Origin of the sequence: Anabaena sp. CCY 9910 (assembly GCF_963920875.1) — a bacterium.
GTDB classification, from domain to species: Bacteria; Cyanobacteriota; Cyanobacteriia; order Cyanobacteriales; family Nostocaceae; genus Trichormus; species Trichormus variabilis.
Window position 1 is genome coordinate 1 of sequence record NZ_CAWUDJ010000009.1, and the last position, 169,583, is coordinate 169,583.

Sequence of the window (169,583 nt, forward strand, 5' to 3'; positions counted from 1 at the left end):
AGTTGAATCTCTTGTCAATTTTTCTTTTCCTAAAGTAACAAAAGAGGGATTATTTAGAGATTTCCAGATAAGAAATATCTAAAATGTAGGGTGCGTCAGGATGAATAATTTCTGAATATAGTTAGGTTCTATCGCACTGACGCACCCTACCGAACCATCAATTGCGGATAATTCATCCGCGTGTATCTGCGTGCATCTGCGTTCCATTTTTCTTAACATTTATTTTATAAAAAGTCTCCGTAGCCAACAAATTTTTACCACAGAAATATAGAGAAAATTTCAAACATTTAAAAGTCGATTAATGGCAAGATGATAGTAAACGTTGTACCAACCCCAACCTCACTATTAACAATAATTTCACCACCGTGAGCATCAACACATTTTTTAACAATAGCTAGCCCTAAACCAGTACCTGCTATTCCTCCTACATTTTCCCCACGATGAAATGATTGAAATAAATTCTTTTGATCTTCTGGAGAAATACCAATGCCGCAATCTTGAATTTTAAACATGACTGCATTATTATTAGCAGTCAATTCAAAGTGGATCATACCACCGGGAAGGGAATATTTAATAGCGTTGCCTAATACATTACCTAAAATGTGACGCAACAAGGTTTCATCTAATAAGGCTTCGTCAAATGATTTATTACAGGTAAAAATTACAGTCAGCTGCTTCTCGCCTATAGTTAATTGCGCTTCTGCTACTAATTGGCGACAGAATGCTTCCAAATCTATAGCAATAAGTTCACACTGGAGTTTACCTGATTCAGCTTTACCTATTAATGACACTTCATCTAATAGCTGTGCCATATTTTTAATGGCGGAACGAATCATTTGTAAATGAGAACGTTTTTTTTCTTGGGTTAATTTGTCTTCATTATTTTGCAACAGCCCAGCAGCTAGCAAAATAGTATTCAAGGGATTACGAATGTCATGGGAGAGCATAGAAACAAACTCAGATTTAAACTGGTTAATTTCCTGCGCTTTTACCAATTCAGCCGTGCGTTCTTCCACCCGGTTTTCTAAGGTTGTATTCATGGTGCGTAATGTTTCTAATGCTTGCTTACGCTCGATTGCGTAACATACAGCACGAACCAAGACATTAACATTTACCTGTCGCTTAACTAAATAATCTTGCGCTCCCTGTCTGACTGCTTCAATTGCTAAGTCTTCATCGTTAGTATTTGTTAAGACAACAATCGGTACGCTGGGAGCGAGTCCTATTAATCTGGGTAAAGATGATAATCCTTGGCTATCCGGTAGGGTGAGGTCTAACAAAATCACATCGTAGCTGGTCTGTTTTAGTTCATTGAGTGCTTCCTGTAATCGCGTCACATGAACCAGAACAAATTGTTTGGACTCAGCTTGATGCAAATATTCCTGTAATAACCTAGCTTCTGCGAGGCTATCCTCAATTAATAAAATCCTGACTGAGCGTCCAACCATAATTTTCTGGTTTTACCCCCTTGAAAGTAGTGATTGGGGAGTAATCGATTCAAAATTCAAAATTCAAAATTCAAAATTCAAAATTTAATAATTTTCTCCCCTGCTCCCCTGCTTTTTCATCGCCCTCACTCAGGTGGTAGAGTGACGGTAGAGAGCCAAAACTCTTCTATTCCTTTGACGATTTGGAAAAGTTGGGTGAGGTTGCGGGATTTGGTGATGTAGCAGTTTACGTGTAGGTCGTAGCTGTGAAAAATGTCGTCTTCGTTTCTGGATGTTGTTAAAACTACTACTGGTATCCGTTTAAGTACGGGGTCAGCTTTGATTTCCGCCAGTACTTCTCTACCGTCCTTTCTGGGTAGGTTCAAATCCAAGAGAATTAGGTCTGGACGCGGTGCATGGGTATACTCTCCTTCCCGGCGCAGATAGGCCATTGCGTCCATACCATCTCTAACTGTTACCACTTCGTGGGGCAATTGGCTATTTTTAAAGGCTTCTTGGATAAGGCGGATATCGGCTTTATTGTCCTCAACTAAAAAGATTGTTTTGTGTTTTTCTTCCGTTTCTACGCTCACGCTCTCGACCTCCAACTGGTATCGTAAAGTAGAAGGTAGCACCTTCACCAAGTTGTGACTCTACCCAGATTCGTCCCCGGTGACATTCGATAATTTTCTTACAAATTGCTAGACCCATACCTGTACCATGATACTCGTCTCGCGTGTGTAAGCGTTGGAAAATTACGAAAATCCGATCGCTAAATTGGGGGTCAATTCCAATCCCATTATCTCTGACGGAGAATAGCCATTCGTCTTCTAGTCTTTCTGCACCTATATGAATTTGCGGCGCTTCCTCACTGCGGAATTTAATGGCGTTGGCTATCAAATTCTGGAATAGCTGCATAAGTTGGGTACTACCAGCCATTACCGTTGGTAAGGGGTCGTGAGTAATGGTTGCGCCTGTTTCGGCGATACGTTGGCGCAAGTTACCCAAAGCTTTGTCTAAGGCTTTTTCTACTTCTGTTAGTTGAAAAGCGATCGCTTGTGTATCTACTTTAGAATACGCCAAAACGTCATCGATTAACGTCTGCATCAAGCTCACACCCTCGACGGCAAAGGTGATAAACTCGTTGGCATCGGCATCTAGTTCATCTTGATAGCGCATTTCCAACAACTGTACATAATTCGCTACTTGATTGAGCGGTTCTTGTAAGTCATGGGATGCAACATAAGCAAACTTTTTCAGTTCGGCGTTGGAACGTTCTAAATCGTGCGCTAACTGCGCCAGTTCATCGGCTTGGCGCAGAACGATGTTCACAATTGCTTTCCGCAACTCTAACGCCGCTTTAATTTCTACATATCGCCAAGGTAAAGATGTGAGGCGGACTGTTTCTTTCCACAACTCAAAGGATTTGCGGGGACACAGACGCACATTCCCATCTAACTTATTAACTTGAAAGGGCTGATTAGGGTCGCCACCCCAGTTTACAGTTTGAATTACTTCCGGTCGAAACCACAAAACGTAATTACGTTGGGAAATAGGAATCGCTAACAAACCACTGGCGACATTTTTATATCTTTCCGCATCTGGATAAACTTGCGGTAGAGAATCAGTATAGAAAACTTCTTCCTCAACGTTGTTCTTCAACCACTGGACTAAGAAAACTAAATCTTCTGCTTTGGGAGTCTCACCAATTAATGTACAATGGTCGCCAAAACATACCGCCGCACCTTGCGCGCTGGTTAAATCTAAAAGATTCGGCTGATGTTTAACTAAACCATCAACAAAGTTATCTTCTTGGGACATATATTCAACCAACAGTGATTGAATATGGGTCAGATTCATTCGATAATCGTAATCTTCTGTTTCTTCCCTGGCGGAAATTTCCGCAAATATCACCCGTCCCAAAAATTCGCAGGCTTTCCGCAATTCATAGGAAACATATTTGGCTGACAGATGGTGACAAGCAATTAACCCCCAAAGCTTATTGTCTTTAATTAAGGAAATAGTTAGAGAAGCACCGACACCCATATTGTGTAAATATTCCAGGTGACAGTTCGCCGCACTTCTGAGAATTGAGTTAGTTAAATCAACCGGGCGATCGCTCACTGGGTTCAAAGCAGGTATCATCTGTATAGCCTGAGCCTGAGCATTGGGAATCACCCGGATGGAATTAGAAATAAATAATTTTCTGGCTGGTTTAGGAATATCTGATTCTGGATAGTGCAGTCCTAAGTATGGTTCTAGGCTGTCTAGTTTTTCTTCCGCGATGACTGAACCATGTCCATCATCATCGAATTTATATAACATTACCCGATCAAAATCGGTGACTTTTCGGACTTCTTGGACAATTATCTGACAAAAATCCCGCAAATTAGCTGTTTTCTGCAACTGATTAATTGAAGCTTTAGCCAGATGATAAAAGCTTAAAAAAGGGATATTTTCTTGAGTAATTGCTGGTTCTAACTCCAGAATCAAGAAGCCTTCCGTATTGCGATGAAAAACTGCATCAAATACTGCGTAATCATCCCCCTTTTTTCTAATCCAAATTTTTGTAGGGTTAATAAATTCCAGATTCCCAGAAGATAAGCCTGCTTGAATTCGTTCTATTTGGAATGAATCGAGTAAATCTTCTAATTTTTTTTGTAATATATCTTCAGCATTGATACCTAAAATACTCCAAGTATTGTTGCTCACTTGTAATATTTTCAGACCCGGTTCTTCTAAAACCAAAAGCACACCATGTGGTTGAATCTGTCCGGAAAGATGAATTGGCGCTTCTTTTAAACTAGTAACATTAATATTGGGTGATTCTAAGTCTATTCTCATAACAATCCTCTTTGATTCCCTGGAATCATCAAAATTAGAGTCGATATATTTTTTAAGCTAAGTAATTAATTATTTACATTCCTTAATTTAAGCCATTACTAATTACTAACTACAAATTACTTACTGCTTGCGCTAACAGTCTAACAGTCGGAAAAGATACCTAGAGATAAGAAATGTAAAAAAGCGGTGATTGATTAAACCGTATATATTTAGCTATGTAAACAAAATCTGATTATAGTTATTGTTCAGTTTGGTAGGGTGCGTCAGAGCGACATAACCTAACTATACTCAGAAATTATTCATCCTGATGCACCCTACATTTGGATATTTTTTACGCTGCAAGACCCTTATATCAGGAATAAAAAATTTGGATAAATTTTTTATTTTGAATTACCCAAACGGGTAGACTATTAATCTGCGATCGCACTATTTTGAATCAATCGTTTTTGTAAAGCAACAACTACAGCTTGATGGCGATCGCTAACCTCTAGTTTGTGTAGAATAGCATGAACATGAACTCTAACTGTTCCAGGGGTAATGTAGAGCGCCGTAGCAATTTCCTGATTCGTTTTCCCTTTGGCTAATAAAGCTAAAATTTCTAATTCACGTCCAGTTAAAGGGTGATCAGATTTTGTGAAATTTTGTTCTGGTAGTTGAGACTGGCTAGACTCAATAGAAGAGCGAATTTCCCTCGTTGCAGTTTCATCCCACCAAGAAGCCCCAGCCGCTACAGAACGCAGTGCCAATACTAATTTTTCGGCGATAATTCCTTTGAGACAATATCCTTGAGCGCCTGCTTCAATTAATTTAGAAATTAACGGTTTTTGGGAATGGGAAGTCAAAACCAAAATTGGTAGTTGAGGATTTTGCTGCTTAATTTGTTTACAAGCTTCTATTCCCCCCAACCCTGGTAATCCTACATCTAATAACACCACATCCAGAGAGTTTTGCTTGATTAAATCAAGGGCTGTTTCACCATCTTCAGCCTCAGCAATAATTTCTAAACCTGCTTCTTGTTGTAATCGCACGCGCAAGCCTAAGCGAAAGAGTTCATCATCTTCAACCAAGAGAATTTTTACAGGGTTAGAAGCCATCTGACGCAGATAAAGAGGGCTGAAATGGGAGAACAGGCAATTTGAATGCAAACATAGCACCCGTAGGAACTCTATTCTCTGCCCAAATTATACCGTTATGAGCTGCAATAATTTGTCGAGATAAATAAAGTCCTAAACCTGAACCTTTGGCTTGGCGTTCACTATGGCCTTGATAAAATCGTTCAAATAAATGGGGAAACTGTTCTGCTTGAATACCTGCACCAGTATCGGAAATTTTTACTACTTGATAGGAAGCCTGGGTTTCTAATATAACCTCTACACGATCGCCCCGCCGAGAATGATTGATAGCATTGACTAGGAGATTATACAACACCCGTTGCAGTTGCAGAGGGTCACCGTTTACCCACAGTGATCGCCGCCAATCAGAGTCACCATAATTAAACGATATATGAACTCGCCGACTAGCAGCCAAATCAATCAGTGTACTCGCTGCTTCCTCTGCCAAAGTGGTTAAATCCACAGGAATTAAATTTAGCTGTAAACCTTCTGTATCATTGCGATAGATATCTAATAAAGTTTCTAGAAGTTGTAGAGAAGTTTGATGGCTGCGGATAATTGTGGCTAACACTGGCTGCTGTGCTGATGATACCGCACCAAATTTTTCTTGTTGAACAGCTTTGAGAGTTTCAATAGCACCCAAAAGCGGTGTTTTCAAATCGTGGGTGAGAGTAGAAGCAAAATCTTCCCGCAGTCTGACTAATTCTTCCTGTGATTCTAGTTTGGCACGGGTGAGGGCGATCGCCTCTTGAGAACGACGCAGGCGATCGCTTAAAATCCCTGTTACAATCAAGGACATACAGGCGATCGTCCGACTAGCAACTGTAGGAAACCTAATCACTTCATGATCGGGAAGCCAAAGATTCACAATTGTTAAAAATACAGCAATAAATGTCGTCAATAAAGTTGCTGTACGTCCAAACCAGTGATTCGCTAACAGAATTGGCCCAGTATAAAGATATCCAAATACATATTCTGTTGGCGTAGAAAACTCCATAGAAATCACTGTGATCAATAGCCCTAAGATAACTGAGGCTTTTACCAAAAATGAGTTTTGGGATAGTAATTTAGTTCGTCGGGCTAGCATTTATATTAATTCGTAATTTGGTTATAAAACTCATATTTGATCTATAAAAAAGTCAGTATACCTCTACCTAACTTGTTTACTGTTTCCTACCTAAGCAAATAATTTCCAGAATTAAGTCAGGTTCCTATATAACGCCGTGTGCAATTTTCTCTCAGACCTAACCCCCAACACCTTCCCTGCGTTCGCGCAGTGTGTCGTTCGCGTTGCAGGGAAGGGGAGATTCAAAGTAGAGACGTTGCATGCAACGTCTCTACAGTTTCAGGAGAGAGGTACCCTGCGGGTACTCCTGCGGAGAACTCGTAGAGTAGCAAGCTATGGAGAGGGGTTTCAAAAATAAGTCGCACATCGCATTATATATTCATCAATTATACAAAATTTTGCGTTTAGAAGATATATAAACACTGATATAGATTTAGGACTAAACACTATATATAAAAAATAAATAGATTTTATATTTTTCTATCCCTTGATTTCTACAACAAACAAAACAATTATGTAGTTAATATTACGTTTTACTAATTCAAAATACCAATGTTACAAGGTTGGTTACAAATCGCCTTAACACTACTGATTGTAGTAGCCATTACTCCTGTTTTCGGGCGATACATGGCGCGTGTTTATCAAGAACAACGTACCGTCCTTGACACGATTTTGAACCCAGTTGAGCGATTAATTTACGTCTTAATTGGTGTTCAAACTAGAGAAAATATGACTGGTTGGCAATATGCACGAGCCATTTTGTATAGCAATTTCGTGATGGGATTGTTGGTGTTTTTGCTGATAATGAATCAGGGATGGTTGCCTTTAAATCCTACAAATATAGGTGCGCCAACTTGGGATACAGCACTGCATACAGCTATATCCTTTATTACCAACACCAACCAACAGCACTACTCAGGAGAGACCTACCTCAGCTATGGTAGTCAAATGTTTGGACTGGGTTATCATATGTTCACCTCAGCCGCAACAGGGCTGGCTGTAGCCATTGCCTTTATTCGCGGGTTGACAGGTAGACCATTGGGTAATTTTTACGTAGACCTAACCCGCACCATCACAAGGATTTTGCTACCTATTTGTATTGTGGGTGGTATTGCGCTCATGGCTGCGGGTGTGCCGGAAACATTGGCAGGGCCGATTGTATTACCCACCATAGAAAATCCTAACATTAGTCAGGCGATCGCTCGTGGCCCTGTTGCCCACTACGAAATTATCAAACAATTGGGAGAGAACGGCGGCGGCTTTTTTGCCATCAACTCGGCACATCCATTCGAGAATCCCAACGGGTTTTCCAACTTAATAGAGATTGTGGCGATGTTATCGATTCCCACTGCCTTGATTTACACCTACGGCTTATTTGCCAACAACATTAAACAAGCTTGGTTAGTCTATGGCATGGTAGGTGTAATTTATCTAGCTTTTATTATCATCACTGCCATTGGGGAATATAACGGCAACCCAGATGTAAACGCACTATTGGGGAGTATACAACCGAACCTAGAAGGTAAAGAAGTCCGGTTTGGTTGGGCGCAGTCTGTACTGTTTGCCGTGAGTACAACCGCCACCATGTGCGGTGCTGTCAACAGTTTGCACGATTCATTCATGCCCAACGGGGGTTTTGTCACCCTGTCAAATATGTTCCTACAAATTATCTGGGGTGGGCAAGGAACCGGAACAGCTTACTTGTTCGCTTACCTAATTTTGGCAGTATTTGTCACAGGTTTGATGGTAGGACGTACACCCGAATTTCTCGGACGCAAAATCGAAAAACGCGAAGTAGTGCTAGCAAGTTTTCTCATTCTCTTAGTTCACCCCATAGCCATCATGATTCCATCAGCCATCACCTTGGCTTTCAGCGAACAGTTAGCAGGAATCAGTAACCCAGGTTTTCACGGCTTCGCTCAAGTGATTTATGAATACGCTTCCGCCGCCGCTAACAACGGTTCAGGATTTGAAGGACTAGGAGATAGTCAACCATCACCCTTGGCGATCGCCTCTGGCGCACAACCAACAATCACAGGCTTATGGTGGAACCTCAGCACTTCCTTTAGTCTCCTAGCAGGGCGTTATATCCCCATCATCGGCTTGCTATTCCTAGCCGATAGTATCTGCCGTAAACAACAAGTCCCCTTCACAGCTGGGACATTGCGAACCGACACAGGACTATTCACAGGGGTAACAGCCGGTGTCATTTTAATCCTCGGCGCACTGACATTCTTTCCTTTACTAGCATTCGGCCCCATTGGTGAAGCGTTTTGGATTGGTAATTCGTAATTTGTCAACTCTCACCCAACTTTATGCGATCGCCATCTCGTCTCCCTCATGAAACTCGTGACTCGCGCCAACGTACTCCTAAAACAGATATGCGAGGACTCTACCAAAGAGCTATTAAAGAATCATTTGTTAAACTCCACCCCAAAGTAGCCGCTAGAAACCCTGTAATGTTTATTGTTTGGGTGGGGACAATTGTGACATTTCTCGTCACTCTTAACCCCAATCTCTTCGGAACAGTACAGGCAAATGTTAACCAACAACGTCTACTCAACGGGTTGATTACCTTGATTTTGTTTTTCACAGTTTTATTTGCCAACTTTGCTGAAGCCGTAGCGGAAGGACGAGGTAAAGCGCAAGCAGATAGTTTAAAAGCTACCCGTTCCGATACCATCGCCTGGAAAGTCTTACCCAATGGTTCTCTAGAAAAAATCGGTTCTACACAACTGCGACGAGGCGATGTCATCAAGGTAGTGGCCAATGATATGATTCCCGGCGATGGGGAAGTCATACAGGGTATTGGCTCAGTGGATGAGTCAGCCATTACAGGCGAATCTGCCCCTGTCCTGAAGCAACCGGGTACAGATATTGCCAGTTCTGTCACTGGAGGAACACGCTTACTCTCAGATGAATTGATAATTCGGATTACTGCTGATCCTGGTCAGGGTTTTATTGACCGGATGATTTCCCTTGTAGAAGGGGCAGAACGTTCTAAAACTCCGAATGAGATTGCTTTAACGGTATTGTTAGCTGTACTAACGCAGGTTTTCTTAATCGTAGTGGCAACCATGCCCTCTTTTGTGAACTACATTGCTAACTTTATCAGCACTGCATTTGGGGCAGAGGCAGCAAACAGTTTACGCGCAGGTGCAAGTATAGCTATTCTGATTTCTCTATTAGTAGCTTTGATTCCCACAACTATAGGCGGTTTGCTCAGTGCCATTGGTATCGCCGGGATGGATAGGGTAGCTCAATTTAACGTCATTGCTACCTCTGGACGAGCAGTGGAAGCCTGCGGTGATATCAATAGTTTAGTGTTAGATAAAACAGGTACTATCACCTTCGGAAACCGCATGGCTGATGAGTTTATCCCTGTGAATAACTACACAGTTGAAGATGTGGCGAGAATTGCGAAATTAGCCAGTCTGTTTGATGAAACTCCAGAAGGCAAATCAATTGTCAAACTTGCAGAAAAATACAAAATTCTGGCAGATTTTAATCTTAACCAAGCAGAAGGTGTGGAATTTTCCGCCAAAACTCGCATGAGTGGCACTAATTTACCCAACGGAAAGCAAGTTCGTAAAGGTGCAGTAGACGCTATTAAGGGCTTTATCCGTTCTCGTGGTGGTTCTGTTCCTCCTGACCTTGATGCAGCCTATGAGCGGGTTTCTTTGTTGGGGGGTACACCTTTAGCTGTCTGTCAGGATGACCAAATTTTTGGAGTTATCTATCTTAAAGATATTGTCAAATCCGGTTTGCGAGAAAGGTTTGAGCAACTGCGGCGGATGGGTGTCAAGACAATTATGCTCACAGGGGACAATCACATTACTGCTAGTGTCATTGCACAAGAAGCTGGGGTTGATGATTTTATTGCCGAAGCAACACCAGAAGACAAGATTGATGTAATTCGCAATGAACAATCTCAGGGTAAGTTAGTCGCTATGACCGGGGATGGTACTAATGATGCCCCAGCCTTGGCGCAAGCTAACGTGGGTTTGGCAATGAACTCTGGGACACAAGCCGCCAAAGAAGCCGCTAATATGGTGGATTTGGATTCTGATCCCACTAAATTAATTGATTTAGTCACTATTGGTAAACAGTTGTTGATTACTCGTGGCGCTTTGACAACTTTTTCTATTGCTAATGACATCGCTAAATATTTTGCCATTCTGCCTACTATCTTTGGGGCTGCTGGTATTGGTGCGCTGAATATTATGGGTTTAAAAAGCGCCCAATCGGCAATTATTTCGGCGCTGATTTATAACGCCCTGATTATTCCGGCGTTGATTCCTTTGGCGCTTCAAGGTGTGAAGTTTAGATCACTAACGGCAGACCAATTATTAAGACGTAACATCTTTATTTATGGTCTTGGTGGTATTATTGCGCCTTTTATTGCCATCAAATTAATTGATGTGATTTTGCCTTTTTCTTAGTAGGGGAAACGCAGAGTTGCGCGGAGTTTTTTTGAGGAATGAAGATATGAGAAGGTCTTTGGTTTTTGGTGGGCGTAGATTGCCTTTGTCTATCTTTTTGGGAATGTGTTTTAACCTTGTGGTTGCACCTGTTGTTTATGCGGCTACTGGTGATGAGTTTTCCCGTACACAGGCTTGGGCTTTGGGGCTTTTAGGGGTAGTGACGTTGAGTCTGTCTATTTATCTATTTTTTGTGATGTTTATACCGGAGAAGTTCTAATGAGTTTTGCACGCGAAGCTAGCAGGGCAATTCGTTCTAGTTTTGTACTCTGGGTAATTGCTGCTGTGATTTATCCTTTTTTCATGATTGCTTTTGGACAGATTGTATTTCCCTATCAGGCAAACGGTAGTTTAGTTAGGGATAGCCGGGGTCAAGTTTTGGGTTCGACTTTAATCGGTCAACCTTTTACTAGCGATCGCTATTTTAACTCTCGTCCTAGTACCACTGTCTACAGCACGGCTAACCCAAACAAAGATGATAATCTAGTTTTACAAACAGGAATTTCTGGTGCTAGTAATTTGGCTCCTAGTAACCCCCAATTAATCAAACGTATCAAAGATGAAGACTTAAGTCGGTTGCAAACAGCTGGTATCCAACCAACTGCCGATTTAGTCTATACTTCTGGTTCCAGTCTTGACCCCCACATTACCCCTGAAGCTGCCAGAGCGCAAGTTTCCCGTATAGCCAAAATGCGCCAACTCCCACCCCAACAGCTAGAAACTTTAATTACTCAAAATACTGATAGCCGATTTCTAGGCATTTTTGGTGAACCGGGGGTTAATGTTTTGCAATTGAATCTAGCCTTGGATGAGTTAAAGCCAGCATAATTCCTCTGTAATAGTTGAAAATTCCCTAGTTGCTTGGACAAACTGGGGATTTTTCCTTCTATACCCAAGATTTAAACCACATCCGCATTTTGTAACCCTCAGGAGAAAGGGGTAAACCTAAATAAACGGGGAGCCAAAAAATAAGCGCAGCAATAATTACAAAGGAAATCGTCACCCCGACGAGCCGCAATGGGCGATAATAACTACGCAGACATTGATCAACAAACCAGGCGATCGCTAAAAATGCAAATACTACACCTGTCATGTAGTGATAGATAAAAACACACCGCGATACCCTCGTCCAAGGTAATAAATTGATAGCGTAATTCCAGACTATATATAAAGCAATCCAAGTATCAACAGAAAGTTTAGCTGGCAAAGAAAAGCGCTTTTCTTTTACCACAGGAATCATCACTTTTGCTATCAGCATCCCCAGCAAAAATAATAATGCAGCAACGCCAAACCACCATAAGAAAGGATTACCCATTGCATGAACATCATAAATCGCTTTCCCTGCACCACTAGGCAAAGGCGGCCCTAAAACGGGTAATGGATCATTAACGCTTTGCGCCGTTTGATAATAATATGCCATCGGCCGAATCATCAACGGCCATTTATACCAAGCAGCGCAGTAAGGATGTACTTGAGCCGTATTACCTCCAAGACGTTCGTGAAAGCCTAATATTTCTTGATGTACTTTAATAAATCCATATTTAGGATTTATTTGTAAATGTGGTATCCAAATCAAACTATAAATTACAGTGGGGATAATCCCTAAGAAAAATAAAATTTGTCCAATATTTATTTGTGTTATTTTGTAGAGTGATGTCCGAGGAATAACAGACTCCCCATCAGCAGTAGAATTATCTTTTGGTTGATTTTTGGATGTAATGAACTGCCAAATCCAACCTATACTCCAAATTAAATAAATACCTACTAAATAAAATAAACCATTCCATTTTGTGGCAATTGAACAACCAAAAGCTATGCCAGCTAGGACTAAACATAAATTACGTCTCTGCTTTTGACTAGCTAATGCTAATAAAAATAACCATTGCCCTAATAAGCCAAATATGACGATATAAATATTGATGAGTGCGTAACGAGATTCTACAATAAACAAACCATCGCAAGCCGTGAATAAACCAGCAAGTAAAGCAAAGCTGCGTCGATAACTTATTTGATAAGCGATATTGGCAATAATTAACGGAATAAATGAGCCAGATAGAGCATTAACCCAACGATAACTCCAAGGAGAGCGCAATGCACCAGTTAATCCATTTACGCCCTCTTGCCAAAAAGGAATATAGCTACTCAACCACATTCCCACAGCAATCATGTATTTGCCTAAGGGTGGATGACCATCGAAAAATGGTATGTGGTTGAGATAGTTATGACCAAATTTAGCGTAGTAAATTTCATCAAATACCAAAGTATTAAATCTATCTAGTCCCCAAAACCGTAAGGACAGGGACAGTAAGAATATACCGACCAAGCCAATTCGATACCAATTTTTAGTCATTAGTCAATAGTCATTAGTCAATAGTCATTAGTATAAAACTGTCTTGACCGTTGACTTTTGACTGTTCTGAACTTCTAGCCCGTCTAGTACAGGGAAGATACCTACACCACAAAAACTTTTTTTATTTTGAATTTTGAATTGATTCATAGAGACTCTATCGCACTGACGCATCCTACCAAATTAAATAATTTATATAGGAATCCGATTTGATTCCTGTTGGCGTAGCCTGCGCTTGGGCATAAAATTCTCAGTATCTGTAGTATCTGTAGGGTGGGCAATGCCCACCAAAACCATGAGCCGGTGGGCATTGCCCACCCTACGTATATTTCAAAAATCAACTATGAGTCCTATAGATAAGCATTTTTTGTAAACAAGGATTGAGGGCTGAAAAGTAGACTATTCAATAGCTACAGCTTTTTATTAAGCCAGTCCCTTGAGAAAAATGTAAAGTTTTTTTAATTTATGCAAACTTTTGTGATACTTTTAGACACAGGAGCAAAATTGTATCCTCTGAAACTTTTTGCTTCGCCTCTTGTCAGGTAAAAACTTCGCTAGGTAGCTCTCTGTATGGCAATTACTATCGATTCCGCCCGTCGTATCTTCCCCAACACGTTACAGGCTGATGCAGTGCCAGCGCTGACTGCACGATTCAACCAACTCAGTGCAGAAGATCAACTGGCATGGACATGGTTCGCTTTCTTAGAGATGGGTAAAACCATTACTGTTGCAGCCCCTGGTGCAGCTAGTATGCAGTTTGCAGAAGGCATTCTCAAGCAAATCAAAGAAATGACCTTTGAAGAACAAACTCAGGTTATGTGCGATCTGGCAAACCACACAGATACGCCCATTTGCCGCACCTATGCTACTTGGTCACCTAATATCAAGCTAGGTTTTTGGAATCAACTGGGAGAATGGATGGAGCAAGGTGTTGTTGCACCAATTCCTGCTGGCTATCAGCTTTCAGCCAATGCTAATGCCGTATTGGAAACCCTGAAAAGTCTGGATCAAGGACAACAGATTACCGTCCTTCGCAGTTCTGTTGTAGACATGGGATTTGATGCAGCTAAACTAGGCGGCTATACAAGAGTTTCTGAACCAGTAGTTGCACCTAAAGATATTTCCCAACGTGTTCAAGTCACCATTGAGGGAATTAACAATCCCACTGTGTTGAATTACATGAACAACTTGAACGCTAATGACTTTGATGAACTGATCAAGTTGTTCGTGGAGGATGGAGCTTTACAGCCTCCCTTCCAAAGACCAATCGTTGGTAAGGATGCAATTCTGCGGTTCTTCCGTGAAGAATGCCAGAACCTTAACTTGCTCCCAGAGCGCGGTGTAGCTGAACCCGCAGAGGATGGTTACACTCAGGTGAAAGTAACAGGTAAAGTTCAGACTCCTTGGTTTGGTGCAGCAGTAGGGATGAACATGGCTTGGCGCTTCTTGCTCAACCCCCAAGGTAAAATATTCTTCGTAGCTATTGACTTGTTAGCCTCTCCCAAGGAACTTTTAAACTTGGTTCGCTAAGGGAAAATAACAAAAAACTAAAAAATTAATTATCGCGGTGAGCGCTCTCTTAACCAAGGGCGCTCAATTATTCTGAGCAAACACAATTAATACACCAGTTTAAGATTGAGTCATGCACGTGAGTGAAGCCGAGTGGACTGATATTGAGAAGAAGATAGCTAGAACAGCCTTTGATCAAGCTTACAAGCGAGAGATCGAGGCTTTGCTGAAACAGGTTCAAAAAGAAGCCAGCACACTTGTAGAGTTGGACGAGCTTTGGCAGTTACACGATTTCTTAAGTGCTAGAAGGCATGAAATCGAGGGTAAATACGATTACCAATACTCGGCTCTGTTGTTTGTCTTTGCTGGGTTAGTCAAAGATGGCTGGCTTCATGTCAACGAACTGGAAGGATTATCTAAAGATAAGCTTTCTAAAGTGTCTGCCTTAGCCAGGATGTAAGACGAGTGCGGAGTAAGCAATTCTGTAATTTTGAATTTTGTAGCTTTAGCTTCCCGTAGGGTATTTTGAATTTTGAATTTTGAATTGATTTACCTCTTGCCTCAGCTTTGCTGTTCCACCTTAGCTATTTCCAGCATCGTTTTTAACACAGAATCGGGATTGAGACTAATAGAATCAATGCCTTCTTCTACCAAAAACTGGGCAAATTCTGGGTAATCGCTTGGTGCTTGTCCACAGATGCCGATTTTGCGGCGTTGTTTTTTTGCAGAGGCGATCGCCATTTTCACCATTTGTTTCACAGCTGGGCTACGTTCGTCAAATAGTCGAGCCACCAAAGCTGAATCTCTATCTAATCCTAGTGTCAGCTGAGTCAAGTCGTTGGAACCAATGGAGAAACCGTCGAACACCTCTGCAAACTGTTCAGCCAAAATGACGTTACTTGGTAACTCGCACATTACATAAATCTGCAAGTCATTCACACCTTGTTTTAAATCATGTTTCGCCATCTCTGCTAAAACCAAGCGTCCCTCCTCTGGTGTGCGACAGAAAGGAATCATGGGAATAACGTTAGTTAACCCCATCTCATCCCGCACCCGCTTGATAGCATGGCATTCTAAAGCAAAACCTTCTCTGTACCCTGGATCATAATAACGTGCAGCCCCCCGCCAACCCAGCATCGGGTTTTCTTCATCTGGTTCAAATTGGGAACCCCCTGCAAGGTTGCGATATTCATTACTCTTAAAATCGGACATTCGCACAATTACAGGTTTGGGATAAAAAGCTGCGGCAATTCTGCCCACACCTTGGGCTAATTTATCCACAAAATATTGGGGTTTATCATCATACGTGGCGGTGATAGCTGCAACTTTGGCTTTTTGTTCTGCATCCGCTAATTTGTCGTAGTGAATCAACGCCAAGGGATGGACTTGAATTTGGTTAGCAATGATAAACTCTGTCCTGGCTAAACCAACACCATCATTAGGAATTGCTGATAAACTAAACGCTTCTTGGGGATTACCCACATTCATCAAAATTTGGGTATGGGTGCGGGGTAAGTTTTCTAAGGGAACTTCTTTAACTTCAAAAGGTAATAACCCTGGATAGACTTTACCTTCTTCACCCTCCGCACAAGAAACCGTCACCTCTTGACCAGTCTTTAACACCTGGGTGGCGTTACCACAACCAACGATCGCCGGCACACCCAATTCCCGTGCGATAATAGCCGCATGACAAGTACGACCACCAGAATTGGTAATAATTGCACTGGCACGTTTCATAATTGGTTCCCAGTCAGGGTCAGTTCTCTCCGTCACCAACACTTCCCCAGCTTGGAATTCTTCTATTTGTTTGGCATCTAAAATTACCCGCGCTTTCCCCTGGCTAATGGCTTCACCAATAGCGCGTCCAGTCACGAGGGGGAGGAGTGATATATTCTGTGTTTTCTCCCCAGTCCCCCCTTCGGGGTTCGTCAGTCGCTCATGGGGGAAACCCCCAAGACCGCGCTGACTCACCATTCCCAACCGATAACTCCGCAACACATTCCCATTCTTCTGGGACTGCACCGTTTCTGGACGTGCTTGCACTACAAAAAGTTGGTTGGTGATGCCATCTTTCGCCCATTCAATATCCATTGGGGTGTAACTACCGTGGGCTTGAGAATAATGATCTTCAATTAAACAAGCCCAATGAGCCAGTTGTAAAATGTCTGCGTCACTGAGAGCAAATTTATTTTGTTCTACTATTGATACTGCTTCATTTTTAGTAGATTGGGAGCCTTCATCATAGACCATTCTTAATTCTTTACTGCCCAATTTTTTATCAATAATTGGTTTAAATCCTGCTTTTAATGTCGGCTTAAATACACAATATTCATCTGGATTAACTGCGCCTTGGACAACATTTTCACCTAAACCATAGGCGGCTGTAATTAAGGCTGCATCTTTAAAACCTGTTTCTGTGTCAATAGAGAACATCACCCCAGAGGTGGCTAGGTCAGAACGTACCATTTTCTGCACACCCACAGCCAAAGCGACGCTAAAGTGATCAAATCCCTTAGTATGGCGATAGGAAATGGCGCGGTCTGTAAATAGGGAAGCAAAGCATTTATGACAAGCTGCTAATACTTCTTCTGCGCCAACTACGTTGAGATAAGTTTCTTGTTGTCCAGCAAAACTTGCATCTGGTAAGTCTTCGGCGGTAGCGCTGGAACGGACAGCGACATCTGTATCAGGATTGTACTGCTTACACAAACTTTCATAAGCAGAGGCGATCGCCTGTTGTAACTCTACAGGAAATGGGGTGTGCATGAGGAGCGATCGCGCTTTTAGTCCCCTTTCTTGTAAATTTCTCACATCCTCCACATCCAAATCTGCAAAAAGTTCCCGTAACTTGGCTTCTAACCCAGCCGATTGGATAAAATAACGATAAGCGTAAGCAGTAGTAGCAAATCCTGTCGGTACGTTCACACCTTTGGGTGTCAGCTGTTGAATCATTTCCCCCAATGAGGCATTTTTACCCCCCACTAAGGCAATATCTTTAATGCCAACTTTATCAAGCCAGAGAACCAGCGATTCCTCTTGAGAACATTTTGCCAAAGTGTTTTGAGATACTGTCACCATCAGTATTACCTCCCTTATTAATGCTTTGGTTCTGGAGAATTAGTTTTTTATTTTTGTTCTTTTGGCGATCGTTCAGAACGCCATCGCAGCACCATCAACACGATCAATACTGTTTATACTTCGCTGTGCGCTTAATAATTCCTTTGGGATCACCATAGCAAAAAAAAATAGATTTTGGTTTCTCACACCATGTCTTCAAGATTCGTAAACAAACCAAAACTGTTGTTCTAGTACTCCTAATAGATATTTATATTTTTGTAATAATCAAATCTCTTTCTTAAGTAAGTCGGCCGTCAAAAAACAAAACTATCTTAGTTAAGAAGTATGAACTAAAATCCTCCATCCTCATTCCTTCAGCATAGCTGACTATTCCCGACTCCAAATATTTATGCTGTCCTACTTATATCTTTGGGTATTTGCTTCCAGAACCAGCACTTGTTTAAACTTTTTATCTTGACATTTACTTGATAAATTATCTCCGACGAAAGTTTATATATAACCACAGTTATGGATATCATATATGACGTAGAAGGAGATATTAGGTGACAAAAATGATGGGAAATCAACAAATAACCTATCCACTAGCTCCACTCAGTCTGAACAAAGACGAATTAAGTATGATTCGTAATCGCCGCGCTGTCAGGCGTTTACGGATGGAACAAAATTTTGCTTCCTGGATATTTAGAACTGTGACAATTTCCTCTATCGTTAGTGCTGTATTGTTCGGTATAGGTGGCATGATTTGCTGGCAATTAGAGATGAATAGTCAACCAATTCCTACTATCAATAATAGACAAGATTGGCAAACAAGGAAGCAAGTATGTTTCGGTTGGATGCTCTTTGCTATTTCTGGTTTTCTTGCAAGTGATTCATTAGGTAAAAAGTCTGATGATTTGGCAGAAGTCGAATAATTTTTATTAGCTACATCAAGCAATAAGAGACTATTTATAAAATCAATCGAACTTACCCATGAAAACGAAAAATCAAGGGTGTAGGGGAAATTCAAAATTCAAAATTCAAAATTCAAAACATTTTGCTTACAGCACGCTGTTCGCCTTCAGACGGGGATTTAAACCCCGACTGTAGCAAGATCCCTTAGGGTAAATGATACTAAGTATAGAGGTAGGGGTCTTAAACCCTTTTACTTACGATAAGAATCCTATTAAATATTTTTAAGCGCAGACTACATCGAAAAAAGCAACTTGGTTGTGCTAGGGAGATATGATATTTTGTAATTATCGCTACTCATTAATTCAAATCATTATGATAAGTAATTTTCTTGGTTAATCTTATAACCTACATTTAGTTTTACAGGTAAAAATAACAATTAAAAACTAATCTATATGAATCAAACTTCAGCAACCAATATCAGGAAACTTCTATATTACCAATTACCAATTACAGAAAAATATCGAATCTCGAAAGCAAGATTAGAAAAATTTCAGCAATAATTGAAAAGACAAGATATACTCTTGATTTGTAAACTAGACTTTATCATTCACCTTTAGGTAGATTGGCGAAAATATAAAAACAGTATATTTTGGGTGAGCTAACACAAAGCTATTTATGGAGACTCATGCTAAATAAGTAAATTCCATCGCCTACATATTTATCGTTGTGACAATGTTTAGTTAATTAGTTCTTAGGTTCGCTGTAAACCATGTCATCCTCTGAGCCTCAAACTGATTTTAGAGATAATCTTCCCCAGGAACCCCCTGAGCCACCACCAAAACAACGGCGGTGGCTCAGGTTATTGTTGGCTGCCATCCTATTATTAGGGGGTGGAACAGCTATAGTTTGGCGGTTACTGACTCCAAGCGATCGCCCACCCGCCACGGCTGAGGCTCAACCTCCAGGAGTAAGAGTAAAAACATCACCAGTACAAGTCGGAACTATTGAAGAAAGCACAGATTTTGTGGCTAGCTTAGAGTCTCGACGTTCCGTCACTCTCCAACCGAGAGTACAGGGTCAAGTGACCCAAATATTTGTGCGATCGGGAGATGCGATCGCCTCTGGTGCAGCCGTAATTCAAATCGACCCCAGACAGCAGCAAGCAGCCGTCATCAGTAACGATGCAGCAACCCAAGCCAGCAAAGCACAGCTAGAAAACGCTAATGCTACCCTCAAATCCTTAGAAGCGGAAAGATTATCTAATGTTGCTGATGTGCGATTGAATCAGCAAGAGTACGACAGGTATACTTCTTTGGCTGACCAAGGCGCTGTATCTCGGCAAACTAAGGATCAGTATGCCAACAGACTAGCTACAGCACGAGCTAATCTCAACGCGATAGAATCTAGGATTCAAGCCCAAAAAGCTAGCGTCGCCCAAGCACAAAAATCAGTGCAGCAAGCCCAGGCTAACACTGACGAACAACAAGTCCAACTCCAGTTCTATCGAATTACCGCCCCCTTTGAAGGCACTGTCGGCAATATCCCCATTAAAATTGGTGATTTTGTCAATAGTTCCACACCACTATTAACCATTACTCAAAACCGGCCCTTGGAGGTTAATATCTCTGTACCTCTAGAACGAGGTTCCCAATTACGTCAGGGAATGCCAGTAGAGATTATGAACACCCAAGGTCAAACACTGGGTACTAGTAGGGTATTTTTCATTGCTCCTAATGCCAGTAATGAAACCCAATCAATTCTGGTGAAAGCCTTATATAACAACACAAATGGTCAACTAAGGGCAGATCAGCTAGTGAGAGCTAGAGTGATTTGGAATCAACGCACAGGCGTTTTAATTCCGATTACAGCAGTCACACGCATCGCCGGGGAAACTTTTGTCTATGTAACCCAAACGGAAAAAACACCCCAAGGAACCTCCCAACTAGTTGCACGGCAAAAAAGGGTGCAGTTGGGTGATATCAGAGGTAATAATTACCAAATCATCAAGGGATTGCAGCCAACAGACACAATTGTCACCTCAGGACTGCTGAATCTCCGTGATGGTGTTCCTATTGTTCCTGAATCTTAGGGTTGGGGGTTGGGGACTGGGGACTGGGTACTAGGTACTGGGTACTGGGAGAATAAACCCCAATCTCCTAATCCCTAAACCCCGATCCCCGATCCCCAATCCCTAATCCCCAATCCCCAATCCCCAATCCCCAATCCCTAATCCCCAATCCCCAATGTTTGTTGACTTCTTTATCAGGCGACCTGTATTTACAAGTGTCTGCGCCATTATCATTTTGCTGGTAGGCGCAATCAGTATACCCACCCTACCTACTGATCGCTATCCAGAAATTAGCCCTACACAAATTGTTGTTAATGCTAACTACACTGGGGCTAGCGCGGAAGTCGTGGAAAATACGGTGACAAGTATCTTGGAGCGCCAAATCAACGGCGTTCAAGGTATGAAGTACATGACATCTAGCAGTAGTAACGATGGTACTAGCACCATTACCGTTACCTTTGACCCATCACGGGACAAAGATATTGCCGCCGTTGATGTCCAAAACCGCGTATCTATTGCCCAGCCCCAGTTACCAGAGGCTGTACAACGTACTGGAGTCACAGTCAGCAAACAGTCTAACAATATCCTGTTAGCGATGGGGCTGTATAGCGAACAACAGGAATATGACACCGTATTTTTAAGTAACTACGCCGACCAATATATAGTAGATGCCCTGAAAAGGCTTGATGGTGTGGGCGAGGCGCGGATTTTTGGTGAACGGCGCTATGCTATGCGATTGTGGCTTGACCCGAATCGTCTAACCAGTCGCAAGCTGACTGCTCAAGATGTAATTGATGCCATCAACGAACAAAACATACAGGTAGGGGTAGGGCAAATCGGTCAGCAGCCGTCATTGCCAGACCAGATGTATCAAATAGACTTACAGGCTCGCGGCAGACTTTCCGAAGCAACGGAATTTGCTGACATGGTGATTAAGACTGGAACCGATGGTACACTCATCAAGCTCAAAGATGTGGGTCGGGCAGAATTAGGGGCAGAAAATTATAGTTCGTTTCTGCGATTCCGAGGTAATGAGGGTGTAGGTATAGGAATATTTCCTACCCCTGGTAGTAATGCTTTGGAAGTATCCAAGGCAGTAAAAGCCGAAATGGCTCGGTTAGCACAAAGCTTTCCCCCAGGGTTGAAATATCAAGTGGCGTTTGATACAACCCTGTTTGTGGAAGAATCCCTCGCGGAAGTGGTCAAGACACTGATAGAAGCCCTGATTCTGGTTGTCTTGGTGATTTTTCTCTTCTTGCAAGACTGGCGTACAACCCTGATTCCGGTAATTACCATTCCCTTAACTTTAATTGGGACTTTTGCCTTTATCAAAGTCTTTGGATTTTCCATTAACACCTTAACTTTGTTTGGTTTGACATTGGCTACGGGGTTGGTGGTAGACGATGCGATTATTGTGGTGGAAAACATCTCCCGGTTAATTGAGGAAGAGGGAATGTCGCCCCGTCAGGCTGCATCCGAGTCCATGCGGGAACTATTTGGGGCTGTAATTGCCACTTCCTTAGTGTTGATGGCGGTATTTGTTCCTGTTGCCTTTTTCCCAGGTACTACAGGACAGATTTATAAACAATTTGCCCTGACCATCGCCTTTTCGATGGCCATTTCCACCTTTTTGGCTCTGACACTCACACCTTCCCTTTCAGCCTTATTATTACGTCGGGGACAGCGCCCCCGTGGTTGGTTAGGCAAGATTTTCGACCAGATTAATAGGTTTTTAGATTGGATGCGCCGGGGATATGAGCGATCGCTCAATATTCTGGTGAAGGTTAGGGCGATCGTTGTCTTATTATTCCTCGCTTCCATCGCCTTAACAGGCTGGGTTTATCTCAGCGTACCCACAGCATTTATCCCTGACGAAGACCAAGGCTATTTCATCACCATCATCCAAGGGCCAGAAGGAGTTTCCCTCAACTACACCAGCAATGTCATGGCTCAGGTGGAAAAAGAAATCCTCAAATTACCAGAAGTTACAGGAACCTTTGCCATTGGTGGCTTTAGTTTTAGTGGTAACAGTGCCAACAGTGGGGTAATTTTTACTACCCTCCAGCCTTGGGATGAGCGCCAACAACCAGGACAATCCGCACCAGAAATTATTGGCAAGTTGGCAGGAGTCTTCGCCAACATCACCGAAGCCAGAATTTTCCCCGTTAGTCCTCCACCCATTAATGGTTTAGGCAACTTCGGCGGTTTTCAATTTGAACTGCAAGATAGAGCAGGTAACAGTGGCTTAGATAATCTGCTGCAAGTCATGGGTCAGATCATGATGAAGGGAAATCAGACTCCTGGTTTGCAAGGTGTATTTAGTACTTTTAGTGCTAACACACCCCAGATGTTAATAGACATCGATCGCAACAAAGCCAAAGCCTTACAAGTTAATGTAGATGACGTGTTCAACACCCTGCAATCTTACTTGGGTTCTAGGTACGTCAACGATTTTAATTTCCAACAAAGAACTTACCGGGTTTACGTGCAAGCAGATGCGCCATTTCGCTCTAACCCTGAGGATATCGGTAAGTTATATGTCCGCTCTGCCAACGATCAAATGATTTCCCTGAGTAACCTAGTGACAATTACTCCGGCGACTGGAGCGCAAACAATCAACCACTACAACCTATTCCGCTCAATTACCATCAACGGTGCGGCTGCGCCTGGTTACAGCTCTGGTCAAGCAACTACGGCGATGGAGAAATTAGCAAAAGAAGTTTTACCCGCCAGTATGGGTTACGAATGGTCGGGGATAACTGCGGAAGAACAAGAATCAGGAGGTCAAGCACCTGTAATTTTTGGATTAGGGTTAGTCTTTGTTTTTCTCGTGTTGGCAGCTCAATATGAGAACTACGTTGACCCATTAATTATTATGCTGTCAGTTCCCCTAGCTATTTTAGGAGCCTTATCCGCTCAGTGGCTGCGGGGTCTGAGTAATGATGTCTTTTGCCAAGTAGGTTTAGTCATGTTGATTGGCTTGGCTAGTAAAAACGCCATTTTGATTGTGGAATTTGCCAATCAATTGCGCGAACGGGGCTTGCCAATTATTAAAGCCACAGTGCAAGCATCGCAAGAAAGGTTGCGACCTATTCTCATGACTTCCCTATCCTTTATTCTTGGTGTCTGGCCATTGATTAATCCTATAGGAGCAGGTGCAGCGAGTAGAAAATCCCTCGGTACAGCCGTGGCAGGGGGAATGATTGTCTCAACTGTGTTGAGTCTATTTGTTGTCCCCATTCTCTACATCGTAATTAGTAAAATCCGCGATCGCTTTAGACCAAAACCCCCACACATACCACTAGATTCTACCCATGATGACAAAATTCCCTCGACTAGTCATAGATAAGCCATAGGGGAATGGGAACAGAGGTATCCTTACTCATCAACGACTACACCCACCACTAACAGCACTCATATCAATTCTAGGAGAAATCTATGGAAGCGAAGCCAGGCAAAGTGGCGATTGTCACAGGTGCATCGCGGGGAATTGGACGAGCGATCGCCCTAAAATTAGCAGATAAAGGAATATCTGTAGTTGTTAATTATGCCGGGAGACTAGACAAAGCCCAGGAAGTTGTGACAGAGATTGAAAAGCTAGGAGTCAAAGCTATTCCCATACAAGCAGATATCAGTCGGGTAGCTGACATCCAGCAGCTTTTTGAACAAACAATTGCCCAATTTGGCAAAGTGGATATTTTGGTAAACAATGCCGGAATAGCCATGTATAAACCAATCGTTGCAGTTAGTGAAGCAGAATTTGATAAAATTTATGCCATCAACGTCAAAGGTACCTATTTTGCTTGCCAACAAGCTGCACACCACATGACCGGAGGTGGCAGAATTATTAATTTCTCTTCGTCTACCACAGCAATGATGCTACCTACTTATAGCGCTTATGTCGCCACAAAAGGCGCAGTAGAACAGATAACGCGAGTATTGGCTAAGGAATTGGGGAGCAAAGGCATTGCAGTTAATGTGGTTTCTCCGGGCCCCACTGATACGGAACTGTTTCGAGAAGGGAAAACCGAAGAACAAATTAACCATCTATCCCAAATGGCAGCCTTTGGTAGATTGGGCGATGTCCAAGAAATTGCCGATGTGGTGGCATTTCTCGCCAGTGACGAGGCACGCTGGATTACTGGGCAAAACATCCGCGTGAATGGTGGAATCGTCTGAAGATATAGCTGTTGCCAGTAGTTTTAGGACATCAATAAATGATATGACCTAGACACAACAAGACTTTTCCCCCAGTACCCAGTCCCCAATACCCAGAAAATCAAAATTTTGATTTAGTGAAAGCCATAAACTGCAATAATTGTTTTCTTGTTTGCCGCTTAAGTCTTATTTCCACTAGAGTTGTGGTGAATGGATAGAAAAATCTGATATCTTTTTGCTGCAAAATATGAGAAATATCTAGCTCTAAATCGGTAATAGAATCAGAATTTTCTGCACTAGAAGCATACCCAGCATAACGCACATACTCGGAATTTGATGACGCAACAATACGTATCTGCAAATCTTGCAAATTTTTAGTCTTAGTGATGTCTACATGAAAACAGCGTAGGCTTTTATCTTGTGCATAGACGTGAACATCTACACCAAAATCTTCAATTCGTTTCCACTGATTGTTTTGTGATGTTGCCAATTCAATATAGTAATCAGGAATTGGCTCATCATTATCATCTATCGCCCGAATAATAAACTGTTGCCATTCTGCATTCTCAGAATCATTTGGTGATAGCCTCTTTAAGGCTGTCTGATGCCAAAGATTAATATCTTGTTCAGATGTAAATTTTAATGCCTGAAATACCGACTCTACCAAGTCTAAACTAGGATCACCCATAATTTTGCCGTGGTTATGATCCTTAACTCTGACTGCATGAGCAATACCACTATTTTTCCAGGGTGAAATAGATAATTTATCTTCAGGTTGCTGTTTAGTAAAATCTATAGTTATTTTACGTGTTCTCAGTTCACATCCAGCCCACCTGACAACACCATCTGTACCATCAAGCGGTACACCAACTCTATTTGTGATTCTTCCGACAAAGTTATTTAGTAATGGTGATTGAAAAAACTGTTGTGTTCCACAGAAGGTAAATACAAAAGGTGTATCACTACCTGAACCGTAAAATGTGGTTTCGCCTAGTAAATCTTTATGCGCCAAATCCCAACTAAACTTACTTCCTAATTCCAACGCATCTAATATGCGAGTTCCTGCTTCTAGAAAGTCTGGCCCCCACTCTCTGTTTCCTTTAAACAGCGCACCTAAAAAACTGCGGCCTTTGTGGGCGATAGGAGAACCAAAAGTGGCTGGTGCTAATCCAATCAAGTGCTGGAGTCGATAATAACCTTGGCTAGAGTATTTCGCCAACCAAGCACGAATCACCAACATTCCAGTTGAGTGAACGATCGCATCGAAGGTTCTGTTATTACCTAATTTCTCCGCTAAAGCTTGATCTAATCCTTCAGCAATATCCTCAATGTTAATCTCATTAGATAGGGATACATATTTACAAATATGAATAATTTTGACATCATAATTGTTTTCTTCAAACTTTTTTATCCACGCTTGAAAAGAGTTCCCCGTATCAGAGTAACCGTGGAGCATAACAACTGGATTTTTGGGAGTTGCATCTGGCATAAGCTTATGTACAGGTAGGAGATGTCATTAATTGTGAAGAATATCCACCCACAAGGATGGCATTAAACTAGCTCAAAAATAAATGACACATCCAGCACCACGAATTAAATAGCCAATCCTGGCTCTAGCTCCTTATTATCTCAGGTTTAATTTATAACCAGGGGGAACTTTGAAAAACTTTGCCTAAATTTCCCTAAATTGTGACAAAATTGTCACATTCAGCGCCTCTAGTTTTATTTTTAATCACTGAGTCAAAATTTTATACATAGAATAACGCTCATATTTCTAGCTGTGTTAAGAAATTTAAATTTAATAGCGTTGCAAATTACAGATAAATTCTTGGATTAGGCAGATAACTCTGATATAAGGTAAGAAATAGTTACAGCGAATATCACTAACAAAACAGGAATGATAGTGCTAACCTCTATTTTTCTGTGCTTAATGATTTCCATTAATGACACTGGTACAATTAAAGGCCAGAAAACAGTTGTAATTAAACACATAACAAGAGTTAAAAACTTATCTTCTGGGGAAGAAGTAGGATGGCGAAGAGAAAATCTTACCCAATTGCTAAAGAAATAGCAAGTCATGAGTAAGTAACTAATCAACAGAGTTAATTGTATTTGATTCATAATCAAGCCTCTGGAAAACAAATTTAATTATTCCTCCAAAATAACTTGGTCGAATTAATTACACAACGGATTTAATAGCAAAAAAATCAAAAATTAACAGCAAATATAAATACCTATTCACGAAATGGATTCGGTTAAAATCTGAAATGAGCGCTGGGTAAAAATACTAACCCTAAAGTACTAGCCTTGAACTTCACGAAATCTACCACCTACACCAGAAAAAATGCAAGTTAAATGCAATTTAACGCTCATTTGGACTTAAAATCAAAAAAAAGCAAGCGTCATGTACTGACGCTTGGGTAAAAGAGTTATGGATGATCATTAATCTTGGGAATGATTCTGAGGAAACAGGTAGGCGATCGCCGCCCAACCAGATGCAGTGAGTAAACTCACCAAAAATGTAGCCAGAACAAAAGTAAACATACCAACTATCTACAAAGCCTCCGTAGTGAAGGTGTCGGCTGTGTATTTTTAACTTAGCAGTCGGATATGACGGGGATACAACCAGATTGTGACGATGATTTGTAAGTTTTATCTTTATACCTGTCACAAAGGTATTGGGATTGAGTTCACACTCTTAATTGTGTAATGGCAATGTTACCTGTAAAACAAACATCCACATCACTTCCTGGTGTGCGTTCACGCTTGCCATATTCACCCACATAATAAAAATCGTCGCCATCAATGCGATAGTTGGCTGGTAGAGGCTTAGTGCAAGGCTGACAAAACACCAACTCTGGTTGGGTTTCCCCTGGCTGTAAATGGGGTAAATTGACATTCCAAAAGTATCCCGGTTCTAAAGGGCGGTGCAGTAATTCCTCTAAAACTTCTGCCGTCCATTTAGCAGCTAGTTCCCAGTCAAAATTTTGCTTGGCTTTACGATAATGGGAAATAGCAACTCCGGCAATACCGTGCATAGCAGCTTCTCGCACAGCCGCAACAGTGCCAGAAATGTAAGCATCAACCCCCAAGTTACCACCAGCGTTGATACCTGACAAAACAAACTTGACATCCTGTGAAATTTGTGTAATTGCAATTCTGACACAATCGGCAGGAGTACCAGCGATCGCATATTCACTATCAGAACGTCTCTGGAGATTAATTGGGCGAGTAGTAGTAACTTGATGACCACAACCTGATTGATGGTCTCTTGGTGCAGCAACAATAAAGTTTTTGCCACTGACGGCTTGAGCTAAGGCTTTAATTCCCGGCGCATCAATACCGTCATCGTTAGTTAAGATTATGGTCATGAATCAATTCAAAATTCAAAATTCAAAATTCAAAATTAATGATTCGTCAACAGTCAACACTTAACAGTCATTACTTTTATAACCTCCCTGCTCCCTGCCTGCTTTATACATCTACAGGATGTTGTCCATAATACGGTAAAGCCTCCGACCAGTTAGGGCGCTTACCTTGTTGCCATTCTAAATTAGCAAGCTCTAAAATACTTGTCACCGTTGCCGCTAAATCGACTTTGGCTTCTACTAACTGGTAATCACTTTGCCAGTTAGCTAACGTCTCCTGCCATGCTTCTGGTGTAAATACTGTATCAGGTAATAAAGTTGTTAATTCAGTACCATGAGGAGAAGGCTGATAAATCGCCCCGAAAATCTGACCTCTTTGAGCCGCCATTTCCACAGCAAGAGCTTTTGTTTGTTGATTTTTACCGACTTCTGCCCAAGCTACTGCGGCTAAGGTAGAAATTGCAAACACAGGAATATTTAACTGTTGCCCTAAAGTGCGCGCCAGGACAACACCAATACGAGTTCCTGTATAACCTCCAGGCCCTTTGGCAACTGCAATAAAAGCCAAGTTTGCCCAAGTTTGGGGTGCGATAAATTCTACTAAATATTGATGTATATAACTAGATAAATCCCGCCCTAAATTCCAAACCTGAGAGCGAGTTTCGCCAGCAAAATTACTAATTGCTAGCCCCAATTCTGGGGTAGTAGTGTGGAGGGATAAACCGTATTTTGTTGATTTGCGGTCTGCTATTGGCGTAGTCAAAGTAAATTGATATAGAACTACTATAGAAATCCGATTTGATTATTGAACAAATCTGAGTCTCTGTAGGGTGGGCAATGCCCAACTTATCATGATTTTGGTGGGCAATGCCTACGAAGGCTTCCGCATATTTGTATTACGAATGACAAATTAATCAAGTCGGGACTAATTCACCCGGACGCAACTTCGACCACTTGCCCATTTCTCGCTTAAAGCTGAGACAACCAACAACATCCCATTCCATTTCAATCACATCATCTTTGGTGCGAATATTAACGTTGATGGAGGGTTCATTGGGGTCGAAATCTGGTGTTTCAGTTAAATGGGGTTGTTGGTGTTGTGCTTCTACGGCATTATAAGTTACACAACGGTCTACATAGTGGCAGTTTACGCAAATACACATAATAGAACCAACTCCAAGTCCTTTATTGTTAATCTAACTTAAGCTAAAGCATTCAGCACCAGTTACTGGTTAGAGTTTTATTACAATGTCTGGATTTGTTCCTTCTACCCTAGCGCCTGAAAATTGGCCTTTTAGCCTGGAATGTTTGCCACAACCTGCTTACATGGTTGGTGGTGCGGTGCGGGATGCGATGTTGGGTAGAAGTCGAGAATATCTGGATTTAGATTTTGTGATACCATCGGACGCTGTGAAAGTAGCTAGAACGATCGCTCATCGTTATCAAGCTGGTTTTGTTTTACTCGATCCGGTGCGGCGAATTGCGCGGGTGGTATTTCCCCAGGCTACAGCCGACTTTGCCCAACAGGAAGGGGATAGTTTAGAGACTGACCTCCATAGAAGGGATTTTACAGTGAATGCGATCGCCTACAATCCCCACACCCAAGAAATCATCGACCCCCTCAACGGTTGTGCTGATTTACAGGCGGGTGTGTTGCGGATGATAGCCAAAGCTAACCTTAAAGATGATCCTTTACGTCTATTACGAGGTTACCGTCAAGCTGCTCAACTAGGCTTTACTATTGAACCAGCCACCCAAGCTGCTATTCGTGATTTAGCATCACATCTGTGTCAAGTCGCCGCCGAACGAGTGCGAGTAGAAATGGGCTATTTACTTGCTAGTCCTCAAGGTCATACTTGGATGGCAATTGCTGAAAATGATGGTTTACTCAAGCAGTTCTTCCCAAATACCACAGCTAAAAGCTTTCATAAACTAGCGGTAGTTGATGAAGTTGCTGATTTACTGGCAAAGCATTGGCCGCAACTAGGTGTGGAACTGCAAGGATACGTCCGGGAAACAGTAAAGACTACTTGGCTAGGTATTGCCAAACTCGCTTGTCTAGTCCACCCTGATCCAAGTGTTGCCGAAATCGAGCTGCAAAAACTCACCTACAGTCGCGCCGAGATTCGCGCTGTCACTACGGCTCTGAAACTATTTCCCCAGCTAAAAACAGCTAATACCCAGCGAGAACAGTACTTTGTGTTCCAAGAAGCAGGTATGGTATTTGCAGCGATCGCTGTTTTAGCTTTAGTACAAGATACTCTGGTAGAGGCGATGTCTGGCGACAATCGGCTATCCGTTTATTCTCCATTGATCACCCGCTACCTTAACCCTGATGATCTGGTCGCTCATCCCACTCAGCTAGTAAGTGGTAAAAATCTAATGATAGCACTCGATATTCCCCCCTCGCCACTAGTAGGAGAACTCCTAACAGAAATTGCGATCGCCAGAATTGAAGGTAAAGTGACAACAACAGAAGCTGCGATCGCCTTTGCTAGACAGCTACTTAAAGGTTAGAAACGGGTTTTTCATTGATATATTTCGCAAATTTGGCTATCTTGCCAGGTTTATAAATCTTTACTGATATGTGAAAAAAATACTATTCAAGTCCGGTCAATTACTTACAATATGGTTGGTTTAAATTGTCATGGGTAACTAGCGGATACGCACCTAAATCAAATATTCTTGCGTCAGGGCTGTCCATAGTCAAGAGTCCAGAGTCAAAGGCTAGCTTAGACTGTGGACTTTATACTTTTAACAACCTGAGTACGAAATATACAATTTAAATGCGTAACAGCTTATTACTGGTTACTAATTACCAAGGTCACGGGTATGATAGGTGTTCAACCGGACACGATATAATTTCTAGTCCCTATGCTCATGAAAGTTATATTTAGTTAACTATGAAACTTTACTATTGCAAGTATCCAGAAGGTAGGCAAAATTTTGGAGATGCGCTGAATCCTTGGTTGTGGGAGAAGCTAATTCCTGGAATCTTAGATGATGATCCCAATTGTGCCTTTGTGGGAATTGGAACTCTGATTAACGACGCACTCCCACGCCGTACCCCTCAGGCAAAATTACGGGTTATTTTTAGCACAGGCGCAGGTTATGAAAAAGCTACCCCTGTAATTGATGAATCTTACCATATCTACTGTGTACGGGGGCCAATCTCAGCAGAAAAACTGGGGTTGAGTAGGGATTTAGCGGTTACAGATGGCGCACTGTTGCTACGTAAATTAATAGATCACAGTTCCATTCCCAAAAAATATAAATTCTCCTATATGCCTCACTATAATTTTGCAGGAGATGGTTGGCAGAGAGTTTGTGATCAATTGGGTTTTGGTTATATCAGTCCAGCTTGGGAAATTGAAGATATTTTGACACGCATTCGTCAAACAGAAGTTCTAGTGTGTGAAGCCATGCACGGAGCGATTGTTGCAGATACCCTACGAGTACCGTGGATTCCGGTTAGCACCCATCCTTCGATTCTGCCCCTGAAGTGGCAAGATTGGTGTGCTTCTATGAAACTTGAGTATCAATCTTACTCCCTGAGTCACTTTTATCAACCCCGTTCTTCCACAGGTGGATGGGCTAAGAACAAAACTACTAATAAGTTAGATAATCTCCTGACTCCAGCCAGAAAGTTGCAGGACTGGCTAAGACAGCAAAAAACCGCAAAGGAACTGTCTAGTTTAGTCAAAATAGCCAAACCTCACCTAAGCAGCGATGCTCAGATTGAAGAAATGTTATCCCGATTAGAAGGCTGTTTGGAGCAGTTTAAACTGGATTTTGCTCAAGGTAAGTTCAATAGTTAACTATCATCTCGTCATTAGTCATTAGTCATTAGTCAGTTGTCAGTTGTCAATACTTCCTCTGGCTGCACCCTACCCTCCGCTACTAACTAGGCTATTCCGCGTCATCGCTACCGAAAGTCACGCAAGGACTATCAATTTCTTGGGATGGCTGGAAGGAATTGCAGAAAATGACAACAGCACAGTTTACCCCTAACTCTTCTGGGTGAACACAGGCGATCGCTCCTTCTACTTTGGTGTGAAAAGCACAATCGTGGCAGATTGTCTGACTCAAAGTGGGTAGGAAGTTCATGGAGTCAGACATAAGCCAAAATTTTGGTAATTTATCTATTATTTTACCAAAAATCTCACCGTTCGCGGAATAGAATTCGACTAAGAGGAATTATCCACAAGATTGCTATAAATATCAGGTGAAAGACCAAGTAAACTAATAATTTTCACAGCACTTTTTTCTCACAGCATCATTTATTTTGGTTAAAATGCAAAAAGAATAATCATCCCTGCTTGAATCCAATATCCATATTTATGCAAGTTACCCTTAACCTTGATGAATCGCTTCTCAACGAGCGTTCGACGAATGTTAAAGGCGATGTTAAATTCTGAGTAAAGTTTATCCAAATTCAGTAAAAAAGATGGTGAACTCTGAAGGGTTAGCTAGCATGGGTGTTCAAGCAATGAATACTGAGCAAATAGAGTTATATGAGCGAATTCAAGCATTTTCGTTAGACAAACCAGATGCTCCGTTATCATTTAGCAAACGACTGGCAAGAGATAATGGCTGGTCATTGCAGTACGCTCGGCAAACCATTGAGGAGTACAAGAAGTTCGCTTTTTTGGCTGTAGCAGCAGGGCATCCAGTTACCCCTTCAGACCAAGTAGACCAAGTTTGGCATCTGCATTTGACTTATACGCGATCGTATTGGGAAGAGTTCTGCTCACAGGTTTTGCAAACACCGTTGTATCATGATCCAACTCTTGGCGGAGAGGCTGAAAATCAAAAATTTGATGATTGGTATAGCAAGACTTTGGAGAGCTACGAACGATTTTTTGAAGTAAAACCTCCATTAGAGATTTGGTCTACACCAAAGGATCGTTTTGGACGCGATTTATATTTTGTGCGAGTCAACACTCAACAAAATTGGGTATTGCCAAAGCTGCAAGTTCAAAAAGCAGCAACAACAAGTACCGCTATTCTTTTCACTTTGATATTAAGCGGTTGTTATATAGGCAACTTTAAAAACAATATCGATCCATTTACAGGGGCTATACTCGCCGTTATTTGTGTTACGGCAGCATTTGGCGTTATACGATTTCTTGTAGGGATAGTAGATTTGATGAAAAATCCTTCACCCCCTCGTATCAGAGGAGGTTGGGGCGGCAGTGGTTGTGGATCTGCTGGCTGCGGGGGTTGGGGTAGTGGATGGGGATGGGGCGATTCTAGTGGTCATAGTTCTAGTGAGTCTGATGGCAATGATGGCGGCAGTGATTGCGGAGGGGGAGGTTGCGGAGGCTGTGGAGGTGGAGGCTGTGGAGGTGAATAGCCGTATAACAATTCACTTGGAGCGAACTAAAGGAAGCCTTTGGATCTGACTCAGTAAATTAATCAGTTGCGATCGCATGACCCTGAAGTTCATCAAGCCAGAAACTAGCGCCAATCAGGGGACTATAAAAAACTGAGGATTGGAGACTAGGTAAATTTTTCTCCCATACCTCAGCCCCACGCCCCTGTGAATTAAATAGTCCTAGAGAATTGTTTGTCTTGATTGTGGTGATAAATATCAAAGACAACAGCGATATTCCTTACTAGTAATCTACCGATTTCTGTTACTTGAATGTGTTTGCTAGAGAGACTAACTAATCCATCAGCCGCTAATGGTTTTAAAGCTGCAATTTCTTGAGAGAAATACTCATCAAAATTGATGTGATATTTGTCCTCAATCTCTTGCTTATGCAGATAAAAGTTAGACATGATACACATAATCACATCCCGTCTGAGAATATCATCGGTTGTGAGTTTGATACCCTTGCTCACAGGTAAAGCATCACTAGCAACAGCTTGATAATATTCTTTTAACTGCTTGTGATTCTGCACATAAGCGTCATGCAGCATACTAATAGATGTCGCACCAAAGCCGAAAAGTTCTGTACCAGCGTGGGTGGTGTAGCCCTGGAAGTTGCGCTGGAGGGTGTGGTTACGTTGGGCGATCGCTAACTCATCGTTATGCTTGGCAAAATGATCCATCCCAATAAATAGGTACTGGCTATTAGTCAGTTCCTCAATAGTCATTTTTAAAATTTCCAGCTTTTCTTGCGGTTGGGGTAACGCCTCCAGGGGAATATTTTTCTGGGCTGGCTTCAACCAAGGAACGTAGGCAAAATTAAAAACTACAATGCGATCGGGGTCTAATGCCACGGTTTTTTTCACCGTCTCCCGAAATGTTTGCAAGGTTTGATGGGGTAAACCATAAATTAGGTCTACATTTACACTATCAAACTTAGCGGCTTTAATCCAACTCATAACATTAACTAGCAATTCTTCCGGTTGGATGCGGTTGACAGCTGTTTGTACTTGGCTATTAAAATCCTGAATGCCAAAACTAATTCGGTTAAAACCAATCTCACGCAAAAAGGAGATGTAGTTTTGATCAACGTAGCGGGGATTAATCTCAATGGATATTTCTGCCTGTGGATCAATATTGAAGTGGCGATGAATATGTTTCCACAAAAATTCTACTTGATCACAATCTAAGTAATTCGGTGTCCCACCACCCCAGTGAACTTGTAATACTTTTCTGTCTGGATCAATCAAGTTACTTGTATGCTTGATTTCTTTTACCAGATGCTCTAAGTATGGTTTAGCAATATTTTTGTTGTTGGAAATAACCGTATTACAGCCGCAAAAGTAACAGGAACTTTGACAAAAGGGAATGTGGAAATACAACGATATGGGCGATTTTCTGTGATTTGAGGCGGCGATCGCACTTTGATAATCGGTGGCGCTAAATTCTTCAGTTAACTGTGTAGCGGGTGGATAACTGGTATATCTAGGTGCAGGAGTGTCATATTTTTTGATCATGTCTAGATCAAACTTGACACCAGGTAAGACAAAAACCATCAAAACCTCCAAGGTACTGCAACCACACCATGCCGCTACGTGGAAGTCAAAATACCCTACGGAAAGCCCAAGGGCTACAAAATTCAATAACACCTATCGACTGAGTCATGGGAATTTTGCCTAATGATATTTTGATTTCCGTCATAACTGACTAGTGGTCGGTTATATGGGTATAGGGGACAAGCAATTTGTTTTTCGACGCACAGCAAATTGCTAATAAAAGCTTTATGCTCTAGCTGCTTCTTAGTTTAGATATCAACGCTAGACCATGATGTGTTAATTGAACTAAATGAAGGGATTAGGGGTTGGGGGAAATTTTTCTCTCACTTTCTCCCCCATTTCTTGGCTGATTCAAGATACTGCTGCTTCAGTGCTGCCTGGGTTACGGGTGCTAGTCAAGCTATTAAATACTACTTGACCGAGAGCTTTAATTAAATTACCTTCTAGGTCTGTAGCCATTTGCATATTGAACTGGAAGGCCCGATTGGCTTCTGCAACAATTCTATCGGCTGTGGCATCGTCAACTGGTACTGAGTCTAATGCCTGACGATACTGGTCTTTGAAGGCTTTTTTGTCAGGGATTTGCTCAAAGTTATAGAAGGATGTACCTTCGTAGCCAGACAGCTTTAAGGTTGACTGAGCAATTTTTTGCAACATCTGACCGCCGGAAAGGTCGCCCATATAGCGGGTGTAGCTATGACCAATTAATAAAGCGGGTGCGGTGGCAGAAAGCTCTCGAATATGCTTGATATAAGCTTGAGCGCTAGCTGAGGGAGCGATGAGGCTACGCCATTCACTACCATAGTAAAATACCATGTCTTTTTCTAAAGAGGCTAGGCGATTTAGTTCGGGGAAGTAAATCGGGGCGATCGCTGGATTGTTGGCATGGCTTTGAATCGCAGTTTCTAGTTCACTGTAGACAAAATACAAGTTGCTTAAAAATTTGGCGAAGCTTTCTCTATCGACAACGCCTTTCAAAAAACATTTCATGAACCCCACGTTTTCTGCTGCTGTGTGAGCTTGTTGAGTGCCAGCGCGCAGTTTAACAGCTAGATTGCTACTCATTTTTGCTTCCTTGTTATTCAAACGCCAGATTTTTAGGCAGTCAAATTCATCAACTTTGGTTGGCTGCCAGAGTTGTGAGGATTGTTATTCTAGGTTTAGAGAGGCTGTGCATTCATCTGTCTGGCAATTACCACTGCCCAGATAGATCCAGACTATTTTTAGCCCCAAAATCATTTAACTATTAATGATTGTATAACTATATGGCTATTAATATTTTTTTATATTTCCCTTAATCTCACGTAATAAAGTAAATACGCATCATGAACTGCACACAACAGGAGGAAATGGCGACTCAGCACTTTCAAGGTGGCTAATAAAAGCATCAATTCTGGCAACAAAATTTTTGATCTTCTCTATGTATCCCAGTATTACATTAGTTAAAAGAATTACTTATTACCACATGGATACAGTATTTTCTAGACTAAAATATCCATACCACTTTGAAAGGTCTATTGACGATAAAAACTAATAGTGAAAGTCTAGCTGTCAGAGAATCACATCCAGTGCGTTAAAATTTATAAAAAAGATATTTATTTTTACTTGTGTCTGCAAAAGATATTTTTCATGAATCAGTTAAAAAAGCCTTACAAAAAGAAGAATGGATTATTACAAGCGATCCGTTAAAATTTAAATTCGGAGAAGTCAATTTCCAAATTGATTTAGGAGCGGAGAAGATAATTGCCGCAGAAAAAGGAAATAAAAAAATAGCAATTGAAATCAAAAGCTTTTTAAACCCTTCTCCTATTACAGATTTTTACTCTGCTTTAGGACAATTCCTGAGTTACCGTCTAGCATTAGCAGGATATGAACCAGAGCGAGTATTATATTTAGCAGTTCCGTTAGATACTTACAAAATATTTTTTCAACTTGAATTTACGAAAACAGCAATTAAACAGTATCAGGTGTTGTTAATTATTTATGATCCGGAAAAGGAGGCTATTGTACAATGGATAAATTAGTAAAATATCAAGAATTAGTTAAAAAATTGTTGACTAACTACGCCAGTGATGATGTCTCAGACCAAGATGTTGAGGTTCAACTAATTTTAGACACAGAACGTAATCATTATCAATGGATGAATGTAGGTTGGCAAGGATTGAATCGTATTTATCGATGCGTGATTCATTTTGATATTAAAGATGGAAAAATATGGCTACAACAGAATTTAACTGATCGCAATCCAGCAGAGGAATTAGTGATGATGGGAGTACCACGGGAAGATATTGTCCTGGGTTTGCAAGCTCCTTATAAACGTCAGTATACAGATTATGGTGTCGCCTAAGCTGAGTATAATTTATGCAGGTTGTATCAGAGATGGAAGAAATGGGGAAAGAATAATAATTACCTCCTTCCCCATCGTATTTAGGACTGCTAATTACTTGCTGTCGCAGATTGTGAACTCAAGCGTTCTAAAATTTCCAGAACCTCTTGTTCAAAAGCCACCTGGGCGCGATTGGTTTTACCACCAACATATAAGCGATCGCCTTTTTGTAATGCCCAGATTTGTGAGTGCGAAAAGTAACTCATCACCACACCCAGCATCAGGATACCAAAGCCAGTGTAAACGATGGGAATACCGGGATCAGCTTTAATTTGTAAGCCAGTACTACCAACTACATCTAAAACTTTGAGTGTGACACCATTTACTTGAGTAGACATTCCCGCACGTACAGTATCCACCAACTTACCCTGGGCATCATAAATTAACACCATACCTTGCAAGTCTTTCGCCAACAGGGAAACACCCTCACTTAAATCTGGTTTGGTGGGAATCCATGTTCCCCAAATCCGCCCTTGTCCGTTGGTATTCAAAAGTGCCATTGGTAACTGAAAGATGGGGCTTTTGTTGAGGCGGACACGCACACCGGAAATGCCCCAATCAGTTTGGTAAAAAGTTACGCCATGATAACGCAGAGGTTGGTTGACAAAAATCTTTTTGTGGTCAACTTCCTTTCCCTGATTATCCAAGACAGACATATCTGAGTAAAATTGGTCAATGCCACCTTTCGGGGTGTAGTCAATCCAAAAACGATTAACACGTACAGACCAGTCTTGGGGAAATTGTCCGGCTGCTAATGGCCCTGCATCGATAATATTTTTCACCTGGAAGGTTTCGCCACTAGGAACCATTTCTTGGGCAATAAATCCCGTCATTGCGCCCCAAATTGACCCTAAGAGGATGGTAACGATACCTATATGGACGATGATAGGGCCGATACGCCCGACTATTCCTTTACGGGCGTAGAGAATATCGTCTTTTTCTTGAAAAATTTTATAACGGCGATTTTGTAATATTTGGCTTAAGGAATTGACACAACCAGCGTCTAGTTCTGCACTTAAAGCGAGTTTTTGAAATTGGCGTGGTTCTTCGTAATATTTCCAGCGTTGGGCAGTTTTTAAGGCTGGTAACTGACGGGTAAAAGTACAAGCGGTGAGACTAGTCCCGAATAAAACTAATAAGGAGAGAAACCACCAAGTCCGATAAACATGATCTAACCCCACCACTTGGATCACCTTCCAAGTGAGGAAACCGAATAATGCGGGGTGTTCTGGGTAGTTAGCCTGATAAAATGCTGGTGATTGCCCTTGCTCAATCACAGTACCAGAGATACTGAAGAGAGCAATGATTAATAACAGAGCGATCGCTAAACGTAAATCTGTCAGTACAGGTAAAAACTCTCGTCGCAAAAATTTTCCTGGTAGCGACCACCAAGGGGATGCGGTGGGGGCTGAATTGTCTGTAGTCATTGCTTAAAAACTGCCTAGAGGAATCCGAGAAATTAGAGAAAATACGCCAAATCCTACCAATAATGCACCGCTAACTGGATTTATCCAACCAGACCAGCGACGCAATTCCAGCAACTTTTTAATTGATGCTGTGAAAGTACCCGCCAAAATCAAGGGAGTTACATAGCCTGCTGTATAAGAAATCAACAAAACAGCGCCTAAAATTAAATCTTGTGTGTTGGCAACCCAACCTAGTAGACTGGCTAACACAGGAGTACTACAGGGGGAGGCGACCAAGCCGAAAGTTAAGCCAATACCGTAGGAACGCACCCCTGAAGGCAAGTCTTGGGGAATCCAATTAGTATCACCAAAGGATGGAAGTTGCAGAGGTAAAGCTTCTAGTAAGTTTAGCCCCATCAAGATAGCAATGATACTGACAATAATCGGTAAACCAATACCTATCTGACCGTAGACTTTGCCAACCAAAGCAGCTACCACGCCTAGTCCTGCTAGGGTAGTCGCCAATCCCAAAGCAAACCAAGTTGATTGGGCTGCTGCTTGCCAACGACTTTTGGCTTCATAACCACCGATGTAGCCAATAGTAATTGGCAACATGGAAAGCATACAGGGTGTGAGGCTAGTGAGTAACCCTGCGGCAAAAATGATCCCAATACTCAGCAAACTCAGGTGTGTCAGTTGGTAAGAGACAAGGGTGTTAGCAAATTTTTCTAGTTGGTAAATTTGGGTTTGCAGAGTCTCTAGCATGGGGGATTACTGAGGGCGAAATGCTTAATCTGCTTGAATTTTAGCTTATTTTGGGCTGCGGCGTTGGGGTGACTTCAGAACTGAGGATGCGCTTATGCGAACAGAGGCGGAACAGGCCGCAATAGACTAATCTCGATGGCATTGCATAAATGCGAGATGAATTGAGACTTTTATACAAAACCAAATGTTGATTCTACCCTTCCCCTTCGGAGACGCGAATGTGTCTACCTGCGGGTTCCGCTTGCGGTATGCGTGTTAGCGTTAGCGGGGCGTAGCCCGACAAACTAGTAATTAAATATCTTTCTCTAGAAAGATAGCCAATATTTCTGTTTTATAGTTTTGTCTTCGTGGATTATCTTTTTAATAAAAGTCTTTTGAGAAAGTCTATTTATTAAATAATTAGTGGTAAGAAGCTGGAATATAAATATGTCTGTATTCCATTACTTTAAAGATTTTATATCTACCTTCTGGATTTTGTATTTATCTCATTTGGGAGAAACAATTATAAAGCAGACTTAGTAATCTTAATACAGATGCGAGTTAATTTTTTGAGGTAACTATGAATATTATTGCATGGGTAGTATTAGGTTTATTAGCTGGTGCGATCGCCAAAGCCATTTATCCAGGTACACAAGGCGGTGGTATCCTCTCCACAATGATTTTGGGTATCATCGGTGCGTTTATCGGCGGTAGTTTATATAGCCTATTCGCAACGGGAACTTTACAGTTGACAGCCACTAGTCTGAGTCTTCCTGGCCTGTTAATTGCAGTCCTTGGTGCAATGGTTGCTATTTATTTGTGGGGACTACTTAGCAGAAGCAGAAGTGTATAAATTTAATAGGCAAAAGGGGAAATCAAGATTTACTTAAATATTAAGTTTCTGATTTGACTGACTCTGAATAGTTAAATACTTTTGCCTTCCTAGAATAGTTTAAATACATGGCTAGCAACTGAATGTTTGGTTAGTCTTCTCTTTGTTGAAAATAATCACAGGGGCAATTCATGTTTTTTCACAAGAAAGAACCGATTCACGTTGTAAATATCGGTGAAGCAAATCCTCGTTTTGCTCAATTACTCTTAGAGCAATTTGGCGGAGCGACAGGAGAACTATCAGCAGCTTTACAATACTGGGTGCAATCATTCCACGTTGAAAACGCGGGAATTAAAGATATGCTGCAAGATATTGCCATCGAAGAATTTAGCCATTTAGAGATGGTTGGCAAACTCATCGAAGCTCATACGAAAAACGTGGATCAAACAGAGGCTTATAAAAGTACTCTCTTTGCTGTAAGGGGTATTGGACCTCACTTCTTAGATAGTCAAGGTAATGCTTGGACAGCAAGTTACCTCAATGAAGGTGGAGACGTAGTTCGGGATTTGAGAGCGAACATTGCAGCTGAAGCTGGCGCGCGTCAAACCTACGAAGAGCTAATCAAACTATCACCAGATGAAGGAACTAAGCAAACTCTAGTTCATCTCCTCACACGAGAAATCTCTCATACCCAGATGTTTATGAAAGCTTTAGATTCACTGGGTAAATTGACAGATCCATTCTTTGGTAATGTCCAACCCGACGAAACAGTGGCGCTCTACTATAACTTATCATCCAATGGAAACGGTCATGACGAACGTGGCCCTTGGAACTCTGAGCCAACATTCAAATATGTTGCTAACCCACTAGAAAAACATTCCTAATTCAATATGTCGTGGTTAAAGTTTAGTTAGGTTTGGGGTGCAAAAAGGTCTATCAATAGAGTTACCCGACGGATGTATTTCTACGTTGGGTAACTAATTTATTAAATAGGGTAGCTGGTAATATAGTAGCTACCAATTAAACGATGCAAACACTAACCTGTAAATCCTAGTTTTTTACCTCCCAAATATATTTGAATTTATTTGAAAAATCACAATTTAAACTTTAGGAGATGATTTTGTGATTGTGAATGCAACACCAACCGGATGGGAAGTGATTTATCATCGTTCCCACGCCTTGTTAGCAGCGCAAATAGCAGGACAATGGCAACGGAAAAACGCTCCAACCAGAATATACGAAACCTTAGCCGCAATTTCTCATCATGATGATTTAGAGAAAGAATGGGAGGAAGATAATTTGACTGAAGCAGGCGCGCCAATGGATTTCATGATGAACAAAGAAGCTTCTGTGGAAAAATTGGCGAGTCTCATTAAAAATGCGCGTTACCGGGGACGATGGGTAACTTTATTAATTTCTATGCACATTAGCCGCTTGACGGAACCAAAACGCGGCCAGTCGGCCGAGTTAGACGCTTTTTTAGATGAACAACTAGAAAATCAACAGCGTTGGCGTGAAGAACTGGGGATAGAAGAAGATGAGGTAGATGGAGCGTATGCGTTCATGCAGTGGTGCGATCGCCTATCTCTCATCTTATGTCAAAAAGAACTACCTGCCGATGAACGGTTTTTAGAAATTAGTCAAGGGCCTGATGGTCAACGCTATGACATTATGCAACGCAGCGATAATTTGGTAACAGTCAAACCCTGGCCCTTTGAAGACGATAAGTTTACGGTCAATGTCGAAGCTTGCGACTTACAAAAGGTTCAATTTGCCAGTAACGCCAAACTAACTCAAGCACTACAAACCGCTCCCATCAAGGTGCTAGAGTGGACTTTCGTTAAAAATTAACAATTTGCCAATAACTAAAAAGCACCTGGGAGTGTTGCCGTGTTTCCACCCCAGATGCTTTTTATTTTTAACTTGCTCCTCACACACAACTAGAAGATATCACTTGTTATTTTATTTAGCAAGTATATTGCATGACACTTTGCCAACTGCACAGAAAAGTCTCAGGGTAGCCTCAATTAAAAAGCGCCTGGGAGTGTTGCCGTGTTTCCACCCCAGGCGCTTTTTATTTTTAACTTGCTCCTCACACACAAATAAACAATAGCACTTGCGATCATCAATAGTAAATCTATCCTGTGACAGTTTGCTATCTGCACAAAATAGGAGTATTTTGCTGAAATTTGAACATTCCTATCCAGGGGGACAACTGAATACGCACAGCACCATAAAAAAGCGCCTGGGAGTGTTGCCGTGTTTCCACCCCAGGCGCTTTCTATTTTTAACTTGCTCCTCACACACAACTAGAAGGTATCACTTATTCTTTGAGAAGACAAGTATAATGTGTGACTCTTTATGAATTCTTTAAACAAAATATTGGGATCGGTAATAACTGAGTAAAGATTCTTAACATATAGCTCACTTGTTCCCCCATTAGGCTGATTTTAGCGAAACAGTATGTGAATCCAACAAAGCTATAATTTTAAAGGCAACATTAACTAAACTGCCAAACAAAGCTCTGGAAGAGATGAAGTTGTATGTATGAACTTTGTAAAACACCAAGTTATAAAAGTTACCTATTTCCCTGTCCCCTACTTCAAAAGTAAAATTTTAGACTAATCAATCTGCAATATATATCTCAAGATTGTTGCCTCTTGCAAAAAAAACTTGATTTCTCATAAAAACTCTACTGCCAAGGATTAATCGCAGTATGTCAAATATCCAGCGCTCTCATTTGCAGCGTTACTGTATCTCTATTGTGTCGGTATTATTGTCGCTGTTGCTAGGTTTAACGCTGGGAAGATATTTAATAGAGATTTCACCACTGTTTTTTGCATCTGTAGTCTTTAGTAGTTGGTACGGCGGATTAGTACCAGGTTTAGTTGCTACAGTCTTGGCTCTTTTAGTTAAGAATTACTTTTTTAATACACCATTCAACTCAATAGCAGTTAGCCAAGGTAATGATTTACTCAATTTAATCGTGTTTGCTTCTGTAGCAGTATTAATTAGTTCATTAAATTTGCAATTGCGTACTGCAAGGGAAATGTCTGAGGTACAACTGGCTAAGTTGAAAGTAAATTATCGCCACTTGTTAGAGACAGCCAATGAAGGTATTTGGATATTTGACAGTGAAGGAAAGACAGAATATGTCAACCATCAGCTAGCCCAAATGCTTGGTTACAGCGTTGAACAAATCAGCAAATGCTCAATTTTCAGTTTTCTGGAACCCCAGGCGCGTTTGGAAATTGAGCAATGGCTAGAGCAACAGCAAAAGTATTATCAACAAACTAAACAGCAGTTTGATGTACGTTTACAACGCCATGATGGAGCATCACTTTGGGTAATTGTTTCGCTTAGTTCCATACTGGATAAGCACGGACAATTTTCTAGTGCCATTGCCATACTGACTGATATTACAGAGCATAAGCAGAAACAAGCAAAACCTGACCTCGAACGCCAACGCCTACGCGCCATTCTTGATATTCTGCCAATGGGAGTAGTGATTTCCGACGCTAAAGGACAGCTTTTAGAAATTAATCCTGGGGCAAAAGCGATTTGGGGAGAAGATGCGCCATTGCTCGACAATACTAGCCAATATCATCAATATAAAGGATGGTGGCCGGATACAGGTCAACCCCTGGCAGCAGAAGAATGGACTCTAGCCCGTACCCTAGCTACGGGTGAGGCGATAATTGGGGAAGAGATTGATATTGAAACATTTAATGGCGAGCGGAAAACCATCCTCAACTCTGCCGTACCCATCTGTGATGCCACTGGAACGATAGTGAATGCAATCACAGTGAATGTAGATATTACTGAGCGTAAACGGGTAGAAGCCGCTTTAAGGCAAAGTGAAGCACTAGCGAAAGCACGGGCAGAAGAACTCGAAACGATTATGGAGACTGTGCCGGCTGCTGTCTGGATTGCACATGATCCTCATTGCCATTCCATGAGTGTCAATCGTGCTGCTTATGAAATGATGCGAGTACCAGCAGGTTCTGTGATGACCGCAACCCCGGCCAGTGGAGGATATCCCTTTCCTTTTAAAATCCAAAAAAATGGTCAAGATGTTCCTCTGAATGAGTTGGCAATGCAGCAAGCCGGACTGACTGGGCAAGAAGTGGAGGCGGAGGTTGAATTTGTCTTCAGCCCGGAGGATGTACGGCATATTTACGGTAAGGCTACCCCCTTGTGCGATCCAGATGGTAATGTCCGGGGAGTGATTGGGGCATTTTTGGATGTCACTGAACGCCAACAGTTAATGTCTTTGTTACAACAAAAACAAGAATGGCTCGATTTAGCACAGAAGTCTGGAAAAATTGGCAGTTTTGACTGGAAATTGGCTAGTAATATCAATATTTGGTCACAAGAGTTAGAAGAAATTTATGGTTTGCAGCCTGGTGAGTTTGGCGGTACTTTTGAAGATTGGGCAAAATGCGTTCATCCCGATGATTTAGCTAGGGTAAAAGTGGAATTACAGGAATTGTTGAACACAGGCTCGAAGGAATTTTTTAGTGATTTTCGCATCATTCGTCAGGATGGAAGCCTTTGTTGGCTACAGTCGAGAGCCAGAGTTTTCTATGATGATCATGGTCAGCCATTACGGATGGTGGGAGTGAATATCGATGTGACTGAGCGCAAACAGGCAGAAGCAGCGCTACAGCAAAGCGAGGCTCGACTAAAACAGTTATTGCAATCGAGCATTATTGGCATTATTGAGGCAGATTCAGAGCGAATTAATTTTGCTAACGATGCCTTCCTGAAAATTGTGGGCTATACCCAGGAAGACTTGCTCACAGGAAAGTTGCGTTGGCAAGACATGACTCCACTAGAATACAGTGAACTGGATCAAGCCAAGGTACAAGAAGTCATCAACGCTGGGTTCTGCATTCCCTTTGAGAAAGAATATATCCGTAAAGACGGCTCTCGTGTTCCTATTTTATTAGGTGCTGCCCGATTAAGTTCCACTCCTTTAACATGGGTGTGCTTTATTCTCGATTTAACTGCTCGCAAACAAGCAGAAGCAGCATTACAACAAAGTGAATTGATGTTCCGCACATTAGCGGACACCATGCCGCAAATGTTTTGGATTACCCAGCCTAATGGCTACCATGAGTATTTCAATCAACGTTGGTATGACTATACAGGAACAACGTTAGAACAAACCCAAGGCGAAGGGTGGCAAAAGATTCTCCATCCCGATGATGTGCAACGCACCATAGAACAATGGCAAGATAGCCTCTATACTGGCAAAAACTATGATATTGAGTATCGTTTGCGTCGTGCTGCTGACGGGGAATATCGTTGGCATTTAGGTAGAGCCTTTCCACTAAGAGATGAAAATGATCGAATGGTGAAATGGTTTGGTTCCTGCACAGATATTCACGACCAAAAGCTAGCAATTGAAGAACGCGCTCAGGCGTGGGAACAGGAACGTGCCGCCAGGATAGAATTAGAACGAGCCAACCGGATGAAAGATGATTTCTTGGCAATAGTCTCTCACGAGTTGCGATCGCCTCTCAACCCTATTCTCGGTTGGGCAAAACTCCTCAAGAGTCGCAAACTGGATACACTCAAGACTAATCAAGCCCTAGAAGTTATCGAACGCAATGCCAAATTACAAGCCCGGTTAATCGACGATTTACTCGATGTTTCCCGAATTTTACGCGGTAAGCTGAGTTTGAATGTCTGCACTGTTGACTTGGTAACCACCATCGAAGCAGCATTGGAAACTGTACGCTTAACGGCTGAAAGTAAATCGATTCACATCCAAACGGATTTGACTGCCAGTGTGTGTAGAGTTGAAGGCGATCCCAACCGTTTACAACAAGTTGTGTGGAATCTACTGAGTAACGCCGTAAAATTTACACCGGAAGGTGGTGAGATAGAAGTCAAGCTAGAAAGAGTTGGTTCTTTAGCCCACATTCAAGTCAGGGATACAGGAAAAGGTATTAGTCTCGACTTTCTCCCCTATGTGTTTGAACGCTTCCGCCAAGCCGACGAGGTGACAACGAGAAAATTCGGTGGATTAGGGTTAGGGTTAGCCATAGTCCGTCATCTTGTAGAACTCCACGGTGGTTCTGTCCAGGTAACAAGCCCAGGTGAAGGATTAGGCACAACATTTACCGTCAAACTACCCCTAATTGCTGTTTCGCAAATCTACGAAGAGCATTTTGTGGCTGACACCACCCCAAATCTACAAGGCTTGCAAATGGTAGTTGTAGACGATGATGCTGATACTTTAGAACTACTGAGTTTTATTTTGGAACAGTATGGAGTGGAAGTTAAGGCAGTCAATTCAGCAAATGAAGCATTGGAGGCGATCGCCCAAAGCAAACCAGATTTATTATTAAGTGATATTGGAATGCCAGAAGTTGACGGCTATATGCTGATTAAGCAAATCAGAAGTATGGAAGTAGCATTAGGCACAAAACTACCAGCGATCGCCCTCACCGCCTTTGCTGGCGAAACCAACTTTCAAAAGATTATGTCTGCTGGCTTCCAAAGGCATCTAACCAAGCCTGTAGAACCATCGGAACTAGCCACAGTCATAGCCAATCTAATTCAAAGTAATACCAATTTGAAAAAAGCATCCGACAAATAAACCATCTGTAGAGACGCGATGAATCGCGTCTTCACCCAAGGATGTGTTGCAATCATTAATTGAATTGGTATTATTCGTAATTTTGCCATCTAGTATTTCAATTAAAAAGCGCCCAGAAGTGTTACCGTGTTTCCACTCTAAGCGCTCTTAATTTCAACTTGCTCCTCACACTATTAGAAGATAACACCGCCTTGAAACCAAAGCTAATGTTATCAGTGACACTTTCCTAACTGCACCATTGTGAGGGATTGGGGACTGGGGACTGGGGACTGGGGACTGAGCGAAAATATTAAAGTAAGTTATCCCCTTGTCTCCTAATGTAAAAAGTGACGCACCCCAGTCAACACCATCAACAAACCGAGTTCATTGGCAGCCTTGACAGAATCTTGATCCCGCAGACTTCCCCCTGGCTGGACAATGGCGCTAATGCCGGCGGCGGCGGCGGTTCTCACGGTATCATCAAAGGGGAAAAATCCATCGCTGGCGAGGATTGCACCTTTAGCTTTGTCTCCAGCTTGTTCTAAGGCAATTTTCGTTGAACCAATGCGGTTCATTTGTCCTGCACCTACACCTAGAGTAGTGCGATCGCTTGTCACAACAATAGCGTTAGATTTAACGTGTTTGCAAACTTTCCATGCAAACAGCAATTCTGCTAATTCATCGGGTGTAGGTTGGCGTTCTGTGACTACTTGCCATTGACTTGTATCAGCAACAATATCATCCGCAGCCTGCACAAGGAAACCCCCAGAAATTTGTTTGACTAAAGTTTTAGGCCCGGTAATCAAATCAGCCAAAGTCAACACCCGCACATTAGATTTCTTGGAGAGGATTTTTTGGGCTTCTGCATCGCAATCAGGCGCAACGACACATTCTAAAAACGTCTTAGTTAATTCGCTGGCTGTCGCTGCATCAATGGGACGATTCAGGGCGACAATTCCCCCAAAGGCCGAAGTAGCATCAGCATTAAAAGCTTTTTGATAAGCTTCCACAATGGTATCCGCCAATGCCGTACCGCAAGGATTAGTATGTTTGATGATGGTAGCGGCTGGTGTATCAGTGAACTCTGCAATAATTCGTCGGGCAGCTTCTAAGTCAACTAAATTATTGTAACTGAGTTCTTTTCCTTGCAGTTTCTTGGCTGCTGTCCACCCTGTTGGCGTAGTCCCAGTTTGATACCAAGCTGCTGGCTGATGGGGATTCTCACCGTAACGCAGAGATTGTAATTCAGTCCCGCTTAGGGTGTGCTGTTGTGTACCTGCGAGGTAAGAGGCGATCGCGCTATCATAACTCGCCGTATGCAAAAACCCCTTCAACGCCGCCTTTTGACGAAATTCTAAGGAAACTTCCCCGTTATTTTGCCGTAATTCTTGCAGATATTCATCATACTGCGCCGGATCACATAATACCGTCAGATGGGCAAAATTCTTTGATGATGCCCGTAACATTGCCGGGCCGCCAATATCAATTTGTTCCACGGCTTCCGCCAACGTCACCCCTGGTTTAGCAATAGTTTCCTCAAAGGGATAAAGATTCACCACCACCAAATCAATCGGGCGAATTTGGTTATTTTCCAAATCTGTCAAATCACTAGCTACATCCCGCCGGGCTAAAATCCCCCCATGAATCCGGGGATGAAGAGTTTTCACCCGTCCACCCAAAATCTCTGGCGAATCCGTATATTCTGAAACCTTCGTTACAGGTATTCCCGCATCCTTAAGGGCTTGGGCTGTCCCCCCACTGCTGATTAAATCAAATTCAAATTCTTCCACCAAGCGACGAGCTAGGTCAATTAAACCAGTTTTATTAGATACACTCAGCAGTGCTAGACGCGCCATGTCTCAATTCCTTAGATGCGAAAGACTCCAATTCTTACATAACCCAGGGTTCACTTCAAGACCATTCTCACTTTTTAGAGATAGACTGCAAACTTCTTCAAGTCTTTAGGGATTACCTGTGGAAAGATAAAGTAGGGCAAACAAAAAAGAGATAAAGATTGTTTTAATTATCTTTATCCCCTGCTTTCTTGTAAAATCAGCAAAATTATGATCAACAATTAGCTAATTTGCATTTGCTGACCGAGTATAGGCTTCCTATGAGATTAATTACGCTTTAATCTCAACTTTAAATGAGCTATACTGACACCACCAAAAATCAGTAATCCTAGAGTTGAAGAAGATTCAGGAACGCTTTGAGTAGAAGCAGTAAATATACGTGGCAGAACTCGCTGGTAAAATTTATCGTTATTGTCTAAACCACTAACAGCCAGCTTAAAAGGAGTAGTAGGAATTTTAAATTTTCCCACAAATTCATAGTCTGTGGCTTCTGGATCTCCTCCTAGCAGGTCTATTAGTTTAATCGTGTCACCATGTTAAATTGCTTGACAAGTAAGGTTCGATTAAATTAAAAGCAGAGCCAATTTCAAAGGTATTGAGAGAAAATAGTTGACCTCCTGTTTTTTGAGCAACTTCTATGTATGCAGGATCAATAGGAGAACAAGAGCCATTTAAAAGAAAATTAACTTTTGTATTCTTCGCACCTGCTTTGGTAGCAACCTGAGAACTTAAACTTCCATCTTTAGAAGTAGCATCGGTAAATACAAAAAGATTAGAGTTGGGTAAACTAGCTTCTACTGCTCGCAAAGTTCCTGTCATTGATAATTCAGGACAATCACCTCCTCCTCCAACACTAAGGCTGTTGACTGCTGCAAGCAGCGTTTTAGGATCTTGGGTTACAAAAGGAGTACCAACACTAGGATCATTAAAAGTTTGCAGCAAATATTCAGGTACTTCAGTTTTATCTTGAATACTGTTAACAGCTCTTGTAACTTGGTTTTTCACTTGTCCGATTACAGATCCCATGCTACCAGTGGTATCTATAACGAAACCAAGAGTGCCTGTTAAACCCATTAATGCCTGTATAGGTTTAAATTCATTTTTGACCCCTGGTGCTTGCAAAATCTGATTAATAAAATCTGAACTTGCTTGAACGGCTAAATTCCTAGCTTGAGGGAAACCAGGGCGGCTGGAATCATCTTTATTAAGACCTTCAGGACAGGCTATTGGAATGGCACCATGATTAGTTTTCCCTGGTGGTGCGGCACAAGGTGCTGGACTAGTTATTCCACCCGATACAAAATAGCCTGATGTCAGGTCTGTTAATCCAGGTAAAAGAGTAGATGGATCGCCAAGAGGAGAAGTTGGTGTAGTTAAAGGTAATCCAGCAAATGTTGATCTTCCAAGTCGAGTATCAATAGTAGTATTGCCTAGTTCTACCCAATTAGTATGAGCATAGAAATCTTGAATTGTATGCAAAGCTCCACCTAATGCTTGACGTGCAGCAGAACCATCTGGTTGAGCTTTTATAATGTTATCAATGACCTCTTGTTTTAAGTTAAGTATGCGTGTTGTAGCAGCTAAAAAAGATTCATCATCAAAGTGAAAGTCAGCCCTAGCTTGATTGTTGGGAAATATGACACTGTCTGTATCTTTATTGGCTTCTATGATTTGGTCAAGTGCTTTGTCAGAGAATTTGAGTGTCTTGCCATCTATCGTTACAGATATTGGTTTAACTGCATCCGAAGTAATTCCTAAATGACCATCGCGGGTTAACTTAAAAGCTATCGCAGGTCGTCCTGAAAGAAATATTAATCCTGATTCTACTAACAAAATAGCCACAGCAAACTTTTTCAAATCATGAATCATCGTTGCACACTCTTTTATAATTTTTTTTCTCCGTAGGTATATACTGAAAACGCCGATTAGGGATTTAAGGTTTTTATCTCCGCAAGATAATTTGGGTACGGAAATCACCAATTATTGCCTATTAACTTTTGGTAAAGAATTAGTAAAACCACAGCAAATTTATCATAATCACAGTATGCTTTTTTAAAAAGAAATCAATAAAAATACGGATATAATGTGAAATTCATGTGAACTATATTTTTGAGTAAATTCTTTAAAGATAAATTTGACGAAGATAGAAACCCACTATAACCAGTATTCCAAAAGAGATAGGATTTATGAGGAGTATCAGATTTTAGGAGCAAACCTCTGTCTTTGCAATTCACTACCGTTCCCCCAGCTAACTCTCAAACACCCGCCGGCTTAGTTGTGACTTTGCATGGTTGGGGTGCTAATGCTGAGGATGTGGCATCTTTATTGCCCTATTTCAATTTGCCTGATTACCAGTTTGTCTTTCCCAATGCACCTTATCCATATCCTTATACTCCCCTTGGTAGGTCATGGTATGACCTAAGACAAGAAAATATGTATGAGGGATTGGCAGAAAGTCGGGAACTGCTGAAAGATTTTGTGCTTTCTTTAGAAAGTAGTACTGGTGTGCCTTTATCCCGCACTATCTTAAGTGGATTTTCTCAAGGCGGGGCGATGACTTTTGATGTCGGCTCAAAATTACCTTTAGCTGGTTTGGTGGTAATGAGCGGGTATTTACATCCTGAAGCTATTAGCCCAGATAATACTAATATCCCTTCAACTCTGATCCTACATGGTACAAGGGATGAAGTTGTCCCCCTGCAAGCTGCTATCAAAGCACGCACAACCGTAGAATCACTAGGTGTTCCCGTCCAATATCATGAATTTGATACAGGGCATGAAATCAATTTAGAAATGTTAAATGTAGCCAGAAATTTCATTGTGAATGCACTTGTTTAGTCTGAGTTACAATTTTTTTACAAAATATGGTATAAATCCTGAAAAATTTTAGGAATTCCATGCCATCTAGTGAGTAAGATAGATTGAGTGGCACTTTACAGCGCCACTTAACCCGTGCTGGGTGCAAATGCTGCATAAGGGAGGGGCAAGCATTATGAAAACTTTAAGCATTTCCAAAAAAGAAATTGCTGCCATGACCGCAGCAGAGGTGGAGGAACTGGCTACTCGTCTAGAGATGGACAATTACAGCAATGCTTTTGATGGTTTAAATGACTGGCATCTACTGCGGGCGATCGCTTTTCAGCGTCCAGAGTTGGTAGAATCTTACATCCATCTGTTAGATTTGGAACCCTACGACGAAGCATAGGTATTTTGATAATCAGGAGTTAGAAATAATTCGTAACTAAGAATTATACCTAACTCCTTAATATTCGGTTTTTGTTATGGCTCATCCTCAACCGCAAGCCGACAATCGAAAAGGTAGAGTTATCGTTGCTGTGGGTGGCGGTATTGCAGCCTACAAAGTTTGTGAGGTCGTTTCAAGTTTATTTAAATCTGGGGTGGAAGTCCGAGTTATTGTGACTCGTTCCGCGCGGGAATTTATTACGCCTTTGACTTTATCCACCCTCTCCCGTCACCCTGCTTATACAGATGATGATTTTTGGCAGCCTACTCACTCTCGTCCGTTGCATATCGAGTTGGGTGAGTGGGCGGATTTGTTGCTAATTGCTCCCCTCACAGCTAATACCTTAGCTAAATTAACTTACGGGCTGGCTGATAATTTACTTACCAATACGGTGTTAGCTTCCACTTGTCCCGTATTGTTAGCGCCGGCGATGAATACTGATATGTGGGAACAGTTAACGGTGCAGCGTAATTGGCAGCAGTTGTTAACAGATAGCAGATATCATGGTATTGGTACAGCATCGGGATTATTAGCGTGCGATCGCGTCGGTGCTGGTAGAATGGCCGAACCTCCAGAAATTTTGGCTTACACTCAATCCCTATTACATACTCAAGGTAAAAGAGATTTAGTTGGGAAGCGAATTTTGATTAGTGCGGGGGGTACAAGGGAGTATCTTGACCCGGTAAGGTTTATTGGTAATCCTTCCACAGGTAAAATGGGACTGGCTTTAGCCCAAGCTGCTTTACACCGTGGCGCAAAGGTGACATTGGTGCATGGGGTGGCGAGTTGGGATGTCCCTTTGGGTGTGCAAGCAATTCCCATTATCAGTGCGGAAGAAATGCAACAGGTAATGCTGGAATATTTACCCAACGCAGATATCATCGTTATGTCTGCGGCTGTGGCTGATGTCAAACCTCAAGATTATAGTACGGAGAAATTACCCAAGCGATCGCTCCCCCAGTCTTTACCTTTAGAACCTGTACCCGATATCGTTGCTCAACTAGGCAAACTCAAACAACCCCATCAGCGTTTAATTGGTTTTGCTGCCCAGACAGGGGATATAGTTACACCAGCTAGAGAAAAGTTATATAGTAAAAAATTAGATGCGATCGTTGCAAACCCAATCGACAAAGCAGATAGCGGTTTTGGTAGTGATAATAATCAAGCTATCTTCTTAGATAATCAAGACAGACAAGTGACAATCCCATCTTGTTCTAAATTGCAACTAGCTCACCATCTCTTCGATTTTGTCGGTAACCTGACACTATGATTCAGTAAGACCAAGCAACTGAGATACACACAAATCTTATTAAACAAGGTTAGTAAAGTTGAAAATATACCTCACCAACTCAGGAACTACTATAGCCCCATTTAATAATAATATAATCATGATATTAACTTGGTTCTTATTGTGAGTTTTGATAATGTTTGTAAGGTGCTTGCGGAGAAATATCCAAAAGATTTTATTCGATGGTTAATTGGTGAAGAATCTACCAATGTTAAGGTTTTAAAAACTGAATTAAGTTTAGAGCCTATTCGCGCAGATTCTGTGATTTTTTTACAAACTGGCAATCTGATTTTGCATATTGAATTTCAGACTTTAACACAGTCTAATCCCGCGATTCCTTTCCGAATGCTGGATTATTCTGTGAGATTAAAACGTCAGTACAAATGTCGAATTGTACAGGTAGTAATATTTTTGCAGGAGACAGATGATGAAATTGCTTTTACTGAAGAGTATGTGAATGAGACAACTATACATCGCTATCGTGCAGTCAGAATGTGGGAGCAAGATTCTAGCTTATTTTTGGGTAATTTGGCATTGTTACCGTTAGCACCTTTGTGTCAAACTGACTCACCACGGGATTTATTATCGCAGATTGCTCAGGAAGTCGCTAGAATTTCAGATAGAGAGACAAGGCAAAATACAGCAGCCTACACCGAAATTTTAGCTGGTTTGCGGTTTGAGAAGGGTTTGATTCGTCAGTTATTAAGCGAGGATATTATGCAGGAATCAGTTATTTATCAAGATATTTTGCAGAAGGGTGATAAACGAGGTGAGGAACGTACAATCATACGTCAGCTTAGTCGGCGTTTTGGTGAAATAGATTCGTCATTAATTGATCAGATTAAACTGTTGCCTATTGAAAAACTAGATATTTTGGCAGAAGCATTACTAGATTTCTCAGTTTTATCTGATTTAGTTACTTGGCTTGAGCAAAATATAAGTAGTTAAGTAATCATAGGCAAAATACAGCAGCCTATACCGAGATTTTAGCTGGTTTGCGGTTTGAGAAGGGTTTGATTCGTCGGTTATTAAGTGAGGATATTATGCAGGAATCAGTTATTTATCAAGATATTTTGCAGAAGGGTGAGCAGAAGGAAGCTTTTCGTTTTTTAAATCGACTGTTAAATCGACGCTTTGATGAGATAGATTCATCAATAGTGGAGCGTATCAAAACATTATCTACTGAAGAATTAGAAGCATTGGGAGAAGAATTTTTAAGTTTTTCCAATGTATCTGATTTAGTTACTTGGCTTGAGCAAAATACAAGTAGTTAAGTAATTTAGATAAAATATTTGGTTACAATGCCCAAAGGCGATCGCTTGAGTTAATTCTTTATTCATCGGGAAGTTTTCAGTAATTCTTTGAAGGTAGACAGATTAATTCCCCCAATAGATACCAGCAAGAGAGACTACTGGCGCTGTACAAGGCTAAGAATCATCTAACTGAGGTGATTGACTTATTGAGAATGGTGTAAAAAAAACGGAGAGGGGGGGATTTGAACCCCCGTTGGGTTTCCCCAAAACGCATTTCGAGTGCGTCACCATCAACCACTCGGACACCTCTCCAGATATTTATTCAATTAGGAAACTGCTGATACATAGTTTCCTTTAGCCATGATAGCATCTCGTTAGGTGAAGCGATCTCCTACCCATCGCTAGCAGTTTTCCGAACAGAATAATAGCATTTAACTACTTGTTAGAGAAGTCTTGACTAGGGGAAAACTCAAAACAAGACCCTGTAATGAAAAATTTGATGCTGACGTTTTCCGCAGATGATCAGGGTTTATTTTCAGCAAGTAGCTTAAAGCACCATGAAAATATTACCATACGAGACCTTGACAATCGTGACACCTGACTCATTGCCGATAGTTTTGCAACGGCTGAAGGCAAACATTGAACCCCCGAAAGCGTTGAGATTGTCCAGGAAACACACTACCTATCAAGGAAGCATATCTGAAGAGGGTTTTCAAATTATTCGTATAATTAATTACCGCCACTCATTTTTCCCAGTGATTCGAGGACGTTTTGAAGAGCAATCCGACCAAACCCTAATTCATGTGCAGATGAGCGTAAATACTGGTGCAATGGCATTTTTAGGGTTTTGGCTTTGGTTTTGGTATAGTGCGATCGTTCCTACAACTGTCACGGATATTATGCCTAGTCATATGGCTGCATTATTAATAGGAATGCCTATATTGATGTTAGTTATTTTTTGGCTAGCTTTTTGGTCGGAAGTAAGACGCAACCATACTGAATTAACCGACATTATTCAAGGATAAGTTTAGTTAGGCGATCGCTCGGTTCATCTACACACAAATTTCATAAGATTGTAATATTTTTGTCAAATGCTTATGTAATATTAAACCCAGGCTAAAAGATAAGCTCTGTACAAAGGTGGGTTCTCCTACCTTTTACCTATTTTTCAGGGTGCTAGTTGATACTTTTTTATGGTAAATTTTGTGGCTAAAGTAAGATTAACCCCGTTAGGTATCGGGGTTTTTCTCTTTTAAGTCAGCTAATCAAGAGAACATCTCTTTTCCCTACACCCCTACGTCAATACTAAGTTATCTCGATGGATCACGGTTTCTGCACCTACATAACCCAAAATAGTCGAAATTTCTTTAGAGTGACGACCACAAATTTGCTGTAAGTCTTTGCTGCTATAGTTAACTAGTCCTCTAGCAATTTCGTTACCTTGAGGATCTAATAGTTGTACTGCATCTTGAGGCTCAAATTCACCTTCAACGGTTTTAACTCCTGCTGGCAATAACGATTTACCTGCTTTAACTATGGCGGCGATCGCACCAGAATCTAAGTATAATTTACCTGTCGGGACTAAACCGTAAGCAATCCAACGTTTACGGGCGGAAGTTGGTTCTGGTTGGGGTTGAAAATGAGTTCCAATCAGTTCCCCTTGGATAATTTTTTCGATATTGCGGGGGTATCGTCCTTGAGTAATCACAGTACGCACTCCCGCCGCGATCGCAATTCTCGCCGCCGAAATTTTTGTCATCATTCCCCCAGTACCCCATTGAGAACCTTGAGAACCTGTTTGTACTTGTAAGTCTGCTAATTCTTTGATGCTTGTCACTAAAGATATCGGTCGGGCATCGGGGACAGAACGGGGATCGGCTGAGTATAATCGGTCTACGTCTGTGAGTAAAAATAGCCAGTCTGCCTCTACAAGACTAGCAACTAAAGCTGAAAGGGTATCATTATCACCAAATTTCAGTTCATCCACCGCAACGGTATCATTCTCGTTGACTACAGGAATTACCCCCAAGGCGAGTAATTCCCGAAAGGTGTTGTATACGTTGAGATAACGGCTACGTTGTACCAAATCGCTACGAGTTAGCAAAACTTGGGCGATCGGCTGTTGTAAGGTAGTAAATAAGTCGTCATATACGCGCATTAATCGACCTTGACCCACTGCGGCTACCGCTTGTTTGAGGGCGATCGCTTTGGGACGTTCGGTTAAACCCAACCGCGCACAACCGACTCCCACAGCCCCAGAGGAGACTAAAATCACCTGATTACCTTGCTGTCTTAAATAAGAGAGTGTTTCCGCCAAAGTTGCAATGGTGGAGAGGGCTAGTTGTCCGGTTTCTGGTTGGGTGAGGCTAGATGTGCCGATTTTGACGACAATTGTTTTGGTCATTGGTCAATGGTCATTGGTCAATGGTCAATAGTCAATGGTCAATAGTCAATGGTCAATAGTTTTTACTCTGGACTATTGACTTTGGACTATTGACTCTGGACTCTGGACTAACTACTCAATAGTAAAGCGCCAGTCCCTCTATAAGTGAAGGCTGACGCTTTACTGATTTATAGTTACTTGTTATGTACTAGGGTCTTTTATTGCTGACCCGATGTTATTAATACTTATGATCCCCGATTTTTTGCTGTTCATGGATTTCTTTAATTATTTCTTTAGATTTTAGTTATTTAACAAAATGTCAATTTTTGTAACTTTTTGTATGCTCAGGGTTAATAGAAGCTCCTAAAATCTCTGAGAACCAAACTTCAAAATTGCGGATAGGATGAGAGCGCAAAGCTGCATCAGGATGGATAATTGGCTCTACCAGAATGGTAAACATACCCAAGCGATTACCAGCTAAAACATCAGTAAATAAGCGATCGCCTACCATTCCTACCTGCTCAACTGGTAAATTCATTTCTTGCAGTGCCGCCCTAATTTTGCGGCGTGAGGGCTTGGCTGCACCTAAATAATAAGGTAAGTTCAAAGAACGGGCAATTCCCCCAATGCGGGCTTCACTCATGTTATTGCTCACCAACCACAGCGCCGTGACGCTGCGAATCTGCTCTACCCACTCTCTCAGTTCTGGTGAAGCTGATCCTACTGTAATTGGTACTAAGGTTTCATCTACATCCAAAACCAACCCCTTGAGCTGGTGGTGTTGAATAATATCTGGTGTGAGGTTCAACACTGAACCCGCCAAAATTAAATCAGGCTGTAAAAACTTGTGCCAAGTCATACTCTATCCTTGCGCTTAACTTAAAATGTGAAATTGCCCAAGGCAATACTACACCTACAAAATTTAAAATGCCAAAACCCACATATCTTGAGATTTTGACATTCTGTGTAGATTTATATTGATTACCGTGGTGACGTAATAACAAAGTTAGCCAACCGATAGCTACTAAAACGGCTTGACCTTGGGGATCAAATTTTCCTATGGTGCAACTAACTATGATTGGGAATCCTCAATTGAAAATTAAAAATGTCATCTTTTAATTTTTAACTGAACACTTTTGATATTATTCAACTTCATTAAAAAGTTGTTCTTCTAACAGGGGTTGCACTTTACGAAACTCTTCTGGGGAGAGTAGCACAGGCTGACCAGTCTTTGTAATTTTGGCAAAAAATAGCAGGGGATCAAGAGGCGTATAAATTGCGTACTCCTGTTCATCGTGATAGAAGTTAGCAAGTAGCTGGAGTTGCTCCGGTTCTAAATCTGCTGCTTCTTCTTCTTCAATTTCTAGAGTAAATAGCTCTGATTCTTCCACTGGTGGTAAATCACCAGCCACCGTCAAAGCATAAGCAGTCTGTTTGAGTACCAAGTTTTGTTCTGCTAGGACAGCCTGAGCAGTGGCAAAGATTTCGTCAATAATCGCATCATCAAATTCTACTAGGACTGCTTCTTCGTCTTCGTCTTCACCTTCCCAAGCAAAAATTTCTATGGGTGAATCGACAGGAAGTAGCAAAACATATTCTTGTCCATCTACCGAAAGCGAATGTTCTACATAACATTCAAGCGATCGCCCTTTTTCATCGGTTAAGGTGATGGAACCATTAGGAGCATTGTCGTTATCTTCGGAAAATGGAGAGGAAAACATAGCCAAGGTGTGAGACTTTATAAGTACCAACAGATGTAAACAAAGCTTTGCTCTTGAATGACAAATTATGTCAAGCAAATAGCTTTAATCTTAGATACAACTGCTGTGTAACAGCTTTCAGAATATCATGTTCAAAGGTATCAATACTCTACTGCCACTGAACTCTGAGCATTAGTTCGTCTAATATCCAACCACTGCTGCAAAATCAAAGCTGCTGCCTTGCGATCAATTAAACCTTTATTCCGTGATGGGGAAACATTTTCAGCGATGAGCATTTGTTCCGCTTGAAAAGAAGTCAGTCGCTCATCAACATATTCCACAGGTAACTGCAAAGCTTTCGCCAGCCTTGCTGTAAATTTCTGCACTTGACGAGCTTGAAATCCTAAAGAACCGTCCATTGAATATGGCAAACCCACCACCAAAACTTGTACCTGGCGTTCATTCACTATATTTTGTATTTGCTGGACATCCCGGTCAAAAGATGTACGCTCAACGGTGGTGATTCCCGTAGCAATCAACCCAGTGCGATCGCATCCAGCCACACCAACACGCTTACGCCCCACATCCAATCCCAAGGCTGAAATGTATTTAGTCATTAGTCATTAGTCATTAGTCATTAGTCAGTTGTCAGTTGTCAATAGTCAGTTGTCTTCCCCTGCTCCCCCTGCTCCCTCTGCCCCCTCTGCCCCTCTACTTCCCCTACTTCCTACTCCCCAATCCCCCCTTCTTCTGAATCTGGCTGATTGGGTAGTTCTTTAATCCCAAAGGCCATTGGTTCTGATGAACTGGGTACTGGAATATCTGGGGATGATTGCTGTCTGGTGTGTACCCAGGACATTCCCCCAGGGATGGGTTTGCGTGCGGGTTGCAGTCCTTGGAGAACATCAGTCCATTGAATTCCTTCTAGAGAGACAAATTTTGACTCCCGCAGTTTGTGCCAGACTGAACGAGACATGATCAGCGTGTGTTCTATGCGCTTGGCACCAATGCGTTCTAAATATTCTTCTCGCTCTGGTTGGTAATCAGAGGAAGCTAGTTGTAAACCTTGTTGGGGAAAATCTTGGGCAATTCGTGCCAGTTGAGATAATAATTCTGGGTATAGCCAAGTATAAGCAGGGTGGACTGTCAAGGTGGCAACGTGGGGAGTTTCGCCTTTGCGGTCTAGCTGTAACTGGAAATAACCGATTGCGGCTTTGCGTTGTGGTTCAAACACATAGCCGCTTACAACTTCAATTTTTGTCACCCATTGTTTGACTGCATCTCTTAAAGCGCCGAACAAACTGGTTTTAAAATCGCGGGTATTGCGATCGAATACTTGACGTACCAACGGTGGCATTGACGCTGTATCTAATTGATACAACAACTGAGCATCAGCATTGCTGACTGGTAAAAGATTGGGCAAATCTGGCTCGGCTTGCGCTAATTCACTTAATAATTCGGGATCAATTTCCCAATATGTCATTTCTGCCAAACGCTGAAATCCATTTTGCCGATAAAGCGCTAGTGCATCTGTATCATTGACATTAACTTCTAACAACCAAGTACGAGCTTCTAAAATCCCTTCAAAACAGTGGCGTAGTAGCTGTGAACCAATTCCCTGCTTATCAACAGCCCGATCCAAAATCACCCGATCAACTCGCCAAGTGCTGCGTGTCCGGTTAAACGGCGAAACTTGAATCATCCCTAAGAGCATCCGCCCCTGCTCGGCTACATAGGCGCAAAAGCGGTATTGTAGCGGGTTAGGGAACCAACTCAAAAACTTGAGTAACCCATACCAGCGACGTAACCATTGCATTCTATTCGCAATAGAACTAGCTCCTTGGGGGGTATGAGCTGCGAATGATTCTTGCGATATTCGCTCAATTCCGTCCAAGTCCCGATAATAGACTGGCCGGATGACAACGCTAAGATTTCGAGGAAGTAATGAAGTCATGTTGATTTGAGCTGCCATTTAGCCTTAACGGATTGGATCAGAGGAACTGCTGCAATAATTTTAACGGCTTTCCGCTCTTTGCTATTGCTCCCAAAGGGTGATTTTCGTAACTGAAGACTACAAAAAATGGAAAAAGCAGACTTGAGGGTAACACTTTTGGTGTGGAACCAACAATATCTGCTTTTATTTTATTTGTTTTTCTGTTATTTTATGTCTTTTTATATTATAATCTTTGCCGAGAAGCCTGCATCTCAAAATTAGCTTGGGTTTGATGCAGCAATTGTTGTCTACTATCTTCTATAGTCTGAGTCTGCCTTAAAGGTGGAACTAAATTACGTGCTTGCAAAGTCATGTGTAGCTGGAGGTTGGCAACATATTCGCTAATTTCTTCCTTTGGTAGAACTGTGCCTTTTAATAAGTTTGATTCGATTGCCACCGTATTCTCCTTATCCTCTGGTGCGATTGCGTCACATCATCAAAACTTATCACGTTGTTTCACTTGGCTTCTTACTTCGCAATGAAGTTTAACGGTTGTTTGCATTTGGTAGAGATGAAGTAGGAGGAAGAATATCTCAGGACTGATGCAAGTGTCACCATAGATGCTGAGTTCGTAGCGTCACACAACGGCAATAAAGCGGGAGGAAAATCCACACCGCTTTTTACCTCCCCTACATAAAAAATATGGCAGTTGTGTAAGTCCCATATCTTACTCAGCACTCATCTATAGAACAACTATAGAAAAAACCGCAAAACAATATAGTTTCGCGGCTTTTCGTGTGGTGTGAGGAGCTTAACTAAAGACCATCATAGGGCAACCGCCCGGTAGTGATACACTCGTAACAATTTTGGTAACAGGATTTTTTGGGAAGAAATTAATAATTGGCGCTCATACCGTTTTTTGATGTAGCTTGCCTGGCGTAGTACCGTAGAGACGTTGCATGCAACGTCTCTACATCATTTATTTGGCGCAGCTTCATATCAATTTGGTATTAGATATGTTGTGCGTTGGATTAAATACTTGGTCAAGAGTAATATTTTTATCTTTAATCAAAAAATAAAAACCGTAGAAACATTGAGTAATCCACGGTTTTTTTAATGTGGTGTGAGGAGATTTAAACTAAATACATCATAAACGAATCTCAGCTATTCTCAAGGCGAAATAACACTGTTTGTAACAAAATTAACATTTGCTGACATAGAGCGATTATCTGTGGCTTAGTCTTACCTGTCACACCAAAGCGCCACCGCAACTAGAACCACAACCAGCAGTACAACCATAGCAATAGTTTGCAGTTTGAATTTCATTAATCAGATCCAGACTACCAACCTCAATTAATTTAGCAACAGTCAGAGTTTCACCATTAAGAGTTTTCGCTGGTAAATTCATCATCTGATTAAAATCACAATCATATATATTACCTAGATAGTCTACAGATAATTGATTGCGACACATTAAATTTCCTACCGTATGAGGATTGAAATGCGATTCTAAAAAGTGCAAATAACTGGTATCTAATTTTTTCCGTTCTAAATAGAGTTTGGTTCTACCAACTGGTAAATTAGTAATAGTGAATAGGTTATTAAATTCAATATTGAAATGTTTTTGTAAGAAAGTTTTGTAATCTCGCTCTAATTTACTTTGTTCAGGAGTTAGGGAAAATTTTTCACTTGTAGGTAGTTGGGGATTATAAACCAAATCCAAAACTAAACTGGGGTCTATTCCATAACCAACTTGATTTAGCCATTGTAAAGCTTTAATTGAATCATCAAATACACCTACACCACGCATCTTATCGACATTATCCGCTAGGTAACAAGGCATGGATGCTACAATTCTGATTTTGTTGGCAGCAAAATATTCAGGTAAATATTTAAAGCCCTCCACAAAATAAATAGTTAAATTAGAACGGACAATTACCTGTTTATTATGTTGACGTGCGGCTTCTACTAATGGCTGAAATCCATAGTTCATCTCTGGTGCGCCGCCAGTTAAATCGACAATTTTAATTTGCGGAAATCGATGAATTACCTCGATTAATTGTTCGCAGATTTCTGCTGATAACTCTTCTGTACGTTTGGGACTAGCTTCAACATGACAGTGTGTACAAGCAAGATTACAGCGTTTACCTAAATTAATTTGTAAAACATTGATTTCTTGTTTGGTTAAGGGAGCATTTAACTGAGAATTAAAAGGAATTATTTTTGTATTTATGGTAGTGCTTGGTGTAGTTGTCATTGATGACTATTCCTGGATATAAGTTAAGATATTGAAGATGTTGCTAACCTTGTAATAGTCTATAGGTGATACCACCAATAATGGTGGCAATAGGTAAGTTGACCAACCAGACTAATAAAATTTGGTAAAAAATATATTTATTGGCTTTACTACCAACTAATCCTACACCAAAAATAGAAGATACTGCGACATGAGTTGTAGATACAGGTAACCCAAAATTACTAGCAAGAATCACTAGAATACTAGTAATCATATTGGCCGATACTCCCTGGATACGATTCATGGAGGTAATTTTTGTACTCATGGTTTCAGCAATTTTTTGAGAATTGAGTAAACCACCAAGACCCATAGCCATTGCGATGGTAATCATTGCCCCAGAAAGTGAGAAATAATCGATAATTAGGACTATAGAGACAATTTTGCTAGTATCATTAAGTCCTCTAGCAAAGCTGAATATACCAGCACTGATATAATGAAGAGTATCAATTATTTTATGATTTAACTGCCAATTCAGCCTAATACTTAAGTAATTAATTAAACTGTAAATTCCTGCACTGAAGGCAATAGCAATAATAGGACTTAATAATAGGGGGAAAATGAAATAGATTCCTAAAATGGCAAAATTTACCTGGAGTCCAAACGCTACCAGTCCAGCACCAAACATTGCACCGATTAAACTGTGGGATGTGGAAATGGGAAATCCCATCGTAGTAGCCAGTAGTACCGTCAAGCCAGAGGCGATCGCCACGGCTAAGTGAAACTCTGGTGCATTGGCGATCGCATCTGGTAAAATACCCTTACCAGTAAACTCTTTAACTATTGTTCTACCTAAATAAGTAGCAGTCAAAGAACCTGCAAAAGTCGTAAAAGTTGCCCACAAAATTGCTGTTTGGTAGCTTGTTGTCCGACTACCAAACAGCGTCGCTACACCCTTAAAGTTGTCATTAGCTCCATTAGCATAAGCCAGGAACAGGGTAGCAATAAACAAACTAATTAACAACATTTTGAGCAGTATAAATTAACAGCAACCACCACCGTTATAATGCCAAGTAGAATCAGTAATTATTACTTCTTTTGGCTTTACCGTTGCTAGTTTAGCAGCAGTTTTATCGCATACGGTTGCCGGAATGCCACGTTGTAGGATATGTCCGGCTTTGTCATCAAAAAATTCTTCGCAACCAGCATAAATTGCCGTTTTACCAGTAAAAATGCAAGCGCCATCTTCTGGGATAGGCACTTTGAATGAGACTGAATCGAGACTTTCTAAAAGTAAATGGGTTTCTAAGTTGTAAGTTTGGGAATCCAGTAAACGATAAGGACGACGCGCCCGGATTTCAATCTGACCAAAGCCAGCATCGATAATACGCTGGGTGTACTCTTCGTAGGTCAGTGCGCCAGACAAACACATAGCGCGTAACCGTTCATCTTGTTGTAAATGTGCCGGGATGGGACTGGTGGCAATAGGGTCACTCATTTGCAACCGTCCACCACACTTTAACACCCGATACGCTTCCTTGAGCGCACGGGTTAAGTCTTCAGGCTCGAAAATGTTAAACAAACAATTTTGAGCTACGATATCAACTGACCCATCTGCCACAGGTAAATTAAAGGCATCACCTTCACGAATCTCTACAAAACTACTTTCAAACCACGGGTTGTCTGTTAAAGCCATTTCTAGGTTACGTGCGGCTGCTTCTCGCATTGCGGCAACTGGGTCAACTGCAATTACAGCACCAGGGCGACGAGAAAAATAAGCAAATTGCAGTGCTTCTAAACCACCACCCACACCAACATACAAGACGGTAGGTTGCTTGCCAAGTTCCGTAGGATGAACAGTGGTTCCACAACCATAGTTCATTTCCTGCATGGATAAAGGAATTTTTAGCCCTGGTAGTTGTAGAGGTGTACTTTGAACACAGCACAGACCCACTTGCGGCGTTTGGGCAACTTCGCTATAAAATTGTGCGGCTGTTTCTAAATAGGTCATGGTCGTCTTGATATTGAGTGTTGGGTTGTAGAGTTGATTCTCTGCATTCTCAATATATAGCGGTTTGCAGTTGAGTCCCATCATATCGGGATTCAGCAACGCCAAAAAACAATATTGCGTCAAAAATCCCCATTGACAGACAATGGGGATGATAAAAACTTAGATATTAGAGACTATTTATAAAGTAAATATTAAGTAGGGTGTGTTACGGCTATGAAAGGATTTGGGACTCAGAGACAAGAAAATTTAGCCGTAACGCACCATCCGGCGGTGCGTTAGGCGCGAGGATAGTTATTTTGTGACCAATCATCAGGGAAATGAGCGCCTAACACACCCTACAATAATTTTATTTTTGCTTTATAAATAACCTCTTAGGGTTAATTAAGGTGAGAATTGCTCACCTTATTAGGGTTGCTGAATGTTAATTACGCTTTGCCATTATCAATTACCAACCCCCACAGATATTTTTAGATATTTAGATGTGCTTAATTGACATAACCACTGGTAAATTTAGTTACAGTTTCCGACTGTATAACCTTGCCATTTTTGATAATATCTAGACTGGCACCAGTAACGATATATTCATATTTGCCATTTTTAGCGACATATCCTGTACCTTCTTCCACATAAGCTGGCAAAGAATAAATTCCTTTACCTGTATGCTTAGAAATGCCTGTATAAAACAGCTTTTTCCGTCGCTCGCAAAGATGAATAATAAAATTAGGAGTTTCAATTCTGGCTGATAATCTTCCACCTCCTGCATATTTGGGACAAGTGCGTACACTAGCTATATTTCCGCTATTTACTGCTGAATTCTTATTAGCTGTTAGTTCTGAGGCAATAGCAGAATTAACACTACCAGTAAATGATAAGGCTGTGCCTAAAGTTGTAGCTAAGATGAATAACAAAGACTTCATTTGTTTTTGAGGATAAATGTTCATGTTCAGTCTATTAATTTGATAGATTTATACTTCACGGAACGATTTAGATTGAATCAAAACAGATATAAAAATCCGATTTGATTATTGTTACAATTTTTGGTATTTGTAGGGTGACAAATACTCGCCACATCAAGGTTTTGATGGGCATTGCCTACATAGCTCAAAAAAATCAAATACTAATCTTATGGAGTAAAATCTATGTTCATATCTACCCATCAGTTATGAGACTTTTCGGATTTTTCTTTGATGTTTATTTGAGAAACTTAGTATCACAGCTGATTAGTTGCCACTATTGTTCCATTTTGCGTTTAAGGTCGTGCTGTAGCTCTTGAAACACATCGACCCACGAGGATGTTAGATTGAACGATTGAAAATATCACGCCACGGATTCCAGATGAGTCCAGTTTTGGCTTCACTTGGATTGTTCTAAACCATATTGCATCTCTGACTTTTCACGGGATCTGGAAAACCCCTCTCCAAACCTCTCCCCTGCAAGGAGAGAGGCTTTAACTTTTCCCCCTTCCCTACTAGGGAAGGGGGTTAGGGGGTTAGGTTTCGCGTTAGCTTTTCCACATAACGTGAAAAGTCAGATTGCATCTGTGTACTAAATGGCGCTAGCAAACCAAACATAGCGCAGCTAGTGAGAAATACTGTTTTAATTGCCTTTGTGGCATTAATCTTTTTTATTTTATATCCCCTGTAGAAAAAACAATAAACCTCGTTTTTCGTGTATTGAAGTCTGGCCTTAGCCTTTCAACCTCTTGCTGAGTTACACGTTGAGGTTTTAGTTTTTATGCAGGAGTTGGGAAGGAGGAATATTAATGGTTAATGTAATTTTCCAACAAAAAACCCGCCTGAGCGGGATGAACACAACAAAACTATGAACAATGAGTACTGAAATTTAGGCAAATTGTCTTAATTCAGCTTCTAGTTGCCGAATTAGTCTTTCATCACCTTTCGCTCTAGCTACTTCTAGGCGGTGCTGTATGTTTCTTTGAATATTTTGTCTGTGTACTTCCTTGGCAGTGCTATTCGCCTTAAATCTAGTTTGGCTCATAGGATTAACCTCTTAATTTTTCTACTTTATGTCTGTTCTTCCTAACATAGCACAATTTTCGTAGTGTATGTTACAGAAAAAAATAATTTAATATAGATATGTTTATTTGTTATGCCAAAAAATTGGTCTAATCAGCCTCTATTGACTTTACTGAGTGATTTTGGCGATCGCGATGTGTATGTAGCTGTAATGAAAGGAGTAATTGCCCAAATTAACCCTAAATTACAGGTAGTGGATTTAACCCATCAAATACCACCGCAAAATATTGCTGCTGCTAGGTTTTGTTTGATGAATGCCTATCCTTACTTTCCAGAGGGGACTGTACATATAGCTGTGGTAGATCCGGGGGTGGGTAGTAAAAGACGGGCGATCGCAGTAGAATTTGCAGATGGGTTTCTCGTGGGGCCTGATAATGGCATATTTAGCGGTGTACTAGCTCAAAGTCCAGCTATCGCAGTTGTGGAACTCACTAATTCCCAGTATTGGTGTACTCCTGAACCTAGCAAAACTTTTCATGGTAGAGATATTTTTGCCCCAATTGGCGCTCATCTAGCTAGTGGCGTATCTCTCCAACACCTGGGACAAGAAATTGCACCAGCCAGTTTGGTACAGATGAACATGAAAAACTGCACTCAGACAGCAACAGGCTGGTCTGGTTGTATTCAATATATAGATTACTTTGGTAATTTAGTTAGTAATATTCCTGGTGATTGTCTACAAGGCAAAAAATGGTGTGTGCAAGTTAGTGGCTTGATGATTCCGGGGTGTGATACCTATAGTGATGTGAAACTGGGAGAGGCTACAGCTTTAATCGGCAGTCATGGCTGGGTAGAAATTGCCATCAATAGCGGTGATGCACATTCACAGTTGCAGATTAACTTGCAAGATCCTCTAGAAGTCATTAGTTATTAGACTAGTACATAAAGGCAAGATGAGAACCGTTGACTGTTGACCAATGACTATGGACTAGTAACTAATGACTACATCAACAATATCTGCACCGGAAGTTTATCAAGGTCAATTTGGGGAGTTTACGATTAATCAGAGCGATCGCAATGGTGTGATTATTTACCGTTCTGGTTTAATGGTAGCAGCCTTGAGTTTTGCCATTGGTACTGCTTTAGTATTATTCACCAATAATCCCATTGCTATTCAAGCCCTAACTCCCTTATACACTTGCTTCAGTTTGGCACTGGGAGTGAGTTTATTGACGATTCATATTTATCTCGCACCATTGCACAGACTATTACAGGTTTTTTGGATAATTGGTAGCATTGCTGCGTTTATCTTCGGACATTCCGACAGTCAACCTTTTGCTGTGACTGTATACAATCAACCTTTGACCATATTGGGAATTGGTTTTACCTTCGCAGCTTTGACGGGGATTTATTTCAAAGAAGCGTTTTGCTTTCATCGTTTAGAAACCAAAGTCCTAACTTTTCTAGTACCCACACTTTTATTAGGACATTTGGTAGGAGTTTTACCAATTCAATGGGAACAAGTTTTATTAGGAACTTGGGCAATTTTATTCTTAATCTTTGCTGTGCGTAAAGTAATACAAGCCATTCCCCCCGATATTGGTGATAAATCCGTATTTGCCTACCTCAAAGATAAAAACTCAGTCAAAGTTGAAGAGACAGAATTAGGACTTACGCAGTGATACGAAGAATCAAGGGTTTGGGCGAGGGTATAGGGGTATAGGGGTGTAGGGGTGTAGGTGTTCAAAACCCTTACACCCCTACACCCTCATACCCTTACACCCCTTCTGAAAAAATAACCTCTGTGCGTAAGTCCTGAGAATAAGAAGCTTTCCCAGTCCCCAATCCCCGATACCCAACCCCCCAAATTTGGGAATACTCAACCCAGTGGGTGTGAGGATGGGAATGTGGGAGAAGAACGAGCTTATTGGTTAGCTTGGGCGCAAATTTCTGGGGTTGGGCCTGTTTTGCTGCGACGACTACAGCAGCATTTCGGTACATTAGCAGCAGCTTGGAATGCTACTCAGGCGCAGTTAGGGGAAGTTGAGGGCTTTGGTTTACAGACTTTAGAAAAAGTGGTAAAACAGCGATCGCGTCTTTACCCAGAACAATTACTCATCCAGCATGAGCAAGAAAACCCCCACTTCTGGACACCAGCCGATACAAACTACCCCCGGTTGTTGTTAGAAACTCCCAGCCCGCCGCCCATGTTGTACTATCAGGGTGAGGTAGATTTACAAGAAAATTGGGGAAACAAACCCTTAGTGGGCATTGTCGGGACGCGTCAACCCTCAGAGTATGGCATACGCTGGACTCGGCAAATTAGTACTGCTTTAGCTAAAAATGGCTTCACTGTGGTTTCTGGTATGGCGGAAGGAATCGACACAGTCAGCCACAGTGCGACTATAAAAGCTGGTGGACGAACTATTGCGGTTTTAGGTACAGGTGTAGATGTTGTCTATCCTCATAAAAATCGGGATTTGTACCAGCAGATTTTGAAAAATGGATTGGTTGTGAGTGAATATCCTGCCAAAACCCCACCCGATCGCACTCACTTTCCTCTTCGTAATAGAATTATTGCAGGGTTAAGTCGCGCCATTTTGGTAATGGAAGCACCAATCAAGTCTGGTGCATTAATTACGGCTACTTACGCCAATGATTTCGGTAGGGATGTTTATGCACTCCCCGGCAGAGTTGATGATCATCCATCCCAAGGCTGTTTAAAATTACTTAGCCAAGGGGCTTCTTTAATTATCCGAGAAATCGACGAACTTTTACAAATGCTGGGAGCGATACCACAACTGGATGTGGTGGATAAATCATCAGTACCAGAACAGTTGAGTTTACCCACGTTATCACCAGAACTACAACGGGTACTTGATGCTATTAGCTTTGATGCTTTACCCTTCGATTTGATTATTCAGCAAACAGGTATGAATGCTGGTTCAGTTTCCAGTGCTTTATTACAGTTGGAATTGATGGGTATAGTTTCGCAGCTACCAGGGATGAGGTATCAAAAATGTTAGAGTTTTGGGCTTTGCTTAAACCGGATTCACTATTAAAAGAAACCGGCGGACTCGTATAAACGTTTTACCATAGCTGTGATTTTTGACCCATAATCTAAATCGGCTGACCAGCGTCCTGAAAGTTCATCAATTTTTGTCGCCACGCCACGGGTGACGAAGCGAAATCTGGGATCTACTACTTCATTGACTAGGGGTTCGAGACTAGCGTAGGCTTTGAGGTGCTGGATGTGCGCCCTGACACCGATTCTGGCACTAGGAAAAGCAGCCGCTTCTGTACCGCCACCAATGGAACCTAAACCAGCAAAGTTATTTTGTTCTGCTTTAATGTCACCACCGAAGCGTAAAAATCCTGTTTCTACACACATTTGACAGAAGGCAATGTCATAATTTACGCCCTCGGCGCTGGCTTCTTCTCGATAGAGTTTAGGTAAGTCAGGAAATTGGGCTAAGGCATTCTCGTTATTGTTTCTCAAGAATAGTTGCATTTGCACTTCTGAGGTAGTTCCATTGGACATGATCCTGTCAATTTGACCAGGACACACTACCAAATTGGAACGTAAGGTGACGGTGCGTGTTGCTGCATCCCAGCTAACGGCCACATTAAAATCTCGTAGTTCCACGGCTTTGACATAGACAATTCGCCGATAGGTAATGCGATTGACATTTGGTGCTTTTGATAAATCAATCCGCAGGCGATCGACTAAATCAATGGGAATGTAAGCGTTACCATTCACTAAGATGCCTTGCTCTGCATAATTCTGCCCGTTAATATTGATATTGATGGGTGGATAATTGGAGTCTGCGGGAGTTCCGGGGTTAGGATCAATCACTCGACTCCATGAAGCCAAACCATCAGCAATACCCAAAGCGAAATCGCGCCGACGATTTTGCAGCAAAGCCCGATCCTCTGGACTGCTAATAAAAGCCACCTGCATGAGTAAAGAAGCGATCGCAATCTGCCGACAAAAGGCCAATCTACCTAAGCCACTGTCTGTATCTGGCTTAACTCCCCGATTTGGTAACTGGGGTACACGGCGTAACAGTCCAACTAACAGCAATTCCCCGTTGCTTTTACGTTCATTATTACTGGCAATATAGAACACACTAGCACCCCGTACAGATGGGCTACTCGCTGAATCCGCATGGACTTCTAGGGATACATCACCCCGACGACCACGAGCATTGATCCAGGCGATAGTATCAGCCGCACTCAAATCGTCAGGAACAGACAAAACTTCAAAACTCCGCGATCGCAATTCTGTCACAATTAAATCTCGTAGCAGAATCATCTCTCTGGCTTCCGTCGTCCCCCCAGCGATTGAGCCTGGATCTACTCCTCCCGCTTCTTTGCCTCCGTGGGCTGCCGAAATAAAAATACGCCCCATCTCCCGTATTTCCTCTGATAAAATTAAGCGTAAGCAATTCTATACACTATTTTGGGCTTGGCAACAATAATTATATGGGGAGGGGGAGGAGAAGAAGCAGGGGAGCAGGGAGCAGGGGGAGTAGGGGAAGAAGCAGGGGAGTAGGTAGCAGGGGAAAACTAATGATTAATGAGTAATGACAACTGACAATTGTACAGACGCGATTAATCGCGTCTCTAACAAATAGCAACCGACAAAAATGCAAATTCCGCGCCTCCATCCAGATACGATAGATGAAGTAAAACATCGGGCTGATATTGTCGATGTGGTATCGGAATATGTGGTTTTACGCAAGCGGGGTAAAGATTTTGTCGGCTTGTGTCCTTTCCACGATGAAAAATCACCTAGTTTTACTGTCAGCCAAACTAAGCAAATGTATTATTGCTTTGGTTGTCAGGCTGGGGGAAATTCGATTAAGTTTTTGATGGAATTGGGTAAGCGATCGTTTGCTGATGTGGTATTAGATTTAGCTAGGCGCTACCAAGTCCCAGTCCAAACCCTGGAACCAGAACAACGGCAAGAATTACAGCGTCAGATATCGTTGCGGGAACAGTTGTATGAGGTGCTGGCTTCGGCGGCGAGTTTTTATCAGCATGCCCTCAGACAATCACAAGGACAAAGGGCGATGCAGTATTTACGCAGCGATCGCCAATTTAATGAAGCAACAATCCAACAGTTCGGCTTGGGTTATGCACCCGCCGGCTGGGAAACTCTCCATCGTTATTTGGTGGAAGACAAACATTACCCAGTCCATCTGGTAGAAAAAGCAGGTTTGATTAAACCCCGCAAGGAAGGGGCTGGATATTATGATGTGTTCCGCGATCGCCTCATGATTCCCATCCGCGATATCCAAGGACGGGTAATTGCTTTTGGTGGACGAACTTTAACAGATGAACAGCCGAAGTATTTAAATTCACCAGAAACCGAACTATTTAATAAAGGTAAAACCCTATTCGCCCTCGATCAAGCAAAGACGGGGATTTCCCAGTCTGATCAAGCCGTGGTAGTGGAGGGATATTTTGATGCGATCGCCCTCCACGCAGCCGGCATTAATCATGCTGTGGCTTCCTTGGGTACTGCCTTGAGTTTAGAACAAGTGCGGCTGATATTGCGCTACACCGACTCAAAACAGTTGGTACTCAACTTTGATGCAGATAAAGCCGGAACCAACGCCGCCGAACGGGCGATCGGGGAAATTGCCGATTTAGCTTACAAAGGCGAAGTGCAACTGAAAATCCTCAACATTCCCGATGGCAAAGATGCTGATGAATATCTGCGTAGCCATACACCGGCAGATTATGGGCAATTATTAGCCAATGCGCCATTATGGTTGAACTGGCAGATTCAGCAGATTATCAAAGACCGTGATTTAAAACAAGCGACTGATTTTCAGCAAGTTACACAGCAATTTGTCAAACTACTCAAAAATATAGTTAACGGCGATACCCGCAACTATTACGTTTCTTACTGTGCAGAAATCCTCAGCTTAGGAGACACCAGACTCATTCCCCTGCGAGTGGAAAATCTCCTCACCCAAATCACCCCAACCACCGCCGCTTATAGCAAACCCCTGTCAACCAGGACGAATGGAAGCCTTTCCCTAGTCCCCAGCCCTAATTCTCCCCTCAATGGCGATCGCAGCCTCCTAGAACTAGCTGAGGCGCTGCTACTGCGGATTTACCTCCATTGTCCCGAACAGCGTCGAGTGATTATTGAAGAACTAGAGGGCAGAAGTTTAGAGTTTAGCCTATCCCACCACAGATTTTTGTGGCAACAAATATTAGAGTCCACAGGCGAACAGGTTGATTTAGTTTCCCGACTGCAAGATATATATTTAGAACTAGCAGAAGAACTTGGGGGAATTTCTCATCTGTTTCATCTCAATGAGAAATCCAAGAAAGAGATTATGCGGACACCCCAAGTTGTACAAGCAGCGATCGCCTGTATGGAACGAGTGTTAACAGAAAAGCGTTATCGTCACTTTCTGGAACTCTGGCAAGAAACTGATCCTGAAACTGAACCAGAAAAATGGCAATCATATTATCAGGCATTCTACACCGAAAAAATCAAGCTACAAGAACTAGACCGACAACGGCAATTTTCCCTAACAGAATTGCTGTAATGCCGTTTCTTGATGTAGAGACGTTGCATGCAACGTCTCTACATCATTTATTTGACGCAACTTCACAGAGAATTGGTATAAATAGATCCCCTACAAAAAACAAAATGTCCGAATCCAGCTAAAATTTTACTAAAAAACTGTCTCCCCCACCTGCATGAATATTCAAGCCAGCTCTAATTCCTTAAATATTTATTCGCTTTTGAGTCAAACTCAACGCTTGCGAGTTAGCGACGGAGAAGTTAAATCCCTTTTCGATGGCTGCATCTCTCCTTCCAAGTTACTTGTACTAATTTGGTCACAGTTAGGGGATTTTGACAATTTAGAATATGCTTGGTGGCTACAAAGACAAAAAGAACAGATTGCAGCCAGAGGAATTATAATTCGCGCTATTGGAATAGGCGATCGCAATTCTGGACTCAAGTTTTGTGAATATACAGGTTTTCCTCCAGAATGGTTGTTTGTGGACGCAAAAGCGGAAATACACAGTATTTTGGGGCTTTATCGCGGTTTATCGCTACAATTGCCCATACTATCAAGTTCACAAAAAGCATGGTTGAATTTAATGCTGATGTGTGCAGGGATTGGTAGTCCCGGAACTCTCAAGGAAGTTTTTCGGGGTTATAAGGGTGATAAGAAAGCACCCCAGTTAATTGCTGATGAGGAAGTTGTGAAGGGTACACCTTTACCACCAATGAAAGGTTCATTTTTTAAAGCTGCTGGTGGAACAGGCTTTCAGCGTCCCTTTGAACTAGCAACCCTGCGCCTGCGAAATATGACCGAAGTTTTGAGCAACTGGAGTACTTATGTACCAGATTCATCTTATTTGACCCAGCGCGGAGGAACTTTTCTCTTTGATTCACAAGGTACATTAATTTATGAACACCGCGATCGCGGTATCCTGGGTTTTGCAGAAAATATGAGCAATCCCTTATCTTTCTTATACGAGTAAGTAGTAATGATCTTATTTATTAATAAGCTCCTATCAGACTATATGTTAAACTGGCTAACACTAAAGAGGTAATAACAACGTAAATAAATTCTCGTTTTATGAAGAATGTGAGTAAAGATATAACGACACGTAAAACGGGAATAGCAATTAATAATAATAGTCCTAGTTGAATGATGGCACGGCGACTACCTGATAATATTGCGTGGAATACACCAGATGGTGAACGAAACTCTGATGGTGTGCCATGAAAAATGTGATAATCAGCAGGCTCAGTACCGTGATTAATTAAGTAGAGTATGCCCCCTAGTAGGACAACTGCACTAGCTGTTAAAACACCATATTTTAAAAGATTGCTGAGTAAATATTCTAATTGCTGTTCAGTTGATAATTCAACAAAATTCCTGCTAACATCAATTTCACAAATGCTAGTAATTTGCCCGATTGCGCTAATTGGTGGTTCTTCTAATTTTTGGTTCTCATTCGCTTCTTGAAGCTGCACAGAGGTAACCACAACTTCAGTTTCTGAGTGTACTGTTGAGTTCCAGCAAATATCAGAATTATATTCATACATTTTACAGCCCTCCTATTAGACTGTTGTAAACCATCTTCAAAGCCATTACTACTAACACCAAACTGAAAACAATCCTCAATATCTGCGTTTTCGCACCTATCAAAACTCTCGCACCCAAAAAAGCGCCGGGTAATACACCTAACATTACAGGCATTGATAGACCCGGATCAATGTAACCTCTAGCTAAATAAACTCCGGCTGATGCGGCGGCTGTGACACCAATCATAAAATTGCTGGTAGTGGTAGAAACCTTGAAGGGTAGGCGCATGGCTTGATCCATTGCTAAGACTTTGAATCCTCCCGAACCAATACCCAGCAAGCCAGACAACACCCCAGCTACTAACATGATGCTAAACCCGGCTGGTACTGAGTGGACGTGATAAGGCATTAATCCATTGGTGCTAGGGTAGGTGCTATTAAGTTGCAGGTAGTTGGCGATAGGATCTGCTGTATCATTTTCTATTTGCTCAAGTCTGGGTCGTTGTGAAAGATACGCAGAATACATCAGTACGATCGCCAGGACAATAGTCAAAGCTTTAACAGAAACAAATGTAGCAATCATCGCGCCGGCGATCGCCCCAATTGTGGTGGAAACTTCTAAAAACATTCCCAACCGCAGATTTGTATAACCTTTTTTAATATAAGTAGATGCAGCCCCCAGGGATGTCGCAATTACAGATACCAGGGAAGCGCCAACAGCATATCTAATATCAACACCAAATACTGAAGTTAATAAGGGAACAATGACAACCCCACCCCCCAACCCAGTTAACGCACCTATAAAACCAGCGCTAAATGAGCCAAGCCAAACTAGTAGAGAAAATTCTAGTATATTCAAAGTTGATACCCCACGATTGGTAAAACTAGACTACTCCCTATTTACGGTAAGAGGTATGGTCTTTATTTTGAATTTTGAATTTTGAATTGATTCATTTAACTCTTCAATTCCCCAAACTTAGGACTCCACCAACCTTTAGCAGTCTGGAAATAAGCTACATTTTGATGTTTTTTGTCAGTGCGAGATGAGGATGCAGAGCAACGCAGCATAGTTTTTTTCTGTCCATCTTTGGTGTAAGTATACTCCTCCAAAGGTTTTTTACATACTGGACATGGGTATGCTGTCAACTGAGTGGGAAGTTTTGTTGTCGGTGAGAGATGATTCTTTTCCCCATTTTCTGCTATCTTGTCATCTTTTGTTCGGGGTGCTTGCCAAGTCTTACTAAATTCACTCCAAAATAAGACTGTGTTTTCACAACCGCTAGTGCATTTGAGGAAGTATTTTTTCTTCAGTTTACTGCTGGGAATTTTGCTGAGAAAGTTATTACAATCAGGGCAACGAGTCCGGCTAGTATCGTATTGACGCGGGGGAAAGGTTTTTGTCGGATTACCTGAATCGACAGCTATGGTTTTGGCTTTGGCTAAAGCAGGGGCAAAATAATTCTGATTCCAAGTGGTTAAGTATATCTGCCAAGGTTGTTTTCCTTCGGCGATCGCATCTAGGGCATTCTCCATTTTGGCAGTAAATTCCGCTTCTAGTAAATCCGGTAGGGCTTTTTGTAAGAAAGTATCAACTTCTAAGCCTAGATTTGTTGGGTGTAGGTTGTCTTTGGTCAGTTCGATATAACCTCGCTTCTTCAGGGTGGCAATGGTGGGAGAATAGGTACTGGGACGACCAATACCTTTACGTTCCATCAGTTGCACTAACTTGGGTTCGCTGTAGCGTGGTGGCGGTTGGGTTTGTTTTTTCTCGTGACCAGCATTTTCTAAACTTACCATTTGCCCTTGTTGCAAGGTGGGTAAGAGGGTATCCTTGCTGAGATTAGGCCAGTAGCGGGTATAACCGAGAAATTCGACTACTTGTCCTCTTGCTTGCCAGAGAATTTGACCAGACTGGGTAATTACCACCGTTTTTCGTAGTTGGGCTGGACGACATTGGGAAGCGATCGCCCGTTTCCAAATCATCACATACAAGTTAAACTCATCCGTGGATAGTTCTATTCGCAACTGGGCGGAAGGACGAAACACATCAGTGGGGCGAATCGCTTCGTGTCCTTGTTGGGCTGTCTTACTACTGCGATGTCTTGCAACCTGCTTCGGTACATTCTGGGGATCATTTTGTTCCAACCACTGACGCGCACTTTCACAAAACTCTGGACTCAACATTACCGAGTCTGTCCGCATATATGTAATCAACCCAGCCTCATACAACTTTTGGGCTAGCTGCATCGTCTTCTCTGGCGCGAACTTCAACTTAGAACCAGCCGCTTGTTGCAAGGTGGAAGTAATAAAAGGTGGGGGTGGTTGACGGTTGGCAATTTTTCCCTCATACTGCACAATTTGGTGGGGATGACGGCGTGCTTCTTCTACTAAACGATTAGCTTCTGCTTCCGCCAGTACGCGGGTAGACTCAGGTGCAGTTGTGCTATTTCCCGCCGCATCATCATGAACCTCTACTTCTGCTTCTGGAGAGTCTGAGCGAGTGTTGACTGCACCTTTATAGAAAGCGCGGAAACCTTCAACATAATCAACCCAAACACTCCAATAATCTTGAGGTACAAAACTTTGAATTTCTCTCTCCCGTTGACAAATCAGGTGGAGTGTAGAACTCTGCACTCTCCCCACACTCTTAGCCCCATTATTTAACGCCCAAACCAGAGGACTACCCTTATACCCGACCAACTTATCTAAACAATCTCGACACAATCCCGCCCCGACTAAATTTAAGTCCAGTTTGCGCGGATGAGCGATCGCACTCTGTACCGCCGAGGCTGTAATCTCTGTATAGACAACTCGTTTCGGTTCTCTCAATCCCAGTACTTCCTTGAGATGCCAAGCAATGGTTTCGCCTTCCCTATCCGGGTCAGTCGCCAACACAACTTCACTCACCTGCTTCGCTGCACTCTTTAACTGCTGGATAGTTTCTTTTGAACGTTGGTCACGCGGTACATAGTGACACTGCACACTACTACCATCCATGCTGAACCCCAAAGCATCCTCACCCTCATCACTCAGTTCCCGAATGTGTCCACAAGAAGCACGGACAATCCACTCAGAACCCAAAATCTGACTGAGCTTTTTCACTTTACCCGGAGATTCAACCACTAGCAGGCGTTTCGGCATAAACAATTCCAAATTCAAAAGTAAGGAAATCAGATATCACAAGGGTTTCTGAGGAATGGATCTATTACTGAATTTTGGAGAATTGATATTAGTTGTTTTGCGATACTAGACAACCCTAGAGTATAGTACATTTTAGTATTTGTGTACTATACGAAATATTTCATACATGAAAATAAAAACAAAATCAACCAGAATTTCAGCATTTAGCTCGCTAATTAAGTTAAAAGAAGCATTAACTTTACCTGGCTTTTGGTAAATGTTTTAGGGAACAGCAATAATCAAATTACTCTACTCTCGCGTCCCATATAGCGATACCATCACCCCACATCTTCACATAACTTAATATATGTATCTTGACTTAACCTACATAACCCTGCATACTAGTAAAGCGAAATAATCTTATGTATCACTAAAAATATTAAAAAAGCTTAGTGAGTCAAGATTATGGGGTTATAGCTCAGTTGGTAGAGCGCTGCAATGGCATTGCAGAGGTCAGCGGTTCGAACCCGCTTAGCTCCATTTATAAGTCAAATACTTACCCTTAGTTTTTATTGCGACAACAACTATTATTTTTCCCAAGTAATAACCAATAGTTGTTATTGCATAACTTTATCATGATTAATTGCCAGATACTCAACTTCTTAATTCATAGAACTTACGCATGAAGACGAAAAATCAAGGGTCTGGACAAGGGTGTAGGTGTGTAAATATTTAAAACCCTTACACCCTTATACCCTTAGGAACTTTCAGATAAAAAAATGTCCCAAATGTGGGGTGCGTCAGTATGAATAATTTCCTGTTACAGTTAGATTTTATCGCACTGACGCACCCTACTAACTGTCAATTTGGAATAATTTATTTTTTGGTGTTCCCTTAACCCCTTACACCCAGTCTCAACAGACAACCTGGGTGCGTAAGTCCTAATTAAATCAGGCAGCTATGATACAAACCGGAACTCTTTTATAAGCAGGTGTGCCGCTTTGTGGATCAATTTTTGCTTGAAATAAAACATTAGCTTCAGGATAAAACATAAAACCTACACCCTCACGAATTGCCCCACAAATAATTTCAATATTGTCTAACTTTCCCTTATCTCCTTTGACTATGACTCGCTGATGTTCCTGGAATCCCGCTTTTTTTACATCAAAATAATTCATTAAAATACAGTGACGATGAGGCATTCCTCTGTATTTATCTTCACTACGATAAACTACAGTATTATGTTGACCATAGCTGCGCCCTGTTCCCAAAATTAGCACAATTCCTGGCTGATTTTCTGCCACACCAAACTCTGCTTTAGTTGGTAATGATAATTGTGGTAAAGGTGTAACAAACATTTGCGCCTTACCATCAGATGTAGGAAATTTTGGTTCTTCTAAAATCCGCCCTTCAATGAGAAATTCCTGTTTAGTTTGGTCAATTGTGGCAATTTTTTCATAACCAGGAATAGTTTTAGCAATTAATTCTCTGGTATAAGCTGTATCTTGCAGTTTACGCCAATTTATCGGTGTTTCACTATGTAAACGATGGGCAATTTCTGTAATTAATTCTATTTCTGAAATCAAGTCAGTATTAGATGGTTGTAAATGACTTTTACCTTCATCATTTAACCTCACAAAATTATTGCCTGATTCAGTTGTAGTTTTGTGGGGATTCTCAAAACGATTGAATACAGGTAATATTAGAGTTTGCTGTTTAGCTAATCCGTGAAAATGTCCTAAGTTCGGTTTAGTCGCCACATAAAAAATGGTATCTATTTGCGATAATGCCTGTTTTGCTTGCTGTAAGTCTGGGTTGGCTGCATACAGATTTCCCCCTAAGCAGAATAGTGTATCTATCTTTCCTGTTTCTGCTGCTTCTATTAAGTCACGGGTATGATAACCAGGAGTTTCGTTCAGAGGTTTTCCTAATAGTTGAGATAAGGCTTGTTTGATTTCTTCTCGCAAATTTACAGTCACACCCATCGAACCAAATCCTTGCACATTAGAATGTCCTCGAATGGGCATAGTTCCAGCACCAATTTTACCAGCGTTACCTGTAATTAAGGCTGTATTAGCAATACTAAAAATGTTATCTACGCCGTTAGCTTGTTGAGTTACGCCCATTGCCCAGGCAAAAACTACACGCGCGGATTTCCCAATTATATAAGCTGTAGCTGTGATTTCTTCTTGAGATATACCACAGGTATTAGTAATGTCATCCCACGATATATGATTAGCGTAATCTACAACTTTTTGCCAATTGCGAGTATAAGCTTTGAGATATTCTATTTGGATTAAATTTTGTTCTATGAGTGATTTCTGCAACCCTACAAATAATGCCACATCACTCCCAGGAATTGGTTGTAAATATAAGGAGGATATATCTGAACCGCCTGTGAGTAAGGATTTGATAGGAAATGCAGGAGAGGCAAATTTAACTAGTCCGATTTCTACTTGTGGGTTGATAATAATTACTTTCCCGCCTCTTTCCCGCAACTTAATTAATTCGTTCATCAAGCGCGGATGGTTCGCTGGTGCGTTAGAACCAATTAAAACAAGACAATCACTATGTTTTAGGCTCTCTAGGCTTACCATTGATGTACCTGAGCCAAAAACTTTTTTTAACCCCACTGTTGAGGGAGCGTGACACAAATCTGAGCAGTCTGCTAGATTATTACTACCTAGCGATCGCATGAATAATTGTAGTAAATAGGCAGCTTCATTAGATGAACGTCCAGAACTATAACTAGCAATTCGCGCTGGTGGTAAATTAAAGGCTTGTGTAGCAATTTGGTAAACTTCTTCCCAGCTAATACGTTGATAATGGGATGAACCTGATTTGAGAATCAGAGGATAACTTAATCTACCCAAGCGATCGCATTCTTGAGAAGTGAGGTTTTGTAATTCACTGATGCTATGTTCTTGGAAAAAATCTTGTTTAATTCCTGGTTGTAATTCCGCAGCGATCGCCTCTACACTTTTAGCACAGCGTTGTAAATATTCTCCTGCTTCATTGACAAATCCCCCTTTTTGTCCGCCCGTACCCCAAGCACAGGATAAACACGCACTTTTATGATTGAGAGTTTGCCATAATTGTAATCCTTGTGGTGAGAGAGTTTGTTCTACCCAATACTGAATCACTGGTAAACCACCCCCAGCCGGGTAGCTAGACTTGCTTTCAGATGAGTTATCCATACTTAGCTAAATCTCAACTCGCTTTACTAACTATTATTGCTAAAAATATTTGCCCTCATGAATTGAAAGGGGTGTAGGGAAAAAACATCTTTCATAAGCTGTTACGCATTTAAATTGTATATTTCGCACTCAGGTTGTCAAAAGTCCACAGTCCACAGTCCAAGCTAGCCTTTGACTCTGGACTCTTGACTATGGACAGCCCTGACGCAAGAATATTTGATTTAGGTGCGTATCACCTTATTTGACTGTGAAACTTGCTTCATCGGGACTGCCTTTTTCAATTAGCGTTTTGCCTGCTTCTCAAAATACTGTTGATGTTCCTCTGTTGCTAAGTAATATTCACTCTTGTGCTTAATCTCGGTCACAATATCGCGTTCAAATCTGCCCGATACCTGAAGCTTGGCTTTTGACTGCCGTGCTGCTTCTGCTTGCTGCTCATTGTGAAAAAAGATCACAGACCTGTACTGTTCTCCTTTATCTGGCCCCTGGCGGTTTAGGGTTGTCGGGTCATGAATATCCCAAAAAACTGCTAACAAATCTTCATAACTAACAAGTTGAGGGTCATATTCTATTTGCACCACCTCAGCATGACCAGTTATCCTCGACAATACATCAAGGTAGCAAGGGTTAGGGAAATGCCCTCCCATATAGCCGACTGAGGTTGATACTACTCCTTTTACCTGGCGAAATGCCGCCTCCACGCCCCAAAAACAGCCAGCCCCAAATGTTGCTTTCTCCATAGGTGTTTGTGTACTCCCACTTTTTAATTCCATCTTCATCTATGCACAAATAGATAATTCATAAAGGTGAGCTTTTTGTCAGGTGAATCTACTTATAATGATTGCAGCATCCACCAATTACCCCCCCGCTACTCATGGCAATAGTTCAACTGATTGAACCTGAAGTTAAAGATTTGGGTGGGTTTGTTGCCCGCCGCAGTTTGCCATATCCTCATCGTCAAATGGTCGGGCCGTTTATCTTTTTTGATCATCTTGGCCCATCTGTTTTACCACCCAACAAAGGTATTGATGTACGACCACATCCTCATATCAATCTTGCCACCCTAACTTACTTGTTCGATGGTTCCATAATGCACCGCGATAGTTTGGGTATCGTACAAGAGATTCAACCGGGTGCGGTGAACTGGATGACGGCGGGAAAGGGGATTGTACATTCAGAGCGATCGCCCGACTTTGACCGTCTCAACGAAGCTACCATTCACGGTATCCAAACCTGGATTGCTTTGCCTGTTGAATACGAAGAAACTGATCCTTGGTTTACTCATTATCCAGCTGAAACCCTTCCCACCTGGAATGAGAATAATGTTACTATCAAGCTTATTGCTGGAGAAGCACATGGCTATACCTCACCTGTGAAAGTTTTTTCACCCATCCTCTATTTAGATGGGGTGCTGGCTCCCAATGGTCACTTCACTATTCCTACTGATTATTCAGAGAGAGCCGTATACAGTGTTACGGAAGGGATAAGTATTAATGACGAACCTCTAGAGGCATATCGCCTGGCTATCCTAGAGTCAGGCCACGAAGTCAAAGTTTCTGCTACTGACGCTGCTCGGTGTATTGTGATTGGTGGAGAGCCATTGGGTACACGCTACAAATGGTGGAATTTCGTCTCTAGCCGACCAGAGCGAATAGAGAAAGCCAAAGCCGATTGGCGAGACTGTCGCTTTGCTACTGTGCCAGACGAAACAGAGTCGATTCCACTGCCTGAAGTGGTGACAGAGGCTAATCCTTTGTAGTTAGGCGATCGCCCTCCCGTATTGGTACAAAATCACTTTATTGCAACCATCTGATTTATTGAAAAGTAGCCTAGATATCTTGCAAATAAACCCATTTACCAGTACAAAGCCCGTAGGCTTAATCAAAATCGCGTAGTCAAATGAATAAAATCTTGTTCTTATGTACAGGTAACTACTACCGCAGTCGCTTTGCCGAACACCTATTTAATTGGCTGGCTACCAAACAGGGGTTAAATTGGCAGGCTGATTCCAGAGGATTAGCACTGGAACGGGGTGTAAACAATGTGGGGGCAATTTCCCAATACGCGGCTGAGGCTTTAGCAGCGCGTTTAGTGAATATATCTGATGATGAACGGTTTCCCAAGCCAGCCTGTGAGCCAGATTTTCAATTAGCTACCAGGGTTATTGCCCTAGATGAAGCAGAACACCGTCCACTAATGAATGAGCGCTTTCCTCAATGGGTTGATGCAATTGAATACTGGCTAGTTCATGACATCGATAAAACCTCTGCAACCGAAGCCCTTGGGCAAATTGAGAAACATTTACTGCAACTTATAGAACAATTAACTCAAAGTTAGGAAGAAAATCATCCGCCTTCTTCAAACTGTGATTAATCGATTTAAATTGTCTTTTGCTGAATTAATTAAACTTTCAATAGTATTAATCAACTCATGCTCTAAATAAGGTTTTGATAAATAAGCTTTTGCACCTAATTCTTGGGCGAGTTGACGATGCTTTTCCGCACTACGAGAAGTGAGAATGATTACAGGAAGTTTGGTGTATTTAGGATTGTGTTGCATATGGCTTAAGAATTCAAAGCCATTCATCCGGGGCATTTCTAAATCGGAAACAACAAGTTGAATTTCTGGGTGTCGTTGTAACTGTTCTAAAGCTTCGGCACCGTTTTGTGCTTGGATTACTTGATAACCAGATTTTTGCAGAGTTAAGGATAGGGTTTGCCGCAAACTAATGGCATCATCTACTACTAAAATTACTTTTGATAATTTGTGATGAGTCTCTACAGTAGCGGATAATAAAGGTAGAGAGGGAATAGTAGATGGGGATATTGATAAGGCTTTTTGATTGGCATATTCATCTGCTGGTAGTGTCAAGGTATCAAGGGTTGCCTGCATCTCCACAGACTCTAATAGTAAAGCACCATCAATAACTAGCATAAGGTTACCATTAGCTAAACTACTGGAACCATAAACATATTTGGGGGGAGCGATCGCATTCCCCAATGGTCTAATTACTAGTTCTTGTTCACCAATAATTTGGTCAACTTGTAAAGCGAAAATGCCTTGGTTTCGTCTCAGCAATAACACAGGATGATTTATCTCTTCTGTATTATGCTCAGGCAATAAATTACTCGTATTCAAATTATTAAAGCAGCTACCATTGTAATACATCAACTCTGAGAGTTGATGCAGACTAAGCATAGTATCTTCATTACCACTATCCCAGTGTAAAACGCGTTTACCTTCAAATTCTTGAATTTGTTGCGCTGAGGGGATAACTATTTTTTCAATACTATCCAATAGTAGAGCATAAACAACGCCGCCAGCTTGTACCAGCATTAATTGATCGGTAGTCATAGAAAAGGGTATTTTAAGGATAAATTTTGTGCCTTGATTAGGCAAAGTCTGCACAGAAATTGAGCCGTTGAGTGCTTGCAGTTGAGAACGGACAATATCTAGTCCCATCCCGCGTCCAGAAAGTTCACTAACTTTTTCAGCAGTAGTAAATCCTGGTGCGAACATGAATTCTAAGAGTTCAGAATCATTGACTTGAGATAAATGGCCTTTGGATTGATCTTTGTTGGAGATGAAATTCAGTTCAATAGCTTTTTTACGAATGCTATCTAACTTTAAGCCTTGTCCATCATCTCTGACTTCAATAATTGTTTGACTCCCTTGATGATAAGCCCAGATTTCAATCACACCTTGTTCTGGTTTACCGCGTTCTCGGCGAACTTCTGGAGATTCAATACCATGATCGAAAGCATTACGGACTAAGTGTAATAGGGGATCATACAGCTTTTCAGCGATCGCCTTATCTACTAGCACATCTGTACCAGTAAATTTTAAATCCACCCGTTTGTGGTAAACAGTACTGAGGTTTTTTACCATGTGGGGAAAGCGGCTGAGGATATTTTCTAAAGGCAACATCCTCGCTTCAACTAAATTATCTATCAAATTGAAAGCTAAATTTTGTTTTTTATGACTAATTTGAGTAGCTTGCTTAAATAAGAAATCGATGGACTCTGTTGCCTCTTGTAATTGTGATGTCTCTTCTATGGCTTCGTGTAATGTCAGATGAAATTCTGTATAAGCATCCATTTCTAAGGGGTCAAAATTAACTGAGGCAAAGCTTTGTGTATGTTGTGTTGCTAAACTTTGCCGTTGTAGTGGTAAATCACGGAGTTGATTTAAAGTTTCTTGGTGTTTGTTAAGACGTTGTAATAACTGCTCAATAATTTCTTGCACTTGTTCATCATTTAAAGTGCGTCTTTTTTGGTTAATCAGCAGTTCACTAGCTAAATAATTAATGCGTTCTAATCCCTCAACTTCTACACGTACAGATGAGCTTTTATGAACCTTTTTACCTTGATGATTTTTAACTTTATCGATTGTTGAATCATTAACAACATCAAGAGCTGTTTCTGTAATTTCTGTACTTAATTTTTCGGCTACAGCTAAAGATGTTGTAGATTCGGAAATATCGTCCACTTCTATTTGTGGCTCAACTTGAGTATCATCTTCATTAGCTTCTCCTCCCCAAATTGCTTCTAAAAGTCCATCATTGATGTTGGATGAGGAAGTTGATATATCTTTAAAAACGAGAAGTTGTTGTAATTTAGGGTTATCAGTCCAGTTTTTTTCTTGGGCAGTAATAGGAGGATATTGCTTATATTCTTGAGCGACTAAAGCGATTTTAGTTTGGATAGCTTGGATAAGGAGAATACTATCGGCAGTTTTTTTAACTGAATACTGGAATTTTACAACTGCCAAAAGTATTATTAAAATAATACCTTGACGATAAAGACAAAGACCTTTGCTATCTACTTCCTGCTGCACAAATTCCAAAAACTCACCTAGCCAATTTTCGATATATTCAATTGAACTAGAAAACTCATGATTAGTGATAAGTAAATCCCATTTTAAAGCTGATTCTGGTATTTCTCTTTCGTGGTTAAACCAGCCAAAAATATAATGAACTACCTTCAAATATAATTGAGCAGTTACAGGTTGAAGGCATTCGCTTTTATTATTGTTTAATGTAGTTAAAAACTGATAAAATTCCTCTTGTCGAATTAAAAATTCTGAATTAACTTCCCCAGATGCCTGATTTGTCACAACTGATGTTAATTGCTGTAAAGCAGCAGAAGGTGTACCACCATGAGTGCGATCGCCTGCTAAGATGTTGCGTTGTGCCTGCTCTAAATCGGCATGGGCAATCTCAGTAATTTGGCGCACTTGAGAAGGATTAGCTTGTAGGGCTGTCAAAGCTGTTTGTGCAATTTCGCCAAAGCCAGGTAAATTTAAAGATTCTGCCAATCCGACAAATACTTCTAATTGGGAACTAAAAAAATTTATTAATTCTGTATCATCTTCTATATTGTTAAGAGATTCAATAATACTGCCTAAACGTTGCTGTACACCTACTTCAAATATAGATTGAACAATATCGAATCCCAACTCTTCAGATGTAGGGATGTGAGAATCATCACCAAAATTATCGCCTAATTTTTCTTGGAGTTTAGCAAATATATCAGTAGCTCTTTGTAAAAGTTCTTCTTCGTTAATAATGCTGCCTGTTAATTCTGATGTTAATGCCAATTGCAAACATTCATAGGACTGAAACAAATAAGTTTGTAACTCAGCATCTATTATTACCTTGGGGCTATATAAAGCCTTGAACACATCCTCCAAAGAATGAGCTATCATCTGAATTGTTTTTAGCCCAACAGTAGCAGCACCACCCTTAATTGTATGAGTAGCCCGCATTAAATTATGAACTCTAGCTACACTATGATTTTCAGCTAGACTGAATAATTCTTGCTCGATAGTTTGAATTAAATCTGGCGCTTCCGCTAAAAAATAAATATAGCCTTGTTCACGAATCTCGGTATCAGTCATCATAATTTGGGTACTGGGGATTGGATACTGGCGATTGGGTAGGTTATTTTGTCAAGATAGTTTTGAAGGTTGGCAGGTAGGACTGTAGTACTGTAGAGACGTTGTATGCAACGTCTCTACATCATTTATTTGGTGCAAATTCATGGAGAATTGGTATGAGGACTAAAACCTTTAGTAAAAAATTGACACATTACTAGCTAGTTCCTAGCCCCCAGTCTCCAGTCCCCAGTCCCTAATTATTAATTCACTTTGAACTTACTAGCGGTTGTTAACAAATCTTGTGCCATACCTGATAAGTCTTGGAAAACGGTGGCAATATCTTGTGATTCTGCAAAAGTTTTTTTGGCGATTTCTGCCACATCTTTCATTGAATTTGTGACTAATACAGATTGCCCCATTTGTTTTTGAGTTGCATCAGTAATTTGTTGAATTAGTTGGCTAATTTCGGCAGTTGCAGAAACGATCGCATTTAAGTTGTGCCTTGTTTCACTGACAAAATTCGTTCCTTCTACTACCTGCTGAATCCCGGTTTCCATCGCCACCGCTACTTCTCCAGTTTCCGTCTGAATTTCTTGGACTAATTTTTCAATTTCAATTGTGGCGGCGGCTGACTGGCGAGATAAAGAACGGACTTCATCGGCTACAACTGCGAAACCTTTACCATATTCACCTGCACGGGTGGCTTCAATAGCGGCGTTCAAAGCCAAGACGTTTGTTTGGGTGGCAAAACTACTAATCAAGTTCACCACTTTGGAGATTTTTTGCGAAGATTCACTCAGGCGTTTAATTTTTTTGCTTGTTTGCGCTACCGTTTCTCGAATCGCTTGGATGGCTTGAACTGTTAAGTTCATCGCTGCATCACCCGATTCGACGGTTTTGTTTGCTTGTTGTACCGCCACTTGTACCAACTCGGCGCTAGTTACCACAGCTTGGGTAGAGTCGAGCATCTGTTGAATTTCACCCAAGGCTGTGGTAATTTCTAGTGATTGTTGTTTGGCTAAGTTATTCAAGCCTGCAAGTGAAGCATTGCTATCACTGGAGGTTTGGGCGACTTGTTGAGAAGATGTTTGCACTTGTAAGACAATTTGCCGCAAGGCTTGCAAGGTGTTATTGTAAGCGTCGGCGATTGTGCCTAGTTCGTCTTCTGTAATTGGTGCGCGGACTGTCAAATCACCATTTAAAGCTGGTCGCACAGCCATTAGTAGTTGAATAGAACGCTGTTGCAGTAACTCTTTGGCTGCTTTTTCTCTGGCTGCGGCTTCTGCTAACTGTGCTGATTGTGCTTGCAGTTGTTGCAGATATTCTGTCTGTTGCAGCGCTAATCCTAATTGGTCACCAACCCTTGCTAATAAGCTGACTTCGGATTGTTCCCAGTCACGGAGGCCAGAATTTTGATAGGCTGCTAGCAATCCCCATAATTGTTCATTACAGAAAACAGGAACAATTACATATGCTTTAACTTCAAATTGTTCTAGAATTTCCAAATGGCAGGGAGAATGACCAGCTTGAGAAATATCATTGACAACAAAGGTTTCCCCTTTGGCATATCTACCACCTTGTGTTTCTTGAATGTAGGTATCTTCCCAAACAGTTTTAATATCATTCCCTACAAGTTTGACCCAATTATTACCTACTGATTCTGCCACGAATTCACCACCCCAATTAGGATTGAAGCGATAAACAGCGACGCGATCGCTCCTTAATAATTGCCGGACTTCTTGGGTAGTAATTTTGAAAATATCATCGATATCTACCGCTTGACGAATGCGGTTAACTATCTTAGTAAAGGATTTTTCCTGTTCTGCTATCTGAGCTATTTTCTCAGATTTTATTTGTACCTGTTCTAGATAGTCTAATTGGGATTTAGCCAGGCTAAATTGCAACGCAATTTGAGTTAAAAAGTTGACTTCCCAAGATTGCCACTCGCGGGAGCTAGAGTTTTGGTATGCTGCCAGCAAGCCCCATAATTTATCTCCAAAAAAGATAGGCACAATGATATAAGCTCTAGCTTCAAACTGCTCTAATGTCTCGATATGACAGGGTGCAAAACCTGCTGTATAGATATTATTGACAATATGATGTTCTCCTCTGGTATATCGTCCACCTTTAGTATCTTGGAGGTAGGTATCATCTATAACAGTTTTAATATTTGGCCCCACCACTTTTGTCCATCCAGAAGCAACTGACTCAGCGACAAACTCGCCACCCCAATCAGGATTGAAACGATAAACAGCGACGCGATCGCACCGTAATGATTGACGTACATCTTGAGTGGTGGTTCTAAAAATAGTTTCTACATCTGAAGCTTGGCGAATACGGTTAACTATTCTAGAGAAGATTTTTTCTTGTTCAGCAATCTGCATCATTTGCTCAGAATGCAATCGCGTTTGTTCTAAATATTCTGCATGAGAAATAGCTATGCCAAATTGCAACCCTACTTGAGCCAAAAAACTAGATTCCCACTCTAACCACTCACGGGTACCAGAGTTTTGATAAGCTGCCAATAAACCCCATAATTTTTCCGCAGCAAAAACAGGAACAATAATGTAAGCTTTGATTTCAAACTGTTCTAAAATTTCTAGATGGCAAGAAAAATGACCAGCTTGATAAATATCGTTAACGACAAAACTTTCTTGATGGCGATAACGTCCACCTTGGGTTTCTTGTAAGTGGGTATCTTCCCAAACAGTCTTGATATCAGGGCCTACTAGTTTTACCCAACCACTACCTACAGATTCCGCGACAAATTCCCCACTCCAATCAGGATTAAAACGGTAAACAGCGACGCGATCGCACTTCAACAATTGACGGATTTCTTGAGTAGTGCTTTGGAAAATCTTATCAGTATTTGATAGCCGTAAGATTTTCTCCATCACTTTAGATACAGCTTGTTTAGCCTGATTTTGCAGTTGTAATTGAGTTTGAAATTCAAAATTCTGCAATCTATAGGTTAACTCTGTACTAACTTGGGTTAATAGTGTAATTTCTGTTTCTTGCCAGTTTCTAGCATTGACGCAGCCAGTGACCACCAGCAAACCCCATACTTTACCATCTGCAACTATTGGCAAACTTAAACTAGCTTTAATTTGGAATTTATCTAATAATTGTTTTTGATAGGGAGTAAGTTGGATTTGAGCAACATTATTAATAGCTATTGGCTCTATATAGTCTTGATTCGTGTCTAAACCAAAGGTAATCCCTGGAAGAAATTCCCCCATAGTTGGTGTCCAACCAAGAGTTCTTGATTCTGCTAAAACTTTACCAGACTCAGGTGAAGTAAACTGATAAATTAACGCGCGATCGCAAGCAATTTTTTCTCGAACTTTCGCCACAGTAATTTTTAAAACTGCATCCCACTCTGATACTTGGCGCATCTGCATGATGATATCTTGCAACTGCTGTCGCCACATTTTTACTTGTTGGGCGCTCTCATTGACTCCGATTTCTTCTTTCTGGACGTTATTGGCTAAGTTAGGATTTTCTAATTGAGAAGCTGTGGCAACTTTCTCATTTTCCTTGCTGTTATATTTTGCGATCGTCATCTGAATCAACCTCAATTTTTTTTAGTTTTATTATTTGATATTTGCTAATTAATGTTACACTTGTATTAATAGATATGTAATTGTTAGCAAATCTAAGTTATTGTGGTGATTATAGGTTTTAAAAACTATAATCAATAGCGCTGGATTGATGATTAGTTATGAGTAACCCACATAGGAGAATGAATAATAGCACTAGCATCTAAATTGAACATCATTTTCTCATCATTATTAATGAAGTATCCCTGCAAAAAATCAGTAATGGATGATGAAAATAATTCAGCAGCAGGTGCTTTCATTTGATTATTATCTAGAAACTCAATATCCATCATTTGCCGGACTATAATCCCTAAATGCTTACCATCATCCTCCAACACAATTGCCATCATTTTTGCCAGAAAGTTGCTTGTATGTGATAGTGGTGGGTAACCTAGCATTTCTTCTAAATCTACTAACCACAACATTTCACCGCGCCAGTTGTATACACCCATAACACAAGCTGGCATTTGGGGTACGCCGCATATATCAGCCAAAGATACTTGTAAAACTTCTGTAATATGCTGTAAGGAAATCACTGCTGTATCTTTGATTCCCAAATTAAAGCTTAAAAATTTCTGCTGGCTTTCCAAATTTTCACCCTTTAATTTATTTAGTATTCGGTTAATTTCTAGAAAATTTTATCTAGAAAGTCTCTTGAGAGTTAAGGTTAACTCTTCCTGATTGATAGGTTTAGAAAGATAAGCTTCTGCCCCTAGCATATTTCCCCAAGTTTTATCTACATCACTATTTTTGGTAGAGCAGAAAACCACAGGAATATTGCTAGTCTTTGGATTATTTTTCAGTTCTCGGCAAATTTCAAACCCACTTTTACCTGGTAAAATTACATCCAGAAATATTAAATCTGGTTGAGTTACATCTAATTTTTCTTGGGCTTCTTCACTGCTTGTGGCACTAATAACAGAATAGCCAGCTTGTTGTAAGTAACGAATAAGAATTTCGCGGTCGGTGAGACCATCCTCGATAACTAACACAGTATTCATGATAATTCTCTGTAAAATTGTAGGTTTTTAGCTAAAATATCAAAGATAAGTTGTGTATTTAATCCTGATAATTACAGGCTAGCGGTTTGTTATAATTTTGATATCTTACTGTTAAATATGGCTCAGGAAAAATACGTATACTTCAGATTTTCTTGACTGAAATCTACTTATTTATTGCAAATAATTATGTACCAGATTTAACAATAATTTATCCTGAAAAGTAAATTACTCTAGAGCATCAAAATATTCGATTTATTCATCAATTATGGACACTGATTATTGGCAAAATTCTAAATGAGATCCTGTTTTTGCTGTAGATGTAGGTTGTATAGGTAAGTATTTACGGACTACACTCATCACCCTATCTGCTGCTACGGGTTTTGTGAGAAAGTCGGTAGAACCGACAACCTTAGCACGTACTCGATCTAAAAGACCATCATTGCCTGTTAAGATAATTACTGGTGTGTTAGCAAAAGTAGGAATTCGCCGCAATTGCGTACATATTTCATAACCACTAGCCACTGGCATGATTAAATCTAAAAAAATCAAGTCTGGTTTTTCTTGAATCAGCAGTGGTAACGCCTGTACAGCATCTTGAATTTTGATGAATTTCATCCCGTTGGCGGTGATAATATCTTCCAGAAGTTTACAGACCTGTGGACTATCATCTACACAGGCTATCACCGGAACCTTCGATTTTGTCGGTTGTGCAGAGGTCGCCTTATTGAGAGTTTCTACCACAGCTAAAGGTAAATCAGGCAACTCCACCAATTCGATGATTCCTTTAAGGACGTAGGGTAGCAAAGAACGCGAGACTGGTAAAACATTCTGCCTCATTTTGGCAGCCAAATCTCGCAATGTGGATTTGCCATTAATTAAAGTGACAAAATTTTTATAGACAGATGGACTTACCTGTTGCTGGAGTTGTTCTGGTCTGCAAATTACTGGTGCTAAGTCAGGACAAATATTTACCAGGCCTGCTTCTGACCAATTTTTCCACGATTCTAGCATCTGTTTCATTGATACATCTGCACTCGTGAAACTCATTGGTGTCTCTAGGATAACTTTTTGGTTACGTTCGCAACTAATAGAGACGAAATTACTTTGTTGGGCTAATTCAAACAAAAGTTCGTTGATGGTATTATCAACAATATTATGAATTTGCTCCCGTTGAATCTTCTGCTTTTTATACAAAATTTCCAATAGGCGATAATCCCAGTAATTCATCGAGATATCTTGCGGGCGCAGCTGCATTTTATCAACATCAATCTGTGGGCAATGTTGCGCCATGAGTCTGCGCCAGCGACGAAAAGGATGAGTTCCTCCTGTTGCCCAAACTATCCTACCCAAACGATAATAGAAAGTCCATTGCTGCCCTTTAGGACTATTAATAATTAACTGTCCATTATATTGGAGTTGGGTACAAGTTTTAAATTCATTAAGTACGTTATTTGATACCATCAGACCGTGGGAAATTGTACTTGATACCTGTGATTTAAAAATCAGCCTTCTCAAAACCCCAACTAGTAATCTACTTATTTTTGACAAATGAGTTTTGTCAAATAATAGTTTCTTGACTTATAGCTTAATTAACTAAAATGTAATAGATAGAAGTAACAGAAGATATTATTTATTGGCAATATAATTTCATGGAATTTTCTTCTGCATCCAGTCCACGGCTTCAATCTTGTTTTTTCATTTTAGAGAATATTGCTATATTTCAATACTCCAATCTCTAAATCAATCTTCATTGACTTATCATTTTAGATACTTTTAATTTAATTTATATCCGTAAAATTCCTGATTTTCCCCTTAGAGAAAAGTGTTAAGTTTCCGCAATCGTGATGATGAAGAGGTAATTGTTTCAAAAAATTACAATTTCAGCCTTTTATTACAAATATGGATATCAAATAAATACTCTTTTTGTATCCAATTACAAGTTTACTTATGCGTCCAGCAAGCTTTGTAAATTTTGGCTGCGTTCCAAATACAAATTTGTTTATTTGTTGTCTAAATTTGTGATGGTGTTTTCTCAGTAAAAAATTAGATTAACGTATCTATTGTATCCAAGTAATTGTGATATTACTTAAGTAGCCAGGAAGGGGTGAGCAAAAGAGGTAATTTTGGGATTCATGCCATCTTCTATAATTGATAGAACCTGCATACATAATCTTAGGCATGAAGCTGTGACAGAAACTGGAAGCTACAAAGATACCGTAAATTTACCCAAGACTAATTTTGATATGCGGGCGAACGCCATCAAGCGCGAACCAGAAATCCAAAAGTTTTGGGAAGAAAATAAAATTTTTGAACGCCTGTCGCAAAATAATCCAGGTGAATTATTTATACTGCACGATGGGCCTCCCTACGCTAATGGCTCACTCCATATTGGTCATGCCTTAAATAAAATTCTCAAAGATATTATTAATCGTTACCAACTGCTGCAAGGTCGGAAGGTGCGATATGTGCCTGGTTGGGACTGTCACGGCTTACCGATTGAGTTGAAAGTTCTGCAAAATCTTAAGTCAGCAGAACGGCAAAATTTAACACCATTACAACTGCGGCAAAAGGCTAAAGAGTTTGCCTTGGCTACTGTTGACGACCAACGCCAAAATTTTCAACGTTATGGTGTTTGGGGTGACTGGGATCATCCATATCTGACCCTGAAGCCTGAATATGAAGCGGCGCAGATTGGTGTGTTTGGGCAGATGGTCTTAAAAGGATATATATATCGAGGTTTGAAGCCTGTTCACTGGAGTCCCAGTTCTAAGACAGCCTTGGCTGAGGCGGAATTAGAATATCCAGAAGGGCATACTTCCCGGAGTATCTATGCGGCTTTTCCTGTGACAAGTTTAGCTGAGGCGGCAAAACCTCTGTTGGGTGAGTATTTGCCTGATTTGGGTGTGGCTATCTGGACTACTACGCCTTGGACAATTCCGGGGAATTTGGCTGTGGCCGTCAATGGCGACTTGAATTATGCTGTGGTGGAAGTTTCGCGCATAGGCGCAGAGACGCAAAGTAATTTCAAGTATCTCATCGTGGCGGCCGATTTGGTAGAACGGTTGGCGGCGACTATCTCGGCTCAGTTGACGGTGAAGGCTACTTTTAAGGGTAAGGAGTTAGAACATACTACTTACCGTCATCCTTTATATGACCGGGAAAGTCCGGTGGTTGTGGGTGGTGATTACATCACAACTGAGTCGGGTACTGGGTTAGTACATACTGCCCCTGGTCACGGTCAAGAAGACTACGTAGTAGGTCTGCGTTATGGGTTGCCAATTCTTGCACCGGTGGACGACAATGGCGATTTTACCCAGGAGGCGGGTGAGTTTGCGGGGTTGAATGTGTTGGGTGATGGCAATCAGGCGGTCATCGATGCGTTGACGGCTGCGGGTTCGCTGTTGAAGGAAGAAGCTTATGCACATAAGTATCCTTACGACTGGCGGACGAAAAAGCCGACAATTTTCCGGGCGACTGAACAGTGGTTTGCTTCGGTGGAAGGTTTCCGAGATGAGGCGCTAAAGGCGATCGCCACTGTAAAATGGATACCAGCCCAAGGTGAAAATCGCATCACGCCAATGGTAGCTGAACGTTCTGATTGGTGTATCTCCCGTCAGCGTTCCTGGGGTGTGCCAATTCCGGTATTCTATGATGAGGAAACCGGCGAACCTCTGCTGAATGAGGAAACTATCAACTATGTACAAGCCATCATTGCCGAAAAAGGTTCCGATGCTTGGTGGGAGTTGTCGGTAGAGGAATTATTACCAGAGTCCTACAGAAATAATAGTCGGTCTTACCGCAGAGGTACAGACACAATGGACGTATGGTTTGATTCTGGTTCTTCTTGGGCTTCTGTAGTCAAGCAGCGTCCAGAGTTACGCTACCCGGCTGATATGTATTTGGAAGGTTCCGACCAACATCGCGGTTGGTTCCAGTCGAGTTTGTTGACTAGTGTGGCGGTAAATGGCATTGCACCTTACAAAACTGTATTAACTCATGGCTTTGTTTTGGATGAACAAGGGCGGAAAATGAGTAAATCAGAAGGAAATGTAGTTGATCCAAAAATTCTCATTTCTGGGGGTAAAGACCAGAAGAAAGAACCCCCATATGGTGCAGATGTTATGCGGTTGTGGGCATCTTCTGTAGATTACACTGGTGATGTGCGTTTGGGTGGCAATATCATCAAGCAACTCAACGATGTCAGAGGTAAGATTCGCAATACGGCGCGGTTCTTGCTGGGTAGCTTGCATGACTTTGACCCGGAAAAAAACGCTGTACAGTTTGAGGAAATGCCGCAGTTAGATAGATATATGCTGCACCGCATCCGTGAGGTGTTTCAAGAAGTGACGGAAGCTTTTGAAAGTTTTCAATTCTTCCGCTTTTTCCAAACGGTACAGAATTTCTGCGTGGTGGATTTATCCAACTTCTACTTAGATGTTGCCAAGGATAGACTATACATCAGCGCCCCTGATGCTTTCCGTCGCCGCAGTTGTCAGACAGTGATACACATTGCACTACAAAATTTAGCACGAGCGATCGCCCCTGTACTCTGTCACACTGCCGAAGATATCTGGCAATATCTCCCCTACAAAACACCATACAAATCAGTATTTGAAGCTGGTTGGGTGCAGGTAGAGGAAAAATGGCATAATCCAGAGTTGGCAGAATTTTGGCAACAATTACGCCAGTTACGCACCGATGTTAACAAGGTGTTGGAACAGGCTAGGGTAGAAAAAATGATTGGTTCTTCCCTAGAGGCGAAAGCTGTGATTTATATCAAAGATGCCAACTCCCGCAACGCCATCGCCACGTTAAATCCTGAAGTTGGTAACAGCGTAGATGAACTGCGTTATCTATTCCTGACATCCCAAGTAGAATTATTAGATGCTGCTGACAAACTGCAAGATGTGAAATACACCTCCCAGTCTGATAACTGGGGAATTGGTGTAGTTAATGCAGATGGGACAAAATGCGATCGCTGTTGGAACTACTCCACCCATGTGGGAGAATCACAAGAGCATCCCCTACTCTGTGAACGCTGCGTTCCTGCCTTAGCTGGCGAGTTTTAAAACAGGTTTAACATGAATGTAGGGACGTTTGATTAAACGTCTCTACGTTTATGTAGGAATTGATATTTTCCAAGATTATGAACACGCAATCACCTGTAGCCACAGACATCTTAGGAATGGTGCTGAAAATGCAACCAAACATAATCATTAGTGACGAGCAATTATTTGATTTCTGTCAAGTAAACCGTGATTTTCGCATTGAACGTAATCAACTTGGAGAATTATTGATTATGCCACCAACAGGCGCGGAAACGGATGAACGCAATTTTAATTTAATTGTCCAGTTAGGTATTTGGACAAAGCAAAATGGTACAGGTGTAGGTTTTGGTTCTAGCGGTGGTTTTACCTTACCTAACGGTGCAGTGCGTTCTCCTGATGCAGCCTGGATTAAAAAAGCAAGATGGGAAGCAATACCTGTAGAACAAAGAAAGAAATTTGCCCCTATTTGTCCTGAATTTGTAGTGGAATTGCGTTCAGAGACAGATAGTTTGCAAACATTACAAGAAAAGATGCAGGAATATATAAATAATGGTACAGAATTAGGTTGGTTAATAGATAGAAAACAACGTAAAGTATTTATTTATCGTCCCGATCAATCTGTAAAAGAATTAGATAATCCTTCGACATTAAGCGGCGAAGATATATTACCAGGATTTGTTTTAGATTTAAGTCAAATTTGGTAAGTGATTAATAATATAATACCAATCTGAAAAAACAGTACGACAAATAAAACATTTGTAGAGACGCGATGAATCGCGTCTTCTTCTTCACCCAATGATTTGTTGCTAGAGTCGGTAATAGATAATTTTTTACCATTACCCATTACCAACTCCCAAGATTATGAGAAATGTTTAAGCCGGCATAATATTACAACTTCTGCAACAACTCCTGAGTCAACTGCAAAAACGCCTTAGAACCGGCTGACTGGGGTGCATTCAACACAGCCGGCATAAAACTATCTACTGCTTTCGCAACATTAATATCGACGGGGATTTGTGCTTTACAAATTTGTTCTACACCAAAATCTTCCACAACTCGGTGCATTACTTGTTTGTAATATCTACCAGTCAGTAGATTAGTGTTGCACATACTAAAGACAATCCCCAACATTTTAATATTTATTTTCGCTTCTTGTTCATGACTATCTTTTAATTGTCCAATGCGTCTTTCTAAAAGTTGAATACCCACCACAGATAAGGGTTCTGGCTTGGCAGGTAATAGATAAAAATCACTGGCCGCTAGGGCGCTACGAGTCATTAAATTATAACCAGGGGCGCAATCTAAAAGAATAAAATCATATTCGTCACGCACTGGTTTTAAGATGTTATTAATCAAGACTCTTTCAAAGCGGTTCCAAACATTTTCAAAGTCTTGTTCACCCAGAGCTACTGTTTGTCTGTGCAGCATTTCGGAAACGACAAACTCATCATATAAGTCGATATCTCCTGGTAATAAATTCAGTCCGGGGAGATTACAGACGTTAGTTTGAATAATATCGTTGATTGTCAGCTTGCCGTTGGGGTCTGGATTAATCACATCATCAATTAGATATCTGAAAGTTAATCTTTGTTTGCGCCGCTTGGCAAAATCTAAAGGTGACATCAAGCTGAGTGTAGCGCTGATTTGCGTATCTAAATCCAGCACCAGCACCCGTTTGCCATAATTTTTCGCCAAACAGGTGGCTAAGTTCACGGTGAGGGTAGTTTTCCCGACACCGCCTTTCATATTTGCTGTAGCAATTACATATCCCATTTGTAATTTCCTCTGATGACGCGCTACCATTTGGTAGCGTACACCCGTTCTGAATAATTTCATCTCCCGTTAAATTTTATATTCACTGTGGTGCGCGTGCCAGTTGTCAGTCTTCAACTTGCGGCTTTGCAGCCAAGCATTCTCTAAAAGCAACGCAAGCATTCAGTGTTTGGTATCCTTGGGATAAGGTACAAACCAATAACTATGGCAATTGATGGTTTGGCTATTGTGTCACCTGATGGAAGATGTTGTGAATAGCGTGGACTAAATCATAGATGTTGTAAGGCTTTCGCAAAAAGGCATCGACACCAGCGTTAGCGGCTTCCGCAAGTTGGTTATTGCCAGTGATGCCACTAATAGCAATAATTTTGAGTTGTGGATTCATTTCTTGCAGAATCCGAATGGCAGTTAACCCATCCATTGAGGGCATCATTATATCCATCAGCACCATGCTGATTTTATCTTGATGTTGGGCATAAAGAGCGATCGCCTCAATCCCATTTTTGGCAGTTAGAGTTTTGTAGTTGTAGTCTTCTAAGGAAGTTTTGGTAATTTCTACAATAGCGGCTTCATCATCTACAATCAGAATCAATTCTCCTTGACCAGCAGGCAAGTCAAGGTCTTCTACTTGCTGTTTTGCTCTATCCTTGACAGCCGGCAAAAACACCTGAAACTGGCTACCTTTGCCGATTTCGCTATTCACCTTCACAAAACCGCCGTGGTTTTTGACAATACCAATCACAGTGGAAAGACCAAGCCCAGTACCTTTACCTGATTCTTTGGTAGTGAAAAAGGGTTCAAAAATTCGCTCTAAAATTAATGGTGGAATGCCAAATCCAGTATCCGCAATGGTGATGACTACATAGGGACCTACCTCAGCGTCTAAATTCATCTTGGCAAAATTCTTATCTACCAGGAGATTTTCTGCAAATATGGAGAGGGTACCATTTCCCGGCATCGCATCACGAGCATTAACGCACAGATTCATCAACACTTGATGTATTTGTGTAGGATCTGCCTGAATAGTCCATAGGCTTTCCGGCGGTAGATGCTTAGTAATTTTGATAGATTTGGGAAATGTGCTGTTGAGAATCTGTTCAATTTCTAACAGTAAAGGTTCGATTTGCAAAGTCACACCCCTGGTTTCTGAACCCCGTGCAAATGTTAAAATCTGTTTGACTAAATCGGCTGCACGTTTAGAGTTATGTTCCAGAATCTTCAGCAACTGCTGGTTACGGGCATCGGTACTGGAAGACTTGAGCGCCAACAACTGAATAGAAGCCATGATAGGTGTCAAGATGTTGTTGAGGTCATGGGCAATACCGCTAGCTAGTGTACCCAGACTTTCCATGCGTTGAGCGCGGAGAAATTGAGCTTGCAGTTGTTTTTTTTCGGTGATGTCTGTGTCCACAGTCAGAATAGATTTAGGTTGGCCTGATTCATCAAACATCAGAGTCCAACGGCTTTCTACAATGATTTCTTTACCGGATTTTGTGATTTTATTTAATTCACCTTGCCATGAACCATGCTCAAAGACGTGTTTGCGAACTAATTCCAGTTGTGCGGAGCTTTCTTTGAACAAAAGTTCCTCAGAATTTTTTCCTATAGCCTCATGAGCTTGCCAACCATATAAACGCTCCGCCGCCTTATTCCAAAACAAGATTTGGCTATGAAAATCTCGGACTAAAATTGCATCAGTCGCAATATCCAATAGGGCTGCTTGTTCACGGACTTTCTGTTCTGCTTGCTTGCGCTCTTTGAGTTCAGCACGTACCTGCTCGTATAGTTCCGATTGCTGAATGGCGATACCTACTTGGGTTGCTAATTGTTGGAGTAAATCGATTTCCCAAGACTGCCAATGTCTTGATGTTCCACACTGGTTGGTAACTAATAACCCCCATAGCTTTTCCCCCTGCAAAATAGGGACTACCAAGTTTGCTTTGACCTGGAATTGAATTAGTAAATCCCGGTGACATTCGCTGATATCTTCTGTATAAATGTCTGCGATCGCCTGTAAGCCTCCTTGCCTATATTTTTCTCCGTGAGTTTCCATGAAGTAAGTATCTTCCACTTGGGCATTCAATACAGCACGCCAATCATCACCAACAGATTCCACCACTACACACCCACTGTAATTTGGTGCAAAGCGATAAATAAACACTCGGTCTGCCTGAAGGAACTGGCGTACTTCCGCCACAGTGGTGTTTAAAACTTCATTGAGACGTAAACTCTCACGAATACGTACTGCGATCGCCATTACCAATCGCTGCCGTTCAATTTGCTGTTGTAGTGCTTCTTGAGCTTGTTTGTTTACGTTTGTTAATGACTCTTGATTATACTCATCATGATTCATATTTAATACACTCATCTCATCAATGAGTTATGAATATCTTGTGGATTTTTATAATGCTTTTATATAGATTTCCCGTCAATTTCTTGGAAATATTTATGAGTTTTATTCAAGATTTTATAGAGGTATTGATTCTTTTATTGCAACACAATTTAAAGTTTATTACCACTTTTGTAACCTTCACTAATATGAAGGAATTAACGGTTAAGAATCATCTTATCCAGGTTAAATAAACTTTTTCGATTTGTTTTGCCTAATAAAGCTTTGAGAGTCAAAAGACTCTTGTCAAGTTATGAAAAATCTTGACCCCAGCAATTAATAACTGAGTAACACAGAATAGTAACTGATTGTTGTACTATTAGGAATACGTCTAAAGATAGAAAAATTTTTTATTGAGAAAAGTAGATTTTTAACCTTGAGAATTATCCTGTCTCTAGCTCATAGCTGCTAATTAATTAGAGATTATATTAACAAGCTACGTTTTATCAGAGGCGATCGCTACCACTCTTTCCGCTTGATTTACTGTAATCTTTCCTAAGCCAAACTTTTCAATCACTGCGGCATTAGTGGTCAAGTGTGTACTCACCTCAGCCACTTTATACTGACTGGACTCGGAAGCTAAAGCCGCAGGTAATAGTAATTGATCTGCTAGATGTTCATCCACAGGCGCACCAGTTTCATGGAACTGTAATAGTTGTCCGCAAGCGATCTCGGCTACTTTCTCAGAGGACAACCGCAAACGTCCAAAGCCACCAAAACCCGTCAAACTATTACAATACTCAGCCGTTAAAAAAATACCCGCCCCTGGCGCAACACCTTTTTCACGTAATGCCTGCATAGATACCCGCAAACCAGCCTTGCGTAATAGATTCTCAGCCCGATTTGCCATACGTTGGGGTATATGTGCGGGCAATTCTGTCGCCACAGCTAATCCTTGTACCCGCTTTAATTCGCCCCTTTCTAGCAAGTTAAGACCGCAGAGTTGACAGCCTCCCTTCACCTGTAAATTTACTTCTCCCCCACCCCTGGGATACCATCCCCAAGCACCTAACTTAACTTGTGCCTTGATTCCCATACGACATAACATTGGCAGATATACTCGCTCAATGTAGGTGACTGTGGGGCTAAAAATGACGTGAGTCCCACCCCGTAAGGTGATATGAGAATCACCATCAGCTAACGCTAAAGGTAAGAGAATAGTTTGTAAAACCAGAGTAATCGCCCCAGCAGAACCACCTTGCTGTACTTCACTGACATCAAAAATATAATTTCCCGCTTTTACCCCACCACCAGGGATAAATTCCAGCATCGTCGAACCTAAAGCATCACCCTGCAATTCCCCATGACAAATTCTCGCCGCCGCACGTACTGCTGTTAAGTGTTGTGCTGCTAATCCTGGCTTCCTGCGTCCGGCGCGAATCCCGGCAATACGTATGGGTTCACCAGTGATGGCGGCTAAACTCAGGGAAGTGCGGAGGACTTGCCCGCCTCCCTCGCCGTAGGAACCGTCAATGTCAATCATCTCAGTAGTTTGGGCAATGAATCAATTCAAAATTTTTGGGGATTGGGGATTGGGGACTGGGGATTGGGGACTGGGGATTGGGGATTGGGGATTGGGGACTTCTCCCCCTGCCCCCTGCCCCCTGCCCCTCTGCCTCAAGGACGGGAAGTGTCGAACTCAGTTAAGGCGCTAGGTGTTGTTGTACCTGGGCTACTAGTTCATTTGTCCAATAGTTAGCTAGTTCGGCGTTGGCGGCTTCTACCATGACTCTGATGACGGGTTCCGTACCGGATGCCCTAACTAAAATTCTACCAGTATCACCCATTGCTTTCTCGGCAAGAGCGATCGCCTGTTGTACTGGTGTGCAGTTTTGCCAATTCAGGCGGCGATCGCGGTCTACAACTCGCACGTTCCGCAATAATTGGGGATAGGTCTGGAAGCTTTGGTCTATCAATTCGGCTAAGGAAACACCAGATTGTTTGACCAAACTTGCCAAGTGTAAGGCTGTTAACAAGCCATCCCCAGTCATCCCATAATGACTACAAAGAATGTGTCCTGATTGTTCACCCCCCAACATTGCCCCAGTTTTGATCATTTCTGCTTGCACATATTGATCGCCAACGGCGGTGCGAATTAATTTACCACCCTGTTGCTGCCAAGCTTTCTCAAAGCCCAGGTTTGCCATAACAGTAGAAACAATCAAGTTGTCTGGGAGTTGGTTTTGTTGTTTGAGGTGCAATCCCCACAGGTACAGGATATAATCACCATTTACAGGACGACCGGTAGGATCTACAGCCAAAACGCGATCGGCATCGCCATCAAAGGCAAAACCTAAATCGGCGTTGTGTTCCTGAACAGCCGTTTGTAGCCTTTCTAAGTGGGTGGAACCGCAGTTAACGTTGATGCGATCGCCATCTGCGGCATTATGCAGGGAAATAACTTCTGCCCCCATCTCTGCAAATACCGACGGTGCTAACCCAACGGCTGCACCCCACGCTAAATCCAGTACAACCTTCATTCCCTGAAGATTCACTTTATTTTGCCAGGGTCGTTTTAAAGCTTCGCCGTAATCCTTCACCAATTCCCAGCGTGAGTAATGCCGTCCACAATTACTGACATTACTGGTAATTGGCATATTTCCCCGCAAACCTTTTTCAATTTCTGCCTGCAAAGCCTGGGATAACTTCCCACCATTAGCGCCAAAAATTTTAATCCCGTTATCTTCGGGAGGGTTGTGACTAGCAGAAATCATCACACCACCAATGGCTTCACTCACACTAGTTAAATAAGCCACGCAAGGAGTAGGACATAACCCTAAATACCAAACTTCTAGCCCGGCGGCGGTTAACCCTGCACTTAAAGCCATCGCCAACATATCGCTAGAGTTACGGGAATCCTGCCCTAAGATTACTGGTCTTAATTGACCAGCGTGACTACGTAAAACTACGCCTGCCCAAAAACCAATTTGCAACGCCAACGGCGCACTAAGTAATTCCCCCACCTTGCCACGAATACCATCTGTACCAAAAAGAGGCGTTGCTGGTAGAGATATTAAACTAGGTGCAAAGTTGCTCTCAAGGACTGTTTCTAATCCATCAGATGTAGCTGCACCATCTATTACGTAGTTCTGAATCCGAGTTATAGATGAAACCATAATTTTAAACACCCCTCACATCACACTAAGAATTATTACTTTAACGCCAGTTCGACAGATTTTAAGTGTTGAGTGCTGAGTAAACAACCCAGTTCTCAGTCCTCAGTTTCTATCGCACTCACGTAAATTTACACTCTATTCAATAACTCTGACTTTTCAAGCTACGTGGAAAAGTTACGGTGAAACCTAACCCCCAACCCCTTCCCTACTAGGAAAGGGAAGCAATAATCAAAGCCTCTTCGCCACTTGCGTAACTGTCGGGAAACCCACCCAACGCAGTTGCTTCTCCTTACAGGAGAGAGGTTTGGACAGGTGTTTCCCAGATCCCGTGAAAAGTCAGATTCAATAACTAAGAGTCAAGACTTTTTTGATTTGCTTTTATAATAGTTATTTTTTTCTGAAAAACAAATTTATTTTTCACGTTTTGCTTAAGTGAAATTACTTAAAAAAAAGATGGTATTGTCAATATTTTATGAAGATTTTATTTACTGAGTTTTAATGCTCTTCAGTTTAACTCCTGACTTCAATAGTCGCCAGTACTACTTGGTAACTTTACAGAAGTCTCATAAATTCCACGGTTTACTCCAGCGATCGCATTTCCCTGAATGCGGCTCTCCCCGAAAATTTTTCTTGGTATTGGCATTTTTACTGGCTTGATTTGCTGTTTACTTAACAAAAGTACAAATTTTAGTTACTTAAAAAATATTAATATAAATTCTCATCAAATAGTTCTAATGTTACGTTTTAGTGGCATTTTTTAGCCGTCCGTAATTTAAAACTCTGGCAGTTGACCTTTTAAGGTTGAGAAATTTAGTATGAGCAGCAATTTAGCAAACAAACTACGTGTAGGTACGAAAAAAGCCCACACAATGGCAGAAAATGTAGGTTTTGTCAAATGCTTTTTGAAAGGAGTGGTAGAAAAGAACTCTTATCGGAAGCTAGTAGCTAACTTCTACTACATCTACTCGGCAATGGAAGAGGAGATGGAAAAGCATAGCCAGCACCCAATTGTTTCTAAAATCAACTTTTCCCAACTGAATCGTAAGCAGACTCTAGAGCAAGACCTGAGTTACTATTACGGCGCTAACTGGCGCGAACAAATCCAATTATCGCCAGCAGGTGAAGCTTACGTACAACGCATTCGGGAAATCTCTGCAACCGAACCAGAATTGTTGATTGCCCACTCTTACACCCGTTATTTAGGTGATTTATCCGGGGGACAAATTCTCAAAAACATTGCTGTGACAGCGATGAATTTGAATGACGGGCAAGGAACCGCCTTTTATGAGTTCGCAGATATTACTGATGAGAAAGCTTTTAAAGCTAAATATCGTCAAACTTTAGATGAGTTAGCAATTGATGAAGCGACAGCAGATCGCATTGTTGATGAAGCTAACGCCGCCTTTGGGATGAACATGAAAATGTTCCAAGAACTAGAAGGGAACTTAATCAAGGCGATCGGCATGATGCTTTACAACACCTTGACTCGCAAGCGCACACGCGGCGCTACCGAACTAGCTACTGCTGAGTAATACCAACACAAAATTCAAGATTTCTGAATTTTGATGAATTAGTGTAAATCTTCGTAACTTAAAGGGGCAGCTTCCCTGGGTTTACCTGCAAAGCAGCAGGCGATCGCAGAGAAGTTGCCCCTAATGTTTGGCTATTGGGGACTGGGGACTGGGGACTGGGGATTGGGGACTGGGGATTGGGCGAAAATCGTGCGGTTAGTTCTTCCCCTGCCTCCCCTACTCCCTGCTCCTTCTTAGAACATACCCATGCCACCCATGCCACCCATACCACCCATGCCGCCCATACCACCCATACCGCCCATACCGGGATCAGCAGGAGCAGCAGCTTTCTTCTCTGGTTTTTCCACAACGATCGCTTCGGTGGTTAAAACTAGACCGGCAATGGAAGCGGCGTTTTGCAATGCTGAACGGACGACTTTTGCAGGGTCGATAATACCAGCCGCAATCAGGTCTTCAAATTCTCCGGTAGCAGCGTTGTAACCGATGTTGAAATCGCTGTCTTTGACTCTGGAGACGATGACAGAACCTTCTACACCAGCGTTATCTGCAATCTGCCGTAAAGGAGCTTCTAAAGCTCGTTTAACGATGTCAGCGCCGATTTTTTCTTCTTCGTCGAAGTTTTTCTTAATCTCGTCTACCTTACCCGCCAAGTAAATCAGAGTTTTACCACCACCAGGAACGATACCTTCAGCAACAGCAGCTTTGGTGGCGTTGAGTGCGTCTTCAATTCTGAGCTTGCGGTCTTTAAGTTCGGTTTCAGTTGCTGCACCGACTTTGATAACGGCAATACCACCAGCTAACTTAGCAATGCGTTCTTGTAATTTCTCGCTATCGTACTCAGAATCAGTCTCTTCCAACTGTCTGCGAATTTGAGCAATCCGCTTTTGAATTTCTGGCTTGGTGGTGCTACCAGCAACAATTGTGGTGTTGTCTTTTTCCAGTGTGATTTTCTGCGCCGTACCCAAAGCTTCTAGAGAAGCGGTATCTAAGCTTAAGCCAATTTCTTCCGAAATTAGTTGACCATCTGTGAGGATAGCGATGTCTTGCAACAATGCTTTACGACGTTCGCCAAATCCTGGGGCTTTAATTGCCGCCACAGAAAGTACGCCCCGTGCTTTGTTCACAACTAGAGTAGCCAGGGCATCTCCTTCTACATCTTCAGCAATGATCAGTAAGGGTTGACCCAAACGAGCTACTTTTTCTAAAACGGGAACTAATTCTTGAATACTGCTGATTTTTTTGTCAGTAATCAAAATCCGCACATTTTCTAACTCCACCGTTTGGCGCTCGTTGTTGGTGATGAAGTAGGGGGAAATATAACCTCTGTCAATCTGCATCCCTTCCACTACGTCTAGTTCAGTTGTCAGGGATTTAGATTCTTCTACAGTGATTACACCGTCTTTGGTGACTTTTTCCACTGCTTGGGCAATCATGGCACCAACTTCTTCATCGTTACCAGCTGAAACAGTGGCAACTTGAGCGATCGCACTACCTTCTACAGGCTTGGCGACTTTAGCAATTTCCGCTACTAGCGCCTCAGTAGTTTTATCGATGCCCCGCTTTAAGCTTACTGGATTGCTACCAGCCGCGACGTTCTTCAAACCTTCTTTAATTAGGGCTTGTACTAAAACAGTAGCCGTAGTTGTGCCATCACCAGCTACATCCTTGGTTTTAGCTGCTACCTCTTGAATTAATCTGGCACCAGTATTTTCTAAAGGATCTTCTAATTCAATTTCTTTAGCAACGGTGATACCATCATTCACAATTTGGGGTGTGCCATATTTTTTTTCTAAAAGCACGTTGCGACCCTTGGGCCCCAAGGTAATTTTTACAGCATCAGCCAGGGCATTGACACCCCGCTCTAAAGCACGCCGTGATTCTTCATCAAACGAAATAATTTTTGCCATGTTTCCTTTCTCTAGCGCTTCCATTAGACAATTTAGCACTCACAGGCTCAGAGTGCTAAGAACCTGAAAAACTTTAAATCATGTGTGGAAGTAAAAAAAATTGATTAATATACACTTGATGCTCATGTAGGATACTGGCAGTAATGGTTGAATTGGGAGATGAATATCTACAACTCCCTTAGGTCTATAGGCATTGCTGACCCTAGCGGTTCCGGCTGGTTGGCAGTAGTATTCACGTTTATGTTGGCTTGGTTGGTAACGTGGCGTTTGATTCCCACGGTACGTAAATTTGCCTTGCGGGTAGGTTGGGCTGACCAACCAAACGCCCGACGACTCAATCGAGAACCGTTGCCGAATGCAGGGGGTTTAGCCATTTACGCGGGAGTAATTGCCGCATTGGTGTTAGCTAGCCTCTTGCGACCCATTGAGCTACAAAACGTTTTAGCTCAAGTATTGACTATTTTACTAGGGGGTTCGATCCTAGTCTTGATCGGCTTTATTGACGATCAGTTCGGATTACCCCCCTCTGTACGGTTGTGGACGCAAATTATCACAGCTTTATTACTAGTTGCTAATGGCATTGTCGTTGATGTGGATTTCGGCACACCCATCGACTCCGTTCTCTCAATGTTGCTGACTGTGCTGTGGGTTGTGGGTATTACCAATGCCGTCAACTTGATGGATGGGATGGATGGATTGGCAGGGGGCATTAGTTTTATCACTGCCATGAGTTTGTTAGGCGTATCTGCCCAATTCCCTAATAAGGCTGCGGCTACCTTAGTTTTGGCTGCCTTAGGTGGTGGGGCATTAGGCTTTCTGCGTCATAACTTCCATCCCTCAAAAATCATCATGGGTGATGCTGGAGCATACTTTTTTGGTTATGTCCTGGCTGCAACTAGTATTTTAGGTAGCCTGCAAAGGAATACTATATTTGCTCTTGGCCCCACCGTTTTGTTTTTGCTGTTGCCAGTACTGGATACAACCCAAGTGTTTATCAGACGGCTGCTAGCAGGTAAAAACCCCTTGAGTACCCCCGGCAAAGACCACCTACACCACCGTTTACTGGCTTGGGGGTTGTCCCAACGTCATGCGGCATTTACCTTGTGGTCAATCACTTTGGTGTGCAACTTACTGGCAATGAGAGTCCAAGGGATGAGCATCATGGTCATAGTTACCACCGCCATTAGCATTATTCTGCTGCTTGGCTTTACAGTCTGGCAAAGAATCCGTCAGCAGTCCTGATGGTTGGGAGCAGGGGGCAGGGAGCAGGGAGCAGGGAGCAGGGGGCATAATATTTTACTTAGCAGTCAGCACGGGCTGAACTCCCCGCTACTACTAACATCAGTCTGCAATCATTAAGCCATTACCATCCCGCCATCGACATTAAAGACTTGTCCAGTGATATAAGCGGCGGCGGGATCGGCTGCTAGGAAGCGTACCATACCAGCAATTTCCTCTGGTTGACCATAGCGACCTAGAGGGATGTATTGCAAAATACCCTCAGATTTGAGGTTGCTGGTCATGTCTGTAGCGATGAAACCAGGGGCGACGGCGTTAACGGTAATGCCGCGAGAAGCTAATTCTTTAGCAACTGTTTTCGTAAAGCCAATCACACCTGCTTTAGCAGCGCTGTAATTCGCCTGACCGGGATTACCCATTTGTCCAGCTACAGAAGTAATGTTAATAATTCTGCCAGAACGTTGCTTAAGCATAAGTTTGCTGACGGCACGAGTGCATAAAAATACACCAGTTAAGTTAAGGTCAATGACTGCTTGCCAGTCTTCTGGCTTCATTCTTAGTAGCAGTGTGTCGCGGGTAATGCCTGCGTTATTTACCAAAATATCGATGCGTTTGAACTTATCGATCGCCCCATTGATCAGATTATCTACTTGATCAACTTGGGAAACATCGGCTTGTAGAGCTACAGCCTCACCACCAGCACCTGTAATTTCTGCCACCACCTCATCGGCAGCAGTGCTAGAACTAGCGTAATTGACCACTACAGTAGCACCATAATTAGCTAATTCTAAGGCGATCGCTCGTCCAATACCCCGTGAAGCGCCTGTAACAACGGCAACTTGTCCTCGTAAATTTTCACTTAAGATCGCCATAAAATATTCCTCTAGGTTTAAAATTCCCGCGCTAATTATCTTATGGCGATTTGTACCTACAGCTCATACCATTTTGGATTTTAGATTTTCGTTGAGGAACTACTTGCTGTGTCTAGTTTCTCCTTATCTATCGTTGGTCTGATCAGAAATTCAAAATTCGCTTCGACTCTAATGGTTATGGGACAAAATTGCAAATTGCACAAAGGAATTTGACTACAAAATAACCATCTCTCTCAATCCCTAATCCCCAGTACATATACCTTAAGAAAGAGATGCTAAATTTAGCAACAATAAAAACAAAATAACGTTACACCATTTCTAGAAAGCAGACATTAATATTAGATTCAATCAATAAAAATGGTGTGTGTCACATGACTGAGAAAAAACAGTTCAACAGCTTTGAAGAGATGCTATCTGGTTCTGATTTACCTGTTTTAGTAGACTTTTATGCTGACTGGTGTGGCCCCTGTCAGATGATGGCGACAATTTTACAACAAGTAAACAATCAACTTAAAGACCGCATACGAATTGTCAAAATTGACACGGAAAAATACACAGAGTTAGCAACTCAGTATCAAATCTACGCTCTACCAACACTGGTATTGTTCAAACAAGGTAAACCAGTTGATCGAATTGAAGGTGTATTGCAAACGCCCGATTTAGTACAGCGTCTGCAAAGTTTTGTTTAGTAAATATTAAGTTAGAGATGCAAATTCTTGCATCTCTACATATTAATTATTAATTAGTTAGGTGGAAGTTAAGTACGCCTGACATTTAAGCAGCACCATTCTTTGCGTTTCCACATAGTAGCGACTACCCAACCGTGTTTTTCTAAAGCCTCAACAACAGAGGTAGATTGTTCAACTAAAATCCCGCTAAAAATAGCCCAAGTACTAGGTTTAGATATCTCGCTAATTTCTGGGACTAATTGAATAATTACATCAGCCAAAATATTGCAAACAATACCATCTACTGGGCGTTCAATCAGTTTCTTTAAGATATCTACGCTACCTTCTGCTGGTACGAGGCGTTCTGGGTTTACTTCGTTGAGGGCGCGATTGCTGAAGGTTGACTGCACGGCTAAGGGGTCGGTATCTACTGCATAGACTTTCGCTGCGCCTAATAGAACTGCCCCAATCGAAAGGATACCAGAACCACAACCAATATCCGCAATTATAACAGATTCTTGACCTGCATCTTTACTAACAAATGATTTGGGAAGCTGGCTCAATCTCATTTCTAGAGATTCTAGACATAATTGGGTGGTGGCATGGTTTCCTGTGCCAAACGCTACACCAGGGTCGAGGCGGATGACTAACCTATCAGAGTTTTCTGGTGATGGTAGCCATGCGGGATTGATGAGGAAGCGATCGCCTATTTCCTGCGGATGCCAATATTGTTTCCAGCTACTCGCCCAATCTTCCTCATCAATGAGTTGCCAAGTCAAGGTAGGAGAAGATAATCCTATACACAGGGCATCTTGCTGCAACCATAACCCCAACGCTGCCAAATCTAATAACTGTGCTTGAAATATCGGCAAATAACCCTTAACTAAGCAAGAATCACCCTTACTTTCGCTAGCTGTACCACGACAACCAAAATCTTCCAGTCGCCAAGAAACAGAGTCTTCCAGCGCCGATTCACATGAAATCTGTAGTTCCCACCAAGTGTTTGCCATTGTTGAAAATTGAGAATCCAGAATTCAGGAGTCAGGAGAAATGATTTCTGCTGACTTCTGAGTTCTGATTACTGACTCCTATAGTGTTACTGTATACGCGTCCCGAATGCCGGGTACTTTGGTGATTTCCGCCAAAATGCCATCTGGTAAGGGATCATCAATGCTGAGAGCCATAACGGCATCACCACGGACGATTTTGCGCCCTACCTGCATACTGGCAATATTGACATTAAAGCTGCCCAGTAAGGAACCGAGTTTGCCAATGATTCCTGGCATATCACGGTGCAAGGTAAACAACATATATTTGCTTGGTGGGACGTTAATCGGGAAGCCGTCAACGTCGGTGAGGTGAATTTCCTTATCGCCTAACAATGCACCAGTGACAGAATGAGTACCTAAGGTTCCTGTCGCTTCCAGGCGTAGGGAACCAGCATAGTCACGGGCGGAAGCGTCACGGGTTTCAATAACTCTGATTCCCCGTTCCTTGGCTTCTATATTGGCGTTGACGTAGTTTACCCGTTCCCGTAGGGCTTGGTGTAGTAATCCTTTGAGGGAAGCAATTACTAAAGGCTGACTTTTGTTAGTTGCGAGTTCACCTTGTAAGCGGACGGTGAGTAGTTCTACCCGCCCACCGGCTAGCTGTCCTACCAACTTACCCAAAGTTTCTGCTAGCTGCATATAGGGTTTGAGTTCTTCCAACACATCGGGGCCGAGTCCGGGGATGTTGACGGCGGAACGTGCGGGTAAACCTAACAACACATCGCGGATTTGTTCGGCTACGTCAATAGCCACATTCACCTGGGCTTCTGTGGTGGATGCACCCAAGTGGGGGGTAAGAATAATATCTTTACCGATCGCCCTTAAGTCTGATTCACCTAGTGGTTCCGACTCGAACACATCCAGCGCCGCCCCGGCAATTTTCCCTTCTTTAACGGCTGCTGCTAAAGCTGCTTCATCGATGATTCCCCCACGGGCGCAGTTGATAATCCGGGCGGTGGGCTTCATTTTCGCCAGAGTGGTGGCGTTGATGATGTGGGTGGTTTCTGGGGTTTTGGGGATGTGCAGGGTAATATAGTCAGATTGCTGCATCAGCAAATCTAAATCTACCAACTGACAACCAAGTTGTTCAGCCCGTTCAGTCGAAATGAAGGGATCGTAAGCTAACAATTTCATTCCCATTGCTTTCGCAACAGTAGCCACATGGGAACCAATTTTGCCTAAACCCACAACCCCTAAAGTTTTTTTGTAAACTTCCGCACCTACGAAAGTTTTACGATCCCACTCGCCGCGTTTCACGGAAGCGTTAGCATCGGGGATGTGGCGAGACAACGACAGCATCATTGCCAAGGCGTGTTCGGCGGCGGCGATGGTGTTCCCCTCAGGAGAATTGACCACAACAATTCCTCGACGAGTAGCAGCCGGAACATCTACATTATCCACACCCACACCGGCACGACCGATGATTTTCAGCTGTGTACCTGCTTCAATAATTTCTTGCGTGACGCGCGTACCCGAACGAATCATTAACGCGTCATACTGACCAATAATTTCTATTAATTCTGCTGGTTTGAGACCTGTATTGACATCAACAGTAGCGACTTGCGAGAGAATGTCAATGCCAGCCTGGTCAATAGGATCGGAGACGAGAACCTTAGACATGATTACATCATTTATAGTGACAAGTTTTGCTGCACAAGACTTTTTAGTTTAGACTTTATTCGTTACACTTCAGCAAAAAATCTGCGTTTTAATAACAACTTAATCTTCACTCACACCATGTACTAGAGGATATCAGAGTGTAGGTGTGGGGGTATAGGGGTGTAGGGGTGTAAGGGTGTGTGGGTGTAGGGGTGTAAGGGTGTAGGGGTGTGGGGGTGTGGGGGTGAAGCCACACTCCACCCCAAAGCAACCGCTATAATGCTGACGAAAACACTGGTGTAGAAGATTTTGGGGCAACCCGTCATGCTAAACTTCAACTTGCCAAGGTACTTACCTTCAGCCGACGAACTACCAGACTCTGACGAAACACCAGTGGATAATGAACTGCAAAAACTTATCCCAGGATTATTAAAAGCAATTCTGCTGCTACTCTGGGCAGAACGGATGGACTGGTTTTTTGGTGTACTTTATTACGTCATTTATTCTTCTCGCCGCCATTGGTTGGCAGTCACATTAATAACTATTGAAGCGGCTGATTCAATCAGATCCGCTTCAATAGTTATACGATTTTTTCAAAAATTAAATAAGATTCCTATGGCTAAAAATGCCTCACTAAATTGATATTACTTACTGCACAATCTGATAACACCCATTAGCATCAGGAGGCGCTGTTTGTGTTGAGGCAGTTGTAAGTAGCAGTGAGTTAGGTGCTTGGCCTAAGCCATTACCTGTAGCAATTACATCAAAAATGACTCCGGCCGGGACTTGTTGATTGGCAACTTCTACTGTGATTGGTGGGTTGAAGGCATTATTGATCAATCGGTCAAATTGATCAGGTAGAACTGGATTAAAGTTATATGTACCAGCCGTAAGTTCTGGGTAAGGAATAGCAGTTTTGGGTGTCAGGTCTGTAATACGAGTTTCATCCACGTTTGGGCTAGAGGATTTGCTAATCCGGAAATCTATAACAGCACTAGTTTCCGAAAAGCGATACCAACGTCCTTTAAATTTACCTGGATTAGGCTGTGTTAAATCCTCTGGAATCACAAAGGGTGATTGATTAAATAATGGTTGACCTGAAGGGCCTTGTAGTGTTCCTGTTATTGCGACTGTATAAGCACTATTAGGCGCTCCTGTAAAGGTTCTAGAAGCAATTGTACTGTTAGTACCGGATGTCACAAACAGTACCTGAATATTTCCTGGTGTTACATTTACATATCTACTAGCTTGACGAAAATTTACATTCTCCAAAACTCTTTGACCGTTGACAATGACATCAACTGGTGATGCAGTAGGAACCGCAGCGTTAATAACTCTTAATTTGGTAGGGCATCTATAAGGGTGTAGAAGAGGATTTAGAACAGTATTTAATAGGCTTGCAGTGTAAAATTCTTGTACAGGCTTTGTAGATAGTTGAGGATTGGCTAAACTTTTGGATGGATAACTAGTCGAACTAATTAAAGATAATGTCAAAGCGCCTAAGAATAATCGTCTTGTTAGAAACATATCTTCCTCCTACCGTGAAACAAAAATAACAAATGAGCAAGCTTTATCCTCCATAAAAAATGATGTGATAATTACCACAAAGATTTTTTATGTATCGGGATACAGGTGCAGGTTTTGTCAACGTAAAAGACAACGGGCGCACAATAGCGATCGCCTCAAGACATGAGACTTGGGCAGAATATTATTGCAGCAGCACATATAGTGGCTGGCTTTAATGTCCAACGTGACAAATACTTTGGTGGAAGCCGCTTGAAGTTTATCGACAGCGCACTTTATGGTTCTAATATTTCACGATTTTCAGAAGAATGCAAGGAAAGTTAACACAGTTAACAGCCATCATTAAAACACTTGATAACAGCTTAGTTGCTTGATAATAAATTTATATTTGTAGTTATATATGCAGGTAGTTGACATAGTGAGCAGTATTTAATTTTGCACCAAAAACCGCCGCATCATCTCGGTCAGCGCCACAGCAATGGAACTTCAAAATTCAGTAGTTCTATAGGGGTTGTCAAGAAGAGGAAAAGGGGCAGGGGGCAGGGGGCAAGGGGGAAAGCCGAGACGGAGCTTGTACTCCGCCCCAGTAAGAGCGCCCTAGAAGGGCGGGGCTTGTACCCGTGTTCCGCTTCGCTCCACGCAGTGGGAAAGGACTTGCTCCCCCTGCTCCCTGCTCCCTTCCCCCTGCCTCTTCCGGTCAAAAGTTTGTAAAAATTAATTAATTCCGTGCAGTAGGCGAGGTAGCTTAGATACTCATCAAGTATAAAATTCTGTCCATGCGCCTGACTTCGCTTGATGTATTTCGCGGTATTACTATTGCAGGGATGATTCTCGTCAATATGGCGGGAGTTGCAGATGATGTCTATCCTCCCTTAGCTCATGCTGAATGGCATGGTTGCACACCAACTGATTTAGTATTTCCCTTCTTTTTATTCATTGTCGGTGTGGCAATGTCTTTTTCTCTATCCAAATACACCCAGGAGAATAAACCTAACTCGGCTGTTTATTGGCGCATCTTCCGCCGCGCCGTCGTCCTTTTTGTTTTGGGTTTGTTACTCAATGGCTTTTGGAATAAGGGTATATGGACGTTTGATTTGAGTAATATCCGCATCATGGGGGTATTGCAGCGTATTAGCCTGAGCTACCTATTTGCTTCCTTGGCAGTCCTCAACCTACCGCGCAAAGGGCAATGGATACTAGCTGGGGCTTTACTCGTCGGCTATTGGCTCACGATGATGTATGTTCCTGTACCTGACTATGGTGCTGGTGTGTTAACTAGGGAAGGCAATTTTGGCGCTTATATTGACCGCCTTATTATACCTCAAGCTCATCTGTATGCGGGGGATGGGTTTAAAAATTTGGGAGACCCAGAGGGACTTTTCAGCACAATTCCCGCAATTGTGAGTGTTTTAGCTGGTTATTTTACCGGGGAATGGATACGTAAACAGCCAGTACAAACACGGACAAGTGTAGGATTAGCATTATTTGGGATTGGTTGTTTAATTGTTGGTTGGGGTTGGGGTTGGGTATTCCCCATTAATAAAAAACTGTGGACAAGTTCTTATGTAGTTTTTACCAGTGGTTGGGCTTTATTGTTATTAGCCGCTTGTTATGAACTAATTGAGGTGAGGTTAATCAAACGCTGGAGTAAGCCTTTTGAAATTATGGGGTTAAATGCGATCGCTCTTTTCGTTGCATCAGTTTTACTCATTAAAATCTTAGTCAGAACCAAAATAGGCACAGGGGAAACAGCCCCCAGCACCTTTAACTGGATATACCAAAATATCTTCGCTTCCTGGGCTGGAACCTTCAACGGTTCTTTATTATTTGCCCTAGTCACCGTCTTATTATGGTGGGCTGTCGCTGTCCTCTTGTACCGCCAACGCTGGTTCCTCAAGGTCTAGTACCGCAAAGCGGAATTCAAAATTCAAAATACCCATTACACGCCGTGTGCAACTTTCTCTCAAACCTAACCCCCAACCCCTTCCCTGCAAGGGAAGGGGAGCAAGATTCAAAGCCTCTCTCCGCTTGCCTAACGGCAGGCTAACGCCAACGGGGAGAGGTTTGGAGAGGGGTTTCAAAAATAAGTCGCACATCGCGTCATTACCCATTATCAATTTCAGTTTCCGGCGAATTTAACCAGTGACCAAATTCTTCCAAAAAACGATCGCTTAATATTGCTTCACGAATTTTTTGAGTAAAGCGAATGAGTTCGGTAATATTGTGAATGCTTAATAAAGTGTAGGCTAGGATTTCTTGCGATCGCACTAAATGAGAAATATAGGCACGGCTGAAATTTTGACAAGCATAACAAGGGCAAGTTTCATCTATTGGGGCAAAATCTTCACGGAACTTAGCATTTTTTAAGTTCCAACGTTCGCCTTTGACCATTGCTGTACCGTGTCTCGCCCAACGGGTGGGAATGACGCAATCAAATAAGTCTATACCAGAGGCGATCGCAATTACCATTTCTCGATAAGTTCCCACGCCCATCAAGTAACGCGGCTTGTGTGCTGGTAAAAGTGGTGCTGTAGCTTGGACAATTTGCGCCATCATTTCTGGTGGTTCCCCCACACTCACCCCACCAATGGCATAACCAGGTAAATCTAACTCTGTTAAAGTATTGGCAGCTTTAGCCCGTAAATCCAGATATACCCCACCTTGAACAATACCAAACAGCGCTTGATCCTGGCGTTGATGAGCCGTAATACAGCGTTCCAACCAACGGTAAGTGCGCTCAGTCGCCGCTTCTACTTCCTGGCGAGTAGCTGGGTAGGGGGGACATTCATCGAACGCCATGATAACATCAGCCCCTAAAATATTTTGAATCTCTATAGAGCGTTCCGGCGTTAATTTAATAATTTGTCCATCATGAGGTGAGCGAAAAGTAACACCTTCTTCCGTAATTTTTCTCATTTCGCTCAAGCTGAAAACCTGAAACCCACCAGAATCGGTGAGCATCGGCCCATTCCAGCCCATGAATTTATGCAATCCACCACCACCAGCCACAATGGCTTCTCCTGGTTGGAGATGGAGATGATAAGTATTAGAGAGAACCATCTGCGCCCCAGTCTCCTTCAGCTGGGCTGGGGTGACAGTTTTGACATTAGCTAGGGTTCCCACCGGCATAAACCTCGGAGTTTCTACAACACCGTGGGGAGTTAAAAATACCCCGGCTCTGGCTTTCGTTTGGCTACAACGAGCTAGGGATTGAAAAGAAAATATAGCACTCAAGGTAAGATTCAGCTTGTTTAAGTATATGGACAAAAATAATTAAGAAGTAGTTGCTTCTTACTCAGCACTCACCCAAAATAATTGGTAATAAATAAACAGTAACTGATTAGTCATCATCCTTTACCGCTTATCTATTACCAATTTTCAAATTTTATGAGTATAAGATATTAAATTACTATTTAAAAGCCATCACAACAGTCATCATCAATTTCTGCATCCCATCTAGCTGCTAGGACTTCCTCCATCATCGCCTCGATAGCGCTGACATTCCAAGTCCGTTCACGACGTTCTTGGATAGGTGTCGATAAAGGAATCAACCGTAAGCAAGCACCTTCCTGCATCAAATCAAAGAAAGTTTCTTTTTGGGGTGATTGTTTCAATTCGAGATAGTCAAAGCTAGCAACATTGAGATAGAGAGTACTGTTAGCCACTAAGGTAGACCTTCGTGGGTTAGCAAAAACTTCCATCACATCCCCTTCACCCTCGCTCTGTAATTGGCCTTCTTGGGTGTAGATGTAGTGGACTCGACCTAAATCAGCCAATAAACGCTTCATGTCGAGCTTGTTCACAATGATGCCCGTGTTCACAATACACGGAGCAGGTATCTTGGTGTCGGGTAGATGATGACTCATAAAAAAATTGAAAATGAGCAAAGTTTTGATCCAACACAGCTAGACAATTAGTTGCTCAGCTCGTTGACCCTCTACATTAAAAAAAATATCAACTTTTGAGAGCGATCGCCTAATTAATCTTTATGTACAAAACAAGACTAATTGTATAGAAAATTCAACTTGCAAATTAAATTTTATTGCGGTATAATTACCGCTTAAAAAAAACTTAAATTGTCTAGTCCAGCATAACAAAAACTACTGGATTATGCCTTTGGAAATAAGAAGTTTATTTAAATATTTAAAATATACTGACGTAGCGACTCGGCTAAGAACTCTTAAGAGGCAGGAGGCATTGGTTTGATTAGGCCCGCCAGCCTGGAGCAGGGGGAAGAACCACTGACAACTGACCAATGACCATTCATACCAGAGCTAGAAGGCAAGACACTGAAGGACTATCTACTATACAAAGGTCAACAAAGGCAATGTACCTCTAAGCCGATTACTAAGTATCAAGTTTATTTAATTACACAGAAGATGGTTGGTCTTGATCCGTAATAGCCAATTTTGATAATGATTTTTTACATTACCAATCACCAATTACCAATTACGCGTATTTAAACGAACTTTATACGAAAATTACATTTGTTGAGGAGACAAAAATGAGGTCGTGACCTGGCTAGAGTTCTGGAAATCGTCATGCACGAACTATTTCACCCTATTTTTGCTGATGGTCAGGAAAAAGCTGCCCTACAACAGTTGATAATTGCCTTAGATTCCTCAGGTAAACGTTACTTCCTGAGAAATGAGATTCTGCATACTTTTTCCCAATACTGTCAGCAAGCCCAAAAGCCCACATATTTTTACTATTCTTCATCCGTAGGTAAACTGATTCAATATACCCATGAAATCGTTTTAGCAGAGGACAGTACATGGTTTGTGGTGCGTCCAAGGATTGCTAGCCAAGAAGTTTGGCGACTGACATCAGACCTAGCTAAGTTTGATTCTATGCCAATTGATGCTTTTTTAGATGTGAGCGATCGCCTAGTTAATGCCTACGAACCCAACATCTTAGAAATTGACCTCAGTTCTTTTTACGAAGCTTCCCCCAGTATTAGCGATCCTAGAAATATTGGTCAAGGTTTAGCCTTCCTCAATCGTTATCTATGCAGTCAGATAGCGACTGACCCCCAATATTGGGTCGAGTTAGTGTATTTAGCCTTACGGGGACTGCAATACGATGGGATTAACTTGATGATTGGGGATGCTATTCCCTCAGGTATCCACCTAGCTAAACAAATTCACGCAGCGATTAAATTTCTTTCGGCCCTACCCCCAGAAGAACCATACGAAAAATTCTACATTGAACTACAAGCACTCGGCTTTGAGCCAGGATGGGGTAATACAGCCGAGCGTATTCTGGAAACTATTACACTGCTGGATAGATTGATTGATTCTCCCCAACCTGCTGTCTTAGAAGCATTTGTAGCCCGTGTACCTGCGGTCTTTCGGGTGGTTCTAGTTTCGATTCACGGTTGGGTAGCTCAAGAAGATGTTATGGGACGGGATGAAACCTTAGGTCAAGTTATCTATGTTCTAGAGCAAGCACGCAGTTTAGAAAACAAACTACAGCAGGAAATCAAGCTGGCTGGGCTGGAAGTGTTAGGTATTCAACCCCACATCATTATTCTCACCAGGCTGATTCCTCACTGTGAAGGTACATACTGTAACCTGCGCTTAGAAAAGTTACATAACACAGAGAATGCTTGGATTTTGCGGGTTCCTTTCGGGGAATTTAATCCAGCAATTACCAACAACTGGATATCTAAATTTGAGATTTGGCCTTATCTAGAAACCTTTGCTTTAGATGCCGAAAAACAACTACTAGCCCAATTCCAAGGCAAACCGAATTTAATTGTAGGTAACTACAGCGATGGTAACTTGGTTGCTTTTCTCCTCGCCCGTCGCCTCAAAGTCACCCATTGCAACATTGCCCACTCGTTAGAAAAGCCGAAAAATTTATTTAGTAACTTATATTGGCAAAACTCTGAGGAAAAATATCACTTCTCAGTACAATTTACCGCCGATTTAATTACGATGAATGCGGCTGACTTTATCATCACCTCATCCTACCAAGAAATTTTCGGCACACCTGAAAGTGTGGGACAGTACGAGTCCTACAAGTTCTTTACCATGCCCCATCTATATCATGTAGTCGATGGTGTCGACCTGTTTAGTCCTAAATTCAACATGGTTCCGCCAGGGGTAAATGAGCAAGTCTTTTTCCCTTATAGCCAAACAGCAGATAGAGACTCTAATCTGAGTCAAAACGTCAACGACTTACTATTTCATCGTCAAGACTCCCAAATCTTCGGTTATTTAGAGCAACCCCAAAAGCCACCCATCTTTGCAGTTGCCCCTATTACTTCCATCAAAAATCTGACTGGCTTGGCTGAATGCTTCGGCAGAAGTCAAGAATTACAAGCACACTCTAACCTGATTCTGCTCACCAGTAAGTTAAACATAGATGAAACTACCAATCCCGAAGAAGCCAGGGAAATTGAAAAACTTCACAACATTATTAACCAATATCAGCTACATGGCCATATTCGCTGGCTAGGGCTACGACTTCCTAACCAAGAAGTCGGTGAAGCTTATCGCTTAGTGGCAGATTATCGGGGAATTTATCTTCACTTTGCCCGGTTTGAAGCCTTTGGACGCAGTATTTTAGAAGCCATGATTTCTGGCTTACCCACCTTTGCTACTAAATTTGGTGGTTCTTTAGAAATTCTAGAAGATCAAAATAATGGATTTCGGATTAATCCCACCGACTTAGAAGGAACAGCCGAAAAAATTTTGGCATTCTTCCAAGAGTGCGATACCCATCCCGAACATTGGCAAGAAGTGTCTCAATGGATGAGCCAACGCATTCATCAAAAATACAACTGGCAGTTACACACCAGTCAATTACTAGCACTGACTAAAATCTACAGCTTCTGGAACTTTATCCGCCCAGAAAGCAGCGAAGCCAGAGTCCGTTACATGGAAAGCCTATTTCACCTAATTTATAAACCCAGAGCCGAGCAAATTCTAGCAAAGCACATGAGTTGTCAATAGTCATATAGTCAACAGTCAACAGTCAACAGTCATTCACCATGAACATAAAATGTCCTTCTCGTGATTTTATTTATCAAGATTGGATATTAACCGAAACTAAGTTTAACCCTGAGCAATTGCATTCTAGAAGTACCGTCTTTACTATCGGTAACGGTTACTTAGGTACTAGGGGTAGCTTAGAAGAAGGTCACGCCCGTGGTTTACCGGCTACTTTTATTCATGGTGTCTATGATGATGTGCCTGTAGTTTATACAGAACTTGCCAATTGTCCTGATTGGTTGCCGATGATAATTGCGATTAATGGCGATCGCTTCCGCATGGATCAGGGAGAAGTATTACAATATGAACGTCGGCTTGATGTCAGTCAAGGTCTGCTCAGTCGTTCTCTGCGTTGGCGTAGTCCCAGTGGTAGCATCATCGATATCCACTTTGAACGCTTTGCTAGTCTGGCAGATCAACATATATTAGGGCAGCGTTGCCAAATCACAGCTCATGATGGTGATTGCTTAGTTGAAATTCAAGCTAGTATCAACGGCTATGTTGAAAATCAAGGCTTCAATCATTGGGAAGGAATAGACCAAGGTAAAACCGAGTCGGGTATCTGGTTGCAAAGTCGTACCCGTGGAACTCAGATTGAAATCGGTATGGCAGCCAAAATAGCCATATCAGGTGTAGAGTCAGCTTTACAAGTGAGCATCGTCCCTGGATATCCCACTATCAGCGCCAGTTTTTTAGCTAAATCTCAACAAACTATCACTGTGGAAAAGCTAGTGACAGTTTTTACCTCAAGGGAAGTCAATAAACCAGTTACCGCCGCTCAAGAAAAGCTGGCACAACTACCAGACTACACAACTCTACTCACGGCGAATAAGCAAGCCTGGGACGAAGTGTGGCAAAAAAGCGATATATACATAGAAGGAGACCCTACAGCCGCTTTTGCTGTCCGCTACAACCTGTTTCAGTTGCTAATTGCTGCCCCATCCCATGATGAAAAAGTCAGTATTCCCGCTAAAACCCTTTCCGGCTTTGGCTACCGGGGGCATATTTTCTGGGATACAGAAATTTTTATCCTGCCCTTTTTCACCTTCACCCAACCAGCTTTAGCCCGGAACCTACTCAGCTACCGCCACCACACCATCAACGGGGCGCGACGCAAAGCCACCCACTACGGTTTTAAAGGGGCGATGTATGCCTGGGAAAGTGCGGATACTGGGGATGAAGTTACGCCGCGTTGGGCATTGCCTGATAATTATTATGGCGAAGATGTGCGTATTTGGTGCCGCGATCGCGAAATTCATAATAGTGCAGATATTGCCTATGCTGTCTGGCAATACTGGCAAGCCACTGGTGATGATGATTGGATGGGCAATTATGGTGCGGAAATTATCTTAGATGCCGCTATTTTCTGGAGTAGCCGAGTTGAGTATAACTCTCAAGGCGATCGCTATGAAATCCGTGGGGTGATTGGTACAGATGAATACCACGAGTTTGTACACAACAACACTTTCACTAACCGAATGGTGCAATGGCATCTGGAAAAGGCGCTGAAAGTTGCTGACTGGTTGCGTCATACCTTCCCCGAAGGAGCCAAAGCACTAGAAGATAAACTGCAACTTACTCCAGAGTTAGAAACTCACTGGCAAGACATCATCAAGAAAATTTGCATTTTTTACGACTCCTCAACCGGATTAATCGAACAATTTGAGGGATTTTTCCAATTGAAAGATATCAACTTGGCAGACTACGAACCACGCCAGCGTTCTATGCAAGCCATCTTAGGCATAGAAACCACTAACCAACACCAAGTCCTCAAGCAACCAGATGTCTTGATGCTGCTGTACCTGATGCGCCCATCAGCAGAGTTTCCCTACAACGAAAAAGCTTTAAAAAGTAATTGGGATTATTACGCACCCCGGACGGATATTACCTACGGTTCATCACTAGGCCCGGCAATTCACGCCATCTTAGCCTCAGATTTGGGGAAATCAGCCACAGCCTACGAACGGTTTATGCAGGCACTCATGGTTGATTTAGAAGATAGCCGAGGTAACACCAATGACGGTATTCACGGAGCCAGCGCTGGCGGCATTTGGCAGGCAGTAATTTTCGGTTTTGGTGGAATCCAACTCACAGAACAAGGCCCCATCGCCAACCCCCATTTACCCCCAAATTGGACACGTCTGAAGTTTCAACTACATTGGCGTGGGCAGTGGTATCCGTTTGATTTGCCTGGGGGACAGGAGGCAGGGGGCAGGGGGCAGGAAGAGAAGTCGCAAGGAGGGTTTCCCTCCGGGCGAACTTCCCTACGGGACGCTACGCGAACGGGAGCAGAGGAAGAAGTATTAACTCTCCAATCCCCAGACATTCGAGGATTTATTTTTGATTTAGATGGTGTATTAACTGATACGGCAGAATATCATTATTTAGGGTGGCAGAGGCTAGCTGATGAGGAAGGGATTCCTTTTAATAGAAAGGCTAACGAAGCCTTGCGGGGGGTGTCTCGTCGTGAGTCCTTGATGCGGATTATTGGGGATAGACCTTATTCAGAAGCGCAAATTCAAGAGATGATGGAGCGTAAAAATCGCTACTATGTAGAACTAATTGAACACATTACACCTAAAGATTTATTACCAGGAGCGATCGCTCTTTTAGATGAACTACGGCAAGCGGGAATTAAACTAGGTATCGGTTCAGCTAGTAAAAATGCTCACACAGTGATCGAAAGGCTAGGGCTTGCTGATAAAGTAGATGCGATCGCTGATGGTTACAGTGTCCAAAAACCCAAGCCAGCACCAGATTTATTCCTCTTCGCTGCCCATCAGTTAGGACTAGAACCAAAACAATGTGTAGTCGTGGAAGATGCCGCCGCAGGTGTGGAAGCCGCTTTAGCTGGGGGAATGTGGGCGGTAGGACTTGGCCCCGTCGAGCGTGTAGGTGCAGCTCATGTAGTCCTCCCCAGTCTTGCAGGGGTGACATGGACAGACTTACGCACCAAATTAAACGAAGCTGCGGGGGTGTAAGGGTTTAGGGGTGTAAGGGTGTAAGGGTGTAGGGGTGTGAGGGTGTGAGGGTGTGAGGGTTTAGGGGTGTAGGGGTGTAGGGGTGTAGGGGTGTGAGGGTTTAGGGGTGTGAGGGTTTAGGGGTGTAAGGGTGTAAGGGTGTGAGGGAAACAACTAATAATGAAATCAAGATACCTTATAAATACTGTTCTTCTCTTAGCCCCCATACCCCCATACCCCTATACCCCCATACCCATAAACCCCTATACCCCTATACCCCCATACCCCCATACCCCTATACCCCCATACCCATAAACCCCTATACCCCCATACCCCCATACCCCTATACCCCTATACCCCTATACCCTGTTGAGTTTTCATCACTCATAGGGCATTCATAATAGCGGCAACCCTGACAAGGGCCGCTGGGATTCACAGCACAACGGAGATAGCCAGAACGTGCGTTGAATTTGCAACTGATGTCACCAATTAAGTAACCTACCCCTTCTAAATAATAGCGATCGCTTTCTAAAGGTCTAATATTTTGCTGTATCCGCACCCTAGCAATATTTGTAGCTGCTTGTCTGAGGCGTGAGCGTGTCCGTAATTGGGTTTTACGGATTACCCACAAGGAGAACATGGACGGTAAGAAACCAATGACAATTACTAAAAGTGTTCTTAACACCTTCTCTTAACCTCTTTTTATTTGCACTGCGTGTGTCAGTTGTCAGTTGTCATTCGTCAGTTGCTTTTCATCTGGTTTAATGCCCGTGATTAGCCTAAGAATCCCCGCACGTAGCAACGCGAAGTGCCTGGGAGTGTCAAGATATGACTTCCTTCAGCATAACTGTTACAGCCCAACGGGTAAACATACTAATTAGTCAATAGTCAGTTGCTCATAATTTTCTTTTCCCCCTGCCTTCAATTCCTCATGGGTGGAGATTTTTTCTTTTGTGTGTGCTGGCGGAGTTGTTGCGCTAGTTGTGCCGCTTCTCGCTCGGCTCGAAATAAATCAACTTTTCGGGTTGTCAGAATAAATGATTGATCGGGCTGTTGTTTCACCAAAGGGACACTCACAGGTGAATACTGGCAAATATTGATATATGGGCGATCGCTATTTTCTGTTAAATAATTAATTTGACTATTAATCGTACTAGCTATTGTCTTGAGTTCTAATATCTTTGCCTCTAACTCTATTGCCATCTGGTTGATATGTTGCACAACGGTAATCAAACTCTCCCATCCACTGCTCAGACTTTCCGATTGGGGTTGTAGAGGCACTATGACTTTATTTACTGTTACCTGTGGCAACATTAATGGCAGGGAAATAGTAGTCTTGTAGCTAGGTTCGATTTGTTTCATAAATGTTATCGCCCTCCTACTGAGTTTGCATGGTATTTTTATAACTTAAGTACAATTGTACTATAAAGCGGTAAATTGAGTTCGTCAGTTTGGGGACTTGCAATTAAAAAAATCACTAATCGCTGTGCAAGGATATCCTTCGCTCCTCTGTGTGTTAATCAAAATGTATTGTAGGCGACAAACAAAATTACATACAAATAGGGGCAGATTGCTATACTGTCCCTAACATCCTTTTAATATATTAAGTTTATTGAAGGGAAATTTTTAAAGATATAGAATGCTATTCCGAACTATAGAAAATATCAGCGATCGCCCAAAATCATACAATATTTAAGAATATTAAAAATAACTAAGTTTGATTAATTTGCTTATAGGTTCTACGCCACTTTTCTAGGCTATCTATCGATATAGATTTAGTCGTAACATTTATACTATTTCCTCGCCAATCAATATCCGAATCCGTGGTAAAAACCCCACATTCCAACTGTTCAGAGCGTATGTCCCAATATTCACCAAACCGACTTTTTAAGGTAATTACTTGTTCAAATACCTTATTTCTATGTTTATTTCTGCGTTTTCTTTCTGTTGCGCCTGTTGCTTCTGTATCAATAAATTTTGTCTCAATTAAAAACAGATTACCTTGAAATGTCAGGTAAACAAAATCACATTTACCCAGGTCTGTATAATCGGCAATTGGGGACTTTTCAAACAAGAGCAATTCATAACATGAAGGGAACAAGTTTTGAATATTTAAAAATAAATAAGCCTGCAAAAGAAGTTCCTTATCATAAGGAAAGGCAATCACCCCTTCAAAAAACTGCTTGATGTCCTCCTGAGTTTGGGGTTGAATTTTTTTACAATAGGAAACAAACTTACTCAAATCATTTGCAATCATCAAAATATTAACTCCTTCCCCTAGCTCTTGCCCAAATCCTCATGGCATAAAAAGATACCACTTACTACAGAAAAACATCATCCGCATAAGTAACGAAAAAAACTGTGAAGCCCAAGAATTACTATGTCAATATACTGTTGACGTAGTAGTTTAACTAATATGATTATTTCTCAGTAATACTGAGTACTGAGTAAGATATTCTTTCCCCTACACCTTGTTACTGAGCCTACGACACACTCAAGAACGCAGAGAAGTATTGCTTCTTCTCACTTCCTATTTCATCTCCTCACGAACCACCAATCAGAGGTTTAAGTTGTGCTGGAAATCTCGCATTTTGTAATGCTTGCACGGTAATTCGAGCATCTTGAACACAAAATTGCCAACCTAAGCGCACTAATCGCCGAGAATTCTCAGATTGCACAATTCCAATTATGGGCATTTTGGCTTTTTCTTTATCTCCACATTGTTCTTGCAAAATTGTTTTTAAGCGGTGTAGTTCTTCAATATTGGCTGCTTGTTGAGGCTGAAGTTCTACCATCACCATTTGTACAGTTTCTACTGGCTCTGCATCTTCTACAATTAATTGAGTTTGTTCGTCTCGTCGGTCTACTTTACCCCAAATAATTAATCTGGCATCTACTTGAAGTAAGAAACTAATGCGCTCATAAGTTTTCGGAAAAACTACTGCTTCTGATTGAGATGTTAAGTCTTCAAGTTGCAAAATTGCCATTGCATCGCCTTTCTTTGTCATGACTTTTTTTACACCGTTAAGCATGACAATCACACACAATCTTGTGTCTTCTCGTTGTTCTCCTAGTTGTGAAAGATTAATTGGTGTTAAAAGTGGTGCTACTGACCTTAAAGATTTTAAGGGATGGTCGGACACATAAAATCCTAATAATTCTTTTTCTAAGCGTAATTTTTCCTGTGGGGGATAATCTAGTACAGGTTTAGCTTTAGGAGCAGTTTCAAAGGCATTATTAGCTGTTTTGGTGCTAGTAGAAGAATATCCACCTAATAAATCAAACAGGTTTCCTTGACCACTAGCACGATCTCTCGCACGGGATTGGGCCCAATCATATACTAATTCTAAATCTTGGATTAATTGGTGACGATTCGCTTCAATTTTGTCAAAGGCTCCACAGTAAATTAGTGATTCAAGGGTACGGCGATTAACAGCACGCAAGTCTACGCGATCGCAGAAATCAGCTAATGATTTAAACTCTCCTGTTGTGTCTCTTGCTTCTAAAACTGAGGCGATCGCATTCTGTCCTACGTTTCTCACAGCCGAAAACCCAAATAATATCTTACCTGCGACTGGAGTAAAGTCTACACCTGAGCGATTGATGTCCGGCGGTTCTATCTGAATATTCATGCTTAGACAGGTAGAAATATATTTCTGCACCTTGTCTGTATCGTTGCTGTTAGCCGTCAGCAACGCCGCCATATATTCCAATGGATAATTAGCTTTGAGATATGCAGTTTGATAAGTAACATATCCATAAGCTGTGGAATGGGATTTATTGAAACAATTAGAAGCTATTAAGCCATTTTTGACGAAAAAATTGTGATCACGTTCAACCCCAATGTCATAGACATTTTCTACACCCAAAAACTTACGGCTTGCTATTTTTATCATCTATTTATACCTCAAAATAATTTGCTAGTTAAGCAATTAATTTCTATATTTAGCTAAAATTTAACTTTTACTAAAATCCATCTTATATAATTTATTGGCGAGTGAACACTGCTATAGCCTTACACCACAATAGCTAAAATTATTAGCCAATTATTCAGCAATTTCTTACTATTTTTTGTTAAATTTTAAATAAACACTAAAAATACGGTTATTACACACCTATTTGCTGTTTCTTTCATTAAGAATTGGGTAAAGGGAGCAGAGAGAAGTCCGAGCGGAGGCTTCCTCTGATCGGAACTTCGGAGGGAGTAAGGAGAGGAATTAATGTACAGACGTTGTATACAACGTTTCTTATATTGACAACTGACCACTGACAATTGGCAACTGACCATTGACCAATCCCGCACGATATGTACTAAAATCAATGACTTGAGTCACTAAGAGAGCAATCATGGCATCCATCCGCGAGTTGCACGAACAGCTAGTTAAAAAAGAACGTTCTGCCGTTGAAATTACCCAAGAAACTTTAGACCACATTCAAGAGCTAGAGCCAAAGCTGCATAGTTTCTTACACATCACGGCACAGCAGGCGTTAGAACAGGCTCGTGCTGTGGATGCCAAAATAGCAGCAGGCGAGGAAATTGGGCTACTGGCGGGGATTCCTATCGGTGTTAAGGACAATATGTGTACCAAGGGAATCCCCACCACCTGTGCTTCGCGGATTCTGGAAAATTTTGTGCCGCCTTATGAGTCAACTGTGACACAAAAACTGCTAGATGCAGGGGCTGTAGTGGTTGGTAAAACCAATTTAGATGAATTTGCAATGGGCAGTTCTACTGAAAATTCTGCCTATCAAGTGACAGCTAATCCTTGGGATTTATCGAGAGTTCCTGGCGGTTCTTCTGGTGGTTCAGCTGCGGCTGTGGCGGCGGAAGAATGTGTGGTAGCGCTGGGTTCGGATACCGGTGGTTCCATTCGTCAACCAGCTTCTTTTTGTGGTGTGGTAGGACTCAAACCTACCTATGGTCTAGTTTCCCGTTATGGTTTGGTAGCTTATGCTTCATCCCTGGATCAAATTGGCCCCTTTGGGAAGTCAGTAGAAGATACAGCGATATTATTAAAGGCGATCGCAGGTTACGATCCCAAAGATTCCACCAGTCTCAAAGTGGAAATCCCTGACTATGTAGCCAGTTTAAAACCAGACCTCAAAGCCAGAGGTAAACTCAGAATTGGCGTAATCAAAGAAACTTTTGGCGAAGGTTTAGATTCTGTTGTTGAACAAGCGGTTACTAAAGCGATCGAACAATTACAACGTCTAGGTGCAGAAATTCACGTAATTTCCTGTCCCAACTTCCGTTATGGCGTACCTAGCTATTACATCATTGCTCCATCAGAAGCATCAGCCAACCTAGCCCGCTACGATGGCGTAAAATATGGCTGGCGTGCGCCGGAAGGAGACAATTTACTGTCTATGTATAAGCGTACCCGCGCCACTGGCTTCGGTGCAGAAGTCAAGCGACGAATCATGATTGGTACTTACGCTCTTTCGGCAGGCTATTACGATGCTTATTATCTCAAAGCCCAAAAAGTACGTACTTTGATTAAGCAAGACTTTGAAAATGCCTTCAAAAATGTTGATGTGTTAGTATCCCCAACTGCTCCCACTACAGCATTTAAAGCGGGAGAAAAAACTGCTGACCCCATCAGTATGTACTTAAACGACTTGATGACTATTCCCGTTAACTTGGCTGGTCTTCCAGGTTTAAGCCTCCCCTGTGGTTTTGATGAGCAGGGATTACCAATTGGACTACAACTAATTGGCAAAGTACTACGAGAAGACCAACTACTACAAGTAGCTTACGCTTATGAACAGTCCACTAGTTGGCATCTAAGTCAGCCCAAAATTTAGTCAAGAGTCAAGAGTCAAGAGTCCATAGTCAAAAATTTGAAACGTTAATTCTTAACTATGGGCTAATAACTACTGACTAACAACCTCTGGAGTATATGTTACTTCTTTGACAATACCATTACTGCCCAGGGGTTCTGCTGGCTTCTCGTTGACGGAAATTAGTACAGCCCCTGCATTACCAGAACGTACAGTTAGCTGTTTTTTTGCTGTCCATGTTCGGCGATCGCCTTTGGTTAATTCCCCAACAAATTCTGTCTTACCATCGGCTTTTACTTGTAACCATGAATTACCTTGCAGTTCTAACGTCACTGCAACGGCTGAATTAGCATTATTTTCATTACCAGGTGTGGCTGATGGTGTGGTCGTAGAACTATCGCCTAAAGCTGCTGGGGTAGACGATGATGGTGAATTTTTCGAGTCTGAAACTATTGATTCTGGTGATTCTGGTGTTTGAGCCTGGGGTGTAACTGTCAAGGGTGAAGGCTCGGCTTGTTTTGGGGTAGTCGTTTCTGAGTCTTGTTTATTTGCCAGAGATTGAGTGATTAATTTGGGATTGAGTACATAAATCAGTCCAACCGCCGCAACTGCTAGCAATAAAACGTAAGGGACAAACAAAGGAATACGAATTTTTGGTCTTTGTTTTATCTGTTCCTTGTCATCACGGTGGGATTCTTGAATTGCAGATTCACCATTGACACTAAAACTTTTCGCCAACGCCTGTCCATCCAAACCCAATATATCTGCATAGCGACGGATAAATCCTTGGATGTAAACAGGTTCAGGTAGTTCAGCAAACTTCCCTGCATCTAAAGATTGTAAGAAATATAGTCTAATATTTGTTTTAGCAGCTACTTCTTCTATACGTATACCTTTCTCTTGTCTTACCTGTAATAGATATTTACTTATTTCCTTAAGTTGTTGTTCTTGGGCCTCATTTAATAGGTTCACTGTCTTCTCCTAGTATGAGTTAATGTTTACTATCTCGCAGTGAGACTACTTGAGTACGGTCAATATTGTTACTAATTTATGAATAAATTTTTGTAGTCCGTCTAATTTTAATGCCAAATTCCAGTTAAAGAATCTTAATCTCTATTGCTGAGTCAAAAACTATGTGGTTTTTGGGAAATTTTTTGACAATAGCATCATACTGTACTGTTATTCGTCATAGGATTACCATCCTGAGCTACCTCTGTTGAGAATAATAGCAGCGATCGCCTGTTGTGCTATTGATCCTCTCAAACTCTGACATAAGTCCTCATCCTTAAAACAGACATAATCAGTGTTTAACTAGGCTTTAACGCTTGGTTCCTACCTTAATACAAGTGTTTTCACAGAAAAAACTTCAGTAGCTCAAAGTCCCTACCCACAGCGCTTGAGTTATTTTCAGCAATTTTTTGTAACCAAATATTTGTGAGGAGAAATCATGCGACATTTCTTTGGAGCATTTTTGCTAGGAATGGCTACACTAACAGTTATGCCAACAGAAAAAGTCCTAGCAGGAACCTTGACGGGTCAACAGCCTATTGTTATTGGACACCGGGGAGCTAGCGGTTATCGTCCAGAACATACATTAGCAGCTTATGAACTAGCCATTCAAATGGGTGCTGATTATATTGAACCTGATTTAGTTGCCACTAAAGACGGTGTTTTAGTCGCGCGTCACGAAAACGCTTTAGCAATTTTGAATGCTGATGGTACGCTCAATCTCACAGATACCAGCACAGATGTTTATGAGCGTCTACAGTTTGCAGACCGCAAAACCACTAAAGTCATTGATGGACGTTCTATTACAGGCTGGTTTACAGAAGACTTTACCCTAGCTGAATTGAAAACTCTCCGCGCCATAGAGAGAATTCCTGGTATCCGTCCAGAGAATACTCAATATGACAGACAGTTTGAAATTCCTACTTTGCAAGAAGTCATCGATTTAGCCAAAGCACAAAGCGCAGCCTTGGGACGGACTATTGGCATTTATCCTGAAACTAAGCACCCGACTTATTTTGATTCCATTGGTTTATCAATGGAAGAAATTTTGGTGAGCGTTTTAAATGCCAATGGATACGTTGATGAAACTGCGCCAGTTTACATTCAATCGTTTGAAGTTAGCAATTTAAAAGACCTCAATCAATTAACTAACGTCTCTTTGGTACAACTAATTAATCCTAGTGGAAGACCTTATGATTTTGTAGTTAATGGAGATTCTCGGCTTTACAGGGATTTAATTACACCTTTAGGTTTAGCAGAAATCGCTACCTATGCTAATGGAATAGGAGCCAATAAAAACTTAATTATTCCTAGAGATAGTCAAGGTAATTTATTGTCGCCCACAACTTTAGTTGATGATGCTCATGCAGCCGGCTTAATTGTTCATGCTTGGACTTTCCGCGATGAAAATGTTTTCTTGCCAACAAACTTACAAGGAAATCCCCAAGAAGAGTATAAGCGATTTTATCAAACAGGTATAGACGGTTTATTTAGCGATAATCCAGACACAGCTTTTGCGGTGCGCTCTACCTTAGTTCCCGAACCCGGTACAATCTTTGGATTAGGTTTTGTGCCACTGTTAGGATGGTTATTTCGTCGTCGTAAGTAAGTGAAACAATGATTAAATAGCTTGTAGTCAGCACTTTATTTCTTATTTTTTTAGTACTAAAGTGCTGACTACAAAGCCAGAAATAAAAACTCCACCCACAAGGGGATGGAGTTTTGTCAGTAGTCAGTGGTCAGTAGTCAGTAGCAAAGATATGTAGAAACCACCCACAAGGGGTTGGGGTATTAGACCAGATCCTTTCAACAACTAACAACTGACACGCGTAAAGCCTTCGGCATAGCTCCGCTTAACGCGCAGCGTCCCGTAGGGAAGCTTAATAAAAACTTATCTGGCTAGCCATAAAGCCGCATTCAGAACAAAAGCTTGAATATCTTCTAAAGCACGAGGCTCTAATTTCATGCCATTTCCCGGTGGTTCATCGACAAAAGAAGGGCAACCTTTTTCTATGTCCCAATTGTAATCAACAAAATGATGAAAACTAGAAGTAGCGATCGCCCTACCCAGTCTATTTTTCTCTGTATCTGTATGGTGTTCCGTTGCAACAATCAAGTTAAAGTTGCGATGAGTAACTAGACTTTTTCCCAATGCAATTACTTGGGAATTTAAATTATTGGGTTTGACTCCAATACCACCTTCATGGGGATGAGACGGGAAAAATTCAATTAAGCCAGAAGGTGAATTAGGGTTATGTAAGAGTTCATGGACTGGTTCTACAGGAATGATTTTTTGATAGTCTCCATTAGCGCCAGAATGGTAGTTAGGCCAGGAAATATACGTTGTATGTGGATCATCACGACTCCAACGGGAATCGTCAGGGTCGGGATTTTTGGTATTAAAATAATGAACATCACCAATATCAATTAAACCGCACATAGAGCAGCCCATATCTTGATGGTCTCGTGTTGTGAGAATTCCCCCGCCCCGTTTTCTAAAAGCGTTAATTCCAGCAATATCTTTGTCTGTTAAACCATCACCAGTATCTAGAGCAAATAGCCAGAGTTCATCAAAATCTGACTGATCTAGTGTCCCTAAAATAGGATCATTTCCGTCGGCATCAGAGGAGCGATCGCGTGATAAAACTGTAAATAATGGTTTTCCTGATTCATCTTGAATAGATTTTAAATAATTCTGCAATAGAGAAAAACGAAAGATACTCCAGTCATCTTCAGTTGAGGCGATCGTTGTTTGTAAAAGAATGCGAATTGGTTCTGCCATAAATTTTTATAGTGAATTTTTGTACCAATATACTCATGGCGATGAATACTTGCATTAATCTACAACAAATTTCCTCCAAATACCAAAAGATGACTAAATAAGCACAAATCCTCACACTTATGGAATTACTTCAAAATTCTCAATTGTGAGAAATAATTCTTCATCAGCTATTTGACTGTTGTAATCAATATTAATTTGAGTGGGATAACCAAATTTATGGTTGTAACTGATATCTAAACTAAATGCTTGACTTTGAATAGCATTTTGAATCACGTTAAACAGTTTAGGAATTGTATTGTATTTTTGAAAAAATTGCGGATTCACTGCTTGCCCAGGATTCACAGCAGTAATGGAAGTTGTCTGACCATTGCGGACTTCAATGACTACTGGCCCTCTAGCTTCAGGTATACAAAAACAGCTATTACTCAAAGTATATCGATAGTTGGAAATATTTTTGCTATTCCACAATCTGCGATTAAAAATTAATTGCCTTGAATTTAAGTTATGACGTGCTGATAATAGTTCTATCTGCACTATTGATTCAGACATAGCTGGGAGATTCACGCTCAAAGATAGAAGAAATCCCAAGCCAACAGTAGTAAATAAACGCATATAGTTGTTGATGAAGTCAATGTGATTCACTAAAGATATATCCAATGAACTCATGGGAGTACAACTATATTTTTAAATAAATTGTTTAAATTCAATTTATTTTTTGATTAAAACTCATTCAAAACCCCGATTTAAAAACTTCGGGGTTCCTGTTTCTCATGAGTTAAAAATTAAGATGCTAAGTTCTGGTTTTTGGCTGTCTTACTAAAAATTTTGTAGTACAACCAAGTACTAATTTCTTTCAATGGAAAAAAGACATAAGTAAGAGGATTAATCGTCACGATAATATTGCGGAAATCTCGGCGTGCCAAAAACAAAATCCCATAAGCTACTTGCTGTGGTGACATCACTCCATAGGGATTGAGTTGACTTTTAAAGGGGCCTAGAATTAATTTGCGAATTACACAGTCCCCATCCAAGCGCTTGAGAGTCACTAGATTTCCTAATGTACGTTTGCTCAGTTCATAAAGCGGACTCAGGGCCGGAGAGGCTTCCGCCTCAGAAGTATTCACCCAAATTTCTTTGGTTGCTTTTGCTTGTGGCCCCTTGACTGTAGTTAAAAATATATCCATCAACCGCAATGCAGAAAAAGTATTTACTTCATAAGAAGAGTTAATTGCTTCTGGTGTGCGACTGGTGTAAACATTAATTCCGTGGTTGATAATCAAAATATCTACTTTTTCTAAACTGGCTTTAAGTGCGGCTTCATTACCTAACTCCCAAGCAATTACCTTGAAACTACCATCGCTTGGTAATTTATCTGGATTAGTAGTTAAAGCCACAACCTTGGCATTCTGCTGAAGCAATTGCGCCGTCAATGCTTGCCCTAAAGCACCAGATGCACCAGTCAGCGCCACAGTTTTACCCTTGAGAGATAGTCCTGTTCCCAAAATTTTATCTACTAAGGAAAATACACCACTATAATAAGCGTCAACATCATCAAAATGGTGTCGCCAATGGTACGACCGATTTACCCACCAAACAGAAGGAATTGCCTCTAATGGGCCTGGTAGGTGATTATAATCTGTGTCGATTGTCCCTTGGAAATATCGCAGGGATGCGCCAAACAGAAAGCTACAAGCATAGGCTACTCCCAGCCACAACCCAATTTGTTGCACAAATAAGGCAATTACCGTTAATAGAACTACTAATAGGCTTGATTCTAAAATATCGTGATAGAGTTGGGACTCTTGGTAAGCTTTGAGCGAAACTATCGACAAATCCCGGCGATATGCTGCATGATGCTTGTTGTGCCATTTACTGAGCCAATTGACTTGGTGACACAAGGCATGGTAGCTGTCCCTCAATATCTCTGCTAGCAGTAGAGAGAGCAATCCCCAGATTGCAAACTGCCAGCAGGTATTTACTAGGGTTCCATCAATTTTTACTCTAGTCAAAATTTCAGTTAAGCTTTCAGCCAATATCGGTATCATGTTTTTACGCGTGTTACTTGTCTTAATGTTTGTTCATATTGTGATCAGAATAAATTAAGGCAGAGTTACAAAGCAAATTCAATTGGCTGTGTCAGTCTTTTTTGTGGGTGTGATGGGCGCACTCAACTTTCCACACGGTTCACCCATAATATCAGTGATAATCCGCTAGTCTCTACTAATATGCAGTATCTCATAACACAAGGATACTTGAATATCCTGATATAGCTATAGTCAGGGTACGCAAGCTATTTTTTAAAAATTAAACCTGAATCATCAGATTTTACAAACCAAACTCATTAAAAACCTTCCTACCCCCACAAAAAGATGGGGGTATTTTTATTTCCATTAATTGTTCGTTAGGTAATTGTGAATAAATACTTATTGTAATATTAATAACTTCTTAAGCCTTAATTAAACGCAAGTTGATAATCAATTTTGTTAACAACTAGATGACCATTATCTAGGTTTTTTATTCCCTTTTTATTCTATAAATCTCAACAAGGATTTTTATGGAGCGTGTTCATTTACATCGCTTGCTGTCCTCTCACGCAAAGCGACGACATTTTCTGCTGGGTGCTGGGACATTGACTGCAAGTGCCATAGCCAGTCTTTGGACTCATAAAGTTGCCGCCAAGTCAAGATTCTCAGCCTATCCCTTCAGCCTTGGTGTTGCTTCTGGTGATCCTTTACCAGATAGCGTAATTTTATGGACAAGGCTAGCTCCAGACCCTTTAAATGGTGGTGGAATGCCGCCCGTAAACGTACCAGTACGGTGGCAGATTGCTGCGGATGAAAATATGAGAAAAGTTGTGCTACGGGGCGTGACATTGGCAACCCCCCAATTAGCGCATTCTGTCCATGTCAATGTGCGTGGCTTACAGCCTGACCGTTGGTACTGGTATCAGTTTACAGTGGGTAGTGAAGATAGTCCCATTGGTCGTACCCGGACTGCTCCAGCAATTGGCTCTAGGTTGAATCAGCTCAACTTTGCGTTTGTTACTTGCCAAAAATGGGAGGATGGTTACTATTCTGCTTATCGTCACCTAGCCCAAGAAGATTTAGATTTAGTTTTCCACTTGGGTGACTATATTTACGAATACGGCATATCTGCCAACGGTGGTGTGCGTAATGTATCTTTACCCAGTGAGTTTAGAAAAGAAACAAATACGCTAGAGCAATACCGCCTGCGATATGCTCTCTATAAAACTGACCCAGATTTACAAAAAGCTCACGCCTTATTTCCCTTTTCCGTCACCTGGGACGACCACGAGGTTGAGAATGACTACACTGATAACCTTTCGGAAAACAACGATCCAGTGGCTAAGTTTCTGCAAAGGCGTGCAGCTGCTTACCAGGCTTATTATGAGCATATGCCACTGCGGGAATTTTCCATACCACAGGGGCCAGATATGCCGATTTACCGTCGATTGACCTTTGGTAATCTAGCTGAGTTTAGCGTCCTTGATACCCGCCAGTACAGGAGTGATCAGCCATGTACTGATGGTGAAACACCCCGTTGCCCAGCAGCGTTAGATCCTGCAAAAACTATGCTCGGTACTCAGCAGGAACGTTGGTTGCTAGACGGTCTTGACCGTTCTCAAGCACGTTGGAACATACTTGCCCAACAGGTGTTGATGGCAGAGCTAGATCATAAAATTGGGTCAGGTGAAATTTTTTGGAACGACTCGTGGGATGGATACCCTCTCGCACGTAACCGTGTTTTAAATCACATCGCTAACCGTAGGATTTCTAATCCAGTGGTGATTACTGGGGATTGGCATTCTACATTTGCTAATGACCTCAAGCTGGACTTTAAGGCTACTAACTCTCCTACAGTAGCTACAGAGTTTGTAACTCCGTCAATTTCTAGCAATGGTGATCGGAATGTTTACGGCCCCTACTACGGCCCGATGATTCCAGAAAACCCACACATCAAATTTTTTGACGGCGATCGCCGGGGCTATTTCCGCGTTAACCTTAACTATGATCGCTGGCAAACTGATCTGCGTATCGTCACGACTGTGAGTCGTCCAGATGCACCTGTATACACTTTTGCTTCGTTTGTTGTTGAGAATGGTCGCCCAGGTGTTCAAAGTGCATAAGGCGCAAAGGGCATTGTTGCAAGTGTGATGAAACTTTTGTGTACTCAAATACTTGAGTATTTGATACCGTTTCTTGATGAAGATGCACTTTATTCTGTACTGTAGAGACGTTGCAAGCAACGTCTCTACACCATTTATTTGGCGCAGCTTCATATTAATTTGGTATGAGTATTTGAGTATTTAAATATAATCCAAAAAACAACGATCGCCGCTACTAATAGAACTTAATTTTTATCTTTATTACTTTGTCTGCGATCGCCAGAACTGCAAGCTAAAATCCCCCGTCAGTTTTCCGAAAATGATGTAGCAGGAGTCATGGTGGAAATGGTGAGAACGCTACCAGAAAATCTTTTGAAAGAGTGGAGAAATCAATCTAACACCAATCAAAACGCAGTTTGTGCAAAGCTGCGTTGGTCAACAACTCAAATCTTCAGTTAGAGGAGGAGGTAATTAACTTAGGACTTACGCACCCAGATTTTCTGTTGAGACCGGGTGTAGGGGTGTATGGATTTAAAACATTTACTTTGAATTGTTAATTTTGCAAAATCGGGTAAATCAACACAACCAACAGCCTTAGCAAAGCTCGCCGTAGACAGTCAGTCGAGCAAGACTAAGTTTAAACTCTTACTAAAAAATGTTACCTAAACTTTAACTTCCCGGACGTGGATCTATCTTTGAGAGATAATAAAAATATAGGGGCAGTGAGGATAAATTCACAATTAAACTCTGCTTCTATGAATTTGTTCCATACCTCATCAGACCTGATAGGAGCTACAAACAGAGGTGTACAATGACTCACGATTTTCCGATATATGACCCCAATACCTACCTGATTTTCAAAATCAGTATGCTAGTTTTAATGCTGCTTGTATTGTTGATAATTTCCGCAGCCCCAGCTATTTAGAAATAACTTAATTCCATCTCAATTATCCCTATTGCCCCAATTTCTATGAAGTTGGGATGAGATTATGCTAAACAGAAGCAGTCTCACACAAAAGCTGGTAATCTTTACCGCTTTGTTAAGCATTGGGCTAGTTTTTCATCAGCAAGTTAAAGAACCACAAAGACTATTTCAGTTAAATTCCCACTTGTGGGTATCAGAGAAGAAAGTTAATATTGCAAATTTAGCAGATGGCAGCTACCAGTTTTGTAGCCAACCTGATCCTCAAGATTGGCGAGATGGTGCAGGTGTTTGTGCCAATTTTCACAAAACTGCACATCACTTTAATGGCTATTATGGCTATCCCCACTCAGACAACTTTATTTGTATTAGAGGAAATATCAAAGGTAATTTGATTGTAGGTGAAGCGTTATCTATATTATGGACTGATGAGCAGCAAAATAATATATCTACATCTGCATTTAAGTGGGATTCAGAGGAGCGATTGACATTAAGCCAAGGTAATTTGATTAGTACTGCCAATCATGCGGATGCTGTGCAGTGGATTATTTATCGCCAAGCTTTACTAAATCTTGAGGGATTTTATCAATACAACCGCCCTCGGATGACACCTGTATCTCAACTATGTCAGTGGAAGTGAAATCATCAATTAACTAGCGTGGTTCCAGTCGCTTAACAGCTCATACTCCTGTTTAATTTTTTTAGCTTTACGTAAAGGTACTCTAGGAGTGCCGATATCCATACTCATAAAAGATTGTTGTCTTTTTTTGTCCGATTTTTTAGCTGGTTTAGGGCAAATAGTCTGTGTAGTTGTCATTTTTGGATAAATCCTTGATATAAACCGAGAATTCAGTTTATATCAACAATTTCAAAACGGCAAATATCCCATAGACATAGCTTTTGGTTATATTTTTTAACCTATTAGTATATTTTGCAATGGTGTGTCGGTGGTCAGTTGTCATTTGTCAGTTGAGATCCATTGTCTCAACCCACGAAGGTGGAATCTGATTTTCTGTATTACGTAGGCGTAAGCCTTTCCTGGGAAACGTAACGCGATAATACAAATTACGAATTACAAGCACTAGTTTTTTGCCAAGAATTAGGGGATTTTGTATTAGGTGTATTCACTGTGAGAACAACTTCACCTTGAGGGCTGATTACCCATCCCGTAGCTTCCACGATATTAGTTTGGGTTGGAGTAGAGATGCTTTTGCTGATAGGAGTATTGGGGATGTTTTCTACATTACTCACAGCTACCCAATCTGTAAGGACAGCATCAGAATAAAGGAGTTCATTAGGGTTGTTTGGCAAACCACCGCGCCCGGTGATGGTAAAACTGTCTTGATTGCGTCCTGCGACTGCTTGACAGACTTGGGCTAACCGGGGTTCAACAGGTTGCGTTGGTAAATTAATTAGTCCTTGGTCGGGTTGAACTTCTGGGGTATTGATTTCGACTGTACCGTTTAGCCCAAATTCAGAACTGGCTGTGATGTCGTTGGTCAGTGGACTCTCTTTTTCTCGAAACTCTATGCCAAAAACGCTAAAGGCATTGATGCTAACGTTACCACCTTGACCTTTAAAAGCATTAGCTGTAATGTTGCTATCTTCACCAGGAACGGCAACGATAAAGCCATTGGGGATATTAATGAGAATATTACCGCCATTACCCCTACCCTCAGCATCAGTACCTGCCGTAGTAGATATTGCACTATTGTTGAGTAATAGTAATGAATTCTTTAAATCTAAATTAATATTACCGCCATTACCTAATGTAGTTTCAGCAACTAGTTTCCCCTTTTCATCTAGATGGATTTCGTCGGCTTTAATGTCTAAATTGCCAGCATCTCCGCCTTTTAATGCACTCACAGTTACTTGAGCCTGATCTCGCACAATTAACTTACCTGTTGTTATGGATAAAGACCCCGCGTTCCCGCTTCCTCGACTGCGAGCAAATAAGCCACTAGTATCTACTCCATTGGGTGCTATTCCACTCAATTCTATTAAGTCAGAAGCGTTGATTATCAGACTACCACCGTTACCTTGACTATTTGGCTGAGTTCCCGCTACTATCTGCGCTCCATTCTTGACAATCAATTCTCTTGTATTAATTGTTAAAGAACCTGCATCTCTGCTACTGTAAGTTTGAGCGAATAAGCCAGTAGTGGGTGCTTGAGAAGTTTGTGAACCGTTGAGTTGAATTGAATCTGAAGCTATTACTTTGATCTTTCCACCAAGACCCTGACTACCCATACGAGTACTAGCTGCTATCTGGCCTCCATTCTCAACAATTAAGTTTTTTGTTTCAATTTCTAAGTTACCTGCGGAACCTTTACCAAAAGACTCAGCAAGTAACGCACTGGGAAATACGCGTTCGCCCGTTGATAGTTTATTCGTAATATATCCGCCTACCAGTACAGATTCAGTTGCTTTTATGACTATGTTTCCTCCAGCGCCGTTGTCATAAGTACTGGCTCTTACATAGGCTTCATCTCGCACAATTAATTGCTCTGCCTGGATAAATATGCCTCTTCCGTTCTTACTTCCTTCAGTATCTGCAACAATTGCTGATTCATCAGTAATATCGACAAGCTTGCCATGCAGATAGACTTTACCACCACCCTCACCAGTCGTAAATAAGATAGCTTGTTTACTAATTGATATATCTGCTGGTAGTACATTATTGGGAAAGTGGAAGGGCTGGTTTTTGTTGTCTAGGTCTAAATTTATGGTTCCTAAGCCCGATATTCCTCCTACCACTATCTGACCATCAAATGCGAGTAAATTTCCGCCATCCACGTTCACATTGCCACCTATTAACGCTAAAGTTTTACCAGGCAGCACTTGTAAAAAATTAGAAAGGCTTTGCTTATTAACTCTAATTCCTGTTCCAGTCCCATTGAATTGCAGTCCAACAGGTACATTAATTGATAATGGAGATGTTGATTGGTGATCTGTTGCGCTAAAAAGTTCACCATCAGTAAACTTGATGGCATTAGCTGTACTCGCTATAAATGAACCACTCAAATTCAATGAAGAATTTGACCCAAAGATGATTCCTTTGGGATTAATTAAGAATAAATTGGCTGAAGAACCGACAGAAGTTTCTATCTTGCCAAAAATCTCAGAAGGGTTATTACCCGTTACCCTGACGAGAATATTTTGAATATTGCTAGGTGACAGAAAGAGGGCTGAACGTTCTGGAGCTACATTGAATTCTTGAAAACTGTGAAACAAATTTTGATTACGAGTCACTCCACCTGTAATTGCTTCAGTCTGATGTCCCTCATAGTTTTTAATAACTTGAGATTGATTATCCCCTAAATTATTATCAGGAATAATTACACTTGGGGTCTGAGCATAGATAGAATCAGCAAAAGCAAAAATTATGCTGATAGTTAAAACACCAGAAGTGGCTACAGTAATAGCTGAATCCCATTGCCAAGAGCAACATTTACCGCTTTGATTCATATGAATTATGTGCCTTTTCAGAAAATTAGTGAATAGGTACTATGTCTTATAAATTTTTCTTCTTGAGAGATTATTTAAAAAGTGCTTCGGCTATAATTTTAAGCACTTACCCCAACCTCATGATTTACCGAAACCAGGCTCTAGCTTCTAGCTCCTAATCTCAAAGAGGTGGATCTCACTAAAACAAGAAACGCTATGATGCACACCAATATTTTATGGAGAAGTGATGAGTCACCTCTCCATTCATCATCCTTGAACAATTTCAATCTGTTATCTTGACCTGAAATTTATTCAAGCAATCTGTGGGCTGTCTGGATTAGATCCTTTTTCAGGCGGTGTAGGATTAGATGCTATCTCCGTCTGATTAGGATTTTCAGTGCCAGGAACGGCAGCTATTTCTGTCCCTGGTGGTGAATTGTGTATACCTGGTTTATTGGGGTCGTCTCGTTTAGGGGGAAAGCCAGAGTCTTGTATATTTAGAAAACTCATGGATAGAGATTTGTGCTTCCAGTCAGATAACATGGCCACTTCATTTTTTTTCAGCGTGCTTACTTGTCCTGATGTGCGATTCATTGTAGATTTTCCTCGTTTCAAATGTAGCAATTAAGCCAATCATAGATAGTTACTTGCTGAGGATTTATATCACACGGCAAATTACAACCTTCGAGTCTATTTTCAGGAACACTGGGTATCACTATGTATATATCCGTAAGCTCTACAATTTTTATGCAAAGTTCAAGGATTTCTTAAATAAATTTATTTACAGTGTTATTTCACTTACAAGATTGGGAACTATAATTTACACGCTACGCCCATAAGTAGAGTCAGTCAAGCTGGTAATAGCTTGATAGTTAAGTATAAATATTAACTTAATGATCTCCTATGCGTGATTATCTATACACTTTTACTGGAAATACAGTAGTTTGTGGATAAGGACTATAAATTAAGCTAAACCAGGAATAGAGCCGGATGACGCTGGCTGAACTACAGATTACACTGTGTGTAATGTCTATCGCTCGTTGCTTTTAGCAACACTTAAATAAATTCTTAAAAGTCTTAATCCTGCTATATCAAAAATTACCTATGTCATTGCAACAGCGTAATTTTGGGGAGACTGGCGATTTGATCCTGGGTACGCAAAACCAAGAGCAAAACTTGCCAGCAACTTCGGCTCCTGTCGGCACACTAGCCCGCAGAAAAGGTACTATTTCTACGTTTCTTGCTCCCTTAACTCAGGATACTTTTAAACAAGTTGTTACAGAAGTCGAGCAAAAACTCCAAATTGTGCATCAAACCCTGTCGATGTTGGATTCTCACGGGTTTGAAAATATCCTGCAAGAGATGTTGCAGTCGATTACTTTAAAAACTGGGGAATTGTTGGGGGCAGATCGGACGACTATATTTTTACTAGATGAAGAAAAACAAGAATTGTGGTCGATTGTCGCCGCCGGAGAAGGCGATCGCTCCCTAGAAATTCGCATCCCCGCCGACAAGGGGATTGCCGGTGAAGTCGCTACTTTTAAACAAGTAGTTAATATACCTTTTGACTTTTATCACGATCCTCGGTCGATATTTGCCCAAAAACAAGAGAAAATCACTGGCTACCGCACATATACAATGCTGGCTTTACCACTACTGAGTGAGCAAGGGCGATTAGTAGCGGTGGTACAGTTACTCAACAAATTAAAACCTTATAGTCCTCCTGATGCAGTACTGGCAGAACGGATTGATAATCATGGTTTTACCAGTGCTGATGAGCAGTTATTCCAAGAATTTGCGCCGTCAATTCGCTTGATTTTAGAGTCGTCACGCTCCTTTTATATAGCGACACAAAAACAAAGGGCGGCGGCGGCGATGATGAAGGCGGTGAAGTCCCTAAGCCAGAGTAGTCTGGATTTGGAAGATACCCTCAAACGGGTGATGGATGAAGCCAAGGAACTGATGAACGCCGATCGCAGTACCTTATGGTTGATAGACCGCGATCGCCATGAATTATGGACGAAAATTACTCAAGATAATGGTTCTACGAGAGAATTGCGCGTTCCCATAGGTAAAGGTTTTGCAGGTATCGTCGCCGCATCCGGTCAAAAACTCAACATCCCTTTTGATTTATACGACCATCCAGACTCGGAAACTGCCAAACAAATCGACCAGCAAAATGGCTACCGCACCTGTAGTTTATTATGTATGCCCGTATTTAATGGCGACCAAGAATTAATCGGTGTGACCCAACTGGTAAATAAAAAGAAAACCGGAGAGTTCCCGCCTTATAATCCAGATACATGGCCAGCAGCGCCCGAATGCTTCCAAGCGAGTTTTGACCGCAACGACGAAGAATTCATGGAAGCTTTTAATATCCAAGCTGGGGTGGCGTTACAAAATGCTCAATTGTTTGCCACAGTTAAGCAACAAGAACAAATGCAACGAGATATTCTGCGGAGTCTTTCTAATGGTGTGATTTCCACAGATAAAGCCGGGACAATTATTGCGGCGAACGAAAGCGCCCAACGTTTGTTGGGGTTGGACTCGGAAGACCGTTTGGAAGGTAAACTCATAAGTGAGGCGATCGCCATTAAAGAAGGCGATTTTAGTAAATGGTGTCAAGATGCCTTACACGGGACAGACCTCAAACGCCGCCAGCAATATTACCCAGACCGCACACTGGTAAGCACTGAAGCAGCACAAAATAGCATTAACTTATCGATTAATACCATTGCCGATGCTAGCGACCCCCAGCAAGTCTGCGGCGCGTTGGTGGTGATGGAAGATATTAGCGATGAGAAACGCCTCAAGAGTACGATGTATCGCTACATGACCCAGGAATTAGCCGAAGAATTACTAAAATTGGATGATGCTAAACTGGGAGGCGATCGCAAGGAAGTTTCCATCCTCTTCTCTGATATTCGCGGCTACACCACTTTGACAGAAAATCTGGAAGCAGAAGAAGTGGTTAGTATGCTGAATGAATATTTTGAGTCGATGGTAGAGGCTGTATTCAAACACAAAGGTACTCTGGATAAATACATCGGTGATGCCATTATGGCTGTGTTTGGTTCGCCTTTGCCCCTAGAAGAACACGCTTGGATGGCTGTAAAAACATCTATAGAAATGCGTCATCGCTTACAGGAATTTAATCAACGGCGTTATGCAGCCAATAAACCCCGCATCAACATTGGTATCGGCATCAATTCCGACACCGTAATTAGTGGCAACATTGGCTCTAGTAAACGTATGGAATTTACAGCCATTGGCGATGGTGTAAATCTGGGTTCCCGCTTAGAAAGTGTGAGTAAGCAGTATGGTTGCGATATTATTCTGAGCGATAATACTTTTAAACCATGCCAAGAAAATATTTGGGCTAGAGAACTAGATTTCATCCGTGTTAAAGGCAGAAATGAGCCAGTATCTATATATGAGTTAATTGGTTTACGTTCTGATCCCATCCCTAGTGAGAAATTGCAGGTAATTGAGCATTATCACAAGGGACGGGAATATTACTTAAACCGCCAGTTTCCCCTAGCAAGAGCCGAGTTTGCTAATGTTTTAGCCGTTGATAAACATGACAAAGCAGCGATGTTGCATCTGCTACGCTGTCAGCATTGGCTACAATCGCCGCCAACCAACTCAGAATGGGACGAAGGGGTGTGGACGTTTCAGGAGAAATAGTCAGTAGTCAGTAGTCAGTAGTCAATAGTCAATAGTCAATAGTCAAAATCAAGGTTTTTGGACTGTGGACTATTGACCACCCTCAGAAGGGTTTTTTGGTTCAGTGCGTCAGTCCTATGTTCATGGAAAGACATATTAGTAGGGTGCGTCAGATATGAAAAATCTGTTCATTGACAGCATTTAAGTCGTCTGACGCACCCTCGACTTATAGGGCGGAGAGTGTCAAGCTTATCCTAAGCCTAGTTCTCGTTTGAGTAAGTTAATTGAGTTTGCACCGATGTAATTATCTACTTTAATTAATTTTGGTGGACGGATGATGTCTTCGGAGGCGGCTTGGACGGCGGCTTGCACAGTTGCATAACAGGCTTGGTCACAGATAATCACTTCGGCGCGCTTGACGATCGCCTGCATTTTGTAATTATCTTTTGGTTGGGTGGTCATGACTAATAACTCGTCACCCCGCAAGCCGTGGAGGATGACTTCTGCTTGGCGACCAATTCCCGAACTGAGGCTGACTATCCCTACACAGTTATCTTTAGGTAAGTTTTTCAGCAGGTTGATTTCTTTGTTGTAGTCGTAGATATCTAGAGGGATGACACGGATAGCTTTAGGGGCAGCGATCGCTTCCACATCGTTGATAAAATAGCGACTGGTGACAACTGTGGCGGAGGTGGTTTTATCTAGTACGGCTGCTAACTCATCTATCGCCACTATCTGCACGGGAATTTCTAGTTCTTCTTCTAACTCATAGGCCATTAACTCCCCCACACCAATATCTTGAGTCGGAGATGCTACCAGTACCCGCGCACTACAACGCAAGCGCCAGTCAATTTCTGCCAAAAATATTTCTCTTGCTTGGCTGAGTGAGTAGCCTTGGCCTAGTAATTCATCAAGTGCTTGCTGTAAAACTTTTGATGCTTCAGGATGTTGTGTGAGGATGGGCGATTGTAGCCTGCTACCACCCTCATGACCTTGAGCGCGGACATAAATCCCTGAGCCTGCTAAACTTTCAACAAAACCGTCTTCTTCTAACTGACGATAAACTTTACTGATAGTATTGCGGTGTAACCCCGTTTGCATTGCCAAAGCCCTGGTGCTGGGCAATTTGTATGCAGGTGGATATTGGCGAGAAGCGATCGCAAACCTGAGTTGGTTAAATAGTTGGGTTGATGCGGGAATCTCACTATCTGGCTGAATACGGAATTGAATCATCACCCAAACTCCTGAATAAGCAATTCAAAATTCAACATAAATAACAATAAACAACCCAAGCATTTTGGCGATTTTATGTTGGGTACTTTCGGGTTTAAATTTCTTATGTGGTGACTATTGGTAGTTGATATTTTCAGAGAAGTAGCCTAGTTATATCAAATAATTAGAGAAATTCACCACACAACACGGGTAAAAATTATTATGACTGAGCAAGTAGTTGCCACAGAAACCGTTAACTTTTCGCAAAACAATCTACAAATAGCTGGGTACTTAGCACAGCCACAAGCACCAGGTTCCTACCCAGGGGTTGTAGTTTTACAGGAGATTTTTGGCGTTAATAGCCATATTCGGGACGTAACCGAACGGATTGCTAAGTTAGGGTATGTGGCGATCGCTCCGGCGCTATTCCAACGTCAAGCACCAGGCTTTGAAACTGGATACACACCCCAAGATATTGAAGTTGGCAGAGGTTATGCAATGCAAACCAAAGCCACAGAATTACTCAGCGATATTCAAGCAGCTATAGATTATCTAAAAACTCTCCCCCAAGTGAAACAAGATGGCTTTGGTTGTATTGGCTTCTGCTTTGGGGGTCACGTAGCCTATCTTGCTGCCACTTTACCAGATATCAAAGCGACGGCATCTTTTTACGGTGCGGGAATTGCTACCCGTACATTTGGCGGCGGGAATCCTACTGTCAGCCGCACACCAGAAATCAAAGGCACATTATATGGCTTTTTTGGTACGGAAGATGCCAGTATTCCTCCAGAGCAAATAGACCAAATCGAGACAGAGTTAGAAAAATACAACATTTCTCATCGTGTGTTCCGCTACGATGGAGCTGATCACGGATTTTTCTGTGACCGTCGTGCCAGCTATAATCCTCAAACAGCTGCTGCTGCTTGGGAGCAGGTGCAACAACTATTTAAGACTGTGTTAACAACATAGGTTTAAAGACTCTCAATTCCCATACCACCTTAAGCGGAGCCTTGTTCATTAAGAATTACGTAGCTTGCTTACCGTAGGGTATTACGAATTATCAATTCCCTTGGTTTCAAATAAAATAACCACAATTTAAGTTCAATAGTCATGAATTCCGAATCGAAACTATCTCAAAAAGCCAACTCGTCTTTCACAATGGACGACTTTGCCAAAGCACTAGAAAATCACGACTACCAGTTCCAAAAGGGGCAAGTTGTTTACGGCAAGGTTTTCCAACTTGATCCTGATGGCGCTTATGTTGATATTGGTGGCAAGTCGTCAGCTTATATTCCCCGCGATGAGGCTTCTTTGAGGGCAGTTAACGATTTAGCGGCAGTATTGCCGTTGCATGAGGAGCTTGAGTTTATTATCATCCGTGAACAGGATGCAGAAGGTCAAGTAACCCTTTCTCGACGGCAGTTAGAAATTAATCATATCTGGGAAAAACTGGCGCAAATGAAGGAAAATTCCCAGCCGGTGGATGTGAAGGTGACAGGTGTGAATAAAGGTGGTGTCACCGTTGATGTTCAAAGCTTGCGGGGATTTATTCCGCGATCGCATCTAACAGAACGTGATAATTTAGAAGCCCTTAAAGGTCACACTCTCACGGCTGGCTTTTTAGAAGTAGACCGCAATAACAAAAAACTCGTCCTTTCCCAGCGTTTGGTAACTCGTTCTAGTAACTTCAATCAGTTAGAAATTGGTCAGTTAGTAGAAGGTAAAATAACTGGGATTAAACCTTTTGGTGTGTTTGTTGACTTAAATGGTCTCAGCGCCTTGTTACATATCAAACAAGTTAGCCAAAAATTCATCGAATCCCTAGAAAAAGTCTTTCAACCTGGTCAAACAATTAAAGCCATAGTTATCGACTTAGATCAAGGTAAAGGTCGAGTGGCTATTTCTACCAGAGCCTTAGAAAACTTCCCCGGTGAAGTGTTAGAAAATTTCGAGGAAGTCATGGCTTCAGCCGAAGCACGCGCTCACCGAGCTGCTAATAAAATGAGTGAGGGGGTATAGGGGTGTAAGGGTTTAGGGGTTTAGGGGTTTAGGGGTTTAGGGGTTTAGGGGTTTAGGGGTTTAGGGGTAAATCTTTCTTTTCCTCACACCCTTACACCCTCACACCCTTACACCCTCACACCCTTTTAAATATTCTTAGGTTTACGTAATTGCTGAGAACCAATTGGGCCGAGAATTTGGTTGAGGGTACGCAGTTGGTCGGCTGTACCCATGCAAATCAGAGTGTCTCCTGGCATTAACACTGTATCTCCTGTGGGGCCGCCGATCAGCATACCATCTAGACGACGAATAGCGAGGACTAATGCCCCACTTTGCGATCGCAGTTTGGCTTTTTGCAAGCTTTGACCAACGAAGGGACATAAGGCCGGGTCGAGTAAAAATTCTTCCATGTAAAGTTGACGGTCTGCACCTGTAAGAATCCCGTCTACAAAGTCTAATACTTGCGGTCTGAGGGCGGCGGCTGCCATCCGCTTCCCACCTGTGATATATGGGGAAATGACGGCATCTGCACCGCCTCGCTGTAATTTTTGCAGAGCTTCTTCGGTGCTGGCTCGTGCGATCGCTCTAATTCTCGGATTCAGTGTTTTTGCTGATAAGACTGTGTATAAATTTTCTGCATCAGAAGGGAGAGCCGCAACTAAACAAATTGCCCTTTCAATCCCAACTCTCAAGAGAGTATCGTCCAGTGTGGCATCTCCTTGAAATGCTGTATGCCCTTCCGCTTGCGCCCTTTCAATGGAGTCAGCATCAGAATCAATCACCACAAATGTTACACCTTCCGCCCGAAATTCCTTGGCAATTTGGCGACCAGTCCGACTGAATCCGCAAATGATGTAGTGTTCTGATAAGGATTCCATTAAGCGCCTCTGTTGTCTGAGCCGAATACCTTGTTGAAAGTAACCCTGAATAACTGCTTCTGTAAACCTGTTGACGATGTAGCCAAGGTTGATTACACCTAGCAAAATTAAGGCAATAGTAAATAAGCGTCCACGACTACCAAGGGGGTTGGTTTCACCATATCCCACGGTAGCTAAGGTAATAACTGTCATGTAAGCTGCATCTTCCCATGACCAACCCTCGACAAACCGATACCACAAAGTACCGAGAATTAATACACCACCGAGAGCGATCGCCCCGGCCATTAACTCTTTTTGGATGCGTTGGTATTTCTGTTCAAGAGTTGAATACAAAATTATTTTCCACTATTGCCACAGGTTTGAGGATATATAATGTTAAGCTCAAGAGAAAGTAAGAAACACAATAAATAAAAATTTATTTTTAAGAAACTCTAGGAAACTAGTAGGTAAGTATACAATCAAAAATCCGCAGGAGGAGCGTTAGTGAGCCTACAAACTCTCATTGAGCAAGCCACGAACCCCCCAGAGTCAGGTTCTGCTGCATCTAGCCCCTTTAGTACAGATAGCTTTGACGCATCTGTTATGTCCACATACGGACGCTTTCCCCTCGCCTTAGAACGGGGTGCAGGTTGCCGAGTATGGGATACCCAGGGCAGAGAATACCTAGACTTTGTGGCGGGGATTGCCACTTGTACACTAGGACACGCCCACCCAGCTATGGTAGAAGCCGTAACGCGCCAAATCCAAAAGCTGCACCATGTATCTAATTTGTACTACATTCCCGAACAAGGTGAATTAGCCCAATGGATTATTCAACACTCCTGCGCTGATCGGGTATTTTTCTGTAATTCTGGTGCTGAAGCCAACGAAGCCGCTATTAAACTGGCTCGTAAATATGCCCACACAGTTTTAGACATAGAAAAGCCTATTATTCTCACCGCCAATGCCAGTTTCCACGGACGGACGTTGGCAACTATTACCGCTACTGGGCAAGCAAAGTATCAGAAATATTTTGATCCCCTGGTACCCGGATTTCACTATGTAAATTACAACGATATCAGTGCGGTAGAAGCAGCTATTAGTGAGTTAGATGAGGGAGATTACCGAGTAGCGGCAATTCTCATCGAACCATTACAAGGGGAAGGCGGTGTTCGTCCTGGTGATGTGGAATACTTCCAAAAGCTGCGGCAAATTTGTGATGACACCGGCATTTTGTTGATTTTTGACGAAGTGCAAGTTGGTATGGGACGCAGTGGTAAATTGTGGGGTTATGAATATCTGGGTGTAGAACCAGATATTTTCACCAGCGCCAAAGGTTTGGGTGGTGGTATCCCCATTGGGGCAATGATGAGTAAGAAATTCTGCGATGTCTTCCAACCAGGAGAACACGCCAGCACTTTTGGCGGTAATCCCTTTGCCTGTGGTGTAGCGTTGGCTGTGTGCCAAACCTTGGAAAGGGAGAATATTTTACAGAACGTGGAAGATAGAGGAGAACAGTTAAGGAGTGGGTTAAGAGCGATCGCTGCTAAATATCCCCATCATCTTACAGAAGTTCGCGGTTGGGGTTTAATTAACGGTTTGGAATTAGCCGCAGATATTCAATTAACTGCTGCTGATGTCGTCAAAGCTGCCATCAACGAAGGCTTATTGTTAGTACCAGCCGGGCCAAAGGTTGTCCGTTTTGTACCACCATTAATTGTCACAGAGGCAGAAATCAACACCGCCTTAAAATTATTGGAAAAAGCATTAGCAACTGTGACAGCTTAAATCACATACTGCTGGCAAAAATAGCGGAAATAATCACCGCCGATACACACCAATGAACGCTGATAAAAGTCTGTGTTCATCTACTGGAATCGGCGGCTTATTGTTATCAAATATCTTCACTACTTGAGCTAGATGCAGGTTTAAAAATAGAACATATTTGCTAATAAAGATATACTTTGCTCGCTCGATATCTTATTATTGCTTTAATAATCCCGATACCATACCATCTTGATCTCTTTACGTCTTGTATCTAAAGGTAGAAAATAAAGGTTAACTTAAAGTTGGGCAACCTGAGGAAGGTTCTATCTGCTCAAGAGTAACCTGCCAATCTATATGCAGTACAACTGAGGTCAAATGACGCAATCTTGCAATCGAGTCAAAGTTTGGGAAGAACGCCGTAACGAAGCTAATATTTACTACAAACAGGGGAAATTTTCAGAATATCTTGACTTGGTAACGGAAAATTTACAACTAGCTAGAGCAATTCCAGACCGAGCTAGAGAAGGTCATACATTGAACGATATTGGTCTAGCATATCTTGGGTGTTGGCAACCGCAAAAAGCATTAGATTGTTTCCATCAGGCCTTGGCTGTAGCTGTAGAGATTGGTAATATCCAAGCAGAAGCCACGGCTTTAAGCAATCTAGGTTCTACTTGCAGTCGTCTCGGCAAACTTTCCCAGGCCTTAGAGTATTTTGAGAAAGCCGCGCAAATATTCAGAGAGTTACAAGATACTCAGGGTGAAGTTTCCACCCTCAATGATATGGCGCTAATTTACATCAGATCGGGTAAACCCAAGCGATCGCTCTTGCTGCAAAATCAAATTTTAGCAATGCGGCGTTTGTTAGGAGACCTTTCTGGTGAAGCCACCACACTCAATGGCATTGGATTCGCCTATAGTGTTTTAGGTGAGTTTGGGAAAGCACTAGACTATCTTCAACAAGCATTACCTATTCAAAAAGCAGTCAAGAACTTAGCGGGTGAAGCCATAACTCTGAACAACATCGCCTCGATCTATTTAGACTTAGGACAACCCAAACAAGCCCTGTTACTCTACCATCAAGTTTTGTTAACACGCCAGTCCATGAACGATCTTCCAGGGGAAGCCACTACTCTCAACAACATTGGCTTTACCTACTCTAAATTGAGCAGTCATCGCAAAGCACTGAAATTCTACAAACAAGCACTTGTTATTTATCAACAACTAGAAGATTCTCTTGGAGAAATTTCGACTTTGTTGAATATGGGTAACCTATACGTCACCACAAAACGCAAAAAGTTAGCTCTATTGTGTTATCGCAATGCTCAAACACTAGCTGAAAAAATCTCAGATCAGACAATCTTTGACAAAGTAAAGCAGTTTATGGATGCTATTTAAGGAAAGCGCTTCATGAGCAGATGAATCTACAGGAAACTTGCAAACCAAGGCTGTTTTCACAAATATCTCAACCTAACGTTCTCCATATTCCATATCATTAGCCTCGGCGTAACGGTTCATAAAGCGCATGAACCGTTCCCAATGATCATCACGCTCAACTTCAAATTTGCACTCTACTCCTTGTAATTCATCACCTTCATCACCCCCAAAAATAAATCTTGTAGCGGAAGGGGTGACGCTAATTTCCCCTTCTTCATCGGTTAACAATAGAGAATTCAAGGATTGTTTAGTAAAGCTGTTGAATCCTTCTATCGCTTGCAGTTGATTAAACTTCATCATAACGATGCGTTTGCCAGTACGGACTTCTCGCCGCAAACTAACATTACTTAATTCTTCAAAAATACCTGCGAAAAATTGAATTGAGGGGGTGATAGATGTCATGAGTGGATTTAAATTTAATTGTTATAATCCACAATTTACAACAGTTCGTAACCGAATAGATCCGATTTAAAAGGTCAGTCCCGATGAAACAAGTTGCACCACCAAAGATGAAAATGCTTTTCAGTCTCTACTTGGCTGTTGCTTTCCAGTCTTTGAAGAAGAATTTTGCTCACTTAACTGCTGTTCCAATTCGGCAATCCGATTTTCTAAAGGTGCCATCATTGCTTTAACTTCTCTTTCGGAATAGCGGAGGGGAATGTGTTGGGGACAATTCTCGCTTGTGGCTTCGACATGAAATAGAATCGCCCGTTCCACCTGTGCGGGATAATCGGCAACTCTTACTTGCTCTAGTAAACTAGATTCGCCTTCAATGTATTCGGCTCTACCCCAAATCTTGATGCGTTGGCGATGACGATAATCCATCAAAAACAGAAATGCTTTGTCATTACTGGATAAATTACCGACGGTAATGTACTGCAAATTACCCGAAAAATCAGCAAAGCCTAGCGTCTTTTCATCCAGCACCTTGAGGAAACCAGGTGACCCCCCGCGAAACTGGATGTAGGGGTAGCCATTGGAACTGACGGTTCCCAGGTAAAACCCTTCCAGTTGAGAGATGAATTTGGCAATGTTGGGGGTGATGGTGTCATTAGCAGGGCCATTGGCAATATAGCGATCATAGGTCTGCCGTGAGCCGCGCTCTTCTTGGGCTGCTTGTACTTCTGGAGTGAAGGCAATTTCACCAAATTTACGTGTCATTATCTCCTCCTAAGCCGCTAGTTAGGTGAATTTCGCCATCGCCAGCTAAGGCCACGTAGGGTAAGACTACCACATCGGCGATCGCCAAATACCCTAACTCTAGCCATTGTTGAGTGGCTGGAAATATGTGGTATGAACGCGCCAATTCCGTCCCTTGCCGTACTTCTCCTGCGGTTGAGGAGAGCCAACACACCACCCGACTCATCACTTCTGGCTTGAAAGTGGGGAGTGGGGAAAGACTACTTTCATACAAGGTCTGTGGAACTTGCTTCATCGGTATTTACTTTTTTATTTAGCTTAGTTATTAATAATATAAAAATTTTGAGACAAAATTACAGCAACCTCAGACATCCTGAAAATAGGTTGTTATATTGTACTAAATAACTATTTTGTTCAACCTGGGGAAAGCTGTGCGTAATGATTTACAAGATTTGGAGATTAGTCATAGAGAACTAGAAAATTTGACTAACTTACCTGTGAAATCAGAACTAATTACTATCAGGAACATTTTTAAAAAGATTTGTAGAAAAATTATAACTCAGATTAAAGGCTCTGAAGGAGCTACAGTAGTTTTCCTGAGTTTTTCTGTATTTATTTTTGCATACTTAATATTTGATATTTTTATCAAAGTATTTGCCGCATGGATAGAGATGCCATCCTGGTTATTATTAATAATTTTCAGTTTTTTAGGTGTTGTCAGTACACAGACTTTTTTATATTACTGGTGGCGTAACCAGCAAAAAATCCTGAGAAAAAATCTGACAAATTCTCTAGAAATACTCTTAAATGATGTTGATAGATACAATGCAGTGATTAAAGCTATAGATATTAATGACCAGATAGAAGATGCAGGGAATACAGGAGTAAGCATCAAGGAAAGAGAAAAAGTTATCGATGCCCTGAAACTGACAAGAACCGATTTAATTAGAGCATTAAAAACAGAAAGAATATTAAGAGAAAATCAGAATTTTATTCTCAGTAATACAGAATTGTTTACTAATAATTTAGCCACTTTAACCGCAATGCAAGTGACAGAACAAGCCACTGAGCATGGCAGGTTACTCAATGAAGCATTACAAATTGCTTTAGATGTGCAATATGAAATGAAAAGCTTACAAAGTCAATCTAATCTATAAAATGTGACAAAAGTCTTGAGATTGTTTTATCCAAGCAGTATTGGAAGTGATTGAGAGAAATAAGGTGATACGCACTAGAACAAATATTCTTGCGTCAGGGCTGTCCATAGTCAAGAGTCAAAGGCTAGCTTGAACTGTGGACTGTGAGGCAGTCGCAGTCTTGGCGGTTCCCGTCGATTGCGAACTGCCGTTAGCGTAGCGGTAGCGACGTTAGGAGCGTCACCCGGAGGGTGGACTTTTGACAACCTGAGTGCGAAATATACAATTTAAATGCGTAACAGCTTATTCCTATTCTTGTTGTGGTAATTGCTGAATGGGGTTCTGGTTGGAAAATGACTAATCCAGGGTCTAACATAAAGAAGTGTAAATTAAGCGATCGCCTACAGGGATGGATTGGAAAGAAATTAGAGGTAACTGGGTGCTTGTCCCCCGTAATCCAGTCGGGATCATTCATTTCTTGGGAGGTGCGTTTGTTGCCACAGCACCCCATCTGACATATCGTTGGCTACTAGAACAGTTGGGTAATAAAGGGTATGTAGTGATTGCCACGCCTTTTGTAAATACTTTGGATCATATTGCGATCGCCGACTCTGTGCTATTAAACTTTGAACGCACAATAGAAAGATTGCATGATTCTGGGGCATTACGCAAGCTCTACTTACCTACCTACGGAATCGGACATAGCATGGGGTGTAAACTCCATTTACTTATTGGCAGTCTTTTCCCTGTGGAACGGGCGGGTAATATTTTAATCTCTTTCAACAACTATGCCGCTAAGGATGCTATACCCTTAGTGGAACAGTTCAATACTACTTTGGCGATCGAATTTACTCCCTCGCCTTTGGAAACAAACAAACTCGTGCAGGAAAGTTACAATATCCGGCGCAACTTATTAATCAAATTTAATAACGATAACCTGGATCAATCAGCCGCTTTAACCAAAATCTTACAAACACGCTTTCCAGAAATGGTGACAGCCCAGACTTTACCAGGAACACACACTACACCCTTAGGTCAAGATGTCAAATGGCAAACAGGGTCATCATTCACCCCCTTTGATGCGTTAGGGCAGTGGTTCAAACAAGAAGTCTATCGTGACTTAAATCAGCTAAATCGTGCCATCCTCTTGTGGTTAAATCCTCTTTCACCACCGTAGGAGGCAAAAGGGAGGAGGGAATACTATAGTATATCTCTCACGACCAATGACCAATAACCAATGACCAATGACTATTGACTATGTTTCAAATTTTAATAATTGATGATGATATATCAATTCAAACATTACTAAAAAGAATTTTACAAAAACAGGGTTATCAAATAGTTACTGCGAGTAATGGTGAAGAAGGAATTACTCAAGCATTAACTAGTCGCCCAGCACTAATTATTTGTGATTGGATCATGCCTGGCTTAAATGGTTTGGAGGTTTGCCATCGCATCAAGACAAATCCGAATCTATCCACTACATTTTTTATCTTGCTCACCTCTTTAGACTCTGTAGCCGATCGCGTTAAAGGTTTAGATGCTGGTGCTGATGATTTTATCACCAAGCCGATTGAGCAAAATGAACTGCAAGCAAGGGTGAGAGCCGGATTGCGACTGCATCAATTAAGTCGAGATTTGCGGACTCAAAAGCTGCTATTAGAAGAAGAACTAGCAGAAGCCGCCGAATATGTGCGATCGCTTCTACCAGAACCTCTAAATGAACCCATCAGCATCAATTCTCGATTCATCCCCTCTCGTCAACTCGGTGGTGATTGTTTTGACTATTACTGGCTGGATGACGATTGCTTGGCATTATATCTACTAGATACAGCCGGACATGGATTAAAAGCTGCTCTCCCCTCAATTTCTGTTCTTAATTTACTGCGTTCTCGCGCCCTGAAAAATCTCAATTATTATCAACCCAGCGATGTACTGAAAAATCTTAATGAAACCTTCCAGATGAATTATCAAAATGATAAATACTTCACTATCTGGTATGGTGTTTATCACCGCATCAAACGACAGCTAACTTATGCTAGCGCTGGTCATCCACCTGCAATTTTGATATCTGGAACATCACCAGCTAGTACGGAAGTGCAAATTTTAAGAACCCCAGGAATGCCCGTTGGTATGTTTCCAGAAGCACAATATGTTGATGCTTATTGCAATGTCGAAAAATTGAGCAGTTTGTATATCTTCAGTGATGGCGCTTATGAAATTACTAAATCAGATGGCAAAATTTGGAGTTTAGATGCTTTCATTCAGATACTCGCTAGCGTACATCATAATGATGATTATCAACTTGATCAAGTCTTAAATTGCCTGACCGCTTTGAATCCCAAAGATACGTTTGAAGATGATTTATCAATCCTACAAGTTAAGTTTGACTAACTATTCGCCAGTATAATTTCATTAAATTCATCTTGATTATTAAATATTTCAAATACCTTGTCCATACCAGTCAACTCAAATAATATTCTTACCTGTTCATTAATCGAACAGAGAAATAATTTTGTCCCTGCTGCTCTCAATGTTTTAAAAGCTAACACTAAAGCTCCCAAGGCGGAACTATCCATAAAAATCACATCCTGACAATCAACTAAAACAATTTTTGTGCCGCTATTCAGGAGATGGGTAATCTCTTCTCGCAGTTCCTGTGAATTTGCTGTATTGATAATTCCACTGAGTTTAATAACTTGTACTTGCTGATTCATAGTGTTTTTGACTAATTTACTGTAAAAGGATGTACTAAATTTGCCAATATTATATAGCAACACACACAATTTTAGTGAAACAGATGCGCCTCAAGAGGCTTATTTATTGCTTATAGACTCCATTTGTAACCACAAGACAAGTCGATTTTACCTCAATCAATAAATCTAGATTTTGAATTTATCTTCATATAATTATGAACCTGATTTAGGAAATAAGATTGAGGTAAGAGATATGAAGATAGCCTAATTCCTCAATATTATTTTGTATATCTTGTACCCAAAAGACTAATTTTTTCGCAAATTTATCAAACAATATTCTCACACAATATACATTATAAAAATTAGCTAATCAGTTTGGCAAAATTGTAATTTAAGCTGCAATTTAACTTAACCCTCAATGCAATATAGCGTTTCCTAGTCTGCTGAGGTACAAATTTATCCGCGTCTATCTGTGTCCATCTGCGCTTAATTATTGTCGTTTATACTTCACTAGGATAAAAAAGGCTATAAAGACAATTATGCCAGCAGAAACTATCAAACGGGCGATTAGCCAGCCCTCGCCGTAGCCCACAGCTCTGTTTTTCTTTTCTTATCTTTGATGTTGTCTAGTAAGTAGAACGACTTGAAAAACCTATATTAAGTAATGTAAAAACACTAGGATTAGTTTTGTAGTAAGGACTTTAGTCCTTTTTTGAGAACTAAAGTTCTCTCTGCATTCGGCATAGCGTGTCGAGAAAAAAAGTTGCGCGTAAAACTCTATATAATATTGGCAGTGACTAGCTTAAGCGCAAGAGTATACTACAAAACTTTAATTATTTACCCTGTTCTACCTAGTCGCTGAATCTTATTTCCTTTAAATAGGTATTTCTATTTCAAATTTCGTGTCCTGTCCTGGAGTAGAAATACAGTTTAATTTTCCGCGATGCTGCTCAACTACAATTTGATAGGCGATAGAAAGTCCTAAACCAGTGCCAGATCCAACGGGTTTAGTGGTGAAAAAAGGATCGAAAATGTGGGATATTGATATTTCATCTATACCAATTCCATTATCACTAATAGAAATTCTGACTGTATTTTCTGGAAAAATTACTTCTGTTTTAATTTCAATTCTTGGCTGAGTAATTGTATTAGAGGCAGACTGTAAGGCATCAATTGCATTACTCAAAATGTTCATAAATACCTGATTTATCTGGCTAGCATGGCAATTGACTTTAGGAAGTGGCTGGTATTTTTTAATTATTTGAATCTTTGGTAAAAGCTCATTAGCTTGCAGTCGATGTTGCAGAATTAGCAAAGTACTTTCTATCCCTTCATGCAGATCAATTGATTTTTTGCTTGATTCATCAAGACGAGAGAAATTTCGTAAACTCAGGACGATATCCCGAATGCGATCGCTTCCCGTTTCCATAGACTTAAGCATTTTAGCAACATCTTTTTGTAAAAATTCTATGTCGGCTTCTTTAATTTTCTGTTGCAGGGAGATAGAAGGATTAGGATATTCTGATTGATATGCCACAATCAGTTCTAAAAGAATATTTATAAATTCTCTAGTATGGGTAATGTTGCTATAAATGAATCCAATGGGATTATTTATCTCATGAGCAATACCTGCGACAAGATGTCCTAAACTAGACATTCTTTCTGCCTGAATTAGTTGTATTTGGGTTTTATGTAGCTCTTTGAGAGTTTGTTCTAAGTGAATATTTTGCTGTTTAAGTGCTGTTTCTGCCAATTGGCGCTCAATCTCTGCTGCGGATCGAGCAGCAAATATTTTTAAAATAGCCTCTTGTTCTTCGTAACTGCGTTCTAATGGTTTAATATGTAAGCCAGCAATATGTCCAAGAGGTTTACCCTGAGGATCTAAAATTGGAACGCCTAGATAGCTTTCCGCATTTAAGTTAACTAAATCTAGGTCATCAGGAAACTTTTTTTGGATACAATCGGGGTAAATCTGAAGACCTTCTTGATAAAGAACCCCGCAAGGAGTTCCAGCCAGATCGTATTCAAAATTGGGGCCAAATTCCTCTCCTTTCCAAAATGCCAAAACTCTAGCTCGTGGCTGTTCATCATCAATAAACTCTGCAATCAAAGCATACTGAATTTGGAGTACCTCAGCCAAGTAATGAGCGCAAGCTTGGAAGAAGGCTTCACCAACCTGAGATGCAATCCCTTCTACAATCAGTTTCAGGTTAATATTTTCTTGCTGGAGTGGTTGATCGGGTAACGAAATCGCCGTTTTTTTTGAAAGTGGAGTTAGCATGACAATAGGTTGAATATTGAGTAGGTATTACGACACGTCGTTCCTCTCATTCTTCCCAAGTACAAGGGATAAACTCTATTACCAAAGAACAATTTAAGCAAGTTTCATACAAGATTAATACAAACTAATTGATTGTAAATTGATATCGTCTATTAGCTTATTACCACCATAAGAGCCGTCTATTTAAAACAAATGATCACATATAGGCAATGGTTACAACAGCCTAAATATAGTGATTCAGTTTGATAGATGAATATGGCTACAAGGTGTAAGTAAAATCATTGACCAGCATCCCAGGAACCAGACTACCTCCTAGTTGACGACTCTCGTAGGTTCCTACTTCAGGAATGAATTCTTGAATGTTGGTAAAGTCTATTAAATTTTCTCCCCAAAAGCAATACAGGCTTTCATCAAAGCGTAAGTTTTCAATGGGGGCGACAATCTCACCGTTTTCTATCCAAAAACAGGCGTAACGGGTCATACCTGTAATTCTACCTGTGGGGCGATCGCTCCAGTTCAAGTAATGCAAATTGGATACATATAAGCCTGTATCTAAACTGGGGAGAATTTGTTCATAAGTTAAATTCCCTGGTATCACCTCTGGCGCACGTAAGGTTTCCGAACTGTTCGCACCGTTGGCAATTTTTTGATATTCTTTAGCAGTCCGCGAATTAACTAAGGTATTGACTAAAATTCCTTTGTCAATTATTGATAATTCTGGTGCAGCCATTTCTCCCAGTTGGTTAAATCGCGGTACTAAACCCAGTTGGAAGTTTTCTCGCAAACTAAATTTAGGGGAAAGTTGTTTATCTTGGCGTGAGAGAATAGCTAATGCACTATTACCTTGTTGGATATCTGCTTCACTGACTGCACCCCAAGAAAGCATACTTAATAAATCAGCAACAGCCGCCGGGGCAAAATAAGTTTTGTATTGTCCTTTCGGTACTTCTTTAGCTCGATTTGCTAGCAGTTTTAATTGCTGTTTCCCTTCACTAATTTTGACAGAATAAGCTTCTTGATCCCAATTACTCCCAGCAAATGTACCTTTAACTGCTTGCCCAGAACTAATAAACAAAGAATAATCTAAAGTAAAGGAATCAGTAGCAAACCAATGTTTTTGTCCACTAGAATCGCCATAGGCTCTGATAACTAAACCCCCGGCATAGATACCAGTAAAGTCTAACTCCCTAACTTGTTCTAATACATTTGTTACTACTGCTTCTGCTGGCAATATATTACCTATATGCGTTTCCCGACTAGTATTATTTCCTGATGGTAAAACTAGATAAGGATCAACTGGTAATAAAGGCAATTCACCCCGGAGTTCTTGTAAAGCTTGATATGCTGATTGCCAGTCTTTCTCCCAATTTCCAGTAAAAGGAAACTGACGAAAACTGCTGCGCTGGTCTGTCATCAAAGTTAGTTCAATCCAACCATCAGCCACAAAACCAGTTTGGCGGACTTTGGCTTGATTAAAGCGAGTAAATTGACTACGTTCACTGCTAAGTTTCACAGTGAATTGTTCATTTTCTAATTTTTTAACTAGGAGAGTTTCTAATAGTTGATTAAAACTAAATTCTAAAGTAGATACTTCCTCAATTTTCATGGATATCAAAAAGGAATAGAGGGCAACATGAAATTTTGAATTTTGTAGCTTTAGCTTCCCGTAGGGTATTTTGAACTGATTGATTAGAGGCAGGGGGTAGGGGAAACTATAGGTACAAACCTCATCCCTTGTGGCGTGAAAGCTTCGTTTCCCCTTTTAAGCGTTGGTTGAAACCTCCCCCACAAGTAGAGTGATTTTACCCCTGCTCCCTGCTCCCCTGCTCCCCTGCTTTTCATTACCCTCCCCCAAAAACTTCTACATCAGCAAATACACAAACAGGTGAACCATGTCCTACCCAAATAGATTGATTGGGTTCGCCTTTACCACAGAAAGGTGTGCCGTACATTTGCCAGTTAGCATCGTCGCTGATTTTTACTAGACTGTGCCAAAATTCTGGTGTTGTGGCTCGATAGTTAGGATTACGAAGGGTTTTGGTTAGCTTACCATGTTCAATGAGTTTGGCATATTCACAGCCAAACTGAAATTTATAACGGCGATCGTCTATTGACCAGGAACGATTAGATTCCATATAAACGCCATGTTCTATATCACTGATCATCTCATCAAAGGAGACGTTTCCTGGTTCTAAGTTTAAGTTTGCCATGCGGTCAATTGGTGGTCGATTCCATGAGGAAGCGCGGGCGCAGGCTACCCCTGGAACTTTTGCTCTGGCTTGGCTTTCTAAACTGCCTAAACCCCTTTTTAGTACACCTTCTTTGATGACATATTCCCTTGTGGCGACTACACCTGTATCATCAAATCCATAGCTGGCATATTCACCGGCAACGGTGGGGTCAAAAGTGATATTCATTAATGGCGAACCGTAGACTAGTTTGCCAAAGTCACTGGTGTTGACAAAGCTACCACCGGCGTAGTTGCGCTCATCGCCTAAAATTCTGTCAATTTCTAAGGGATGTCCTACACTTTCATGAATTTGTAACATCATTTGGTCTGGGGCTAAAACCAAATGGGTGCGGGTGCTTGGACATTCTTCGGCGGTTAAGAGTTCTATGGCTTGTTCGCCTATTTGCTGTACTCTTTGCCATAGGTGATCTTGTTTTAACAGTTCTAGTCCACCTTGGTAACAGTGTGCTTGCCAGCCGTTATTGCTACGTTGTTGAACGATCGCCCCATCTTGAGCGATCGCGCCATAATGAGTACCTATGGACAAGAATTTTTGATATACCTCAGAACCGTTGCTGCTGACAAACCAACTCTGTTTTTCACTGGTGGAGGCGCTGGCGGTAGTTTGGACAATTTTTTCGTCCACTTTTAAGGTGTGGCAAATTCGCACCAACAAATCATTAATTTCCCCAGGACTGAGAGCATCCAATGGTTCTAAAAATGGTGAGTTATATTCACCCACAACCTTGGGGCGTTCAGTTTCACGGAAGGGATATATGCCCCACTGACTGGCTGCTAGTGCTTGTTTATAGGCGATTTCAGCCGCCGCTTGTAAGGATGGTAATTCTAGGGAGTTGGTAGCCGCATAACCCAAGGAACCATTCACCAAAACTTCTAACATGGCTCCCACTGTGGTTGATTTACCGTTACTTTGGGGTAAACCATCACGGACATAATGGTTAGCAGCAGTTTCCTTTACTACCCTAATACCGATCCAATCGGCAGGTATTTTAAAACTAGCGATCGCTTGTGTAAGTTCAGACCACATAATTCAATTCCTATGCCAACGAGTACCTTGGGGGCTATCAATTAAGGTTACACCTTGTGCTTGTAGTTCATTACGGATGCGATCGCTTTCGCTAAAGTTCTTGTTTTTTCTGGCTGCTTGTCTTTGCTCAATTAGGGCTTCAATATCTGTATCACTCAGACCTGCTTGTGTCAGGGTTTCATCATCTGGTGTTGCTTCTAAACCCAAGACTTTACCTAAGGTGACAAGGGTATTCCATTGGCGTTGGAGTTCATCGCTGGGGGTTTTGGTGGTTCCTTCATGGACGAGGATATTACCCTCGCGGCGGAGTTCTTTGGCTAATTCAAACAGTACCGCCAACCCACCAGAGAAATTAAAGTCATCATCGCCTAATTCTTGAAAGCGGGTGGTGAGTTCAGGGATAATTGCGGATTCTTGACCCCAACCGAGTTTTTCACCGTACTGATAGCCAAAGAGTAAACCTTCCTTCAGGGTTTTCCAGCTATTTTCGGCGTTGGCGATCGCTTCTTCTGTAAAATCTAGAGGCTTGCGATAATGTGCCTGCAAGACAAACAATCTTACAGCCATTGGGTTTACTGGGTCGCCTTTCCAGGTACCCACCCCATCTAATAATTCTCGAATGGTGATGAAATTACCCAGAGATTTCGACATTTTTTGACCATTCACCATCACCATACCATTGTGTGTCCAATAACGCGCCAATGGCTGATTCATGGCTGCTTCAGACTGAGCAATTTCATTTTCATGGTGGGGAAAAATTAAATCTCCACCACCACCATGAATATCAATTGTTGCCCCTAGCTTAGAACGAATCATCGCCGAGCATTCAATATGCCATCCCGGACGACCTGGCCCCCAAGGGGAATCCCATGCTGGTTCCCCTGGTTTTGCTGCCTTCCACAAGGCAAAATCAAAGGGATGTTGTTTTTTAGGTTCTGAATCTTCCCCATCTACACGACCACTAGCACCAGCCTGCATTTGTTCCAACTCTCGGCCAGAGAGTTTGCCATAACTGGGAAAGCGTTCTACACGATAATAGACATCTCCAGCAACGGCGTAAGCTAGGCCTTTTTCCTCCAGAATTTGGATTAATTGATGAATTTCGGGAATATGCTCAGTCACACGGGGATATTCATCCGCATCCAGGACATTTAAACGGCGGATATCTGCAAAATAGGCATCGATAAAGCGGTTCGACACCTCGACCATTGTTGAACCTTGTTCTTTGGCACGGTTAAGAATCTTATCGTCAATATCGGTAAAATTTTGGATGTATTTAACTTCAAAACCACGCCAAATCAAATAACGCCGAATCGTATCCCAAACTATATAGGAACGTGCATGACCCAAATGGCAATAATCATAGACTGTCACACCGCAGCAATACATCTTAACCTTACCTGGCTCTACAGTTTCCAAAGGTTCTTGACGGCGGGTGAGGGTATTGTAAATCGTTAGGGTCATAACACGGTAACTTGGAAGAGATAGGCAATAATAGGATAAAGCAGCTGGACAAATATTCCAGCATCCCTATGCTAGTGTTTTCTGGACTATCTCCGCTACCATTTTGCCATTCCGCTCGAAACAAGCTGCCCTGAAAGTCCTGTCGTATCTTCTAATTTTGCGCCCATATTGCTATGCAATCAGCAGTCACCGATAATTCTCAACCAATGGATGCTCCCAAACAAGGAATGCCAGTCACGATTATTACTGGATTTCTCGGTAGTGGCAAGACAACTTTACTCAATCATATTCTCAGCAATCAACAGAATTTAAAAACTGCCGTTTTGGTCAATGAATTTGGAGAAATCGGCATTGACAACGAGTTAATCGTTTCCACCGATGAGAATATGGTGGAACTGAGTAACGGTTGTATTTGCTGCACTATTAATAATGATTTAGTAGATGCTGTATACAAGGTTTTAGAAAGGGAAGAAAAGCTAGATTATTTAGTTGTGGAAACAACTGGACTAGCTGATCCCTTACCAGTAGCCCTAACATTTTTGGGTACAGAACTGCGGGATTTAACCCGATTGGATTCGATTATTACTGTAGTGGATGCAGCCAATTACAGTTTAGATTTATTTAACTCACAAGCAGCTTACAGCCAAATTGCCTACGGTGATGTAATTCTGTTGAACAAGACAGATTTGGTTGATGAAGCCAGCTTGAATGATTTGGAAAGAAAAATCAATGAAGTTAAAGAAGGTGCGAGGATTTTAAGAACGAAGCGATCGCAAGTTCCCCTCCCCTTAATCTTAAGTGTGGGTCTATTTGAGTCGGATAAGTATTATGATACAGCCGATGACCATAGTCACGACCATCACGACCATGACCATGACCATGATCATTCAGCTTGTGAGCATGATCATCATGACCATGAGCATGATCATTCAACTTGCGGTCACGACCACCACGACCACGAACACCATCATCACCACTCCGACCATTTAGAAAACGATGGTTTCACCTCAATATCTTTCCAAAGTGATCAACCATTTTCAATTCGCAAGTTTCAATACTTTCTAGATAACCAACTTCCCACAAATATTTTCCGAGCCAAGGGGATTATGTGGTTTGATGAAAGTCCCAAGCGTCACATTTTCCACCTATGTGGTAAACGCTTTACTTTAGATGATGAGGAATGGAAAGGCGCACCTAAAAACCAATTAGTATTGATTGGTCAAAATTTAGACCGTGAAACTTTACTCACTCAATTAGAAAACTGCGTCTGTCTTCCTTCTACCAGCCGGGGTAAAGGTTTTGGGAAATAGAAATGATATAGGACTTACGCACCCAGATTTTCTGTTGAGACTGGGTGTAGGGGTATAGGGGTGTAAGGGTATAGGGGTGTAAGGGTGTAGGGGTGTAAGGGTTTAAGGGTGTAAGGGTTTAAGGGATTAGGGGTTTCAAACATTTATACCCCTAATCCCCAGTCCCCAATCCCCAATCCCCAATCCCCAATCCCCAATCCCCAATCCCCTAATTAATAACCTTTACTGATACATCAACTTTTTTTGATGAATTTTTATGTACAGTAGCCCCACCTTGGTTGACATATCAATTTTTTTTGAAATGATATAGACATACCTAAATATCACCATAAAGGTGGGGTAAATGAAAACAACAGCAGAGAAATTGGCTCTCACGCTGGGGATTTTTGCTGTCGTCAGTGGTTGCACAGCTACATCTAATAACTCGGCTCAAACTCAGGATTCAGCGAAAGTCACAGAGGTTGCTAACTCAACAAACGTAGCGAGTGTGACAGTTGACGGTTCAAGTACAGTTTATCCGATTACCCAGGCGATCGCTCAAGAGTTTCAAGCAAACTCCAAAAATAATCTCCAAGTTCAAGTGAGTATTTCCGGTACTGGTGGCGGTTTTACCAAATTTTGTGCGGGGAAAGCAGATATAAATAATGCCTCTCGACCGATTACGCAAGCAGAGATGGCAGATTGTAACCGCAACGGCATCAGGTATATAGAATTACCTGTAGCTTTTGATGCCTTAACTATCGCTGTGAATCCCCAAAATGATTGGGCAAAAGATATTACAGTTGCCGAACTGAAAAAGATTTGGGAACCTGGGGCGGAAGGGAAAATCACCCGTTGGAACCAAGTACGCGCATCTTGGCCAGATAGACCATTGAATTTATACGGTGCTGGTAAACAGTCTGGGACATTTGACTACTTTACAGAAGCTATCACAGGTAAGGCGAAAGCCAGCCGTAACGACTATACAGCTAGCGAAGATGATGAAGTTTTAGTAGCAGGTATTAGTAAAGACCCGAACGCCTTGGGTTATTTTGGCTATGCCTATTATGAAGAAAACCAAAAAAGCTTAAAAGTATTAGCAGTTGATAATGGTAAAGGTGCAATTACACCATCACGAGAAACAGTAGAAAAATCCAAATATCAACCTCTTTCTCGACCCTTATTTATCTACGTCAATCCTTGGTCAGCCAAACATAAAAGTGCAGTTTATCAGTTTGTAGATTTCTACATTAAACAAGCCCCGAAAACTGCCAGTGCTGTTGGTTATGTACCCTTATCAAGTGAAGCTTACCAAATTGATTATGTTCACTTAAATCAAGGTAAAGCAGGAACAGTATTTGCTGGTAAATCCCAGTTTGATTTAACGCTTAGTGAATTATTACGCAAGCAAAAGCAATTTTAATAGTCAACAGTCCATAGTCAATGGTCAATGGTCAATAGTTATTGTTTTTGACTATGGACTAATGACCAATGACTAATGACAAATAACAATAGGAAAACTCATGAAAATTCGTGTTGGTATCAACGGATTTGGTAGGATGGGGCGGTTGGCTTTGCGGGCTGCATGGGGTTGGCCGGAACTAGAATTTGTGCATATTAATGAAATAAAAGGTGGTGCAATTGCAGCAGCCCACTTGCTCAAGTTTGATTCTGTTCACGGACGCTGGACACCAGAAGTAGAAGCAGAGGGCGATCGCATTCTCATTAATGGTACACCCCTGAGCTTTAGTGAGTATGGCAAGCCGGAAGATGTACCCTGGGAAGACTTTGGTGTTGATTTAGTCCTAGAATGTTCTGGCAAATTTCGGACTCCTGCAACCCTCGACCCTTATTTCAAACGTGGGGTGCAGAAGGTAATTGTGGCTGCGCCTGTGAAGGAATCAGCCTTAAATATTGTCATGGGTGTAAATGATTATTTATACGAGCCGGAAAAGCATCACCTTTTAACAGCTGCTTCTTGTACAACCAACTGTTTAGCCCCAGTAGTGAAAGTTATTCACGAAGGCTTGGGGATTAAACATGGCATTATTACCACCATCCATGACAATACGAATACTCAAACCCTAGTCGATGCACCCCACAAAGATTTACGGCGCGCACGGGCTACCAGTTTATCACTGATTCCCACCACTACAGGATCAGCAACAGCGATCGCCTTAATTTACCCAGAACTCAAAGGTAAACTCAACGGTATCGCCGTACGAGTACCACTGCTCAACGCTTCCCTCACAGACTGTGTGTTTGAAGTTACCCGACCCACCACAGTCGAAGAAATTAACGCACTCCTCAAAGCTGCATCTGAACAAGCACCACTGCAAGGCATCCTGGGCTATGAAGAACGTCCTTTAGTCTCCATCGACTATAAAGACGACCCTCGTTCTTCCATCATTGATGCCCTTTCCACAATGGTTGTAGACGAAACACAAGTCAAAATTCTGGCTTGGTATGACAACGAGTGGGGTTACGTCAACCGCATGGTTGAACTCGCTCGTAAGGTTGCATTAAGTCTGAAATAGGAATTGGGTATCAGGTATCGCGGATCGGGTATTAGGTCAAAAGTAAATTCCCCAATCCCCAATCCCCAATCCCCAATCCCCAATCCCCAATCCCCAATCCCCAATCCCCA

At 41.7% G+C, this 169,583-nt stretch carries 131 protein-coding genes, 2 tRNA genes and 1 pseudogene; 59 read left to right on the forward strand and 75 right to left on the reverse strand.

Annotated features, from left to right (window positions below; all coding sequences use genetic code 11):
- Positions 1 to 287: 287 nt before the first annotated feature.
- From ACM5QX_RS09475 to ACM5QX_RS09495, 5 genes are all read right to left on the reverse strand, one after another.
- The gene (locus ACM5QX_RS09475; protein WP_414753299.1) at positions 288 to 1,448 is read right to left on the reverse strand and encodes an ATP-binding protein; all 1,161 of its coding nucleotides are present in this window, start codon (positions 1,446 to 1,448) and stop codon (positions 288 to 290) included.
- Between the two features lie 125 nt (positions 1,449 to 1,573).
- Positions 1,574 to 2,020, reverse strand: a complete 447-nt coding sequence (locus ACM5QX_RS09480; RefSeq protein ID WP_011320548.1) for a response regulator — start codon at positions 2,018 to 2,020, stop codon at positions 1,574 to 1,576.
- A complete protein-coding gene (locus tag ACM5QX_RS09485; RefSeq protein ID WP_414753300.1) occupies positions 1,974 to 4,271 on the reverse strand; it encodes an ATP-binding protein in 2,298 nt (765 codons plus the stop codon). The genes ACM5QX_RS09480 and ACM5QX_RS09485 overlap by 47 nt, the downstream gene beginning before the upstream one ends.
- Positions 4,272 to 4,681: 410 nt before the next feature.
- Complete coding sequence (locus ACM5QX_RS09490) at positions 4,682 to 5,365, reverse strand: response regulator (protein ID WP_414753301.1); 684 nt, start codon at positions 5,363 to 5,365, stop codon at positions 4,682 to 4,684.
- On the reverse strand, positions 5,355 to 6,470 hold the full coding sequence (locus ACM5QX_RS09495) for a sensor histidine kinase (RefSeq protein ID WP_414753302.1): 1,116 nt from the start codon (positions 6,468 to 6,470) through the stop codon (positions 5,355 to 5,357). The genes ACM5QX_RS09490 and ACM5QX_RS09495 overlap by 11 nt, the downstream gene beginning before the upstream one ends.
- A 531-nt stretch (positions 6,471 to 7,001) precedes the next feature.
- On the opposite strand from ACM5QX_RS09495, the gene kdpA reads away from it, so the two are divergent.
- From kdpA to kdpC, 4 genes are read left to right on the forward strand one after another with little or no spacing between them, the layout of a single operon-like run.
- Positions 7,002 to 8,741 (forward strand): potassium-transporting ATPase subunit KdpA, encoded by a 1,740-nt coding sequence (kdpA, locus tag ACM5QX_RS09500; protein ID WP_414753303.1) that lies wholly within the window; start codon positions 7,002 to 7,004, stop codon positions 8,739 to 8,741.
- Between the two features lie 23 nt (positions 8,742 to 8,764).
- On the forward strand, positions 8,765 to 10,891 hold the full coding sequence (kdpB, locus tag ACM5QX_RS09505) for a potassium-transporting ATPase subunit KdpB (protein ID WP_414753304.1): 2,127 nt from the start codon (positions 8,765 to 8,767) through the stop codon (positions 10,889 to 10,891).
- 46 nt (positions 10,892 to 10,937) lie between these two features.
- Positions 10,938 to 11,150: a potassium-transporting ATPase subunit F gene (locus tag ACM5QX_RS09510; RefSeq protein ID WP_414753305.1), complete on the forward strand. Its 213-nt coding sequence runs from the start codon at positions 10,938 to 10,940 to the stop codon at positions 11,148 to 11,150.
- Positions 11,150 to 11,758 carry a K(+)-transporting ATPase subunit C gene (kdpC, locus tag ACM5QX_RS09515; RefSeq protein WP_414753306.1) on the forward strand — a complete coding sequence of 203 codons (609 nt, stop codon included), beginning with the start codon at positions 11,150 to 11,152 and terminating at the stop codon, positions 11,756 to 11,758. Before ACM5QX_RS09510 ends, kdpC begins: the two co-directional genes overlap by 1 nt.
- 58 nt (positions 11,759 to 11,816) lie before the next feature.
- Here the strand turns inward: kdpC and ACM5QX_RS09520 are convergent, their stop codons facing one another.
- Complete coding sequence (locus tag ACM5QX_RS09520) at positions 11,817 to 13,280, reverse strand: dolichyl-phosphate-mannose--protein mannosyltransferase (protein WP_414753307.1); 1,464 nt, start codon at positions 13,278 to 13,280, stop codon at positions 11,817 to 11,819.
- Positions 13,281 to 13,847: 567 nt separating this feature from the next.
- Here ACM5QX_RS09520 and ACM5QX_RS09525 point away from each other — a divergent pair.
- Positions 13,848 to 14,807 carry an orange carotenoid-binding protein gene (locus ACM5QX_RS09525; protein ID WP_414753308.1) on the forward strand — a complete coding sequence of 320 codons (960 nt, stop codon included), beginning with the start codon at positions 13,848 to 13,850 and terminating at the stop codon, positions 14,805 to 14,807.
- Positions 14,808 to 14,919: 112 nt separating this feature from the next.
- Positions 14,920 to 15,246, forward strand: a complete 327-nt coding sequence (locus ACM5QX_RS09530; protein WP_190568804.1) for a hypothetical protein — start codon at positions 14,920 to 14,922, stop codon at positions 15,244 to 15,246.
- Positions 15,247 to 15,347: 101 nt separating this feature from the next.
- On the opposite strand, the gene ppsA is transcribed toward ACM5QX_RS09530, so the two are convergent.
- Positions 15,348 to 17,864 carry a phosphoenolpyruvate synthase gene (ppsA, locus tag ACM5QX_RS09535; RefSeq protein ID WP_414753309.1) on the reverse strand — a complete coding sequence of 839 codons (2,517 nt, stop codon included), beginning with the start codon at positions 17,862 to 17,864 and terminating at the stop codon, positions 15,348 to 15,350.
- A 551-nt stretch (positions 17,865 to 18,415) separates the two neighbouring features.
- On the opposite strand from ppsA, the gene ACM5QX_RS09540 reads away from it, so the two are divergent.
- From ACM5QX_RS09540 to ACM5QX_RS09555, 4 genes are all read left to right on the forward strand, one after another.
- Positions 18,416 to 18,775, forward strand: a complete 360-nt coding sequence (locus ACM5QX_RS09540) for a hypothetical protein (RefSeq protein ID WP_414753407.1) — start codon at positions 18,416 to 18,418, stop codon at positions 18,773 to 18,775.
- A 749-nt stretch (positions 18,776 to 19,524) separates the two neighbouring features.
- Positions 19,525 to 20,844 (forward strand): efflux RND transporter periplasmic adaptor subunit, encoded by a 1,320-nt coding sequence (locus ACM5QX_RS09545; protein WP_414753310.1) that lies wholly within the window; start codon positions 19,525 to 19,527, stop codon positions 20,842 to 20,844.
- Positions 20,845 to 20,998: 154 nt separating this feature from the next.
- A complete protein-coding gene (locus ACM5QX_RS09550; protein WP_414753311.1) occupies positions 20,999 to 24,172 on the forward strand; it encodes an efflux RND transporter permease subunit in 3,174 nt (1,057 codons plus the stop codon).
- A gap of 89 nt (positions 24,173 to 24,261) precedes the next feature.
- A complete protein-coding gene (locus ACM5QX_RS09555; RefSeq protein ID WP_414753313.1) occupies positions 24,262 to 25,002 on the forward strand; it encodes an SDR family oxidoreductase in 741 nt (246 codons plus the stop codon).
- A gap of 100 nt (positions 25,003 to 25,102) precedes the next feature.
- Here ACM5QX_RS09555 and ACM5QX_RS09560 read toward each other — a convergent pair whose 3' ends face one another.
- The 4 genes from ACM5QX_RS09560 to ACM5QX_RS09575 form a co-directional block, all read right to left on the reverse strand.
- Complete coding sequence (locus ACM5QX_RS09560; RefSeq protein ID WP_414753314.1) at positions 25,103 to 26,470, reverse strand: esterase/lipase family protein; 1,368 nt, start codon at positions 26,468 to 26,470, stop codon at positions 25,103 to 25,105.
- Positions 26,471 to 27,671: 1,201 nt separating this feature from the next.
- Positions 27,672 to 28,352, reverse strand: coding sequence for a 5'/3'-nucleotidase SurE (gene surE / locus ACM5QX_RS09565; RefSeq protein WP_414753315.1), 681 nt, complete (start codon positions 28,350 to 28,352; stop codon positions 27,672 to 27,674).
- Between the two features lie 103 nt (positions 28,353 to 28,455).
- Positions 28,456 to 29,112, reverse strand: a complete 657-nt coding sequence (gene tsaB / locus ACM5QX_RS09570) for a tRNA (adenosine(37)-N6)-threonylcarbamoyltransferase complex dimerization subunit type 1 TsaB (RefSeq protein WP_414753316.1) — start codon at positions 29,110 to 29,112, stop codon at positions 28,456 to 28,458.
- Between the two features lie 151 nt (positions 29,113 to 29,263).
- The gene (locus ACM5QX_RS09575; RefSeq protein ID WP_414753317.1) at positions 29,264 to 29,512 is read right to left on the reverse strand and encodes a Ycf34 family protein; all 249 of its coding nucleotides are present in this window, start codon (positions 29,510 to 29,512) and stop codon (positions 29,264 to 29,266) included.
- Positions 29,513 to 29,597: 85 nt separating this feature from the next.
- On the opposite strand from ACM5QX_RS09575, the gene ACM5QX_RS09580 reads away from it, so the two are divergent.
- Entirely contained in the window at positions 29,598 to 30,866 is a 1,269-nt protein-coding gene (locus tag ACM5QX_RS09580) for a CCA tRNA nucleotidyltransferase (protein WP_414753318.1), read from the forward strand.
- A 386-nt stretch (positions 30,867 to 31,252) separates the two neighbouring features.
- The gene (locus tag ACM5QX_RS09585) at positions 31,253 to 32,167 is read left to right on the forward strand and encodes a polysaccharide pyruvyl transferase family protein (RefSeq protein WP_414753319.1); all 915 of its coding nucleotides are present in this window, start codon (positions 31,253 to 31,255) and stop codon (positions 32,165 to 32,167) included.
- A 91-nt stretch (positions 32,168 to 32,258) separates the two neighbouring features.
- Here the strand turns inward: ACM5QX_RS09585 and ACM5QX_RS09590 are convergent, their stop codons facing one another.
- A complete protein-coding gene (locus ACM5QX_RS09590) occupies positions 32,259 to 32,468 on the reverse strand; it encodes a hypothetical protein (protein WP_414753321.1) in 210 nt (69 codons plus the stop codon).
- Positions 32,469 to 32,796: 328 nt separating this feature from the next.
- Between ACM5QX_RS09590 and ACM5QX_RS09595 the strand changes: the two genes are divergently transcribed.
- Positions 32,797 to 33,705 (forward strand): glycine-rich domain-containing protein, encoded by a 909-nt coding sequence (locus tag ACM5QX_RS09595; protein WP_414753322.1) that lies wholly within the window; start codon positions 32,797 to 32,799, stop codon positions 33,703 to 33,705.
- A 191-nt stretch (positions 33,706 to 33,896) separates the two neighbouring features.
- Here the strand turns inward: ACM5QX_RS09595 and hemN are convergent, their stop codons facing one another.
- Both hemN and ACM5QX_RS09605 read right to left on the reverse strand, forming a co-directional pair.
- A complete protein-coding gene (gene hemN / locus ACM5QX_RS09600; RefSeq protein ID WP_414753323.1) occupies positions 33,897 to 35,279 on the reverse strand; it encodes an oxygen-independent coproporphyrinogen III oxidase in 1,383 nt (460 codons plus the stop codon).
- A 351-nt stretch (positions 35,280 to 35,630) separates the two neighbouring features.
- The gene (locus ACM5QX_RS09605) at positions 35,631 to 36,344 is read right to left on the reverse strand and encodes a heme oxygenase (biliverdin-producing) (RefSeq protein ID WP_414753325.1); all 714 of its coding nucleotides are present in this window, start codon (positions 36,342 to 36,344) and stop codon (positions 35,631 to 35,633) included.
- A 542-nt stretch (positions 36,345 to 36,886) separates the two neighbouring features.
- Between ACM5QX_RS09605 and ACM5QX_RS09610 the strand changes: the two genes are divergently transcribed.
- Positions 36,887 to 37,303 (forward strand): XisH family protein, encoded by a 417-nt coding sequence (locus ACM5QX_RS09610; RefSeq protein ID WP_414753326.1) that lies wholly within the window; start codon positions 36,887 to 36,889, stop codon positions 37,301 to 37,303.
- Positions 37,291 to 37,626 carry a XisI protein gene (locus ACM5QX_RS09615; protein ID WP_011320520.1) on the forward strand — a complete coding sequence of 112 codons (336 nt, stop codon included), beginning with the start codon at positions 37,291 to 37,293 and terminating at the stop codon, positions 37,624 to 37,626. Before ACM5QX_RS09610 ends, ACM5QX_RS09615 begins: the two co-directional genes overlap by 13 nt.
- An 89-nt stretch (positions 37,627 to 37,715) precedes the next feature.
- Here ACM5QX_RS09615 and ACM5QX_RS09620 read toward each other — a convergent pair whose 3' ends face one another.
- Entirely contained in the window at positions 37,716 to 39,092 is a 1,377-nt protein-coding gene (locus tag ACM5QX_RS09620) for a cytochrome c biogenesis protein (protein ID WP_414753327.1), read from the reverse strand.
- 3 nt (positions 39,093 to 39,095) lie between these two features.
- Positions 39,096 to 39,836, reverse strand: coding sequence for a cytochrome c biogenesis protein CcdA (locus tag ACM5QX_RS09625; protein WP_011320518.1), 741 nt, complete (start codon positions 39,834 to 39,836; stop codon positions 39,096 to 39,098).
- A 559-nt stretch (positions 39,837 to 40,395) separates the two neighbouring features.
- Between ACM5QX_RS09625 and ACM5QX_RS09630 the strand changes: the two genes are divergently transcribed.
- From ACM5QX_RS09630 to ACM5QX_RS09645, 4 genes are all read left to right on the forward strand, one after another.
- The gene (locus ACM5QX_RS09630) at positions 40,396 to 40,668 is read left to right on the forward strand and encodes a GlsB/YeaQ/YmgE family stress response membrane protein (RefSeq protein ID WP_190568489.1); all 273 of its coding nucleotides are present in this window, start codon (positions 40,396 to 40,398) and stop codon (positions 40,666 to 40,668) included.
- 170 nt (positions 40,669 to 40,838) lie between these two features.
- A complete protein-coding gene (locus ACM5QX_RS09635; RefSeq protein ID WP_011320516.1) occupies positions 40,839 to 41,531 on the forward strand; it encodes a manganese catalase family protein in 693 nt (230 codons plus the stop codon).
- A 238-nt stretch (positions 41,532 to 41,769) separates the two neighbouring features.
- On the forward strand, positions 41,770 to 42,498 hold the full coding sequence (locus ACM5QX_RS09640; RefSeq protein WP_414753328.1) for a DUF3891 family protein: 729 nt from the start codon (positions 41,770 to 41,772) through the stop codon (positions 42,496 to 42,498).
- Positions 42,499 to 43,363: 865 nt separating this feature from the next.
- Entirely contained in the window at positions 43,364 to 47,257 is a 3,894-nt protein-coding gene (locus ACM5QX_RS09645; RefSeq protein WP_414753329.1) for a PAS domain S-box protein, read from the forward strand.
- Positions 47,258 to 47,571: 314 nt separating this feature from the next.
- Here the strand turns inward: ACM5QX_RS09645 and purH are convergent, their stop codons facing one another.
- The 3 genes from purH to ACM5QX_RS09660 form a co-directional block, all read right to left on the reverse strand.
- Entirely contained in the window at positions 47,572 to 49,092 is a 1,521-nt protein-coding gene (purH, locus tag ACM5QX_RS09650) for a bifunctional phosphoribosylaminoimidazolecarboxamide formyltransferase/IMP cyclohydrolase (RefSeq protein WP_414753330.1), read from the reverse strand.
- A 263-nt stretch (positions 49,093 to 49,355) separates the two neighbouring features.
- Positions 49,356 to 49,559, reverse strand: coding sequence for a hypothetical protein (locus tag ACM5QX_RS09655; protein ID WP_414753331.1), 204 nt, complete (start codon positions 49,557 to 49,559; stop codon positions 49,356 to 49,358).
- 58 nt (positions 49,560 to 49,617) lie between these two features.
- Complete coding sequence (locus tag ACM5QX_RS09660; protein ID WP_414753332.1) at positions 49,618 to 51,069, reverse strand: hypothetical protein; 1,452 nt, start codon at positions 51,067 to 51,069, stop codon at positions 49,618 to 49,620.
- 243 nt (positions 51,070 to 51,312) lie between these two features.
- Between ACM5QX_RS09660 and ACM5QX_RS09665 the strand changes: the two genes are divergently transcribed.
- The 5 genes and pseudogenes from ACM5QX_RS09665 to ACM5QX_RS09685 form a co-directional block, all read left to right on the forward strand.
- A complete protein-coding gene (locus ACM5QX_RS09665; RefSeq protein ID WP_414753333.1) occupies positions 51,313 to 51,927 on the forward strand; it encodes an alpha/beta hydrolase in 615 nt (204 codons plus the stop codon).
- A 154-nt stretch (positions 51,928 to 52,081) separates the two neighbouring features.
- The gene (locus ACM5QX_RS09670) at positions 52,082 to 52,294 is read left to right on the forward strand and encodes a DUF2555 domain-containing protein (protein WP_011320507.1); all 213 of its coding nucleotides are present in this window, start codon (positions 52,082 to 52,084) and stop codon (positions 52,292 to 52,294) included.
- 76 nt (positions 52,295 to 52,370) lie between these two features.
- On the forward strand, positions 52,371 to 53,603 hold the full coding sequence (coaBC, locus tag ACM5QX_RS09675; protein ID WP_414753334.1) for a bifunctional phosphopantothenoylcysteine decarboxylase/phosphopantothenate--cysteine ligase CoaBC: 1,233 nt from the start codon (positions 52,371 to 52,373) through the stop codon (positions 53,601 to 53,603).
- Positions 53,604 to 53,744: 141 nt separating this feature from the next.
- Complete coding sequence (locus ACM5QX_RS09680; RefSeq protein ID WP_414753335.1) at positions 53,745 to 54,569, forward strand: Rpn family recombination-promoting nuclease/putative transposase; 825 nt, start codon at positions 53,745 to 53,747, stop codon at positions 54,567 to 54,569.
- 8 nt (positions 54,570 to 54,577) lie between these two features.
- A pseudogene (locus tag ACM5QX_RS09685) lies at positions 54,578 to 54,895 on the forward strand (DUF4351 domain-containing protein); the annotation flags it as partial.
- A 206-nt stretch (positions 54,896 to 55,101) separates the two neighbouring features.
- Here the strand turns inward: ACM5QX_RS09685 and ACM5QX_RS09690 are convergent.
- Positions 55,102 to 55,186 (reverse strand) — tRNA-Ser (locus ACM5QX_RS09690).
- Positions 55,187 to 55,431: 245 nt separating this feature from the next.
- Between ACM5QX_RS09690 and ACM5QX_RS09695 the strand changes: the two genes are divergently transcribed.
- The gene (locus ACM5QX_RS09695) at positions 55,432 to 55,899 is read left to right on the forward strand and encodes a hypothetical protein (RefSeq protein WP_414753336.1); all 468 of its coding nucleotides are present in this window, start codon (positions 55,432 to 55,434) and stop codon (positions 55,897 to 55,899) included.
- Between the two features lie 269 nt (positions 55,900 to 56,168).
- On the opposite strand, the gene proB is transcribed toward ACM5QX_RS09695, so the two are convergent.
- From proB to ACM5QX_RS09750, 11 genes are all read right to left on the reverse strand, one after another.
- Positions 56,169 to 57,278, reverse strand: coding sequence for a glutamate 5-kinase (proB, locus tag ACM5QX_RS09700; RefSeq protein WP_414753337.1), 1,110 nt, complete (start codon positions 57,276 to 57,278; stop codon positions 56,169 to 56,171).
- 298 nt (positions 57,279 to 57,576) lie between these two features.
- Positions 57,577 to 58,116, reverse strand: coding sequence for a YqeG family HAD IIIA-type phosphatase (locus tag ACM5QX_RS09705; protein WP_011320501.1), 540 nt, complete (start codon positions 58,114 to 58,116; stop codon positions 57,577 to 57,579).
- Between the two features lie 283 nt (positions 58,117 to 58,399).
- Positions 58,400 to 58,978 carry a DUF3727 domain-containing protein gene (locus ACM5QX_RS09710; RefSeq protein ID WP_011320500.1) on the reverse strand — a complete coding sequence of 193 codons (579 nt, stop codon included), beginning with the start codon at positions 58,976 to 58,978 and terminating at the stop codon, positions 58,400 to 58,402.
- Positions 58,979 to 59,118: 140 nt separating this feature from the next.
- Positions 59,119 to 59,574, reverse strand: a complete 456-nt coding sequence (ruvX, locus tag ACM5QX_RS09715; RefSeq protein WP_414753338.1) for a Holliday junction resolvase RuvX — start codon at positions 59,572 to 59,574, stop codon at positions 59,119 to 59,121.
- Positions 59,575 to 59,684: 110 nt separating this feature from the next.
- On the reverse strand, positions 59,685 to 60,929 hold the full coding sequence (locus ACM5QX_RS09720; protein WP_414753339.1) for an N-acetyltransferase family protein: 1,245 nt from the start codon (positions 60,927 to 60,929) through the stop codon (positions 59,685 to 59,687).
- Between the two features lie 205 nt (positions 60,930 to 61,134).
- Positions 61,135 to 61,341, reverse strand: a complete 207-nt coding sequence (locus tag ACM5QX_RS09725) for a hypothetical protein (RefSeq protein ID WP_414753408.1) — start codon at positions 61,339 to 61,341, stop codon at positions 61,135 to 61,137.
- A 798-nt stretch (positions 61,342 to 62,139) separates the two neighbouring features.
- Positions 62,140 to 63,147 carry an arsenosugar biosynthesis radical SAM (seleno)protein ArsS gene (gene arsS / locus ACM5QX_RS09730; RefSeq protein ID WP_414753340.1) on the reverse strand — a complete coding sequence of 336 codons (1,008 nt, stop codon included), beginning with the start codon at positions 63,145 to 63,147 and terminating at the stop codon, positions 62,140 to 62,142.
- Positions 63,148 to 63,190: 43 nt separating this feature from the next.
- On the reverse strand, positions 63,191 to 64,150 hold the full coding sequence (locus tag ACM5QX_RS09735) for an anion permease (RefSeq protein WP_414753341.1): 960 nt from the start codon (positions 64,148 to 64,150) through the stop codon (positions 63,191 to 63,193).
- A 15-nt stretch (positions 64,151 to 64,165) separates the two neighbouring features.
- Complete coding sequence (gene arsM, locus ACM5QX_RS09740) at positions 64,166 to 65,134, reverse strand: arsenosugar biosynthesis arsenite methyltransferase ArsM (protein ID WP_414753409.1); 969 nt, start codon at positions 65,132 to 65,134, stop codon at positions 64,166 to 64,168.
- A gap of 485 nt (positions 65,135 to 65,619) precedes the next feature.
- Positions 65,620 to 66,075 (reverse strand): hypothetical protein, encoded by a 456-nt coding sequence (locus ACM5QX_RS09745; protein WP_414753342.1) that lies wholly within the window; start codon positions 66,073 to 66,075, stop codon positions 65,620 to 65,622.
- A gap of 901 nt (positions 66,076 to 66,976) precedes the next feature.
- Positions 66,977 to 67,132: a hypothetical protein gene (locus tag ACM5QX_RS09750; protein ID WP_011320493.1), complete on the reverse strand. Its 156-nt coding sequence runs from the start codon at positions 67,130 to 67,132 to the stop codon at positions 66,977 to 66,979.
- 111 nt (positions 67,133 to 67,243) lie between these two features.
- Here ACM5QX_RS09750 and ACM5QX_RS09755 point away from each other — a divergent pair, with 111 nt between their 5' ends.
- The 3 genes from ACM5QX_RS09755 to dprA all read left to right on the forward strand — a co-directional run bounded on the left by ACM5QX_RS09755 (position 67,244) and on the right by dprA (position 70,136).
- Entirely contained in the window at positions 67,244 to 68,044 is an 801-nt protein-coding gene (locus ACM5QX_RS09755; RefSeq protein ID WP_414753343.1) for an S-adenosyl-l-methionine hydroxide adenosyltransferase family protein, read from the forward strand.
- A 64-nt stretch (positions 68,045 to 68,108) separates the two neighbouring features.
- Positions 68,109 to 68,792 (forward strand): DUF2301 domain-containing membrane protein, encoded by a 684-nt coding sequence (locus tag ACM5QX_RS09760; protein WP_414753344.1) that lies wholly within the window; start codon positions 68,109 to 68,111, stop codon positions 68,790 to 68,792.
- Between the two features lie 225 nt (positions 68,793 to 69,017).
- Complete coding sequence (gene dprA, locus ACM5QX_RS09765) at positions 69,018 to 70,136, forward strand: DNA-processing protein DprA (RefSeq protein WP_414753345.1); 1,119 nt, start codon at positions 69,018 to 69,020, stop codon at positions 70,134 to 70,136.
- 32 nt (positions 70,137 to 70,168) lie between these two features.
- On the opposite strand, the gene ACM5QX_RS09770 is transcribed toward dprA, so the two are convergent.
- Positions 70,169 to 71,521: an N-acetylmuramoyl-L-alanine amidase gene (locus ACM5QX_RS09770; RefSeq protein WP_414753346.1), complete on the reverse strand. Its 1,353-nt coding sequence runs from the start codon at positions 71,519 to 71,521 to the stop codon at positions 70,169 to 70,171.
- Positions 71,522 to 71,759: 238 nt separating this feature from the next.
- Here ACM5QX_RS09770 and dnaG point away from each other — a divergent pair, with 238 nt between their 5' ends.
- Together dnaG and ACM5QX_RS09780 are read left to right on the forward strand one after the other, a co-directional pair.
- Entirely contained in the window at positions 71,760 to 73,682 is a 1,923-nt protein-coding gene (gene dnaG, locus ACM5QX_RS09775) for a DNA primase (RefSeq protein WP_414753347.1), read from the forward strand.
- A gap of 154 nt (positions 73,683 to 73,836) precedes the next feature.
- Positions 73,837 to 74,631, forward strand: a complete 795-nt coding sequence (locus ACM5QX_RS09780) for a peroxiredoxin-like family protein (RefSeq protein ID WP_414753348.1) — start codon at positions 73,837 to 73,839, stop codon at positions 74,629 to 74,631.
- A 19-nt stretch (positions 74,632 to 74,650) separates the two neighbouring features.
- On the opposite strand, the gene ACM5QX_RS09785 is transcribed toward ACM5QX_RS09780, so the two are convergent.
- From ACM5QX_RS09785 to topA, 3 genes are all read right to left on the reverse strand, one after another.
- A complete protein-coding gene (locus ACM5QX_RS09785; protein ID WP_414753349.1) occupies positions 74,651 to 75,202 on the reverse strand; it encodes a DUF1634 domain-containing protein in 552 nt (183 codons plus the stop codon).
- Position 75,203: 1 nt separating this feature from the next.
- Positions 75,204 to 76,040: a sulfite exporter TauE/SafE family protein gene (locus tag ACM5QX_RS09790; RefSeq protein WP_414753350.1), complete on the reverse strand. Its 837-nt coding sequence runs from the start codon at positions 76,038 to 76,040 to the stop codon at positions 75,204 to 75,206.
- Positions 76,041 to 76,135: 95 nt separating this feature from the next.
- The gene (topA, locus tag ACM5QX_RS09795; protein WP_414753351.1) at positions 76,136 to 78,322 is read right to left on the reverse strand and encodes a type I DNA topoisomerase; all 2,187 of its coding nucleotides are present in this window, start codon (positions 78,320 to 78,322) and stop codon (positions 76,136 to 76,138) included.
- 446 nt (positions 78,323 to 78,768) lie between these two features.
- Between topA and ACM5QX_RS09800 the strand changes: the two genes are divergently transcribed.
- A tRNA-Ala gene (locus tag ACM5QX_RS09800) sits at positions 78,769 to 78,841 on the forward strand.
- A gap of 410 nt (positions 78,842 to 79,251) precedes the next feature.
- Here the strand turns inward: ACM5QX_RS09800 and ACM5QX_RS09805 are convergent.
- Both ACM5QX_RS09805 and msrA read right to left on the reverse strand, forming a co-directional pair.
- Complete coding sequence (locus ACM5QX_RS09805; RefSeq protein ID WP_414753352.1) at positions 79,252 to 81,498, reverse strand: FdhF/YdeP family oxidoreductase; 2,247 nt, start codon at positions 81,496 to 81,498, stop codon at positions 79,252 to 79,254.
- A 281-nt stretch (positions 81,499 to 81,779) separates the two neighbouring features.
- Positions 81,780 to 82,238: a peptide-methionine (S)-S-oxide reductase MsrA gene (gene msrA / locus ACM5QX_RS09810; RefSeq protein ID WP_041456926.1), complete on the reverse strand. Its 459-nt coding sequence runs from the start codon at positions 82,236 to 82,238 to the stop codon at positions 81,780 to 81,782.
- 134 nt (positions 82,239 to 82,372) lie between these two features.
- On the opposite strand from msrA, the gene ACM5QX_RS09815 reads away from it, so the two are divergent.
- Both ACM5QX_RS09815 and ACM5QX_RS09820 read left to right on the forward strand, forming a co-directional pair.
- Positions 82,373 to 83,257, forward strand: coding sequence for a pirin family protein (locus ACM5QX_RS09815; RefSeq protein ID WP_414753353.1), 885 nt, complete (start codon positions 82,373 to 82,375; stop codon positions 83,255 to 83,257).
- A gap of 140 nt (positions 83,258 to 83,397) precedes the next feature.
- Complete coding sequence (locus ACM5QX_RS09820; RefSeq protein WP_414753354.1) at positions 83,398 to 83,835, forward strand: low molecular weight phosphatase family protein; 438 nt, start codon at positions 83,398 to 83,400, stop codon at positions 83,833 to 83,835.
- A gap of 21 nt (positions 83,836 to 83,856) precedes the next feature.
- Here ACM5QX_RS09820 and ACM5QX_RS09825 read toward each other — a convergent pair whose 3' ends face one another.
- The 5 genes from ACM5QX_RS09825 to ACM5QX_RS09845 form a co-directional block, all read right to left on the reverse strand.
- Positions 83,857 to 87,399, reverse strand: coding sequence for a response regulator (locus ACM5QX_RS09825; protein ID WP_414753355.1), 3,543 nt, complete (start codon positions 87,397 to 87,399; stop codon positions 83,857 to 83,859).
- A gap of 236 nt (positions 87,400 to 87,635) precedes the next feature.
- Positions 87,636 to 90,938 (reverse strand): GAF domain-containing protein, encoded by a 3,303-nt coding sequence (locus ACM5QX_RS09830; protein WP_414753356.1) that lies wholly within the window; start codon positions 90,936 to 90,938, stop codon positions 87,636 to 87,638.
- Between the two features lie 152 nt (positions 90,939 to 91,090).
- On the reverse strand, positions 91,091 to 91,564 hold the full coding sequence (locus ACM5QX_RS09835) for a chemotaxis protein CheW (RefSeq protein WP_414753357.1): 474 nt from the start codon (positions 91,562 to 91,564) through the stop codon (positions 91,091 to 91,093).
- Between the two features lie 48 nt (positions 91,565 to 91,612).
- Positions 91,613 to 91,975 (reverse strand): response regulator transcription factor, encoded by a 363-nt coding sequence (locus tag ACM5QX_RS09840; protein WP_011320475.1) that lies wholly within the window; start codon positions 91,973 to 91,975, stop codon positions 91,613 to 91,615.
- A 276-nt stretch (positions 91,976 to 92,251) separates the two neighbouring features.
- Entirely contained in the window at positions 92,252 to 93,436 is a 1,185-nt protein-coding gene (locus ACM5QX_RS09845) for a response regulator (protein ID WP_414753358.1), read from the reverse strand.
- A gap of 725 nt (positions 93,437 to 94,161) precedes the next feature.
- On the opposite strand from ACM5QX_RS09845, the gene ileS reads away from it, so the two are divergent.
- Positions 94,162 to 97,044, forward strand: coding sequence for an isoleucine--tRNA ligase (ileS, locus tag ACM5QX_RS09850; protein ID WP_414753410.1), 2,883 nt, complete (start codon positions 94,162 to 94,164; stop codon positions 97,042 to 97,044).
- A 77-nt stretch (positions 97,045 to 97,121) separates the two neighbouring features.
- Positions 97,122 to 97,727, forward strand: a complete 606-nt coding sequence (locus tag ACM5QX_RS09855) for a Uma2 family endonuclease (RefSeq protein WP_414753359.1) — start codon at positions 97,122 to 97,124, stop codon at positions 97,725 to 97,727.
- A gap of 184 nt (positions 97,728 to 97,911) precedes the next feature.
- On the opposite strand, the gene ACM5QX_RS09860 is transcribed toward ACM5QX_RS09855, so the two are convergent.
- The 4 genes from ACM5QX_RS09860 to glmM form a co-directional block, all read right to left on the reverse strand.
- Positions 97,912 to 98,796, reverse strand: a complete 885-nt coding sequence (locus ACM5QX_RS09860) for a ParA family protein (protein ID WP_041456924.1) — start codon at positions 98,794 to 98,796, stop codon at positions 97,912 to 97,914.
- A 223-nt stretch (positions 98,797 to 99,019) separates the two neighbouring features.
- Positions 99,020 to 101,149, reverse strand: a complete 2,130-nt coding sequence (locus ACM5QX_RS09865; RefSeq protein WP_414753360.1) for a GAF domain-containing protein — start codon at positions 101,147 to 101,149, stop codon at positions 99,020 to 99,022.
- Between the two features lie 472 nt (positions 101,150 to 101,621).
- Positions 101,622 to 102,668, reverse strand: coding sequence for an RNA 3'-terminal phosphate cyclase (gene rtcA / locus ACM5QX_RS09870; RefSeq protein ID WP_414753361.1), 1,047 nt, complete (start codon positions 102,666 to 102,668; stop codon positions 101,622 to 101,624).
- Between the two features lie 160 nt (positions 102,669 to 102,828).
- A complete protein-coding gene (glmM, locus tag ACM5QX_RS09875) occupies positions 102,829 to 104,301 on the reverse strand; it encodes a phosphoglucosamine mutase (RefSeq protein ID WP_414753362.1) in 1,473 nt (490 codons plus the stop codon).
- Positions 104,302 to 104,799: 498 nt separating this feature from the next.
- Here glmM and ACM5QX_RS09880 point away from each other — a divergent pair, with 498 nt between their 5' ends.
- Both ACM5QX_RS09880 and ACM5QX_RS09885 read left to right on the forward strand, forming a co-directional pair.
- Positions 104,800 to 104,958, forward strand: coding sequence for a hypothetical protein (locus tag ACM5QX_RS09880; protein WP_414753363.1), 159 nt, complete (start codon positions 104,800 to 104,802; stop codon positions 104,956 to 104,958).
- Between the two features lie 158 nt (positions 104,959 to 105,116).
- Positions 105,117 to 105,833, forward strand: a complete 717-nt coding sequence (locus ACM5QX_RS09885; protein ID WP_011320466.1) for a heme oxygenase (biliverdin-producing) — start codon at positions 105,117 to 105,119, stop codon at positions 105,831 to 105,833.
- Between the two features lie 58 nt (positions 105,834 to 105,891).
- Here ACM5QX_RS09885 and ACM5QX_RS09890 read toward each other — a convergent pair whose 3' ends face one another.
- Together ACM5QX_RS09890 and groL are read right to left on the reverse strand one after the other, a co-directional pair.
- On the reverse strand, positions 105,892 to 106,086 hold the full coding sequence (locus tag ACM5QX_RS09890) for a hypothetical protein (RefSeq protein ID WP_414753364.1): 195 nt from the start codon (positions 106,084 to 106,086) through the stop codon (positions 105,892 to 105,894).
- Positions 106,067 to 107,740 (reverse strand): chaperonin GroEL, encoded by a 1,674-nt coding sequence (gene groL / locus ACM5QX_RS09895; protein ID WP_414753365.1) that lies wholly within the window; start codon positions 107,738 to 107,740, stop codon positions 106,067 to 106,069. Before groL ends, ACM5QX_RS09890 begins: the two co-directional genes overlap by 20 nt.
- Before the next feature lie 159 nt (positions 107,741 to 107,899).
- Between groL and ACM5QX_RS09900 the strand changes: the two genes are divergently transcribed.
- Positions 107,900 to 108,982, forward strand: a complete 1,083-nt coding sequence (locus ACM5QX_RS09900) for an MraY family glycosyltransferase (RefSeq protein WP_011320464.1) — start codon at positions 107,900 to 107,902, stop codon at positions 108,980 to 108,982.
- Positions 108,983 to 109,095: 113 nt separating this feature from the next.
- Here ACM5QX_RS09900 and fabG read toward each other — a convergent pair whose 3' ends face one another.
- Entirely contained in the window at positions 109,096 to 109,851 is a 756-nt protein-coding gene (fabG, locus tag ACM5QX_RS09905) for a 3-oxoacyl-[acyl-carrier-protein] reductase (protein ID WP_414753366.1), read from the reverse strand.
- 371 nt (positions 109,852 to 110,222) lie between these two features.
- On the opposite strand from fabG, the gene trxA reads away from it, so the two are divergent.
- On the forward strand, positions 110,223 to 110,540 hold the full coding sequence (gene trxA / locus ACM5QX_RS09910; protein ID WP_011320462.1) for a thioredoxin: 318 nt from the start codon (positions 110,223 to 110,225) through the stop codon (positions 110,538 to 110,540).
- Between the two features lie 68 nt (positions 110,541 to 110,608).
- Here the strand turns inward: trxA and prmA are convergent, their stop codons facing one another.
- Positions 110,609 to 111,529, reverse strand: a complete 921-nt coding sequence (gene prmA / locus ACM5QX_RS09915; protein WP_414753367.1) for a 50S ribosomal protein L11 methyltransferase — start codon at positions 111,527 to 111,529, stop codon at positions 110,609 to 110,611.
- 78 nt (positions 111,530 to 111,607) lie between these two features.
- Positions 111,608 to 113,188: a phosphoglycerate dehydrogenase gene (gene serA / locus ACM5QX_RS09920; protein WP_011320458.1), complete on the reverse strand. Its 1,581-nt coding sequence runs from the start codon at positions 113,186 to 113,188 to the stop codon at positions 111,608 to 111,610.
- 303 nt (positions 113,189 to 113,491) lie between these two features.
- On the opposite strand from serA, the gene ACM5QX_RS09925 reads away from it, so the two are divergent.
- Complete coding sequence (locus ACM5QX_RS09925) at positions 113,492 to 113,809, forward strand: hypothetical protein (RefSeq protein WP_414753412.1); 318 nt, start codon at positions 113,492 to 113,494, stop codon at positions 113,807 to 113,809.
- Positions 113,810 to 113,815: 6 nt separating this feature from the next.
- On the opposite strand, the gene ACM5QX_RS09930 is transcribed toward ACM5QX_RS09925, so the two are convergent.
- Positions 113,816 to 114,694: a DUF4397 domain-containing protein gene (locus ACM5QX_RS09930; protein ID WP_414753368.1), complete on the reverse strand. Its 879-nt coding sequence runs from the start codon at positions 114,692 to 114,694 to the stop codon at positions 113,816 to 113,818.
- An 89-nt stretch (positions 114,695 to 114,783) separates the two neighbouring features.
- Between ACM5QX_RS09930 and ACM5QX_RS09935 the strand changes: the two genes are divergently transcribed.
- Together ACM5QX_RS09935 and ACM5QX_RS09940 are read left to right on the forward strand one after the other, a co-directional pair.
- A complete protein-coding gene (locus ACM5QX_RS09935; protein WP_414753369.1) occupies positions 114,784 to 114,909 on the forward strand; it encodes a hypothetical protein in 126 nt (41 codons plus the stop codon).
- 558 nt (positions 114,910 to 115,467) lie between these two features.
- On the forward strand, positions 115,468 to 116,595 hold the full coding sequence (locus ACM5QX_RS09940) for an acyltransferase family protein (protein WP_414753370.1): 1,128 nt from the start codon (positions 115,468 to 115,470) through the stop codon (positions 116,593 to 116,595).
- Between the two features lie 199 nt (positions 116,596 to 116,794).
- Here ACM5QX_RS09940 and tgt read toward each other — a convergent pair whose 3' ends face one another.
- Complete coding sequence (tgt, locus tag ACM5QX_RS09945) at positions 116,795 to 117,925, reverse strand: tRNA guanosine(34) transglycosylase Tgt (protein ID WP_414753411.1); 1,131 nt, start codon at positions 117,923 to 117,925, stop codon at positions 116,795 to 116,797.
- Positions 117,926 to 118,104: 179 nt separating this feature from the next.
- Positions 118,105 to 118,557, reverse strand: coding sequence for a hypothetical protein (locus tag ACM5QX_RS09950; RefSeq protein WP_010995234.1), 453 nt, complete (start codon positions 118,555 to 118,557; stop codon positions 118,105 to 118,107).
- Between the two features lie 675 nt (positions 118,558 to 119,232).
- Here ACM5QX_RS09950 and ACM5QX_RS09955 point away from each other — a divergent pair.
- Together ACM5QX_RS09955 and pgmB are read left to right on the forward strand one after the other, a co-directional pair.
- Positions 119,233 to 121,650 carry a sucrose synthase gene (locus tag ACM5QX_RS09955; RefSeq protein WP_414753371.1) on the forward strand — a complete coding sequence of 806 codons (2,418 nt, stop codon included), beginning with the start codon at positions 119,233 to 119,235 and terminating at the stop codon, positions 121,648 to 121,650.
- Between the two features lie 38 nt (positions 121,651 to 121,688).
- The gene (gene pgmB / locus ACM5QX_RS09960) at positions 121,689 to 124,670 is read left to right on the forward strand and encodes a beta-phosphoglucomutase (RefSeq protein ID WP_414753372.1); all 2,982 of its coding nucleotides are present in this window, start codon (positions 121,689 to 121,691) and stop codon (positions 124,668 to 124,670) included.
- A gap of 322 nt (positions 124,671 to 124,992) precedes the next feature.
- Here pgmB and ACM5QX_RS09965 read toward each other — a convergent pair whose 3' ends face one another.
- The 4 genes from ACM5QX_RS09965 to ACM5QX_RS09980 form a co-directional block, all read right to left on the reverse strand.
- Positions 124,993 to 125,334, reverse strand: a complete 342-nt coding sequence (locus tag ACM5QX_RS09965) for a DUF6464 family protein (RefSeq protein WP_414753374.1) — start codon at positions 125,332 to 125,334, stop codon at positions 124,993 to 124,995.
- 236 nt (positions 125,335 to 125,570) lie between these two features.
- Positions 125,571 to 126,011 carry a hypothetical protein gene (locus ACM5QX_RS09970; protein ID WP_414753375.1) on the reverse strand — a complete coding sequence of 147 codons (441 nt, stop codon included), beginning with the start codon at positions 126,009 to 126,011 and terminating at the stop codon, positions 125,571 to 125,573.
- 349 nt (positions 126,012 to 126,360) lie between these two features.
- The gene (locus ACM5QX_RS09975) at positions 126,361 to 126,906 is read right to left on the reverse strand and encodes a hypothetical protein (RefSeq protein ID WP_011320448.1); all 546 of its coding nucleotides are present in this window, start codon (positions 126,904 to 126,906) and stop codon (positions 126,361 to 126,363) included.
- 286 nt (positions 126,907 to 127,192) lie between these two features.
- Positions 127,193 to 128,545: an OB-fold nucleic acid binding domain-containing protein gene (locus ACM5QX_RS09980; RefSeq protein ID WP_414753376.1), complete on the reverse strand. Its 1,353-nt coding sequence runs from the start codon at positions 128,543 to 128,545 to the stop codon at positions 127,193 to 127,195.
- A gap of 451 nt (positions 128,546 to 128,996) precedes the next feature.
- On the opposite strand from ACM5QX_RS09980, the gene gatA reads away from it, so the two are divergent.
- Positions 128,997 to 130,454 (forward strand): Asp-tRNA(Asn)/Glu-tRNA(Gln) amidotransferase subunit GatA, encoded by a 1,458-nt coding sequence (gene gatA / locus ACM5QX_RS09985; RefSeq protein WP_414753377.1) that lies wholly within the window; start codon positions 128,997 to 128,999, stop codon positions 130,452 to 130,454.
- Between the two features lie 69 nt (positions 130,455 to 130,523).
- On the opposite strand, the gene ACM5QX_RS09990 is transcribed toward gatA, so the two are convergent.
- Positions 130,524 to 131,402: a helix-turn-helix domain-containing protein gene (locus ACM5QX_RS09990; RefSeq protein WP_414753378.1), complete on the reverse strand. Its 879-nt coding sequence runs from the start codon at positions 131,400 to 131,402 to the stop codon at positions 130,524 to 130,526.
- A 475-nt stretch (positions 131,403 to 131,877) separates the two neighbouring features.
- Here ACM5QX_RS09990 and ACM5QX_RS09995 point away from each other — a divergent pair, with 475 nt between their 5' ends.
- On the forward strand, positions 131,878 to 133,047 hold the full coding sequence (locus tag ACM5QX_RS09995; protein WP_414753379.1) for a glycerophosphodiester phosphodiesterase family protein: 1,170 nt from the start codon (positions 131,878 to 131,880) through the stop codon (positions 133,045 to 133,047).
- Positions 133,048 to 133,329: 282 nt separating this feature from the next.
- Here ACM5QX_RS09995 and ACM5QX_RS10000 read toward each other — a convergent pair whose 3' ends face one another.
- The 3 genes from ACM5QX_RS10000 to ACM5QX_RS10010 all read right to left on the reverse strand — a co-directional run bounded on the left by ACM5QX_RS10000 (position 133,330) and on the right by ACM5QX_RS10010 (position 136,265).
- On the reverse strand, positions 133,330 to 134,220 hold the full coding sequence (locus tag ACM5QX_RS10000) for a hypothetical protein (RefSeq protein ID WP_414753380.1): 891 nt from the start codon (positions 134,218 to 134,220) through the stop codon (positions 133,330 to 133,332).
- Between the two features lie 117 nt (positions 134,221 to 134,337).
- Positions 134,338 to 134,886: a DUF6174 domain-containing protein gene (locus ACM5QX_RS10005; protein ID WP_414753381.1), complete on the reverse strand. Its 549-nt coding sequence runs from the start codon at positions 134,884 to 134,886 to the stop codon at positions 134,338 to 134,340.
- Between the two features lie 116 nt (positions 134,887 to 135,002).
- On the reverse strand, positions 135,003 to 136,265 hold the full coding sequence (locus tag ACM5QX_RS10010) for a bifunctional sterol desaturase/short chain dehydrogenase (RefSeq protein WP_414753382.1): 1,263 nt from the start codon (positions 136,263 to 136,265) through the stop codon (positions 135,003 to 135,005).
- Positions 136,266 to 136,774: 509 nt separating this feature from the next.
- Between ACM5QX_RS10010 and ACM5QX_RS10015 the strand changes: the two genes are divergently transcribed.
- Positions 136,775 to 138,367, forward strand: a complete 1,593-nt coding sequence (locus ACM5QX_RS10015) for an alkaline phosphatase D family protein (RefSeq protein ID WP_414753383.1) — start codon at positions 136,775 to 136,777, stop codon at positions 138,365 to 138,367.
- Between the two features lie 968 nt (positions 138,368 to 139,335).
- Positions 139,336 to 139,908 carry a hypothetical protein gene (locus ACM5QX_RS10020; protein ID WP_414753384.1) on the forward strand — a complete coding sequence of 191 codons (573 nt, stop codon included), beginning with the start codon at positions 139,336 to 139,338 and terminating at the stop codon, positions 139,906 to 139,908.
- Between the two features lie 9 nt (positions 139,909 to 139,917).
- Here the strand turns inward: ACM5QX_RS10020 and ACM5QX_RS10025 are convergent, their stop codons facing one another.
- The 3 genes from ACM5QX_RS10025 to ACM5QX_RS10035 form a co-directional block, all read right to left on the reverse strand.
- Positions 139,918 to 140,085: a hypothetical protein gene (locus ACM5QX_RS10025; protein ID WP_185478741.1), complete on the reverse strand. Its 168-nt coding sequence runs from the start codon at positions 140,083 to 140,085 to the stop codon at positions 139,918 to 139,920.
- Between the two features lie 248 nt (positions 140,086 to 140,333).
- Positions 140,334 to 142,736, reverse strand: coding sequence for a filamentous hemagglutinin N-terminal domain-containing protein (locus ACM5QX_RS10030; RefSeq protein WP_414753385.1), 2,403 nt, complete (start codon positions 142,734 to 142,736; stop codon positions 140,334 to 140,336).
- 291 nt (positions 142,737 to 143,027) lie between these two features.
- A complete protein-coding gene (locus ACM5QX_RS10035) occupies positions 143,028 to 143,309 on the reverse strand; it encodes a hypothetical protein (protein ID WP_414753386.1) in 282 nt (93 codons plus the stop codon).
- A gap of 510 nt (positions 143,310 to 143,819) precedes the next feature.
- Here ACM5QX_RS10035 and ACM5QX_RS10040 point away from each other — a divergent pair.
- A complete protein-coding gene (locus ACM5QX_RS10040) occupies positions 143,820 to 146,402 on the forward strand; it encodes a GAF domain-containing protein (RefSeq protein WP_414753387.1) in 2,583 nt (860 codons plus the stop codon).
- A gap of 228 nt (positions 146,403 to 146,630) precedes the next feature.
- Here the strand turns inward: ACM5QX_RS10040 and ACM5QX_RS10045 are convergent, their stop codons facing one another.
- A complete protein-coding gene (locus tag ACM5QX_RS10045) occupies positions 146,631 to 147,614 on the reverse strand; it encodes a GntR family transcriptional regulator (RefSeq protein WP_414753388.1) in 984 nt (327 codons plus the stop codon).
- Positions 147,615 to 147,815: 201 nt separating this feature from the next.
- Between ACM5QX_RS10045 and ACM5QX_RS10050 the strand changes: the two genes are divergently transcribed.
- Positions 147,816 to 148,562 (forward strand): dienelactone hydrolase family protein, encoded by a 747-nt coding sequence (locus ACM5QX_RS10050; protein WP_414753389.1) that lies wholly within the window; start codon positions 147,816 to 147,818, stop codon positions 148,560 to 148,562.
- A gap of 141 nt (positions 148,563 to 148,703) precedes the next feature.
- Positions 148,704 to 149,612 (forward strand): S1 RNA-binding domain-containing protein, encoded by a 909-nt coding sequence (locus ACM5QX_RS10055; protein WP_011320431.1) that lies wholly within the window; start codon positions 148,704 to 148,706, stop codon positions 149,610 to 149,612.
- A gap of 125 nt (positions 149,613 to 149,737) precedes the next feature.
- Here the strand turns inward: ACM5QX_RS10055 and ACM5QX_RS10060 are convergent, their stop codons facing one another.
- Positions 149,738 to 150,802, reverse strand: a complete 1,065-nt coding sequence (locus ACM5QX_RS10060; protein ID WP_414753390.1) for a potassium channel family protein — start codon at positions 150,800 to 150,802, stop codon at positions 149,738 to 149,740.
- A gap of 150 nt (positions 150,803 to 150,952) precedes the next feature.
- Between ACM5QX_RS10060 and ACM5QX_RS10065 the strand changes: the two genes are divergently transcribed.
- Positions 150,953 to 152,236 (forward strand): aspartate aminotransferase family protein, encoded by a 1,284-nt coding sequence (locus tag ACM5QX_RS10065; RefSeq protein WP_414753391.1) that lies wholly within the window; start codon positions 150,953 to 150,955, stop codon positions 152,234 to 152,236.
- Positions 152,237 to 152,590: 354 nt separating this feature from the next.
- Positions 152,591 to 153,613 carry a tetratricopeptide repeat protein gene (locus ACM5QX_RS10070; protein WP_414753392.1) on the forward strand — a complete coding sequence of 341 codons (1,023 nt, stop codon included), beginning with the start codon at positions 152,591 to 152,593 and terminating at the stop codon, positions 153,611 to 153,613.
- 72 nt (positions 153,614 to 153,685) lie between these two features.
- Here the strand turns inward: ACM5QX_RS10070 and psb28 are convergent, their stop codons facing one another.
- From psb28 to ACM5QX_RS10085, 3 genes are all read right to left on the reverse strand, one after another.
- On the reverse strand, positions 153,686 to 154,054 hold the full coding sequence (psb28, locus tag ACM5QX_RS10075) for a photosystem II reaction center protein Psb28 (protein WP_010995256.1): 369 nt from the start codon (positions 154,052 to 154,054) through the stop codon (positions 153,686 to 153,688).
- A 120-nt stretch (positions 154,055 to 154,174) separates the two neighbouring features.
- Positions 154,175 to 154,813 carry a pyridoxamine 5'-phosphate oxidase family protein gene (locus ACM5QX_RS10080; protein WP_414753393.1) on the reverse strand — a complete coding sequence of 213 codons (639 nt, stop codon included), beginning with the start codon at positions 154,811 to 154,813 and terminating at the stop codon, positions 154,175 to 154,177.
- Positions 154,803 to 155,087 carry a hypothetical protein gene (locus tag ACM5QX_RS10085; RefSeq protein WP_414753394.1) on the reverse strand — a complete coding sequence of 95 codons (285 nt, stop codon included), beginning with the start codon at positions 155,085 to 155,087 and terminating at the stop codon, positions 154,803 to 154,805. Before ACM5QX_RS10085 ends, ACM5QX_RS10080 begins: the two co-directional genes overlap by 11 nt.
- Positions 155,088 to 155,223: 136 nt before the next feature.
- On the opposite strand from ACM5QX_RS10085, the gene ACM5QX_RS10090 reads away from it, so the two are divergent.
- The 3 genes from ACM5QX_RS10090 (at position 155,224) to ACM5QX_RS10100 (ending at position 158,322) form a co-directional block, all read left to right on the forward strand.
- Positions 155,224 to 155,949 (forward strand): hypothetical protein, encoded by a 726-nt coding sequence (locus ACM5QX_RS10090; protein WP_414753395.1) that lies wholly within the window; start codon positions 155,224 to 155,226, stop codon positions 155,947 to 155,949.
- 388 nt (positions 155,950 to 156,337) lie between these two features.
- Positions 156,338 to 157,105: a DUF1350 family protein gene (locus tag ACM5QX_RS10095; RefSeq protein WP_414753396.1), complete on the forward strand. Its 768-nt coding sequence runs from the start codon at positions 156,338 to 156,340 to the stop codon at positions 157,103 to 157,105.
- Positions 157,106 to 157,185: 80 nt separating this feature from the next.
- A complete protein-coding gene (locus ACM5QX_RS10100; RefSeq protein WP_414753397.1) occupies positions 157,186 to 158,322 on the forward strand; it encodes a SpoIIE family protein phosphatase in 1,137 nt (378 codons plus the stop codon).
- On the opposite strand, the gene ACM5QX_RS10105 is transcribed toward ACM5QX_RS10100, so the two are convergent.
- The 5 genes from ACM5QX_RS10105 to cysS all read right to left on the reverse strand — a co-directional run bounded on the left by ACM5QX_RS10105 (position 158,319) and on the right by cysS (position 165,647).
- Positions 158,319 to 158,645, reverse strand: coding sequence for an STAS domain-containing protein (locus ACM5QX_RS10105; RefSeq protein WP_414753398.1), 327 nt, complete (start codon positions 158,643 to 158,645; stop codon positions 158,319 to 158,321). The genes ACM5QX_RS10100 and ACM5QX_RS10105 overlap by 4 nt on opposite strands.
- An 853-nt stretch (positions 158,646 to 159,498) precedes the next feature.
- Positions 159,499 to 160,905 (reverse strand): sensor histidine kinase, encoded by a 1,407-nt coding sequence (locus ACM5QX_RS10110; RefSeq protein ID WP_414753399.1) that lies wholly within the window; start codon positions 160,903 to 160,905, stop codon positions 159,499 to 159,501.
- 259 nt (positions 160,906 to 161,164) lie between these two features.
- Positions 161,165 to 162,511 (reverse strand): TldD/PmbA family protein, encoded by a 1,347-nt coding sequence (locus ACM5QX_RS10115; protein ID WP_414753400.1) that lies wholly within the window; start codon positions 162,509 to 162,511, stop codon positions 161,165 to 161,167.
- A 235-nt stretch (positions 162,512 to 162,746) separates the two neighbouring features.
- Positions 162,747 to 164,183: a TldD/PmbA family protein gene (locus ACM5QX_RS10120; RefSeq protein ID WP_414753401.1), complete on the reverse strand. Its 1,437-nt coding sequence runs from the start codon at positions 164,181 to 164,183 to the stop codon at positions 162,747 to 162,749.
- Between the two features lie 3 nt (positions 164,184 to 164,186).
- Positions 164,187 to 165,647, reverse strand: coding sequence for a cysteine--tRNA ligase (cysS, locus tag ACM5QX_RS10125; protein WP_414753402.1), 1,461 nt, complete (start codon positions 165,645 to 165,647; stop codon positions 164,187 to 164,189).
- 173 nt (positions 165,648 to 165,820) lie between these two features.
- Between cysS and ACM5QX_RS10130 the strand changes: the two genes are divergently transcribed.
- The 3 genes from ACM5QX_RS10130 to ACM5QX_RS10140 all read left to right on the forward strand — a co-directional run bounded on the left by ACM5QX_RS10130 (position 165,821) and on the right by ACM5QX_RS10140 (position 169,473).
- Positions 165,821 to 166,957, forward strand: a complete 1,137-nt coding sequence (locus ACM5QX_RS10130; protein ID WP_414753403.1) for a CobW family GTP-binding protein — start codon at positions 165,821 to 165,823, stop codon at positions 166,955 to 166,957.
- A gap of 343 nt (positions 166,958 to 167,300) precedes the next feature.
- Complete coding sequence (locus ACM5QX_RS10135) at positions 167,301 to 168,359, forward strand: PstS family phosphate ABC transporter substrate-binding protein (protein WP_414753404.1); 1,059 nt, start codon at positions 167,301 to 167,303, stop codon at positions 168,357 to 168,359.
- A 100-nt stretch (positions 168,360 to 168,459) separates the two neighbouring features.
- On the forward strand, positions 168,460 to 169,473 hold the full coding sequence (locus ACM5QX_RS10140; RefSeq protein ID WP_414753406.1) for an ArsJ-associated glyceraldehyde-3-phosphate dehydrogenase: 1,014 nt from the start codon (positions 168,460 to 168,462) through the stop codon (positions 169,471 to 169,473).
- Positions 169,474 to 169,583 lie beyond the last annotated feature (110 nt).

What these genes read in the sequence shown, in the direction of transcription:
- ACM5QX_RS09475 (WP_414753299.1), bottom strand. Translation starts at nt 1,448, where the DNA reads ATGGTTGGACGCTCAGTCAGGATTTTATTAATTGAGGATAGCCTCGCA.
- ACM5QX_RS09485 (WP_414753300.1), bottom strand. Translation starts at nt 4,271, where the DNA reads ATGAGAATAGACTTAGAATCACCCAATATTAATGTTACTAGTTTAAAA.
- ACM5QX_RS09490 (WP_414753301.1), bottom strand. Translation starts at nt 5,365, where the DNA reads ATGGCTTCTAACCCTGTAAAAATTCTCTTGGTTGAAGATGATGAACTC.
- ACM5QX_RS09495 (WP_414753302.1), bottom strand. Translation starts at nt 6,470, where the DNA reads ATGCTAGCCCGACGAACTAAATTACTATCCCAAAACTCATTTTTGGTA.
- kdpA (WP_414753303.1), top strand. Translation starts at nt 7,002, where the DNA reads ATGTTACAAGGTTGGTTACAAATCGCCTTAACACTACTGATTGTAGTA.
- kdpB (WP_414753304.1), top strand. Translation starts at nt 8,765, where the DNA reads ATGCGATCGCCATCTCGTCTCCCTCATGAAACTCGTGACTCGCGCCAA.
- ACM5QX_RS09510 (WP_414753305.1), top strand. Translation starts at nt 10,938, where the DNA reads ATGAGAAGGTCTTTGGTTTTTGGTGGGCGTAGATTGCCTTTGTCTATC.
- kdpC (WP_414753306.1), top strand. Translation starts at nt 11,150, where the DNA reads ATGAGTTTTGCACGCGAAGCTAGCAGGGCAATTCGTTCTAGTTTTGTA.
- ACM5QX_RS09520 (WP_414753307.1), bottom strand. Translation starts at nt 13,280, where the DNA reads ATGACTAAAAATTGGTATCGAATTGGCTTGGTCGGTATATTCTTACTG.
- ACM5QX_RS09525 (WP_414753308.1), top strand. Translation starts at nt 13,848, where the DNA reads ATGGCAATTACTATCGATTCCGCCCGTCGTATCTTCCCCAACACGTTA.
- ACM5QX_RS09530 (WP_190568804.1), top strand. Translation starts at nt 14,920, where the DNA reads ATGCACGTGAGTGAAGCCGAGTGGACTGATATTGAGAAGAAGATAGCT.
- ppsA (WP_414753309.1), bottom strand. Translation starts at nt 17,864, where the DNA reads ATGGTGACAGTATCTCAAAACACTTTGGCAAAATGTTCTCAAGAGGAA.
- ACM5QX_RS09540 (WP_414753407.1), top strand. Translation starts at nt 18,416, where the DNA reads ATGATGGGAAATCAACAAATAACCTATCCACTAGCTCCACTCAGTCTG.
- ACM5QX_RS09545 (WP_414753310.1), top strand. Translation starts at nt 19,525, where the DNA reads ATGTCATCCTCTGAGCCTCAAACTGATTTTAGAGATAATCTTCCCCAG.
- ACM5QX_RS09550 (WP_414753311.1), top strand. Translation starts at nt 20,999, where the DNA reads ATGTTTGTTGACTTCTTTATCAGGCGACCTGTATTTACAAGTGTCTGC.
- ACM5QX_RS09555 (WP_414753313.1), top strand. Translation starts at nt 24,262, where the DNA reads ATGGAAGCGAAGCCAGGCAAAGTGGCGATTGTCACAGGTGCATCGCGG.
- ACM5QX_RS09560 (WP_414753314.1), bottom strand. Translation starts at nt 26,470, where the DNA reads ATGCCAGATGCAACTCCCAAAAATCCAGTTGTTATGCTCCACGGTTAC.
- surE (WP_414753315.1), bottom strand. Translation starts at nt 28,352, where the DNA reads ATGACCATAATCTTAACTAACGATGACGGTATTGATGCGCCGGGAATT.
- ACM5QX_RS09575 (WP_414753317.1), bottom strand. Translation starts at nt 29,512, where the DNA reads ATGTGTATTTGCGTAAACTGCCACTATGTAGACCGTTGTGTAACTTAT.
- ACM5QX_RS09580 (WP_414753318.1), top strand. Translation starts at nt 29,598, where the DNA reads ATGTCTGGATTTGTTCCTTCTACCCTAGCGCCTGAAAATTGGCCTTTT.
- ACM5QX_RS09585 (WP_414753319.1), top strand. Translation starts at nt 31,253, where the DNA reads ATGAAACTTTACTATTGCAAGTATCCAGAAGGTAGGCAAAATTTTGGA.
- ACM5QX_RS09590 (WP_414753321.1), bottom strand. Translation starts at nt 32,468, where the DNA reads ATGTCTGACTCCATGAACTTCCTACCCACTTTGAGTCAGACAATCTGC.
- ACM5QX_RS09595 (WP_414753322.1), top strand. Translation starts at nt 32,797, where the DNA reads ATGGTGAACTCTGAAGGGTTAGCTAGCATGGGTGTTCAAGCAATGAAT.
- hemN (WP_414753323.1), bottom strand. Translation starts at nt 35,279, where the DNA reads ATGGTTTTTGTCTTACCTGGTGTCAAGTTTGATCTAGACATGATCAAA.
- ACM5QX_RS09605 (WP_414753325.1), bottom strand. Translation starts at nt 36,344, where the DNA reads ATGAGTAGCAATCTAGCTGTTAAACTGCGCGCTGGCACTCAACAAGCT.
- ACM5QX_RS09615 (WP_011320520.1), top strand. Translation starts at nt 37,291, where the DNA reads ATGGATAAATTAGTAAAATATCAAGAATTAGTTAAAAAATTGTTGACT.
- ACM5QX_RS09620 (WP_414753327.1), bottom strand. Translation starts at nt 39,092, where the DNA reads ATGACTACAGACAATTCAGCCCCCACCGCATCCCCTTGGTGGTCGCTA.
- ACM5QX_RS09625 (WP_011320518.1), bottom strand. Translation starts at nt 39,836, where the DNA reads ATGCTAGAGACTCTGCAAACCCAAATTTACCAACTAGAAAAATTTGCT.
- ACM5QX_RS09630 (WP_190568489.1), top strand. Translation starts at nt 40,396, where the DNA reads ATGAATATTATTGCATGGGTAGTATTAGGTTTATTAGCTGGTGCGATC.
- ACM5QX_RS09635 (WP_011320516.1), top strand. Translation starts at nt 40,839, where the DNA reads ATGTTTTTTCACAAGAAAGAACCGATTCACGTTGTAAATATCGGTGAA.
- ACM5QX_RS09645 (WP_414753329.1), top strand. Translation starts at nt 43,364, where the DNA reads ATGTCAAATATCCAGCGCTCTCATTTGCAGCGTTACTGTATCTCTATT.
- purH (WP_414753330.1), bottom strand. Translation starts at nt 49,092, where the DNA reads ATGGCGCGTCTAGCACTGCTGAGTGTATCTAATAAAACTGGTTTAATT.
- ACM5QX_RS09670 (WP_011320507.1), top strand. Translation starts at nt 52,082, where the DNA reads ATGAAAACTTTAAGCATTTCCAAAAAAGAAATTGCTGCCATGACCGCA.
- coaBC (WP_414753334.1), top strand. Translation starts at nt 52,371, where the DNA reads ATGGCTCATCCTCAACCGCAAGCCGACAATCGAAAAGGTAGAGTTATC.
- ACM5QX_RS09695 (WP_414753336.1), top strand. Translation starts at nt 55,432, where the DNA reads ATGAAAATATTACCATACGAGACCTTGACAATCGTGACACCTGACTCA.
- proB (WP_414753337.1), bottom strand. Translation starts at nt 57,278, where the DNA reads ATGACCAAAACAATTGTCGTCAAAATCGGCACATCTAGCCTCACCCAA.
- ACM5QX_RS09705 (WP_011320501.1), bottom strand. Translation starts at nt 58,116, where the DNA reads ATGACTTGGCACAAGTTTTTACAGCCTGATTTAATTTTGGCGGGTTCA.
- ACM5QX_RS09710 (WP_011320500.1), bottom strand. Translation starts at nt 58,978, where the DNA reads ATGTTTTCCTCTCCATTTTCCGAAGATAACGACAATGCTCCTAATGGT.
- ruvX (WP_414753338.1), bottom strand. Translation starts at nt 59,574, where the DNA reads ATGACTAAATACATTTCAGCCTTGGGATTGGATGTGGGGCGTAAGCGT.
- ACM5QX_RS09720 (WP_414753339.1), bottom strand. Translation starts at nt 60,929, where the DNA reads ATGGCAGCTCAAATCAACATGACTTCATTACTTCCTCGAAATCTTAGC.
- arsS (WP_414753340.1), bottom strand. Translation starts at nt 63,147, where the DNA reads ATGACAACTACACCAAGCACTACCATAAATACAAAAATAATTCCTTTT.
- ACM5QX_RS09735 (WP_414753341.1), bottom strand. Translation starts at nt 64,150, where the DNA reads ATGTTGTTAATTAGTTTGTTTATTGCTACCCTGTTCCTGGCTTATGCT.
- arsM (WP_414753409.1), bottom strand. Translation starts at nt 65,134, where the DNA reads ATGACCTATTTAGAAACAGCCGCACAATTTTATAGCGAAGTTGCCCAA.
- ACM5QX_RS09745 (WP_414753342.1), bottom strand. Translation starts at nt 66,075, where the DNA reads ATGAACATTTATCCTCAAAAACAAATGAAGTCTTTGTTATTCATCTTA.
- ACM5QX_RS09750 (WP_011320493.1), bottom strand. Translation starts at nt 67,132, where the DNA reads ATGAGCCAAACTAGATTTAAGGCGAATAGCACTGCCAAGGAAGTACAC.
- ACM5QX_RS09755 (WP_414753343.1), top strand. Translation starts at nt 67,244, where the DNA reads ATGCCAAAAAATTGGTCTAATCAGCCTCTATTGACTTTACTGAGTGAT.
- ACM5QX_RS09760 (WP_414753344.1), top strand. Translation starts at nt 68,109, where the DNA reads ATGACTACATCAACAATATCTGCACCGGAAGTTTATCAAGGTCAATTT.
- ACM5QX_RS09770 (WP_414753346.1), bottom strand. Translation starts at nt 71,521, where the DNA reads ATGGGGCGTATTTTTATTTCGGCAGCCCACGGAGGCAAAGAAGCGGGA.
- dnaG (WP_414753347.1), top strand. Translation starts at nt 71,760, where the DNA reads ATGCAAATTCCGCGCCTCCATCCAGATACGATAGATGAAGTAAAACAT.
- ACM5QX_RS09780 (WP_414753348.1), top strand. Translation starts at nt 73,837, where the DNA reads ATGAATATTCAAGCCAGCTCTAATTCCTTAAATATTTATTCGCTTTTG.
- ACM5QX_RS09785 (WP_414753349.1), bottom strand. Translation starts at nt 75,202, where the DNA reads ATGTATGAATATAATTCTGATATTTGCTGGAACTCAACAGTACACTCA.
- topA (WP_414753351.1), bottom strand. Translation starts at nt 78,322, where the DNA reads ATGCCGAAACGCCTGCTAGTGGTTGAATCTCCGGGTAAAGTGAAAAAG.
- ACM5QX_RS09805 (WP_414753352.1), bottom strand. Translation starts at nt 81,498, where the DNA reads ATGGATAACTCATCTGAAAGCAAGTCTAGCTACCCGGCTGGGGGTGGT.
- msrA (WP_041456926.1), bottom strand. Translation starts at nt 82,238, where the DNA reads ATGGAGAAAGCAACATTTGGGGCTGGCTGTTTTTGGGGCGTGGAGGCG.
- ACM5QX_RS09815 (WP_414753353.1), top strand. Translation starts at nt 82,373, where the DNA reads ATGGCAATAGTTCAACTGATTGAACCTGAAGTTAAAGATTTGGGTGGG.
- ACM5QX_RS09820 (WP_414753354.1), top strand. Translation starts at nt 83,398, where the DNA reads ATGAATAAAATCTTGTTCTTATGTACAGGTAACTACTACCGCAGTCGC.
- ACM5QX_RS09825 (WP_414753355.1), bottom strand. Translation starts at nt 87,399, where the DNA reads ATGATGACTGATACCGAGATTCGTGAACAAGGCTATATTTATTTTTTA.
- ACM5QX_RS09830 (WP_414753356.1), bottom strand. Translation starts at nt 90,938, where the DNA reads ATGACGATCGCAAAATATAACAGCAAGGAAAATGAGAAAGTTGCCACA.
- ACM5QX_RS09840 (WP_011320475.1), bottom strand. Translation starts at nt 91,975, where the DNA reads ATGAATACTGTGTTAGTTATCGAGGATGGTCTCACCGACCGCGAAATT.
- ACM5QX_RS09845 (WP_414753358.1), bottom strand. Translation starts at nt 93,436, where the DNA reads ATGGTATCAAATAACGTACTTAATGAATTTAAAACTTGTACCCAACTC.
- ACM5QX_RS09855 (WP_414753359.1), top strand. Translation starts at nt 97,122, where the DNA reads ATGAACACGCAATCACCTGTAGCCACAGACATCTTAGGAATGGTGCTG.
- ACM5QX_RS09860 (WP_041456924.1), bottom strand. Translation starts at nt 98,796, where the DNA reads ATGGGATATGTAATTGCTACAGCAAATATGAAAGGCGGTGTCGGGAAA.
- ACM5QX_RS09865 (WP_414753360.1), bottom strand. Translation starts at nt 101,149, where the DNA reads ATGAATCATGATGAGTATAATCAAGAGTCATTAACAAACGTAAACAAA.
- rtcA (WP_414753361.1), bottom strand. Translation starts at nt 102,668, where the DNA reads ATGATTGACATTGACGGTTCCTACGGCGAGGGAGGCGGGCAAGTCCTC.
- glmM (WP_414753362.1), bottom strand. Translation starts at nt 104,301, where the DNA reads ATGGTTTCATCTATAACTCGGATTCAGAACTACGTAATAGATGGTGCA.
- ACM5QX_RS09880 (WP_414753363.1), top strand. Translation starts at nt 104,800, where the DNA reads ATGCTCTTCAGTTTAACTCCTGACTTCAATAGTCGCCAGTACTACTTG.
- ACM5QX_RS09885 (WP_011320466.1), top strand. Translation starts at nt 105,117, where the DNA reads ATGAGCAGCAATTTAGCAAACAAACTACGTGTAGGTACGAAAAAAGCC.
- groL (WP_414753365.1), bottom strand. Translation starts at nt 107,740, where the DNA reads ATGGCAAAAATTATTTCGTTTGATGAAGAATCACGGCGTGCTTTAGAG.
- ACM5QX_RS09900 (WP_011320464.1), top strand. Translation starts at nt 107,900, where the DNA reads ATGAATATCTACAACTCCCTTAGGTCTATAGGCATTGCTGACCCTAGC.
- fabG (WP_414753366.1), bottom strand. Translation starts at nt 109,851, where the DNA reads ATGGCGATCTTAAGTGAAAATTTACGAGGACAAGTTGCCGTTGTTACA.
- trxA (WP_011320462.1), top strand. Translation starts at nt 110,223, where the DNA reads ATGACTGAGAAAAAACAGTTCAACAGCTTTGAAGAGATGCTATCTGGT.
- prmA (WP_414753367.1), bottom strand. Translation starts at nt 111,529, where the DNA reads ATGGCAAACACTTGGTGGGAACTACAGATTTCATGTGAATCGGCGCTG.
- serA (WP_011320458.1), bottom strand. Translation starts at nt 113,188, where the DNA reads ATGTCTAAGGTTCTCGTCTCCGATCCTATTGACCAGGCTGGCATTGAC.
- ACM5QX_RS09925 (WP_414753412.1), top strand. Translation starts at nt 113,492, where the DNA reads ATGCTAAACTTCAACTTGCCAAGGTACTTACCTTCAGCCGACGAACTA.
- ACM5QX_RS09930 (WP_414753368.1), bottom strand. Translation starts at nt 114,694, where the DNA reads ATGTTTCTAACAAGACGATTATTCTTAGGCGCTTTGACATTATCTTTA.
- ACM5QX_RS09935 (WP_414753369.1), top strand. Translation starts at nt 114,784, where the DNA reads ATGTATCGGGATACAGGTGCAGGTTTTGTCAACGTAAAAGACAACGGG.
- ACM5QX_RS09940 (WP_414753370.1), top strand. Translation starts at nt 115,468, where the DNA reads ATGCGCCTGACTTCGCTTGATGTATTTCGCGGTATTACTATTGCAGGG.
- ACM5QX_RS09950 (WP_010995234.1), bottom strand. Translation starts at nt 118,557, where the DNA reads ATGAGTCATCATCTACCCGACACCAAGATACCTGCTCCGTGTATTGTG.
- ACM5QX_RS09955 (WP_414753371.1), top strand. Translation starts at nt 119,233, where the DNA reads ATGCACGAACTATTTCACCCTATTTTTGCTGATGGTCAGGAAAAAGCT.
- pgmB (WP_414753372.1), top strand. Translation starts at nt 121,689, where the DNA reads ATGAACATAAAATGTCCTTCTCGTGATTTTATTTATCAAGATTGGATA.
- ACM5QX_RS09970 (WP_414753375.1), bottom strand. Translation starts at nt 126,011, where the DNA reads ATGAAACAAATCGAACCTAGCTACAAGACTACTATTTCCCTGCCATTA.
- ACM5QX_RS09975 (WP_011320448.1), bottom strand. Translation starts at nt 126,906, where the DNA reads ATGATTGCAAATGATTTGAGTAAGTTTGTTTCCTATTGTAAAAAAATT.
- ACM5QX_RS09980 (WP_414753376.1), bottom strand. Translation starts at nt 128,545, where the DNA reads ATGATAAAAATAGCAAGCCGTAAGTTTTTGGGTGTAGAAAATGTCTAT.
- gatA (WP_414753377.1), top strand. Translation starts at nt 128,997, where the DNA reads ATGGCATCCATCCGCGAGTTGCACGAACAGCTAGTTAAAAAAGAACGT.
- ACM5QX_RS09995 (WP_414753379.1), top strand. Translation starts at nt 131,878, where the DNA reads ATGCGACATTTCTTTGGAGCATTTTTGCTAGGAATGGCTACACTAACA.
- ACM5QX_RS10000 (WP_414753380.1), bottom strand. Translation starts at nt 134,220, where the DNA reads ATGGCAGAACCAATTCGCATTCTTTTACAAACAACGATCGCCTCAACT.
- ACM5QX_RS10005 (WP_414753381.1), bottom strand. Translation starts at nt 134,886, where the DNA reads ATGAGTTCATTGGATATATCTTTAGTGAATCACATTGACTTCATCAAC.
- ACM5QX_RS10010 (WP_414753382.1), bottom strand. Translation starts at nt 136,265, where the DNA reads ATGATACCGATATTGGCTGAAAGCTTAACTGAAATTTTGACTAGAGTA.
- ACM5QX_RS10015 (WP_414753383.1), top strand. Translation starts at nt 136,775, where the DNA reads ATGGAGCGTGTTCATTTACATCGCTTGCTGTCCTCTCACGCAAAGCGA.
- ACM5QX_RS10020 (WP_414753384.1), top strand. Translation starts at nt 139,336, where the DNA reads ATGCTAAACAGAAGCAGTCTCACACAAAAGCTGGTAATCTTTACCGCT.
- ACM5QX_RS10025 (WP_185478741.1), bottom strand. Translation starts at nt 140,085, where the DNA reads ATGACAACTACACAGACTATTTGCCCTAAACCAGCTAAAAAATCGGAC.
- ACM5QX_RS10030 (WP_414753385.1), bottom strand. Translation starts at nt 142,736, where the DNA reads ATGAATCAAAGCGGTAAATGTTGCTCTTGGCAATGGGATTCAGCTATT.
- ACM5QX_RS10035 (WP_414753386.1), bottom strand. Translation starts at nt 143,309, where the DNA reads ATGAATCGCACATCAGGACAAGTAAGCACGCTGAAAAAAAATGAAGTG.
- ACM5QX_RS10040 (WP_414753387.1), top strand. Translation starts at nt 143,820, where the DNA reads ATGTCATTGCAACAGCGTAATTTTGGGGAGACTGGCGATTTGATCCTG.
- ACM5QX_RS10045 (WP_414753388.1), bottom strand. Translation starts at nt 147,614, where the DNA reads ATGATTCAATTCCGTATTCAGCCAGATAGTGAGATTCCCGCATCAACC.
- ACM5QX_RS10050 (WP_414753389.1), top strand. Translation starts at nt 147,816, where the DNA reads ATGACTGAGCAAGTAGTTGCCACAGAAACCGTTAACTTTTCGCAAAAC.
- ACM5QX_RS10055 (WP_011320431.1), top strand. Translation starts at nt 148,704, where the DNA reads ATGAATTCCGAATCGAAACTATCTCAAAAAGCCAACTCGTCTTTCACA.
- ACM5QX_RS10070 (WP_414753392.1), top strand. Translation starts at nt 152,591, where the DNA reads ATGACGCAATCTTGCAATCGAGTCAAAGTTTGGGAAGAACGCCGTAAC.
- psb28 (WP_010995256.1), bottom strand. Translation starts at nt 154,054, where the DNA reads ATGACATCTATCACCCCCTCAATTCAATTTTTCGCAGGTATTTTTGAA.
- ACM5QX_RS10080 (WP_414753393.1), bottom strand. Translation starts at nt 154,813, where the DNA reads ATGACACGTAAATTTGGTGAAATTGCCTTCACTCCAGAAGTACAAGCA.
- ACM5QX_RS10085 (WP_414753394.1), bottom strand. Translation starts at nt 155,087, where the DNA reads ATGAAGCAAGTTCCACAGACCTTGTATGAAAGTAGTCTTTCCCCACTC.
- ACM5QX_RS10095 (WP_414753396.1), top strand. Translation starts at nt 156,338, where the DNA reads ATGGATTGGAAAGAAATTAGAGGTAACTGGGTGCTTGTCCCCCGTAAT.
- ACM5QX_RS10100 (WP_414753397.1), top strand. Translation starts at nt 157,186, where the DNA reads ATGTTTCAAATTTTAATAATTGATGATGATATATCAATTCAAACATTA.
- ACM5QX_RS10105 (WP_414753398.1), bottom strand. Translation starts at nt 158,645, where the DNA reads ATGAATCAGCAAGTACAAGTTATTAAACTCAGTGGAATTATCAATACA.
- ACM5QX_RS10110 (WP_414753399.1), bottom strand. Translation starts at nt 160,905, where the DNA reads ATGCTAACTCCACTTTCAAAAAAAACGGCGATTTCGTTACCCGATCAA.
- ACM5QX_RS10115 (WP_414753400.1), bottom strand. Translation starts at nt 162,511, where the DNA reads ATGAAAATTGAGGAAGTATCTACTTTAGAATTTAGTTTTAATCAACTA.
- ACM5QX_RS10120 (WP_414753401.1), bottom strand. Translation starts at nt 164,183, where the DNA reads ATGTGGTCTGAACTTACACAAGCGATCGCTAGTTTTAAAATACCTGCC.
- cysS (WP_414753402.1), bottom strand. Translation starts at nt 165,647, where the DNA reads ATGACCCTAACGATTTACAATACCCTCACCCGCCGTCAAGAACCTTTG.
- ACM5QX_RS10130 (WP_414753403.1), top strand. Translation starts at nt 165,821, where the DNA reads ATGCAATCAGCAGTCACCGATAATTCTCAACCAATGGATGCTCCCAAA.
- ACM5QX_RS10135 (WP_414753404.1), top strand. Translation starts at nt 167,301, where the DNA reads ATGAAAACAACAGCAGAGAAATTGGCTCTCACGCTGGGGATTTTTGCT.
- ACM5QX_RS10140 (WP_414753406.1), top strand. Translation starts at nt 168,460, where the DNA reads ATGAAAATTCGTGTTGGTATCAACGGATTTGGTAGGATGGGGCGGTTG.